Genomic DNA, 224879 nt, shown 5'->3' with positions numbered 1-224879 from the left:
TGGACCTTCTGGACGAAATCGGCGCGCTGCTCGTGGAGCTGCGCCATCGTCATCCCCGCGGCGACCGAGCGCAGCGCGTCGACGAACTTGCCCTCGACCAGTTCCTTGAGCGCATCGGGGTGCATCGTGCGCATGCCGAGCGTCTGCGCCGCGGTGGCGATCGCCTGCGCGTCCGGTTTCACCCGGACGTAGAATTCGGCCTTGACGTCGATGCGCAGCCGGTCGAGCGTGATCAGCGCGTCCGAATTCTTGCGCTCGACCGCGAGCCGCACCGTGTTCATGTTGACCGGCATCGTCTCGTGGAACACCGGCAGCACCAAAGCGCCGCCGTTGATCACCACTTTCTCCCCGCCAAAGCCGGTGCGGACGAAGCCGATCTCCTTCGAGGCACGCTTGTAGAGCCGGGCGAGGATCAGCCCGAGGATCAGCAACGCTGCGAGCGAAACGCCGGCATAGATGAAATAGGGCAGCATCGAAGTTGCTCCTTGGGGCACCAGATCGTTCATCGGTTCAGCTTTCGAGACGCGGCAGATGGAAATCGCCGCGGGAGATGGCACGGAACAGATCGCCTTCGCGGCGAACGAGCAGCACGCGCTCGCCCTCTTCGAAGACCTGTCCGCTCTGATCGGGTTCGACCATGACGTAATGCGCCTGGCCGTGATGGTCCTCGGCGCGGGCGCGGGCGGGCGAGCCCAGGGTCGCGCGGCCGGTGATCACTTGCGCGGACCTGCCGATCAGCGCTTCGAGCGGCACGGCGGTCGTATAGTCGCGCGGCAGGATCCGGGCGAGCCCACGCGCCGCGAAGCCGGTGAGCGGAAGCGCGCCGACCGTCACGGCAGGTACCGCGATCCACGCACCCAGCGGCGCGCCGGTCGAGTCGACCATCGCCTGCTGGAGGATCAGCCCGGCCGTCCCGAAGATCGCGAGGAAGACGACGATGAGCATCAGCAGCGGCAATTGGCCGACGCCGAGCCAGCTCAGCAGATTGAAATCGGCATCGGCATGCAGATCGGCATGGAGATCGCCTCCGATATGGTCACCCAGGCCGACGAGCTGCACCAGCCCGATCAGCAGCATCAGGACGATCGCCGAGACGAAGGCGACATTCTCCGATGCACCAAGAAACGAAAGCACTTCCCCACTCCCCCGAGTCGCAGGCAAGTCTAGGGCCGCGTCCGGGGACTCTCTAGCGAAATCGGCCGGGCGATGTACCCGGCTCGCCCCCGGCCCCGCGCTCAGAGGATTCCCAGCTCCTCGCGGCGGCGCACGACCGAGCGATGATAGAGCCAGCCCCAAAAGGCGATCCCCGCAACATAAAGCCAGCCCCACGCATGCGCCCAGAATGGGAAGAAGAAGCCCTGCCGCAGATCGCGGCCGACTTCCTGCATCAGCTGCTCGTTGCCCGCCTCGATCAGCGGCGTCTCGACCAATTTCCAGCGGTTGTTCGAATAGAGCACGAAACCATATTCGGAATACCAGCCGAACGGCATGCCGAGAAAGCTCCACTCGCGCACCGAATAGCCGAAACGCGGCCGCTGATACGCTGCGACCAGCTGGGCCGGCGGCGCCCGTCCGGCGAGCACCAGCACCTGATAGAGCAGCTGCGCCTTGGTCGGCGGATGCGGCACGTGAACCCCGTAAGCCCCGACGAGATATTCGAGGTTGGAGAGCACCTTGCCCGATCCTTCGGGAAGCGCCGCGACGTCGGCGACCGCGCGATGCTGATCGCTCAACACCCAGTCCCGGGGCGACATCAGCAGGATGACGACGAGCGCCGCGATCAGCGCGCCCCCAAAGACGTTTTTCAGCATTCTTCCCCCCGGATTCCCCCGCAACTTAACAAAGTGTTGCGGCAGCGCCAGCCCGAACCCGCGCCACGCTATAAGAGTCCCGAGGAGTGCCCGAATGACGCTGCAGGATCTTTACGAGGAACATCGCGAACTTTTCAGGATCGGCGCCAGGCTGATCGAAGTCGCCGCTCTGGATTCGCCGCGGATGCAGGACCTGATCGCGGTCCGCCGCGAGATGGCGCAGGCACTCGCCCGGCACCTCGGCAACGAGGCGCGGCTGGCGCTGATGCCGCTGGGCGCCAGCCCCGATCCCTATGACCGCGCGCTCGCCCGGCGCTATACCAGCGACTTGATGATGCTGCGCCAGGCAAGCAGCGCGCACATGGGCCAGTGGACGAGCGAAGCGATCCTGGACGATCCGCGCGAATACCGCCTGGCGGTGCGCGGCCTGCTGCGGATGACCGCGGCCCGCCGCGACTGGGAGGAAGCCGAATTTCTCCCCGCTGCGGAGCGGCTCGCCTCGGGCCGCCGCGAACCGCTGCGCAAGGCGGGGTAACCCCTTCCCTCTCCCGTCGGGAGAGGGTTGCACAGACTTAGTCTCTGCAAAGCAGAGGCTTAGTCGGAGCTGGGTGAGGGGATCGCCCTATCGATAGCAGGAAAACCCTCACCTAGCTCCGCTAGGCAGCAAGCTGCCAAGCTGCGCTACCTCTCCCACGGGAGAGGAAATGAGCCTATTCCACCGTCAGCACGATCTTCCCGACATGCTCGCCCGATTCCATCCGCCGATGCGCCTCGGCCGCATCGGCGAGCGGGAAGGTCGAATCGATCACTGGCTTCAAGCGCCCCTGCTCGACGAACGGCCACACCGTCCGCGTAATCTCCTCGGCGACGAGGCTCTTGAACTCGGTATCCCGGGCGCGCAGCGTCGAGCCGGTGATCACCAGCCGCTTGCGCATCACTTGCCACAGCGGGATCGTCACCTGGGCGCCGCGCTGGACCGCGATCGAGACGTGCCGCCCCTCTTCGGCCAGGCATTCGAGGTTGCGCGGCACATAGTCGCCACCGACCATGTCGAGCACGATATCGACTCCACGCCCGCCAGTGATGTCCATCACCCGCGCAACGAAATCCTCGGTCTTGTAGTTGATCGCCTCGGCGGCGCCCGCCCGGCGCGCGGCCTGGCATTTAGACTCGGAGCCGGCAGTGACCAGCACGGTCAGCCGGAACAGCCGCGCCAGCGCGATCGCCATCATGCCGATCCCGCTGGTGCCACCATGGACGAGCAGCCAGTCGCCATCGGCGGCATAGGCCCGCTCGAACACATTGGTCCACACGGTGAACAAGGTCTCCGGCATCGCCGCCGCCTCGATCATCGTCAGCGCGGGCGGGACCGGGAGACACTGGCCGAGCGGCGCGACGACATACTCGGCATAACCGCCGCCGCTGACCAATGCGCAGACCGCCTGGCCGATCATCTCGCGCGGCGCACCGGAGCCGACCGCGACGATCGTCCCCGCCGCCTCGAGCCCGAGAATCGACGGCGCACCCGGCGGCGCCGGATACAGCCCCATGCGCTGCATCACTTCGGGGCGGTTGACCCCGGCGGCCGCCACCTTGATCAGAACTTCGCCCTCGCCCGGCACCGGCACGGGGCGGGTGGCGGGGACCAGGACCTCGGGGCCGCCGGGCTGTTCGGGATCCACGGCTAGCATCGTTTCGGGGACGGTCATCGTTTGTGCTTTTCGCCCTCGGTAGAAACCCGAGGCCTTATTGACATCGCCCCGGCCAGGGTCAACGTTAACGATATGGACGCCGACGAAAATTTGCCGCGTCGCAACCACGACCTCGCGGCGCAATTGGGCAAGCAGGACCTCGATCCGTTTTCGGTCGACGAGCTGAACGAGCGCGTCGAACTGCTCGAAACCGAAATCGCGCGCTGCAAAGCCAAGATTCAATACGCCGTTAATCACCGCGCAAGCGCCGACGCTCTATTCAAGAGATGAGCGTGAAAACACCGGATGCGGCGGCAAACGCCAAGTTTCTCCGGTGCAAGGGTAGCATGCTTGATGCGGGCCTCCGCCATCCCGACATAGCGGGAAAGGGGCCGCGTATCCTTTCGGGCCCAGTGGAGTTGTATCCAAATGCCTAGTTTCGCCTCCGCCCTCGAATCGACCCTGCACAAGGCGCTCGAGGCCGCCTCGTCCCGCCGCCACGAATATGCGACGCTCGAGCATCTCCTGCTGGCGCTCGTCGACGACGAGCATGCCTCCAAGGTGATGAGCGCATGCGGTGTCGATCTCGCCGAGATCAAGAGCACCGTCGCGCATTATCTCGACACCGAGCTCGAGGCACTGAAGGTCGAGAATTCGACCGATCCGTCGCCGACCAGCGGCTTCCAGCGCGTCGTTCAGCGCGCGATTCTCCACGTCCAGTCTTCGGGCCGCGACGAAGTGACCGGCGCCAACGTGCTCGTCGCCTTGTTCAGCGAGCGCGAAAGCTATGCGGTCTATTTCCTCCAGCAGCAGGACATGAGCCGGCTCGACGCAGTCAGCTTCATCAGCCACGGTGTCGGCAAGGGCTCGACTCCGAGCGAGGCGAGCACCCCCAAGGGCGCCGACGAGGAGAAATCGCCCAAGTCCGAAGCCAAATCGGGCAAGGGCGAAAGCGCGCTCAAGCAGTTCACCGTCGACCTCAACGAGAAGGCCAAGGCCGGCAAGGTCGATCCGCTGATCGGCCGCGGCCCCGAAGTCGATCGCACGATCCAGATCCTGTGCCGCCGCAGCAAGAACAACCCGCTCTACGTGGGCGATCCGGGCGTCGGCAAGACAGCGATCGCCGAAGGTCTGGCGCGCAAGATCGTCGAGGGCCAGGTCCCCGAAGTGCTCAAGGAAGCGGTGATCTATTCGCTCGACATGGGCGCCTTGCTCGCCGGCACCCGCTATCGCGGCGATTTCGAGGAGCGGCTCAAGCAGGTCGTCAACGAGCTCGAGAAGCTGCCCCATGCAGTGCTGTTCATCGACGAGATCCACACCGTGATCGGCGCGGGCGCGACCAGCGGCGGCGCGATGGATGCGTCGAACCTGCTCAAGCCGGCGCTGTCGGGCGGCACGATCCGCTGCATTGGATCGACCACCTACAAGGAATTCCGCAATCACTTCGAGAAGGACCGGGCGTTGCTCCGGCGCTTCCAGAAGATCGACGTCAACGAGCCTACGGTCGAGGACACGATCAAGATCATCACCGGGCTGCGCAGCGCCTTCGAGGGGCACCACAACGTCAAATACACCCCCGACGCGATCAAGTCGGCAGTGGAGCTCAGCGCGCGCTACATCAACGACCGCAAGCTGCCCGACAAGGCGATCGACGTGATCGACGAAGTCGGCGCGATGCAGATGCTGGTGCCGCCGAACAAGCGCAAGAAAGTGATCACCACCAAGGAGATCGAGCAGGTCATCGCGACGATGGCGCGCATCCCGGCCAAGTCGGTCTCGTCCGACGACACCCGTGTGCTCGCCAATCTCGACCTCGACCTCAAGCGCGTCGTGTTCGGGCAGGACAAGGCGATCGAAGTGCTCAGCTCGGCGATCAAGCTGTCGCGCGCGGGTCTCCGCGATCCGGACAAGCCGATCGGCAACTACCTGTTCTCGGGGCCTACCGGCGTCGGCAAGACCGAAGTCGCGCGCCAGCTCGCCGAGATCCTCGGCATCCCGCTCCAGCGCTTCGACATGTCCGAATATATGGAGCGCCATTCGGTCAGCCGCTTGATCGGCGCGCCTCCGGGCTATGTCGGCTATGATCAGGGCGGTCTGCTCACCGACGCAGTCGACCAGCAGCCGCATTCGGTGCTTCTGCTCGACGAGATCGAGAAGGCGCATCCCGACCTGTTCAACATCCTGTTGCAGGTGATGGACAACGGCAAGCTCACCGATCACCACGGCAAGACGGTCGATTTCAGGAACACCATCCTGATCATGACCACCAATGCCGGCGCATCGGACATGGCCAAGGAGTCGATCGGCTTCGGCGAGAGCAGCCGCGAGGATATCCAGGAAGAGGCAGTGAAGAAGCTCTTCACCCCCGAATTCCGCAACCGCCTCGATGCGATCGTGCCGTTCGACTATCTGCCGACCGAAGTCGTGGCGCGAGTGGTGGACAAGTTCATCCTCCAGCTCGAGCTCCAGCTGGCGGACCGCGGCGTCCACATCCAGCTCGACGACGAATCGAAGACCTGGCTCACCTCGCGCGGCTATGACAAGCTCTATGGCGCGCGTCCGATGGGCCGCCTGATTCAGGAGAAGATCAAGCAGCCGCTGGCCGAGGAACTGCTGTTCGGCAAGCTCGTCCATGGCGGCGAAGTGTCGGTCAAGCTCAAGGACAACGCGCTGGCCTTCGAAGTCACCCCGGCCGCGCCCAAGCCCAAGAAGGGCGGCGGCAAGAAGGCCGAGAAGATCGAAGCGAAATAGGCTCGGCTTTATCACGTAACAGGACGGGCCGGAACGCGAGTTCCGGCCCGTTTTTCGTCGGGCAGCGGCCGTCACGGCTTGTCAGGGCCCGCCGGGTGTAGCATCCACGCAATACAGGTCTCATGAGGGGCAATATCTTGCGCTATCGACTTTTCGTCGCGGTTTCGGCAGCAGCTCTCGCCGCCTGCACCGGCATTTCCCCCGCGGCGGCGCAAAATGCTGCGCCAGCCGCGACTCAGCAGGCCGCGTCTGCGCTCCACGCGCTCTTCAAGGAAAGCGACGAAGACAATCTCCGCCGCAATCCGATCAACGCCCTCTTTCGCGGCGACATGCGCTATGCCGACCAGCTCGGCGACAATATCAGCGACGCCTATTTCGACGCCGAGCGCGCGGCGGGCGAGAAGGACCTCGCCGCGCTGCGCCGGATCAATCGCGCCGCGCTGTCTGAGACCGACCAGCTCGCCTACGACATCTTCCAGTGGCAGACCGGGCTTGCCCTGCGCTCCCTGAGCCCCGCCATCCTGCCGCTCAACGTTGTCCGGCCGATCGATCATTTCACCGGCCTCCAGACCTTCTATCCCGACCTCGCCTCAGGCCAGAGCGCGGCGCCGTTCAAGACGGTCAAGGATTACCAGGACAGCATCAGCCGCCATCATCGCTATGCCTGGTATATCGACCAGTCGATCGAGCGCTTCCGCCAGGGAATGAAGGCGGGAATCGTCCAGCCCAAGCTGGTCGTCCGCAACGTCATTGACCAGCTCGACCTCCAGCTCGCGCAGGGCGTCGAGGGATCGACCATGTATGCGCCGCTCAAGGCGTTCCCGGCCGAGATTCCCGCCGCCGATCAGGCGCGGCTGCGCACCGAGACCGCGGCCGCGATCCGCGACGAGATTCGCCCCGCCTATCAGCGCCTGCGCGACTTCCTCGCCAAGGAATATCTGCCGGCCGCCCGCGAAGGCGTCGGTCTCGTCCACATGAAGGGTGGCCCCGCGCTCTATTCCTTCCTGATCGAGCAGAACACGACGCTGCCGCTCTCCGCCGACGACGTCCACCAGCTCGGGCTCAGCGAAGTCGCGCGCGTCCACCGCGAGATGGAGGGGGTCAAGAACCAGACCGGCTTCAAGGGCAATCTGCAGGCCTATTTCGAATTCCTCCGTACCGACGCCAGGTTCCGCCCGGCGAGCAAGGAAGCGCTGCGCGACGAATATTACGCGATCGGCAAGCGCGTCGACGCCCGCGTCGGCGGCATCTTCTCGACCTTGCCCAAGACCAGGCTCGAAATCCGCCCCGTCCCCGAATATCGCGAGAAGACCGACGCTGCCGGCTCGTATTTCCCCGGCGCACCCGACGGATCGCGGCCGGGCGTATTCTATTACAACAGCTACGACCTGCCCTCGCGTTCGACCTGGGGGCAGGAGACGCTCTATCTGCACGAAGGCGCGCCGGGGCATCACTTCCAGATCAGCCTCGCGCAGGAGAATGAAGCGCTCCCCAATTTCATGCGCTTCGGCGGCAACACCGCTTATGTCGAAGGCTGGGCGCTCTACGCCGAAACGCTCTGGGATGAGCTCGGCATGGAGACCGACCCGTATCAGCGCTTCGGCGGGCTCAACGACGAAATGCTGCGCGCGATGCGGCTGGTGGTCGATTCGGGCATCCACGCCAAGGGCTGGACCCGCGATCAGGCGATCAAATACATGCTCGACAACAGCTCGATGGGGAAAACCGACGCGACCAGCGAAGTCGAGCGCTATATCGCGATGCCCGGGCAGGCGCTCGCCTACAAGATCGGCCAGCTCAAGATCCTCGAGCTGCGGGCCAAGGCCGAGAAGGCGCTGGGCGCAAAGTTCGACCTCAAGGAATTCCACGCCCAGGTGCTGATGACCGGCGCCCTGCCGATGAACATCCTCGAGCAGAAGCTCAACCGCTGGATCGCGTCCAAGCGGCGCTGAGGGTTCGAGCCGATCGCCAGTTTACGTCCTCCCCGCGAAGGCAGGGACCCATCTCCCGCGGTATCCGCGAACGCACGGTAGGTCTGCTGCACACTCAGGAGATCGGCCCCTGCCTTCGCGGGTGATGCCTTTAGGTCCTCAACCTCGGGTTGCGTTCGATTGATCGATTCCTGGACGCGTAGCGAACGCGGGTGGCTGCTCGCCGCCCGGCGAGTTCGGGGCCGGAACGCTTGCGCAAAACGTTGCGCTTCCGATTCAAACCAGATCATTCCCTATGGACTCGAAGTCGCGGGTGAGTAACCTTGCGCTTGTCTGATCTATATCAATAGCGAGTCGCACGGGGCAAAGTACCGTCCGAGACATTGGATGGTTCAACGTCACCGGGGGTTAGGTCAATTGCAAATCTGATGAGGCGACCGCCCCCTGGCGAGGCGCGCTGTATTCGTGATTCCTAAGCTCTTGCAGGTATTTACTGCCTGCATGCGGCAACGCGACAGAGGAGACGGACGTGCCCACCTATACCGGCAATAACGGCAACAACACTATCAACGGTTCCAATGGCAACGACACCATTTATGGTCTCGGTGGGAACGACCGGCTTTATGGCCGTGGTGGCAACGACACCATCTATGGCGGCACCGGCAACGACCATATCGAAGGCAATGACGGCAACGACACGCTCTACGGCGAGGACGGCAACGACGACATCTTCGGCGGCACCGGCAACGACACCATTGGCGGCGGCTCGGGCAGCGATACGCTCTACGGCGACGCCAATGACGACACCCTGACCGGCGGCACCGGCAATGACGAGCTCCACGGCGGCACCGGCAACGACAATTTGTCGGGCGACGCGAACGACGACACGCTCTGGGGCGAAGACGGCACCGACAACCTCAACGGCGGGGCGGGCTTCGACGCCTTGTACGGCGGCAGCGGCAACGACACGCTGGACGGCGGCGGCGATGATGACCAGCTCGCCGGCGGCACCGGCAATGACGCGCTGATCGGTGGCGACGGCAACGATACGCTCGACGGAGAGGACAACGACGACACGATTTCGGGCGGCAACGGCAATGACCAGCTCCATGGCGGCAACGGCAACGACAAGCTGACCGGCGGCGCGGGGCTCGACTATCTCGATGGCGGCGCCGGCACCGACACCGCAATCTATTCGGGCTCGCTCGCCGATTATACCATCTACCGCCTCGGGCCGATCACCGGCGTGCTCCATAACGGCGTTGGCGGTCCTGGGTCGGGCGCGGACGGCGCCGATCTTCTGGTCTCGATCGAGCGGCTGCAATTCGCCGACGTCACCATCGATCTCACCGGCAACAATGCGCCGATCGCCTCCAACGATGCAGTCGCGCTCACCGAGGATGCCGGCAGCTACAATAGCGGCACTGCGAGCGTGCTCGCCAACGATTATGATTTCGAAGGCGACACGCTCACCGCCACGCCCGGCGTGTTCAACGGCACCTATGGCACGCTGACGCTGGCCGCCAATGGCACGTATAACTATGTCCTCAAGCCGGTCGCGCAGACGCTTGCGCAGGGCCAGGTGGTGCAGGACAGTTTCACCTATACGGTGTCGGATGGCAGCGCCACGGACACCGCCGCGCTCGTCTTCACCATCACCGGCCTCAACGACGCGCCCGTCGCCAACCCCGACACCGCGACGACGAGCGAAAACGCCAGCGTGCTGATCAACGTCCGCGCCAACGATAGCGATGTCGACAATGGCGCGGTGCTCACCGTCACCGCGGCCTCTGCGCCCGCCGGTCAGGGCACCGCGACGGTGGTCTCCAACCAGGTCCAGTTCAATCCGGGCAGCGACTTCAACCATCTCGCAGTCGGCGCTACCCAGACCGTAACGCTCAACTACACGATCGCCGACCAGTTCGGCGCGACCAGCGCGTCGACCGTCGCAGTGACCGTCACCGGCACCAATGACGGCCCCGTCGCCAATCCCGACACGGCGGCGACCAGCGAGAATGCGACGATACTCGTCAATGTGCTCGCCAACGATACCGATGCCGATGACGGCGCCGTGCTCACCGTCACCACTGCCACTGCGCCGGCGGGACAAGGCACCGCGTCGGTGGTCGGCAATCAGGTCCAGTTCAATCCCGGAGCCGATTTCGATCACCTGGCGGTCGGCGCGACGCAGGTCGTCACGGTCAGCTACGCGATCCAGGATCAGTTCGGCGCGGCCAGCGCGTCGACTGTGTCGATCACCGTGACTGGCACCAATGATGGCCCCGTGGCCAATCCCGACAGTGCCGCGACCGGCGAGAATGCGACCATCCTCGTCAACGTCCTTGCCAACGACACTGACGCCGATGATGGCGCGGTGCTCACCGTCACCGCAGCCTCCGCTCCCGCAGGCCAGGGCACCGCAACGGTCGTGGCCAATCAGGTCCAGTTCGTGCCCGGCACTGATTTCGACCATCTCGCAGTCGGCGCAACGCAGGCCGTCAACGTCAGCTACAGCATCGCCGACCAATTCGGCGCGACCAGCACCTCGACCGTCGCGATCACCGTCACTGGCACAAATGACGGTCCGGTGGCCAATCCCGACAGTGCGACGACGAGCGAGAATGCCGGCGTCGTGATCAACGTTCTCGCCAACGACACGGATGCCGATGATGGCGCGGTGCTCACCGTCACCGGCGCCTCGGCACCCGCCGGTCAGGGCAGCGCCTCGGTAGTCGCCAATCAAGTGCAGTTCGTGCCCGGCACTGATTTCGACCATCTCGCAGTCGGCGAGAGCACGGTGGTGACTGTCAATTATGCGATCACCGACGATCATGGCGTCACTTCCGCCTCGACCGTAGCGATCACAGTCACTGGCACCAACGATGCCCCGACGATCGACGCCGGCGGAACCGACGCGACCGGCGCGGTCACCGAATTGCCCAACGGCGATCCCAATGAGAACGCCTTCACCCATCAGGACAGCGGCGTGATCGCGTTCGACGATCCGGATGTGAGCGACACCCACAGCGCCAGCTTCGCGCCTCAAAGCGGGGGTTATCTCGGCACCTTCAGCCTCGATCCGGTCAACCAGGCGGGCGACAATGTCGGCTGGCATTTCGCCGTCGACGACAGCACTATCGACTTTCTCGACGAAGGCGAGACGCTGACTCAGGTCTACACCGTCACCGTCGATGACGGCCATGGCGGCACGGCGACGCAGGACGTCACCGTCACGATCACCGGCGAGGCCGACAATCTGCCGCCCGACGCGGTCGATGATTCCTATACCGTCCCCGGCAACGTCACGCTCACCGTCGACGCCAATGACGGCGTGCTGGCCAACGATACCGACGACAATGGCGTTGGCACCGGCCCGGGCGAGGCATCGGTCACTGCATTCGATGCGGCTTCGGCCAATGGCGGGACGGTGACGGTCAACCCCGACGGCTCGTTCAGCTACGAGCCCCCGGTCGGGTTCAGCGGCGCCGACAGCTTCACCTACACGCTCACCGATGCCGATGGCGAGACCGACACCGCGACCGTGACGATCAACGTCGGCGCGAACACCGTGTGGTTCATCGACAATGCCGCGGTCGGCAGTGCCAATCTCGGCACCCAGGCCGATCCGTTCACGTCGCTTGCCGCGTTCAACGCGGCGCAGGGCACGCCCGATGGCCCCGCCGCGGGCGAAACCATCTATCTGCGCGAAGGCACCGGCACCTATGCCGAGGCCGACGGCATCAACCTGCTGAGCGGCCAGACATTGGTCGGCGGCGGCCAGGATCTGGTGATCGGCGGCGATACCCTCGAGCAAGGCACCGGCCGCCCGACCATCGTCACCACCGGCGGCACCAACAACGGCGTCGATCTCGCCCAGAACAACCACGTCTCGGGCCTCGACATCGGCGACACCACCGGCGCCGGGCTGGCCGACAGCGGCGGCAGCGTCGGCAGCCTGGTGATCAGCGACGTCGGCAAGTCGGGCGCCGGCCAGATCATCGACGTGGATCAGGGCGGCACGCTCGACGTTACGCTCAACAGCGCCGCATCGACTGCGTCGACGGGCGGCGCGATCGACCTCGCCGGAGTCGGCGGCAGCTTCACCGTCACCGGCGCGACGACGATCACCGGCACGCACAGCGGCGGCGGTGTCGACATCACCGGCTCGTCGCTCAGCGCGAGCTTCGCCGGCGGCGGCACCGTCGCGACGGCGAGCACGACGGCAGTCAATTTCGTCGGCAATAGCGGCGCGCTCGCGCTCGGTGGCGGCTTCGACATCGTCACCACCACCGGCGCCGGGCTCAACGCCAGCGGCGGCGGCACGGTGACCGCCACCGGCGCCGGCAACAGCGTCACGTCGGCGGGCGGCGTCGCGGTGTCGGTCGTCGGCACGGCGATCGGCGCGGCCGATCTCAGCTTCGAGAGCATCTCGGCCGATGGCGGCAGCTACGGCATCCGCCTCAACGGCACCGGCGCGGCGGGCGGGCTGCACGTCACCGGCACCGGCGCCACCGAGGGTTCGGGCGGCACGATCCAGAATATCGGCATCCGCGGCGTCGAAGCGATCAACACTGCCGAACTCGAGCTCGGCAATGTAGCGCTGACCAACGCCAACACCGTCAACGGCAGCTCGACCGACCTCGACGTGAGCGCCTCGAATGCCGCGATCTACCTTAGCGGGGTGAATGGCGTCGCGCTGACCAATGTCGACATCAACGGCGCCGCCGACACCGGCGTGGTCGGGATCAACGTCGCCGATTTCGTGATGGACGGCAGCTCGATCACCCAGGCGGGCAACGCGCCGAACGAAAGCGGCATCGAGTTCGTCAATTTGTCAGGCACGTCGTCGATCTCGAATACCGAGATTTCCTTCGCGGAGACCAACGGGCTGGACATCGTCAACACCGACGTCGACCTCGACCTGGTGCTCGACAACGTCGTCTTCCGCGACAGCCAGACGACCGGCTCGGGCGGCCCGGCCAATGGCAATGGCGATGGCGGGCTGCAATTCCGCAGCTTCAGCACCGCGGCGGGGGCACCGGTGACCCATATCGAAATTGTCGACAGCGATTTCGTCCGGCTGCGCACCCAGGCGATCCAGATCATCGGCAATGACGATAGCGTGCTGAGCGTCGACGTGGTCAACAACCAGATCGACAGCCAGGCCGATATCGGCATCGGCGTCGATCTCGCCGCCAGCGGCGCGGCGCAGTTCGCCTTCAACGTCATCGACAATGTGGTGCAGAGCCGCGGCGGCAACGCGATCAACGTCACCGGCTCCGGCGGCGCCGACCTCGAAGGCCGGATCAACGGCAACACCATCACCGCCAACGGCATCGGTGCGGGGATCCGCATCCTCCCCCAGGACACCGGCACCACGGCGATCGTCGAGGCGCGCGACAACAACATCGTGATGGGCACCGGCAACGGCAGCTCGGCGATCGACGTCCAGGCGCGCTTCGGTGACGCCCGGCTCGACCTGACGCTCGACAACAACATTCTCGATTCGAACCCGAGCGCGCTGGCCGACATCAACATCACCGCAGGCTCTTCGGCAGCGGGCGAGACCAATCAGGTCTATGTCAACATCATCAACAACGACGTCCTCGCCGGCGGGCCGACCAATCTGCTCCGCCTGCGCACTTCGGATCTCGACGGCACGAGCGATCCGCGCATCTTCCTGCAGGGCTTTGTCGAAGGCGGTCCGGGGCTCGACGACGATGCCGTCGCGACGTGGAACGCCAACGGCAACACCCCCGTCGCGACGCCCGCGAACATCAACGTCACCCAGACCGGCGGGGCGACGTCACCGAGTGCAGGCACCGCGCTGGTGCCCGACAACCCCACTCCGATGATGCTGTTCGCCGCGGCCGAATTGTCATTCCTCGCCTTCGATCAGGACGGGCCCCAGCTGGCGGCCGAAAGCTTCATCGACTATGCCGCAGCCTCTTTCGAGTGGACCGACCACGGCCATCATTCCGAGCCGCTCCATTATGCGGGACTGACGCTCTAGCCGCCGAACACCTGCTCCCGCGCGCCTTGCGAAGCGAAGCGCGCGGTCAGGTCGAAGCTCTCGCCGTCGAACACCGTACGGACATAGGTGATCGCTTCGGCCTCGCGCCACGTCCAGCGTTCGAGCACCAGGCAGGGCCGGTCCGCGCCGAGATCGAGCAGGCCCGCCGCATCCCCCGCAGCCGCGGCGGTGATGCGGTGTTCAGCCTCGGTCCACGGCACGTGCGCGAGCAGCCAGCTTCCCGGCGGCGTCGCGGCGAAGTCGGCCTCGCGCGCTTCGGGGACCGCGGCAAGGTTGATCAGCCGCGCCTCCACGGCATAGGGTCGCCGGTCGGCGAGATGGACGCAGCGCAGCGCCAGCAACTCGCGTCCCGCCGGCAGACGCAGCAGCCCCGCTTCTGCGCTATTTGCGGGATGAACGCTGCGCCCTACCAGCCGCAATCCATAGACATGCCCGCGCTTCTCGATCTCCTCGCGGATATCGGGGATCTGCAGCGCCGCCATGTGGATCCGCGGCCGCGTCACGAACGATCCGCGCCGCCGCTGCCGCGCGATCAGCCCCGCACTGGCCAGCGCCGACAGCGCCTTGTTCACCGTCATCCGCGAGCAGCCATATTCGGCCATCAGCTCGTGCTCGAACGGAATGCGGTCGCCGGGGCGCAGCGCGCCCGACATGATCCGCCCCTCGATCGCGCTGCGGATCGCCTGGTAGAGCGGGCGCTTCTGGGTCATGCGATCCCCAGCCCGGCGAGCGCGGCCGTATAGCGCCGCACCACTGCGTCGCGCGCGACATGCCGCCCGCCGCGCACCCATTGCCGGCCGCCGCGCCAAACCCCGTCGACCATCCCGCGTCCATTGGCGAACACGAACGCGTCGAGCAAGGCGTCGCCGCTGCGGCCGGCCAAAGTCGGGTGCGCGCGATCGAGCGTCACGAAATCGGCACGCGCGCCCGGCGCGATGTCGCACTCCCCTGCCGCCAGTGCCTGCGCCCCGCCCCGCCGCGCGGCATCGAACAGCGCCCGCCCGGTCGACGGGCAGGCGTCGCTCGATAGCAAATTGCGCGCCCGATGGGTCAGCCGCTGCGAATATTCGAGGCTGCGCAGCTCGTGCGCCAGATCGATCAGCACGTTCGAATCCGAGCCGACTCCGAAACGCCCGCCCGCCGCGAACAGCTCAGCGGCAGGAAATATGCCGTCGCCCAGATTGGCTTCGGTGATCGGGCACAGCCCAACCACCGCGCCGCTGCGGACAACCGCGTCCAGCTCCGCGGGCGTGACGTGCGTGGCATGCACCAGGCACCAGCGCGCGTCGACCGGCGCATTGCCGAGCAGCCATTCGACCGGCCGCAGGCCGCTATGCCGAAGACACGCCTCGACTTCGCCGATCTGCTCGGCGACATGGATATGTACGGGCCCCCCGGCGCCAACCGCCAGTGCCGCGTAGAGCCCCTCCGGCGTGACCGCGCGCAGGCTGTGCGGCGCAACACCGACCCGCGCATCGGCAAGCCCCGCCACTGCATCGCGCGACGCCGCGATCAGTCGCGCATAGCCATCCGCGTCGTGCACGAACCGCCGCTGCTCGGGCCTGGGCGCCGCTCCGCCGAAACCCGAGGCCATGTAGAGCACGGGCAGCAATGTCAGCCCGATCCCGGTCTCCGCCGCCGCTGCGGCGATCCGCGCGCCCATCTCCGCCGGGTTCGCGAACGGCGTGCCGTCGCGATCGTGATGGACATAATGAAACTCCCCCACCCGCACGAACCCCGCCTCGAGCATCTCGACAAAGGCGAGCGCGGCAATCGCCTCGAGCGCGTCGGGCCCGATCGCATTGGCGAAGCGATACATCAGGTCGCGCCACGTCCAGAAGCTGTCGGTGCCGGGCCCGCGTCGCTCGGCCATCCCCGCCATGCCGCGCTGGAAGGCATGGCTGTGCAGGTTCGCCACCCCCGGCAACCCCGCGCCGTGACGCTCGTCCCCCGCATGAGGTGCATCATCGGGCATCACCGCGACGATGCGGCCGTCCTCGGCAGTCACCCGAACGCGCTCGGCCCACCCGTCCGCCAGCAGCGCCGTCTCGAACCACCAGGATTGCATACCGCCGTCTCCCGCCGTGTTGTCGACAAATGTATAGACATTTCCAGCCGGATCCTAGAGGATCGATTCCAGTCGCTTCGAGGAGGTCAGCGTGCGCGTCGAGCAGCTGTGGAGCAACGTCAGGCTGGCCACGCTGCGCGGCGATCTGCCGGGACTCGGCGCGATCGAGGACGGATTGATCGCCGCCATCGGCGAGCGCATCGTCTATGCCGGCCCGCGCGCCGATGCTCCGCGTTTGGAAGCCGAAACCACGCACGACTGCGAAGGCCGCTGGATCACGCCGGGGCTGATCGATTGCCACACCCACCTGGTCTATGCCGGCAATCGCGCCCGCGAATTCGAGCTGCGGCTCGAAGGTGCCAGCTACGAGGCGATCGCCCGCTCCGGCGGCGGCATCGTCTCGACGATGACCGCCACCCGCGCCGCCAGCCGCGAGCAACTGGCCGCCGAGGCACTGCCCCGGCTCGACGCGATGCTCGCCGAAGGCATCACCACCGTCGAGATCAAGTCGGGCTACGGCCTGTCGCAAGCCGACGAGATCAAGATGCTCGAGGCCGCCCGCGCGCTGGGCCAGGCGCGCGCAGTAAATGTTGCTGCCACCTTCCTCGGCGCGCACGCCCTCCCGCCCGAGTTCGCCGGCAACTCAGACGGCTATGTCGATGCGGTGTGCACGCAGATGATTCCCGCGGTCGCCGACCTCGCCGATGCGGTCGACGCCTTTTGCGAAGGCATCGCCTTCAGCACGGCGCAGGTGCGCCGCGTGTTCCAGGCCGCCGCTGCGCACGGCCTGCCGGTCAAGCTCCACGCCGAACAGCTCTCCAACCTGCAAGGCGCCGCGCTCGCCGCCGAATTCGGTGCGCTCTCCGCCGATCATCTCGAGCATCTCGACGCGGCCGGCGTCGATGCGATGGCGCGCGCAGGCACGGTGGCGGTGCTGCTTCCGGGTGCCTTCTACTTCACCCGCGAGACGCGGCTTCCGCCGATCGACGCATTGCGCTGCGCAGGTGTCCCGATTGCGATAGCGACCGACTGTAACCCCGGCACCTCGCCGCTCACCTCGCCCTTGCTCGCGATGAACATGGCGGCGACCCTGTTCCGCCTCACCGTGAACGAATGCATCGCGGGCATGACTCGCGAGGCCGCCCGCGCGCTCGGCCGGCTCGACAGTGTCGGCACACTCGAGCCGGGAAAGCGCTGCGATCTGGCGATCTGGGACATCGGCGAGCCGGCCGAGCTCGTCTACCGCATGGGCTTCAATCCGCTCCACGCGCGCATCTTTGGAGGAAAGCCATGATCACGCTCGAACCCGGCGCCGTGCCGCTCGAGCAATGGCGGGCAATCTACTGCGGCGCCGACGTGCGGCTCGCCCCCGCCTGCCGCGAGGCCGTGCAGCGCGCCGCCGATACGATCGCGCGGATCGCGGCGGCGGACCATGCCGTCTACGGCGTCAACACCGGCTTCGGGCTGCTCGCCAGCATCCGCATCGCGCCCGCCGATCTCGACACGCTCCAGCGCAATCTGGTTCTCTCGCACGCCGCCGGGGTCGGCGAACCGATGCCGCGCTCGGTGCTGCGGCTGATGATGGCGCTCAAGCTGGCGAGCCTCGGCCGTGGCGCCTCGGGCGTGCGGATCGAGACGCTCGACCTGCTCGAAGCGATGGTGGCGCGCGATTTGCTGCCAGTCGTGCCGGCGCAGGGCTCGGTCGGCGCGTCGGGCGATCTGGCGCCGCTCGCGCACATGAGCGCGGCAATGATCGGCGTCGGCGAGATCGACACCCCTGCCGGGCGCTTTCCCGCCGAGTGGGCGTTGCGCGAAGCCGGCCTGATACCGCTCGCGCTTGGGCCGAAGGAGGGCCTTGCGCTGCTCAACGGCACGCAATTCTCGACCGCCTACGCGCTCGCCGGCCTGTTCGAGGCCGAGGCGCTGCACGCCGCCGCTTTGGTTGCCGGAGCGCTTTCCACCGAAGCGGCGAAGGGCTCGGACACCCCGTTCGACCCGCGCATCCACGCGCTGCGCGGCCATCGCGGCCAGATTGAGGTCGCCGCGATGCTGCGCGCGATGATGCATCATTCGCCTCTCCGGGCCTCGCACCGCGACGACGACAAGCGCGTCCAGGATCCCTATTGCCTGCGCTGCCAGCCGCAGGTGATGGGTGCGGTGCTCGACTTGCTCCGCCAGGCCGCGGCAACGCTCGGCGCCGAAGCCAACAGCGTCTCGGACAACCCTTTGGTCTTCGCCGACACCGACGAGGTCCTGTCGGGCGGCAATTTCCACGCCGAGCCCGTCGCCTTCGCCGCGGACATGATCGCGATGGCCTTGTGCGAGATCGGTTCACTGTCCGAGCGCCGGCTGGCGATGCTGGTCGATCCGGCGCTGTCGGGCCTGCCGGCCTTTCTCACTCCGCGCCCCGGGCTCAATTCGGGCTTCATGATCCCCCAGGTCACCGCCGCTGCTCTGGTCTCGGAGAACAAGCAGCGCGCTTATCCGGCAAGCGTCGATTCGATCCCGACCTCGGCCAATCAGGAAGACCATGTCTCGATGGCCGCGCATGGCGCGCGCCGATTGATGGCGATGGCCGACAATACCGGCAACGTCGTCGCGATCGAGCTGCTCGCCGCCGCCCAGGGCTATGATTTCCACGCCCCGCTTCAGAGCAGCCAGGCAGTAGAGGCGGTGCATCGCGAAGTCCGCGCCGCCGTCGCGCATCTCGACGAGGACCGCTATTTCCACCCCGATATCGCCGCCGCCGCGCAGATCGTCCGCTCGGGCAAATTGCGCGAGATCGCCGAGGCGCACGCCGTCCCCGTCCCCTCGGTAAGCCATGGCTGACGATTGGCTCCACATCCGCCGCGGAAACGCGCCGCTGGTGCTCGGCATGCCGCACACCGGCACGCAAATCCCCGACGATCTCGCCGCGCGCTACGTCTCGCCGTGGCGCGCGCGCAAGGATGCCGATTGGTGGATCGACCGGCTTTATTCGTTTGCCGAGGATCTCGACGCGACGATCGTCCGCACCACCCTCTCGCGCAGCGTCATCGACGTGAACCGCGATCCCAGTGGCGCCTCGCTCTATCCGGGCCAGACGACCACCGAACTCTGTCCCACCACCACCTTCGACGGCGAACCGCTTTATCTGCCCGGCCGGGAACCCGATCAGGCCGAAATCGCCGGGCGGCGCGACCGCTGGCTTCTCCCCTATCACGCCGCGCTGGCCGCCGAGCTGGAACGACTGTGCGACCTCCACGGCAAGGTCGTCCTCTACGACTGCCACTCGATCCGCAGCCACATGCCCCGCTTGTTCGACGGCGAACTGCCCCAGTTCAACATCGGCACCAATGGCGGCGTCACCTGCGATCCCGCGCTCGAAGCCGCGGTCGAGCGCGCCTGCGCCGCCACCGGGCTTTCGCTTGTGGTCAACGGCCGTTTTCGCGGCGGTTACACCACGCGCCACCATGGCCGCCCCGATCTGGGTTTCCACGCGATCCAGATGGAGCTCGCCTGCCGCGGTTATGTCGACGAGCCCGACACCCCCGACGAGAGCAACTGGCCGACGCCGTACGATCCCGCCCGCGCCGCACCGCTCGCAAACCATCTTCGGCACATCCTCGCTGCCTGCCTCGAATGGACCACCGCATGACCCATCGCCGCGACAACAGCCGCAATATCCGCGCCGCGCACGGCACCGAGTTGACCGCGAAGAGCTGGCTCACCGAGGCGCCGCTGCGCATGCTGATGAACAACCTCGATCCCGAGGTCGCGGAACGGCCCGAAGAACTCATCGTCTATGGCGGGATCGGCCGTGCCGCGCGCGACTGGGAAAGCTATGACGCGATCGTCGCGAGCCTGCGCCGGCTCGAGGACGACGAGACGCTGCTGATCCAGTCGGGCAAGCCCGTCGGCATCTTCCGCACCCATGCCGATGCGCCGCGGGTGCTGCTCGCCAATTCCAACCTCGTGCCGCACTGGGCGAACTGGGCCCATTTCAACGAGTTGGATCGCAAGGGCCTGATGATGTACGGCCAGATGACCGCGGGCAGCTGGATCTATATCGGCAGCCAGGGCATCGTCCAGGGCACCTACGAGACATTCGCCGAAATGGGCCGCCAGCATTTCGGCGGCAGCCTCGCCGGGCGCTGGATCCTTACAGCCGGCCTCGGCGGGATGGGCGGCGCGCAACCGCTCGCCGCGACGATGGCGGGCGCGTCGTGCATCGCAGTCGAATGCCAGCCCTCGCGGATCGAGATGCGGCTCAAGACGGGATATCTCGACCGGCAGGCCGCTACCATCGATGAGGCGCTCGCCGTCGTCGAGGAAGCGCACAAGGGCGGGAAGCCCGTTTCGGTCGGCCTGCTCGGCAACGCCGCGGAGATCTACCCCGAGATGATCCGCCGCGGCATCCGACCCGATGTGGTTACCGACCAGACCTCGGCGCACGATCCGCGCAACGGCTATCTGCCGCTCGGCTGGAGCCTCGATCAATGGGAACGCGCCCGCAGCGACGATCCGGAGGGTCTCGACCGGGCCGCGCGCGCCTCGATGGCAGGGCATGTCCGTGCGATGCTCGATTTTCACGCGCAGGGCATCCCGACCGTCGATTACGGCAACAATATCCGCCAGATGGCGTTCGAGGAAGGCGTCACCGACGCGTTCGATTTCCCCGGTTTCGTCCCCGCTTATATCCGCCCGCTCTTCTGCCGCGGTGTGGGGCCGTTCCGCTGGGTGGCGCTGTCGGGCGATCCTGAGGACATTTACCGGACCGACGCCAAGGTGAAGGAACTGCTCCCCGACAATCGACATCTCCACAACTGGCTAGACATGGCGCGCAAGCGCATCCACTTCCAGGGCCTGCCTGCGCGGATTTGCTGGGTAGGCTTGGGGGACCGCCACCGGCTCGGCCTGGCGTTCAACGAAATGGTTGCCTCGGGCGCGCTGAAAGCCCCGATCGTCATCGGCCGCGACCATCTCGATTCGGGCTCGGTCGCCTCGCCCAACCGCGAGACCGAGAAGATGCGCGACGGATCCGACGCGGTCTCCGACTGGCCCTTGCTCAATGCCCTGCTCAACACCGCCGGCGGCGCGACCTGGGTATCGCTGCATCATGGTGGCGGAGTCGGCATGGGCTTTTCGCAGCATTCGGGGATGGTCATCGTCTGCGACGGCACCGCAGACGCCGCGCGCCGGATCGAGCGGGTGCTGTGGAACGATCCCGCCACCGGCGTGATGCGCCACGCCGATGCCGGCTACGACATCGCCCTCGATTGCGCGCGGGAGCTGGGGCTGGATCTGCCGGGGATTTTGTAAACTCCCCTCCCTGAAAGAAGGAGAGTTGCTCACGGCTTCAGCGCGCACCCCGCCGGCACGCGCACCGGGCTGCACCGCGCCATCGCCTTCCCCGGCAGCGTCACCACGAACCCAGCCTGCAACGGATCGGGCGCGCCCGGGTAATAATCGGTGCTGACCGCCTGCGCCCCGCTCACAAACGCCGCCCGCGCCTTGCCGAAATCGCGGGTCCGCGCCTCGACGGTATTGGCATCGGTCCGCGTCCGCACGATCACGCCCTCCGCCACCCATTTGCGGATCTTCGCACCGTCCACCAGCGGATCCTGGACGATCTGGACCGCCGACTCGGGCTCGCCATCGGGATACCAGCCGAACATCGCCCGTCCCACGAGCGACGGGTGCCCGGTGCGATACGCGTCGGAGACCGCCGCGCGCACGTCGAGCAGCACATAGATTCTGCCCCGCGCCGCCTTCAGCGCCGGCCATCCGCGGGTTAGCACTGCCTCGCGCAAGGTCAACGCGCTCCCGCGCACGTCGTCGGGCGCGATCAGCCGCTTACCCGGCAGCACCGAACGGATCTCGCCATCGAGCGCGTCGAGCAGCCCCTTGTCGTCGAGACCCAGCGGGCCAGTGATCCCCGGCCGTCCTGAAGGCGTGTCGGCGGCGTTGATCGTGATCATGATCGGCAGATGGCTGGGATGCGCACGCGACCAGCGATCGACTTCTCGCAGGCACTTCACCAACGTCGGGCAGGTGCTCAGATAGTCCACGTCCGGAATGTGGAACACCTTGAACCCCGGCTTCAGCATCGCCGTGCGATCGAAGCCGGTACGCTCCCCCGCCGCCTTCGCCCACGCCTCGCCCTTGGGGTCGGCGTATCGCCCCCCCACGGGGTCGGCGAACACGTCGAGCTCGATCTGCCGCACGCCGGCGTCGAACTGCTTCGACAGCGGCACGTGGTAATAATCGAGCCCATCCGCCGATTTCGGCTCCATCGACCGCAGCTTGGCCATCACCGCGGCGGGAATGCGTGCCTTGAAGCTGTTGTGCGAGCCGACGACCTGGACGTCGTTCATCGCCTGCGGGGCGGCCGCCGCGCCGGCCGAAGCCAGCGCAGCGAAAGCTAGGATCGCCTTGAGCATCAGAACTCCGTCCGCACGCCGAACAGGATCGTCCGGCCCCAATAATGGATCTCGTTGTAGCGGATCGGATCGTCGCTGTAGCTATATTGCCGCGCACCGGCGAGGTTGATCCCCTCGAGGCTCACCGTGGTTTTTTCGGTCACGCGGAACGAGAGATTGCCGTCGAGCGAGCCGAACGCGTCGACAAAGCTCGGGGTGTTCGTAGTGCTGCCGGTGCCCGCCAAATACTTGTCGCGCCAGACATAGGACAGCCGCGCCGAGACCGGGCCGTAATCGTAGAAGCCGACGAGGTTGAAGCTGTTCTTCGACAGCCCGATCAATTGGTCTTTGATGGACCGCGCACCGGCGGTGTAGTCCGCCTGCACCGAGGTGTGGGTATAAGATACCTGTATACCGAGCCCGTCGAGTGGCTTCGGCAGGAAAGTGAACACCTGGTTGTACGCCGCCTCCGCGCCATACACTTTGGCACCGCCGCCATTGACCTGCGTGCTCAGCAGGATCTGGCCCCGGCCCGGGATCTCGACATAGACGTTCTGCTGCGTGATGTAGTCATCCATCGCCTTGTAAAACAACGCTCCTGTGAGCGAGCCCTTGCGGCTGAAATACCATTCCAGCGAGCCGTCGAACTGGGTGGCGACGAACGGGACCAGGTCGGGGTTGCCGCCACTGCCGGTCGCTGCGTCGGTCGAGACGCTGATCTGCGGCGAGCTTTGCGTGACGTTCGGCCGGGTCAGCACGCGGCTTGCGGCAAGGCGCGCGACGAGGGTCGGACTCAGTTCAGCCCGCAGGTTGAAGCTGGGCAGCCAGTTGTTGAAGGTCTTGGGGAAGCTTGCCGGGGTCGGCGTACTGCCAAGGATCAGCGTGCCGCTCGCCACCTGATCGGTGTGCACATAACGCACCCCGATATTGCCGGTGATGCTTGCGCCAATGGCGTAGTCGGCGCGGACATAGCCGCTCGCGGTCTTTTCTGTCACCACATAGGACGCGCGCTTGTCGCCGTTCGAAAGCGGCGCATTGGCAACCGCAGCGGTAAACAATTTGTCGTAGAAGACGCTGGTGATCGGCACGATCCAGGTCCGTGGCGCATTGCCCGAGACGTCGCTCAGGAAATCGTCATACGGGATTTGCTCATAGCCGTTCGGTGCGAAGGTAGTCAGCGGGATCTTGCCCGGATCGACGGTGAAGTCGCGCCGCGCATAATCGCGCTTGCGCCAGTGATATTCTCCCCCCGCCGCGATCTTGCTGAAGAAGCCGTCCATCGAATGGCCGACGTCGAGCCGGGCATTCCAGTCCCAGTCCTTGCTGTTCTTCGGTGCGATGTTGAACGGATAGAGGACGAAATTGGCTGGGTTGGTCGGGTCGACCGGGGTGGTGAAGGTCGGGATCACCTTATACCCGCCCGACGCGTCATAGGTGAGCGGCGCGTTGAACTGGATGCGGCTGCGCACCGTGCCCTCGGCATAGCTCGGGTGGAAGCTGTGCGCATACGACCAATTGACGTTGGCCGTGACGTCCCAGCCCTCGGGCTTCCAGCTCTGCTTCAATCCGACGCTGAGCAGGTCGTGGCGGTTGAGGCTGTATTCGCGCGTGCCCATGAAGCGCACATTGTTGATCGTCGCGGCGACCACGGTGTTCCCGTCGAGCTTGACCGATCCGGGGACGATCGAAACGCCGGGATCGTCGGGATAGATGTCGAGGCCGAACTCGTCATAGGCGACGTCGAGCCGCGTACCGAGCACGTCGAGCGTGGTCTCGAGCTCGTCCGAGGGCTTCCACTGCGCCGAAATCAGCCCCGAATAGCGCTCGCGATTCTCGGTTTCGATCGTCGGGCGCGTGCGGATCGGGGTGTACAGGCCTGCCGGGAGCCCGCCGGCGGCAGGGGCGGTGAACCGGTCGAGGATCCAGCCATTATTGTACCAGCGATCGTTGCGGACCGCCTTGGACCAATATTGCGCGCCGGCGAGCAGGCCGAAGGTGCCGTCGTCCGACTTGAAGCTGGTCAGCGCGGTGGCGTTCGGCTTCACCTTGTCGGTCATCGTCGTATAGGTGCCGCGCAGATTGAGCGTGGTCTTGGTGCCGACCTCGAGCGGGCGGAAGGTGTGCACGTCGATATTGCCGCCCAGCGCGCCCTCGGTCATGTCCGCCGTCGGCGTCTTGACCACGTCGATCTGCGAGACGAACTCGGCCGGGAGCATCTCGAAGCGGAACTGGCGGCCATTGGCGCCGCCATTCTCGATCAGGTCGTTGATCGCGACGCTGCGCCCGTTGAGCATCGTGCTCTGGAATTGCGGCCCAAGCCCACGCACGCTGACATACAGCCCCTCGCCGCGCGGCCGGGTGATCGCCACGCCGGTGACCAGCTGGAGCGCCTCGGCGACGTTCTGGGTGGGAAATTTGCCGATGTCGGTCGAATTGATCGAGTCGACGCCGTACGCGGCCTGGCGCTTGGTCTCGGTCGCCGCGGCAAGGCTGCGCGCATAGGAGCCGGTAACGACGACTTCACCGTCGTCCTCGGCCTGCGGCTCGGGAAGGGCCGTTTCGTCGGCGCCCGCGCCCACGGTCTGCGCCTGCGCGGACGGGATGACGCCCAATGCGGCGAGGGCGAACGGAAGGGTTGCCCGAAGCAGGCGCGAAGTGTGCGACATTTTGAATTTCTCCCCCCGGGTGTGATCCCCCGGCGAGGGCCGCCAATAGGTGCACGCTGTTGCGCTTTGGCGGCGGAAGCATTGCAGACACATTGCATTTGGCTGACGCTGGCGTGACGGCGCACACGATCCCCCTCTTTGCCGCGGCGGATGCTGAGTGTTAGAGGGGCCGCGTGGCCAAGACAGTGGAAACCGCACAGCGGCTGATGCCGGGTCAGGCGAGCACGCCCAGCCCCCTTTCGCGTCCCTTCTTCGAAGACAAGGGCCGCGCTTTCTGGATGCTCCAGGCAGGCGGCTGGAGCGGCTATCTGCTGCTGCGCAGCGTCGTCTCGATCTCGAACGGCTTTGCCGTCGAGCGGATCATCGCCGCGATCATCGAGGCGATCGTCGGCTATTGCCTGACCTTGCTGCTGTCGACGCTCTACGGCTTTTATCGCCGGCTGCCGCGGATCACCGGGATCCTGCTAACCCTGGCCACGCTGGCGCTGGCGACGGTGATCTACGCGGTGATCGATGCCTTCACCTTCTCGTTCATCATCCGCGAAGGCGATTCGGGGGTCACCTTCGCGCTGGTGATGGGCACGGTGTTCATCAACTTCACCGTGCTCGCCGGCTGGTCGGCGCTGTATTTCGGGATCAATTTCTATCTGATCGTCGAAGAGCAGATCGATCAGATGCAAGTGCTCGAAAATCAGGCCTCGTCGGCCCAGCTGGCGATGCTGCGCTACCAGCTCAACCCGCATTTCCTGTTCAACACGCTCAATTCGATCTCCACCCTCGTGCTGCTCAAGCAGACCGAGCGCGCCAACGTGATGCTGAGCCGCCTGTCCTCCTTCCTGCGCTACACGCTCGCCAACGAGCCGACCGCGCACGTCACGCTCGCCCAGGAAGTCGAGACGCTCAAACTCTATCTCGAGATCGAGAAGATGCGCTTCGACGAGCGCCTGCGCACCCATTTCGACATCGATCCGCGCGTGTCGAAGGCGCGGCTGCCGTCGCTGCTGCTCCAGCCCCTGGTGGAAAACGCGATCAAATATGCCGTCACCCCGCAGGAAGAGGGCGCCGACATCACCGTCACGGCTCGGCTCACCGGAGAACGAGTGCAGATCGCCGTATCCGACACCGGCCCCGGATTGATCGAAAGCAAACCGAGGCCGACCCTCTCAACCGGCGTGGGGCTCGCCAATATCAAGGAACGGCTGGCGCAGACCTTCGGGTCTGACCATCGTTTCGAAACGGCAACGAAACCCGGGGAAGGTTTCAGCGTTGAGATTGAAATACCGTTCCAGCTTGAGGAACCGAACCGAGAGGCCGCATGACCATCCGTACCATCCTCGTCGACGACGAACCCCTGGCGATCCAGGGGCTCGAGCTCCGGTTGCAGGAGCATGAGGATGTCGAAATCATCGACAAATGCTCCAACGGCCGCGAAGCGATCCGCGCGATCAAGACCCACAAACCCGATCTCGTCTTCCTTGACATCCAGATGCCCGGCTTCGACGGCTTTTCGGTCGTCCAGGGGCTGATGGAAGTCGAACCGCCGCTCTTCGTGTTCGTGACTGCCTATTCGGACCACGCCATCCGCGCCTTCGAGGCCCAGGCGATGGATTATCTGATGAAGCCGGTCGAGCCCTCGCGGCTCGCCGACACGCTCGATCGCGTCCGCCAGCGACTGGCCGAGAAGCGCGGCGTCGAGGAAGTCGATCGGCTCAAGGAAGTGCTTGCCGAAGTCGCCCCCGACGCAGTCGACGAAATGGCTGCGGCCGACACCGGCGAAATGGCCTCGAACCGCTTTGAGAAGCTCATCAACATCAAGGATCGCGGCCAGATCTTCCGCGTCGACGTCGACACGATCGAGCGGATCGACGCCGCCGGCGATTACATGTGCATCTATACCGGCGACAACACCTTGATCCTGCGCGAGACGATGAAGGACCTGGAAAAGCGCCTCGACCCGCGCCGCTTTCAGCGGGTGCACCGCTCGACGATCGTCAATCTCGACCTCGTCAAGCAGGTCAAGCCGCACACCAACGGCGAGTGCTTCCTCGTGCTCAATTCGGGTGCCTCGGTGAAGGTCAGCCGCTCGTATCGCGACGTGGTGGCGCGCTTCGTTCACTAACTCCCGTCCCCCGGCGAAAGCCGGGGCCCAGGGCCAGGCAGGTCTGCCCGAGCAGGCAACCCTGGATCCCCGCTTTCGACGGGATGGCTTGATTGCGCACCTAGGGCCCTCTAGAACATTCCGCGAACGAAACGGAGTGCTTCCCATGACCAAGTACGAAATTTTCGCGGCGCTGCACGTCCCCGGCGAGCCCCTCATCCTGTTCAACGTCTGGGACGCCGGGTCGGCCAAGGTCGCCGCGCGCGCTGGCGCAAAGGCGATCGCCACCGGCAGCGCCTCCGTCGCCGCCGCACACGGCGTCGGCGACGCCGAAGGCCTCCCGATCGACCTCGCGCTTGCCAATGCCGCGCGCATCGTCGCCGCGGTGGACCTGCCGGTGAGCATCGACTTCGAAGGCGGCTATGCCGTCGACGAGGAAGCGCTCGCCGCGAATCTGGCCGCGCTCGCGGCAACCGGCGCAATCGGCTGCAATTTCGAAGACCAGGTAGTTGGGGGCCAGGGCATGCACGCGATCGACGTGCAGGCGCGGCGAATCGCGGCGGCGCGCCGCGGCGCGGGTCCCGACTTTTTCCTCAATGCGCGTACCGACATCTTCCTCCAGGCCAAGCCCGACACCCACGACCAGGCCAAGGCCGAAGCCGCGATCGAGCGCGCGCACGCTTATGCCGGGGCCGGCGCCAGCGGGTTCTTCGTCCCCGGCCTCGCCGACCTCAAGTTGCTCGAACGCGTCTGCGCCGCCTCGCCGCTGCCCGTGAATTTCATGGCCTTCCCCGGCGCGCCCTTGGCCAAGACAGTCGCCGAGGCAGGCATCGCCCGGATCAGCCACGGCCCGTTCCCGCATTTGCTCGCGCTCAAAGCCTTCGAGGATGCCGCGCGTGAAGCCTTCGCGGACACCTAAATCCTCCCCGCTTCGCGAGGGAGGATTTCAAGCAGTGCCATGAATTACTCTCATGGCTGTGCCGAGATTTGATCCTTTGTGTCCTCCGCCTCCCCCGCCGCATCAAGCGGCAGAGGGAGAAGACACATGGACAGACGCAAATTCCTTTGGGCCAGCGGCGCAGTCGCTGCAGCCGCAACAGCCGCGGCATCCGCCGCGAGCACCGCCAGCCACTTCGGGCCCGAGTTCCGCAACGCCGTCGGCGCAGTCGAACGGGCCAGCGGCGGCCGGCTCGGGCTGTCAATACTCGACACCGCGACCGGCGACCGCTTCGGCTGGCGCGCGAGCGAGCGCTTCCCGATGTGCAGCACCTTCAAATTCGCGCTCGCCGCGGCGATACTCAAGCAAGTCGAAGCCGGGCGCGAGACGCTCGACCGGCGCATAAAGGTGGCGGCAGCCGACATCGTCAGCAACTCGCCCTTCTGCGAGAAGCGTGTCGGCGCCTCGGCCAGCGTCCGCGAACTCTGCCAAGCGACGATCACGCTCAGCGACAACAGCGCCGCGAATCTGCTGCTCCGCACGATCGGCGGACCGGACGGCTTCACCCGCAGACTGCGGGCGTTCGGCGATCCGGTGACACGGCTCGACCGGTGGGAGACCGATATGGGCGAAGCGAAGCCCGGCGATGTGCGCGACACGACCACGCCGCAGGCGATGGCCGATCTCGCCCGGCACTTGGTGCTCGGCCGAGCGCTGGCACCCACGAGCCGCGACCAGCTGACCGCATGGATGAAAGACACCCGCACCAGCCGGACCAGCCTGCGCGCCGGGCTGCCGGCGGGCTGGACCGTCGCCGACAAGACCGGCGCAGGCGGCTACGGCACCGATAATTTGCTGGGGATCGTCTGGCCGCCGCGCCGCGCACCTTTGGTCGTCGCGAGCTATATCACCGGAGGTTCGCTGCCGCTCGAGCAAAGCCGGCCGCTCCACGCGCGAGTCGGGCGGGCGATCGCAGCGGCGCTGAGGTAGACATGCATCCTGATGCGACATTGAAAAATATCGTCACCCCCGCGAAAGCGGGGGCCCATCTCCCGGATGGGCCGCGCGCATCACAGCTGCGGTAATTGCTGAGCGGACACGAGATGGCCCCCCGCTTTCGCGGGGGCGACGGACAAGGCGCCTCAGCCCTCGGCGTCTTCCGCCGCACTCTCGCCTTCGGCAGGCCGCTCGAACCACGCCTCGACTTCGCCGGTCAGCTTGATCGTCAGCGGTTGGCCCTTGCGGTCCATCTTCTTGCCCAGCGCGACGCGGATCCAGCCTTCGGAGATGCAATACTCCTCGACGTCGCGGCGCTCGACGCCTTTGAAACGGATGCCGATGCCGCGTTCCAGCAACTCGCGCTGGAAGTGGGGATTGCCCGGGTTGACCGACAAGCGGTCGGGAGGAGTATCGCTCATGGACCGGCCCTTTGCCGCTATTGCGCGACGCTTTCAAGGTAACGGTGGATCGCCGATACCACGACCGAGCCTTCGCCTACCCCCGAAGCGACCCGCTTGACCGATCCTGAGCGGACATCGCCCACTGCGAAGATCCCCGGGGTCGACGAGCAAAAGAAGGTCTCGCCCGATCCGGTGAGCACGAACCCGGCCTTGTCGAGTTCGATGCAGCCGTCGAGCCAGTCGGTGTTGGGCTGCGCGCCGATCATCACGAACAACGCCCCGACCTGGTGCCGCTCGACCGCCCCGCTCTGCCGATCGGTCCAGCTGAGCGCGCGCAGATGCTTGTCGCCTTCCAGCTCGGTCACTTCGGTGAACGGGTGGAGCGTGATCTTGTCCGACGCCTCAATCCGCTCGATCAGATAGCGCGACATCGTCGCCGCCAGCCCCGGCCCGCGCACCAGCATGTGGACATGCCCGGCGGTCCGCGCGAGATAGATCGCCGCCTGCCCGGCCGAATTTCCCCCGCCGACTACCACCGCGGTCTGCGCCGCGCACAGCCCCGCTTCCATCGCGGTCGCGGCGTAATAGATGCCGTTGCCCTCGAGCTCGGCATACAGCGGCAATTCGAGCTTGCGATAGCGCGCGCCGGTCGCGACCACCACTGTATGCGCCTTGAGCGTCGCACCGTCGTCAAGACGGATCGTGTACGGCCGATGCGCGCAGTCGATCCCCGCGGCGCTGCGCGACACCAGCAGCCGCGCCCCGAATTTCTGCGCCTGGACCTGCGCGCGCCCGGCCAGCGCCTGCCCTGAAATGCCCGTCGGGAAGCCCAGATAATTCTCGATCTTCGAGCTCGTCCCCGCCTGTCCGCCCGGCGCGACCGATTCGATCACGATCGTATCGAGCCCCTCCGACGCGCCATAGACCGCCGAGGCCAAACCCGCCGGCCCCGCGCCCACTACGGCGATGTCGTGGACATGCTCCGGATCGACCGCCGAGGCCAACCCCAGCGCATCGGCGAGCTGGGCGTTGCTCGGATTGCGCAGCGCCCGTCCGTCGGCGACCACCACCGGCAAGTCGGCATCGGTCAGCGAAAAGCATTCGAGGAACCCCGCCGCGTCGGCGTCGACTTCGGTATCGATCCGCCGGTGCGGCAAGGCGTTGCGCGACAGGAAGGTCTCGATCCGCGCGGTGTCCGAAGCATGCGCCGGCCCGACCAATGCCACCCCGGCGGTCCCGTGGAGCAGCATCCCGACCCGCCGCAGGATGAAGGCGCGCATCACGATCTCGCCGATATCGGGCTCGGCGGCCATCATCCGGCGGAACTCGGCGCGCCCGACGCGCACCACCCGCGTCTCGCCGCGCGCGCGGCCCGTCACCAGGATCGTCCGGTCGTTGAACAAGTCGAGCTCGCCGGTGAACTGGCGCGGGACATGCGTGTGGACCACGCCCTCGCGGCCCTCGACATCGGTGTCGACGATCTCGATCGTGCCGCCCAGGCACAGGAAGAAATCGACGCTGCGATCCCCGCGCCGGAACAGCAACGCGCCATCCTCCAGCACTTCTTCCGCGCCGAACGCGGCGACACGTGCCGCCATTTCCTCCGACAAGGACGGAAAAGTCTGCCCCTCGCGCAGATAGGGGTCTGAAGGATCGAGTCGTTGCGCTGGCGAATCATGTCCCATGCGCACCATTCTAGCGCCAAGACCGCACATGCGAAGAGCGGCGCGGACCGAAGCCCGCGCCGCTCGTCTCACGCGCTGCTCGGATCAGCGGCAGTAGCGCACGCGCACCGGCCGATCGAGATAGGGATCCCACACCCGCCGCGTGTGGCACCCGTCCCAGCCGCGCCGTTCGTAGTCGCGATAATAATAGCCGTTGGTCGGATAATAACCGCGCTGACGATAATAGCGCCGGTCATAGTCATAGCGCCGATCGTATCCATCATAGCGGTCGTAGCGACCGCCGCGGTCTCCGCTGGTCAGCGCCGCGCCGATCGCAAGCCCGGCGATCCCCGCGACGATCGCGGTTCCGGTATCGTCATGGTGGCGATAGCGACTGCGATAGCGCTGCGCCTCGGCAGTAGGCGCGACCGCAGTCAGCACGCTGGCGCCGAGGACGGTGCCGAGCACTGCCTTCTTGATCAAATTGGCCATGTGTTCCTCCTCTCAAACAGCGCGCCGTGGGCGGAAAACAACGCGATTCGCGGCGCTTGACCGGAGCTTTAACGCGCCACGCCTGAACGGGTTCGGAATCGGGTGTTCAGCCCGCGTTTAGCCGGTTATCCGGTGCGGCATGGCGAATTGGCTCCTCCGCTCCGAACCCGATGCCTATTCGTGGGACGATCTCGTCCGCGACGGCGCCACCGAATGGAACGGGGTGCGCAACTATACCGCGCGCAATTTCCTCAAAGAGATGCAGCCCGGCGACCGCGCCTTCTTCTACCATTCGAACACCGAAAAGGCCGTGGTCGGCGTGATGGAGATCACCCGCACCTGGCAGCCCGATGGCGACGACGGCAAATGGGCCAGCGTCGCAGTCAAGCCGATCGAGAAGCTGGCCAAGCCGGTCCCGCTTCCCGATATCAAGGCAGAGCCCCGCCTCAAGGATCTCGAGATGCTCCGCCAGTCGCGGCTCAGCGTGACTCCGGTCCGCGACCAGGAATGGGCGGTGCTGCTGGAGATGGCAGGTGATTAGGTCCTCCCAGAACGGACGGGCCTCGGCGGGAACTGCATCCCCGGTGCAAACCTTACTTCGCGTAGAGGTCACACGTCGAACGGACGGCCGCGGGAGCCGGATTGAACAACCGCGAATAATCCCGCTTGTCGCGAACGATGAACGAAGCGACGTATCGAATCCGCCTGGTCGCGAACAGGCTCTGGAAGAGCGAGCCAAACACCGGCTGATAGTCGTAGTTGACTTCGACGAACATGACGCCCGACGCTGGCGGGGCGCTGACTGCGGCGCCGCTGTCGCCCATGCCCGACGAAGCCACGCCGGCATTGCCGGACGTCGCGTCGGTCCCTGCGGTCGCGGTCGTGCGTCCATATGTCGAGTCGTACCCCGTCCCGGCCTTCAGCCCGGCGCATCGTTGCCAGTGAATGCGCTGGACTGGCGCGGTGTCGTAGCTTTGTTGAATATTTTCGAGGCTGGATAGCGTGATCCGGCCGTTCGTCGTCAGATTGATGCCACTGGACTCAAGGCGCGCCGCCTGCAGGACGTCGTTGACGTCGACTTCGCGAAGCTGCGTCTTGGCAAGCGGGCTCGCCAGGCCGACGCGAGATGCGTTGTCGGCGAGGTTCATCGCCACTTGACTGACGCGTAGATTGACCAGTGCGAGACTGGCGCCCTCCACGCCGAAGCCACCCAACGACAACAGGATCGGCAGGACGAGCGCGAATTCGAGCAGTGCCAGGCCGCTACGGTCGTTCCACAGCTCTCGCAAGGCGCGGCGGCGCACGTTGTGCCTCATGTGCATATGTTCGCGACTGCTGTCGTCGCTTGGGAGGCGTAAGGCTGGTTCTTGAGCGTGGTGGTCGCCGTCAGGGTCTGGTTGCTGCCCCATCCGAACCACCCTGCCACGGGGAACAGGCGCGGATAGGTCATGGTTACGGTATAGACAGCGACGTCGCCGGCGCCGCCCTGCCCCGACTTGCCGGGATCGGCATCCCAGATTCCGTTGCCGTTGATATCGCCGAAACACTCGCCGGCGTCCCGAATCCCGTTGGCGTTCGCATCCGTAAAGGCTTCGGGCGCAATATTCCCGAACTGCGCGTAATTCTTGCGCGTCGACGAAAATGTCGCATTCTTGGCCACGGTCCGGACCATTGCGATGACCTTCTGGTCCAGCGCATCGGTGCGGGCGCCGGCGCCCTGGATCGTCGAATCGCGGCCGGCTTTCTGCATCGCGCCGCTCAGGACGGCACGTACATATGCCTGGTAGCTCAGTTCACCGAATCCCATGATGACCGTGAGGAACACGGGCGAGATGATCGCGAACTCGATGAGCGCCGCGCCGCGACTGTCGCGGCGCAGCGATGTGAAAAGGCGGATCACTTCGAAATTCGCAGCATCGCGACCTGGTCGGCGATCGCCCGAAACGCATTGGTCAAGGCGGTGTTGTCGCTCGCATAATAAGCCTGGCCGGGGGTGGCACAGGACGTGAGCTCGGGGGTGAGCGTCTGCCCGAAGCTGATCACGAAGACCGTGATGCCGCGTGTCTTTGCTGCGCCGCATTCCGCGACGAACCGCGCATTGTGGTAGGTTTCGTCGTTCGAATAGCTGCCCCCCGTCACGCGCTTGTCGTAATATTCCAGCCCGTACATGCCGTAGATGTTCTGGTTCGGCGCCATGTCGCCGTCGGTCATGAAGACGATGTAGCGGTTCGGCGCATTGCGCCCGGGCCAGGCGCTAGTATCGGCGGCAAACAGCCCAGTCGGCGATAACAGGCGCGTGCCCCAGATCATCCCCGTATCGTGGTAGGTGCCGCCCTGCGCCTTGAAATCGACCGAGTTCAGGTACGCCGAGACATCGGCACGCGCCATCGTCGCCAGGCGCTGCGCGGGCTTTCCGCACGAGACATAGCCCAGTGCGATATTGTTGTAGAGCTGCATGCTCGTGAAAGCGGCAAGCCCCGTCGTGCTCGTCGTATCGCCATAGGGATTGGTGCTGGAGCCGCTGTCGCTGACCGGGTTCATGCTCGAGCCGCGATAATAGATGACGTCCGGCCACATCGGCCGCCATCTGGTCGCATCGGTCGTCGCCGGAAGGTCCGGATCGAGATCCGCCGGCAGACTGGCCGCGCTGAAGCTGGACGACGCAGTGGTGTCGCGTTCCTCGATGCACCCTTGCCACGTGGACGTCGCGGCGGTGATCTTGCTCGGGTCGTCCACGGCGTTGCCAGCGACATATTGGCTCACGTCGAGCGGCCATTTGCCATAGCTCCACAGCGGTTTCACCGGCTGGCTGTAAACGGTGCAGTATCCGCCGCTGCCCGTCGACCAGCTCACCGTCCTGACCGTCGCAGTGCCCGAAGTCGTGAAGGCGTTGGTCCCGCTCGGAACGCGGCCGGCATAGCCATTGCAAGTGTTTTGGCTGGTATTGCCCGAGGTGGCCGACGTCGCCGACCCGTTATTGGCGTCGCCCGCTATCTTTCGGGTCTGATAGCTCCAGGTCGTGACGAAGGATGTCGACGGAAGCAGACGCCCGACATTGGCCGTCGAGGTGTAGGGGACGAAGCCATAGCGGATGTGCGTCGCGCTATCGACGTTCGCCATCAAGGTGTCGTAGAATGTGAGCACCGCAGACCGCAGCCCGGAAAGCTTCGAGCCCGATTTTTCGGTGACATAATAGCCGGTGGTGCCGTCCGCACGCGTGTAGCTGGCGACCGCCTGGCTACACCCGGCCGTTCCATCCGAAGTCAGGCATGCCATTGACCCGGTAGTATCCAGCACGAGCATGATGTCTGCATCCGCGATGTCGTATCGCGCCTCGCAGCTGACCGATATCGTCTGCGAGGGGTTCCCGAAGATCGCCATCAGGGTGAGCGGCACGGTGGCGGCAGCCGTACCGGCGACCTGGCTGTCCGCGGTCTTGCTCGGGGCGAAGGCCACATTCGAAGTGCCGAACCAGCCGGCGCGAAAATTATTGACGAAGAAGGATTGCGCCTGCGCCGATGCAACGCTGTCCAACGGCGTCGACGGAGAGGTGTCGGTCATCGACTTGCGGCCCGCGAGCACGCCGGCATCGCAGGCCTGCTGCAGCCGGCCCTTCACCACGTAGAGGCGACCGACATCGATCGCAGAGCCCGCAAATGCCGCCAGCGGGATTATGAACGCCGCGGCCATGGCGAGGGTGCTGCCTCGCTCGTCGCGGGCCAAGCGCCCCAGAAAGGTTCTTGGTCGCACTGGTTCATTGCCCTGTCTGAAATGGTGCCCGCCCCCCAGTCTCGGGGACGATCGTCCGTGCCTTTCGGGGTGGGCGCGCGAGGTTAAGGGGTTGGTAAGATCGGCCTCAGGGCAACCCCTTGAAGCCAGGCGATTATTCGTCAGAGCCCGGGCGACGACGAGCAGCGGCGGATCAAGTCTCCGCAGTTCTTGCGCACGCGAGGGCGAGGCGGCGGGCTAAAGTCGAGCGCGAACTCCGACGAAAGGCGCCAGTGTCAGTTTCATGTAGCTGATTCTTGTTCCCGTCCAGGGTCACAAGCGGGGCGCTCCGGGCTCCTGGGCCCCTGCTTTCGCAGGGGAACTGACCTGCTTCAATTTAGGCGGGATCGACTCCAGGCCGCAATCCAATCGCCGCCAGCACAAACAAAAACGCCGGGGTCTCCCCCGGCGCTTTCATACTCTCAAAACCTCTCAGGCGGCCTGCTTCGCCCGGCTGGCGCGCTTGCGCTCATTCGGATCGAGGAAGCGCTTGCGCAACCGGATCGACTTCGGCGTAACCTCGACCATCTCGTCGTCGTCGATATAGGCGATCGCCTGCTCGAGCGTCATCTTTTTCGGCGGCGTGAGGCGGATCGCATCGTCCTTGCCGCCCGATGCGCGGAAGTTGGTGAGCTGCTTCGCCTTCATCGGATTGACTTCGAGGTCGTCCGGCTTGGCGTTCTCGCCGACTACCATGCCCTCATAGAGCGCCTCGCCGTGCCCGACGAACAGGATGCCGCGCTCCTCGAGCGGGCCGAGCGCGTAGCTGTTGGCCTCGCCCGAGCCGTTCGAGATCAGCACGCCGTTCTTGCGGCCTTCGATCTGGCCCTTGTGCGGACCATACTTCTCGAACAGCCGGTTCATGATCCCGGTGCCGCGCGTGTCCGACAGGAACTCGCCGTGATAGCCGATCATCCCACGCGAAGGCGCTGAGAAGGTGATCCGGGTCTTGCCGCCGCCCGAGGGCCGCATGTCGGTCATCTCGGCCTTGCGGATGTTCATCTTCTCGACGACCGTGCCCGAATATTCCTCGTCGACGTCGATGATCACGGTCTCGTATGGCTCGGTCTTCTTGCCGTCCTCGTCGGTGCCGAACAGCACGCGCGGACGGCTGATGCCGAGCTCGAAGCCCTCGCGGCGCATCGTCTCGATCAGCACGCCGAGCTGGAGCTCGCCGCGGCCGGCGACTTCGTACGAATCGCGATCGTCGGCTTCGGTGACCTTGATCGCGACATTGCTCTCGGCTTCGCGGAACAGGCGGTCGCGGATCATCCGGCTGGTCACCTTGGTGCCCTCGCGGCCCGCCATCGGCGAATCGTTGACCGCGAAGCGCATCGACAGCGTCGGCGGATCGATCGGCTGGGCGTGGAGCGGCTCGGAGACCGAGGGGTCGCAGATCGTGTTCGAGACCGTCGCGGTGGTCAGCCCGGCGAGGCTGATGATGTCGCCCGCCTGCGCCTCTTCGGTCGGCACGCGCTCGAGCCCGCGGAAGGTCATGATCTTGGAGGCGCGGCCGGTCTCGACGATCTTGCCGTCATTATCGAGGGCGTGGATCTGCTGGTTGGTCTTGACCGAGCCCGAGAAGACCAGGCCGGTCAGGATGCGGCCGAGGAAATTGTCGCGGTCGAGCAAGGTGACGAGGAACTTGAACGGGCCGTCGGGATCGGCGGAAGGCGCCGGGATGTGCTCGACGATCTTGTTGAACAAGGGCGCCAGCGTGCCTTCGCGCGCGTCGGGGCTGACATTGGCATAGCCGTTGCGGCCCGAGGCGTAGAGCACCGGGAAGTCGAGCTGCTCGTCGCTCGCCTCGAGGCTGACGAACAGGTCGAACACTTCGTCGAGCACTTCCTGGATGCGCTCGTCGGGACGATCGACCTTGTTGACCACCACGATCGGACGCAGCCCGAGCGCGAGCGCCTTGCCGGTGACGAACTTGGTCTGCGGCATCGCGCCTTCGGAAGAATCGACCAGCAGGATCACGCCATCGACCATCGACAGGATCCGTTCGACCTCGCCGCCGAAATCGGCGTGGCCGGGCGTGTCGACGATGTTGATCCGCGTGCCTTCCCAGTCGACGCTGGTGCACTTGGCGAGAATCGTGATGCCCCGCTCTTTTTCCAAATCATTGGAATCCATGGCTCTTTCTTCGATCCGCTGGTTGTCGCGGAACGTGCCGGACTGGCGGAAGAGCTGGTCGACGAGCGTGGTCTTGCCGTGATCGACGTGGGCGATGATCGCCACGTTGCGGAGGTTCATGCGTATATCCTGATTGCCGCAAAGGTGCGGTTTCGCGGGCGCCTTTAGCGCAATTTGTGCGTTGCGGGAAGAGCAAGCGCCGCTACGGATGAAACCATGACCGAACCCCTCAACATCCTCGTCATCCTGGGCAGCGTCCGCGAGGGGCGCATGGCCGAGCCGGTCGCCAACTGGGTAGTCGAAAAGGCTGCCGAACGCGAGGGCCTCGCCTGCGAGCTGGTTGACCTGAAAGACTGGAACCTGCCCTTTTATCCTTTCGCCAAGCCCCCGGCGGCAGGCCACTATTCCGATCCGCTGCAGATCCGCTGGGCCAAAAAGGTCGCATCGGCCGACGGCTACATCCTTATCTGCCCCGAATATAATCACGGGCCCCCGGCGGTGCTCAAGAACGCGCTCGACTTCGTCTATGCCGAGTGGAACCGCAAGCCGGTGACCTTTCTCGGTTATGGCGGCAATGGCGCCGCGCGCTCGATCGAGCAGCTGACCTGCATCGCACGCGAGCTCCAGATGGCGCCGCTCGAAGCGTCGGTCCACATCATGGGGGTGTGGGGCAAGGTGAAGGAAGGCGTATTCGCCGGCGACGACAAGGATTTGCGCTGGACCCGGCACTTGTTCGACGAGCTGGCGTGGTGGGGAAAGGCGCTGAAGGCTGCGCGCAACGCGGATTAGAGTCAGGACTCGATTAGAAGTCCCTCGGGATCAAGGCGAATGCGATCGCGCCGCGCGCACCTTGCGAACCGAAGGTCACACCAGGGTCACACTATCGCGCATGTTCCCACAACGGACGGCCCACCCCGGAATTCACACAGGTCCGGCCAATACGCGCTTGGATTCCGGTCGGCATCCATATTGTCAAAGAGCGGCCCGACGGGCGGCAGCGCATTCATTCCAGCAAACGAAATCCTACATTGCAAGGGCCGAATCGACCCCGGGATACGAGCGCCGCCAACCCCTTGATATCCGCGCGAAGCCACATGGTTGCGATCGCCCCGAAGTGTCCTATTTAACTGACACACTTGGATAGCCGTCGCGATGCCCCTATGCTGGGTCCCGATAGCTTTTGGAGAGTTTGGAATGGCGACCGAGACTGCAGTAGCCGAACAGGAGCTGGTGCTCACGCCGCCGAGTCCCGTTGCGGTGGTGGCGCCCGAAAAGGCGGCCGGGCTGGTGCCGGTGGACGACACCAAGAAGAACGAGCTCGAGAAGCGCGTCGAGGGCTTTATCGACGATCTGATCGCGCAGGACGTCAACAGCCCCGAATTCGGCAAGCGCGTCGATGCGATCGCGGCGATGGGGCAGAAGGAAATCCGTGATGCCGCGGGCCAGTCCAATCGCTTCCTCGACCGACCGGTGCGCGCGATGAGCACCGATACCGGCGTTGGCGCCGATCTGCTCCAGCTGCGCAAGACTGTCGAAGAGCTGGATCCGGGCCGCAACGGCAAATTGATCGGCGGCAATGACGGGTTCCTGTCGAAGCTGTTCGGCGGCTCGCCGCTCAAGCAATATTTCCGCAAATACCAGTCGTCGCAGAGCCACATCCAGGGCATCCTCAAGAGCCTGTCCAGCGGCAAGGACGAGCTGTTGATGGACAATGCCGCGATCGACACCGAGCGCGCCAATCTGTGGGCGGCGATGGGCCGGCTCGAGCAGATGATTTATCTGTCCAAGGCGATGGACGCCAAGCTCGAGGACAAGGCGAACGAGCTCGATCACAGCGATCCTGCCAAGGCCAAGGCGCTCCGCGAGAGCGCGCTCTTCTATGTCCGCCAGCGCACCCAGGACCTGCTCACCCAGATGGCAGTGACGGTGCAGGGCTATCTGGCGCTCGATCTGGTCAAGAAGAACAATGTCGAGCTGGTCAAGGGCGTCGACCGCGCGTCGACGACCACCGTCTCGGCGCTGCGCACCGCGGTCACCGTCGCCCAGGCGCTGACCAACCAGAAGCTGGTGCTCGACCAGATCACCGCGATCAACACCACCACCGCGGGGCTGATCGATTCGACCGGGCAATTGCTCAAGAGCAACACCGCCGCGATCCACGAGCAGGCGGCGAATTCGACGATCCCCGTCGAGACGCTCCAGCGCGCGTTCCAGAACATCTATGACACGATGGACGCGATCGACACCTTCAAGCTGAAGGCGCTCGACAGCATGAAGACGACGGTCAACACGCTGTCGAACGAAGTCGAGAAGTCGAAGGGCTATATCGCCCGCGCCGAGGGTGCCGCGCAGAACCAGGGCGGTGGATCGACCGACACGTTCAAGCTGGAGGCGATGTAAAGATGCCCACCGACGTCGATCGCCAGCTTGCCCAGGCCGATGCGCTGCTCGATCGCACGCGCGAGCGCTATGCCTCGGTCTCGAAGCGCAGCAAGCAGCGCCGCGAGGCCGAGGTGCTGCGTCGGGTCGGGCGGATCGCGGCTGCCGACGGGCTGATCCTGGTGGTCGCGATCGTGTTCGGCGTCGCCGTCGCGCCGCTTGGCATGATGGGGGCGCTGCTCGTCGCGGCTTTGCTGATCGCGGCGACTTTGTTCTTTGCGGTGCTGCCGGTCAGCGCGGCGCCGAACGTCGAGAAGCTCGCCGAGGTGCCGCTCAAGGCGCTGCCGGTCACCACCGAGCGCTGGCTCGAGACCCAGCGTCCGGCCTTGCCCTCGCCGGTGCGCGGACTGGTTGATTCGATCGGCGTGAAGCTCGAGATTCTCGGGCCCCAGCTCGCTTTGCTCGACGAGAAATCGCCCGCCGCCGGCGAAGTGCGCAAGCTCGTCGGCGAGCAGCTCCCCGAGCTGATCAAGGGCTATGCGCGCGTCCCCGAACCGCTCCGCCGCGTCGAGCGCAACGGCCTGACTCCGGACCAGCAGCTCGCCCAGGGGCTGCAGGTGATCGACGACGAGATCTCCGAGATGTCGTCGCAGCTCGCTCAGGGCGACCTCGATCTGCTCGCGACTCGCGGCCGCTATCTCCAGATCAAATATCAGGGTGACGAGGCCAGCGGCCCCGCATAGTCCGCGTCGAACCCGCGCGCGAGTTCGCCAAGGCTGACCGCCCCGAACCGCGCGATCAGCAGCGCTTCGGCTTCCCGCAGCGCATCCTCGAGAGCCTCGTTGACCAGTTTCTCGACCAGGCAGTGCGTGGGTCCCGCCTCGTTTCCGATCGCGAAAAGCTGCGGTCCGCCGACCGCGCGGTGAACGTCGAGCAGCGAGATCGCGTCGAGATCGCAGGCCAGCGCCCAGCCGCCGCCATGCCCCTTCTCCGAGCGGACATACCCCGCGTCGCGCAGCCCCGCCATCGTCCGGCGTACCACCACCGGATTGGTCCGCAGCATCGTCGCGATCGCGTCCGAGGTCATCGGTCCGTCGTGGCGCGCCATGTGGAGCAGCACGTGGAGCATTCTGGAAAGGCGGCTGTCGCGTCGCATCACACGTTCCTTGAACCCCGCACCGCATTTGGCAAGCTGCGTCATTCATGATACATCTAATGTTACATGATTCGCAGGAGTGCTGGAATGCGCCGAATGAACGATCCCGATCGCTGGAACGAAATGGCCAAACATTATGAGGAGACCGCCCACCCGTTCACTGCGCCGTTCGCCGAGGCGGCGCTCGCGCGGATCGAAGTGACTCCGCAGACCCGGCTGCTCGACGTCGCGACCGGGACCGGTGCGCTCGCGCTGGCGGCAGCCTGGGCCGGCGCGCAAGTGCTCGCGACCGATTTCTCCGCGGGAATGGTGGCGAGGGTGACGGCGCACGGCCTGCCCAATCTGGAGGGCCGGACCATGGACGGGCAGGCGCTCGACTTGCCCGACGCATCGTTCGATGCGGTGTTCTCGATATTCGGGGTGATGATGTTCCCCGATTGGCGCAAGGGACTGTCCGAGATGGCGCGCGTCACCCGGCCGGGCGGCCATGGTGTCGTCGCCACCTGGCAGAGCGAAGGCGCCGCTACGCACCTGCTGCTGTCGCAAGTCGTGCGCACATTGTTCCCGGACCGCGATTGGCGATCGGGCCTGCCCGAGGGACTGACCTATCTCGGCAACCCCGAGCGGCTCGCCGCAGAGATGGTCGCCGCCGGCTATGCCGGGCCGAACATCGAGACGATGACGCACGACTATCTGCTCCGCATGACCGATCTCGTTCCCGAAACGCAGTTCGGCTTGAGCGAGGATTGGGCCGCGCTCGGCGCCGTCGACCAGAAGGCTGTGATCGACGAAGTGTACCGGCGCGCCGGCGGCAGGGAGGTCCTGCCCGTCCCGTCGACGGCGCTCATCGCGGTCGCGACGCGGCCGTGACGCGGCTCAGCCCTTGCCGATCGCGTCCTTCGCGCGGTCGGCAAGCCGCTCGACCGCCGCGGTATGAATGCCCGGGGCGGTGGCCAGCACCCCGAACGCCTGCGCATCCGGCGTATTGAAGTCGAGCGCACGGCCGAAAGCGTCGCTCACCGCCGCCCCGGCTTCCTCGGCGATCAATACCGCCGCTGCGATGTCCCACTCATTGCCCCAGCGGATCGTCGCGAGCAGATCGGCCTCGCCCGCCGCGACCATCGCGATACGCAATGCGATCGAATTGGGCTTGGCGACCATCACCAGGTCGCGGTCGACTTTCGAGAGCTGATCCGCCGGCACCCGCGCGCCGCCGAGTTGATCGCGCGCGGCCACGCACAGCCGCTCGCCATTGCGGAACGCGCCCTTGCCGGCTTCGGCGGTCCACACCTCCTGCCGCGCCGGCGCGTCGAGCACCCCGATCACCGGCTTGCCGCGCTCGACCAATGCCACCGAAACCGCCCAGCCGGGCCGCCCACGCAGATAGTCGCGCGTGCCGTCGATCGGGTCCACCACCCAGATCCGCTCGGCATCGAGCCGCGCGGCATTGTCGATCGTCTCTTCGGACAGCCAGCCGGCATCGGGAAGCAATTCGCCGAGCCGATACCGCAGCATGCCGTCGACTTCGAGGTCGACCGCGCACACCGGATTGCCCGGCGACTTCTCCCAGCGGCGGAAATCGGTGTTCCACAGCCGAATCGCGAACCGCCCGGCATCGGCGGCGATGTGCGCGACTTCGGCGGCGAGATCGGACTCAGGCACCGGCGATCGTCATCCCGTCGATGCGCAAGGTCGGCGCGTTGATCCCGTAGCGGAATTCCAAGTCGTTGGCGGGGGTCAGCGCGAGAAACATGTCCTTGAGATTGCCTGCGATGGTGATCTCGGAAACCGCGCGGGTGATCTCGCCTTTCTCGATCAGGAACCCCGCGGCACCGCGGCTGTAATCGCCGGTGACGCCGTTGACGCCCTGCCCGATCAGCTCGGTGACGAGGACGCCGCGATCGATCTCGCCGACAAGCGTCTCCGGGGGGATGCTGCCGGGCTGCATATAGAGGTTGCTCGGCGCCACGCCCGGCGCGCCGGCGCCGCCGCGCGCGGCGTGGCCGGTGGGTTCGAGCCCCAGCTGACGTGCCGACGCACTGTCGAGCAGCCATGTCTCGAGCATGCCGGCGTCGATCAGCTTGATCGGCAGCACCGGCAGGCCCTCGCCATCGAACGGACGCGAACGCAGCCCGCGCGGGCGGTGCGGATCGTCGCAGATCGTCACGCCCTTGGCGAACACCTGCTTGCCCAGGCAATCGAGCAGGAAGCTCGTCTTCCGCGTGATCGCCGCCCCGCCGATCGCGCCGAGCAGATGCCCGACCAGTCCCGCCGAGACGCGGCGATCGAACACCACCGGCATCGCGCCGCTGGACAGCTTGGCGGGGTCGAGCCGCGCCACTGCGCGCTCGCCGGCCAGCCGCCCCACAGCCTCGGGCGCTTCGAGCATCATCGCATGGCGCGCGCTGTGATGGGCGTGATCACGCTCCATCGCCCCGTCGCCGCCGGCGAGCACGCTCGCCGAGACACCGTGGCTGGTCTGGGCGTAGGCGCCGGTGAAGCCGTGGCTGGTGGCGATCGCCATCACCGATCGGCTGGCGCCCGCGCTGCCGCCCTCGCTGTTGGTCACTCCCGGCACTGCCCGCGCCGCATCCTCGGCGGCCAATGCGCGCGCCTTGAGCGTCTGGGGATCCTCGTTGGCGCCGTCGTCGAGGTCGAGCAACGGCGGACTGCCGTGCATCAGCCGTTCCTGCGGGGCGAGCCCGGCCCATTTGTCCTCGGGCGCCTCGCGCGCCATCGCGATCGCGCGCTCGACCAGCGCATCGAGCGACTCGCTGCTCAGGTCCGAAGTCGAGACGCTCGCCGAGCGCAACCCGACGAACAGCCGCAGCCCCAGTTCCTCGCTTTCCGAGCGCTCGACATCCTCGAGAGCGCCCATCCGCACCGAAACCGAAAGCGAGCGATCGGCGGCGAACACGGCGTCGGAGGCATCGGCACCCGCCGCGCGCGCTCGATCGACAATATCGTGGACGCGCTCGCAGGCTTGGGACTCGGTCAGCATCGCAGCGACTTAGGAGCCGTGCGGGTCGGGTGCAATCCTACCGTCACCCCCGCGAAGCCGGGGGCCCATCTCCCGCCATCGCCACCCAGCCAAACGGCTGTTATTCCATCTGGCCCGTCCACGAGATGGGCCCCCGCCTTCGCGGGGGTGACGAACGTAGCTAAAGCGTCTGCCCCACCACGAAGCATGCCGCGAACATCAGCAGTCCCGCGTTCCGGTTGGAGCGGAAGCGATCGAGCGCATTGGCGCCATCTGCGGGGACCAGGGTCACCACCTGCCAGCCGAGATGCAGCGCCATCGGCAGCAACGCGAGGAGCGCGAGCGGATCGGGGCGGAGTTGCCAGACGGCCGCGCCCCACAATGCCAGTGCCACTGCATAAAAGCCTGCAACGCCGCCCCGGACGTGGGCGCCCAGCCGCCGCGCCGAGGAGCGCACCCCGACCAACGCATCATCCTCGACATCCTGCAGCGCATAGATCGTGTCGTAACCGATGACCCATGCGATGCAGCCGGCATAGAGCATCAGTCCGGGCAGCCAGTCCGATTCGGGCGCCTCGGCCCAGCCGACCAAAGCCGCCCACGAAAAGACGAGGCCGAGCCATGCCTGCGGCCACCAGGTGATCCGCTTCATGAAGGGATAGGCCGCGACCAATGCGAGGCTGCCGAGCGCAATGCCGACGGCGAGCGGGCGAAGCTGAACCAGCACCACCAACCCGATCGCGCACAATAAAAGCAGCCACGCCCACGCCGCCTTGAGCGACACCGCGCCGCTGGCGAGCGGCCGGCTGGCGGTACGCGCGACCTGCCGGTCGAGATCGCGGTCGACCACGTCGTTGTAGACGCAGCCCGCACCGCGCATCGCGACGCTGCCGAGCAGGAACCACAGGATCAGGTCCCAGCGCGCCAGTGCATTGCCCGAAAGCGCGATCGCCCAGGCGCCTGGCCAGAACAACAGCCACCAGCCGATCGGCCGGTCGAACCGCGCGAGCAGCGCAAACGGGCGAGCCCCGACAGGGAGCATCCCAACCAGCCCGCGATGCTCGGTGTCCGGAACAAATTCGGTCTGGCGCATTCCACTCCCGTTCGCGCCGAGCTTGTCGAGGCGCCGTTTCTCTTTGCCGCGGCCGAAGAAAGAAGAACAGGGCTTCGACAAGCTCCGCCCGAACGGTTTAGAGGAAGCCATGCCTGCAACCCCCGCCTGGCCGCCGCAATCCACGCCGCGCCTGTTCGTCGAAACCGAACTGGCACCCGGCCCGCTACGGATCGACGGCGCGCCCGCGCATTATCTGATCCAGGTAATGCGAACGAAGACCGGCGATCCGGTAAAGCTGTTCGACGACAGGACCGGCGAATGGCTCGGCGTCGCGCAGGCTGTGGGCAAGCGCGACCTCGTCTTCGACGTCACCGAACGGCTGCGCGAGCGCGAGCCGGTGCCCGATCTGTGGCTGTGCGCCGCACCGATCAAGAAAGCGCGGATCGACTGGGTCGCCGAAAAGGCATGCGAACTCGGCGTCGCGCGGCTCGCGCCGGTGCTCACCCGCCGCGCGGTGGTCGACAAGCTCAACCTGGATCGGCTGCGCAGCCACATGATCGAGGCGGCCGAGCAATGCGGGCGCACCGCACTGCCCGAATTGGTCGAGCCGGTGAAGCTGCCCGCGCTGCTGCGCGACTGGCCGGCCGGGCGCGCCCTGTTCTTCGCCGACGAGACCGGCGGCCTGCCGGCGCTGGAAGCGATGCGGGCGAACCCAGGTCCCGCCGCAATCCTGGTCGGCCCCGAAGGCGGCTTCGACCCCGAAGAACGCGAAGCGATCCGCGCGCATACCAGCGCAGTCGGCATCGCGCTCGGCCCCCGCATCCTGCGCGCCGAAACTGCGGCCTTGGCGGCGGTAAGTCTTTGGATGGGCGCGGTCGGGGATTGGTGACCGAACGGTATGAAAATCCCCTCTGGCGCCCCTGACCCGGCGCAGGTAAAGGCGCGCGGATGAGCACGAAGACCGTTTCGGACAACAAAGCAGCGGTCATCGAAGATCGTGCCCAGCTGGTCGAGTATTTCGCCCGCGGCGAGAAGCCAGCCGAGCGCTGGCGGATCGGCACCGAGCACGAGAAGTTCGTCTATTGGAAGACCCCGGACCACCGCGCGCCCAGCTATGAGGAGCCCGGCGGCATCCACGCGCTGCTGATCGGCCTCACCCATTATGGCTGGAAGCCGGTCTATGAAGGCGAGAACATCATCGCGCTCTCTGGCCCGGACGGCGCGATCAGCCTCGAGCCCGCCGGCCAGTTCGAGCTTTCGGGCGCGCCGCTCGAGAATCTGCACGAGACCTGCGCCGAGACCGGCCGCCATCTCGCGCAGGTCAAGGAAGTCGGCGACCGGCTCGGCATCGGGTTCCTCGGCCTCGGCATGTGGCACGACAAGACCCGCGCCGAGCTGCCGATCATGCCCAAGGGGCGGTATGAAATCATGCTGCGCCACATGCCGCGCGTCGGCAGCCTCGGGCTCGACATGATGCTGCGCACCTGCACGATCCAGGTGAACCTCGATTACGGCTCCGAAGCCGACATGGCGAAGAAGTTTCGCGTCGGCCTCGCGCTTCAGCCGCTGGCGACCGCGCTCTTCGCCAATTCGCCCTTCACCGAGGGCAAGCCCAACGGCTTCCTCAGCTTCCGCAGCCATATCTGGTCGGACACCGATCCGGCACGCACCGGCATGCTGCCCTTCGTCTTCGAAGACGGCTTCGGCTACGAGCGCTACACCGACTATGCGCTCGATGTGCCGATGTACTTCGTCTACCGCGACGGCAAATATATCGACGCCGCCGGGCAGAGCTTCCGCGATTTCCTCAAGGGCGAGCTGCCCGCATATCCCGGCCACAAGCCGACGATCGACGATTGGGCGGATCACCTCTCGACGGCTTTTCCCGAAGTGCGGATGAAGCAGTTCCTCGAGATGCGCGGCGCCGATGGCGGGCGCTGGGGCCGGATCTGCGCGCTGCCGGCCTTCTGGGTCGGCCTGCTCTACGACGACGCCGCGCTCGACGCGGCGTGGGAGCTGGTCAAGCATTGGTCGATGGACGAGCGCGAGGCGCTGCGCAGCGCAGTGCCCAGGCTCGCGCTCGACGCCCCGATCCCCGGCGGCGGCAAGCTGCGCGACATTGCCGGCGAAGTGCTCGACATCTCCGCCGCGGGGCTAAACGCCCGCGCCCGGTTCAATGCGTCGGGTGATAATGAGAGCGGCTTCCTCGATCCGCTGCGCGAGATCGTCCGCACCGGCAAGGTCCCCGCACAGGTGCTGCTCGACCGTTTCAACGGCGATTGGGCCGGGGATATCAGCCGGGTGTACGAAGAGGCGAAGTTCTGACTTTCCGTCACCCCGGCGAAGGCCGGGGCCCAGGGTCACAGGCTATGTCGTTCTTGGCTCTGGGCCCCGGCCTTCGCCGGGGTGACGCGGGAGGTTAGCCGCGCGAACAGCCGCGGCACCGGCGCGTTGCGGGCCATCCACGCCGAATATTCCTGATACGCCGGATCGGCCCCGAGATGCCGCTCCTCCGTCCTCGCGCGCCAATAATAGACCCCGCTGACGCACGCCATCACTGCGGCGTTGCGGACCGCGTCGTGCCAGCCGGTGGTGGCGAGGAACGGCATCGTCGACAGCCACCAGAACAGGTTCTTCGAGAGATAGGCCGGGTGCCGCGACCAGGCATAAGGCCCGTGAGTCAGGATCCCGCGATGCGTGAGGTTCGAGAAGCGCAGCCCGAACGCGATCGTCGCCCAGGCATAGATCGCGGTCAGCGCGACCAGCAGCGCGCCGAGCACCGGAAGCACCCAGGGATAATTGCCCAGCCAGTAGGACCAGTCGGCGCTGCCCTCGTGATAATCGAGCGGCCCGCCCTGCCCCATCAGCAGGAAGGGCGGATAGCAGATCAGTGCGGCGGTCCAGCCGGCGGCGTAGGGATTGGCGGTGCGGATGTGCGAGTCGAGCGGGCGAAAGGTCAGGATGTAGCCCGCGGTCGCGAACGCCACGTCGATCACGAACATGAAGGTGACCAGATAGGTCGCCAGCCTGACCGGGTCGCCGAGCGCCGCGCGCGGGTCGATCGACACGAATTCGGCGAAGCCGGGCGGGACGATCGCGACCATGAAGGCGAGGAAGAACGCCTTCACTGCCCAGCTGCGCAGATGGTTGAAGATCGCCTCGCGGTCCCAGCCCTCCACCCCCATCGCCCAGGCGCCGAGCGACCAGGCGCCGTCGCGTGGGTGCACCAGCTTGCGGTCGAGCCACAGCACATAGGGTATCGAAAGCAGGAACAAGGCGGGCGCCACCACGACGAAGCACGACATCGCAAAGGGGTAATTTGCGTAGCGGGTCTCGCCCCAGACGCGGCCGAGCGCGTAGATCGCGGCGATCGCCCCCCAGGTCAGCCACAGCCCGGTCAGCTTGGTCACCGAGACGTCGCGCGTCTCGCGCCACGGCCGCGTCAGGCTCCAGTCGATCCCGGTCGAGGGATTGCGGTGCACCTTGTCGACCGCAAGCGACCAGATCACCATCGGCAGCGCGCAGGCGACGACGTTGACGAGCGCCGCATAGGGCCCGTTCATGCGGAAGACGTGCGCGACGATCACCCACGCGGACATCCCCGCCAGTCCGACCAAACCGACTGCGCCGCTCACCGCCGAGCGCGGACGCGGATCGGCCTTGGCGCGCGAGGCCAGAGCGGGATCGTGATACATGGCCGAAACATCTAGCCGGCAATGGTTAGCGGGCGGTGAAGGATCGGCTGACCCTTTACCTCCCGCATTTCAACGGCCTAAGAACTGCCATCTTCTCCCCGTCAACGAGGTCGCCCCCGAATGCTTCGTGCGCTTTCCGCCGCTGCCCTGCTTCTCGCCACCACTGCTCCCGCGCTTGCCCAGAATTCGGCGCCGCAGCCGGCCGCCTTCGTCGACACGATCCCCGAAGCCCGCGACATGGCCTATCCCGGCACGATGCTGCTCGACGTGGACGCCACCGACACCCAGCGCGGCATCTTCCGAGTCAAGCAGACCATCCCCGTCACCAGGACCGGCCATATGGTGCTGCTCTATCCGAAATGGCTGCAGGGCAAGCACGGACCCCGCGGCGAGATCGAGAAGCTAACCGGCCTCCAGATCAGCGCCGCCGGCAAGCGCCTGCAATGGAAGCGCGATCCCGTAGACGTCTTCGCCTTCCATATCGACGTGCCGAGCGGCGCGAAGAAGCTCGATCTCGAGTTCCAGTTCGCCTCGGCGACCGTCTCGAACCAGGGCCGCGTCGTGATGACCCCGGCGCTGATGAGCCTCCAGTTCAATTCGATGAGTCTCTATCCCGCCGGCTATTATGTCCGCCGCATCCCGGTGCAGGCGCGGGTGAAATACCCCGAAGGCTGGTCGGCCGCGTCGGGACTGCCGGCAAAGGCAACCGGCTCGATCTACAACTACGAGAAGACCAATTACGAAGTGCTCGTTGATTCGCCGGTGCTCGCCGGCCGCTATTACCGCCCGTTCGAACTGAGCCCGCGCGTCACGCTCGACGTGTTCGCCGACAGCCCCGAGGAACTCGAAGCCAAGCCCGAGCAGATCGAGGCCCACAAGCGCCTCGTCGATCAGGCGGTCAAGACGATGGGGTCGCAGCAATACGACCATTATCATTTCCTGCTTTCGATCAGCGACGAGCTCGGCGGCATCGGGCTCGAGCATCATCGCAGCTCGGAGAACGGCGTCTCGCTGGGCTATTTCACCAAATGGGCCGACGGCGCCGGCGACCGCAACCTGCTGCCGCACGAATATACCCATAGCTGGGACGGCAAATATCGCCGCGGCGCCGATCTCTGGGCGCCCGATTATCGTACCCCGACGCGCGGCTCCCTGCTCTGGGTGTACGAAGGGCAGACGCAATTCTGGGGCTATGTCTTCCAGACGCGCTCGGGGCTGGTGAGCAAGGCCGACACGCTCGATTCCTACGCCTCGATCATGGCCAGCCTCGACAATCGCAAGGCGCGCGAATGGCGGCCGATGGGCGACACCACCAACGATCCGGTGATCTCGTCGCGCGCCCCCAAGGGCTGGGTGAGCTGGCAGCGCTCGGAGGATTATTACAACGAAGGCCTGCTGATCTGGATGGAGGTCGATTCGATCCTGCGCGAGCAATCGAAGGGCACCAAGTCGATCGACGACTTCGCCCGCGCCTTCTTCCAGGGCCGCGACGGCGATTATGGCGAAGTGACCTACACCTTCGACGATGTCGTCCGCGCGCTGAACGCCGTCCAGCCCTATGACTGGCGCACCCTGCTCGACCAGCGAGTCAACCAGGTCTCGCAGCGCGCACCGCTCGCCGGATTCGAGCGCAACGGCTACAAGCTCGTCTATACCGAGGAGCCCAACAAGGCGACCAGCAAGACCACGGTAGATCTCGCTTATTCGCTCGGGCTCACGCTCGGCGCCAAGGGCATCACCAGCGTCGCCTGGGACAGCCCGGCGTTCGAAGCAGGCGTGGACCTCGGCGACGAGATCGTCGCAGTCAACGGCCGCGGCTATACCGGCGACCGGCTCAAGGACGCAGTCAAGCAGGCCAGGGGCGGCAAGGACCCGATCAGGCTGCTGCTCAAGAATGGCGATCGTTTCCGCGATGTTGCCATCGACTATCATGGCGGGCTTCGCTATCCGCACCTCGTGAAGACAGCCACGGGAGAGGCTGGCCTAGACAAGCTGCTCCAGCCCCGCTGAGACGGGGCGGAGACGCCAACCACGTAAGGTCCGAAATGCGTATCGACTTGATTCCGGTCGGCGACGATCCGCCGCACACCCTCAACGTCATCATCGAAGTGCCGACCGGCGGCGAGCCGGTGAAATATGAGTTCGACAAGGCCAGCGGCGCACTGTTCGTCGATCGCATCCTCCACACGCCGATGCGCTATCCGGCCAATTACGGCTTCGTGCCGCACACGCTTTCGCCCGATGGCGATCCGCTCGACGCGCTGGTGATCGCCCGCTCGCCGTTCATCCCCGGCTGCGTCGTCCGTGCGCGCCCGATCGCAGTGCTCAACCTCGAGGACGAAGCCGGCGGCGACGAGAAACTGATCTGCGTCCCCGACGACAAGACCTTTCCCTATTATTCGGATATCGAGGAAAAGGACGATCTGCCCAGCATCGTGATGGAGCAGATCGAGCATTTCTTCACGCACTATAAGGACCTCGAGAAGAAGAAGTGGGTGCGGGTCGGCACCTGGGGCGGCGCCGACGACGCCCGCCGCATCACCCTCGAGGCGATCGAGCGCTACAAGCAGGACAAGGCCGCGGCCTGACCGAGACGGGAGCGGCGATGACGCAAGGACATTTCGCGCAGCGCAAGGCGATCGGCCATCTGATCGCGCCGCCGCGCTTCCTGCTGTTCATCGCCGCCACCGCCGCCGCTTCGTTCTTCGCCATCCCGGCAATGGGGCTGCGCGTCGGCACGATGGCCGGGTTCGACGTGGGTGCACTCGCCTTTCTGGTCTCCGCGGCGCCCTTGCTGCGCCATCGCAGCGACGACATGCGCCGCTCGGCAGAGCGCAACGACGCCAACCGGCTGTTGCTGCTGCTGATCACCCTCGCCGTGAGCCTGGTCGTCCTCGTCGCGGTTGCCAGCGAATTGATGCAGAGCCAGTCGCCCGACGGGAAGTCGATCGCATTGATCGTCGGTACGCTGGTTTTGTGCTGGGTGTTCAGCAACACGATCTACGCGCTGCATTACGCCCATCTCTATTACCGCGCCGACAATGGCGGCGACGCGGGCGGCCTGCAATTTCCCGAGGCCCCCGAGCCCGATTATTGGGACTTCGTCTATTTCGCCTTCTGCCTGGGCATGACCTTCCAGACCAGCGACGTCAGCGTGACCGACCGCGGCATCCGCAAGGTGGTGACGTTGCACTGCCTCGCCGCCTTCGTGTTCAACCTCGGCATCGTCGCATTCACGATCAACGTGTTGGGGGGGTAGCAAGTCGCTTTGCGGAGTCGGCTCTCGGTAGTTTGCTTACGGACAGCTTGGCTGCGCAAAGCGCGGTTGGCGCCGCTCCACATCAGACCTGCGGCAAGGCAGCTAACGGCACTCGGAACACGACTGGATCGATCAGGGCATTTGGCATGACCTGATTGAAGCTCCAGGCTTCGTCGGGCCCACTGCCATCGTCCGTGTAGTTGGAGCCTGACACTATCAATCCACGACTCAAGTCCTTCTGTATGGAGTAGCACGCGGTAGACCCAACGAAGCCGTCCCCCATATTTATGCACCGCGCCTCGACGCCCGCGACCACCTCGTTCGTGCATCGGTTGACGAACGAACGGCGGTTGCACGGCGGAGCTTTAAAGCTCCAGCCTGAGCTTTCGAGATTGTCGGCAGTGGCCTTCAGGACCTTGACCTCTCGCCGCAATGTGATGCGAGCGGTGCAGGTGGCCGCATCCGAGGTTGCTGTAGGCACCGTCCTGAACTCGGCGATGAATTTTGCGCTCCGGTAGAGCTGATAGGTTCCCGACCATCGAAGCTCGTTCCCTTCGACCACAACCTTCTTGCCGCGTGCCGAACAAGCATTCTCCAATTGTTCTAGATCATCGTTCATGGTCACGTTGCCGATGGGCATCTCTGCGTACAGGCCGCGAACTCTTGTTTCGGTCGACGGGAAGACGCCGCTCGGAAGTGGGGCTTCAAACAAGCGATCTTCAGGTGCTGCAGAAGCGAGAATCAAAGAAAGTAGCGCCGAAGCTTCGGCAACAACTAACGCGGTCATCCCTCGCGACGTCCAGGCGCAGTTCGCACTCGTCCACTGGACATCCCAACCCCCTTCTCACGCAAGCCTGGCACCATGTCGGGCAAGTCAATATCGGCGCTCTGGCCAGTGTTTACTCAGTCGGAGCGGTGCTTCTGGTCGGCTGCAATGGAGACTGCAGACTGACCGCATTTCGGCACTTCGGCTCTGATGATGCCTCATCGTTTCTTCGGCTTCTTCTTCGGCGCCCGCAGCCCCGCCGCGATCCCCAGCCCGGCCCATTCGCGCATCGCGTCGGCATCGTCGTACACGTCGCTGGGCGCGCGGCGATAGTTCATCGAGTCGCTCATGCCCGTCGAGAACGTGACGGTGAAGCGCTCGCGATACCCCGCTTCGTCCCACAGCGCATTGCTCTCCGCGTCGGCCTTGAACCACAGCTCGCCGTCATGGACGATTCCGAAGATCGTGCCATCGAGATACAGCGTCGCGCCGCCCATCATCCGGCGCATCGTCACGGTGCCGATTGGCTCCAGCGCCTCGGTGACCCATGCGACAAGGCCGATGTCGACTGCCATCACTGCGACGTCAGCTTGAGCCCGGCGATGCAGGCGACCACGCCGAGGATCAGCAGCGAGCGCAGCACGGTGAACGGCTCGCCGAACCACAGCATGCCTACGATCACCGCGCCGAGCGCGCCGATCCCGGTCCATACGGCATAAGCGGTCCCCATCGGAATGCTGCGCGCGGCCATTTCGAGCAGCACCATCGACAAGGTCGCCGAGACGAGAAAGCCGAGCGTCCACGGGATATTCCGGAAGCCGTCGGCGTAGCGAAGGCACGTCGTGAAGCCGACTTCGAAGCAGCCGCCGAGGACCAGCAGCAGCCACGCCATCAGCCGCGCCCCGCCAGCGCGACGAGCGCGTCGCCGGCAACGCGCTGCACCCGCCACTCGTCCATGCCGACCGCGCCCATCGCGCGGTAGAATTGAATCGCCGGTTCGTTCCAGTCGAGCACTGCCCATTCGAACCGCCCGCAGCCGCGATCGAGCGCGATTCCGGCGAGATGGCGCAGCAAGGCGGTCCCCACCCCCAAACCGCGCGCGGCGGGCGTGACGTAGAGGTCCTCGAGATAGATTCCCGGCCGCCCGGTCCAGGTCGAGAAATTCTGGAAGAACAAGGCAAAGCCCGCAGGCGCGCCTTCCAGCTCCGCGATCACGGCCTCGGCTGTCGGACGCTCGCCGAACAGCGCGGCCTCGAGCAGCTCCTCGGTAGCCTCGACGGCGTCGGGTTCGCGTTCGAATTCGGCGAGTTCGCGCACCAGCCGCAGAATCAACGGCACGTCGGCGGGGGTGGCGGGACGTATTCGAGTCATGTCAGCGCAGCCTCTGCTTCGGGCGCGGCACCATGGCCGCCTTTCTTGCGCGCGGCGAGCACACAGCCCGCCACGATCAGCACGGTGCCCGCGATCGTCGCGAGCGTTACTTTCTCGCCGAACATCCACCAGCCCATCAGCGAAGCCCAGATGAACGCGGTATATTCGACCGGGAGCAATATCTGCGCCTCGGCGCGGGCATAGGCCCAGGACAGCAGGAGCAGCGACGTGATCGCCAGCAGGGCGGCCGCGCCGATCCCCGGCCAGTGCTGTGCGGCAGGCACCGCCAGCCACCACGGCGCCGCCAGCGCGAGCAACCCGAGCACGAACATGTTCTGGAAGAAGGCGATCTCGAGCGGCTTGGCCAGCTGCGCCTGATGCCGCGCGACGACGAGGTTCATCGCATAGACCACCGCCGAGAACAGAACCGCCGCCATACCGAGCACGGTATCCTCGCTGTGCGTCCCGCCAATGCGGCCGGCGACGACCACCGCCACGCCGGCGAGCCCGAGCAGCGATCCCCACACCGATTGCGCGTTGATGCTTTCCTTGAGAAACAATGCGGCAAGCCCGAGCGCGATCAGCGGCGCGATGAACGACAATGCGATCGCCTCGGCGAGCGGCACGCGGACGATCCCCCAGAAGAACGCGATCGCCATCACCGCGACGAGAATGCTGCGCCCGAAATGCACCCGCATCGTGCTCCGGCTCGGCAAGGTCGGCCGGGTGCAGGCATAGACCGCGCCGGTCAGCAGCACCGCGACACCGAGCCGCCAGACCAGAGTGTTGTACGCGCCGATCTCGATCGACACCGCCTTCATCACGGCGTCCATGATCGCATAGAGCGCGATCCCGGCCGCGGCAGCAGCTAGCGCAACAGTGTGAGGACCCCGCATATTGCGCGCATAGCGGGCGCACAGGCCGGCGTCACCTAGCGGAGCCGCATCTCGTCGCCCGCCAGATGCACCGAGCGCAGCTTGCGCAGATAGGATTGGCCGAGCAGCGACACGTCGAGATCCTCGACCACGGCGGCGTGGACGTCGCGGACGCGCTTGCCGTCGAGCACGATGTCGTCGATCACCACGCGCTGCCCCATGACGTCGCCCGAAGCGCCGCGCGCGACGACCTGAAACTGGTCCTCGTCAAATTTGACCTTCGCGCGCCGCGCATCGTCGAGGGTGAGCGCGACCATGTCGGCGCCGGTATCGACCACGAACCGTATCGTCTCGCCGTCCACCTGGGCGAAGGCCAGAAAATGGCCGTTGCTGTCGGGCTTGATCACTGTCTCGACCGGAACGTCGGCGGGGGCGGCCTCGGCGATGCCGGCTACCGGCGCCGGCGCGCGCCTGACCGGTGCCATGACGCCGATGACGATGCCCACCGCTACGACCGAGAGAAATGCCCACCGCATATTGCCTGCGAGTCTAGCGCGGGACACTTACCGGCTGGCTAACGCGACATGGCTGCGCAATCACCATCACCGATTGCCGCCATTCAGTTCTCCTGCGAAAGCAGGAGCCCAAGGTATATAGCCCGCCATTATCCTGGGCTCCTGCTTTCGCAGGCGCACGAGTCGGGAAGTATTCCGCCGTCCTTGGTGATTGAGGCCTAAATCACTCCGCCGCCTGGACCACGGCGCTCTCGGCGGCTTCGATCTCCGCCGCCTTGGCTTCGACCAGCCTGACGATGTGGTTGACCATATCGGCGTCCTGGACATGGTGGTCGGTGACCCCGGACAGATAGACCATGTGCTTGCCGTTGCCACCGCCGGTGATGCCGATATCGGTCTCGCGCGCCTCGCCGGGGCCGTTGACGACGCAGCCGAGTACCGAGAGCGACATCGGCGTGCGGATATGCTGGAGCCGCTCCTCCAGCGCCTGGACGGTGCGAATCACGTCGAAGCCCTGCCGCGCACAGCTCGGGCACGAGACGACGCGCACCCCGCGATTGCGGATGCCGAGCGCCTTGAGGATCTCGAAGCCGACGCGGACTTCTTCCTCGGGCTCGGCCGAAAGACTGACGCGGATCGTGTCACCGATCCCGTACCAGAGCAGCGAGCCCATCCCGATCGCCGACTTGACCGTGCCGCCGACGAACCCGCCCGCCTCGGTGATGCCCAAATGCAGCGGGCAATCCACCTGATCGGCGAGCTGCTGGTACGCGGCGACCGCGAGGAACAGATCGGAGGCCTTCACCGCGACCTTGAATTCGTGGAAGTCGCGGTCCTGGAGCAATTTGATGTGGTCGAGCGCTGATTCGACCAGCGCCTCGGGGCACGGCTCGCCGTATTTCTCGAGCAGGTCCTTCTCCAACGACCCCGCATTGACGCCGATGCGGATCGCGCAGCCATTGGCCTTGGCGGCATTGACCACTTCGTTGACGCGTTCGGCGCTGCCGATATTGCCCGGATTGATCCGCAGGCACGCCGCGCCGGCATCGGCCGCCTCGAGCGCGCGCTTATAGTGGAAATGGATGTCGGCGACGATCGGCACGCGCGCGGCACGGACGATCTGGCCGAGCGCGGCGGTGCTCTCCACATCGGGGCACGAGACGCGGATGATGTCGACGCCGGCGTCCTCGCAGCGACGGATCTGGTCGATCGTCGCGCCGGGGTCGCTGGTTGGGGTGTTGGTCATCGTCTGCACCGTCACCGGCGCATCGCCGCCGACGGGGACGTTGCCCACCATGATCTGGCGGCTTTGCCGACGGACGATATCGCGCCACGGGCGGAGGGACATGGGATTCCTTGCTAACGCTTTGCTTACGTGACTGGGCATATAGCCCTCCCGGCCTCGCCGCGAAAGGCGCGAGTGCCAAGGGACACCGGTTTGACAGCGCCGCGCGAGACTTTCGAAACCGCGCCGAGCCAGCGCCATTATGGCATGGACTGGCTGCGCATCGCCGCATTCGCGCTGCTGATCGTCTATCACGTCGCGATGGTGTTCGCGCCCTGGGCGTGGGTTATCAAGACCAGCCACAGCTACCCAGCGCTGATCCCGCCAATGGCCTTGCTGACGCCGTGGCGGCTGCCCTTGCTCTTCGCCGTCTCGGGCTATGCCTCGCGCAAATTGTTCGACCGTGCCGGCGGCGCCTTGCCCTTCGCCGGCTCGCGTGCGGCGCGGCTGCTCGTTCCGCTCGCCTTCGGCATGGCGGCGTTCGTGCCGATCGAGATGTGGGTGCGCGTACTCGAGACGGGCTACCCGCACGGCTATCTGCATTTTTGGGCGCTGGATTATTGGCGCATCGGCACTTTCTACGGCCGCGCGTTTCCGAGCTGGGAGCATCTCTGGTTCGTCGCCTATCTCGCCACCTACAGCCTGTTGCTGGCGGCGGTGATCGGCTGGCAGGGCGCACGCGTGATCGCGCTGCTGGACCGGGCAGCAGACTGGCTCGTGCAGGGCCCGCGCCTGTTGTGGGTGCCGATCGCCGCGCTCGCGACGCTGCGGCTCGGGCTGCTGTTCCTCGTGCCCGAACGGCAAGGGCTGGTCAGCGACTGGGGTGGCCACAGCCAATATGTCCCGATCTTCCTGTTCGGCTTCACCCTCGCCGGCGCGCCGCGGCTCTGGCCGGCGATCGCGCGGGCATGGAAGTCCGCGCTGGCAGTGACGGTGGTGGCCGGGGCGTTCATCGTCGCGATCGAAGTCGCCTATCCGGGGACGGCAATCCCGCCGCACGCGCTGATGGCGCTCGATCGTGCCGCACGGGTGGCGATGGCGTGGAGCGTAATCGTCGTGCTTTTCCACCTCGCTGAGACCTGGTGGAACCGCGATCACCGCTGGCGCAAGCCGCTCGCCGAGGCGGTGTTCCCCTTCTACATCGTCCACCACCCCGCGATCGTGCTGATCGCCTGGTACACGCTGCCGCTGGAACTTGGCCCAGCTACCGAATTCGCGCTTCTCCTTGGTGGGACGCTAGCGATTTGCCTTGTGGTCTGGGCGATGGGCCGGAAGGTCGGCTGGCTGCGGCCGCTGATCGGGCTCGCCTCAAAGCGCAGCGCGATAGCGCCGGCTGCCGCGCAACACCGCACCGCTGGCGAGCGTGACGGCGAAGTCGCCGCTCTTGTCGGTCTCGACGCTGCGCACCGCGGCGCGTCGGACGAGCCGGCCGCGGTGGATACGCGCGAAGCCCGGGCCTAGCCGCTCGGCCAATGCCGCGAGCGTCGAGCGGTGCAGCAGCGTCCTGCCGTCGCCGACGATCTCGACATAGTTTCCGGCGGCCGATGCTGACTCGATCGCGGTCACGGGCACGCGGTGGGTGACGCTGCCGTCCGTCACGAGAAGCACATCGGCCTCGCCATTCACCGCCGGCATTGGCGCGGGATGCGCGAGCAGCCACTGCGCGAAGGCGAGGAACAGGGCCGCGAGCAGATAGGTCGCGACGTCCTTGCGATATTCGTAAAGCAGAGTCATCGGCCAGGATTCGAAGCCATAGCGCTCGCCCGCCACTGCATAAGCGAGCTTGCGCAGGGCGACCATCGCTACGACGTGCGCGAACGAGACCGGCACCGTGGCAAGGGCGTGGAGAAGCACCGCGACGGGCCAGCCGAAGCGTGGCGGACGCAGCCGCGCGACGAGCCAGCCGAGCACCGGCAGCAGCGCCAGCCAGACCGCCAGGCTGCTCAGCTGCCATGTCCAGACATGGGCACGGCTCTCGACCACGCCGAGATTGGCCATGTCCTCGAGCGTCGATTCGACGTTGGCGACCGACTGGACCGCAAGGAACGCGATCAGCCCGGCGGCGAGCCACAGTATCCGGCGCCGGCGCAGCGGCTCGCCGCTCGTCCCGCCTTCGCCGCCGTTGGTCCCTGCCCCGATTTCGCCCATCCCAGCCTTTCCGCCGCTTCTCCCATCTCGATACCGGCCCGCACCGCGTATCGCTAGCCGGATGCGCATTCGTGACGGGAGGCAATGCGTATGGAACGGCATTACGGGATAGACTGGCTGCGGATCGGGGCGTTCGCGCTGCTGATCCTCTATCATATCGGGATGTTTTTCGTGCCATGGGGCTGGCATGTGAAGACGGCGCAACCGCTCGACTGGGTGCAACTGCCGATGTTGGCGACCAATGCGTGGCGCCTGCCGTTGCTGTTCACCGTATCGGGCTTCGCCACTGCCGCATTGCTCGGCAAATCCACGGGGCCGGCGAGCTTCCTGCGCGACCGGACGGCGCGGCTGGTCCTCCCGACGCTGTTCGCCGCAATGCTGATCATCCCGCCCCAGCCCTGGATCGAGCTGATGACGCAACATGGCTATGCCGGCAGCTTCTGGCATTTCTGGGTTGGCGATTATTTCCGCTTCGGGACGCTCGACGGAATCGTGCTGCCGACATGGCAGCATCTCTGGTTCGTCGTATATCTCTGGGCATACACGCTCGTGCTGGTCGCGATCCTGGCGCTGACGCCGGCTGCGGCTCGGGCAAGCTTCGCGCGCTTTGCCGACGATCTGCTCGGCGGGCCGGGGCTGCTGCTGGTGCCGCTCGCCTGGCTCGCGGTGCACATGGCGATCAGCGGGCCACGCGCCGAGCCGAACCACGCCCTGATCGGCGATTGGACGGCGCATCGCATGTATTTCCCCGCTTTCGTCTTCGGTTTCTTCCTCGCCGATGCGCCGCGGACATGGGCCGCGATCCGGCGCTGGTGGCGAGTCGCGGGCGTGCTCGCGGTCCTCGGCTTTGTCGTGGTCGCGGGGATCCTCCTGCTGTGGCTGGCGGGGAGCGTCCCCGACACGCAACTTCGCCTGCCCTTCGCCGCGGGACGGCTGATCCTGGGCTGGTGCACGATCGTCGCGCTGATCGGAATCGCCGATCGCTGGTGGAACTGCGACCATCGCTGGCGGCGGACGCTCACCGAAGCGGTGTTCCCCTTCTACCTCATCCACCAGACGATCATCGTCATGCTCGGCTGGTATCTGTTGCGCTTCGCACTGCCGGCGGGAATCGAGTTCGTCGCGTTGCTGGGGGCAACGATCACCGGGTGCTGGCTGTTCTATCTCGGCGGCCGCCGGATTGGTTGGTTGCGCCCGCTGATCGGTTTGCGGCGGCTGGCGTCACGACCGCGATCTGCTACGGCAGCACCCTCGATTTCGGGAGTGCCGTGATGCGCCTCTTGCCTCTCTTGCTCGGAGTTCTTCTCATGCCGCTGGCGGCCCAGGCCCAGGACAAGCCCAAATGGACGCTCGTCATTCATGGCGGCGCCGGGATCATCGAAAAGGGCCGTGTTACTCCCGAGCAGGAGACGGGGATCGCTGCCGGGCTCAATGCCGCGCTTGATGCCGGCTCGAAGGTGTTGGCCGGCGGCGGCTCGTCGCTCGATGCCGTACAGGCCGCGGTGCAGGTGCTCGAGGACGATCCGAATTTCAATGCCGGGCGCGGCGCAGTGTTCACCTGGGACGCCAAGAACGAACTCGATGCGGCGATCATGGACGGGCGCAACCGCGCTGCCGGATCGGTCGCGGGCGTCACCACCACCCGCCACCCGGTCGCCGCCGCGCGCGCCGTGATGGAGAAGAGCCCGCACGTGATGCTGTCGGGCGCAGGCGCCGACCAGTTCGCGCGCGAGCAGGGGCTCGAGCAAGTCGACAACGAATGGTTCGCGACCCCCGAGCGCCGGAAACAGCTCGACAAGATGAAGGCCAACGACAAGCTCGGCTGGTTCGACGTGGATCTGAAATACGGCACCGTGGGCGCGGTGGCGATGGACGCTGAGGGCCATGTCGCCGCCGCGACGTCGACCGGAGGGCTGACCGGCAAGCGCTGGGGCCGGATCGGCGACGCACCGATCATCGGCGCCGGCACCTATGCCGACGATCGCGCTTGCGCGGTCTCGGCGACTGGTGCCGGCGAGTTCTTCATCCGCGTGGGTGTGGCGCACGAGATCTGTTCGGAAATGCGGCACGCGGTGCGTACGGAGCCCGACGACTGCCCTCCATATGCCGGGCCGCCTCTCCAGGATCCCGGTACATATAACCTTATTTGCGAGCGGCTGGTCGTTCCGGATCAAAGAACGGCACAGGGGATCGTTGATCGGGTGATGGGCGATGTTAAGAGCCTGGGCGGAAGCGGAGGGGTGATTTTCGTCACGCCCAGTGGGATCGGCGGGTGGACCTTCAACACTCCGGGCATGTATCGCGGCAAGGCCTCTTCCAATGGCGACCGGCTGGTCGCATTCTACGGTGACGACAAGTGAAGCGATTTCTGATCCTGCTCGCCGCGATTCTCGGTTTCGGCGCGACCATCTCGCCTGCGCAGGCTTATTGGGAATATGGCCACGAGACCGTCGCCGCGATCGCCTATCGCAACGTCACGCCGGCTGTACGCGTCGAGATCGGCAAGCTTCTCAAGCACCAGGCGCTGCTCGAAACGCCGACCTGTCCGGCACGCACGATCGAGCAGGCCAGCGTCTGGCCCGATTGCATCAAGGAACTCGGCGCGCGCTTCAGCTATGCCTATAACTGGCACTATCAGAACGTGAATATCTGCAAGGACTTCACGCTCAAGGGCAATTGCCCCGACGGCAATTGCGTCTCGGCGCAGATCGAGCGCGCCACCAAGCTGCTCAAGGATCGCAGCGTGCCGGTGCGCGAGCGGGTGATGGCGCTGGCCTTTCTCGTCCATTTCGTCGGCGACTTGCACCAGCCGCTCCATGCCGGCGACCGCGGCGATCTCGGCGGCAACCGCGCCAAATCGACCTACGGCATCTATTCGACCGAGAAGCTCAACCTTCACAGCATCTGGGACGGTCTGCTAGCCGAGCGCGCAATCTCGACTCCGCCTTCGCTGGTCCGGCTCTATTCGGCCGAGGAGCGTGCAGCCGTGAACGGCGGCAGCGTCGAGGACTGGAGCCGCGACAGCTGGCAGGTGGCCCGCGACGTTGCCTATGCCAGCGCTTATGGCGATCCGTGCGGACCGGTTCCCGAACGGGCCAGACTGGACGAGGCGACGATCGAGAAGCTTGTCAAGCCCGCGCGCCAGCAACTGGTCAAGGGCGGGCTCCGGCTGGCGCGACTGCTCGACGAGGCTTTGGGCTGAGCGTCAGTCCGGGTCAGCCGCGAGCATAGCTTTCGAGGAAGCCGCAACGTTGGCAGCGCCATGTACTGATTTCGAGCCGTTTGCCGGTCGACCGTACGCCGAACCAGGTTTTGCGCGGAACGCCTGCCAGCCAGCTGCTGACGTTTTGCACGCCGCCGCGTTCGGCGGCAACGAATCCCTCCGCCATCGCACTCTGGCATTTGGGGCAGATATTGGCGCGCATCATGGCACCGCTCTCAGCGGCCGCTTCTGGCTGGTGGGCATTCCGGTCATTTTTTCTCTCCCTCCGGTTTCGGCGGACGCCCGCGCTTGGCACGGACCGGCTCCGCCAGCTTCACCCCACGACGCCCCAGCGCCTCGCGCAGGAGGCATTCGACCTGCGCGTTGACGCTGCGCAGGTCGGCCGCCGCGCAGCGCTCGATCGCCGCATAGAGCGCGGGATCGAGACGCAATGGAAATGCCTTTTTGGGGGGTGCCGACACGCGCGCTTCCTATTGGTACAGCGAACCCGCATTGACCACGGGCTGGGTGTCGCGCTCGCCGCACAGCACCACCATCAGGTTAGAAACCATCGCGGCGCGGCGTTCGTCGTCGAGCTCGACGACATTCTTCTCCGAAAGCAGCGCCAGCGCCATCTCGACCATGCCGACCGCGCCTTCGACCAGAGTCGTGCGCGCCGCGACCACTGCCTGCGCCTGCTGGCGCCGCAGCATCGCCCCGGCGATCTCCTGCGCATAGGCCAAGTGGGTAAAGCCGCATTCGTCGACGGTGATCCCCGCCACCGTCAGCCGGGCGATCAGCTCGGTACGCAGTTCGCCGCCCACCTGATCGTGATTGCCGCGCAGGGTGATTTCCTGGTGCTCGAAATCGTCATACGGATAACGCGAGCCGATCGTGCGCACCGCAGCCTCGATCTGGACCATCACGAACGCCTTGTAATCGTCGACATCGAACAGCGCCTGGGCGGTATCGGTGACCCGCCACACCACTTGCGCCGCCATCTCGATGGGATTGCCGCGCAGATCGTTGACCTTGATCCGATCCGAGATGATGTTGTTCGAACGGACCGACACCTTCTTCTTGAGCATCCACGGCCAGGTCCAGCGCAGCCCCGAGGTACGATCGGTGCCGCGATAGTCGCCGAACAGCAGGACCACCGCCGCCTGGTTGGGCTGGAGCAGATAGAAGCCGGCGATGACGAACAGGAAAAGCGTGCACGGCAGCACCAGGGTCAACACCACCCATGCATCGGCGATGCGGTCGATCTGGCTGACTGCCCCGACCACCGCTGCGATCGGCAGCAGCAGCACGACCAGCATGCCATAGCCGCTCATGGTGTGCGCCGCGCGCTCGCTACTCTGCCGCAGCGCAGAGCTTGCGCTCCGAATGTCCGTCATCATTGCCTCCCATTATTGTGATATCACATTTATATCTAAATAGGCGACCTTGCAAGCCCAATCGGCAGACATGCGAACGCCGCCGATCCGCGAGGATCGACGGCGTCGTGGCATGCAGGGAATGTCCCACTCCGTTCGTGCCGAGCTTGTCGAAGCACCGTCCTCCCTCAAGAAGAAGAACCGCCCTTCGACGAGCTCAGTGCGAACGGAAGAGAGTGGCTCTATCTCCCCCGAACCCGCGTCAGTTGATGACGATGGTCACTGCGCGGCGGTTCTGCGCCCAGCTGCCTTCGTCCGAGCCCAACGCCAGCGGGCGCTCCTTGCCGTAGCTGATCGTCGTGATCCGCGTCGCCGAGACGCCGCGTGCCGCGAGATAATTCTTCGCGGCATTGGCGCGGCGATCGCCGAGGCCGAGATTATATTCGCGGGTGCCGCGTTCGTCGGCATGGCCCTCGAGCGTGATTCGCGTCTCGGGATGCGCGACGAGCCAGCTCGCCTGGCTGCCGAGGATCGAACGCGCTTCCGAATCGATGTCGTACTGGTCGAGCGCGAAATGCACGGTGTCGCTGGTGACCTCGCGCTTGAACTGCTCGTTCAGGCGCCCGGCGAGCGTGTCGCTGCTCTCGCCGCTGCTGCCATCGCTGGGCGGCGCTATCTCGGTCGGGGTCGGCGGCAGCTCGGGGGGGCGCTTCTTCGCGCAGCCCGCGGTGGCGACAAGCGCCAGGCCCAGGACCAGGCTGGTCGTCATCTTGGACATCATATTCCTCCTACTAGTCGTAACGAAAACGTTTCACGGGCGAATCGGTCCCCAGCTCGGATCCGAGCCGTCGAGCGGCGTCGGGATTTTCCGCGCATTGACGCCCGTCAGATCGACCGACCACAGATCGGGCCGGCCCGATCCCTGTGCGGCGCGGAAGAACATCAGCACGCGGCCATTGGGCGACCAGCTCGGCGCCTCGTCACCCCAAGCGCTGGTCAGCAATTTCTCGCCGCCGCCGCTCGAATTCATCACGCCGATGCGGAACGCGCCGCCGCCGGTGCGCGTGAACGCGATCAGATCGCCACGCGGACTCCATACCGGAGTCGCATAGCGGCCACCGCCGAAACTGATCCTTTTCTGGTTCGATCCGTCGGCATTCATCACGTAAAGCTGCTGGGTGCCGCCGCGGTCGCTCTCGAACACGATCTTCGATCCGTCGGGCGAATAGCTGCCGCCGGTGTCGATGCCGGGCACGTTGGTGAGCCGCTGCGGCTGCCCGCCGCTCGTGCCGATCCGATAGATGTCGGTATTGCCCGCCACCGACATCGAAAACAGGATCGAGCGCCCGTCGGGCGAGAAATGCGGCGCGAAATTCTGGCTGACATTGTCGACCAGCCGGCGGTTGGTCCGCGCGCTCATGTCGTAGATCCAGATCGACGGGCGCCGATTCTCGTAGCTCATATAGACGATCGCGTTCTGCTTCGGCGACATCCGGGGAGTGAGTACGATATTCTGGCCGTTGGTCAGGAAGCGATGGTTGGCGCCATCCTGGTCCATGATCGCGATCTGCTTGCGGCGCTTCCCCTTGGGACCCGTCTCGGCGACATAGACGATCTGGCTGTCGAAATAGGGGCCCTCGCCGGTGAGCCGGGCGTAGATCGAATCGGCGCATTTATGCCCGGCGCGGCGCCAATCGCCAGGGGAGACGACGAAGCCCTGGCGGACCAATTCGGTCTGCGCGGCGAGATCGTAGAGATAGCAGCCGATCGTCAGCGTGCCGTTGCCGTTGGCGCGGACATAGCCCTGGACCAAAGCCTGGCCCCCGCTCCATCCCGCATAATTGGGCTGGGCGACTTCCGAATAGGCGATGCCGCGCGTCGCGCCGGGCCCCGCGGTCTTGAACAGGCCGGTGTTGCGCAGATCGTCGTCGACGATCTGGGCGAGCTTGCGGCCGAGTTCGTCGGTCGATCCGGCCGGGGTCGAGGCCACCGCCGAAGTGGGCATCGCGGGAATGAGGATCGGCAGCGGCGCCGACATGCCGCCTTCGACATCGACGACGAGTCCGCCCGACTGGTCGTCCTGCGCCGGCGGCGTCACCTGCGCGTGCGCGACACCCACGGAGGCGGCCATCAGCCCGGCCAGCGCGATTTTGAAGCTTCGCATGATCTCGTTCCTCAACTCTTGAGTCGGTATCGAAGGGTGAAACTCTTCCAGCCATTGGGCACTTCGTACAGCTCGGCGGGGAGCCCGCGCAAAGGCGAGCAACCGGCGAAGATCGCGCGAACGGCATCGTCGACGCGCTCGACATAGCGCTTATTGGCATCGTCGACGCCAATATGATCGATGATCCGTGGCGCCCCGGCGAGCGAGCCGTCGCGGTTGATGCGCAGATTCACCACCACGCGGATCTGGTCGGCGCCCGGGCCGGGATTGACCTGCCGATCGGCACAGGGCTGCACCTGCCGCTGAATCGCCGAGCCGATATTGGCCGCAGCCTGTGTCGACATCTTCGCGGCGGGAGGCGTGGTCGCTGTGCCATCGTTACGATTGTTGGTGCGACCGAGATCCAGCCCGTCGAGATTGCCAGTCGGGCGCACCGGCCGGCGCGAATTCGACGCGGGCGCAGAAGCCGCAGGCTTGGCCGGCGCTGCGGGCTTGGCCGCCGGCTTACTGGGTGCAGGCTTGGCGGGAAGCGCGGGCTTGGGTTTTGCCGCGGGTGCCGGCGCAGGCTTGGGCGGCGCCGGCTGCGGCTTCGCCACCGGCTCGGGTTCGGGCTCGGCGACCGGCTCGGGCGGCGCGCTCTCGGGCTCGACGGGCGCCTCGACCGGCGACTTCTTCGCCGCCTCGGCTTCGCTGCTGATCACCGGGGCGGCGCTTTCCAGCGCGACATCCTCGGCGAAAGAGACCGCGATCGGCGTGCTGACCAGCATTTCCGGCTTGGGCGCCAGGCCGACCGAGAGCAGCTTGAACAACGCCACATGCAAAGCCGCCGCAACGGCGAGTCCGCCCATTTCGGAGCGAGTCAGCGCCATGACGTCACTTGCTCGTTGCGTTGGTCAGCAGCGAGACGCGATTGAGTCCCGCGCGGTTGAGCTCGCCCATCACGCGCATGACCTTGCCGTAGCCGAGCCCCTGATCGGCGCGCAGATAGATTTGCGGTGGTTTCCCGTCGCCCCCCTTCCGCGCCGCAACTTGCGCCAGCATCGCCGGCAGGCCGGCATCGTCGACCGGCTCGTCGTCGACGAAGATCTGGCCCTTGTCGTCGATCGCGAGCTGGACCGGCTTGTCTTCCTGATCGAGCGCCTTGGCGCGGCTGTCGGGCAGGTTCACCGGCACGCCGGCCGTGAGCAACGGCGCGGTGACCATGAAGATGATCAGCAGCACCAGCATCACGTCTACCAAAGGCGTGACGTTGATCTCGGCCATCGGCGCCCGGCGCCCGCGGCTCTTGCCCGAAGGGAGATGCATGGCCATGCTTTAGGCCTCCATCTCCAGGCGGCGGCTGAGCGTCGCGTGGAACCCGTCGGCGAAGCGGTTCAGCCGCTGCTCGACGCGATTAACCGAATGGCTGTAGCGATTATAGGCAATCACCGCGGGGATCGCGGCGAACAGCCCGATCGCCGTGGCGAACAGCGCCTCTGCGATGCCCGGCGCGACCACCGCCAGCGACGAATTCTGCTCGGCGGCGATACTGGTGAAGCTGCGCATGATCCCCCAGACGGTGCCGAACAGCCCGACGAACGGCGCGACCGCGCCGACCGTGGCGAGGAAGTTGAGCCGATCGGCGAGACGATCGACTTCCTGCGCGACCGTGGCGCCCATCGCCGTGGCGAGGCGCTCGCGGGTGCCTTCGCGGTCGATAGACTTGCCGGTGGTCGAGCGCCGCCATTCGGTGACGCCTGCGGAGAATATCCGCGCGATCGGCTGGTCGCGGCTGGCGGCGCGGCGGTGGAATTCGTCGATGTCGTCGGCCTCGCGATATTCGGTCTCGAAGCTGGTGATGCCCTTGTTGACGGTGCTGACGCGGAAGCCGAAGCTGAGGATGATCGCCCAGGTCCACAGGCTCGCGAGCAGCAGGCCGATCATCACGCCGCGAACCACCCAGTCCGCCTGGAGGAACAAGGCAACGGGCGACATGGTCGCGGCGGCGGTATTCAGAAACAACATATGGAGCTCAGTTTCCCTTCCATAGCAACGGCTCGAACGCCGCCACCCATTGCGCCGGCTGGCGCCGCGGCCGACCCGCCGGGGAGACGAACGCCGCCTCGACTTCACCTGTCGCCACGATTGTTTGCACCCGCATGACTCGTTGCTGAATGGTCACCGCGGCGGCGCGCATCGATACAAGCCGGCTGATCACGATCAGTTCCTCGCCGAACCGCGCCGGAGCCCGGAACTCCAGGCGCACATTGCGCAGCGCATAGGCGCCTTCGCCGCTCTCGAACGTTGCGCGCTGATCGACGCCGACGGCGAGCAGCATGTCCGAACGGGCGCGCTCGAGGTAGCGCAGGTAATTGGCGTGATAGACCACACCGGTCAGGTCGGTGTCCTCGAAATAGACGCGCAAGCCGAAATGGTGCTCGAGGCCCTCGAAGCGGCCGATGGCGGAGAGCGCGTGCATGAACGGGCCTTAACCAAGGCTCGGACTCGGGGAAACCCCTGCCCTCAGTCGAACAGCGCTTCCTGCGCGGTGGGCGGCGGATTGAGCCCGAGATGCTTCCAGCCCGCGGCGTTGAGGCAGCGCCCGCGCGCCGTCCGCGCGATCATGCCGATCTGGATGAGGTACGGCTCGATCACTTCCTCGATCGTGTCGCGCGGCTCGGAAAGCCCGGCGGCGAGCGTCTCGACGCCGACCGGGCCGCCGCGGTAGATATCGGCGATCATCATCAGATAGCGCCGATCCATATTGTCTAGCCCAAGCGCGTCGACTTCGAGCCTCGTCAACGCGGCATCGGCAACCTTGGCATGGACGGTCGCTTCGCCGGCCACCGTGGCGAAATCGCGCACCCGCCGCAGCAGCCGTCCGGCGATGCGCGGGGTGCCGCGCGCGCGCCGGGCGATCTCGTGCGCCCCGTCGGTGGCGACATGCAAATCGAGCAAGGTTGCTGCGCGAGCGACGACGCGCTCGAGTTCCTCGACGGTGTAGAATTGCAGCCGCACCGGAATCCCGAAGCGATCGCGCAATGGGGTGGTCAGCAGCCCCTGTCGGGTGGTCGCGCCGACGAGCGTGAAGCGCGGCAAGTCGATCCGTACCGAACGTGCCGACGGCCCCTCGCCGATCATCAGGTCCAGCGCGCGGTCCTCCATCGCCGGATAGAGCACTTCCTCGACGGCGGGATTGAGCCGGTGGATCTCGTCGATGAACAGCACGTCGCCGTCCTCGAGATTGGTGAGCAATGCCGCGAGATCGCCCGACTTGGCGATCACCGGGCCCGAGGTCGAGCGGAACCCCACGCCCATCTCGCGCGCGATGATCTGCGCGAGCGTGGTCTTGCCGAGCCCCGGCGGGCCGAAAAAGAGGACATGGTCCAGCGCCTCGCCGCGCTGCTTCGCCGCCTGGATGAAGATGCGCAGATTCTCGCGCGCGGCGCGCTGGCCGACGAACTCGTCGAGCGTCTTCGGGCGCAGCGCCGCGTCCACGTCCTCGGGCTTGCGCGTAGGGGCCAGGAAGCGGTCGGCGTCGGTCACTTCGCCGCCTTGCGCAGCGCCAGCCGCACCAATGCGTCGAGCGTCGCGCCCGCGCCGAGTTCGTCATTGGCGGCGCCGACCGCGTTGCTCGCCTCGGCGGGCCTGAAGCCGAGGTTGAGCAGCGCCGACACCGCATCCGACGCGGCGCTTCCCGCGGGCACCGGCGCGCCGGTGCCGCCGCCGAGCGCCATGCCGCCGGCCTTGTCCTTGAGCTCGTTGACGATGCGCTGGGCGAGCTTGGGACCTACGCCGTTCGCCCGCGCGATCATCGCCGAATCGGCGCGGGCGACGGCGGTGCGGAGTTCCTCGGGCGCGAGGATCGAGAGGATCGCCAGCGCGACCTTGGCGCCGACGCCCTGGACATGGGTGAGCAGCTTGAACCAGTCGCGTTCGTCGGCGGTGGCAAAGCCCATCAGCCGGATGAAATCCTCGGCGACGAGCATCTCGGTATGGATCGTCACCGGATCGCCGGTGATGCCGAGCTTGTCGAGCGTCTTGGCCGAGGCGCCGACCAGATAGCCGACGCCGTTCACGTCGATCACCGCACTGTCCGAACTCGTCGAGACGAGAATGCCCTTGAGATGCGCGATCATGCGTGGCGGGTCCGACATCCAACCATCTGGTTGGTTGACTCGCTTGACTCGATTCGCAGGTTTGCGGGCTTGCTTGACTCGGTCCGCTGCGTTTCGTGCGCGGCCGCGGCAGCACGGCGGAAATCCGAAAGAGTCATGTCCGGTACATAAGCAGAACGCGCACTTGTAGGAAAGCGAAATCAGGTGCGGAGGCGGCGGGCGCTCGCGATGTGATGGGCATGGCAGATCGCCACGGCGAGCGCATCGCCCGCGTCCGCGCCGTCGATCTTCACGCCGGGCAGCAGCCGCGCGACCATCGCGTGGACCTGCGCCTTTTCGGCGGCGCCGGTGCCGACCACGGCCTTCTTGACCAACCGAGCGGCATATTCGCCGACATCTAGCCCCGCGCGCGCGGCGGCGCAGATCACCACCCCGCGCGCCTGGCCGAGCTTGAGCGTCGATTGCGGATTGGAATTGACGAACACTTCCTCGACCGCAGCGGCCTGCGGCGCATGATCGACGATCAGCCCGGCGAGCATCGCGTCAAGATGCGCAAGCCGGCGGGCCAGCGGTGCCTGCGGATCGGTCTTGAACTTGCCGTTGGCGAGGTGGCTGAGCCGATTGCCCTCGGCGCGGATGATCCCCCAGCCGGTGGTGCCGAGCCCAGGATCGAGGCCGAGGATGATCAAATTCCCTCTCCCATTGGGAGAGGGAGAGAGCCGCGGAGCGGCGGAAGGGTGAGGGTCGTCGTCGAGCAATCGAGTGTTCGACCCTCACCCTTCCCACGCGCTTCGCGCGCGGGCCCCTTCCCTCTCCCGATGGGAGAGGGAGATTGGATCAACCCAATTTCTCCATCACTTCGTCGGAGACTTCGTAATTGCCCCACACCGTCTGGACGTCGTCATCGTCGTCGAGCGCGTCGATCAGCTTGAACAAGGTTCCGGCATCGCCTTCGTCGACCGCGACCATCGTCTGCGGGCGCCAGGCGAGCTTGGCGCCTTCGGCCTCGCCGAGCACCGGCTCGAGCGCCTTGGCGACTTCGTGGAGATCGCCCTGCGCGGTCCAGATCTCGTGGCCGTCCTCGCTCGACGTCACATCCTCGGCACCCGCTTCGAGCGCCGCCTCGAACACCTTGTCGGCGTCACCGGCCTTTGCCGGATAGTTGATCAGGCCCATCCGATCGAAGGCATGGCTGACCGATCCCGGCGCGCCGAGATTGCCGCCGTTCTTGCTGATCGCGGTGCGCACGTTGGTGACGGTGCGGTTGCGATTGTCGGTCAGCGTTTCGACGATCAGGCTCACCCCGCCGGGGCCGAACGCCTCGTAGCGGATTTCCTCGTAATTCTCGGCATCGCCCTTGCTCGCTTTGTCGATGGCCCGCGCGATATTGTCCTTGGGCATCGACTGCGCCTTGGCAGCGTTGACCGCCGCGCGCAGCCGCGGATTCATGTCGGGATCGGGCAAGCCCATCTTGGCCGCGACGGTGATTTCGCGGCTGAGCTTGGAGAACATGCCCGAGCGCTTCTTATCCTGCGCGCCCTTGCGGTGCATGATGTTCTTGAATTTGCTGTGACCAGCCATGGTACCATTCCCGTTCGGGCTGAGCTTGTCGAAGCCCCGTTCTTCTTCCTCCGCGATTAGAAGAAAATCCGGCCCTTCGACAAGCTCGGGGCGAACGGGGAGGTGTTTGGAGCAGCCTTAGTGCAGGCCCAGCGCCTGGCGATAGGTTTCGAGCAAGGCGTCGGCCTCGTCGCGGTGATGCTTCTCCATCTTCCGCAGGCGGACGATGTGGCGCATCGTCTTGGTGTCGAAGCCGGTCGACTTGGACTCGGCATAGACGTCCTTGATGTCGTCGGCGATGCCCTTCTTTTCTTCCTCGAGGCGCTCGATCCGCTCGATGAAGAGGCGCAATTGTTCGGCGGAAACTGAATCGGACATTGGACGCTCCTGCTGGTCTGACGCCGCGCCCGCGCAGGGCCGCAGCTGCGGCCCCGGGGATCGGCGAGGAAGATGGAACGGCGCGCTTAAAGGACACAGGCGCCGGGCTCAAGTGCTACCGGCCGGGCTCGCTCATCGACGGCGGATCGCTCGCCGGAAAGCTCTCGTCGAGCGCATCGTCCAGCAATTCCTCGCGGTGATTTTTTGCAATGCTCTCCTCCATCCGCGCGATTTGCTCGGGGCTGGCCGGCTTCTGGAACTGCCTCTTCCATTCGGCGAAGGGCATGCCGTAGACGATCTCGCGCGCCTCATCCTTCGACAGGCTGCCGTCCGCCTCCTGGATCCAGTCGCCCAGGCAATTGCGGCAGAAGCCGGCAACCCCCATCAGATCGATATTCTCGGCATCGCTGCGATGGCGCAGATGGCGAACGAGCCGGCGAAACGCCTCGGCCGCCACGGCATCGTCTATAGTCTCGAGTGTCGGCACCGTGCACCTCCGTGGTTGATCCACACGGATTAACGGTTAGAGGCAGGCGCGCACAAGGAATGACAGCGATGACAAAGGCCATAAGCCCCCGCAGCCGTAAAGTCCGTATCCTCGCGACGCTGGGCCCGGCGAGCAACACCGTCGAGATGATCGAGCGCCTGTACGAAGCGGGGGCCGATGCCTTCCGCGTCAACATGAGCCATGGCGACCAGGCATCGAAGGTGCCGGTGATCGCCGCGATCCGCAGCCTCGAGAAGAAGTTCGGACGGCCGACGACGATCCTCGCCGATCTTCAGGGACCCAAATTGCGCGTCGGCAAATTTGCCGAGGGCAAGGTGGTGCTGGAAACCGGACAGGAATTCACGCTCGATCGCGACTCGACGCCGGGCGATTCGACTCGCGTCGAGCTGCCGCACCGCGAGATCTTCGAGGCGGCGCATCCCGATGCGCGGCTGCTGCTCGACGACGGCAAGATGGTGCTGCGGGTCACCGCGGTCGAGAAGGACAAATTGATCACGCGCGTCGAAGTCGGCGGGACCTTGTCCAACTCCAAGGGGCTCAACGTTCCCGACATGGTGCTGCCGATGGCGGCGCTGACCGACAAGGACCGCAGCGACCTCGCCTTCGCGGTCGAGCAGAATGTCGACTGGATCGCATTGAGCTTCGTCCAGCGCCCCGAGGATCTGATGGAGGCGCGCCGGCTGATCGGCGGCAAGGCGGCTTTGCTCGCCAAGATCGAGAAGCCGAGCGCGATCACCCGGCTCGAGGAAATCGTCGAGCAATGCGACGGCGTGATGGTCGCGCGCGGCGACCTGGGCGTCGAATTGCCGCCGCAGAGCGTGCCGCCGCTGCAGAAGCGCATCGTCGAGACTGCGCGGCGGATGGGCCGTCCGGTGATCGTCGCCACGCAGATGCTCGAATCGATGATCGATTCGCCGTCGCCGACGCGCGCCGAAGTCTCCGACGTCGCCACCGCTGTCTATGACGGCGCCGATGCGATCATGCTCTCGGCCGAAAGCGCTGCGGGCAAATGGCCGGTCGAATCGGTGGCGATGATGAATTCGATCGCCGACGCAGTCGAGCGCGACCCCGCGCATGGCGATCGCGTCCATTTCACCATCACCCGCCCCGATCCGACCACCGCCGACGCGCTCGCCGAGGCAGCGAAGAACATCGCGCGCACCGTTTCGGCATCGGCGATCGTGTGCTTCACCAGCTCGGGCTCGACGGCGCGGCGAATCGCCCGCGAGCGGCCGACCGTGCCGATCATGGTGCTCACCCCCAAGATCGAGACTGCTCGGCGCTCGGGCCTGCTGTGGGGCAGCCACGCGGTCCACACCCGCGACGTCGAATCGTTCGAGGAGATGGTCGCCAAGGCCAAGCGCATGGCGCTGCGCCAGAAGCTGGCCGGCGCGGGCGACCGCATCGTGGTCTGCGCCGGCGTGCCGTTCGGGACTCCGGGCTCGACCAACGTGCTCCACGTGGTGACGATACTCGGCGATGAGCTCAAGAATTATCAGGGGCCCGAGGGCGGCTGAGGTCAGGCGAGGCTGTACGCCGCGGGATGGTCGCGCAGCGCGCCATCCCGGGTGAGCAGCTTGGCACCGAGTTGCTGGGCGTGGAGCAGGAGAAGCTCGTCGAACGGATCGGTGTGCGCGAGCGAAGGTTCCAGCGCGGTCGCGACATCGGCCGCGGTCAAATCCATAACCGCGAAATCATTGGCTCGGACAAGCTCCAGTGCGGTTGGTGCACTCATCCGGCCCTTCGGCTGCCCCTTGGCGTCCAGCGATCGCCATTTGAACCGGATCTCGATGATCGAGACGCTGGACACCAGAATCTCATGCCCCTCCCCGAGAAACTGAACCTCGTGGAGCTTCAGATTGGCAAAATCGATCGTCAGCCAGATCAGAAAATGCGTGTCGAGCAGGATCCTCATCGCGGCTCGAGGTCAGTGTCCTTGTCGAGACCCAATACCTTGCGGCTGAACGCCGGGTCATCGAACTCTGCAGGCCAGGGATCGAAGTCGAGCTTGTCGAGCCCCATTTCCTTGCGGACGCGCGCGGCGCGTTCGAAGTCGAAGCCCTTCTTGGGCTGCTGGGGTGGACCGAGCTCGGCGATGGCCTTGCCGTTCTTGGTGATTGTGACGCGCTCGCCCTTCTCGGCGGCTTCGAGCGCGGTTGCGAAATTGGCGCGGGCCTCGCGGACGGACATCTTCATGGCTGCCTCCGTTGTGTACGCAGTGTACACCTGCACGAAGCTTCAGGCAAGCAATCCCAGCCGCACCAGTTCGGCGCGGAAGTCCTCGGCAGATGTGAACAGCACGCCGTGGATGCCTGCAGCGTTGGCACCGTCTATATTGGCGGCGCTGTCGTCGACGAACACTGCGTCGGGCCCTTCCAGGCCAAACCGACCGAGCGCCAGCGCGTAGATCGCGGGATCCGGCTTCACCAGCTTCTCGTCGCCCGAGACCAGGATGTCGCGGAAGCGATCGAACAATTCGGCATGCAGCGGCGCCCAGGCGCGCCAGAACTCGCCCGAGAAATTGGTGATCGCGAACAAGGGCACGCCGGCGGCATCGAGCGCCCGGACGATCTCGGGCATGCCGGGTACGGGGTCCTCGAGCGTCTCGTTGAAACGCGGCCCCCAAGCCTGGATCAGCTCGGCATGCTCGGGATGTGCGGAGGCAAGCTCCGCCGAGGTCTCGGCGAAGGGACGGCCGGCGTCGTGCTGGAAATGCCAGTCCTTGGTGACGACATTCGCCAGAAACGCGTCGAGCGCCTGATCGTCCTCGATCAGACGCTCGTACAATTTCCGCGGCTGCCAGTCGAAAAGGACGTTGCCGACATCGAAGATGACGGCGGACGGCGTCCCCACGGCCGAAATCAGCCCTGGCGGGCTTTGAACCGGCGGTTGGTCTTGTTGATCACGTAGATCCGCCCGCGGCGACGAATCACGCGGTTGTCGCGGTGGCGACCCTTGAGCGACTTCAATGAATTCACGATCTTCATGACCGATTCGCTTCTCAAATATCTGATGCTGGAAAAGAGGCGCCCGCCTAATGGGGGAGCACGCCCAAGTCAAGGCGCTGGCGCCCTTGTGGAACCGACTCCCACAGGGCAGGGTTGAACTGCGGCGGGGTGTTCTCCCCGCGAGACAGGAGGCGTACCCCGTGAACAAGGTTCTCAGCATCGCAGTGGCGGGCGCCGCTTTGCTCGCGGGCGGCTGCACCACCAGCACGCGCACCGCGCCGGTGGAAGTCACGCGCTACCATCTCGGCCAGCCGCTGGAGCGCACCACCGTGGCAGTCGAGCCGATGACCGGCGCGGCGCAGATCAGCCCCGAATATCAGCTCTATGCCGACGCAGTTGCCACCGAGCTCGAGCGGCTCAGCTATGTCCGGTCGCGCAGCGACATGGCTTCAGGCTATATCGCGGCGGTGTCGTTCACGCGTGCCTCGCGCGGCAGCTATCGCGAGCAGCCGCCCGTCTCGATCGGGCTCGGCGGCGGCGGAATCAGCGGCGGGCGGCGCGGCGGCGGCGTGGGACTCGGCGGCGGACTGTCGTTCGGCATCGGCGGCAAGACCCGCGAAGTGACCGGCACCGAACTCGCGGTCCAGCTGCGCCGGCGCAGCGACAACACCACGGTATGGGAAGGCCGCGCGGTCACCGAATCGGTGAGCGGCAAGCCGGGCAGCGATCCGCGTGAGGCGGCGGCACGGCTCGCCCAGGCGTTGTTCAGGGACTTCCCAGGCGAGTCCGGGGTGACTACCACGGTCAAATGAGCATCCAGATCAACGCCGCATTCGACGCCGGCAATATTCGCGTGGTGGCAATCGACGGCGACCGAGTCGATCTCGAGATCGCCAAGGATCACTTGTCCGACTTCTACCAGTGGTTCCATTTCCGGCTGGCGGGGGCGAAGGGCCGCACGCTGACTTTCCGCATCCTCAACGCCGGCGGCTCGGCCTATCCGTTCGGCTGGCCGGGCTACCGGACGCGCTGGAGCACCGACCGCGAGAATTGGCGGACCACCGACACCGATTATGCGGGCGGCGTGCTGAGCTTCACCCGCACGATCGACACCGACCTGGTCTGGTTCGCCTATTTCGCGCCTTATTCGATGGAGCGGCATCACGATCTGGTGACGCGAATCGCCGCGCAGCCGGGCGTCAGCCATCGCGAACTCGGCCAGACCCTCGATGGGCAGCCGATCGACTATCTGAGCCTGGGCGAAGGCCCCAAGCAAGTGTGGCTCTATGCCCGCCAGCATCCCGGCGAGACGATGGCCGAATGGTGGATCGAAGGCGCGATCGAGAAACTGGTCGACCTCGACGACCGGACCGCGCACGCGCTGCGCCAGAAGGCGACCTTCCACATCGTGCCGAACATGAACCCCGACGGGTCGCGCCGCGGGCATCTTCGCACCAATGCCGCGGGGATCAACCTCAACCGCGAATGGCATTCGCCGACTCCCGAAAAGAGCCCCGAAGTCCTCGCGGTGCGCAACCGGATGGACGAGACCGGTGTCGATTTCGCGATGGACGTCCATGGCGACGAGGCGATCCCCGCCAATTTCCTCGCGGGCTTCGAAGGCATTCCGAGCTGGACCGACGAACTGGGCGAGAAATTCTACAATTTCGCGCGCCGCCTCGCCGACACCACCCCCGAATTCCAGCTCGACCTCGGCTATGACAAGGCCGCGCCGGGCAAGGCAAACCTCTCGATGTCGACCAACCAATTGGCCGAGCGCTTCGGCGCGGTCTCGATGACGCTCGAAATGCCGTTCAAGGACCATGACGCCAATGCCGACCCCGAATTTGCGTGGTCGCCGGCGCGGTGCAAGATCCTCGCGCATGCCTGCCTCGACACCCTCGCCGGCATGATCGACGAAATCTGATGGAAATCCGCGAGGGGGGACTGGACGACCCGCAGGTCGTCGCACTGCTCAACGTGCATTTTCAGGGAATGCTCGCGAACTCGCCTAAAGACAGCTGCCACTTCCTCGACCTTTCCGGGTTGCGCGCGCCGGGCGTGACCTTCTGGTCGGCATGGGACGGCGAGGATCTGCTCGGCTGCGCCGCGCTCAAGCAGCTCGATTCGCAGCATGGCGAGATCAAGTCGATGCGCACTGCGGCGGAGCATCTGCGGCGCGGCACCGGCGCCGCGTTGGTGTCGCACATCCTCGGCGTGGCGCGCGCGCGGGGTTACAAACGGCTGAGTCTCGAAACCGGATCGGGCGAGGCCTTCGACGCCGCACATGCCCTCTACCGCCAGTTCGGCTTCACCGAATGCGCGCCGTTCGCCGACTATAAGGCAGACCCGTTCAGCCGCTTCCTGTCGCGGGTGCTCTAACCCTCCTCGATCGTCCGCTGCTCGGCGGTGCCGATGGCGAGCTCGTGCCAGTCGAGCGCCTCCTGCAGCCGCTCGAATTCCTCCGCGCCGATCGCATCCTCGTCGCGCAAAGCGTGGAGCCGCGCGCGCTGCGCGGTGATCGCCTTCAGCTTGAGCCGCTGGCGCGCGAGGAAGTCGCCGCACGCCTCGCCGCCGTCGACCGCGCTGCGATCGATCTCGAACTGGCGGCGTATCTCGTCGGCGACGCGCCCCTGCGGACCGGCCACGGCTTTGAGGGCCGCGTCGGCGAGCGCGCGTTGCGCCTCCACGCGCTCCGCATGATCGTCATCCTCGTTCAGTCCGAGCAGACGGATCAGCGGCGAGAGCGTGAGGCCCTGCAATACCAAGGTGGCGAGCACCACGGCGAACGCCGAGAGGACGATGAGGTCGCGCTGCGGGAAATCTCGGGGCAGCGCGAAGGCCGTGGCGAGGGTGACCAGCCCGCGCATCCCGCACCATCCGATCACCACCGCCTGCGTGAAGCTCGCCGGGCTGGCCTCGCCGCGCAGCCACGCGAACCGCGCCGCCAGCCGGTTATAGATCAGCACCCAGACCAAGCGGGTGACGATGACGCCGGCGACGACCATCGCCGCGACTCTCGCGGCCTCGCGCAGCCGATCGGGAGTCATCGCGCCGATGATCGAATGCGCCTGCATCCCCATCATCAGGAACGCGACGACGTTGAGCACGAACACCGCGACGCCCCACACCGCGAACGACTGGACGCGATCGCGCGCATGGATCTTCATGCGCGGATCGTTGGCGATGAACATCGCCATGGTGACGACGCACAATACTGCCGACAGCCCGAGCCGCTCGGCGATCAGCCAGGCGACGAAGGTGTTGACGAATTCGAGCAGATTGCCGCCGAACGAGCCGCGCGTGTGCGGAATGATGAAGCGGAACCCCCACGCCATCGCCAGCCCGAGCGCGATCCCGCCGGGAACCGCCAGTCCCAATTGCAGCCCGACCACGCCGTCGATCGTGCCATGGCTTTGAATCGCGACGGCGGCACTGAACAGCAACAAGGACGTCGCATCGTTGAGCAGGCTCTCGCCGGTGAGCACCTGCGTCGTGCGCCGCGGGAGCGACGCCGAGCGCAGCACCGTGGTCGCGGCGGCGGCATCGGGGGGCGCGACGATCGCCCCTAGGGTGATCGCGGCAGCGAGCGGAAGCCCGGCGAATGCCCAGCCGATCCACGCCACTACGGCAGTGGTCAACAGCACAGCAACCACCGCGAGCGCGACCAGCGGGCGCCACAATTTGCGTACGGCGGCGAGCGGAAAGTCGAATGCGGCGTCGAGCAGCACCGGCGCGATGAACAGCGCCAGCATGGTATGCCCGTCGATTGCGATCTCCGGGCTTCCCGGCACCAATGCGACGATAACCCCCGCGGTGGCGAGCATCGTCGGATAGGGAATCCAGGTCCGCCGCGCGACCTGCAGCAATATGACCGCCAGGAGCAGCAGCGCGACGAGGCTTTCGAAAAAGGTCATTACGCGCGCCAACGCATCAGAAAGCGATTCAGGCGAACAGCCTCTCGAGGAAGTCGGTCATCGCGCGCCAGCTGCGACGATCGGCGCGCGGCTCGTAGGCGATATCGCCCGGCCCTGCCCTTCCGGAATCGGTGAAGGCATGGCCGGCATGGCCATACGCGTGAAGCTGCCAGTCCGCGCCGCTTTGGGTGAGTTCGTTGGCCAGCGCGACGGTCGCCTCGGGCGGCGAGATCGGGTCGTCCCAGCCATGGCAGATCAGCAGCTTCGCCGCGATCGGCACCACGCTCGGATAGCTCGGCGGGTCATAGACGCCGTGAAACGACACCCCGCCGAGGATGCCCAGCCCGGCGCGCGCCATGTCGAGCACGCACTTGCCACCGAAGCAGAAGCCGATCGCGGCCGCCTTTTCCGGATCGGCCTGCGGCAGGGCTTTCAATGCCGCCAGAGAAGCCGCGAGCCGGTCACGGAGCAGCGGGCGATCGGCGTTGAGTTCGTCCATGTAGCGGCTGCGGTCGTCGGATTGCAGCGTGGTGCGCTTGCCCTGCCCGAAGACATCGGCGACGAGCGCGACATAGCCGAGCGCGGCGAGCGCATCGGCCTTGAGATTGTCGGCTTCCTTCTGCCCGAGCACGTTCGGCAGGACGAGCACGCAGGGGCGCGTGCCCTCGACAGCGTCCTCCCAAGCCGCGACACCCTCGAACGGACCGCCCGGCCCGTCATAGAGGATCGTTTGTCTTGCGATCGCCATAACAACTCCGTTCGTGCTGAGCTTGTCGAAGCACTGTTTTTCTTTCTATCAGCGCGGTGCAAAAGAACAGGGCTTCGACAAGCTCAGCCCGAACGGGTTGAGGGTCGGCCCCCGGAACCGGAGCCCTAGATGACCAAGCTCGTCCTGATCCGCCACGGCCAGTCGGCGTGGAACCTCGAGAATCGCTTCACCGGCTGGTGGGACGTCGACCTGACCGAATTGGGCGTCCAGGAAGCCTGGGCGGCGGGCGAGCTGCTCAAGGAGAAGGGGCTCGACTTCGACCTGACCTTCACCAGCTTCCAGAGCCGCGCGATCAAGACGCTCAACCTCGCGCTCGAGGCGATGGGGCGGCTGTGGCTGCCCACCGAGAAGAGCTGGAAATTGAACGAGCGCCATTATGGCGGGCTGACGGGGCTCAACAAGGCCGAGACCGCGGCGCTGCACGGCGACGACCAGGTCAAGATCTGGCGGCGCAGCTTCGACATCCCGCCGCCGCTGCCCGAGGAAGGTTCAGCCTGGGATCTGGCGAGGGACGAACGCTACAAGGGCGTGCCGATCCCGCAGACCGAAAGCCTCAAGGACACGATCGCGCGCGTGCTGCCCTATTGGGAAGAGCGGATCGCGCCGGAGATCCGCGCGGGCAAGCGGGTGCTGGTCTCGGCGCACGGCAATTCGCTGCGGGCTTTGGTCAAGCATCTCTCGGGGATCCCCGACGAGGAGATCGTCAACCTCGAGATCCCGACCGGTCAGCCGATCGTCTACGAGCTCGACGAGGCGCTGGTGGCGACCGATCGCTATTATCTGAGCGAGCGGTGATTTTCTTAGTCCTTCCCCTTCAGGGGAGGGAGCTCAAGCATGTTGCCCTCTCCCCCCTCCCCCACTAACAACCGCGCTTCCGCAACACGGGGCAGGCATGTCGGACGCAACTAAAGTCGGCATCATCATGGGCAGCACGTCCGACTGGGAGACGATGCGCCATGCGTCGCGCGTGCTCGACGAACTCGGCGTGGCGCACGAGACCAAGGTCGTCTCGGCGCATCGCACCCCGCAGCGGCTCTACGATTATGCCCACACCGCCGCCGACCGCGGGCTCAAGGTGGTGATCGCCGGCGCAGGCGGCGCGGCGCATCTGCCCGGGATGGCGGCGTCGATGACGCATCTGCCGGTGCTCGGCGTGCCGGTCGAATCCAAGGCGTTGAAGGGCGTCGACAGCCTCTATTCGATCGTCCAGATGCCCGGCGGCGTACCCGTCGGCACGCTGGCGATCGGCAAGCCCGGCGCGATCAACGCAGGCCTGCTCGCCGCGGCGATCCTCGCGACATCGGACGACGCGCTCGCCGACCGGCTCAAGGCGTGGCGTGCGGCGCAGACCGACAGCGTGGCGACCGACCCCGAATGAGCGTATTGCCTCCCGGATCGATGATCGGAATCCTCGGCGGCGGCCAGCTCGGGCGGATGCTCGCGGTCGCCGCGGCACAGCTCGGCTATCGCACCCACGTGCTAGCGCCCGATGCCGAGAGCGTCGCCGCGCAGACCGCCTCCAGCTACACCCGCGCCGATTATCACAGCCGCATCGTTCTCGACGAAGTCGCCGACCAGACCGACGTCGTGACCTATGAGTTCGAGAATATCGCGATCGGACCGGTCGAATATCTCTCGGGCAAGGTGCCGGTGCGCCCTGGTCCGCAGAGCCTGTCGATCGCGCAGGATCGCGCGCGCGAAAAGGCGTTCGTCGGCGCGCTCGGCGGGCGCACCGCCCCATGGGCGCCGGTGTCGACGCTGGAGGAGCTCAAGGCCGCGATCGATCGGATCGGTGCCCCCGCGATCCTCAAGACGCTGCGATTGGGCTATGACGGCAAGGGCCAGGTGCGCATCCGCGAGGCCGGCGAAGTCGAGGCTGCCTGGGCCGATATCGGCGAGCGGCCGGCGATCCTCGAAGGCTTCGTGCACTTCAGCCACGAATTCTCGATCATCACCGTGCGCGGGCTCGATGGCGCGCTGACCAGCTACCCGCCGCCGTGGAACGAGCATAAGGACGGCATCCTCGCGCGCTCTACGCTCCCCGCTCCTGCCGAGATCGCGCGCCACTGGGCCGAGGCCGCGACGCTGGCCGGGCGCGTGGCCGAGGCACTCGGCCATGTCGGGGTGCTGACCCTCGAATTCTTCGCGACCGAGGACGGGCCGGTGTTCAACGAAATGGCGCCGCGGGTGCACAATTCGGGGCATTGGACGATCGAGGGCGCCGAGACGTCGCAATTCGAGAACCATATCCGCGCGATCTGCGGGCTGCCGCTGGGCAGCACTGCGCTTACCGGCAGCCATGTCGAGATGATCAATCTGATCGGCAGCGACGCCGACCAATGGCCCGAACTGCTCGCCGAGCCGGGAACGCACCTGCACCTCTACGGCAAGGGCAATGCCCGGCCGGGGCGCAAGATGGGGCATTTGACGCGGGTGAAGCGCTGACCCATCCTCCCTCGCGCAGCGGGGGAGGATTTAAGAAAAAGGCCCGCCTCCTTTCGGAAGCGAGCCCTTTCATCCACTAAAGGCGAAACCCTCAGCCGCGCGTACCGTTGATCGGGAAGCTGCCGAACGCGCCAGCGGTCACAGTGCCGTTGAGCGCATCGCCGTCGACGGTCGCCTCGACGGTGAGCGTCATCGGCATCGGCACGGTGATGTCGAGCGAGAAGTTCAGCGTGTCGCCGTCGACCTTGCCGTCCTTGATGTCGGTCGTGCCGAGCCCGCCCGAGAAATTGCCGGTGAAGCTGTCCCCCGCGCTCTGCACGGTCAGCACTGCCTGCTGGTCGCCCATCGGCGACTTGGTCACCGTGTTCCAGCTGCCATCGACATTCGCCATCTCGTCTCTCCTGGTCCGGAAATTACTTCGACGCGGCGGTCGCGGCCGAACCCGCCACCGACGCTGCGGGGACCACCTCGACAGGCAGGCCGAGGCTGTCAAGCTGCGGCTTGACCTTCGCGGCATCGCCGACGACCACCCAGACGAACTTCTTCGGGTCCAAAGCCGCGCGTGCCGCAGCGTCAAGCTGGGCGACGGTCATCGTCCGATATTTTTGCGTCACGGTGTCGTAGAAATTGTCCGGGCGGCGGCGCAGGTCGTTCTGCTGCATCGCGGTGAGCACCGAGCCCGATGTCTCGAATCGGCCGGCGAGCTCGCGGGTGGTGCCGTTGATCTCGCGAGACAATTCCGCATCGGTGACGCCCTTGGTCGACAGGAAATCGGTCACCTGCTGCTGGAGCGCCTTGATCGAGTCGCCGGTGCGATCGGCCTGGACGGGGGCGCTGATCGTGTAGGGCACTGCCTTTTCGAGCCAGTCATAGCCGCCGCGCGCGCCGTACGACCAATGCTTGTTCTCGCGCAGCTCCATGTTGATCCGCGACAGGAAGCCCGCGCCGAGCACCTGGTTGGCGGTGATCTGGGTCAGCAATTCGCTCGACGGATCGAGCTGGGTCATCTGCGCCGCAAGGATCAGCGACTGCGGCGAATCGGGGCGGTCGACGAGCAGGATCTTGGGGGCGACTTGCTTCGGCGCAACGGCGAACGGCTTGGCGCCTGCCGCGCCCTGCCCCTTCCAATTGCCGAAGCGCGCCTCGAGCGCGGCCTTGACCTCGGCAAGCGGGCGATCGCTGACAACGAAGATCTTGGCTTTGTCGGGCCTGATCCACGCGCGGTAGAAAGCGAGCAGATCGTCGCGGGTCAGCGCCTTCACCGCCACGGGGTCGCCGCCACCCGCGGCAAGCTTGGCATAGGGATTGCCAGCGCCGTAGATCAGCGGCGGCAGCGCGCGATTGGCGAGGCCCTGCGGATTGGTCAACTCGGCGGCGATGCCGGTGAGCTGAGTCGCGCGCAGCCGCTCGACTTCGTCGGGAGCGAAAGCGGGGTTGCGCACGACATCTGCGAACAAGTCGAGCGCGCCGGCGAGGTTGGGGCTCGGTGCCGCGACCGACAAATAGGTGCGGTCGGCCGAGCTGCCGGCGCCGATCGTCGCGCCCAGCCGCTCGCGCGCCTCGGCGATCGCGATCGAATCCTTGCTGGTGGTGCCCTCGTCGAGCAGCGACAATACGAGGTTCTGGGTACCGAGCTTGTTCGCCGGATCGGCAGCGACCCCCGCGTCGAAGCTGATCACCACCTGCGTCGTCGGCACCGCGGTGCGATTGGCATAGACGATCTCGACGCCGTTGGAGAGCTTGGCGCGGCTGACATCGGGGAAGTCGAGATCGCCGATCTGGGCGACGTCGGGCAGCGCGCCGCGCGTACCCTTGACTGCCTCGGCCTTGGGCGCAGCGGCGACGGGCTTGGCCGCCGGTACCGCGGCCGCCTCCTGATAGGCCTCGCGCTGGCCGGGCTCGACCATGATCGTCAGCGACGGACGCTCGAGCCACTTGCGACCCGCGGCCTGCACCTGCGCCGGGGTGACCCGCGCGGTCTGCTCGAGCTGCTTCTTGAAGAAAGCCGGGTCGTTCGAATAGAGTTCGCCCGAGGCCAGGGCGACTGCCTTGCCGCCGAACCCGCCGACCGATTCGAGCCCGAAGATACGTCCCGACACCGCCTGCGTGGCGACGCGCTGGACCTCGTCCGCGGTCGGGCCGTTTCGGATCAGGTCGGCGACGATCTCGTCGAGGCGCTTGGCGACCAGATTGGCATCGACCCCCGGCTTGACGATCGCCTGGACCTGGAAGATGCCGAGCTGCGCCATCGACTGGATGCCGGCCGAAACCTCCACCGCGAGCTTTTCCTTGCGGACCAGCGCATTGTCGAGCCGCGAGCTGGCCAGCCCGCCGAGCACGTCGCCGAACACGTCGAGCGACACCGATTCGGGATCGTTGATACCCGGCACCGCCCAGCTGCGCAGCACCATCGTCGCCGCGACGCGGTCCTTCATCACCACCGTCTTCGACTGTGGCAATGTCGGAATCTCGACCTTGGGCAGCGTGCTCTTCGGCCCGGCCGCGATCGAATCGAAATATTTCTCGACCAGCGGACGCGCTTCCTTGGCGTCGACGTCGCCCGCGATCACCAGCACCGCGTTGTTCGGGCCGTAATGCGAGCGGAACCAGCTCTTGACGTCGTCGAGGCTGGCGGCATCGAGATCGGCCATCGAGCCGATCACGTTATGGCCATAGGCGTTGCCCGCGAGCAGTTCCTCGAGCAATTTGTAATAGACCAGGCCGTAGGGCTGGTTGTCGCCCTGGCGCTTCTCGTTCTGGACGACGCCGCGCTGCTCGTCGAGCACGTCCTGGGTAATCGCGCCGAGCAGATAGCCCATCCGGTCGCTCTCGAGGAACAGCGCGCGGTCGAGCGCCGGGCGCGGCACGGTCTCGAAATAATTGGTGCGGTCGAAGCTCGTCGTCCCGTTGAAGTCGGTCGCGCCGACTTGCTTGAGCGGCTCGAAGAAATCGCCGGGCGCGTTCTCCGATCCGTTGAACATCAGATGCTCGAACAGATGCGCGAAGCCGGTCTTGCCCTGCGGCTCGTGCTTCGAGCCGACATCGTACCAGGTCGACACCGCGACGATCGGTGCCTTGCGATCGGTGTGGACGATCACCCGCAGGCCGTTCTTGAGAGTGAACTCCTCATAGGGAATGTCGACGCGCTTGACGAGTTCGGCGACCGGCACCGGCTTGGCGGTCTGCTGCGCGGCGGCCGGCGTCGAAGCGGCGGCGAGCGCGATCGTCGCCGCGCTGCAGTACATCAGAAACGATTTCATGTGGTGATCTTCCCGGGAGCATCGATGCGCCGAACATAGCGTGGACAGTATCCGCTGCAACCGAATCCGTAGACGCTTGCGGCCCATCGCTTTTCGGCTAGCCTGCGCCCGCCAACGCCTTTCGAAAGACCCCCGCAACATGCGCGTTCCGATGCTCCTCGCCGGGCTGTTGCTCGCCGCCGCGCCGCTGGCCGCGCAGTCCCGGGCCGTCGCTGACGAACCGCAGTTCAGCGCGGCGGAAATATGCAGGCACGTGACCTTCCTCGCCGACGACCGGCTCGAAGGCCGCGACGCCGGCACCCCGGGGCACGAGATCGCCGCGCACTATGTTGCCGACCAGTTCGCCGCGCTGGGGCTGAAACCCGGCGGCACCGACAAGGACTGGTTCCAGCAAGTGTCGCTCGCAGAATACGGCCTTGACGATCGCCATCCCGCCACGCTGCGGGTGGGGACGCACGCCTTCGCCAATGGCAGCGACGTCCTGATCGCGCCGTCGCCGCGCTTCGGCACCGCCACGCAGACCGTCACCGGCGATGCGGTTTTCGTTGGCTATGGGGTGGATGCACCCGAACTCGGCCATCAGGATTATGCCGGGCTCGACGTGCGGGGCAAGTTCGCGGTGATGCGGCTCGGCATGCCAACGGGGCTTCCCCAAACCACCGCGGCGCGGATCAATCGCGAGCGCGGCATGACCGCGGCAAGGCACGGCGCAATCGGCATATTGTATGTCGTCGGGCCCAACGAGCAGCGGCAATGGCGCCAGGCGTCGGACACGCTGCTCGAAGACACGACCAAATGGCTGAGCGATCAGGGCTTCCCCGACGGCCACGACCCCGGCGTACGGATCGGCGCCTATCTCAACAGTGCCGCGGCCAAGGCATTGTTCGCCGGCAGCGCGATGCGCGTCGAGCAGGTCTTCGCCGCTGCGCCCCAGCGCCGCCTCGCGGGCTTCGCGCTGAAACCGCGCGTAACGCTGGCGCGCACCAGCAAGGTGAAGGCCTATCGCAGCCCCAACGTGATCGGGGTGCTGCCCGGTTCCGACCCCGCACTGGCGGACCAATATGTCGTGCTCAGCGCGCATCTCGATCATGTCGGCCGCGACCCGCATCTGCCCGGCGACAAGATCCACAACGGCGCGATGGACAATGCCGCCGGCGTCGCGACGATGCTCGAGGCGGCACGGGCCTTCGCTACGGGCAAGGTCCGGCCGAAACGATCGATCCTGTTCGTCGCGCTCACAGCCGAAGAAGACGGGCTGCTCGGCTCGAGCTATCTCGCGCAGCATCCGGTGACCGGCGCCGGCCGCCTCGTCGCCGACGTCAATCTCGACATGCCGATCCTGCTCTACGATTTTCAGGACGTCATCGCGTTCGGCGGCGAGCATTCGACGATGGGCGAGATCGTCGCCCGCGCCGGGGCGCGGATGGGGGTTCGCGTCTCGCCCGATCCGATGCCCGAGGAGCAGTTCTTCGTCCGCTCGGACCATTTCAACTTCGTCAAGGCAGGGGTGCCTTCCATCTTCCTGATGACCGGCTTCGCCAATGGCGGCGAGAAGGCCTTCCGCGACTTCCTCGCGAACAATTATCATCAGGTGTCGGATCAGATCGACTTGCCGTTCAATTGGGAAGCCGGCGCCAAATTCGCCCGGCTCAATTACTGGATCGCGCGCGAAGTGGCCGACGCGCCGGAGGGACCGCGCTGGTATCAGGGAGACGCGTTCGGCGAGCGCTATGCGAAAGACGCTCCGAAGGCGCCGCGGCCGCCGGTGCGCTGACACCGCCAAGTCCCGCCGAAGCGGCGCGAGTTGGCCTTGCGCTTTCCCCAGCCTCGTGCAGCCTCGGCGGCGAAGAAGGAATGCGCATGGCCGACCATCGACATCGCGACTCTGCCGAGCGGCCGACTCCACGCGCACCGGCGCTGGCGATGCCCGCCTCTCCGCTTTCGGCCCAACTAAACGCCCGCCCTGCCGTGTCCGCCGTGTCGCAGATGGCGACGCGGCTGAACGCGCGGCCCGCCGAGCCCGCGAACCGCACCGGCTTGCCCGATGGCTTGAAGGCGGGGGTGGAACAGCTTTCCGGCGTGCAGCTCGACGATGTCCGGGTCCATCGCAATTCGAGCCAGCCGGCACAGATGCAGGCATCGGCCTTTGCGCAGGGAAGCGACATCCATCTCGGCCCGGGCCAGGAACATCATCTCGCGCATGAGGCCTGGCACGTCGCCCAGCAGAAGCAGGGCCGGGTTCGCCCGACGCGGCAGTTGCGCGCGGCGCTGCCGGTCAACGACGATCCCGGGCTCGAGCGCGAAGCCGATACGATGGGCGCGCGCGCCGAACGGCTGGCGCCGGACACGATCCAGGCCAAGGGGCTCGCCGACATTTTGCTCGGCCGCCCCGCCCCCGACAGGTCCACGGCGCCGGCGCAATTCGATGGCCTCTCCGCGAAACTGATCGACGAGGATGAAGTAACGATCGAAGGCGAAGGCGATTTCGTCTGGTATGTGGGCGGCGAGAATCAGAGCAAGAAGATGAGCCACATCCACTTGTACGCAGTGAGCGCGGAAAAGCTGACCGGCCAGTTGACCGTGCGCAATCGGGAGTCCGATGCGGGTGGCATCGACATCAAGTCCAAAAAACTCGCGGAAGAGGATATTCGCGCGGAGGTGATCGAGAAATTCGGCGCCGAGGAATCCGGCAAGGAAACGCGCGATGCGGTGACCAACGACCTCAAGGAGCTCGTCGACTATGTAATCAACAAATGGGAGCGCGAGATAAAGGACCAATAGCAGACAGCCCGCTGCCACGCCTGCCCTTGTGTTGCACAATGGCAACACTACATCGGCCGCGTAATCATAAGGGGCCGATATGAACCTCGAGAAATTCACTGACCGCGCCAAGGGCTTCCTCCAGTCGGCGCAGACCGTCGCGATCCGCATGAGCCACCAGCGGATCGCCCCCGAGCATCTGCTCAAGGCGCTGCTCGAAGACGAACAGGGCATGGCGAGCGGGCTGATCGCAGCTGCGGGCGGAGACGCCAGGCGTGCGCTGGCCGAGACCGACGCGGCGCTCGCCAGGATTCCCGCCGTGTCGGGCGGCGGCGCGCAACAGACGCCCGGGCTCGACAATGACGCAGTGCGCGTGCTCGATTCGGCCGAGCAGGTCGCGACCAAGGCGGGCGACAGCTTCGTCACCGTCGAGCGGCTGCTGCTCGCGCTGACGCTCGCCACCACGACGACCGCGGGCAAGGCGCTCGCCACCGCCGGCGTGAAGCCCGAAGCGCTCAACGTGGCGATCAACCATCTCCGCAAGGGCAAGGCCGCGGACACCGCCGGCGCAGAGGACCGCTACGACGCGCTCAAGAAATTCGCGCGCGACCTCACCCAGGCCGCCCGCGAGGGCAAGCTCGATCCGGTGATCGGCCGCGATGAGGAGATCCGCCGCACCATCCAGATCCTCGCGCGCCGCACCAAGAACAATCCCGTCCTGATCGGCGAGCCTGGCGTCGGCAAGACCGCGATCGCCGAAGGCCTCGCGCTGCGCATCGTCAATGGCGACGTGCCCGACGGGCTCAAGAACCGCGCCTTGATGTCGCTCGACATGGGCAGCCTGATCGCCGGCGCCAAATATCGCGGCGAGTTCGAGGAGCGGCTCAAGGGCGTGCTCGACGAAGTGAAGGCGGGCGAAGGCGACATCATCCTGTTCATCGACGAGATGCACCAGCTGATCGGCGCGGGTAAGACCGAAGGCGCGATGGACGCGGGCAATCTGCTCAAGCCCGCGCTGGCGCGCGGCGAGCTGCACTGCATCGGCGCGACCACGCTCGACGAATATCGGAAGTATGTCGAGAAGGATGCGGCGCTGCAGCGGCGCTTCCAGCCGGTGTTCGTCGGCGAGCCGACCGTCGAGGATACCATCTCGATCCTGCGCGGACTCAAGGAGAAATACGAGCTGCACCACGGCGTCCGCATCACCGACGCCGCGATCGTGGCCGCCTCGACTCTGTCGAACCGCTACATCACCGATCGTTTCCTGCCCGACAAGGCGATCGACCTGATGGACGAGGCAGCGTCGCGCATCCGCATGGAAGTCGAATCCAAGCCCGAGGAGATCGAGACTCTCGACCGGCGGATCATCCAGCTCAAGATCGAGCGCGAGGCGCTGAAGAAAGAGACCGACGCGGCGTCGAAGGACAGGCTCGCGACGCTCGAGGCCGAGCTCGCCAATCTCGAACAGCAATCGGCCGTGCTGACCACGCGCTGGCAGGCCGAGAAGGACAAGATCAACGCCGAATCCAAGCTCAAGGAACAGCTCGATGCCGCCAGGCTCGAACTCGACCAGGCGCAGCGCGCCGGCGATCTCGGCAAGATGGCCGAGCTCAATTACGGCACGATCCCGGCGCTGACCAAGCAATTGGCCGAGGCCGAGCAGCAGACCGGCAACGCCATGCTGCGCGAGGAAGTCACTGCCGACGACATCGCCGCAGTGGTGGCGCGCTGGACCGGCATCCCGATGGAACGGATGCTCGAAGGCGAGCGCGAGAAATTGCTCCACATGGAGGAAGCGCTCGGCAAGCGCGTGATCGGCCAGGCAGAGGCGGTGAAGGCGGTGGCGACCGCAGTGCGGCGGTCGCGCGCCGGGCTGCAGGATCCCAATCGCCCGCTCGGCTCGTTCCTGTTCCTCGGACCGACCGGCGTCGGCAAGACCGAGCTGACCAAGGCGCTCGCCGAATTCCTGTTCGACGACAGCAATGCGATGGTCCGCATCGACATGAGCGAGTTCATGGAGAAGCATTCGGTTTCGCGGCTGCTCGGCGCCCCTCCCGGCTATGTCGGCTATGAGGAAGGCGGCGTGCTGACCGAAGCGGTCCGCCGGCGCCCCTATCAGGTCGTATTGTTCGACGAAGTCGAGAAGGCGCATGCCGACGTGTTCAACGTCCTGCTGCAGGTGCTCGACGACGGCCGGCTCACCGATGGCCAGGGCCGCACGGTCGACTTTTCGAACACGATCGTGATCCTCACCTCGAACCTCGGTTCGCAATTCCTGACCAATCTCGCCGACGGGCAGAGGGTCGAGGATGTCGAGCCGCAGGTGATGGAGATCGTCCGCGGGCATTTCCGCCCCGAATTCCTCAACCGGCTCGACGAGATCATCCTGTTCCACCGGCTCGCGGCGGACCACATGGCGCCGATCGTCGACATCCAGGTCGGCCGGGTGAGCAAGCTGCTCGCCGACCGCAAGATCAAGCTCGACCTGAGCGACGCCGCGCGCGGCTGGCTGGGTCGGGTCGGCTATGATCCGGTCTACGGTGCACGCCCGCTCAAGCGCGCGGTGCAGCGCTATCTGCAGGATCCGCTGGCCGACCTGATCCTGCGCGGCGACGTCAAGGACGGATCGACGGTGCACATCGACGAAGGCGATGGCGCGCTGAAGCTGAGCGTGGGGTAAAGGGACTTCTTACCTCTCCCTGTGGGAGAGGTAGCAGAGCTTGGCAGCTTGCTGCCTAGCGGCGCCAGGTGAGGGTTTCCCGCTCTCGTTAGGCGATCCCCTCACCCAGCTCCGACTAAGCCTCTGCTTTGCAGAGACTAAGTCTGCGCAACCCTCTCCCGATGGGAGAGGGAAGCTTGGTCAACACCCCGCCTGACGCTGGCACGTATTGGTCTGCGAGCGCTCGACGTTCTGGCGGTCGAGCTGACGCTGCTCGGCCCATTCGGCGCGAGTCATGCAGACCTTGCGGCTCTGGAGACGGCTGCCGAGAACGTCCTCTTTCTTGCACACGACCTCATTGAGATCGCGCCCCTTGCGCTTCGATCCTTCCTGCGCGGTCGCCGAGGCGGCGACGAGCGAGAACAACGATACCGCGACAATCGCGGCTCCACCGATTCTGGTCATGGCAGTTCTTCCAAGAGCGAGGCCGCCGGACAACGGCGACATGAGGGAAGATTTTGAGCGCGAACCGCAGCGAAGTCCAGCGCTCAGAGGCTGTAGCCGAATTTGCCGACCCACGGCGCGAGCACCGGCAGCACCGGCTCCAGATGCGCGCGGTAGCGGTGCCAACGGCCGGCGGCGCGCTTGTAGATCGGCTCGGTGACCTGCGAATAGCTGGCAGTGGTGATCAGCCCGCGCGATCTGGCGGTGTGGGTGTGGTCGAGCGCCTGCGGGTGCCATTCGAGCCCGAGCCAGTCGAACAACGGCCGGACCTCGGCTTCGACATCCTCGATCAGGCGCTCGTAGACGATCGCATGCGATTGGACCGGGAACAGCGCATTCGCGCGCTCCCAATGGCGGAAGCTCAGATCATATAGTTCGGCGGCATCCTCGAGCCGCAGGAAGTTCGACATTGCGCGATTGAGCCGGAAATTGCTCATGAAGCAGCTGAGCAGCACGTCGCACGGGTGGCGGAGCGCGAGAATGAAGCGCGCCTCGGGGAACAGCCGCTTGATCAGCGGCACCTTGTGCAGAAACAGCGGCGACTTGTCGACGAGCAGCTGCCCCGGCGCCAGCGGGACGAGCTTGGCGACTTCCTCGAAATAGCGCGCGCGAGCCGCTGCGATCGATGGCGCATCCATCGTCGCGAGCTTGTCCAACCCGCCGATCGTGTCGGCGACGATGTTGAGCGGCGGCTTTTCCTCGAGCACCGCGGTATCCGGATGACCCATCAGGATAGTGTCGAGCAATGTCGTGCCCGAGCGCGGGAAGCCAACCAGGAACACCGGAGCGTGCGGCTCGGCCGGCGGTAGATCGCGCGTCCAGCCGGCGACCCATTCGGGAGACATCGAGGCGAGTTCGCCGCGCAGTTCGTCGCGTAGCTCAGCGGCGCGCTCGAGCGGCTCCGATCCGCTCGCCGCGTGCAGCCGTGCCGTCTCCTCGAACCAGTGGAATGCCTCGTCCGATCGGCCGAGCCGGTCGAGCAGGGTCGCGCGCAGATGCGCGGTGCGCTCGGGCTCGATCTCGGGTGGGACCAGCGCCAACGCGGCGAGACCTTCCTCGAAGGCCTTGGCGCGGCGAAGCTCGAACGCGCGCAGGAAGCTCAGCGTGCCGATATCGACTCCATTGCGTTCGGCGCGCGCGATGAGCGGCGCGAGCTCCTCTTCGCGATTGCCATGCTCATATTGGATCGCAAGCCCGAGATAGGCGTCGCGCTCGGTCGGCGCGATATCGAGTACGCGGAGATAGGCCGCCTCGGCCTTCGCGGTCTCCATCACCAGTCCGTATTCGATCGCGAGCTTGAGCTGGATTCCGGCATGCGCCGGATCGAGCCGCGCCGCGGACTCGATCATCGGCAACGCTTCGTCGTTCCGCCCGTCGCCCTTCAGCAGGACGTAGAGGTCGTGCCGAATGTGCGCGTCCTCGGGAAAGCGCCCGGCAGCGGCGCGCAGGACGGCCTCGGCCTCGCCGCGCCTGCCCGCCGAGCGCAGCGCGCTGGCGAGATTGACTTGGGTCGGTGCGGCGCGCGGATCGAGCGCGACGGCTTTTTCGAGCGCGGCGATGCTGCCGTCGAAATCGCCCAGCGCGACACGCGCGTTGCCGAGATTGTTCCAGCTCTCGAAATCCTGCGGTGCGCGTTCGAGGACAAATTCATAGGCCTCGGCCGCCTCGGGGAAACGGTCGAGCGCCTGGGCAAGGAACCCGCGATAGCGCGCGACACGCAACGACGGATCGGCAAAGGCCAGCTCGCGTGTCGCGACGTCGAGCGCTTGCCCTTGGTCGCCGAGATCGATCAGCACCGCGATCAGGTTGCACAGGATCGTGACGTCGCTCGGACGCGCGCGATGCGCCCGGCCGAGCTGTTCGGCCGCGCCGGCAAGATCTCCCGCGCGCGCGGCGAGCATCCCCAGAAAGGCATGCAGCGGCGCCGGGGCGGGGCTGTGCGCGACCGCGTCCTCGGCGAGCGTGCGGGCGCGCGAGATATCTCCCGCCTGGGCGGCGCGCATCGCTTCGCGAAGCGCCTCGGCGGTGGTTGCGTCGAGCTTTGGTGCTGTGGCCATGCCTAGCTATGAACCGGCCGCTACGCGCGGCGCAAGCGTAGCGCCGCGGCGACAGGCGCAAAAAGGGGCGGCCGGCACATGCCGACCGCCCCGATTCGTCGTCTTGTCGAGCCTTAGAAGCTCAAGGTCACACCTGCGAACAGGTAGCGGCCCAGCGCATCATAGGTGCCCGGATAGGTGTTGCCGTTGCAAGGACCGGTCGGGCAGAGGTTGGAACCCCCACGGTTGGCATTACCCGACGTCACCAGCGGCGGCTCGAGGTCGAACAGATTGTTGACGCCGAGACGGAAGGTGTACGAGTCGCCGATCGAGAAGCTCGACGTCAGATCGATATAGTTGAACGCCTTCAGACGGGTACCCGGATCGAAGTTGAAGTCGCCTGCCAGGCTCTCCTGATCGGTCGTCGTCTCGGCATGGACGGGGCCAAGGTGACGCCACTGGACCGACAGGCCGACGCCGCCATCCATCTGCAGCGTCGCACGCAGCTTGTGCCGCCATTCGGGAAGCGGCGAGCCCGCATCCGTCGTGCCGCCGATGCTGCAGGTCGGGCCGTAGAGCCCGGCGCAGTCATACGGCGTCGTAAGGCCGTTATTGACCTTGTAGCTGTCGAGATAGGTGCCGTTCATGTTGAGCGACAGCCGGCCCAGGCCGAAGAGCTGCATCGAATAGGATGCCCCCACTTCGATGCCCTTGGTCTGCAGCTGCCCGACATTGTTCGGCAGGTCGGTCACGTAACCACCCGGCGTGAGCCACAGCGAGCCGGCGGCGTCGCGGTGGACCAATGCGCACGATGCGGGGGTGAACGTCGCAGTCGCATTGTCGGTGCAATCCTGCAGGATCGCGTCCTGGCCATACGAGCGGATCGCCTGTTCGATCTTGATGTCGAAATAGTCGACCGTCAGCGCGAAGCGCGGGACGAAGCTGGGCTGGAAGACGACACCGAGCGTCTTGGTGGTCGCCTTTTCCGGCTGCAGGTCCTGATTGCCGCCGATCAGGCCATTATACTGGCCGGCCGGGTTTCCGGTAATCCCCTGGCCAACCGCGATGCCCTGCGCGCGGCAGCCATAGTCGGTTGCTGCGACCGGACGGGGATTGCCACTGGTATCGGTCAGGCTCGCGCACGGATCTTCCGAACCGTTAAGACCAACCGTTGCTGTCGAGAACAGCTCCTGGATGTTCGGCGCGCGCACCGCGCGGTTATAGGTGCCGCGGAAGCGGATGTCCTTGATCGGCGCGAAGTCGACACCGACCTTGTAGGTGTTGGTCTTGTAGCTGCGGTTGGCGGTCGTCTCGTAGGACGAGTGGCGATAGCCCGCATTGACGGACAGCAGGTCGATGAAGTTGTCCTGCACCAGCGGGATCTGCGTCTCGCCGAAGAACTCGAACACCCGGAAGCCGCCCTGGATCGGCAGCGTCGCGCCGCCCTGACCGGTCAAGTCGCCGGTCGAGAAGGCGTTGTCGGTCTTGAGCTCGAGCTCGGTCTTGCGCCACTCGGCACCGATGTTGATGCCGACGCCGTCGCTGGCCCAAGGTGTCTGGAGGCCATAGCCGCCCAGTTGTCCGGTGAACGAGATGTTCGCCACCTGCTCGGTGGTCTGGCCCTGCTGGAAGCCTGTGGCCGACAGATAGTTGACCGCCGCCGAGCTCACTCCGCCGGGGCCGGCGAAGATGTTGTACGGCACGCAGTTGGGATCGGTACCGTCGACCACCGAGCGGCAGACTGGGGCGCCGCCCGAACCGGCTCGAGGGTCAGAGACGACATCGAGCGCACGCGTCAGACGCGCGACCGAGAACTCGTTCGAATAGACCTGCGAATATTTGACGCGGCCGAACTGGTAATAAGCGTCGTACGACCATTGCTCGCCGAGATCGCCCTTCGTACCGATCACACCGCGATAGTTGGTGTGCTGGAGGTCCGACTGGCGCGGACCGCCTTCGGTGTTACGCCGCAAAACCTGCAAGAATGCGCGGTTGTACGCCGTAGGCAAGCCGGTGATCGGATCCGGGAATGCGTTGAAGAACTGGAGCGGCGCATTACCCGGATTGGGGTTGTAAGGCGCGGCGGTTGCCAGAGGGAAGTTGCCGAGGAAGCCGTTGATCAAATTATCTGGTGCGCAGATCACGTCAAACTGAGCGCCCGAGATCAGGGGATTGTTGCAATTCACGGTCAGCGTGTTGCCGAAGTCGCCCGACGGAGCGATCTGGGCGACCGTGCGGTCGTCCATGAACATGAACTCCATGTAGGGTTTGAACGCTTCATCGACGTCGTAGTTGATGAACGCGCCGGCGGTGTAGCGCTCGTCAGGGCGCTGGAAATAGTTGGTGGGCGCAAAGTTGAAGCGCGTCGTGGTGTTCTCGAACCCGCCGCCCGGCATGAAGGTGTAGACGGTCGACGAGGCGGTGTTGAGCGTCGGGTCGAACAGAATCGCCGTGCCGTTGCCCGAAGTCAGCGAGCCGCCGCAATTGGGAGCGCCGCCACCAGTGTTCTGGATGGTGCACGCGCTGTAATCGCGACGCGACTGGGTGACTGCGTTGACCTTGCGATAGCCGAAATAGGCAGTCGCATGGCCGCGATCTTCGCCGCCGAAGCTGGTGCCGAACGAGACCGTGGTGTCGATGGTGCCGCCATCGACGACGTTGCTCGTCGGATATTCGAAGCCGGTCCGGCCCTCCGCCTGGCGTGCGTCGAGGATGCCCGGGGTGAGCTTGTTGCGGTTGTTGTGCTGATAGACGCTGTACTGGCCGTCGATCTTGAAGCCTTCGAAATCGGTGTCGATGATGAAGTTGACGACGCCCGCGACGGCATCGGCACCATAGGTCGACGATGCGCCGCCGGTCAGCACTTCGACGCGCTTGAGCATCGAGGCGGGGATGATGTTGATGTCGGCAGCCGAGCCGCTGGTCGGGCTCGGATCGCCCGGCAGGAGGCGGCGGCCGTTGATCAGGGTCAGCGTACGGCTGGTGCCGAGACCGCGAAGATCGACCGATGCAGTACCGTCAGCGCCGTTCGACAGCGCGGACGACTGGCTGGCGAAAACCGCCGGCAGCGAGTTGAGCAGGTCCTCGACGCGAGTCGTGCCCTGAAGCTTGATGTCCTCGGCACCGACCACGGTGACGGGCGCGGTCGACGTGATGTTGGCCTGCGGAATGCGGGAGCCGGTGACGACGATGTCGCCCTGCGTGTCCGCCGCGTCGTCCGTCGCCTGGCCCTCGACGGGGCCGGAAACCGGAACTTCGGTCTGCGCGAAAGCCGGCGCGGCAAACAATGCCCCTGCCAGCACGAGTGCCGACAGCGCAGTGCCGCCGCGCAATCCGCGTGCGATATTGGTTTTCTTCATGCTGATCCCTCGCTTACTTCGACCGGGTCTCTGGACCGGCGGCCGGCGTGTCTCCCCGCTCCGCAATGCCGCGCTGTGCACGTGCAATATTCGGAGCTTGGAAGGTGGGATGAAGCGGCGCTTTGCCCGTGTAAAGCAGCCATTGGCATCGGCTCACCGCGTTCCCACCGCGTGTAACCTAAAAGACACAGAATGGGTTCGAATGTTGCGTGGCAGCATCTTGCCGTGCACAAAAATTATGTTGCAGTGCGATCGGCAGTGCGGATCAGTCTGCGGCAGGCATCGGGCCGGTGATCAGCAGCGGGTCGATCCGCGCGTCGTGCCACTTGAGGCTCCAGTGCAGATGCGGGCCGGTCGCCCGTCCGGTGCGTCCCACCGCGCCGAGCGGCTGGCCGCGCCGGACCTGCTGGCCAAGCCTCACGTCGATCCGCGAGAGATGCATGAAGGCGCTGTTGAGACCCATGCCATGGTCGATCATCAGCAGATTGCCCTCGAGGGTGAACGGCGTCGCCGCCGCCAGCACCACTATTCCGTCGGCCGGCGCGAGCACGACGGTGCCGGTGGGGCGCGCGATGTCGATCCCCGAATGATAGGCGCCGGGCTCGCCGCGATAGACGCGCTGCGACCCGAACAGGGTCGAGATGCGGCCAACCGCCGGCCACAGGAACGTCTGGCGCCAGCCCTGCGAGTCGGTGCGCAGCGCGCGCGCCGCGTTGATCTGCGCCAGTTCGGCGGGACGCGCACGTTCGAACTCGGGACGCGGCACGGGATATTTGGGCAATGTGTCGAGCCGCGAGATGTCCCAGGCGCGCGGCGCGATCGCCAGCGTCTGGCGGACTTCGCTGCCGTTGCCGAGCCGCGCCGCGAGCATCGCGGTCGGCGGCGCATCGCGATCGAAGGCGATCAGGAAGCGGCGATCCGCGGCGATTTCGACCGGCGCGCCGTTCAGGCTGAGCAGGGTCGTTCCGCGCGGCGCGACGCCGGTCGCGGCGCCGCCTTGCACCATCTGCCCGACAAGACCGAAGCGATCCGCCTGCGATGCCGCGGCCGACGATCCGCTCTGGCAGCCATTCGCCGCGCCGCCGACCAGGCCGACCGCCAAAAGCGCCGCCGCGAACCGCGCCGGCGTCATTTGCCGTGCAGGGCGGTCGCCGCGTGTTCGGCAGCGGCATAGGGCTCCTGCCGCTCGACGCTCCAATAGCGCAGAATCTCGAGCGCGATGCGCTCGCCGCTGACTGCGCAGACAACATGGTCGCCGGGCGCGAGCACGCGGAAGCCGTTCGGCATATAATGCAGCTTCGCGGCGCGGGCGGTGTTGGACATCAGCATGGCGGCGCCTTTCGATCGTTTCGATTAGAGCAGACTGGGCTGCTCGGGTTTGGCGGCAGTGTAGGATTTCCCGGCGGCACGCTCAACCCGGGCGTCTACCGGCCCGTCCCTGAACTGGAGCGTAATCGCTCCCGCCGCCTGCGCCTCGGCAACCGTAGTGACGACCTTGCCCGTTGCCTTGGCGCCAACGCGGACATAGCCGCGCTCGAGCAGATTGTCCGGATTGACGCTGTCGAGCAGGCGCGAGGCGCCTTCGAAGCGATGCCTGGCAGTGACGACGAGTTGGTCGAGCACCGCGGGGCGCAGCGCCCCGGCATCGCGATCGAGCCGGGCACGCGCGAGCGTCACGCGGCGCTCGAGCGCACGGTCGAGACGCCCGGCGAGATCGTCCATCTTCTGCCGCTGGGGCCCGAGCAGGGCATCGCGCCGTGGCAGCACGCGGACCAGGGCGGCCAGCCGCTCGCCGGCACGCTCGTGATAGCGGCGAACGCAGCGTTCGGTGCGGTGGGCAAGCGTGGCGACGGTGTGGCGCACATCGGCGAGCACCGGCACGGCGATCTCGGCCGCGGCGGTCGGCGTCGGCGCGCGCAGGTCGGCGGCGAAGTCGCATAGGCTGGTGTCGGTCTCGTGCCCCACCGCGGAAATCACCGGGATGCCGCAATCGGTCACTGCGCGGACGACGACTTCCTCGTTGAACGCCCAGAGATCCTCGATCGAGCCGCCGCCGCGCGCGACGATCAACAGGTCGGGTCGGCGGACCGGACCGTCCAAGGGCAACGCATCGAACCCGCGGATCGCCGCGGCGACTTCGGCGGCTGCGCCCTCTCCCTGTACCTTGACCGGCCACACCAGGACGTGGCTGGGGAAGCGATCGCCGAGCCGGTGGAGGATGTCGCGGATCACTGCCCCGGTGGGCGAAGTCACCACGCCGATCGTCTGCGGCATATGCGGAAGCGGCTGCTTGCGCGCGGCATCGAACAGCCCCTCGCCGGCCAGCTTCGCCTTGAGTTTCTCGAACAGCGCCATCAGCGCGCCCTCGCCGGCGAGCTCCATCCGCTCGATGACGATCTGGTATTTGGAGCGGCCCGGATACGTCGTGAGCTTGCCGGTGGCGATCACTTCGATGCCGTCCTGCGCCGCGAACGGCAAGGCCGCCGCCGCGCCGCGCCAGATCACGCCGTCGATCACGGCATCGGCATCCTTGAGGCACAGATAGGCATGCCCCGAGGCGGCGCGCTTCCACCCCGAAATCTCGCCGCGCAGCCGGACATGGCCGAACTCGCCCTCGACCATCCGCTTGAGCGCCGACGACAGCTCGCTGACGCTCATGGCGAGCGCGTTGTCCCCCGGCACTTGCTCGGCTACCAGCCGGCCGGATGACGTATCGAAAAAGGGGTCGGGCATGAACGTCCTGTTACTGGGCTCGGGAGGTCGCGAGCATGCGCTTGCGTGGAAACTGGCGCAATCGCCGCTCCTGGCGAAGCTCTACGCCGCGCCGGGCAATCCGGGAATAGCCGAGCATGCTGAACTGGCAGATATCGCGCTTTCGGATCACCGTGCGGTGATCGATTTCTGCCGGCGCCACTCGATCGGCTTCGTCGTGGTCGGGCCCGAGGCACCGCTGGTCGAGGGACTCGGCGACAATCTCCGGACGATGGGCATCGCCGTGTTCGGCCCCAACAAGGCCGCGGCGCAGCTCGAGGGATCGAAGGGTTTCACCAAGGATCTGTGCACGCGCGAGAAAATCCCGACCGCAGGCTATGTCCACGTCCGCAGCCGCGACGGCGGGCTCGCCGCGCTCGGCGATTTCACGCTCCCGGTGGTGGTCAAGGCCGACGGTCTCGCCGCGGGTAAGGGGGTCACCGTGGCGACGACGCGCGAAGAAGCCGAGGAGGCGATCCGCGGCATCTTCGCCGTGCCCGGCGGCAGCGCAGTGATCGAGGAATTCCTGGAAGGCGAAGAAGCCAGCCTGTTCGTGCTGACCGACGGCACCAATCTGCTCCCGTTCGGATCAGCGCAGGACCATAAGCGCGTCGGTGACGGCGACACCGGTCCCAACACCGGCGGCATGGGCGCCTACAGCCCCGCCCGGGTGCTTACCCCCGAACTCGAGCGGCAGGCGGTCGAGACGATCGTCCGCCCGACCGTCGAGGCGCTGGCACGGATGGGAACACCTTATTCGGGAGTGCTCTATGCCGGGCTGATGCTGACGGCGCAGGGGCCCAAGCTGATCGAATACAACGCCCGCTTCGGCGATCCAGAATGCCAGGTGCTGATGCTGCGCTTCGAAGGCGATCTGCTCGAACTGATGCTAGCCACCGCAAAGGATGAGCTCGCGGGGCGCGCTAATCCCGCTTTCTCGGCGGAGACCGCGCTGACCGTGGTGATGGCGGCGAACGGATATCCGGGCACTCCCGAGACCGGCGGCGCGATCACCGGGATCGATGCAGCGGAGGCGACCGGCGCCAAGGTATTCCATGCCGGCACCCGGCTGGACCGCGGGACGCTGGTGGCGAGCGGCGGCCGCGTGCTCGGTGTCACTGCACGTGGGCCCAGTGTCGGCGCGGCGCAGGCCGCCGCCTATCGCGCGGTGGACGCGATCGATTTCCCGACGGGCTTTTGCCGCCGCGACATCGGCTGGCGCGAAGTGGCGCGCGAGGCTTGATCGCGCGCCACCCGCAAACGGCTCAGAACCGGTAGTTGGCGCTCACCGTGAAGTTGCGCGGCGTGCCGTAGCGATATTGGCTGAAGAAGCCGACCTGGCTGTAATAGGTCTTGTCGAGCGCGTTCTCGAGATTGGCCTGGAGCTGGAACGCCTCGGTCACTGCGAAGCGCGCCATCAGATTGACCAGTGCGTAGCCGTCCTGCTGGAAGACATAGGGTACCGGATTGGCCGGCGTGGACAGGACCGGGTTGGTGCCCAGCGTGTACGCCTTGCTGCGATAATTGACGCCCCCGCCGATCGTGAAGCGGTCGACATTATAGGTGGTGAACAGCTTGATCAGCCGGCGCGGCTGATCAGTATTGGCAGGGATGTCGTCGCGGTCCTCGGCCTTGAACTGGCTATAGCCGAAATTGATGTTCCAGCCCGGCAGCGGCTGGCCGGTGATCTCGACTTCGAAGCCCTGGCTGGTGACGCCCTGCGCCGCGACGTAGGTCTGCTGCGGGATGCCGCCCGCCGGCGGGGTGACGATGATGTCGGCCTGGGCGACATTGTCCTGCTCGATGCGGAACAGCGCTACCGAAGTCTGCAGCGCTTCGTTGAAGAACGCGCTTTTGAGGCCGATTTCATACGCCTTTCCGTCGAGCGGATCGAGCAGGTTCAAATTCCGGTCGCGGCTGTTCTGCGGCTGGAAGATCTTGGTGTAGCTCGCATAGAGCCGGTGGTTCGGCGTGATGTCGTACAGCGCGCCGACATAGGGGATGAACACGTCGCTATCCCCATAATCGCTCGGCCCGCTCCAAGCGAAGCCCTTCTGCTTCCAGCTGGCCAGGCGGCCGCCGGCGATGATCTTGAGCGGATCGGCGAGGTTGAGGCGAACCGCACCATAATAGCCGGTCTGCTCGATCCGCTCTTCCTCGTTGCGCACCGGCGTGGTGCCCCAGACCGGCTCCGGGAAGGTCGCGCCGGGAAGCCCGACGAGCGGCACGTCGCTCGCCCAGGGAAGCGGAGCGACATAATTGTCGGTCGAGCGGTTGAGCACGCTACGCAGCGCGCCGACCACCACTTCGTGCTTGCGGCCGAACAGGCTCACTTCGCCCTTGATCTGCCCGTCGAAGCTGGTCTGCAGGCTCTCGCCATCGGCCTTGTACGGATTGCTGAACGCGATCGTTCCCGTCGCCTTGTTCACTTCGCCGTAGAGATAGAGCAATTCGCTCTGCTGCGCGTTCTTCAGGCTGTTGAAGTTGAGCGTGACGCTCCAGTCGGGGCCGAGCGCTTGCCGGACGGTCGCGAAGATGTTGCGGTTGCTCGTGTTCCAATGCGTCCACGGCGCGGCGGTGCTCTGCGAGCGCTCGAGGTTGGTGGTGGTGCCGTCCGAATAGAAGGTCGGCAAAGCGCCCCACAGCGCACCATCGGGCCGGCCCTGCTGATAGCTGATGCCGCCGCGGACAAGCGTGGTGTCGGTCACATCGGCGTCGACCACGCCGTACAGCACGAACTTCTTGTTGTCGTACAGGTCGATATAGCTCTCGCCCTGCTCGTAGCGCGCGACGCCGCGGACGCGGATGCGCCCATCCGAAGTGAGCGCGCCGCCGATATCGGCCGAGGCGCGCATCGTGTCCCAGCTGCCATAGGAGCCGCTGACATAGCCGCCCCATTCGGTGGCGTCGGCATGTTTGCGGACGAGGTTGACCGATGCCGACGGATCGCCGGCGCCCGAGAGCAGCCCGGTTGCGCCGCGCACGATTTCGACGCGCTCGTAGATCGAGACGTCCATATTGGTCTCACCGTTCGCGCCGGCCAGCGTCCAGGCTGCCGGCACGCCGTCGATCTGGGTGTTTCGGATCTCGAAACCGCGCGCATAAAAGGAATTACGCACGTCATCGACTTCGTTGACCGTCACGCCCACGCCGTTCTCGATCACGTCGGCGACGCTGATCAGATTCTGGTCGAGGATGCGCTGCGCGGTGACGATGCTCACCGATTGCGGCGTCTCGCGCACGGTGAGGCCAAGCCCCGTCGCGGTGTCGATCTTGTCCGGGATCGTATAGCGGCCGCTGACGACGATCTCATCACTCGATTCCGCTTCGTCAGCCGTCTGCGCGAATGCGGGCGATGCCAGCGCGGCGAGTGCCACGCCCAGGCAGAGAGTGCGCTTCGTCAACTTGATCCCCCATTGGTTACTCGCCGCATCCGGCGACACGCGGGCCACTAATGCTAATAAGAACCGTTTGCAACTGAGAAGGTGATCGGCCGGCCCATCATCGCCACTTGACATAGTTAGACGATTAGCTAATCATCATATCATGAGCCAGGTGTTCAAAGCCCTTTCCGATCCCACCCGCCGCCGGGTGCTGCAACTCCTGCGCAAGGGGCCGATGAGCGCGGGGGAGCTCAGCAACCAGTTCGACGTCTCCAAGCCGACCATGTCGGCGCACTTCGCCGTGCTGAAGGAAGCCGATCTGGTCCATGCCGAGAAGGCCGGCAAATCCGTCCTCTATCATTTGAGGCTCTCGGTGCTCGAAGAGGCGCTGCTCGGCTTCGTCGATTCATTCGGCCTCGGCGCGGAGGCGCCGGAGCCCAAGCGGGAGACTGCACGATGAACAAGGAATTGATCCGGAGCCTCGCCTGGGCGGGCGGCATCATCGCGCTGGCGCTCGGTGCGAGCTTCGCGCGCCGACTGGGCTATATCGACCAGGAGATGGTCATCAGGCTGGTCATCGGCATCAACGGAATCTGGATCGCCTGGTACGGCAATCGAATGCCGAAGACCTTCCTCCCGAACGCCGGGGCGCGTCGGGCACGGCGGGTTGCGAGCTGGGCGATGGTGTTGAGCGGACTCGTCTATGTCGGGTTATTCGCGTTCGCACCGATCCAAGTGGCGATCATCGGCGGGTGCGGCGCGGTGGCGGCAGGAATGTTGGTAACGCTCGGTTACTGCCTGGCGCCGCGAAGCAACGCAGAGGCCGCCTAAGGGCGTGCGGCGCCGCCCGCGGCCAGCTTTTCCGAAAGCGCTTGCCAGTTGGCAAAGCCCCAGCGCACCGGGTCCTCCTCACCGACGATATGGTCGCTGCCGCCCGAGCCGAACAGGAACACGTCCTCCAGCGTGAGCGGCGTGCGTTCGAGCGCGCAATGGAAGATGCGGACCTTGCTGCGGGTTTCCTTGTTGCCATCCGGCAACACGATGCCGAGCCGGTTCGACCGCATCCGCACCAGCAGGCCAGTGGGCACCACGCCGATGCTGCGGAAGAATTTGAACAATAGTTCGCGATCGAAATGCCCTTCCCAGCCATGCATCTCGGTCGCCGCGCGGAGCGGCGTCCAGCCCTGTTTGTAGGCGCGGTCCGAAGTGAGTGCGTCGTAGACGTCGCAGATCGCTCCCATCCGCGCGGCGAGGCTGATCGCGTCGCCCGTCAGGCCGAAGGGATAGCCCGATCCGTCGATCTTCTCGTGATGGAGCAGGCTGACGTCGAGCACTTCCTGCGTCACGCCCTCTCCGTTCTCTAGCATGGCGTGCCCGTGTTGGGGGTGCATGCGCATCAGCGCGAACTCGGCATCGTCGAGCGGGCCGGGTTTGTTGAGGATCGCGTCGGGAACGGTCATCTTGCCGACGTCGTGGAGCAGGCCCGCGAGCCCCATCGAGCGAATGGTCGGTTCGTCCAGCCCGAGCTGACGGGCAAGATTGACCATCAGCGCGCAGACCGAAACCGAGTGGAGATAGGTATATTCGTCCTTCGACTTGAGGCGAGTCATGTCGATGAACATCGCCGGGTTGCGATCGACTGCCTCGGAAATGTCCTCGACCAGCGACGTCACCGCGGCGGTACTTACCGGCTGGCCCAGCCGCGCGCCGTCGAACACGCCTTTCATGGCGCGCTTGGCGCGGCCGATCGTCTTCTTGGCGCGCTCGCGATCGGTCTTCATCGTGTCGCGGGGCGCGACCGGCACGGCGGCGGCGGGTGCCGGACGGGGCGATGCCCGAGGAACGGCGCCCGGCGCGGAGGTCGACGGCGGCAGACCGCGCTCGACATCGATCACCACCGCCTGGACTTCGCTGGCGAGCACCGCGGCGAGATCTTCGGGACGTTCGAGCAGGAAACGCGTGCGCCAGAAGGGATGGCTGAACCACGAGCCTTCGAACCCGTGGATGTACATCCCCATCTTCACCTGGCTGGGCGGTATCCGTCGCAGCAAATCGGGCCTCGGCAAAATCTTCCCCGGGGCCGGACTAACATAAGCTATGTTACGCAGAACTTAAGGCGCGCGTTTGTCCGAGATTGTGCTGCAACCATCAGAGCTGCCTCTTGGACCTGCAAACCTAGCCGAAGCGACCCCCTCCCGCTTGCGGGAGGGGTGCGCGGTCAGCCGGCGGCGCGATCCGCCGATTCGCGTGCCAGCTTCGCGAGATCCGCTTCGGCGCGCGCACCATAATGCTGGATGATCTCCGCCGCGCAGATCGCGCCGAGCCGCAGCGACTCCTCGAGCCCGCGGCCCTGCGCCTGGCCGAACAGGAAACCGGCGGCGAACATGTCGCCCGCGCCGGTGGTGTCGACCAGCCTGGCGATCGGCTCGGCGGGAACCTCGACTCGCTCCGAGCCCTGCAGCGCCATCGCACCCTGCTCGCTGCGCGTGACGACGAGCAAGGGCACCTTGCCGTGGATGTGCTGAACCGCCGATTCGAAATCCTCATGCTCGCACAAAGCGAGCAGCTCGCTCTCATTGGCGAACAGGATGTCGATCAGCCCGTCCTCGATCAGCTTGCGGAAGTCGCCGCCGTGGCGCGAGATGCAGAACACGTCGGAAAGCGTGAAGGCGACCTTGCGGCCGTTCGCGCGGGCGATGTCGATCGCCTTGCGCATCGCAGCGCGCGGCTCTTCCGGATCCCACAGATAGCCTTCGAGATAAAGGATCGCGCCGCCGGCGATCAGGTCTTCGTCCAGCGCAGTGGCGGGGAGGAATTGCGAGGCGCCGAGGAAGGTGTTCATGGTGCGCTGGCCATCGGGCGTGACGAAGATCAGGCAGCGCGCGGTGGTCGGCTGGCCGGAGCGCACCGGCGTGTCGAAATCGACTCCCGCCGCCCGGATGTCATGCGCGAAGACAGTGCCGAGCTGATCGTCGGCGACCTGGCCGATGAACGCGCATTTGCCGCCGAGCGCGGCGATCCCCGCCACGGTGTTCGCCGCCGAACCGCCCGAAACTTCGCGGCCCGGGCCCATCTTGGCGTAGAGCGTGTCGGCCTCTTCGGGCGAGAACATCAACTGCATCGAGCCCTTGGCGACGCCGATCTCCTCGATGAAGCTGTCCTCGGCCTGGGCGAGGATATCGACAATTGCGTTGCCGATCGCGACGACGTCATGGGTGATGGTCAAGGTTGAAAGCTCCGACAGGGTTGCGCCGACGCCCTAGTGGGGGGCAAAGCATAGCGCAATGATCCAGGGTCTTCTCCTCGCGCTCGGGCAATTGTTCGACCGGCCGATCTTGCTGGTCCTCGTCAAGTCGCTGGCGCTGACTTTGTTGCTCTTCCTTGGGTTCGGCTTCGGCCTCTGGGTCGCGATGGACCGGCTGGCGGGCTTCGCCAACGAATGGATGGGGCTCGGCAGTAAAGCAGGCATGCTCGCCGACGCCGCGGCGTTGTTGCTGCTCGCGCTCGGCTGGTGGCTGCTGTTCCGCGCGGTCGCAGTGGCGGTGGTCGGGATCTTCGCCGACGAAGTCGTCGCCGCGGTCGAGGCGAAGCATTACCCGCAAGCCCATGCCGCGGCGCGCGACGTGCCGCTCGGGCGGTCGATCACGATGGGCGTGGGCTCGGCGGCGCGGACGATCGGATTCAACCTGCTGCTCTCGCCGCTCTATCTGATGCTGCTGGTAACCGGGGTGGGCACCGCATTCGCTTTCTTCGCAGTCAATGCCTGGCTGCTCGGGCGCGATCTCGGTGACATGGTCGCGGCGCGACACATGCCCTATGCGCAGCTCGCCGACTGGCGGCGCGGCACCCGGCTTCGCCGCTTCGGGCTGGGCGCGATCGGAACGGGACTGTTCTTGGTGCCTTTGGTCAACCTGGTGGCGCCGGTGCTCGGCGCGGCGCTGGCGACGCATGCATTCCACCGCGGGAGACGCACATGAGGTTCTGGGTTTTGGCGTGCGCAGTGGCGCTGGGCGGATGCGGCGGCGAGATGATTCCCGAAGCGCGCCCCGCGGCCTATGTTCCGGTGCCCTCGGCCGCACCCGCGAGCGTGCTCGCGGTCAAGGGCCAGACCGCGCCGCGGCTGATCGCGCAATTCGGCCAGCCCGCGCTCGACGCGACCGAAGGACCGGCGCGCAAGCTCCAGTTCGCCGGGCCGATCTGCGTGCTCGACGCCTATCTCTATCCGCCGGCCAAGGGCCGCGGCGAACCCGTGGTGACCTATCTCGACACCCGCCAGCGCGACGGCAGCCCGATAGACCAGGCGAGCTGCCTTGCGGCATTGGCGGCGCGGCGGGCGGAGCGGTGATGCGGGTGTGAAATTTCAATTCCGTTCGTGCTGAGCTTGTCGAAGCACCGTTCTTCTGCGGGCCGAAGAAAGAAGAGCGGCCCTTCGACAGGCTCAGGGCGAACGGAGTTGTGGAAACGCTTGCCCCTCAAGCCGTCCCAGCGCCCACTCCGCCGCCTCGCGGATCACTTCGTCGGGATCGCCGAGCAGCGCGCGCACCGGCGCCACCAGCGCCGCGCTGCCGCTATTCCCCGCCGCGATCAGGCAATTGCGCACCATTCGGTCCCGCCCGATGCGCTTGATCGGCGAACCGGCGAAAACCTCGCGAAACCCCGCATCGTCGAGCGCCAGCAGGTCGGCCAGCGCCGGCGCGGTGAGCTCGGCGCGCGGGGCGAAGGCCAGGTTCGCCTGTGCCGCCGCGGCGAACTTGTTCCACGGGCACACCGCAAGGCAATCGTCGCAGCCATAGATGCGGTTGCCCATGCTCGCGCGGAATTCGAGCGGGATCGGGCCTTTGTGCTCGATCGTCAGATACGAGATGCAGCGCCGCGCATCGAGCCGGTACGGCGCCGGAAAGGCGTCGGTCGGGCATGCCGTTTGGCACGCGTTGCAGCTGCCGCAAGTACTCTGTTGGGCAAGGTCGGGCGCCAGATCGAGCGTGGTGTAGATTGCGCCGAGGAACAGCCAGCTGCCATGGCTGCGGCTGACCAGATTGGTGTGCTTGCCCTGCCAGCCGAGCCCGGCCGCTTCGGACAGCGGCTTCTCCATCACCGGCGCGGTATCGACGAACACCTTGACGTCGGCCCCCGGCGCCACCCCGACCAGCCAGCGCGCCAGCTCCTTGAGCCTCCGCTTGATCAGATCGTGATAATCGCCGCCTTGCGCATAGACCGAGATCCGTCCGGTCTCGCCTTCCCCCGCCAGCGCCAGCGGATCGACCGCGGGCGCATAGCTCATCCCGAGCGCGATCACGCTGCGCACTTCGGGCCAGAGCGCGGCGGGGCTCGCGCGGTGATGCGCCCGCTCCTCCATCCAGATCATCGAGCCGTGCGCGCCTTCGGCCAGCCACTGGCGCAGCCGCACGCCCGCCGCCGGCGCGGCATCCGCGCGCGCGATCCCGCAGTCGGCAAAGCCGATTTCGGCCGCCTTCTCCTTGATCCTTTGTTCGAGTGGCTTGTCTTGGCGCACGCGGACCCGCTACCACGAAGCGCAACGGAGGACATTAGTTTGAGCAGCGATCTGGCCGTGAGCGCCACCGGCCTCGTCAAGCGCTTCGGCGATCGGCGGGCCGTCGACGGAGTCAGCATCGCCGTGCCCAAGGGGCTGATCTACGGCGTGCTCGGCCCCAACGGCGCGGGCAAGACCACGACGCTCCGCATGCTGCTCGGCATCATCGAGCCCGACGAAGGCGCGCGGATGCTGCTCGGGCAAAGCGCGCCGCGCGACGCCAGTGACCGGGTCGGCTATCTCCCCGAGGAGCGCGGGCTCTATCCCAACATGAAGTGCCGCGAGGCGATCGCCTTCATGGGCGCACTGCGCGGGCTGCCCTGGAGCATCGGCCGCAAGCGCGCCGGCGAATTGCTCGAGGCGGCAGGTCTCGGCCACGCCGCCGACGACAAGATTCGCAAGCTCTCCAAGGGCATGGCGCAGCTCGTCCAGTTGCTCGGCTCGGTGGTCCACGAGCCCGAATTGCTGGTGCTCGACGAGCCGTTCTCCGGGCTCGACCCGGTCAATCAGGAGCGGCTCGAAAAGCTGATCCGCGCCCAGCGCGACCGCGGCGCGACGATCCTGTTCTCGACCCACGTCATGGCGCATGCCGAGCGGCTGTGCGACTATCTGTCGATTATCGCCGGCGGCGTGGTGAAGTTCGCAGGCACCGTCGACGAAGCCCGCGCGCTGCTGCCGCTCAAGGCGCATTATACCCCGCACCACCATGCCGACACCGCCGGCGCGCTGCTGCCCGCCGATGCCGAGCGCGAGAATGGCAGCTGGCGCTTCACGGTGCCTCCCGAGGGGATCGAGGCATTGCTCGTCCGGCTGATCGACGCCGGCTATGGCATTTCGGGGCTGTCGATCGAGCGGCCGGGATTGCACGACGCGTTCGTCAAGATCGTCGGCGCCGAAGCGCTGGAGCAGGCGGCATGAGCTTCGGACGCATGCTCCGCCAGACGCTCACCGTCGCGCGCCGCGACTTCACCGCCACGGTGATGACGCCGACCTTCCTGCTCTTCCTGCTGAGCCCCTTGCTGATGATCGGCTTCGGCGTGGTCGGCAGCATGAGCGCGACCAGCGCGGCAGGCAGCGGCGAGGCGCGCCAGCGCATCGTGGTGATCGCATCGGCCGACAAGGCGAAGGAGATCGCCGAAGTCGACAAGCAGTTACGCGAAGCGTTCGGCCGGCCGACGCGCTGGCCGGCGCTCCAGATCGAAGGCGCCGGCGACGACGTCGCCGCGCAGGCCCGCGCATTGATCGACAGCAGCCAGTTCGAAGCAACCGCGGTGCTCTACGGACCGCTGGACAAGCCGCGAATCCTGCGTCGCCCCTCGGGCTGGTCCGATGCCAATTATCTCGCGCAGCTTGCCGAGCAGGCGCTGCGTGCGGAGCGGCTCGGCGGTGCCCGGGCGCTCAGCACCCCCGAGATCACCGTCATCGGTCACGGTCAGGCAACGACCAGCGGGCGCGGGCAGAGCGCCTATTTCGCCGCGTTGGGCATCTTCTTCCTGACGCTGATGCTCTCCGGCCAGGCCGTCGGCGCAATGGCCGAGGAGCGATCGAACAAAGTGATCGAAGTGCTGGCCGCGGCGATCCCCTTGGAAAGCGTCTTCTTCGGCAAATTGCTCGGCGCATTCGGATCGGCGCTTCTGTTCGTCTGCTTCTGGGGGACGCTGCTGGCGCAGCTGCCGCGGTTCGTGCCCGCCGGCGTCGCCGATGGACTCGGCAATCTGAGCGTCGCCGTCGGCCCGATCTTCCCTTTGCTGTTCGTCGTCTATTTCACCATGGCGTACATGCTGCAGAGCGCGGTGTTCCTCGGCGTTGGCGCGCTCGCCTCGACCCAACGCGAGATCCAGATGCTGTCGCTGCCGATCACGATCTTCCAGTTCGCGATGCTCGGCTTCGCGTCTTATGCCGGCGGCCACCCCGACACGTGGCTGGCGCGCGCGGCGGAGATCTTCCCGTTCAGCTCGCCGCTGGCGATGGCGGCGCACGCAGCCAACTCGCCAGCTTTGTGGCCGCATGCTCTGGCGCTGGCCTGGCAGATTCTGTGGGTGGCGATCACCGTCACCGTAGCGGCCCGGCTGTTCCGCCGCGGCGTGCTCAAATCGGGCAGCCCGAAACGAAGCAAGCGCGGCGACCGTCGCACTATTGACACAGCTGTCAGTTAAGCTTCTCCTCGCCAAAAGGCAGGAGAGGCATAATGGCGACGCTGGCGACCGAGTCGCGTTCGGGGAATGCAGTCGATCCGCTCGATATGAGCCGGCCCGAATTGTACCGCGACGATGTCTGGCAGGCGCCGTTCCGCCAACTGCGCGAAAAGGCGCCGGTATATTATACCGAGCACAGCGCCTTCGGCCCATTCTGGTCGGTCTCGTCGTACAAGCCGATCGTCCAGGTCGAATCGCTGCCCGATCTCTATTCGTCCGAAGCAGGCGGCATCACCGTCGCCGACGTGAAGGAGGGCGACATCAAGATGCCGATGTTCATCGCGATGGACCGGCCCAGGCACACCGGCCAGCGACGCACCGTCGCGCCGGCGTTCACGCCTTCGGAAATGGCGCGGATGAATGCGAATATCCGCGCGCGCAGCGCCGAGATCCTCGATTCGCTTCCGGTGGGCAAGGCATTCGACTGGGTCGACAGCGTATCGATCGAGCTGACCACCCAGATGCTCGCGATCCTGTTCGATTTCCCGTGGGAAGAGCGGCGGCTGCTGACGCATTGGTCCGATTGGGCGGGCGACATCGAAATCGCCAACGATCCGGCGCGCAAGGAAGAACGGCGGACGATCCTGTTCGAATGCGCCGCCTATTTCGGCAATCTGTGGCAAAGCAAGGTCGGCAAGGCGCCGACGCCCGATCTGATCTCGATGATGATCCATTCGGATGCGATGGCGCACATGGATCAGATGGAATTCCTCGGCAACCTCATCCTGCTGATCGTCGGCGGCAACGACACGACGCGAAACTCGATGAGCGCCTATGCCTGGGGGCTCGAGCAATTCCCCGGCGAGCGCGCAAAGCTCGAAGCTGATCCGGGGCTGATCCCAAATGCCGTGCAGGAGATCATCCGCTGGCAGACCCCGCTCGCCCATATGCGGCGCACCGCGACGCAGGACGCCGAGCTCGAAGGTCAGCAGATCCGCGCGGGCGACAAACTCGCGCTCTGGTACGTCTCGGCCAATCGCGACGAGAGCGTGTTTCCCAACGCCGACAGGATCATCGTCGACCGCGACAATGCCCGGCGGCATCTGGCATTCGGCCACGGCATCCATCGCTGCGTCGGCGCGCGGCTTGCCGAGCTGCAGATCGGAATCTTGCTCGAGGAGATGGCGAAGCGCCGGCTGCGGGTGAACGCGCTGCGCGAGCCCGAACGCGTCGCGGCGTGCTTCGTCCACGGGTATAGGAAGATGCCGGTGGAACTGAGCCGCTATTGAACCGAGGATTCGCCTCCCTACAAGGGAGGGGTCAGTGGGTTGAGAACAGGCGGGGCTCGATGCCCGCCTGTTCTCCCTGACCAGCCGGTCGATGGGCTCCCCCGGCTTTCGCCGGGGTCGCACCCACCCCCAACCCCTCCCTTGCAGGGAGGGGAGTCGAATACCCACATCCCGTTCATGCAAACCGATCGCCGCACTCTCCTCGCCGTCGCCGGGCTCGGCGCCATCACTGCCGCTTGCGGTGGCGCGCCTGCCGAGGCCGCGCAGCATTTTCCGTTCACGCTCACCGATGCCGAGTGGAAGAAGCGGCTGAGCCCCGCGGCGTATCGCACGCTGCGCCAGGGCGCGACCGAGTTTCCGGGAACCAGCTCGCTCAACAAGGAGCATCGCGCCGGTGTGTTCGCCTGTGCCGGGTGCAGCCTGCCGTTATTCGCGTCGTCGACCAAGTTCGAGAGCGGAACGGGATGGCCGAGCTTCTATGCGGCTCTGCCCAATGCGGTGGTCACAAAAACCGATCGCTCGCTGGGAATGGCGCGCACCGAGGTCCTGTGTCGCCGCTGCGGCGGGCATCTCGGGCACCTTTTCGATGATGGCCCGCGGCCGACCGGCAAGCGCTATTGCATGAACGGCGTGGCGCTGGCGTTCACCCCAAAGGCTTAGAGCCTTATAATGCTCAGTTGACCCCAGTCTCGAGCTTGAGGTCGCTGAGATCGAGGGTGAGCGAGGCGACCAGCACCTTGTCGGTGGTCTTCGCGATCGTCACCGGCGCGTCGAACGTATCCTCGTCCGCGCCGTCCGAATAGATGAAGCCGTTGACCGGATAGCTCGACGTGCCGAGCCCGCCGAGCGGGGCGAACCACACGCGCACTTCGCTCCAGTCGCCCGCCGTCGATACGTCGACGGCGCGAACGCCGCGCTCGATCCCGCCGCGGCGCGACCAATTGGCATGGGTGAGCAGCACTTCGCGGTCGCTGACGACCTGCGAAACCATCGCCACATGGCCGAACGGGTTCTTCGAGGTCTTCTTGAACGACATCACCGCGCCGACCTTGGGGGCATTGCCGCGGGCGTAGTGGCCGGCCGCCTGGCTCCACCAGGTCCAGGCGTTGCCGTGGATCTTCACGCCCGAGACCTCACGCGCATACGGCGCGCACTGGAGATAGGCGCTTTTCGCCTGGGCGGGGACGGCAGTCATCAGGGCGCACGACACCACCAGCGCAAAGCGCGCTGCGAAAACTCGGAAATTCATGGGACCCCCCGGGTCAGGAAAGCGATTGAGTGTTGCTAGCCTGATCATAGGACGGCGGTAACCCCTGCGGATCGCCGATCCGACGAACCGTTGCGGCGAACCGATAGGCCGAGGGAACCGCCTGAAAATGGCGGAAAACGAAGGCTTTCGCGTCGCCGGAAGGTTTAGGATTTGTTAATTTTGCAGGCCTCGCTTGCGTCAGGCGCGTCTGGCCATGGCCGGAAGAGGCGTTCCGGCCCGAGCCGCAGAGCACGCAGCTTTGTTGCGTACGGGCATCAGCTTAAGGGTTTTCCACGATGCCGAACCTCGATTCATCGCAACCGATGTTGCGCTGCACCACCTTTTAGATTCCTATAATGAACGGGAGCCAACGGTCGATTAAGCGACGCGTTAACCAATTTGTCGCATGATCGCCGGTGGAATTGAGTGGGGTGGGAGTTAAGGTAATGGCATCGAGAATGAAGCCGGCCGAAGGCGCCATGACGCTGGCCGAAATGAAGGAATTTGCGGGGTTCTCCGCATCGACGCAGCGCTATGTGCGCCGTGCGCTCGACATCGGCCTCGAGCGCGAGGATGCGATGGAGCGCTGGTCGCGCGACGTGGTCGAAGCCGCCAGCATCCGCGCCCAGGCGCGCATGTACGAGCGCATCCCCGAGCTGCGCGCATTGATGCCCGACGATAACGACCTCGGCGCGATGGAGCCGTTCCTGGCGCCGCTCGTCACCGTCTCGGCGTTCGATCTCGGCCAGGGCCGGCTGACCAGCTTCTCGGCCTATCGCTTCCTTTACGAGCGGCTGATCGGCGCCGAAGTGCGGCCATGGCTGCCCTCGGCATTCTGCTCGGCGGCGGCGCTGCCGCATTTGCACCCCGATCTGCGGCGCAAGCTGCTCCAGTCGATCAGCGAAGCCGCGGCGACTGCCTCGGGCTGGTCGAACCGCCAGCCGGCTTTCTTCCCGCAATGGGTGGAAAAGGTCGACACCGCCGCGCTGAACTGAACTTCTCGGGCCTGTCTACCGGCAGGCCCGCCACCCCATCTCGCCGCGCTCGGCCTGGTCGAGGTGCAGATGATCGCGGTGCGCCGCATTGTAATCCGGCGACAAAACCGTCGAGAACAAGCTGCACCCCCCGGTGCGCACGTCGCGCAGGAACGCGGCCTTCTCTCCCCCACCCTGCCAGTCGCCCAGCACGCTGACATGCGTTCCGTCGGAGAGCCGGAACCCGGCGACGTCGATCGCATCGGCGGTCGCGTGCTCGCTCCAGTCGCCCGCGCTGCGGCCATAGAGGCGGCGGCACGAATAGCTGCCGAGATGCTCGACCCGCTCGACCCGCGCGCCGAAATGTTTCTGCGCGGCGGGCTGGAGGACGTTCCATTCCCACATCGACAGCGCAGCAGCGACCGGGCATGACACGCCGAGCCGCGCCGGCGTGAACTCGACTCGCTGCGCTCCGCCGGGCACGAAGCGCAGGCCATCGGCATAGCCGCATTTTCCCGCCGATTTGACGGTCGGCAGGATCGTGTAGCGCACCCCGGCCGCCTGAAGCAAAGCGCGGCATTCGGCGAAATTGTCGGTCAGCCCGGCAAGCTTGCGGCCGGTGAACGCGCCGATCGGCTGGCCGAGATCGAGCCGGGTCCAGGGCAGGTCCTGCGGGCGATTGCGGACCATTGCGTAGATCGCAAAGAAGACGAGCAGCAACATCGCGAAGAGCAGGACGGCCAGGATCGCCCGGCGAATCGTCCTCACGCCCGGACCGCCCTCGCCAGCAACTCCGAAGTCACCGGATAACCGAGATCGTCCGGAATGCACAGATGGTCGCCATCGTCGCGCGCCTCGATCCACGGCGTAACGACACGGACCGGACGTGCCCGCGCATCGGCGGCGGCATCGGCGAAACTCGCAAACAATGCCAGCCGTTCGAGGTTGCGCCGGGTGGGAAAGATGATCGTCGCCTCGCCGCGATCGGCGGCGTCGAGCACTGCCCGCGCCGTCGCCCAGAACAGGCGAACATTCTCGTTGCCGTCGACGACCGGCTCGGCACCCTCAGGCGCGCGAGCGAGATAGAATCGCGTGTCGAACACCTTGTGATGGACGCCCGCGGGCAGCCAGCGCGCGAAGAAGTGCAGCGCGTCGAGATCGAGCGTGCCATGGAATTCGTCGAGCAACGCCGCCATGGCCTCGCCGGCATAGAGCCGGCGCTGGAGATCGGGAATGGCGTCGGCGGGCACGCGCACGCCCACTGCCACTCCGGCTTCCTCGATCGTCTCGCGCACCGCCGCGATCCGCGCCGCGAGATCGTCGCGATCGCCTTCCAGCGTTGCAGCCAGCGCGTCGTCCGCCGGGTCCACGCGCCCGCCCGGAAACACCAGCGCGCCGCCGGCAAACGACATCGCCCGCGCCCGCTCGACGATCAGCAATTCGGGCGGCCCCCCGGCGGTCTCACGCATCACGATCACGGTAGCGGCGGGAATCGCCTCGGGTTCGGCCATGCCTGTGATCTAGGGGCGCATCGACACCATTGAAAGCTCCTCCCCCGCGCAAGCGGGGGAGGTGGCATGCGCAGCATGACGGAGGGGGCCTCTCCACAAGCGATACGCGCGCGGCCACGCCCCCTCCGTCGCCTTCGGCGCCACCTCCCCCGCTGCGCGAGGGAGGATTTTCCTTTATTACCAGCCCGGTGTCTTCAGCCGGACGCGCGCCAGCATGTCGCTCGAAGTGACGAACAGCGTCCGGCCATCCTCGCCGAACGCGCAATTGGCGGCCGCCTTGCCCGTCGCGATCAGGCCGAGCGCCTTGCCTTCGGGCGAGAGGACGTAGATCCCGCCGGGCCCGCTGGCGAACAGCCGGCCGGCCTTGTCGACCTTGAGCCCATCGGGAAGCCCGGGCAGCTTGCGGGCGAGCGGCTCGCTGAAATCGTGGAAGACGGCCGCGGCGGCGCGCGGCATGCCGTCGGCACCGAGCGGATATGCGAGAATATGCGGCCGCGCCTCGTCCGACATCGCGACGTAGAGCGTCGTCTTCTTCGGGCAGAGGCCGATCCCGTTGGGGCGCTTGAGCGTATCGTCGATCACACGGACCTTGCCGTCGGCGGTACGCAGGAACACGCCGTTGAAGCCGAGTTCCTTGAGCGGCGAAGTGTCGCCCTCGGCCAGTCCATAAGGCGGATCGGTGAAATAGATCGCGCCGTTCCTGCCGATCGCGACGTCGTTGCAGCTGTTGAAGCGCTTGCCCTGGTAGCGGTCGGCGAGGATCGTGCGGCGCTTGGTGGCGAGGTCGACCGCGGCGATCGCCCGCGTTCCCGAATCGGCCAGGATCAGCCGCCCCCGCGCATCCACCGCTAGCCCGTTGGCCCCGGCCTCGCGGATGCCCGCCGGGATCGGTCCGGCGAGGCCCGAGGGATCGAGGAACCGAGTGACGCCCTCTCCCTGCTTCCAGCGGTGCACCACGTTCGCGGGAACGTCGGAAAACAGCAGATAGCCGCCGCTTTTCACCCAGACCGGTCCCTCCGCCCATCTATAGCCGCTGGAAAGCACTTCGATCGGGGTGTTCACGTCGACCACGGCGTCGAGTGCGGGATCGAAGCGGGTGATACCGCCAACGGTCGCGGCGCGCGCAAGCGCGGGAACGAAGGGAAGCGCCGCCATGCCGGCGAGCGCGGCGCGGCGCGTGATCGAGTGAGTCATGGGTCTCTCTATACGAACGGCCAGATCAACAAGGCTATGCCGAAACTCGTCAGGCCGGCGATCGTGGCGCCGATCGTCCAGCTGCGGAAGGTCTGCGCCTCGGTCAGCCCGAGATATTGCTTCACCAGCCAGAAGCCGGTGTCGTTGACATGGCTGGCGATCGTCGCCCCGCCGCCGATCGCGATCGTCACCAAGGCGATCCGGCTCGGGCTGAGCGCCGCCGCGGTGATCAAAGGTCCGGCGAGCCCCGCGGCCGTCACCATCGCGACCGTGGCGGAACCCTGCGCGATGCGGACGAAAGCCGACAGCAGGAACGCGAACACCGGCACCGAGACCTGCGCGGCGGTGACCAGCGCCGTGATCTGCTGCCCCGCCCCCGATTCGATCAGCACTTCCTTATAGGCCGCGCCCGCGCCGATGATCAGCACCATCAGCCCGGCCGGCTCAAGCGCGCGCGTCATGATGCGCGACAGCGTCGCCCAGGGCGCGCCCTCGCGCACCCGCAGCCAGCCGGTTACCGACAGCGCGGCGAGCATCAGCGCGGTGAACGGGTGACCGAGGAACAGCAGGAAGGTCTTGGCCGGGCCCGGTGCCATCGCCTGCCCCGCCACCGCCGCGATCAGGATCAGGCCGAGCGGAAACAGCATCGCGAGCAGCGCCGGCCCGAAGCCGATCGGGTTGGTCTGCGGCGCGCCTTCGTCGAGCATCGGCGGCGGCGCCTGGTCGCCGAAGCCGGGCGCGCCGTGGAACATCTTGGCGAAGACCGGCCCCGCGAGCAGCGCCGACGGAATCCCGCAGATCAATCCGTAGAAAGCAAGCAGCCCGTAATCGGTGTGGATCAGCTCTGCGACCGCGACCGGGCCCGGATGCGGTGGCAGCAAGGCGTGCATCGTCATCAGCCCGGCGAGCAGCGGCAGCGCGAAATAAGTCACCCGGCGCTCGGCGCGGATCGCCAGGGTGGCGAGCAACGGCGCGAGGATGATGAACGCCACGTCGAAGAACAACGGCACGCCGACCACGATGCCCACCGCGGTGAGCGCCCAGGGCACGCGTTTCTCGCCGAACAGGTCGAGCAGGCGATGCGCGATCGCGTTGACGCCGCCGCTCGCCTCGAGCAGCCCGCCGAGTATCGCGCCGAGACCGATCACCACCGCGACGAAGCCCAGCGCCTCGCCAGTGCCCTTGCGGATCGCCGCGATCACCGTCTGGGGCTCGCCGCCGAATGCGAGCCCGGTGACCAGGGCCACGAGCAGCAGCACGAGGAACGGCTGCAGCTTGAAGCGCAACACCAGGAAGATCACTGCGGCGATGCTCGCGGCGACGATCGCCAGCGTGTAATAAGATTCGGGCATCAGGCGATCTCCACGCGGACTTCGATGGCGTCCTTCATGCTTTGGCCACGCGGATCGCCTTGCCTTCGCGCGCCGAGCGATAGATCGCCTCGATCAGCCGCAGGTCGCGCAGGCCCTCTTCGCCGGCGACGAGCGGCTCGCGGCCGGTCCGCGCGCATTCGGCGAAGTGATCGAGTTGCGCCACGAACTGGTTCTTGGCGGCCGCCGGAAGCGTCCGCTGCTCGGCCTTGCCGCCCTTGCGCACCCACATCTGATGCCCTTCGTAGGAAGTCGCCGGCTCCATCCCCACCCAGCCCTCGGTGCTCGTGACGCGCCAGGCATTGTGGTTGGAGGTGTAGCTCGACGCACAATTGGCCAGCGCGCCCGAAGGGAAGCGCATCTGCCAGTCGATCCGGTCCTCGACGTTGCGGAAGCGCGGATCGCTGCGGTCGGTCGATTCCATCGCGCTGACTTCGATCGGCTCCTCGCCCGCGAGATAGCGCGCGGCATTGAGGCTGTAGATGCCGATGTCCATCATCGATCCGCCCCCCGACAGCGGCCGATCGAGCCGCCACTGGCCCGGCTGGGCATTGAAGCCATGCTCGGAGGTGATCAGCCGCGGGCGGCCGATAAAGCCGCTCTGCACCAGCTCGATGCCGTGGCGGTTATACTGCTCGAAATGGCAACGATAGCCGATCATCAGTTTCTTGCCGGCCTTCTTGGCGGCGGCGATCATCGCCTCGCATTCGGCCGAGGAGACCGCCATCGGCTTCTCGCACAGCACATGCTTGCCCGCCTGGCTGGCGCGGATCGAATATTCGGCATGCAAGGAATTGGGCAGCACGACATAGACCAGGTCGATGTCGGGATTGTCGCGGATGCTGTCGAAATTGGCGTAGCTGTAGCGATGCGTCTTCGGGATGCCGTATTCGCTGCCGAAGCGCTCGAGCTTCTCGGGCGTCCCGCTGACCAGAGCGGTGAGCTTGGCGAATTCGCAATCCTGCAGCCGCGGCATGATCTGGCGGGTGGCGTAACTGCCGAGCCCGACGATCGCATAGCCGAGCTTGCGCTTCGGGGCTTCCTGCGCGCGGCCGCACGCCGGCAGCGCCGCCGCCAGCAGCGCGGCGCCCGAACCCGTCAGGATCTCGCGACGGCTTTGCCCGTTCCCCATCATCCTCTCCTCGCTGCAGCGAGCGCTAACATGATGGCAGAGGGCCACGAAAGGCCTTAATAGTCGTATGCCGGCCGGCTCAGACCGGCAGGTGGACGGTGGCGATCAGCCCGCCATCGGCGCGGTTGGCAAGCTCGACATCGCCGCCATGCGCGCGTGCCACCGCGCGGGCGCTGGGCAGGCCGAGGCCGACGCCGCCGGTGTCGCGATTGCGCGAGCGTTCGCCGCGGAAAAAGGGCTCGAAGACATGGTCGAGATCTTCCGCCGGTATCCCGGGGCCGGAATCGCGCACGTCGAGCACGGCATGGCCGTCGACGCGCCCGAGCGACACCTCCGCCCCGCCGGCATATTTGACGGCGTTGATCACGAGGTTGCTCACCATCGCCTTGATCGCCGCCGGGTTGGCATTGAGGACGATCGGTTCGCCGGGCGCGAACGTCACCGCCTCGCCGCGATCGGCGAGATCGTCGACCACCGTCTCGGTCAGCGAGCGCAGATCGAGCGGGCGCCGCACCGGCGACTCGCTGGTCTCGCGGACATAAGCGAGCGCGGTCGACACCAGCCCCTGCATGTCGCGAATATCGCCCTCGCAGGCCCGACGCAGCGCGTCGGGCGCGGCTTCCAGCCGCAAGCCGAGCCGCATCAGCGGGGTGCGCAGATCGTGCGCCACCGCGCTCATCACCGTGGTGCGATCGTCGACATAGCGATTGAGCCGCGCCTGCATCGTGTTGAACGCCGCGGCCGCTTCGGCAATCTCGGCCGGCCCCGCGAATTCGAGCGGCGGCGCGCGCGGATCGCGTCCCAGCCGCTCGGCGGCGGCGGCGAAGGCGCGGATCGGCTTGGCGAAGCGATGCGCGAGCGCCCATGCGAACGGCGCCACTGCGATCGCCGAAACGACCAGCCAGGCCAGCACGAACCAGCGCCACGCCTCGAATTCCTCCGCCGGCTCGACTCGGATCCACTGTCCGTCGGGCTGGCGCCATGCCGCCGTGAACCCGCCGATCACGATGACGTCGCGTGCAACTGCCGGGCTGATCGGCGCCGGCCGCGGCATCGCAGTACGCTGGAAAACGCGCTCGCGTTGCAGAAACGGTGTCGGAAAACTGATGTGTACCGATGCCGGGGGAACCCCCAGCGCCGAGGCAAGCGCCGCCTCGATCCGTTCGCCGCGCGGATTCCACGGCGCGGGCGCCACGGAGGCGACTCGCTCGACGTGCAGTTCGTCGCCCGGGTCGCTCCCGCGCATCGCATGGACGACCTGTCCGACGGTGTAGAGCTTGGCGGACGGCGTCTGCACGGCGATCAGCAGCGTCAGGTTCATCAACTGGACCACCGCGACGCAGACCAGCATCAGCAGGAAGATGCGCAGGAACAGCGGCGAACGCGCCGCGCTCCCGGCTGAAATCATGCGCGCGCCACGCGCGGGACGAACAGATAGCCTTCGTTGCGCACGGTGCGGATGATCTCGTCGCCGCCGGCGCGCAGTTTGCGCCGGAGCCGGCTGACCTGCACGTCGATCGCGCGATCATAGGCATCCGAATCGGGTCCGCGCGCCGCCTGGAGCAACGCCTCGCGCGACAGCACGCGGCGCGGCCGTTCGATGAACACGCGGAGCACGGCGAACTCGCCGTCGGTAAGCCCCACCAGCACGCCGGCGGGATCGAACAGTTCGTGGCTGCCGAGATCGATCCGCCACCCGTCGAAACCATGGACTTCGCTCGCGGGCGCGGCGCCGACACCCCGCTTGCGCAGCGCCGCGCGGACCGTGGCGAGGATCTCGCGCGGGCTGCACGGCTTGGGCAGATAATGGCCCGCGCCGACTTCGAGCCCGAGGATGCGGTCCTGCTCCTCGCCGAGCGCACTCAGCAGGATCACTTCGGGCCCGTCGCGGCGCGCGATCCGGCGGCAGGCGGCGATCCCGTCCTCGCCGGGCATCATCACGTCGAGAATGACGCAATCGACATGGGTCTGCGCGAGGACTTCGTCCATACCGCGCGTGTCGGCGGCAGTCTCGACCTGGAAACCATGGGCACCGAGGCTGTTGGCGAGAAGATGGCGAATGTCGCGATCATCGTCGACGACGAGCAACGTCGCCGAATCGGCGTGGTTTTGGGCTAGGCTGGCCATGTCGCATATTAGAGGCGATGCGTCTGAATTGCTGCCCTATTTTTTCTATTGCGCACAAAGGCTTGCGGACACCGGGCCGATACGGGAACGGGCCCCGCCGTCGCTGGCGGAGCCCGTCCTGATCGGCCGATGACCGGCTTAGCGGCCGCGGCGTCCGTTACGGTCGTGTTTCTCGACCCGGATCCGCGCCGAGAGCGCGTCGAAGCGGCGGTCGAGATCACGGCGTTCGGCGAGGGTCAGGCCGGGGCGGCTGGCGCGATAGCGTGCCTCGAGGCGGCTGAGCTCGCGGAACTGCAGCTTGAGGCGCGCTGCCTCGGCGCGGCTGAGCGCACCCGAGCGGATGCCCTGGTTGATCCGGGTATCGAGCCGGTTCTGGCGCGCATTGATGTTCTGCCAGCCGGCCTGATAGCTGGCGGCGTGCGGCGCGGGCGCAGCGATGGCAGCGGCAGGAACAGCCGCGGCGGCGATGCCGAGGCCGGCGAGCATGAGCGAGAATTTCTTCATATTACTCTCCTTTTGAAACGGGACCGCGGCTGCGGTCGAAGGGTGTTATCGAACGCGCGCGTCGCTGAAGTGTCCCATCGCTGGTGCATTTGTGTCGCGAATTGTCGCAGAAGCGGGACGGGGCTGAACGGGGGTTCAGATTTTCGCGTCCCTCCCTGCTTGCAGGGCGGGGTTGGGGGTGGGTGTGCGCCTGCGCGCTTAGAAAGACTCATTTACCAGCTCGACAAAGGCGACGACCGAGGCATCGAGCCTCGCTTGTCGCAGACCCACCCCTGACCCCTCCCTTTCAGGGAGGGGAATATGGTCAAGCCGCCAGCAACCGCTCGGCCTGGGCCCGCGCCTCGGGCGTAATCTCCGCCCCTGAGAGCATGCGCGCGATTTCCTCGCGACGCTGGCCGGCGTCGAGCGGCGTGACCCCGGTGCGCGTGACCAGCCCGTCATGGCTTTTGGCGATGAGCAGATGCTGCGCGCCCCGCGCGGCAACCTGCGGACTGTGCGTCACCACCAGCACCTGCGCGGTCGAGGCGAGCCGGGCCAGACGATCGCCGATCGCGCTCGCCACCGCGCCGCCGACCCCGCGATCGATCTCGTCGAAGATCAAGGTAGCCGCGCCACCTTTCTCCGCGAGCGCGACCTTGAGCGCCAGGATGAAGCGCGACAATTCGCCGCCGCTGGCGATCTTGATCAGCGGCGCGAAGGGCGCGCCCGGATTGGTCGACACCGCGAACTCGACTCGATCCATCCCCGCCGGCGACCATGCGCTTTCGTCGAGCGGCTCGACGACGGTGCGGAAGCGCGCCGCGTCGAGCTTGAGCGGCTTGAGCTCGGCCTCGACCGAGGCGTCGAGGCGCGTCGCCGCCAAGCTCCGTGCTTCCGACAAGGCCCGCGCCGTCTCGCGATAGACGCGATGCGCCTCCTCCATGGCGAGTTCGAGCCGCGCGATCCCGGCGCCACCGCTCTCGACGCGATCGAGCCGCGCCGCCAATTCTTCGAGCAGCGCCGGCAATTCGTCGGGCTGCACACGGTGCTTGCGGGCGAGCGCGCGCAGCTCGAACAGCCGGGTCTCGTCGGCCTCCAGCGACGCCGGATCGAACGCCATCGCGTCCGCCGCCCTATCGATCCGTTCCTGCGCCTCGGCGCCTTCGGTGATCGCCCGGTCGATCGCCGCCAGCGCCTCGCCCAGCGCATCATGGCTGTCGGCGATCCGTTCGAGAATCCGCGCCGCCTGGCGGAACTGGCTGAGCCCGCCTTCCGAGCCTTCGAGCAATTCGGCTACCGACTGAAGCTCGCCGGCGACCTTCTCGCCGCGCTGCATCGTCGCGCGGCGGGAGGCGAGAAGCTCCTCCTCTCCCGCCTCGGGTGCGAGCGCGCGCAACTCGGTCACGGCATGGGTGAGCCATTCGTGATCGCGCTCGGCGCTATCCTGCTCGGCACGCGCCACGGCGAGCGCGCCCTCGGCCTCGCGCCACACCCGGTGCGCCACCGCAACGGGCCCGGCATCGAGCCGGCCGAACGTGTCGAGCAGATTGCGATGCCCGCGCGAATTGAGCAGCCCGCGATCGTCATGCTGGCCATGGATCTCGACGAGATGCGGCGCAAGTTCGCGCAGCAGCCCTGCCGATGCCGGCTGGTCGTTGACGAACGCGCGGCTGCCCCCGTCCGACTTGACGATACGGCGGACGAGCAGAGGCTCGCCGGGTTCGAGATCGAGCCCGTTCTGCGCCATCAGACTGGCGATCGCGCCATCCTGCGCCGGCGTCTCGAAGCTCGCGGTGACCACGGCCTGCGCGGCGCCCTGGCGCACCAGCCCGCTCTCGCCGCGCGCGCCGAGCGCGAGGCCGAGTGCGTCGAGCAGGATCGACTTGCCCGCGCCGGTCTCGCCGGTCAGCACGCCCAGCCCTTCGCCGAATTCGAGGTCGAGTGCCTCGATCAGCACTACGTCGCGGATGGAAAGCGCCGTCAGCATGCGGGCCGGCTTATTGCAGGAACGGAGGAGGAACGGAAGCCATGGCCTTCACCCCCCTCGTCGTCCCGGCGAAGGCCGGGATCCAGAGCCGCAAACGACTCGGCAGAGAAACTCTGGGCCCCGGCCTTCGCCGGGGTGACGGCCATTTTGTGGCGCCGCAACGGTTCTCAGCTCGCGGCGGGCGCCTGCGCCTTGGCCAATTTGTCCTGATTGTCCTGCATCAGGTCATACGCGCGCTTGTACCAGTCGGTGCCAGGATAATTGGCGCCGAGCACCGCCGCCGCCTTCTGCGCTTCGGTCGGCATGCCGAGCGACAAATAGCTCTCGGTCAGCCGCAGCAGCGCCTCGGGCACGTGCGTGGTCATCTGGTAATTGTCGACGACGTTGCGGAAGCGCATCGTCGCGGCGAGCCACTGGCCGCGGCCTTCGTAGAAGCGGCCGATCTCCATTTCCTTGCCGGCGAGGTGATCGCGGACCAGATCGATCTTGAGCCGGGCATCGGCGGCGTAGCGCGTGTTGGGATAGCGACGCGTCAGCTCGCCGAGCGCGTCGAGCGCCTGCTGGCTGATCTTCTGGTCGCGGGTGACGTCGGCGACCTGCTCGTAATAGCTGAGCGCGATCAGATAATAGGCATAAGGCGCGTCGCGATTGCCGGGGTGGACCGCGAGGAAGCGCTGCGCCGAGGCGATCGCCTGCGAATAATCCTGGTTCAGATAATAGCTGAACGCCCCCATCAGCTGCGCGCGGCGCGCCCATACCGAATAGGGATGCTGGCGCTCGACTTCGTCGAACAAAGCCGCGGCGAGCTTGTACTGGCGCTGGTCCAGCCGCGTCTTGCCGGCGCTGTACAGCGTGCCCACGTCGCGCGCGACATAAGGAAGGTCGGAGCGGGCGCCCTGCTTGGCGCAACCTGCGACCGAAAAGGCAAGCACCGGAACGAGGGCGAGCGCGAAGGCGCGGGCAAGGGGTGTACGCATATGAGGGGCGTCTTAGCCCAGCGGGGTGGCGTCAAACAATCCTTTTCGCGGCGGCTTTGTGGCGGAGGTCCCGCCGATGGCGATTGCGCTGGCGCAGAGGATCGCTTGACGGCATTGGTGCGTTGCACAATTCATTGCGCATCCGAACCGGAGAGACCTGAGTGACTGCGACGCTTCTCGCCACCCACCGCGTTGAAAAGCCCTGGGGCCGGCACACTTTGTGGCCCGGCTTCGCGAACCCCGCGCCCGACCAGGAGCCGATCGGCGAAGTCTGGTTCAAGACCCCGGGCAATTCCACCCCCGACCTGCTGATCAAATATCTGTTCACCAGCGAGAAATTGTCGGTGCAGGTCCACCCCAATGACGAGCAGGCGCAGGCCAAGGGGCTGCCGCGCGGCAAGGACGAATGCTGGGTGATCCTCGGCGCCGAGCCCGATTCGACGATCGCGCTGGGGACGAAGGAGCCGGTCGACCGCGAGACGCTGCGGGCCGCCGCGCTCGACGGCTCGATCGAGGATCTGCTCGACTGGAAGCCGGTCAAGGCGGGCGACTTCTTCTATTCGGCTTCGGGGACGGTCCATGCGATCGGCGCGGGGATCACCTTGGTCGAAGTCCAGCAGAACAGCGAAACGACCTATAGGCTGTACGATTATGGCCGGCCGCGCGAACTGCATCTCGACGACGGCGTCGCCGTGTCGGACCCCACACCGTACGTCCCGCATCCGATGCCGGGCAAGGTTGCCGACGACCGCGCGATCCTGGTCGAAGGGCCCAAATTCGTGCTCGAGCGACTGGAAGGCGGCCGCCGCACGCTGAGGCTCCCCGCCGGCGTGACCGGCTGGCTGGTGCCCCTGGCGGGCGAAGGCGTGGTCGACGGAATCGCCTTCCATGCTGGCGAGTGCGTCACGCTGGAGGGCGAATGCGAGCTCCATGCCGAGGCGGGCAGCGACCTGCTCTTCGCCTATCCGGGCACGGCGCGGATCTGACCTGTCGGTTGCGTGAACGGAACGTAGTTTGCCATTCACGCAACCTGCCGCGCACGCGGCACGTTGGGCTTGCATCTGAACGAACAGGAGCAATTCCATGCGTATTCTTTTGGCCGCGGCGATCACCGCGATGGCCCTTCCCGCCATCCCTGCCGCCACTGCGGCGAGCGCCTCTGCGGTGCACGTGTCGGCGACAGCCGCCACCGCTGCCGGCCAGGACTGGCGCGACCGCGACCGCGACCGCAACGACCGTGGTGCACGCAACCATCGCGACCGTCAGGACGGCCGCAACCGCGATTGGCGCCAGTATCGCAACTATGACCATAACCGCCTGCCCCGCGGCCAGAACGCGTATTATGCCGACCAATATTATCGCGACGGCCGCTATTATCAGGAGCGCCGCCTGAGCCGGAACGACCGGGTCTATCGCGGCAATGACGGCCGTTATTATTGCCGCCGCTCGGACGGCACGACCGGCCTGATCATCGGCGGCGTCGCGGGTGGCTTCCTCGGCAACTCGCTGTCGAACGGCCGCAATGCGACGCTCGGCACGCTGCTCGGCGCAGCCGCAGGCGCGGCGCTGGGTTCGTCGGTCGACCGCAACTCGAGCCGCAACGTGCGCTGCCGCTAAAAGACTTCGCCACGCAGGCGAGAGAGGCCCGGTGTTTCGACACCGGGCCTTTTCTTTGCGACCGGCGTGGCGGACGGGTATCGGCACCCCAGGTTCACCCCGGAGCGCCCATTCCCGTCAGCGTATTCCTCGCCATCATGATGCTTCGGCACGATATGCGTGCCGCTCCCGATCGGCTGGTGCCCCTCGCCGCCATCAACGGGCAATATTGCAGCGCGGACCGACGCTGGTGCGTCGACCTCTCCGCGCCGCAGGACCAGGACGCACAGGCCCTTCCGATCGTCCGCGCCGGCGACGCCGCGCCGCCGATGCCGCCGCCTTCGGAAACCTTCGCGGACGAAACCTATGCGGTCTGGCCTCGCCTGATCCTGCTCGAGGACGGCAGCTTCCTGGCCGGCGTCGAGGCGCGGACCAGCACGGCCTATTCGGGCGGCGGTGGCAGCGCCACCGAATTGCGGCTGTTCCGCGTCACTCCCGACGGGCAGGCCGTCGCGACGCCCGTGCTGCGCGTGCCCGTCGCCGCGTCGCTGATGATCCGCGCCTGTTTCGGCGAGCGCGACATGCGGAACCGCCGGGGCGCGTGCCACGACGAATATGGTTTCTCGGGCAACATCGAACTGGCCGGGGACGCGACAAACGGCCTGCCGGCGCTTGCTTATGTCAGCGAAGCATACGCTTTCCCGCGCGGCGTTTCGCGCATGGCCGATTCCTCCGCCAACCCACGGCTGAAGAAATCCGACCTGGTGCGCGAGCGCGATCCTGAATGCAGCTTCACGCGGCGGTTCCGCTTCGATGCCGCTACGGGCAGCTATCAGCCGGACGCGCCGCTTCCGGAGTGTTCGGAATATACCGTGCCCTAGATCAGCCCGCCAGTCAGAAACAGCCGCAGCCCGCTGATCACCAGCACCAGCAGGTTGAGGTTGCGCCCGCTGTTGCTGCTCGACAGCATGCCGATCACCGCGCCGACTAATGCGATCGGAAACGCGATCCAGTTGAGCAGCGGCACCAGCGGGAACGGGATCACTCCGACCAGCGCGAACAGCCCGGCGAACAGGCCGATCAGGATTGAGACGAGATTGAGCATGCCGCCAACATGGCGACCCGCAGGTGTGTTGGCAAGCTAAAGCGCAATCCCGGTTCCAAACGCTTCCTTAACCCTGATACGGCAAGACGACATGCCCCAAGGAGCGTCTTGCGCATGGTCCGCACCATCGGTTTCATCCTGTTCGTGTTCTTGCCGCTGGCGCTCGCCGGTTGCGGCGGGCCGGGCAATGCCAACAACATGCTGAGCGACGCCGAGCTCGGCAACGCCGCCGATCCGGCGGTGACCAGCGCGCTGCAGGACCCGATCATGGTCGATCCGCAGCTCGGCCGCCAGGCCAATGGCGACGCGATCCGCCCGCCGAGCCAGCCATATTCGGGCGGGGTTCCCGACGACGCCGTCGCCACCAACGGCGCCAAGGTCGACACCGCGGGACTGCTCAAGGCCCCCGCCCCGACGACCGGCAAGGACTGCCCGCAATGCAGGACGGCGCGCGACGCAGTCACCCTCGGCGGCATCGCCGCGCGCCAGTCCAATCCCCGGATCAAGGGCTGCGCCGGCGCGCTCCAATATTCGGCAAGCTGGGCGCAGCGGCTTCCCGCCGATCTGCCGCTCTATCCGCAGGCGCGCGTCACCGAGGCCGCCGGCGCACAGGGCGGCAAGTGCGCGCTGCGCGTCGTCAGCTTCTCCGCCGCGCAGCCGATCGACGCGCTGCTCGATTATTATTACACCAAGGCAACGCGCGCCGGATACAGCTCGGAGCATCAGGTCGACGGCGCGCAGCACATCCTCGGCGGCACCCGCAGCCGCGACGACGGCGCCTATGTGCTGTTCCTCACCCCCCGCAAGAACGGCGGCACCGACGTGGATCTGGTCGCCAATAACGGCAGCTGAGAGGGAGCCCGCGAACAGCGCGGTTCCCCTGAAGGCCAAACCGCGCTACCGGCGCGCTATGCCTTCACTTCTTCTCGTCATGCTCGGCGGCGCGTTCGGCGCCGGCGCCCGACATCTCGTTGGGCGGGCGACGCTCGGCCTGCTCGGCCCGGGCCTTCCCTGGGGCACGCTCGCCGTCAACCTGATCGGCGGGCTCTTTATGGGCCTGCTCGCCGGCGGTCTCGTCCGCTTCGGCGAGGCCGGCGAGCAATGGCGATTGCTGCTCGGCGTCGGCGTGCTCGGCGGCTTCACCACGTTCTCGGCCTTCTCGCTCGACGTGATGGTGATGCTCGAGCGTGGCGACTGGGGCGTGGCTTTGGGCTATATTCTCGCCTCGGTCGTCGGGGCCGTCGCCGCGGTCGCGCTCGGCCTCGGCATTTCCAGGGCAGTGGCATGAGTATTGACGTTCGCCAGTTCATCGTCGCCGCGGATGACGACGGCATCCGCCTCGATCGCTGGTTCAAGCGGCATCTGCCCGACGAATCGAGCTTCAACCTCGTTTCGCGCTGGGCGCGCACCGGCCAATTGCGCGTCGACGGCGCGCGCGCCGATCCGGGCGACCGCCTCGCCACCGGCCAGACGATCCGCGTGCCCCCGGCCGAGCCGCCCAAGCCCGGCGCCGTCAAGCCCAAGTCCGATCGCCCCCCGCTCAGCGACGAGCAGACTGCCTTCGCGCGCGAAATGGTGATCCACCAGGACGCCCAGGCGATCGTGATCAACAAGCCGCCGGGCCTCGCCACCCAGGGCGGCACCGGCACCTTCGAGCATGTCGACGGGCTGCTCGACGCGCTCCAGTTCGACGCCGAGAACCGCCCCAAATTGGTCCACCGGCTCGACAAGGACACCAGCGGCGCCTTGCTGCTCGCCCGCTCCGCCCGCGCCGCGGCGTTCTTCTCGAAGAACTTCTCCGGGCGCACCGCCAAGAAGCTCTATTGGGCGCTCGTCATGGGCGTGCCCGAAGTCGAGGACGGCCTGATCGAGCTGCCGATCGGCAAGCAGCCGGGCACCGGCGGCGAGAAGATGCAGGTCGACATGAAGGAAGGCTCGCCCAGCCGCACGCGCTATCGCGTGCTCGAGGAAGCCGGCAACCGCACCGCCTGGGTCGAGCTCCAGCCGCTCACCGGGCGCACCCACCAGCTCCGCGTCCACATGGCGGCGATCGGCCACCCGATCGTCGGCGACGGCAAATACGGCTTGCAGGAAGCCTTCCTGACCGGCGGCATCTCCCGGAAAATGCACCTGCACGCGCGGCGCATCCGCATCGATCATCCCGATGGCGGCAAGATCGACGTCACCGCCGAATTGCCCAAGCATTTCGCCGAATCGATGCACACGCTCGGCTTCGACATGGCGCTGGGCAATACCGACGCGCTCGACGATCGCCCGCCGATGAGCCGCGAGCAGAAAAAGGCGCAGGGCCGCGCGCATGCCAAATCGGTGCGCAAGGAACGCCGCGGCGAGCGGCGCGGCCGCCGCGAGACGGAGCCAGCAAGGCCAGCGAAGCCGGCGAAACCGAAAAAATGATGCCGCCGATCAATCCCTCCCCCTCCGGGAGCGGATCGCCGTCATGAATCGCCTCGCGCTCTTCGATTGCGACGGCACCCTCGTCGACAGCCAGGCCAATATCTGCCGCGCGATGGAGCAATGCTTCGCCACCTCCCGCCTCGATCCGCCGCCGCGCGACGCGATTCGGCGGATCGTCGGGCTCAGCCTCGTCCCCGCCCTCGCGCAATTGCTGCCCGAAGCCGAGCCACACCAGCACGCGGCGATGGCCGAGGACTATAAGCGCGCCTTCTTCGCGATGCGCGCCAGCGGGTCGCTCGATCCCGAACCCCTGTTCGACGGGATCGCCGAGGCGATCGAGACGCTCCACGCGGGCGGCTGGCTGCTCGGTGTCGCCACCGGCAAGTCCGATCGCGGGCTCGCGCACATCCTCGCGCATCACGGCCTCGCCGAGCGCTTCGTCACCCTGCAGACCGCCGACCGCCACCCGTCCAAGCCGCACCCGTCGATGATCGAAACCGCGATGGCCGAAGCCGGCGCTTCACCGGACACCACCGCGATGATCGGCGACACCAGCTTCGACACGGCAATGGCCCGCGCCGCCGGCGCGCATGCAGTAGGTGTTGCATGGGGCTACCACAGTCGGCATGAACTGCTGGAGTCGGGCGCGCATCATGTCGTCGAGCATGCGGCGGCGCTGCCCGCGCAGCTGGAGGCCCTATGACCGACGCCGATCGCCTTGCGCGCAATCGCTATTACAGGATCGCCGGAGTCAATCTACTCGCCACCGCCGGCGCGGTGTTCGGGCTGGTCGTCGCCGGCCGCGCGCAGGGCTGGGAATTGCGCGTGCTCGGCGGCGCGATCCTGCTCTCGGCTTTGTATTTCATGGCGGTGGTGCCGCGCTACATGGCGCGGCGCTGGCGGACGCCAGAGCAGCCGTGAGGCGATTCTGGAAGCACGTCACCGTCGAGCCGGGCAATGGCCTCGCGCTCGACGGACGCCCCGTCCGCACCCCCGGCCGCACTCCGCTGGCGGCGCCGACCCGCGCGCTCATCGAAGCGATCGCCGAGGAATGGCGCGGCGTGGGCGACACGCTCGATCCGCGCGCGATGCCGCTCACAGGGCTCGCCAACGCCGCGATCGACCGGGTGGCGCCCGACCCCGCCGCCTTCGCCGCCGGGCTGGCGGCCTATGGCGAGAGCGACCTGCTCTATTACCGCGCCGAGGAACCCGCCGCTTTGGTCGACCGCCAGGCCGCCGCCTGGGACCCTTTGCTCGACTGGGCCCGCCGGCGCTACGACGTGCATTTCGAGCCGGTGGCCGGCGTGATGCACCATGCCCAGCCCGAGGCGACCGTGACCCGGCTAAGCGAGGCAGTCGCCGCGCTCGACGCGTTCCGGCTGGCGGCATTGTCGCCGGTGGTGACGATCAGCGGCTCGCTGGTCGCCGCGCTGGCTTTGGCCGAGGACGCGGCGACGGCGGAGGCGGTGTGGCAGGCCGCGCATGTCGACGAGGACTGGCAGGCCGAGCGCTGGGGCGAGGATGTGCTTGCGGTGCAGGCGCGGGAGGCGCGGCGGGTGGATTTCGACGCGGGGGTGAGGTTTCTGGGGTTGGTTTAGGAAAGGGCGGACTGCTAGTGCGCGGGTGTCACGATATGCTTTTAGAATCTTCGTAGCATGCTCCCGTAGATTTCAGACGATGATGGTGAAGTCTGCTCTGCGCCTGAATTTGGCGACCCGGGAAAGACTGATATCCCTTCCACAAACGGCCATTCCGCCCTGCGTTTAGTTCGAACTCGGACCGACTTGCACTGGACCGCTCAGAACTAGCTGTACGCCGCCTCTCCAGCCGCGTCAGATATTCTCTCTCCAAGCTCTTCAAGGTCCCGAATCTTGGGGTTTTGAGATAGGCAATCGCAACATGAGACCAGAAGCCATCTGCCGACTGCCTCTGCACTTTGGCGCACCGGCGCCCAATCATGAGCGTAATCGGCGCTAGAACCGTGGATGAACCTGCTTCGACCTGCGTCGTAGATTTGGGCAATCACCGCCTTCGTCGTGCGACCGTCCTTCATGAGCGCATCATGGGGCATGGCGCCAAGCCGCGCGCCGATCAGTTTGACGATTCCGCTCGCCTTCTTGTCGGCGGCCAAGGCATCCATGCTAGCGGCGAATTTAGTGGTAGCAATTTGATCCAACGGTTCACGGCAGGCCTCGTGAAACCACCACAGGCTTAGAAAAAGGGCGCTCATCACCTTCGGGCGTGCTACCGGTTGGCTGGGCTGAACATAGCCATCTAGCGCTTCTCCGATCTGATCAAATAACCATCGGTAGGAAGACAGACTTTCTTCAAGCTCAGGTTCCGAGTATCTTCCTGTAGGGAAATCTGCGCGCTCAGAACTTGAACCGACCTTTGCGTTGCTTCCAAAGAGGACGGTGTGGCGATGCGATCGGCGCCGATCGTAAAGCAGCCTCATCCATCGTAAACCATCCGAAGGTCGATCCCACATAAGTGAGATAGCTGCCATCGCGAGGCGAGCGGTGAGCAGGCCTTTTTCTTGAAGATATTTTCCCGAAAGACCGTCAGTAGCGACGGAGCACACCACGGGGCACTCACCGATCGCATCTAGGATGGCGTCTTCAGCTGAAGAATCGAAGGAGGGTACACGTTTCCTAAGCGGTTTTCCGTTCCATCGCATGAGAAGCCGGCGCGCCGTGATCGGCGACAATTTACCCGCTGCGAGCATGCGTTGCCGCCATAATTCTCGCGCCTCGAAACGGACCGGCCCGACCTCAAGTGGGTAAGGTCCGTTACCTTCTATAAGGTGGCAACCTAACGTCAGGTCGATAGGCCTATTATATTGGCCGATCTGCTCCGCGAGCAAATCCGTGACCCTTGCACTTACAATTAGCTGCAGTTGGTCATCATCAAGATCAAGGTCTATTTCAGACAGAGCCACGGCAAAGGATCGCCCTGCCACTTGGCACAACTCATCAATCTTAAATCTAGGCTTGAGTTTTTGATCATTTTCCCATAATATAAGCGCATAATCTGATACAGCTTTTAGCATAGCCTCAGTTGCAAGGAGGGAACGCCCATCTCCCAACCAGAGTCTCTCCGGAAAAACTATTCTTCTTACCCGGCCAGCAGTCGGCGGCTTCCATTTTTGGTTTTGCGCTACTCGCAGCTCACGCAATATTTCCATAATTAATTCGGATTTGGTCACCGCGAGCCTAACCCCGTAAACAATTAGATCATTCAACTCCTTGTCCTACGCTACGCATAACAAATCAAGAACGAACCTTGAACATTAATGACAAACGAAGTCGCCGACGACGAGCTGGAACAGTTGCTGAACGTCCTGCCCGTGGTGACCGCTTCCCTTTGTTCGCACGGTTTGCAACGAGGTCTGGCTACCCCTTGCAATGTAGGATTTCGTTTGCTGGGATCGAGGCGCTGCCGCCCGGCGGCCGCTCTTTGACAATGTCGGTCCGACCGAACGCAAGGCGCGTCCGGGCCAGACCTTCATAAATTCCCGCATGGCTCATTCACCGCTGAAACATGCGCGATAGTGTGACCCTAGTGTGACCTTTGCGCCGCGAGGCTTTACGCAGAGTCAACCGCTTCAAAACATGAATCTTTGGAAATCAGTGCGTTAGCGAGTCAAGCAATGCTCGAAAAAACCGCCAGCGAGTCAACCGGAGTCAACCAACCCGCTTGACCACCCGAAGCCGCAACGACGCCGCCCTACTTCATCAACCCCCGGATGAACCCGATCAGCCCGGTCTGCCGCGAGCGGCGCAGCCGCTCGGCCTGCAGGATCGTGTGCACCGATTCGAAGCATTCCTCGACTTCGTCGTTGACCAGCACATAGTCATAGCCGTCCCAGTGGCTGACTTCGTTGGTCGCCCGCGCCATCCGCGCGTCGATCACCTCGACCGGGTCGGTCGCACGGCGGATCAGCCGCTCGTGGAGTTCCTTGAGCGATGGCGGCAGGATGAACACCCGGACGACGTCGCCGCCGGCGAGCTGGAACAGCTGCTGCGCGCCCTGCCAGTCGATGTCGAACAGCACGTCGCGGCCCGAGGCGAGGATCTTGTTCACCCCCTCGCGCGGAGTGCCGTAGCGATGGTCGAACACGTGCGCCCATTCGAGGAACTCGTTGTTCGACACCATCTCGCGGAATTTCTCGAGGTCGATGAAATGATAGTCGACTCCGTCCACTTCGCCCGGGCGGATCGGCCGGGTGGTATAGGACACCGACATTTCGAGGAACGGATCCGCCTTGAGCAGTTTCCGCGCGATCGTCGACTTGCCCGCGCCCGAAGGCGAGGACAGCACGAACAGGACCCCGCGGCGGCGGAATTTGTGCGGATCGTTCTCGGTGCGGTGGGGCATGGGCGCTAGTGGCGTGCGGACTCGCCCCGCGTCAAGTCAGACGCGCTCGTCGCGCGTCCGGCGGCGGTCCTTGGCGAAGCGATACAGGCCGTAGCCGCCGGCGAGCAGCAGCCCGGGCGTGCCCATGCGGGTGATGACGCGCTGGGCGACATAGTCGATCGCCGCGCCCTTGACGCCGCCGCGGCCGTCGCGCCGGTCGATCCGGTTGCCGATGAACGCGCCGATCAGGTTGCGGATCATATCGCCGTCTCGGAATTGGCGAAGCGGTGGATGCCATACGCGATCGCGCCGAACACCAGCAACGCCGGCACGACGGTCTTGGCGACCTTCCAAGCCGCGACGCCCGCAACCGCGCCGAGCGTCCCGCCCTCGCCGTCGCTGGCGTCGATCTTGTGGCCGATAAAGGCGGCGATTGCGTTGCCGATCATGTGCTTCTCCTTTGGTGGGGAAGCGCAGGAGATGCAGGAGAGTTCCGCCGCAAATTTACCGCCCGATCATCGTCTCCGGCCGCACATATTGGTCGAACGTCGCTTCGTCGACCAGCCCGAGCGCCAGCCCGCTCTCCTTGAGCGTGAGCCCCTTCTCATGGGCGTTCTTGGCGATCTTGGCGGCATTGTCATAGCCGATCGCCGGCGCCAGCGCGGTGACCAGCATCAGCGAGCGGCCGACCAGATCGGCGATCTGCTTCTCGTTCGCCTCGATCCCGTCGACGCAGCGCTCGGCGAAGCTGGTCATGCCGACCGACAGCAGATGGATCGAGCGCAGCACGTTGGCGCCGATCAGCGGCATGAACACATTGAGCTCGAAATGCCCCTGCATGCCGCCGACGGTGACGGCCTGGTTGTTGCCGATCACCTGCGCCGCGACCATCGTCAGCGACTCGCACTGGGTGGGGTTGACCTTGCCCGGCATGATCGAGCTGCCCGGCTCGTTGGCGGGCAGCGACAATTCGCCGAGCCCCGAGCGCGGACCCGAGCCGAGCAAGCGGATGTCGTTGGCGATCTTGTTGAGCGCGACGGCGAGCGTGTTGAGCGCGCCCGAGAAGAACACCAGCCCGTCCTTGGCGGCCAGCTGCTCGAACTTGTTCGGCGCGGGCTCGAAATGGGTGCCGGCGATATCCGAGATCGCCGCCGACATGTCCTCGGCCCAGCCCTCGGGCGCATTGAGCCCGGTGCCGACGGCAGTGCCGCCGATCGCCAGCTTGCGCAGGTTTCCGTTGAGCGCTCCCTCGATCCGCGCCTTGCAGCTCACCAGCTGCGCGGCATAGCCCGAGAATTCCTGGCCGAGCGTCAGCGGCGTCGCGTCCTGGGTATGGGTGCGGCCGATCTTGATGATGTGATCCCAGCCCTCGGCCTTGGTGACGAGCGAAGCGGTCAGCCGGTCGAGCGCCGGGACCAGCGCGTCCCGAGTCGCGCGGACCGCGGCGACGTGGAGCGCAGTCGGGAAGCTGTCGTTCGACGACTGGCTCATATTGACGTGATCGTTGGGGTGCACCGGCGACTTGCCGCCGCGCGTTCCCGCCAGCACGTCATTGGCGCGGCCGGCGATGACTTCGTTGACGTTCATGTTGGTCTGGGTGCCGCTGCCGGTCTGCCAGATCACCAGCGGGAACTGGTCGTCGAGCTTGCCGTCGACGATTTCCTGCGCGGCCGCCTCGATCGCATCGGCGATTTTGCCGTCCATGCCATGCTTGCGGTTCACCCGCGCCGCGGCCTGCTTCACGATCGCCTGGGCATGGACGATGCCGATCGGCATCCGCTCCGTGCTCCCGAACGGGAAATTCTCGATCGAACGCTGGGTCTGCGCGCCCCAATAGGCCTGGGCGGGGACTTCGATGGCGCCGATCGAATCGGTTTCGGTGCGGGTATTGGTCACGACATCCTCCGGGAGCGATTTGCGAGCGCTCTAAAGGGAAGGTCGGCGCTTACACAACCCCGTCACCCCGGCGAAAGCCGGGGTCCAGGGTCAAGGGCGATGCGGTGCTTGGCACTGGATCCCGGCTTTCACCGGGATGACGAAGACGCGACGGATTACTTCTTCCGCTTGAAGTCCACCGAGACGACGTTCGAGCCGTCGTCCGCCGGAGTCACCGTCGGGCCGTCATTCTCGGCCTCTTCGTGCGGCTCGGGGCCTTCGGGCACATCCTGCGCCTGGAAGCGCAGCTCGAAATTGACCGCCGGATCGTGGAAGCCGGTGATCGCCGAGAACGGGATGTTGAGCATCGCCGGCACCTGGTTGAAGCTCAGCCCGACCGAGAATTTCTCGTCGTCGACCCTCAGGTCCCAGAAGCGGTGCTGGAGGACGATCGTCATCTCGTCGGGGAAACGCTCGATCAGCCGCTGCGGGATGTCGACCCCGGGGGCGTGCGTCTTGAAGGTGATGTAGAAATGATGCGCGCCCGGCAGCGCCTGAGTCGCGGCCACCGTCCCGAGCACGCGCCCGACCACGGCACGAAGCGCCTCCTGGACGATCTCGTCATAGGGAATCAGGCTGTCAGGCACGGTAACGGTCATGCCTCTTGGGTAGCGCCTCGTGCCGACGGGTCAAGCGTATGCTGCTTGCCGACAAGCAAGCCTATTTTGCTTGGGGACGCACCGGCGCTATGGGGGCGCCATGCGAACCGCCACGATCAGCCGCAAGACCAGCGAGACCTCGGTCGACGTCACTATCAACCTCGACGGCACCGGCGCCTTTGCGGTGTCGACCGGCATCGGCTTCTTCGATCACATGCTCGAGCAGCTCAGCCGCCACTCGCTGATCGACCTGGACGTGAAGACCGTCGGCGACCTGCATATCGACCAGCACCACACCGTCGAGGATACCGGGCTAGCGATCGGCGAGGCGGTGGCCAAGGCGCTCGGCGACAAGAAGGGCATCCGCCGCTACGCCGATGCGCTGTCGCCGATGGACGAGACGCTGGCGCGCGTCGCGATCGACATTTCGGGCCGCCCGTTCCTCGTCTGGAAGACCGAATTCAGCCAGAAGCGCCTCGGCGAGATGGACACCGAGATGTTCGAACACTGGTTCCACAGCTTCGCGCAGACCGCGGGGGTGACGCTCCACGTCGAGACGCTCTACGGCAGCAACAACCACCATATCGCCGAAGCGGCGTTCAAGGGGCTCGCCCGGGCGCTGCGCGAGGCAGTCGAGATCGATGCGCGCAAGGCGGGCGTCATCCCCAGCACCAAGGGCATCCTCTGATGATCGTCGCGATCCTGACCTACAAGACGCCGCTCGAGACGGTCGACCTCCACCGCGCCGCGCATATCGACTGGCTGCGCAACCGCTATGCCGACGGTTCGATGCTCGCCTCGGGCCGCCAGACCCCGCCGACCGGCGGGGTGCTGCTGCTGCGCGGCACCCGCGCGGCGGCCGAGGCTTTGCTCGCGGAGGATCCGTTCGCGGTCCACGACGTCGCCGATTATGCGCTCCACGAATTCACCCCGACGATGACTGCGCCGGGGCTGGAGGCGCTCGCCGAATGAGCGTTGCGCTGATCGATTACGGCGCGGGCAATCTCCACTCGGTTCACAATGCGCTGAAGGCCGCCGGCGCCGAAGGCCTGGTGATCACCGCCGATCCGGACGTGGTGGCTAAAGCCGATCGCATCGTGCTGCCCGGCGTCGGCGCGTTCGGCGCCTGCGCGCGCGGTCTGCGCGACGTCGATGGGATGGTCGCCGCGATCGAGCAGCGCGTGCTGAGCGAAGCCGCGCCGTTCCTCGGCGTGTGCGTCGGCATGCAGCTGATGGCGCGCCGCGGCGAGGAGCTCGGCACGCATGACGGCCTCGGCTGGATCCCCGGCGTGGTGCGGCATTTGCCGCCCTCGCCCGGCGTTCGCGTGCCGCATATGGGCTGGAACGATGTCGTGCCCGTCGGCGCGCACCCGCTGATCGAGCCCGGCGAAGCCTATTTCCTCCACAGCTTCGCATTTGAAGGCGAGGATGTCCTCGCCACCACCGAGCATGGCGGCAAGGTCACCGCGGCGATCGGCCGCGACAATCTCGCCGGCGTCCAGTTTCACCCCGAAAAGAGCCAGCGCTACGGCATCGCGCTGCTGGAGAGGTTCCTGAAATGGCGGCCCTGATCGTCTTCCCCGCCATCGACCTCAAGGCCGGCCAGGTCGTCCGCCTCGCCGAGGGCGATATGGACCGCGCCACCATTTATGGCGACGATCCCGCCGCGCAGGCCGAAATCTTCGCGCAGGCCGGGGCGGAGTGGCTCCATGTCGTCGATCTCGACGGCGCCTTCGCCGGCGAATCGGTCAACGGCGCCGCAGTCGCTTCGATCGTCGGACGCTTCGGCGGCAAGGTCCAGCTCGGCGGCGGCATCCGCAATCGCGAATCGATCGATCGCTGGCTCGATCTCGGTGTCGCGCGCGTCGTGATCGGCACCGCCGCGCTGGAGAATCCCGAGCTGGTGCGCGAAGCGGCACGCGACAATCCGGGCCGGATCGTCGTCGCGGTCGACGCCCGCGACGGGCTGGTCGCGACGCGCGGCTGGGCGGATGTTTCCGACGTGGCGGTGGTCGATCTCGCCCGCCGCTTCGAGGATGCCGGCGTGGCGGCCTTGCTGTTCACCGATGTCGGCCGCGACGGGCTGCTCAAGGGGTGCAATGTCGAGGCGACGGTAGCGCTGGCGCGGGCAGTGTCGATCCCGGTGATCGCCAGCGGCGGAGTGACCGATATCGGCGACATCCATGCGCTGCGGGGGCATGTCGACGATGGCGTCGAGGGCGTGATCACCGGGCGGGCGCTGTATGACGGGCGGCTGGCCCTCGGCGAGGCGATCGCGGTGGCGAAGTCTCCCTCTCCCCGCTTGCGGGGAGAGGGGCCTATCGATAGTGCATCCCACTTGCCCCTCTCCCCTAAAGAGGAGAGGGAGAAGTGACCGTCCGCGCGCGCGTCATCCCCTGCCTCGACGTGGCCAACGGCCGCGTCGTCAAGGGCGTCAACTTCGTCGACCTGATCGACGCCGGCGACCCGGTCGAGCAGGCGCGCGCCTACGACGCCGCGGGCGCCGACGAGCTCTGCTTCCTCGACATCACCGCCAGCCACGAAGCGCGCGGCACGATCCTCGACGTCGTCCGCCGCACCGCCGAAGTGTGCTTCATGCCGCTCACCGTCGGCGGCGGGGTGCGCAGCGTCGAGGACGCCCGCGCGCTTCTGCTCGCCGGCGCTGACAAGGTCGCAGTCAATTCGGCCGCGGTGGCGCGTCCCGAAGTCGTCGCCGAGATCGCCGAGCGGATGGGCAGCCAGTGCGTCGTCGCTTCGGTCGATGCGCGGCGCATCGGTGAGCGCTGGGAAGTGTTCACCCATGGCGGCCGCCGCCCGACCGGAATAGACGCGGTCGAACACGCGCTGCACCTTGCCAAGCTGGGGGCGGGCGAACTGCTCGTCACGTCAATGGACCGCGACGGCACCCGCGACGGCTACGACCTCGACCTGATCCGCATCATCGCCGATCAGGTGACCGTGCCGGTGGTGGCGTCGGGCGGCGTCGGCAATCTCCGGCATCTCGTCGAGGGGATCCGCTACGGGCATGCGAGCGCGGTGCTGGCCGCGTCGATCTTCCATTTCGGCGAGGCGAGCATCGCCGACGCGCACGCCGCACTGGCCGCGGCGGGGATCCCGGTGCGGGCCTGAAACCCAAACCGTCACCCCGGCATTGTGCCGGGGTCCACCATGCGGCGCGGCGAGAACCTCGAACCTCCTGTCTTTCCGTTGCTGCGCAGTGGACCCCGGCACAAGGCCGGGGTGACAGGTGGTGTTTTGGGGACGGTTTAACCCTTCCCCAACTCCCCTGCCCTACACCCCCCGCATGCTCCGCATCGCGCTCGCCCTGCTGATCGCCACCCCCGCGCTGGCAGCCACCCCGCATAGCGGCATCGCCGGCACGCGCTCGATGCCCGAGCTGTCCGACCTCGCCTTGTTCGCCTGCGCCGCTTTCGGCGTGTGGTTCGTGCGCAGCCGGCTGCGCGCCCGCTTTCGCCGCGACACGCCCAAGGATTGACAGCCGCGCCCCGCTCCCGCAGCCGGAGCGGCATGGCAGATACTCTCGACGCGCTCGAAGCCGTGATCCGCGAACGCCGCGGCGGCGATCCGGCCAGCTCCTACGTCGCCCGGCTGACCGCAAAGGGCCGCGCCAAGATCGCGCAGAAGCTCGGGGAGGAAGCCGTCGAGACGGTGATCGCCGCGGTTCAGGACGACAAGGCGGCGCTGACCAGCGAAGCCGCGGACCTGATCTTCCATCTCGCGATCCTCCTCGCCGATGCGGGACTCGGCCTCGACGATGTTCGCAACGAGCTCGCCCGCCGCGAAGGCGTGTCCGGGATCGACGAAAAGGCGTCGCGTCCTACCAACTGATCGTCACGGCGAAGGCCGGGGCCCAGAGTTTCTCTGCTGCTCTGCCCGCGGCTATGGATCCGGCTTTCGCCGGGATGACGGTTTGCTATTGGAATAGTCGAGGGAGACACCCAATGCCCATCGACGCCACCCAACCCTATGACGACCAGAACATCTTCGCGAAGATCCTGCGCGGCGAGATTCCGGCCAAAACAATGTATGAGGACGCGCACGCCCTCGCCTTTCACGACATCAATCCGCAGGCGCCGCAGCACATCCTGGTGATCCCCAAGGGCGCCTATGTCAGCTGGGACGATTTCGCCGCCAAGGCGTCGGATGCCGAGATCGCCGGGTTCGTCCGCGCGGTGGGCGAGGTCGCGCGCGCGGCGGGGCTGGTCGCCCCCGGCTATCGCCTGCTCGCCAACACCGGGATGGACGCGCACCAGGAGGTGCCGCACCTCCACGTCCATATCTTCGCCGGCCGGCCGCTGGGCCCGATGCTGGCACGCTGAACCGCTGCACTAAGGGATTGCACCACTCGGTTTTGCGACTAGGCTCGCGCCTTTCAAATTCGGGCGGCGCGAACCGGCACCGCTAAGGGGACCCATCCATGATATTCGGGCGCGTAAAATCACTCGACGCCATCCTGGCGACGGCGGAAAAAAAATCGCTCCATCGATCGCTCGGCGCCTTCCAGCTGACGATGCTGGGCATCGGCGCAGTGATCGGCACCGGCATCTTCGTGCTGACCGCCGAAGCCGCGCAAAAGGCCGGGCCGGGGATGATGCTGTCGTTCGTGATCGCGGGCTTCGTCTGCGCCGTCGCCGCGCTCTGCTACGCCGAAATGGCGGCGATGGTCCCGGTCTCGGGCTCGGCCTACACCTATAGCTACGCCGTGATGGGCGAGCTGGTCGCGTGGATGGTCGGCTGGGCGCTGATCCTCGAATATGCCGTCGCCGCGGGCGCGGTGTCGGTGGGCTGGTCCGGCTATGTCGTCGGGCTGCTCGAAAACGCCTTCTCGATCGACATACCCGACATGCTGGTACGCGGCCCCTATGACGGCGGCCTGGTCAATCTGCCGGCAATGGCGATTGCCGGGCTCGTCACCTGGCTGCTGGTGATCGGCACCAAGGAAAGCGCGTTTGTCAATTCGATCCTCGTGCTGATAAAGGTCGCCGCGCTGACGCTCTTCATCATCCTCGCCGTGCCGGTGATGAACATGCAGAATTTCGAGCCCTTCTCGCCGCTCGGCTTCGCCGGCGTGTCGGCGGCGGCAGCGTCGATCTTCTTCGCTTATGTCGGCTTCGACGCAGTCTCGACCGCGGCCGAGGAAACCAAGAACCCGCAGCGCAACATGCCGATCGGCCTGATCGGCAGCCTCGCCATCTGCACGATCTTCTACCTGCTCGTCGCCGCCGGCGTCATCGGCAGCGTCGGCGCGCAACCGATGCTGGGCCCCGACGGCGCGGCACTGCCCCCGGGCAGCGTCGAGCTGACCAAGGCTTGCGCCGACCATGTCGCCGCCACCGGTCGCGACGCGGTGGTCTGCTCGAAGGAAGCGCTGGCGTGGACGCTGCGCGAAATCGGCTGGCCGCAGGTCGGCAATCTGATCGGCCTCGCCGCCGGTCTGGCGCTGCCTTCGGTCATCCTGATGATGATGTTCGGTCAGACCCGCATTTTCTTCGTGATGAGCCGCGACGGCCTGCTTCCGGCCGTCTTCTCCAAAGTCCACCCGAAGTTCCACACGCCGCACGTCATCACCATCCTGACCGGCGTCTTCGTGGCGCTGTTTGCGGCGTTCTTCCCGGTCGGCAAGCTGGCCGACATCTCGAACTCGGGCACGCTGTTCGCCTTTGCCGCAGTGTCGATCGCGGTGCTGGTGCTGCGCCGCACCGATGCTACGCGGCATCGCCCGTTCCGCACGCCGCTGATCGTCGTCACTGCGCCGATCGCGGTGCTGGGCTGCGTCTATCTGTTCTACAGCCTCGGCCACGACACCAAGATGATGTTCCTGGTCTGGGCGGCCATCGGGCTGGTGGTGTATTTCGCCTACAGCCGCGGCAAGAGTCATGTCGGCCGCGGGCTCACCGAAGTGCACGAGCCCGAGGCATATGACGATCTGGATCCGCCGGTGCCCGGCACGCGCTGAGGCAGGCAGTTACGCGAAGGGCCGGGGGCGCGAGCCTCCGGCCCTTTTCCTTGCGCGATCGCCTGGGCGGCGTCACGCGGCTGGACGCTGCGGAATCCGGCGCTATGCAGTTGAGAATGCAGGTGACTGCATGGCGTCAGGAGCGAATTGAATGAACGATACGGCGTGGCAGACAGGCGGCACCTTGTACGACGGGGCGCCGGTATGGCTTACTTTGTCGTTCGTGCTGATCGGCCTCGGCATTCTCTCGGCGCTGTTCGTCCTCGCCTGGGGCACGCGGCTGTCGAAGCGGCGGCATCATGCACGCCGAGAGCTCGAAGCGCGCGGCGCAGTCAGCCAGCCGGATGCGCCAACGCCCGTACTGCCCGTCACGGCGCCCCCGGTGAGCCCTTCCCCGCCGCCGATCGCCGATGCGCCCGCCCCGGCGACTGCGCCCGAGCCCAAACCCCTCGCCGACGAGCCGATCGCCGCGGCGGCGCCGCTCGACGCTTCACCGGCGACGCTGGCCGCGTCCGATCCAGCGCCTGCCCTGTCCGGTGCCGACGATCTCACGCGGATGAAGGGCGTCGGTCCCAAGCTCGCCGACCGGCTGAACGCGCTCGGCGTGACCCGCTTCGCCCAGCTCGCCGCGCTCACTCCCGCCGAGGCCGATGCGCTCGACGCGCAGCTCGGCACCTTCCAGGGCCGCATCCATCGCGATCGCTGGATCGAGCAGGCCGGCTTCCTCGCCCGCGGCGACCAGGCCGGTTACGAGGCCGTATTCGGGAAGCTGTGATTCTTGCGAAGCGGGGAGATCAGCCCGCTTGGCGCACCAGCAATTTGTCGATCTTGCGCCCGTCCATGTCGACGATCTCGAAGCGCCAGCCCTGCTCGGCGAACACCTCGCCCTCCACGGGCAGATGCTTGAGCACCGCGAGCGCTAGCCCGGCGACGGTGGCATAATCGCGGTCCTCGGGAAGATCGATGCCGAGCCGCTCGGCCAGCGCATCGGCGGGCATCTGGCCCGAGACCAATAACGATCCGTCCTCGCGCACCACCAGGCTGGGCGTGTCGCCCGGCTCAGCGTCGGACGCGAAATCGCCGGCGATCGCGGCGAGCAGATTGGCCGGAGTCACGATCCCTTCGAAATGGCCATATTCGTCATGGACCAGCCCCATCGGCACCTCGGCGCGGCGCAGCGCGCCGAGCGCGTCCATCGCGTCGACCTGGTCGGGCAGCACCGGCGCTGCTCGCATTAGCCGCCGCAAATCGAGCGTCTCGCCGCGGAACAGGGCCGCGACGATATCGCGCGCCTGAACCACGCCGATCACCGAATCGACCGAACCTTCCGCCACCGGCAGCCGAGTATGCGGAGTCGCCAGCAAGGCATCGCGGATTCCGGCCGGGTCGAGATCGACGTCGAGCCAGTCGACGTCGGTGCGCGGCGTCATCACTTCGCGCACCGGCCGGTCGGCGAGGCGGACGACGCCCGAAATGATCGAGCGTTCATGTTCCTCGATCACCCCCGAGCGCGACGCTTCGGCGACGATCAGATGGAGTTCCTCAACCGTGACTCGGTTCTCCGATTCGCGCTTCAGGCCGATGACGCGGAAGATCAGCGCGCTCGATTTGTCGAGCAGCCACACGATCGGCGCCGTGATCCGGCTGAGCCACAGCATCGGGATCGCCATGATCGCGGCAATCGGTTCGGGCGAGCGCAGCGCGAATTGCTTGGGCACCAGTTCGCCGACCACCAGCGAGGCATAAGTGGTGACGGCGATCACCAACGTGATTCCCACCGTGCGCGCGGTTTCGGGATCGAGCCCCAGCCCCTCGATGCGCTGCGCCACCGGTGTGCCGAGGCTGGTGCCCGAATAGGCGCCGGCGATGATACCGATCAGCGTAATGCCGATCTGCACCGTCGAGAGGAACTTGCCGGGATCCGCGGCGAGCAGAATCGCAGTCGCGGCGCCGCGATTGGTGCGCGCCAGTGCCTCGAGCCGGGCCGGGCGCGCGGAGACGATCGCCAGCTCGGACATCGAGAAGACACCGTTGATGGCGATCAGCACGAGGATGATCGCGACGTCGATCCAGGGAAAGGGAGCAGGCATGATGTGCGCCCTCCATATCCGCACTGGGCAGCGCTTCACAACCGCCTCTTCGCCAAGCTTCGATGCGCAGGCGGAACAATGCCGGCTTCCGGCGGGTTTTCCGGTCAAGAATTGCAAGAGGAGCCACCATGTCCATCACTCGCAAGGCGCTGATCGCCGCCGCGCTTGCCGCCTCCACGCTCACCACGGCCTGCGTCACCGATCCGGTCACCGGCGAACGCCGCGTCTCGCGGGCCGCGATCGGTGCGGGCGCAGGCGTGGTCGGCGGCTATCTGCTCGGCGATCTCGTCGGCGGCCGCAACGACCGTACCGAGAAGATCATCGGCGCCGGGATCGGCGGTCTCGCCGGCGCGGGCATCGGCGCCTATATGGACCGGCAGGAGCAGGAACTGCGCCGCCGCACCGCAGGCACCGACATCCGCGTCATCCGCCAAGGCGACGATCTGGTGCTCAACATGCCGTCGAACGTCACTTTCGCGACCAACGAATCGAGCATCCAGCCGCAGTTCCGCGCCACGCTCGATCAGGTCGCCGACGTGCTCCGGCAGTATAACCAGACCTATATCGACGTGTACGGCCACACCGATTCGACCGGCAGCGACAGCTATAATCTGGCGCTGTCCGAGCGCCGCGCGACTTCGGTCGCCGATTATCTGTCGGGCCGCGGGGTGCAGAGCGCTCGGCTCGGCACGCGCGGCTTCGGCGAAACCCAGCCGGTCGCCAGCAACGCCAGCGAGGAAGGCAAGGCGGCCAATCGCCGCGTAGAGATCAAGCTGGTCCCGATCACCCAGCAGGATTTGGGATAACCGCCCGTTCGCCCTGAGCCTGTCGAAGGGCGCTGCGCCACAAGCGGGGTCGCTGGTGGAAAGCCGTGCTTCGACAAGCTCAGCACGAACGTAGGCTGCTACGTCCGTCGTTCTCTGAAAAAATCCCTGAGCAACGCGCCGGATTCTCCCTCGCCGATTCCCGAATAAACCTCGGGGCGGTGATGGCAGGTCGGCTGCGCGAAGAAGCGTGGGCCATGCTCGACCGCGCCGCCCTTGGGATCGCTCGCGCCGTAATAGAGCCGGGCGATGCGGGCATGCGCGATCGCTCCCGCGCACATCGCGCATGGCTCCAGCGTCACCCACAGATCGCAATCCTCGAGCCTGTCGCGGCCGAGGATGCGCGCCGCCTCGCGAATCGCCAGCATCTCGGCATGCGCGGTGGGGTCGTGGAGCGTGCGCGGGGCATTGGCGGCGGTGGCGACGACCTTGCCGCCAAGCGTCACCACGGCGCCCACCGGCACTTCCCCTGCCTGCGCGGCGCAGTACGCGGCATCCAGCGCGGCGCGCATCGGATCGGGGAGCGGGAACATGGAAGCTGCCTAGCGAACCGATCCCGCTACGTCATCCCGGCGAAGGCCGGGATCTCAGGCGAAGGCGCAATGCGGCACGAGATCCCTGCTTTCGCCGGGATGACGGTAACTACGCGACCGCAGGCGCAGGCGTGCGCGCGTCGCGCACCACCGTCCACAACGCGAAGACGACCCCCGGCAGAAATCCCAGCACCGTCAGCCCGCACGCGATCCCGAAATCCCTCCCCGGCCCCCGTGCGAGATACACGCCCAGCGGCGGCAGCAGCACCGCCGCCACGATTCGCCCGGCATGCATTATTTCGCGGCCGGCGTCGGCGAAGCGGCCGGCGCCTGCTTCAGGTCGATCGTCGGCAGCACCACGGTCGCCTTCTTCATCTCGACGGTGGGCACCTCGACGGTCCGCGCGGTATTTCCGATCCCGACGCTGCCCGTCTCTGCGCTGTATTTGGGCACCTGGCCGCCTTCGGCCTGGACGCTCACGGTCGGCAGGCTGGCGCCCTGCTGCTGGTTGAACCGCAGCATGCCCGTCGCCATCGCCGCCACCACGCCCAGGGCGATCAGCCCGATCAGCACGAGGATTGCACGCATTGTCTTTATCTCCCGGATCGAATCGTTTGCGTAATAACGCCGTAAGCGCCATCTGGGTTGCGTCGGCTGGCGCTTTGATCGGCGAATCGGTTGACGCACTCGGCCATTCCCGCTATCGGCGCGGCCTTTCCGGCTTATGCCAAGAACCAGGATTTAAAGCGATGTCGCGCATTTGCGAGCTGACCGGCAAGGGCCGGCAGGTGGGACACAACGTCTCCCACGCCAACAACAAGACCAAGCGGACCTTTCTGCCCAATCTGCAGAACGTCACGCTGATCTCGGACACGCTGGGCCGCAGCATCCGCCTGCGCGTCTCGACGCACGGGCTGCGCTCGGTCGAGCATGTCGGCGGTCTCGACAATTGGCTGCTCAAGACCAGCGAAGACGATCTGTCGCTCCGCGTGCGCCGCCTCAAGCGCGAGCTGCGCAAGGCGTCGACTGCCGAGAAGACCGCGGCCTAACCAGCTTTTTGCGGATTGGCGTCAGCCCGTTCCCCTGCCGGGGCGCGGGCTTTTCGCTTGTCCCGAGTTCGCTAGTTCCAGCCGGAACTTGAGCAGCAGCGACTGCTCCCAGATCTCGCCATTGTCGTCCGACGCGATCCACACGATCGTGTCCGCGCCTTCGCGCGTGACCGCCAGCGCCTCGAAATTGTCGTGCTGCAGCGGGCGCTCGAACGTCGCCAGTTCGATGCCGCGGACCGGCTTTCCCGTGTGCACGCCGCGCAGATCGAGCAGCACCAGTTTGGCAGTGAACAGGCCGGACAGCGAAAGCCGGCGGTTGAGCACCAGCAATCGCCCGTCGGGAAGCTCGGCCATGTCGGTCGGGTCGTAATCCGCCGGCGGCACGTAAGCCAGCCGCTCGGGTGGCAGCGACGATTCGGTCGGGTCGCCCGCGAAGCGCAACACGATCCGCGCATCGGGCCTGCGCGGCGGCCGCGCAGTCTCGCTGATCACGATGAATTGCCCGCTGCGCAGCCGCGCCATCGCCTCGGGCCCGCCGGCGACCGACCAGTCGGCCATCGCCGCCGGCCGCACGCTGCGCTCGGCGCGAGTCAGGCTCGCATCGTAGCGCCAGATCGCATTGCGGTTCTCGAACCCGATCCAGGCGCATCCTGTCACCGGGTCCCAGGTCAGCGATTCGGAATCGCGGTGGCGCTTGATCGCGCCGGTCCCCGGTCCGGGCAGGTCGGCGAAGCGCAGGTCCCGCGGGCGCAGGTCGGCCCCCATCATGAATGCGACGAGGTTTCCGCCGTCGCTGAGCAAGGTGAAGCGATCGCCGTCGATGCGCATCGACGAAAAGCCGCCGAATGCGGGATCACTGCTCTTGAGGGCAAGCCCGCCGAGATAGGTAAGCGGTCCCAGCTTCGCCCGCGCCGGATCGGAAGGATCGAGCGGCACCGGCGTCGCGACCATCTCCGGCCGGTCCCCGAGAACCTGGCGCGGCTCGACTCCCGACGCAGTGACCGACAGCAGCAGGAGCGACGAAAGCGGAACCGCGAAACGCATCGCTCCGCCATAGCCGTTCGGGTCGGGCGAGCCAGCCCCGGCGCGACATGAACCTCAGATAACAACTGCGTTCAGCCAGCGCCAAGGCCGGGCGCCTATAGGGCGAAGGACAGTTTGCGTATCGAGGCCCCCGCGTTGCGTATCGGGGACCGACGGGCCGGCTCCTTGCGGGGAGCCGGCCTTTTTCGTTTTGGGCAGCGCTCGGTCGGCGAACGAACCCTACCGTTCGGCCTGAGCCTGTCGAAGGCCGGCTCTCCGCCAGCGATCCGGCTGCCGCGTCAGCCCTTCGACAAGCTCAGGGCGAACGGGCTCTAAAAGCGGATTGCACTTCATTGAAGGGTATCTGTTCCCCTGCGAAAGCAGGGGCCCAGAGCCCGAAGCGCACCGCTGGTAACCTGGACCCCTGCTTTCGCAGGGGAACAGATCCACCAAAATTAAACCGAGCCTTAGTCGCGGGTCATACGCCAACGCCCGTCAGTACATGTGCTGCCCGCCGTTGATCGACAAAGTCGACCCGGTGACGAACCCCGCTTCCTCCGAGCACAGGAACGTCACGCCGCGCGCGATCTCGCTCGCCTGGCCGAGCCGCCCGACGGGAATCTTGGCGACGATCTTCTCGAGCACGTCCGCGGGCACCGCGGCGACCATGTCGGTATCGATATAGCCCGGCGCGATCGCATTGACCGTCACTCCGGCGCGCGCACCTTCCTGCGCCAGCGCCTTGGTGAAGCCGTGGATGCCCGATTTGGCGGCGGCGTAATTGACCTGGCCATATTGGCCCGACTGCCCGTTGATCGAGCCGATATTGACGATCCGTCCCCATTTGCGGCTGCGCATCCCCGGGAAAGTGGCGTGCGCCATGTTGAAGCAGCCGCCCAGATTGATCCGGATCACGTCTTCCCACATGTCGCGGCTCATCTTGAGGATGGTGCCGTCGCGCGTGACGCCGGCATTATTGACCACCACATCGACCGGGCCGAGATCGGCCTCGACCTGCGCGACCCCCGCGGCGCAGGCCTCGAAATCGCCGACGTCCCATTTATATGCCTTGATGCCCGTCCGCTCGGTAAAGGCCCGGGCCTTCTCGTCATTGCCGGCATAATTGGCGGCGACCGTCATGCCGGCATCCTTGAGTGCCAGGCTGATCGCCTCGCCGATGCCGCGCGTCCCCCCCGTCACGATCGCTACGCGTGCCATTTCTCGCATCCTCTCTTGGTTTTCGTTACTTCAGGCTAGGCAGCGTCTGCCCAGCCCGCAAGTTCCCGCGCCAATATCTTCTTGAGCATCGCGACACCGACCTCGCTCGCATTGAGGCAAGGCAAGGCCGCGAAGTGGGTACCCCCGGCCTCGACGAAGGTATCGCGCCCGCGGATCGACAGCTCCTCGAGCGTCTCGACGCAATCGGCGGAGAAGCCTGGCGCGACGAGAGCGATCCGCGTGATCCCCTTGCCCGGCAGCCCCGCGAGCACCGTGTCGGTCGCCGGCTCAAGCCATTTGGCGCGGCCGAAGCGCGACTGGAATGTGATCGTCAGCTCGCGCCCCAGCGCCTCGCTGAGCAGGCGGGCGGTCTTCTGGCAATGGCAGTGATAGGGATCGCCCAGTTCGAGCGTCCGCTGCGGCATGCCGTGAAAGCTGGCGAGGATCGCCTGCGGCTCGAAATCGAGCGCGGCCAGCGACGCTTCGACCGAGGTCTTCAGCGCGTGGATATAGGCCGGGTCGTCATGATACGGCGGCAGCGTGCGCAGCGCCGGCTGCCAGCGCATCTGTGCCAGTGCGGCGAATGCCGCATCGTTGGCGGTCGCCGTCGTCGCCGCGCAATATTGCGGATAGAGCGGCGCGATCAGGATGCGCTCGCACCCCGCTTGCTTGAGCGCGCGCAGCCGGTCGCCGAGCGCCGGCCGGCCATAGCGCATCGCATAGTCCACGATCACGTCGGGCCCGAACGCCCCTTGCAGCGCCGCCGCCTGCTCGCGGGTGATCGCGGCGAGCGGCGACCCGTCCTCGCGCCAGACCTGCTTATAGGCATGCGCGGACTTTTTTGGCCGCGTGCGCAGGATGATCCCGTGGAGGATCGGCTTCCACACGAAACGCGGAATCTCGATCACCCGCGGATCGGACAGGAATTCGGCGAGATAGCGCCGCACCGCGCCGGCGTCGGCGGCGTCGGGCGTCCCGAGATTGGTCAGGAGCAGCCCGATTTTGCGGGCCGGGATCTTCGGATGGTCGGCGGGGGGGATCATTCCAAGTCCGATAACAGAGGCAGGCGGCGGAAGCGCACGCCTGTAGCAGCCTGCAACGCATTGGCGATCGCCGGCGCGACCGGCGGCACCGCGAGCTCGCTCGCCCCGCCCGGCTCGGCGGTGCTGCGGATCAGCTCCACCGTGATGTCGGGGCAATCGGCGAGCGTCGGCAGGCGCAGCTCCGAAATCTCGCGCACATCGGCGACATTTTCGGTGAAGCCGGTCGCGCAGCCGACCGCGCCGGCGAGCCCGAACAGCAATCCCCCCTCGATCTGCTGCATCACCAGATCGGGGTTCACCACGCGCCCGCAATCGACCGCCGCTACCAGTCGCTCGACCTTGACTCGGCGATCGCTGGTCAACTGCGCCTCGGCGAGCACCGCGATGTGCGAGCCGCGGAAGCTGTGACAGGCGATTCCCTGCCCGCTCCCCGGCTGGCCGCCCTGCCAGCCGCCCAGTTGCGCCGCGATCTGCAGGCAGCGCGCGAGCCGCGGCTGTCCGCCGAGCATCGCCATGCGGAACGACAGCGCGTCCTGCCCGGCGACATGCGCGAGTTCATCGAGAAAGCTCTCGGTGAAGAAGCAGGTGTAGCTATGCGCGCCCGAGCGCCAATAGCCGGTCGGCACCCCGATCGCGGCGGGATGGTGGTCGACCGCGAAGTTGGGAATCGCATAAGGCGGCACCGCGCCCGCCACTGCGCTCGCATCCCCCCCGCCCAGCGCCAGCCCCGAAGCGGGCAGCGCATCGCCGTGGAGCAGGCGTTCGGCAAGTTCGCGCCCGCTCGCCGGCGCGGCGATCTTGGCGAGCCAGCCGGTCAGCCGGCGCTGCGGATCGATCCGCGCGCTCATCCGCCCTGCCGCTGCGGGACGAAAGCGGTCGCGCCGGAAATCCTCGCCGCGCGGCCAGGTGAGCTGGACCGGGCGGCCGATCTTGACGGCGAGCAACGCCGCCTGCGCCGCGACATCGGTTTCGAGCTTAGCGCCGAACGAGCCCCCCGCCATCGTCGGGTGGAGGATCACGTCGTTCTCGGCGACACCCGCCGCGCGCGCAGCCGCGGCGCGGGCGAGCCCCGGCGCCTGCGTCGGCAGCCACAAGGTCACCCGGCCATCGCGATACACCGCGGTGGCAGTCATCGGTTCGAGCGGCGCGTGGAGCGCCAGCCCGACGCGATACTCCGCCGCGACCAATTGCGCACCGCGGAACTGCGCCGCGAGATCGCCCGTCTCGGCGATGCGCGACCCGGCGCCCTCGAACGCACTGCTCAGCGCCGCCTCGATCGTATCGCTGTTGATCACCGGGTCGGGCGTGCGGAAGCGCGGCCGCATCGCATCGAGCGCGCGATCCGCAGCCCACCAATTGTTGGCCACCGTCGCGACCCAATCGTCGGTGGTGACCACCGCGAGCATGCCGGGAACCTTGTCGGCGGCGGCGCGCTCGATCCGCGCCAGCCCGGTCTCGCCCACCGGCCCCTGGCGGATCGAGGCATAGACCATGTCGGCCAGCCGGATGTCGCCGGCGAACAGCGCGCTGCCGTCGACCTTGGGCGGCGCATCGAGCCGCAGCAGCGGCTGGCCATAGAGCCGCGCTTCGTCGCCGACACGCGGCGGCACCTTGGCAGGCAGGCGCTGCTCCGCAGCCTCGGCCGCGAGCGCGCCGAAGCCGAGCTTGTGATTGCCTTGGAAGACGAGATGGTTGAACGTCCCGCATGCCTGCCAGTCGACTCCCCAGCGCGCCGCCGCGGCCTTGCACAGCAATGCGCGTGCCGCCGCGCCCGCGCGGCGCAGCTCGCCCTCGAAATTGCGCACCGAAGTCGATCCGCCGGTCAGCATCAGCCCGCTGCGCCGGACATAGCTCGCGCGCAGCGTGTCGGGGAGGTTGCCCAAAGCCGCCTCGAACAATTCCTCCGCGCCGAGCTGGTTGGCGTAAAGCGGATTGAGCGGCGCCGGCTCGACTCCGACCATCTTCCAGTCCGCCCCGAGCTCGTCGGCGATGATCTGCGGGAAGGCGGTATAGACTCCCTGCCCCTCCTCGCATTGCGGCACCGCGACCGAGACATGCCCGTCGCTGCCGATCTTGAGCCACGCGCCGAACAGGCTCTCGCCGGGTGCTGCGGTCAGATTGGGAAGCCAGGTGCGCGGCCATGCCGCCCAGGCGACGACCAGCCCGATGCCGGCACCGCCGCCGATCAGCAATGTCCGCCGATCGAGCTTGATGCGCGCGCTGGTGTCCCGGGCCATCGTGCCGCTCTATCGCGCGGCTTCTCCCTGCGCCAGCCATTGCGGTCTTGGGTTTGCCGCGCGGCTGCTCTATCGCGGGGCCATCGATCGATTGCCGGGGAACGACAAGACCGTGCTGCTTCACCTCCTCGCCGCCGCCGGCGATCACATCCAGTTCAAGGATCTCGGGCTCAGCCCGGTCGCGGTCAATCTCGGCTTCTTCCAGATCAAATGGTATTCGCTGGCCTATATCGCCGGCATCCTGCTCGGCTGGTGGTATCTGCTCAAGCTGCTCGCCCAGCCCGGCGCCCCGATGGCGCGGCGCCACGCCGACGATCTGGTGTTCTACGCCACGCTCGGCATCATCCTCGGCGGCCGGCTCGGCTATGTATTGTTCTACGCGCCCAACATGATCGTCGAAACGCCGCTCCAGGTCATCCGCTTGTGGGACGGCGGCATGTCGTTCCACGGCGGCGTGATCGGCACCACGGTGGCAATCATCCTGCTCGCCCGCCGCCACGGGCTCAACTGGCTGCGCATCCACGATTATGTCGCCTGCGTCGCGCCCGGCGGGCTGTTCTTCGGCCGCCTCGCCAATTTCGTGAACGGCGAACTCTGGGGCAAGCCCGCCGACCTGCCCTGGGCGGTCGTGTTCCGCAACACCGTCCAGACCGGCCTGCCCGAACCCGCCCGCCATCCGAGCCAGCTCTACGAAGCCGGGCTCGAGGGGATCCTGCTCTTCGTCGTTCTCTGGTTCTTCTTCTGGCGCACCGATTCGCGCTATCAGCCCGGCAAGCTCGTCGGCATCTTCGTGCTCGGCTACGGCCTGTGCCGCTTCTTCGTCGAGTTCTTCCGCGAGCCCGATGCCCAGCTCGTCTGGCTGGTCGACGCGACCGGGCTGCACATGGGCCAGTGGCTGTGCATTCCGATGATCGCCGGCGGCATCTATCTTATCGCCACCGCCAAGGGCCGCCGCCAGCGCGTCGAGTCGATCGCCGGGAGTGAGAGCGTCGCCTGAAGCCCATTGTCCGTTCGCCCTGAGCCTGTCGAAGGGCAGCTGGCCGCACGTAGTCCGCTCGGGGAGAGCCGGCCTTCGACAGGCTCAGGCCGAACGGGGGCGGTAGCGGTGCCTCAGCGCACCAGGCTGCCCAGCTCTGCCGAGCTGATCCCGTAAAAGTCGCAGATATGGTCGCGCAGCCGCTGCTTCGCAGCCTCCATCTCGGCATAGGCCGCGTCCTCCGCCGCCTCGGCATCGCGATTGACTGCGTGCGGCGTCGGAACCAGTTCGCCCCACGCGATGTGGTGCCGCGCCGCGGCCTCGCGCACGCCTGCCACCAATTGCCTACCTTGCGTCATCGGTCCTCCGACGACGCACAACGTGCCAGCGCGCATCTCGCTCCCGGGATGACGCGGCAGGCGCGAGCGGTTAGGGACGGCGGGTGACCGATTCCGATCATCCCCTCGCCGCATCGTCCGCCGATCGCACCGACAACGCCGCAGCGCCTCTGCTGGCCGAGCGCCTCTCGCGCGCGATCACCCTCGCCGGGCCGATCCCGCTGTCGCAATATATGGGCGCCGCGAACACGCATTATTATGCGACTCGCGATCCGCTCGGCAGCCGCGGCGACTTCACCACCGCGCCCGAGATCAGCCAGATGTTCGGCGAGCTGATCGGGCTGTGGCTCGCCGATCTGTGGGACCGCGCCGGGCGCCCGCCCGCACGTTATGTCGAGCTCGGGCCGGGCCGCGGCACGCTGGCCGCCGATGCGCTGCGCGCGATGGCCAGAGCCGGGTTCGCGCCGCCGGTCGATCTGGTCGAGAACAGCCCGACCTTGCGCGCCGCCCAGGCCGAGCACGTGCCACATGCCGAATGGCATCTCGACCTGGTCGGCCTCCCCGAGGAGTCGCCGCTCCTCGTCGTCGCCAACGAATTCTTCGACGCGCTGCCGATCCGCCAATTGGTCGCGACCGGCGAGGGCTGGCGCGAGCGGCTTGTCGCCTGCCAGGACACCTTGTTCCTGCCGATCGTCGGCGACCGCAGCTTCGACATGATCATCCCGCGCCACCTGCTCCACGCCCCGCCGGGATCGATCCTCGAGACCTCGCCCGCCGGCGTCGCCATCCTGCGCAACCTTGCCGCACGGCTGCTGACGCAGGGTGGCGCCGCGCTGATCCTGGACTATGGCTATCAAGGACCGGCGGTCGGCGACACGCTTCAGGCGGTTCGCGGCCACGCTTATGCCAATCCGTTCGAGGATCCCGGCGAGGCCGATCTCACCGCGCATGTCGATTTCGCCACGCTCAAGGAAGCTGCCGAAGTCGAAGGGCTTGTCGTCCACGGCCCGGTGACGCAGGGGGCGTTCCTGAAGGCCCTGGGGATCGAAGCGCGCACCGAGGCGCTCGCCAAGGCTGCGCCCGATCGTGCTGAAGCGCTCGCGGCGGACCGCGACCGGCTGGTCGATCCAGAGCAGATGGGCGAATTGTTCAAGGTCATCGCACTGACGCCGCCAGGCTGGCCGGTGCCGGCGGGGTTCGCATGAGCTCGGATCGCGCTCACCCTTCCGCGGCTTCGCCGCTCCCTCTCTCTCCCGACGGGAGAGGGAAGGGGCCCCCTGCCGAAGGCAGTGGGAAGGGTGAGGGTGATGCAATCCACTACCGCGACACCACCCCTGCCGATCTCCCCGCGATCGACGCGCTGTTCCGCGACAGCTTCGTCGCGACCTTCGGCCATCTTTACCGCCCGGCCGATCTCGCCGCGTTCCTCGGCAAGTTCACGCCCGAAGCATGGGCCGAGGAGTTCGCCACGCCCGGCGTCGCGATCCGCATCGCCGAGGATGCCGAAGGCCTGCTCGGCTATTGCAAGATCGGCCCGGTCACCCTGCCGGTCGAACCCGGCCCGCCGGCGATCGAACTCCGCCAGCTCTACCTCGACGCGCGCGGCAAGGGCAGCGGCGCCGCGCAGGCGCTGATCGACTGGGCGGTGGAAACGGCGCGCGCGCAAGCGGCCGAGCGCATCGTGCTCAGCGTCTATGTCGACAATCACCGCGCCAAGCGCTTCTACGCGCGCTTGGGCTTCCGCGAGATCGGCATCTATCATTTCCGCGTCGGCGACCATCTCGACGAAGACCGTCTGATGAGCCTCGACCTGTGAGCCAGGTCGAAGTCACCCGCGCCCGCGCGCTGGGTCACGTCGCGCACGGCTTTCTCGGCCGGCGCGGCGGGGTGTCGACCGGGATGCTCGCCGGTCTCAATGTCGGCTCCGGCTCGGCCGACGACCCCGCGCTGATCGCCGAGAATCGCCGCCGTGCGCGCGAGGCGGTGCTCCCCGGCGCCCGGCTCGTCACACTGTTTCAAATCCATTCGGCCGACGCCGTCGCGGTGATCGAGCCCTTTGAGGAGCGCCTGCGCCCGCGCGCCGACGCATTGGCCACCGATCGGCCCGGGCTCGCGCTCGGCATCCTCACTGCCGATTGCGCCCCCGTGCTGCTCGCCGACGCTGAAGCGGGCGTGGTCGGCGCGGCACACGCCGGATGGAAAGGCGCGCTCGGCGGCGTCACCGATTCGACGATAGCGCTGATGGAAACCCTTGGCGCCAAACGCGAGCGCATCGCCGCAGCAATCGGCCCGTGCATCGCCCGCGCCAGCTACGAAGTCGACGACGCCTTCTTCCGCCGCTTCGCCGAAGTCGATCCCGCCAACGAACGTTTCTTCGCCGACGGCAAAACGGACCATTACCAGTTCGACCTCGAAGCCTATGTCGCGCATCGCCTCGCCGCCGCGGGAATCCGCACCGTCGAAACGCTGGGCCTCGACACTTATTCCGACGAGAGCCGTTTCTACAGCTTCCGCCGCGCGACGCATCGCGGCGAGCCCGATTACGGCCGCCAGATCGCGATAATTGGTATCAGTTGATACGTCTCTTCGGCTAGGGAGCGGTCAACGAGAGAATTGGAGAGCCCGATGACCGACGAAACCGAAGCCGAGCTGACCGGCGCGACCGCGCGTCGCCGTCCCAAGGCGAGCATCGACACGATCGGCGGGCGCAAGCTCAAGCCCTCGACGATGATGATGGGGCATGGCTATGATCCGGTGCTGTCCGAAGGCTCGCTCAAGCCGCCGATCTTCCTGACCTCGACCTTCGTCTTCCCCAATGCCGCAGCGGGCAAGCGCCATTTCGAAGGCGTCACCGGCAAGCGCCCGGGCGGCGCGGAAGGGCTGGTCTATTCGCGCTTCAACGGCCCCAATCAGGAGATTCTCGAGGATCGCCTCGCGGTGTGGGAAGAGGCCGAGGACGCGCTTGCTTTCTCCTCGGGCATGTCGGCGATCGCCACGCTGTTTCTGTCGATGGTCAAGCCCGGCGACACGATCGTCCATTCGGGCCCGCTCTATGCCGCGACCGAGACGCTGATCGCGCGGATCCTCGGCCGCTTCGGGGTCCATTGGCTCGACTTTCCTGCCGGCGCGACGCGCGCGGAAATCGACGCGGTGCTGTCGCGCGCTGCCAGTGGCAACGTCGCCTTGATCTATCTCGAATCGCCCGCCAACCCGACCAACGCACTGGTCGATGTCGAGGCCGTCGCCGCCAGCCGCGACGCGATCTTCAAGGGTACCAAGCCCCCGATCGCGATCGACAACACCTTTCTCGGCCCGCTCTGGGCGCAACCGCTCAAGCAGGGCGCCGACATCGTCGTCTACAGCCTGACCAAATATGCCGGCGGCCATTCGGATCTCGTCGCGGGCGGCGTGCTCGGCTCGAAGGAGCACATCAACGCGATCCGGCTGATGCGCAACACCATCGGCACGATCTGCGACCCGCACACTGCATGGATGCTGCTGCGGTCGCTCGAAACGCTCGAGCTGCGGATGAGCCGCGCCGGCGAGAACGCGGTCAAGGTCTGCGAATATCTGCGCACGCATCCCAAGGTCGAGCATGTCGGGTATCTCGGCTTCCTTGAGGAAGGCAGCCGCCAGGCCGACATCTACAACCGCCACTGCACCGGCGCGGGATCCACTTTCTCGCTCTATCTCAAGGGCGGCGAGACCGAGGCGTTCGCGTTCCTCGACGCGCTCAAGATCGCCAAGCTCGCGGTCAGCCTGGGCGGCACCGAGACGCTCGCCAGCCACCCCGCCGGGATGACGCATCTGTCGGTCCCCGAAGCGCGCAAACAAGCGCTGGGCATTACCGACAATCTCGTCCGCATCTCGATCGGAGTCGAGGATGCCGACGATCTGATCGCCGACTTCGAAGAGGCACTGCAGGCGGTTTAACGTGCCCCGTGCTCCTGCGAAAGCAGGAGCCCAGGGTTACCGAAGGCATCGCTCGCGACTCCTGGCTCCTGCCTTCGCGGGAGCACGAAAGGCTAGTTGCGCAGCGTCAAATCCTTGGTCCGATCGGTGGCCGGCGGCGTCACCGGCCCGCGCGCGAAATACGCTTCGAGCGCGTCGAGATCGGCAATCCCGGTCAGCACTTCGTCGCCGCCGACCAGCGTCGTGAATCCGTCGCCGCCATTGCCCAGGAAGTTGCTCACCACCACGCGATAGATGCGATCGTCGGCGATCGGCGCGCCGTTGAGCCGCGGATCGACCAGCCGCTGCCCCACCGGCTTGCCGAGATCATAGCCGAAACCGAAGCCGCGCGAGACCAGCAGCAGATTGCGCCCGCCCGCCTTGTTCTCGTCGAACTGCTGCTCGAGCACCGCGCGCAATTGCCTGCCGGTCAGGCGCTTGATCACCAAGGTGTTACCGAACGGCTGCGCGGCATAGATGTCGCCGAACGTGATCGTCCCGTCCGCCCGCGGCGTGAGCGACACGCGCGCACTGCCGGCGTTCATCAGCGCGATCTCGGCGCCGCCATTCGCGGGCGCCGCCGTCGCGGCGAGCTGCGCATCGGCGATCATGTTGCCGAGCACTTGTTCGCGCATGTCGTCGTCGGTGCGCGGCGCCGGCGCGGTCAATTTACCGATCGGCCGCTCGGCATAGCTTTTCGCCGCCGCCGCATAGCGCGCGACCAAAGCCGCCACGCGCGGCTCGGGGGCGAAGCGGGGATAATGATCGCTGATCGGCACCGGCCCCTTGGCACTGGTGAAGGCCTCGCTCTGGATCAGGACATTGTTGGCGCGCTTGGCGACCACGCGGCCCGCGACGGGATCGATATCGAGGCTGATGTCGGTCAGCAGCGTGCCGCCATAGCCGGCGCTGGTCAGCAGCAGCGGCCGCGTCTTGTCGACGCTGGCATAGTCGCAGACATAAGCGTTGTGCGTGTGCCCCGACACGACCAGATCGACGCGCGGATCGAGGCGCTCGAGGATCGGGAAGATCTCGCCGGTCATCCCCTCGCAGCTGTTCGCGTCGAACGCGCGCTTGGAATAGCCGCCCTGGTGGATCAGCACGACGATCGCGTCGGCCCCCTCCGCCTTGAGCTTGGGCACCAGTGCGTTGACCGTGTCCGCCTCGTCCTCGAAGCGCAGCCCCTCATTGCCCGTCGCCATCACCAGCGTGCCGGTGCCCTTGAGCGTCATGCCAATGAACGCGACCTTCACCTGGCGCGCGCCCTTGCCGAAGCTGCGGATGCCGGTGCCCGGGAACAAGGTGCCCCCCGCATCCTTCGCGACATTGGCGGCGAGATAGCCGAAGCGCGCGCCGCCGAACGGCTCGATCGCGCAGGGCGTGCGCTTGGTGTTCTTCTCGCACCCGCCATTCTGCATGCGGAGCAGTTCCTTCTGCCCGCGATCGAATTCGTGGTTGCCGACTGCGTTGAAGTCGACTCCGATCAGGTTCATCGCATGGATCGTCGGCTCGTCGAGGAACATCGACGAGACCAAAGGACTGGCGCTGATCATGTCCCCCGCCGAAACGGTGACGCTGTTCGGATGCCCCGCGCGCAGCTTGGCCACTGCCGAGGCGAAATAAGCGGCGCCGCCCGCGGGCACGCGGGTAACGCCGCTCTCGCTTGGTATGTCGACCGCGAGCTTGCCGGCTTCGAGATTGCCGTGGAAATCGTTGAACGCGATGATCTGGACCGACACGGGTGCTACCGCGGGCCCGCCGCCCGGCTCGACGACGCGCCCTGCGCACCCCGCGAGCAACGTCCCTGCCAGCAACCCGATCAGTATACGCATCAACCACCTCCGTCCGCCACGCCGTGGCGCGGAGATGTTACCGCGTGATTTCGCTGCGCGTCAGCCCCACAGCCGCGCGCGATACGCCTCGAAACAGCGCGCGCCGCAGCGCAGCCGGATCAGGGCGCCCTCGGCCATCGCCGTCGCGCGGCGCGGATCCTCCTCGACCGCGGGCCGGATCGCTTCGCGGTTCCAGTCGATGCTGTGCTTGATGTCGAGCACGGCGTGGACCGAGAAATAGCGCCGCTCCTTGCCCGAAAAGCCGAGCCGCTTGAGCCCGTCGGCAGTCGCCTGCGAACGGCCCGGCGCAGTCAGTTCGATCGCGCCGAGCGCACCCACCGAATGCCAGGCATAGCGGCGATTGGCGGCCATCGCGGTCATCGCGTTGGCGAGCGCGAGGCTCTCCCACACCGTATTCTCGATCACCGGGTCGACCTGCAGCGTCTCCACCAGCGCGTCGAGCATCGGGCCGTGCATGCCCTTGAAGGTGCCATGGCCCATCTCGTCCCAGTAATTGCGGGCGAGCTCGAGCTTGGGGCGGACGGGCAGCTTGACCTGCGTCATCGCGACGAGATCGTCGAAACCCGCCTCGCCGGCGGCCTCCTGCTCGAAGAACCAGCGGAACTCGTCGATGTTCGCCTGCTCGGCAAGCCACGGGAACAGCGAATCGTTCTGGCCCGGGCCGGAATTCTTGAGCTCCTCGAACCATTCGATGAAGCCCTCGACATCGGTCGGCGCCTGCGCCGCCTCGTCGACGATGTCGGCGCGCAGCTCCTCGATGAAGCCGCCCTCGAGCCGCTGCATCTTGATGTCGCGCTCGAACACCCGGCTCCAGTCCCGGCTGGGGAAACCGGGTTCGAGCCGCTCGCGATTCCAGTGGGCGAGGCCACGCTGGAAGCTGTCGGTTAGGAATTGCGAACCCGCATCATTTGCGAAGTCGCTCGGACGTGTAGCCATGTTGCTGTGATCTCCTGCCGGCAAGTAACCGGCAGAATGGCCCGATGGTTCCCGCAATCGACCTGCAATAGCCGCCAACCGACTGCAAATTAACCCAAATCAATCGTCCCCGTCGAGCCGCCGCAGATCGGCGCCGCGCGTCTCGCGCCCGAACCACGCCACGAACCCCAGCGCGGCCAGGGTCGGCACCATGATCGCCGCCGCGGCCCAGCCCATCGCCGGCACCAGCGCCGTGATCGACAGCAATTGCGCGAGCACGCCGCCGGCCTTGGTGCACGCCGCCACCCAGCCGGTCGCCCGTCCGCGCACCCGCATCGGGAAGCTCTCCGCGGTGTAGGGCAGCACGATCGCGATGATCCCGTTCGAGCCGACGATCAGCAACGCCACCGGCAATACCGGGCTCATGCCCCCGACCAGCTCGAGCCACATCACCCCGATCAGCCCGAGAAAGGTGATGCCGATGACGGTGACGAGCGACCATTTGGTGCTCCACCGGCTGTAGATGAACGCACACAGGAACACCGTCGGGAAGGCGATCAGCGCCGAGGCGGCAAGCAGCTTGCTCGACACCGCGACCGAATAGCCCTTGCTCACCAGATCGGCGGGCAGCCACAGCAACAGCCCGAAATTGATCAGCCCCCAGGCGATCGCCGCCGTCGACAGCGCGACCAGCTTGCCGATCAACTTTGCCCCGGTGAGCGGGACATGCGCCGCCGCGGCGCGCATTTCCGGCCTTGGCGCCGCAACCTTGCGCACCGTCGCCCCGAACCGCGCCATCACTGCCGCCGCTTCGGCACGCCGCCCGCGCGCGAGCAGGAACTTGGCCGATTCGGGGATGAACACCCCCAGCACCACCAGCAACAGCCCGGTCGGCAAGTTGAGCAGCCACAGGATCCGCCACCCGAAGATCGGCTGGAGCAGAGCGGAGGCGCCGCTCGCCGCGAAATAGCCGCCGACCGCGCCGAGCCCGCCGACCAGCACGAGGCTCCAGCCGCGATGCCGGCTCGGCATCATCTCGGCGAGCAGGGCGTAGGTCACCGGCAGCATGCCCCCCGCCGCCGCGCCCATCATGAAGCACATCCCGATATTCCAGGCGAGGCTGGGCATCGCGCCGCAGATCGACGTCCCGACGAACATCACTGCCGAGAGCAGGATCGTCGCCTTGCGGCCATAGATGTCGGCGAGCACGCCCCACAGCACCGATCCGGTCACCGTCCCGCACAAGGCAAAGAACGGGACCAGCGACACCGTCGCCTTGGGCACATGATATTCCATGATCATCCCGGGGACGGTGAAACCCAGCGCGGCGGGCTTCATGATGTCGATGATCAGGGCGACCACCAGCACCGCCATCAGCCCCCAATGCGCTGGTCCCAGATGCGCGTCCTCGGGCGCGGCGATCTCGAAATCGTCACGCGCCGCAAGCTGCGCCGATACGTCGCGCGGCAGCAGCCCCCAGGCGGCGATCAGGCAGCCGAGGATGATCATCGCCATCCCGCCGACCATGTCCCAGCCCATCGGCATGCCGGCGAGCATGTAATGCATGTCCTTGCCCATCAGGAACATCGGCACGTGCATCAGCACGCCGGCGGTCACCGCGGTGCAGCCGAGCACGAACAGCCACACCCCGCGCCGGTCGATAAAGGTACTGCCCGCCTGCATCTACGTTGCCCCTTCCCCCGCCCCTTTCGCTTGTGTTAGCGCTAACTTCAGCAAGCGCCGGGGCCAACCCGGGCATAGAGGAGAGCGATGTGAAGAGCAAAATCGGGCGACGGCTGTTGGGCACGGGCCTGCTGGCGAGTGCCGCGGCGCTCGCCCTTCCCGCTGCCGCGCAGAGTGATTTGCGGCTCAACGATGCCGGCTATTTCGAGGCGCGCGGAGTCAACGTCCTCGTCTTTTCGAACTGGTATGACGGGCTGTTCGCCGATTCGAAGATCAGCGGAGTCGAGATCGTCCAGCAAGGCGAGCGCACCGCCACCAACGGCGATGTCCGCCTTTCCGCCACCCCCGGCCAATGGGACCCGATCGGCCGACTGGTGAAGCGCGACATCGATCAAAAGACCGGCGCGATCGAGGCGCTGCTCGAATATCCCGAATACAAGTTCCAGTATCGCATCCGCGCCGAACGCCGCGCCGACGGCGTGCATATCGCCGTGATCCTCGATTCGCCGCTGCCCGCCGCGCTCGCCGGCAAAGCCGGGTTCAACCTGGAATTTCTGCCCTCGGCCTATTTCCACAAGAGCTTCCTCGCCGACGGCAAGCCCGGCGCCTTCCCGCTCTATCCCGCCGGTGACATGATCGCGGGCGGCGAACGCAACGCCGCGAGCGGGCGCGACATCGGCCCAGGCGCCGAGCCGCTGCCGATGGCCGCGGGCAAGACCCTGGTCCTCGCACCCGAAGACCCCGCGCGCCGCGTAACCGTCCGCGCCACCCGCGGCGATCTCCAATTATTCGACGGCCGCAACCAGGCGCAGAATGGCTGGTTCGTGCTGCGCAGCCTGCTCCCCGCCGGGCAGACCGGCCGCGTCGTCGAATGGACGCTCAGCCCCAACAGCGTCCCCGGCTGGCTGCGCGAACCGGTAATCGGCCATTCGCAGCTCGGCTATACGCCGGCGCAGGCCAAGACCGCAGTGATCGAGCTCGACGCCAACGCCAAACCCGCTGGCCCCGCGCGACTGCTGCGCATCGACGAGACCGGCAAGGCGGCGGTGGCGCTGTCCGGCACGCCCAAAAGCTGGGGCAAATATCTCCGCTACAATTATCTCAGCTTCGACTTCAGCAGCATCCGCCAGCCCGGCCTCTATCAGCTCGAATATGGCGGCAAGCAGACCCACAGCTTCCGCATCGACCCTGAAATCTACGCCGACGCCTGGCACCCCAGCCTCGACGTCTATCTGCCCGTGCAGATGGACCACATGCTGGTCAACGAGGCCTATCGCGTCTGGCACGGCGACAGCCACCGCGACGATGCGCGCCAGGCCGCGGTCAGCCATGAGCATGTCGATCTCTACCGCCAGGGCCCCACCACCGACACCAGGTTCAAACCGGGCGAACATATCCCCGGCCTCAATGTCGGCGGCTGGCTCGACGCAGGCGATTTCGACATCCGCACCCAGACCCAATATGCCGTGATCCGATCGCTGGTCGGCATCTGGGAGGACTATAAACCGACCCGCGACCAGACCCTGGTCGATCAGGATCTCCGCCGCGTCGAGATGCACGTCCCCGACGGCAAGCCCGACCTCCTCCAGCAGATCGAGCACGGCGTTCTCTATCTCGCCTCGATGTACGATGCGGTCGGCTATGCGGTGCACGGCGTCGTCGAGCCCGATGTCGCCCAATATACCCATCTCGGCGACGCCGCGTCGAAGACCGACGGACTGGCCTACGACTCCGATCTCAAGTTCGGCGAGCGCAAAGGCAATCGCAGCGGCACCCCCGACGATCGCTGGGTGTTCACCAGCAAGTCGAGCGCGCTCAATTACGGCTCGGCAGCGGCGCTGGCGGCATCGAGCCGGGCATTGCGCGGCTATGACGACGCGCTGGCGGACAAGGCGCTCAAGCTCGCGCGCGCCGTCTGGGCCGACGAGCACAGCCACGCACCCAACAGTTTCAGCCACGGCAACACCACCGGCGGCTGGCTACCGGGCGAGGAGTTCGCCGCCGCGGTCGAATTGCTGGCGACGACGAAGGACCCGCAATATGCCGCGCGGGTCACGAGCCTGTGGCCGGAAATCGCCCCGCGCTTCGGCCAATATGCCGAGACCGCGCTGCAGGCATTGCCCTTCATGGACGCCGGGTATCGCAGCAAGGTCGAAGCCGAGATACGCAAGCTCAAGGCCAATGCCACGCCGTTCACTGGCGCCAATCCCTATGGCGTCCCGATCACCACCGGCGGCTGGGCGGGCAACGGCGCCGTGATCCAGACCGGCCTCACCGACTACGCCATCCACAAGGCGTTCCCCGCGCTCAGCGACGGCAGCCTCGTGTTCCGCGCGCTCGATTATCTTCATGGCACCCATCCGGGCTCGGACATCTCGTTCGTCTCGGGGGTCGGCACCCGCTCGAAGGAAGTCGCCTATGGCAACAACCGCGCCGACTTCTCGTTCATCGCCGGCGGCGTCGTCCCCGGCGTGCTGATCCTCAAGCCCGATCTGCCCGAGAATAGCGAGAATTGGCCGTTCTTCTGGGGCGAGAACGAATATGTCGTGAACATGAGCCCCAGCTATATCGCGCTGGTCCAGGCCGCGATCGAATTGGGGAGAAAATAGCCGTCATCCCGGCGAAAGCCGGGATCCAGAGTCCCGAGCAATACCCTTTATGGCACTGGATCCCGGCTTTCGCCGGGATGACGGTGGAAAGAGAAGCCCGACCATGCTTTAACCCGCCGCCATGCCCAGTAGCTTCCGCCGCGCCCTGCCTGCGCTCGCCGCCCTTTCCCTCACCACTGCGCCGCTCGCCGCGCAAACCACCTATGAAAGCGTCGACCCGCTCATCGGCACCGGCGGCGAGGGCCATACCTTCCCCGGCGCCGTCGCGCCGTTCGGCATGGTCCAGCTCAGCCCCGACACCGACACCGGCTGCGTCATCCGCGAATGCTATGGCCACGCCGCCGGCTATCGCTACGACGATCCGACGATCCAGGGCTTTTCGCATACCCATTTCTCGGGCGCGGGCCATTCGGATCTCGGCGACTTTCTGGTCATGCCCGTAGCGGGCGGAACCGTGCTGCTCGAGCCCGGCGACGCCGCCAAGCCCGGCTCGGGCTATCGCTCGCGCTTCGATCATTCCACCGAGACCGCGCACCCCGGTTATTATGCCGTCACGCTCGCCGATGCGAAGATCCGCGCCGAGCTGACCGCCGGCACTCGCATCGGCGTCCACCGCTATGCCTTCCCCGCCGGCACCCCCGCGCATGTCATCCTCGATCTGCGCAGCGTGCTCTACAATTATCCGGGCAAGACGCTGTGGTCGTCGATCCGCATCCGCCCCGACGGGACGATCACCGGATCGCGCGAGACCCGCGGCTGGGCCCCGGCGCGCAAATTGTTCTTCGCGATCCGCCCCTCCGCCCAGCTGACCGGCCACGCCTTCCTCAACCGCGAAGGCAAGATCGAATATAACGGCTTCCAGGGCCCCGGCCGCGGCCGCGACGATCTCGACCAGCTCGCCGGCCGCGCACTCGTCGCCCGGCTCGATTTCGGCACGCTCGACAAGCCACTCGAACTCAAGGTCGCACTGTCGAGCGTCGACGAGGACGGCGCGATCGCCAATCTCGACAGCGAGCCCGGCGGCTTCGACGCGGTCCGCGCGAGTACCCGCACTGCCTGGGAGCAGGCGCTCGGCGCGATCCAGATCAAAGCGCCCGCGCCGACCAAGACCATGGTCTCGACCGCGCTCTACCACGCGCTGATGGCTCCGAGCGTCTTCTCCGACGCCGACGGGCGCTATCGCGGCCCCGACGATCAGGTCCACAAGGCCGAGGGCTTCACCTTCCACTCGACCTTCTCGCTATGGGATACCTTCCGCGCCGAGCATCCGCTGCTGCTGCTCGTCCAGCCCGAGCGCCGCAACGCCGACTTCATCCAGTCGCTGCTCGCCAGCCAGAAGGAAAGCCCGTTCGGCATCCTGCCGGTCTGGCAGTTCCACGGCCGCGAGACCTGGACGATGATCGGCTATCACGCCGTTCCCGTCATCGCCGACGCCTATCTGAAGGGCGTTCGCGGCTTCGACGCGGAAGCCGCGCTCGACGCGATGGTCAAGAGCGCCAGCTACGGCCCCTATGGCGGGCTCGATCACTATATGAAGCTCGGTTACGCCCCGATCGACAAGGAACCCGAGGCCGCCTCGAAGACCGTCGAATATGCCTATGACGACTGGACCATCGCCCGCATGGCCCGCGCATTGGGCAAGACCGATGTCGCCGCCACCTTCGAGAAGCGCGCCGGAAACTGGCGCAACAGCTTCGACGCCAAGACCGGCTTCCTGCGCGCGCGCAAGACCGACGGCAGCTTCCGCACTCCGTTCGATCCGACTGCGATCAACTATGGCTCGGACTATACCGAGGGCAATGCCTGGCAATATTCGTGGTTCGTGCCGCAGGACCAGGCGGCGATGTTCGCCTTGCTCGGCGGCGACAAGGCCGCGGTGAAGAAGCTCGACGCGATGTTCGACTTCGACAATTCGAAGCTCGACTACAGCCATGCCGAGGATATCGCCGGGCTGATCGGCCAATATATCCACGGCAACGAGCCGAGCCACCACGTCGCCTATCTCTACGATTTCGCCGGGCAGCCGTGGCGCACGCAGGAGCGTCTCAAGCAGATCGTCGAGAGCCAGTACAAGACCGGTCCTGCCGGCCTCTCGGGCAATGACGATCTCGGCCAGATGTCGTCCTGGCTCGTCTTCACCGCGCTCGGTTTCTATCCCGTCGCGCCGGGCTCGAACCAATATGTGATCGGCCGCCCCTTCGTCGACCGCGCCACGCTCAGCCTGCCCAACGGCAAGCGCTTCACGGTCGTCGCGGAGGGCCTGTCGGCGGCGAACCCCTATGTCGGCAAGGTCACGCTCGACGGCAAGCCGCTGGTGCGCAGCTATCTCACCCATGACGAATTGTCGGCCGGTGGCGAGCTGCGCTTCACGATGCAGGCCAAACCGAACAGGCGCTGGGCGACGTCGCGCGCGGCCCGCCCCTTCTCGACAAGCACGGCGCGCTAGGGGGCCGCGCGCGCGTCGCACTCGAAATCCGCTATTTCGTAAACACGGTATGCTCTGCTAGCCTCGCCGTAACGACATAAACGGGAGAGAGTGGATGGCGAGTTCGAGCGCGCCCGCGGCCGATACCAAGGCCGGGCCCTATGCCTGGTACGTCCTGATCGTCCTGTTCCTCGTCTACGCGCTCAACTTCATCGACCGTCAGATACTGACGATCCTCGCCCCGCACATCCGCCGCGACCTCGGGCTCAGCCACGCCGATATCGGCTTCCTCTACGGCACGGCGTTCGGGGTGTTCTATGCCCTGTTCGGCATCCCGCTCGGCCGGCTCGCCGACAGCTGGCACCGCGTCCGGCTGATGAGCATCGGCCTCGCACTCTGGTCGACGATGACTGCGATCTCGGGCCTGTCGCGCAACGGCCTCCAGCTAGCCGCGGCGCGGATCGGCGTCGGGGTCGGCGAGGCCACCGCCAGCCCCTCGGCTTACTCGCTGATCTCGGACTGGTTCCCCAAGCGCCAGCGCGCCACCGCGCTCGCCATCTATTCGGCGGGCATCTATTTCGGCGGGGGTTTCTCGCTGTTCCTCGGCGGCGCGATCGTCGATTGGTGGAACGCTGCCTATCCCGTCGACCCGCCGTTCGGGCTGGTCGGCTGGCAGGCCGCATTCATGGCGGTCGGCCTGCCCGGCCTCGTCCTCGCACTCTGGGTGGTCACCCTGCGCGAGCCGATGCGCGGGCTGTCCGAGGGCCTCGTCGCGCCGCGCCACCCGGCGCCGTTCAAGAGCTTCCTCGAGGACCTGCTGACGATCATCCCGCCGCTCACGCTGATCGGCGCCGCGCGCAACGGCGCCAACGCTTTGCTCCGCAATCTTATCGTGCTCGCGCTCGTCGCTGCCGCGATCTACGCGCTCGTCCGGCTCGGCGAGCCGCTGCCGCAATGGCTCGCCGTCGGCACGGGAGTCTACGCCGTCTACAGCTGGTCGGCGGCGCTGCGTCACCGCGACGCGCCCACCTTCAAGCTGATCCTCGGCACGCCCGCCTTCCTCGCGGTGGTGCTCGCCTATGGCCTCAACGCCTTCCTCGCTTACGCCGTCGCGGGGCTCGCCCCCAGCTACGCCATGCAGGTCTTCGGCATCGCCAGCCGCGAAGCCGGCCTGTGGATCGGCGGCCCGGCGATCCTCGGCGGTTTCCTCGGCGTGACTCTCGGCGGGATCGCCGCCGACCGCCTGCGCCGGCGCTGGCCGTCGGGCCGGATCATGGTGGTGCTGTTCGGCAGCCTCGCCCCCATCCCCTCCCTGATCATCGCCTTCACCACCGCCGACAAGGCATTGTTCTACGCGATGCTCCCGCTCACCCAGATCTTCGCCAGCTGCGCGCTCGGCGCCGCCGCCGCCGCGACGCAGGACCTCGTATTGCCCCGCATGCGCGGCACCGCCACCGCCGCTTTCTTCATCGGCACGACGTTGATCGGGCTCGCCATGGGCCCCTATCTCGCCGGCCGCGTCGCCGATCTCACCGGCAGCCTGTCGACCGGCATCCTCTCGCTGCTCGTGACATTGCCGCTCGCGCTAGGTGCCGCGATCGTCGCCTTCCGCCTCGTCCCCGCCGCCGAAGCCAGCCGCCAGGCACGCGCGCAGGCGGCGGGCGAGCCCCTGTAGGAGTCCCGCCGGTCGCCGCCGTTCAGTGCTCCTGCGAAAGCAGGAGCACGAACTGGTGAGCTTCACCCGGTGAGCGACGGGGCCCGGCGATTGCGGCAGGGTCGTTGCAGCCGCCTAACGACCCGCGATCGTCACCCCGAACCGCGCAAAATCCGTCCGGTCGGGCCGCGCGCCGGGGCTGGTCGCCGAGACCTGCCCGCTCGCCGGGTCCACCGTCAGATAGCGGTTGGTGACCAGCGACATCAGCATCGTCTCGCCATAGACCGTCTCCATCCACTGGAAGGTCTCGCCCAACCCCGCCGGCCCCGGCTTGAGCCACGCGTCGCCGGTCGCGTTGATCGAGACGTGGCCGCTGCCCACCGCCAACGCCACCCGCCCCTGCCCGCGATCGACCACCCGGAAGCGCGCCTCGCCTTCGTCCTGCGCGACGATCGCGCCCTCATGCTCGGCCAGCGCCATGATCCGGCCGAGCACCGCCAGCGTCACCGTCTTGCCCAGCGGGATCGGGTGCATCAGCCCCTTGGGGTTCGGCTCGCCTACCGCGAAGCTGTCGAAATCGGCATAGCCCCCGGCCTGCCCCTGCGCGTTGAAGGCGAACAAGGCATAGCGGATGCCCTGGAAGGTCTTGAGCTGGAACGCCATGACGAACGGATCGCCGATCGGCGTGAATGCCTTGCCGTCGAGGCTGTAGCCGAACCGCGCCTGCTCGGTCAGATAGTCGCACTCGGCGCGCAGCCAGATACGCTTGCCGGCGAACGGCACCCGCACGCGACTGTCGCCCTGCTGATCGTGGAACTCGATCGCCAGCCGCCCGCCCTCGCGCTTCACCCCCAGGGTCCGATACGGCAACCCCAACAGCGCCAGCCCCGCCACATCGCCATCGCGCAGCCCGCCCGTCTCCAGCAAAGCCGTCGAAATCGAACGTGGCCCGATCGCGCGCTGAGTCAGCGAATTGCGCGCCGCCATCAGATCGCTCGCCGGCAAAATGTGCAGCCGCAGGAACCCGCGCCGCTCCTTCAGCGACCAGCGACCATCGTCGGGCACATGGTTCCACTGCCACACCCGCCCCAGCGCCGGCCCGCCAAAGCCGTCGTCGCGGACATAAGGCGCGAACGGCTTCTGCATCACGCCCGTATCGGGCTTGAGCCAGGTCCGCGGCGTCCGCCCCAGATTGCCCGGCAGGCCGAAATAGGGCCAGCCATCCTGCCACGTCACCGGAGACAGCCCGGTCAGCCGACCGAGCGAATTGAAGTCGGTCATCGAGAAGCCCCACCACGCGCCTTTGGGCGTCTGGATCAGCCCGCCCTGGTGGAGCACGTTGCGGCCGGGCAAAATGGTCGGCGGCGCGATGTCGAACGGCGGCTTGGGCTCGCCGCGATGCCGATAGCCTTGCGCGCTGCCCCAGCCCTCGTCGAGGCTGATCGCGTGGTTCACTTCATACGGCCCATAGGGCTTGTCGGCGCGCGCCACCGGCATCCGCATCCGCCCCGAATACCAGGCGCTGGTGATGAAATAGCGCCCCTGGATCTTGTAGAGGTGCGCGCCTTCGCCCATCCCCTGATCGGCGGAGATGATCACGCGTTCGCTGCCCGGCACCACATCGTCGAGCGCCGCATTGAGCTGCGCCATCCGCACCTCGCGATAGCCCCACACCACATAGACCTTGCCGTCATCGTCGAACAACACCCCGAGATCGTGGAGCGAGCGCTTCATCGGCGTCCGCGTCCACGGCCCCGCCGGGTTGGTCGCGCGGAAGACCTGGGTGGTGTGGCCGTTGACGTTGGAGAAGATGTAGAAAGTGCCGTCGTGATAGCGGAAGCTCGGCGCCCAGATGCCCTGCCCGTACATGCTCTTGCCGCCCTCGAGCCGCATCTCGGGCCCCAGATCGAGCCGGTCGAACGCGTAACCGAGCAGTTCCCAGTTGACCAGGTCACGCGAGTGCAGGATCGGCAGTCCCGGCATCGTGTGCATCGTCGTGCCGGTGAGATAATAATCCTCGCCGACCCGGATCAGATCGGGATCGGAGAATTCGTCGTAGAATAATGGATTGGTGAAGGTCCCGTCGCCATTGTCGGCGGTCCAGGTCTTTGGAGCCGTCTGCGCAGCGGCAGGTAGCCCGGCAAGGCACAGCCAGAGCGCGATCCACAGCCGACCCATGACACTCTCCCCCTTCGATACCGTTGTCGCAGCGCTATTGGCGCGGACGGGAAGCTGTCAAATCAATTGCCGGGCCCACACCTGCTACCGTCTCTACCGCACGCATCCCGCCACCAGCGCCTCGGCACGTGCGGCATCGAGCCCGAGCCGGGCGCTGCCGCATTCGCGCCCATCGCCGTCGACTGCCATGCTGAACGGAAGCCCGCTGGTCTCGGCACGCAACGCCCGCGCCAATTGCCGCTGCATCTCGCGCTCGGGCCGCCAGCGCTGCGCCTCGGGCACTGCGTCGAGCATCGATCGCGTCGCCGGGCTGTCGTCGAACGGCACCACCAGCACGCGGAACGGCCGGGCGCCGCGCGCGATCGCGGGCAGCCGCGCCAGTTCGGCATGGCACGGCGCGCACCACGAAGCGACGAACAGCAAGACGCTGCCAGGCGGATAGCGGCCGGTCTCCGCACCCGCGGGCAAGCCGAGCAGCAACAGCGCGATACCCAGCCATTTGATCGGTCCGATTATTACCGCCGCACTCCGCCTCGACATTGTCACGAGCCCGTGATTTGGTGCTGTAAACAGGGGGGTACCATAATGGCAGCGGTCATTCTCGCGCTTTTACTTGCCGGCCAGGCTGCGCAGCAGACGCCGCCCGCCAAGCCGACAATCCAGCAATCCTTCGACGAGGCGACCAAGGCCGCGGTCGAGGGGCGCTGCGAGGAGGCGATCCGCATCTTCGAAAGTATCGAAACCGCGCCGAAGATCGCGCGCAACGCGATGGTGCGCGCCGCGATCGACGTGCGCAAGGGCGGCTGCCTGATCGAGCTCGGGCGCCTGGACGAAGGCGAGGCCGCGGTCCGCCGCGGCCTTCCCGCGTTGGCCGGCAAGGGAGAGGATTTCGCCGAGGAAGTGCGCCAGTCGCATCTCGCGCTCGGCCGGCTGGGCGCGCAGCGTTTCGATTACGTCACTGCGGTCGCCGAGTATAAGCAGGCGCTCGACGGCGCCACCGGCAAGGGGCGGCTGCGGCCGCTGCTCGCGCTGTCGCAAGTCCTTGCCTTCGATCAGGACGGCCAGGCGTTGCGCTACGCCACCGAGGCGCGCACCCTCGCGCTTGCCGATGCGACGGTGAACAAGCGCGAACTCGCCACCGTGCAGACCCAATATGCCCGCGTGTTGCTCAACCAGGGCCGCCAGAAAGAGGCCTATGCCGAATTGAAGGACAGCCTGCGCAAGCAAGGCGGGCTCGATTTCCGAGTCAATCTCGACGATATCACCACGCGGTCCGATCTCGCCATCGCCGCCTCGCTCAACAAGGACCACGACGCGGCGCGCAAATATCTCGCTTATACCGGTGCCGGCCGCTTCAAGGACACGCCGTTCGATCGGGCGACGTCGATGGAGCCGCCACTATGCGGCAGCGCCACCGGGCTGAAACCCGAGGATTTCGCCATCGTCGAATTCTCGCTCGCCGAGGACGGCCATGTCCGCGGCGCAATGCCGATCTACGTCACCGGCGGACGCGACGCCGCGCTCGCCTTTGCCCGCGCGGTGGCGGGCTGGTCGTGGCAGCCCGAGGCCGTCAAGGCGGTCCCGCCTTTGTTCCGCTACGCCACTCGCGTCGAGATCCGCTGCACCGTGGCGGGCGAGCGGCCGCCGCTGACCGCGCCGCTGGCCGAAGCCTATGCCGAGTGGATGGAAAGCCTCGGCAAGCCCGAGCCCGGCTGGACCGACCAGCCCGCGGCCAAGGCCGCACCGCTCCAGCGCGCGGCGCTGGCGCAGGCCCGCGCCGCCGGGGATCGCCCCGGCGAGCTCGCCGCCTTGTTCGCGCTGGGTAACAATTCCGTGATCGGCGAACCCGAGCGCCGGGGCTTGCTCGGCGAAGGCGTGGCCCTGGCCGACGCGCTCAAGGCGCCTCCACCCGCGCGCATCTATGTCGCGATCCCACAGGTGTGGGCCAAGAGCGACGACGGTCGCGAAGCGCGCGAAATGCTCCGCGCGCTGCTGGCGCGGCCCGAAGTCGCCGGGGATCCGCTTGCCGCGGCGACGCTGCGGCTGCTGATAGCGGCGCCCAGCTTCCGAACGCCTGCGCCGAGCGATTCGGAGACGTTGCTGGCCGCGGTGATCGCGGAACCGGAATTGCCCGCCCAGCATCCGCTCAAGGTCGCCGCCTTGCTCCAGCAGGCAAATCGGTTCGCGTCCAAGGGCGATGTCGAGGGCGCCCAGCGGCTGTTCGAGCAGACCGGACTCACCACCGAGCAATGCGCGTTCCTCGGCCTCCAGCCGGCGATGCGCCGGCCGGGCACGTCGTCGGAGGATTATCCGACCGACGCGTACCAGATGGGGTTCGAAGGCTGGGTCCGCACCGAATTCGACGTCGCCACCGACGGCAGCACGATCCGCCCGCGCGTGCTCACTGCCTATCCCCCGTTCGTATTCGACGAAGCCGGCGCCAAGATCAGCAAGGGCTTCCGCTACACCGCAAGCTACCGTCCCAAGGGCAGCGTCGCCTGCACCGGACGCCAGGAAGCGATAAAGTTCCTGCTGCCCTGAGTGGGCATCCGAAACCCCTTCCTAAAAGGGAGGGACCAAGAGGCGCCGACGCCCCCTCACATCGCCTGGAATACCCCGCACGCGATCCGCCCGCCCGAATTGCCCGAAGGGTCGGTCTTATAATCGTCGGCATTCGCGTGGATCACGATCGCCGCGCCGTCTTCGTCGAGCAACTGCTGATAGGTGCCGCCCGGCAAGGTGAAGATCGTCCGGTCGCGGCCACCCGCGGCGACCTCGAGATTGGGCATGTCGCCGGCATGCGGACCCGCGGGATTCTCCTTGCCGTGCTGGTGCGCGGTCGGGTTCCAGTGCGGCCCGGCGCTGGCGAAATCGGGACCGACGCATTTGCCGATTGCGTGGACATGCGTCCCGTGCGGCCCCTCGGGCAGATTGCCGGCCTCGACGATCACTCGGATCGCGCCGTCGACTTCCTCTGCCACCGCGGTGCCGATCTTCTCGCCGCCCGCGTTGAGGATATCGGCCTGGGCGCGGTAATGCCCCGCCATGTAGCGCGCATTCTGCTCGGGGGTCGCGCACCCGCCGAGGATCGTCGCGGCCGCCACCATCGTAATCGCCACCCGCTTCATGCCGTCCACTCCCTGACTCGCTTGGTATCGTACTAATGGACCGCCGCCGCGCACGTTCCAAGACCCTAGCGCGCGCCGATACAATCCCCGTCGCGCTTCCCGCTCACGCTGCCGACGCCGAGCGCGATCTTGGCGCGCCGCGAGAAGGTCAGCGCCTGCCAGCGCCCGCTATTGCCGATTGCGGTCCGGCTCCGCAGAAAGGTCAGATGGAGCAGTTCATATTGCTCGGCGTCGATCGCGCCCGTGTCGATCATGCAGCGCCACTGCGCGACGTTCCACGCATAGTCGCGCGCGACGCCGTCCTGGTCGATGCTCCGCGACAGCGCCTCGTACCAGGCCAGGATCGCGCGCAGCCGCTCCCAGCGCTCGGCCTCGGGCATCGCCGCCAATTTGCCGCGCAGCCGCGCCAGGTCCGCGTCGGGCGGGAAGAAACCCTGCTGCACCTTGGTGTCGATCGCCCAGCGCACCTTGCGCATCGTGATCGGCTGGCCGGCGAACACCCGCAGCAAGTCGCGCCGCACGTCGAGCAGCAATGCGACATAAGCGTCGGTCTGCACCTGGAGCATCGCGTCGCTCTCGAACAGCGCGGTCAGCTCGCGCAGCAGCACCGCGTTCAGCCTGCCATCGGCATCATGCGCCGCGAGGATCCGCGTCCGGCACTTGTCCCGGACCGGCACTTTCAGGCAATCGCGCGAGAACAGCAGCTTCCCATAGACCGGCGCCAGCGCCTTGCGCGTCCGCCCGAACCGGCCGCGCAGCCGCTGCTTCCACGCCGCGAGCACCGGCTGCAGGCTGCCGGTGCCGTAATTCCACTGGCTCATCCCGACCGAGACGAGCTGCCCGTCGAAATTGCCCACCGGCATCGCCCAGCAGCCCATCGTCTCGGGGATCGAGGTCTCGGCCATCCGCGCGAACACCGCCGCGCGGTCGAGCCCGATTCCGCCGAGCAACACCGCCGCTTCGGAGTCGATCTGCAGAAACGGTGCGTCGCCGACGCGCCGGCATTCGGGCAAGGGCGTCGGCGCCGCGGGCGGCAGATCCTGCGCGCACGCCCCCGCGCTCCACAGCAATGCCCCCGCCAGCGCTAACGGCCTCAGCATGCCGCCGGAACCCGCCCGGCGCTTAGCGCAGCGGCACTGCCGCGGGGCTGTCGGTCACCATCAAGTTCATGATGAACAGGATCAGCCCGCTCTCGTCGGTGACGTCGACACGCCAATCCTTGTCCTCCCAGATCTTATCGGCATGATCGCGCAGCAGCTCGCCGACGAAGCGTGCCACTTCGATGCGCAATGCCTTCTGATCGTCGCGCTCGACCTGGAGAGTCTCCCAGACGCGATTTTGGGTACGAAGCTCGATATTATAGTGCGGCATATAGGGCCGGCCTCCGCACGGCGGAGGCGCACGTGCTGCTACGGCGAGTCTCGCCTGATGCGACTTATCGACAGCACGTCTATGTTTCGCAACCCTTTTGCGGCCACGGCCCTGGAGCTGGGTGAGGGAATCACCCCATCGATAGCGGGAAACCCTCACCCAGCGCCGCTAGGCGGCAAGCCGCCAAGCTTCGCCTTTCTCCCGCAGGGAGAGGAAAGCGGGCACGGGCGTCGCCGCCCGGCCCCCGCCCTCAGAACCCGTACGAGAGCCGCAGATAGCCGAACTGCCCGGGAATGTCGTACGTCGTCGGATCGTAGTTCGCGCTGTCGCAGGTGAAGCATTGCGGCGGATCGCGATCGAAGAGGTTGTTCACCCCCGCGGTGAGCCGCAGCCGGTGATCCATCCAGCCCGGCGAGAGATAGAGCTGCATGTCGCCATAGAACACGCTCCCCATCCGGTGCTCCCCGTCGCGCTCGTCCACGCCGTTGATGTAGCGTCCGGTGAACGAGATCCCGTATGCCGGAGTCGACCAGTCGAGCGTCCCGTTGAGCTTGAACTTGGGATAGGCCTGGTCGGGGCTGCCGCGCTCGGTGCCGGCATATTCCTGGGTCGGCGCGTTGAGGTCCGATGGCGGCACGATGTTGTACTTGATCAGATGCGCCGCGTTGACCGCGAGCCCCACCGTGCCCCCGGCGAATTCGGTCGAACGGAAATTGACCGTCCAGTCGATCCCCGAGGTCTCGATCGCATTGAGGTTGAGCAGCCGCGCATTGATCGAGGCGACCTGCCCGCTGGCGGTGCGGCGGATCGCCGCGCAGCTCACCGGATCGGCACTGAACGCGCAGCGCGACAGAGACAGCGTCGCGGGCACCGAGTCGATCGCGTTGGTCAGCTTGATGCTGTACCAATTGACTTCGAGGCTCAGCGCGCTGGCAAAGCCGCCCGTCGCCCAGCTCGGGCTGTAGACGCCGCCCGCGGTCCAGGTCTCCGCAGTCTCGGGCTTGAGCGCGGTATTCCCCTGCGAGAACACGCCGAGCTGACCACCGGTCGGTTCGTTGTAGCTTCCATTTGCGGGGACGCCGTTGGCGATGCAATTGGCGCGCACCGTCGGGTTGGTCAGGAACGATCCGCCGGTCGCGCTGGTGCACGGATCGTCGATCGTCGCGTCGAAGCGCGAAGGGCCGGCATAGAGCTCGCCGATGCTCGGCGCGCGCAGGCTCTCGGCATAGCCGCCGCGGAACAGCAGGTCGCGCACCGGCTTCCACAGCCCCGATGCCGTGAACGTGGTGTTGCTGCCGAACGACGAATAGTTCGAATGCCGCGCCGCGCCGTCGAGCTCGAGCAAGTGGAAGAAGCCGACATTGGCAAGGATCGGGATGCGGACCTCGCCATACCATTCGTCGACGTTGAACCCGCCGCGCGCCGGGCTGGTCGGCACGTCGGCGCCGAGCCCGGCGACGATCAGCGGATCGGGATCGTAGCTGGCATGCTGGTCGCGATGCTCATAGCCCACCGCGACACCCACCGGGCCGCCCGGCAGGTCGAACAATTCGCCCGAGAGGTTGGCAGTGAAGTCCCACAGCCGCTGGCTGCTCTTGTCCCTCTCGTCGAACGTCACATAATCGAGCATCGGCTGGGTGATCGAACCGAGCCCGCCGAAGATGTTGAACGGCACGCACGCTCCGGTGCAGTCCGCCACCGGCCCGAGCGCGCGGGCGAGGTTCGCGGCGTTGACGTTGCCGGTGAACAATTGGTGCGCATCGTTGATGCCGTAGACGCCGTTGACGTCCCAATACCAGTTTCGGCTACCCACTTCGAACGAGCCGTCGAGCGTCACCGTCGCGGAGAGCGTGTCGACATCCTGGGTGAACACGCGCTGGCCGCCCTCGACGAAGCGTCGGCGGATCATCGAGTAATTGGCCGGCGTGCCGTCCGCGCCCGACGAGAGCGTGCCGAACGGGTTGTACGGGTTGGTGGCGTCGATCGAGATCGTGTCGAGCAGATTGCCGTTGCCGGCATCGGGCCCGATCGACAGCGGCAGGAACGCCGCCTGGGTGGTCGAATGGCGATGGTTGGCGACCAGCTTGGTCCGCAGGTTCACATTGTCGCTCAATTCCTGCTTGAAGTTGACGAACGCGCCGAAGCGCTCCGACGGAGTCAGCAGATAATTATACGGCCCGAAATTGAATGAGTCGGTGTCTGAGGAATAGGGACGGTAATCGGCGAGCGTCGGCCGGCGCCCGATCACCGGGGCGATGAGCGTCTGGTTGGGAAGCCCCAGGACGCCGAATCGCCCGTTTGGCGTCGCGCTCGAGCAGCCCGGCGCCGCGCAGCTCGTCGCGCCCGGCGTCGGGAACAAGGAGATCGATCGGTCGGCGGTGCTCACCCCTTCCTGCTTGGTGTAATAGCCGCCGAACACCAGCGAAGTGCCCGTATCGGGCGACTGGATGCCGTAGCTGGCTTCGTAATTCTGGGTATGCCCGTCGCCTTCGCGAAACGTGCCGAACTGCGCCGAGGCGCGCAGCCCGACCTGCTTCTGCTTGGTGATGATGTTGACCACGCCGGCGACGGCGTCGGTGCCGTAGAGCGGCGACGCGCCCGACTGGAGCACTTCGACGCGCTCGATCATGCTCGTCGGCAATGCGTTGAGGTCGACCGAGGCGGGAATGCCGCCCGCCGCCGAGCCGTTGACGTAGCGCAGGCCGTCGACCAGCACGAGCGTGCGCTTGGCGGCGAGGTAGCGCAGGTCGATCTCGGCCGATCCCGAGCTCACGCCGGTGCCGTCGGGCGGTCCGCCGATATTGCCGGCATTGTTGACCTTGGTGTTGAGCCCGCCGCCCGCGCTGGGCAGGCGCTGGAGGACATCGGCGATCGAGCTCAGCCCGGTCCGCGCGATCGACGCTTCGTCGACGGTGACGACGGGCTTGTCCTGATCTAGCGGATTGCGCCGGATGCGCGATCCGGTGACGACGATTTCCTCGCCCGCACCTTGCGCCGCGCTCTGTTCGTCATCGCCGGGACTGGTCTGTGCCTGTGCCGGCATCGCCGCCAGCGCTGCGGCAAGCGCCGCGATTGCAACACCCGAAATAGTCGACATGGTTTTCCTGCGCATCAATTGGTCCTCCAAGTACGCCACCCGAGACATCCTCTTTCGATTATTGCCGCATATGAGAAACAATCGCGGCCGTTCCGCAATGGATACGATCGTGGCGCGCGCACGATATCGCCGGCCATGTGGCTTTGGAGTCACAGCGGTGGGAGGGGAGTAAGCCAAGCCCTTCCCTCGCCCCCTGCAAGGGGGAGAGGGTTGCGCAGACTTGGCAGCTTGCGGCCTAGTCGGAGCTGGGTGAGGGGGTGCGGCCGCAAAGCGGCCGCGCGGAGCAAAGCTCCGCCTCCGCCCCGCCCTCTTAGCCGTCACCCCCGAAAACGGGGCCATTTGCGGCATAGGCGGCGATCCCGACAGCTGTCACATGCCGAGCGAGCCCAGGAGATGGATCCCCGCTTTCGCGGGGATGACGAAGAGAATAATCCCCGCTACGCTCCCGGCTCCGCCGCCGCAGCCTCGACCACCGCCGCCGTCCTAGCCGCCGCGACCACCGCCCCCACGCCGCGCACCCCGCGCACCAGCGGCAGCAACGGCGGCTGGATCCACGCCTGCACTTGCGCGTCGTCGAACAACGCAGTCACGCCGAACTCCTGATTGTACGCCGTCGTGTGCTGGAACAGGATTTCCTTCTCCAGCGTCGCGCTGTCCTCGATCTCGCCATATTGACGCGCGCCGGTGAACAGCGGGTTGGGGTTGGCGGCGACATAGGGATTGGCCGATCCGCCTGCGAACACCTCGGCGATGTTGCGCAGCGCCGCGATCTCCGCCGCCATTTCGACGCTCGAATAATACATCACGGTGGTCCACGGCCAGGCGCTGCCGCTGATCTGCGCCAGCCCCGGCCCGGTGCTCGCCCCCGCCCAGGCATTGGGCACCAGGTCGTGGACATTATACTGGTTGGCGTTCCACATCTGATAGCCGCTCCCCGAAACCACTGGATACGCCGCGGCGAACGCGCTCGCGAAACTCCCGTCCGCGGTCGTCGGCCCCGCAGTCGGGAAGGTATAGACGTTCGCCCATCCGCTCCCCGCGCTGCCCTTCGGATAGAGCGTGTAGGCCAGCAACGGCGTCAGCCCGCCGCCCAGGCTGTGCCCGCAAAACACCAGCGTGTCGGACGCGCTCGCCGTCGTGCTCAGGAAGTCCTGCAGCCCGGTCCCGCTCACCTGCAGGCTCAACAGCGCCTGCAGGCCGGCAAAATTGCCGACGCTGACATTGCCGGCATTCCCGCCCGGCACCGGCACCATGTAGTGCGGCACCGCGCCGAGGTCCTCGAAGAACACATTGTACGGCGCATTGGGGTTGGTCGCCGAAACCGGCACGACATAATAGTTCTGGCTGCTATTGTAGCACACTGCCGCCGCCTGATCGGAGAAAGTGCTGAACGGCGCCTGCCATACCGCCGGCCCCCACGCGATCTGCCAGTCGTCGCCATTGTTGAAATCGGGATCGCTCAGCAGCGCCTGCAGCTCGGTCTGCAGATAGGCCGCGAGCGTCGCCGAATCGCCCGTCTGCGTCGATGCCGCGCAGATTTTGATCGCCAGGCAATATACTTGCTGCTGGATGCTCGTACAAACAGACATTGCCGCACTCCTTTCGCCAAACGCAAGAATATGAGCGAAGATTCTATTGGTCGATTGTGGAGAGTCCAGACGAGATCTTGGCTAACCGAAATATTACCGGATTTACGCCCCCCGGCATCATGCCGCTTACATTAAACCGCCATGCGATTGACAATCGCGGCATAATCGGACGAACTACCCGGCATGGGGATTGCGATCTCCCCACGAGGCGACAGCCGAAGAATCGCGTCCTGAACTTCGCCAAAGGACGCCGCATGCCTGCGCTGAACGCTATCGCCGCGGAGAAACTCGCCCGCCTGATCGGAGTCCCCGATTCGCCCTTCGTCATCGACTTGCGTACCGGCGAGCCTACCAAGCTGATCCCCGCTTCGCTGCGGCTTTCCGCCGACACCGTCGAGGAGTGGGCCACGCGTTTCGCCGGCCGCACCGCAGTGATCGTCGACGAGGACGGCACCTCGGCGCACGGCATCGCCGCCTGGCTGCGCACCGAAGGCGTCGAGGCTGAAGCATTGGAGGGCGGCTTCGCGGCATGGCGCGCCGCCGGGCTTCCGCTCCTCGCCACCGCGCGGCTCCCGCGCCGCGATGCCCGTGGCCGCACGCTGTGGGTCACCCGCGCCCGCCCCAAGGTCGATCGCATCGCCTGTCCCTGGCTGATCCGCCGCTTCGTCGATCCGCAGGCGCGCTTCCTGTTCGTCCCCGCCGGCGAGGTCCTGGCGGTCGCGAGGGAGCGCGGCGCCGCGCCGTTCGACGTCGCGCACGAGGACGTGTTCTGGAGCCACCGCGGCGATCGCTGCACCTTCGACGTGATGGTCGACGAATTCGGCCTCAGCGCCTTTCCCGCGCTCGACCACCTCGCCACGATCGTCCGCGGCGCCGACACCGCCCGGCCTGATCTCGTCCCCGAAGCCGCTGGCCTGCTCGCGATCTCGCTCGGCCTGTCGCGCCTCCATGCCGACGATCTCGCCCAGCTCGACGCCGGCATGCTGGTCTATGACGCGCTCTACCGCTGGTGCCGCGACGCACGCGGCGAAACGCATGACTGGAGCGCGCACCAGCCCCGCGCGCCGCGCGCATGACCGGTCTCGCGCCGGACAGGCCCCAACCCGTCACCCTCGCCGAGGCCTCCCGGGTCTGGCTGCGCATCGCCTTGCTGTCGTTCGGCGGGCCCGCGGGGCAGATCGCGGTGATGCACCGCATCCTCGTCGACGAGAAGCGCTGGATCGGCGAACGGCGCTTTCTCCACGCGCTCAATTATTGCATGCTCCTCCCCGGCCCCGAGGCGCAGCAGCTCGCCACTTATATCGGCTGGCTGATGCACCGCACCGCCGGCGGGATCGTCGCGGGCGTGCTGTTCGTCCTCCCCGGCGCGATTTCGATCATGGCGCTGAGCTGGGTCTATGTCCTCTACGGCCGCGTCGGGATCGTCTCGGCTTTGTTCTTCGGATTGAAGGCGGCAGTGCTCGCGATAGTACTCCAGGCAGTGGTCCGCATCGGCAGCCGCGCGCTGCGGACAGGCGCCGCCCGCCTGCTCGCCGCCACTGCCTTCGCCGCGATCTTCTTCCTCGGCGTGCCTTTCCCGCTGATCGTGCTCGCCGCCGGGCTGATCGGTTGGGCGACGAGCCGCGCCGGCCACCCCGCCTTCGCCCCCGGCGGCGGCCATGCCAGCGGCAAGGGCCCGATCGTCGTCGATGCCGACACCCTGCTCGGCGAGGAACTCCCCGCCCACGCCCGCCCGAGCTGGCGTGAAACCGCCCGCACCGCGCTCGTCTGGCTGGCGCTATGGCTGCTCCCGGTGCTCGTCCTGGTCCTCACCCTCGGCCCCGGCAACGTCTTCAGCCGCATCGCCACTTTCTTCTCGACGATGGCGGCGGTGACCTTCGGCGGCGCCTATGCGGTGCTCGCTTATGTCGCGCAGCAGGCCGTCGAGGGCCATGGCTGGCTGGCCCCGACCGAGATGCTCGACGGACTCGGCATGGCCGAGACCACCCCCGGCCCGCTGATCATGGTGCTCCAGTTCGTCGGCTTCCTCGCCGCGTATCGCGACACCGGCGGGCTCGACCCGCTCCTCGCCGCCACGCTCGGCGGCCTGCTCGCCACCTGGGTGACCTTCACGCCTTGCTTCCTGTGGATCTTCCTCGGCGCGCCGTTCATCGAGCGGCTGCGCGGCAATGCCGCGGTCTCGGGCGCGCTCTCGGCGATCACCGCGGCGGTGGTCGGCGTCGTGCTCAACCTCGCACTCTGGTTCGCGCTCCATTCGCTGTTCCGCGCCACCCTCCCCATCGCCGCCGGCCCGGTCCGCTTCGACGCGCCGGTGCTCGCCAGCCTCGACCCCTTCGCCTTCGTCCTCGCACTCGCCGCGGCAGTCGCGATCTTCGTCCTGCGCGCCGGCGTGATCCCCACGCTGCTCGCCACCGCCGCCGCCGGCATCGCGCTCCACTTGCTCGGCTGGATCGGCTGATGCGCGCCTTGTGCCTCGCGCTCGTGGCAAGCGCCACTCCCGCCGCCGCGCAGGAGCTCTCGCTGTCGGGCACCGCGCGCCTGCGCTACGAGGCGATCGAGGGCCAGCCGCGCGCCGGGTCCAACGCCAGCGACGACCTCGTCAACCTGCGCACCACGCTCCTCGCCGAATATAAGGACGGCCCCGTCCGCCTCGTCGCCGAACTGTGGGACAGCCGCGTCTATGGCGGCGACCGCGGCACCCCGATCACCACCGGCGAAGTCAATCCGGTCGAGCTCGTCCAGGCCTATGCCGAGTTCCGCGCCCAGGGCCTGCTCGGTGCCGGCAGCACCGCCACGCTCCAGGCCGGCCGCTTCACGCTCAATCTCGGTTCGCGCCGCCTCGTCGCCGCCGACGATTACCGCAACACCACCAATGGCTATACCGGCCTGCGCGCCGATCTGGCCTGGCGCACCGGCTGGAAGGCGGCCTTGGTCTACACCCTCCCCCAGCAGCGCCGCCCCGATACCCTCGAAGACCTGCGCGACAACAAGGTAGCCCTGGACCGCGAAGGCTTCGACCTGGTCCTGTGGGGTGGCCTGGTCAGCCGCACCCGCGCGCTCGGCCCGGCCACGCTCGAAGCGTCGTTCTTCCATCTCGGCGAGCGCGACCGCCCCGGCCGCCCCACCCGCGACCGCTCGCTCGACACTGCCTCGCTCCGCCTGCTCCGCGACCCCGCCCCCGGCCACGCCGACTACGAAGCCGAAGCCATCGTCCAGCGCGGCCGCATCTCCGCCAGCACCGCCGCAACCGCGCCGCGCCAGCAAGTCGCCGCCTGGTTCGTCCACGCCGAGGCCGGCTATACCTCCGCCACCGGCTGGAAGCCGCGGCTCTCGCTCGAATATGACCATGCCAGCGGCGATCGCCCCGGCGGGCGCAACACCCGCTTCGATACCTTGTTCGGCATGCGCCGCGCCGATCTCGGCCCTTCGGGCCTCTACAACGCCTTCGGCCGCGCCAATTTCCTCAGCCCCGCCTTGCGCATCGAGGCCATTCCCGGCCCGCGCACCGACGCGATGGCCAGCCTCCGCCCGATCTGGCTGGCCGCGGCGCAGGACAGCTTCTCGACCACCGGCGTGCGCGACCCCACCGGCCGCGCCGGCGATTTCGCCGGCACCCAATTCGACGCCCGCCTCCGCCACCAATTGACCAGGGCGCTCAAGCTCGAGCTCGACGCCGTCCTCCTCGCCAAGGGCCGCTTCCTGCGCGAGGCACCCAACGCCCCGCCAGGACGGTGGACCCGATACGGCTCGGTCAACCTGACCGCGGCGTTCTGAGCCGGACCAATCGTCATCCGCGCGAAAGCGGGGATCCATCTCCCGCACTATCCACGAACCCACCGGCGCATTTTGCCGCTCGGTCAGGAGATGGGTCCCCGCTTTCGCGCGGATGACGACAAAAGGGCGAATGCCCTACCCAGACCCCTCCCCTCGCGGCGACGTCCCCCAGCAGGCCCGCCAGCGCGCCCATTCCGCCTCTTGCGCCAGCGCCATCCGCCGCTGCGCCCCGGCGAGCGCCTTGGCGAGCGCGGCGTTGGTCTCCTCGCGCGTCGCCAGCGGCTTCTGGTACTGCGCCCCGTGACCGCGCCCGCCCCGCCGCCCCGCCGCGCCCGCCATCGCCGGCCCCGCTGCGCGCTGCTCGTGCAGCACCAGCGCCCGCAGCAGCGATTCCGAATAGCGCCAGCGCTGCCCGACAATCTGCCCGCCCTGGACGATCGGCTCCTCCCAGCCGATCACCGCCCGCTCATAGGCGACTTGCTCGATCGTCACTGCCTGCGTCGCCAGCGCCTTTTCCCAATCGCCGGCGAAGCGCGCGCACTGGTCGCGCAGCCGATAGGCCGAAGTCGACGAGATCCGCGCCCGCGCACAGGCGTCGCGCACCGATCCGGTCTCGGAGAGCGCGCGCAGGAACAATTTGCGCCGCGCCTCGCTCCACCCGTCGCGCCGCAGCCGCAGGTCGCCCAAAGGCTCGTCGGCCAGCGCGCGCACCGCCTTGCCCTGCTCGGCGATCCACCCCGTCTGCTGCTCTTCGACCACGGCGTCCCAGCGCGCCGCAAACCCGGCATCGCGCCGCCGCCGCACATAAGCCGTCGCGGTCGACCGGCCGATCGCCGCCGCCGCATCGCGCACCCGACCGGTGAGCCGCAGCGCGAACAGGAAAGCCTGCTCGGTATCGGCACTCCACCGCGCGAACGGCTTCGCGGCGGGCTGGCGGGTCCAACCCGGCGGCGTGGACATCTGTGCGACTCCCCTAATGCGAGTCGAACCAATTATGCCATAATTTCCTACATTGAAAGAACCAAATAGGAACAAGCAAATCCTCCCCGAGAAGCGGGGGAGGTGGGACGCGCGGCGTGACCTGGGGGGCCTCGCCGCAAGCGAGACGGAGGCGGTCATAGCGCAACAAACAGAAAGGGGCGCCCGCGATGCGAGCGCCCCTCCAGTCCGGACCGCCTGCGTGGGAGCAGCCCGGTCTGTCTAAGCGTCGAATTACATGCCGTTGGACAGGTTGGTATCCGGGTCGTTGGTCCGCATGTCCTCGGCCTTCTGGTCGCCGGTCTCACGGATCGCGGCGGCGGTGTTGTCGAGCGCCTGCTCGGCCGCGGGCGTCGTAGCGTTATCCGCTGCGGCGTCGAAATTGTCCGCGACTGCCTCTGCATTGGCCTCGATATTGTCCGCGGCCTGCTCGCGCGGCGAGCTGTTGCATGCCGAAAGGGCGACGAGCCCGGCCACGGCGCTCAAAGCGAAAATCTTCTTCATGATGGGACTCCCCTGTCTTCGTTGCCCGCAACACGCGCGCAATCGGTTCGGGGCAAAAATAAACGGAGCGGCGTTTTGTTCCGGGGATGCAACATCGCGAGGTGGCGAAGGGGTCGCAAGGCGTGCGAACATACGCAAAAGCGACCTCATCGCTGACCGACGGCTGAGCGCCCCACCTCATGCCGTTCAACGCAATGTCGCGGATGGCTGAAACCTGTCGTTTATCGCTGGTAAATGAGGCTGGCTGAAGTTTCGGATCGACAAACGGCCGTCGCGCTTTAAGTCTCGTGCCCGCGGTGTTTTCCCGTGGGGACGGGCGCGAGGACATGCCACAAGTTGAACCTGAGATATTGCGCTGGGCGCGCGAAACTGCGGGCTACGATCTCGTTGAAGCCGCGCGTCGGATACAGCTGAACGCAACCAAGGCGAGTAGTGGTGCGGATCGCCTAGCCGCCCTAGAAGCTGGGGAGGGCGAGCCTAGCACTACGCTGCTGAATCGCATGGCTAAGCAATACCGCCGCCCGCTGCTGACATTCTATCTGCCGCAGGTACCCCGGAAAGCCGAAGTTGGACAAGATTTCCGAACGCTTCCCGAGCAAGGCGATCCGGCAAACTCGCTTCTGGACGCGCTGCTTCGCGACATCAAGGCACGTCAGGCGCTGGTTCGTGAGTTGCTTGAAGACGATGACGAAACCGACGAAGTTGGCTTCGTCGCATCGCAGCAGGCGGGCGACAGCGTTACTGCCATAGCGGACACCATCGTCGAAGGTATCGCGTTCGATCGCGCGCTCTATCGCGCCGCGCAAACTAGGGACGCTGCTTTCGCTTACCTGCGGGCGTGTGCCGAGCGAGCCGGTGTTTACGTGTTGTTGGCCGGGAGCCTCGGAAGTTGGCAGACGGCCATTGAGGTGAGCGTCTTTCGAGGCTTTGCGATCGCTGACCGGGTCGCACCTTTCGTCGTCGTCAACGACCAGGACGCAAAGTCCGCTTGGTCCTTCACGCTACTTCATGAATTGGCCCACCTGTGTATCGGGGCGACCGGCGTGAGCGGGGGGACGATGGCGGCAGCAGGCATCGAGCGGCTGTGCAATGAAGTCGCAGCCGCGATACTTGTCGATGACGCCGAAATCGCTGGTCTACCTATTGCCAATATCAGGCCTGCCATCAACGCCGCCGCTAACCAGTGGCGGGTGAGCCGATCGATGGTGGCCTATCGACTTCGGCTTGCGGGCCGAATTACCGAGGCTCGGTGGCGCGAATTGACGGATAGCTTCCGACATGAATGGCTTGCTCTGCGAGCGAACGAGCGCGCCGCCAATCGCGAGCGTGAAGGCGGGCCAAGTTACTATACAATCCGCCGTCATCGCGTTGGTGCCGCTTTGCTCAGCTTGGTGAAAAGGGGCATCCGCGAGGGGTCAGTGACTCCAGTTCGTGCGGCGAAGATGCTCGGGGTGAAGCCAATGGCGGTCTACTCGCTCATCGGTGACGCTGCACATCCGGTTCGGGCAGCCTGATCGTGCTCTACTTGATCGACGCCAGCACGTTGATCACGGCTCACAACACCTATTACGCGCTCCATCGCGTGCCTGAGTTCTGGGAATGGCTACGGCATTATGGCGCGCTTGGCACGATCAAGATGCCAGCTGCTATCTATGCGGAGGTCGAGGACGGAAACGATGCGCTCGCCGAATGGATGGCGAAAGCGGCGTCGAAAGACGCGTTGCTGTTCGGTGAGGCGCCGGTGCCTGCTCTCGTCCAGGCGGTCTCGGCGCTTTACGGCGATGACCCGTCCGAAGAAGATATTGAGACGATCGGCAAGGACCCATTCCTAATCGCCGCGGCACTTGTCGATCCCAATGATCGGCTCGTTGTGACAGCCGAGATCTCTAAGCCGGGGAGGCAAGGGGCGAACCGCCATATCCCAAATATTTGCGGTGACATCGGGGTCCAATGGCGAAGCCCGGTGGAGTTTCTGAACGTATTGAATTTCTCAACCGGATGGGCCGATTGAGAGTACGCATCGAGCGGCGACAGCTACGCTGGTGTCGCCACAACTGAGGACATTGCTGCGCGATAGCGAAGCCGCAGGCACGGCACCCGTTACGCACGCGAAGATGCATGCGCCTGGCGAAATCCGAGGGCGGCACGCGACAGTCGATGGAAGCTCGTTTTGCGCGTGCCTAGTAGCCTGAACGGATGGCGGTTTTCTGCGCTCCGTCACCCAAAAGCGGACTTGCGGCTAGCCGCCAAATCCCGCTCGCCCGTCTAAGGCCGTTGGTAAGACCCGTCACCTTCCACCCCCCTCCCCTTCCCCTCCCCTCCCCCCCTTGCTAAGGCCGCCACGAATCTCGCATTCGCAGCACCCTACCGGCGCGCCCGCGCGGTCCTATAAGGACTAGCGTCCCCCGAGCGCCCGGGCCGGACAGAAGAAAAGGACCCCGCGCCCCATGACCGCCATCGGCAACGATACGCTCGGCACTCGCGACACGCTCACCGTCGGCAGCCAGACCTACAATTATTATTCGCTCCCCAAGGCGGCGAAGAAGCTCGGCGACATCAGCCGCCTGCCGTTCAGCATGAAGGTGCTGCTCGAGAACATGCTGCGCTTCGAGGACGGCAAGACCGTGACGAAGGACGATGCCCAGGCGATCGTCGACTGGCAGAAGGACGCGCGCTCGAACCGCGAGATCCAGTATCGCCCCGCCCGCGTGCTGATGCAGGATTTCACCGGCGTGCCCTGCGTCGTCGATCTCGCCGCGATGCGCGACGCGATCACCAAGCTCGGCGGCAATCCGGCCAAGATCAATCCGCAGGTCCCCGTCCATCTCGTCATCGATCACTCGGTGATGGTCGACGAGTTCGGCACGCCGCAGGCGTTCGGCCAGAATGTCGAGCTCGAATATGAGCGCAACAACGAGCGCTACGAGTTCCTCAAATGGGGCTCGAAGGCGCTCGACAATTTCAAGGTCGTCCCCCCCGGCACCGGCATCTGCCACCAGGTCAATCTCGAATATATCGCGCAGTCGGTCTGGTCGTCGCAGGCGCCCGACGGCAGCACGATCGCCTATCCCGACACGCTCGTCGGCACCGACAGCCACACCACGATGGTCAACGGCCTCGGCGTGCTCGGCTGGGGCGTCGGCGGGATCGAGGCCGAGGCCGCGATGCTCGGCCAGCCGGTGTCGATGCTGATCCCCGAAGTCGTCGGCTTCAAGCTGACCGGCGCGCTCGCCGAGGGCATCACCGCCACCGATCTGGTGCTCACCGTCACCCAAATGCTGCGCGCCAAGGGCGTGGTCGGCCGCTTCGTCGAATTCTACGGCCCCGGGCTGCATTCGATGACGCTCGCCGATCGTGCGACGATCGCCAACATGGCGCCCGAATATGGCGCGACCTGCGGCTTCTTCCCGATCGACGAGAAGACGATGGATTATATGCGGCTCACCGGCCGCCCGGACGAGACGATCGCCCTGGTCGAGGCCTATGCCAAGGCGCAGGGCATGTGGCATCTGGTCGACGGCCCCGAGCCGATCTTCACCGACACGCTCGAGCTCGACATGAGCTGCGTGCGCCCGTCGCTCGCCGGCCCCAAGCGCCCGCAGGACCGGGTGAGCCTCGACGTGGTCGACGAAGTGTTCAACGCCGATCTGCAGAAGATCTACCACAAGGACCGTGCCGAGCGCGTCGCGGTCGAGGGCGCCGAGCATGACATCGGCGACGGTGACGTGGTGATCGCCGCGATCACCAGCTGCACCAACACCTCGAACCCCTCGGTGCTGATCGCCGCGGGCCTCGTCGCGCGCAAGGCACGCGCGCTCGGGCTGACCCGCAAGCCGTGGGTCAAGACCAGCCTCGCCCCCGGATCGCAGGTCGTCACCGACTATCTCAACAAGGCCGGGCTGAGCGAGGATCTCGACGCGATCGGGTTCAACCTCGTCGGCTATGGCTGCACCACCTGCATCGGCAATTCGGGCCCGCTCGCCGAGCCGATCTCGGCGGCGATCAACGGCAACGACATCGTCGCGGCGTCAGTGCTGTCGGGCAATCGCAATTTCGAGGGCCGCGTCTCGCCCGACGTGCGCGCCAATTTCCTCGCCTCGCCGCCTTTGGTCGTCGCCTATGCGCTCAAGGGCACGGTCACCGAGGACATGTACGAGACGCCGATCGGCGAGGGCACCAACGGCCCGGTCTTCCTCAAGGACATCTGGCCCTCGAACGCGGAAATCGCGGGGCTCATGGCTGCCAACATCGACGACGAGATGTTCCGTACCCGATATTCGAACGTGTACCTCGGCGACAAGCATTGGCAGGGCATCACCATCGAGGGTTCGGACACCTATCGCTGGCCCACCGCGAGCACCTACATCCACAACCCGCCTTACTTCGAAGGCATGACGATGACCCCCGCCCCGGTGCAGGACATCATTGACGCCAAGCCGTTGGCGATCCTCGGCGATTCGATCACCACCGATCATATTTCGCCCGCCGGTTCGATCAAGGCGGACAGCCCCGCGGGCAAGTTCCTCCAGGATCATCAGGTCTCGCGCAAGGACTTCAACAGCTATGGCGCGCGCCGCGGCAACGACGAGATCATGGTCCGCGGCACCTTCGCCAACATCCGCATCAAGAACGAGATGGTCGCCGGCGTGGAAGGCGGCATGACCAAGTATCACGATCAGGTCATGCCGATCTATGACGCCGCGATGCGCCACAAAGCAGACGGCACGCCGCTAGTCGTAGTCGCCGGCAAGGAATACGGCACCGGATCTTCGCGTGACTGGGCGGCGAAGGGAACTAATCTTCTCGGTGTCCGCGCGGTTATTACCGAGAGCTTCGAGCGTATTCACCGCTCGAACCTCGTCGGCATGGGCGTGCTACCGCTCCAGTTCGCCGAGGGCGTGACGCGCCAGACGCTGCGGCTCGACGGCTCGGAGACCTTCACCATCACCGGCGTCGCCGCGATCCGCCCGCGCCAGGACGTCCAGGTCACCCTCACCCGCGCCGACGGCAAGACAGAGACCTTCCAGACCCGCTGCCGCATCGATACGGTCAACGAGCTGGAATATTTCCTCCACGGCGGCATCCTGCAATACGTCCTGCGCAACCTCGCCGCGTAAGGGCGACGCAAACAAAAGGCCGCGGTGGGGCATCCCACCGCGACCTTTTTGCTGTTCGGATCAGCGCCTCGAATTCCAGTGCTCCTGCGAAAGCAGGAGCCCAGAGTCACAAGCGACGGTCCCTTGCCGCCCTGGGCTCCTGCTTTCGCAGGAGCACGGAAGGGCTTATTCCTCCCCGATCCCCAGCAATTCGATCTTGAACAGCAGGGTCGCGCCGCCCGGGATCGGACCCTTGGTCTCCGGACCGTAAGCCAAATCCGAAGGCGTCGCGATTTCGATCGTGTCGCCCACCCCCATCATCGGCACCGCCATCTGCCATGCCGGGATCAGCGCGCCGAGCGGGAAACTCGCCGGCTCGCCGCGCGAATAGGAGCTGTCGAACTCGGTCCCGTCGACCAAAGTGCCGGCATAGTGGATCTTGACCACGTCCTGCACGGTCGGATGCTTGCCCGAGCCGTCGCCCTTGATCCGCCGCCAGCGCAAATTGCCGGGAAGCGACTGCCACCCGTCGCTCGCCTTGAGTTGCGCCAGCGCTAGCATCTGCCGGTTGTGCCACGCCGCGTCCTGCGAATGGTCCGCCGTGCCGCCGCGCTGCAGCGCCACCGCCGCAGTGCCCGCCAGCAAGACCGCCGCGCCCACGCCGATCAAAACCATCTTCTTCAAAGCGTCACTCCCCATCAGGCTATTCCGCCGCCCTTAGCGCGCGCCCCGCCACGGCGTCGAGCCTCGCGAGTATTTCCGGATCGCGCGCCGCCGGCGCAGTGATCAGCGCCGCATCCAGACAGGTGTTGATCGGCGAAGCCGGCCGCTCCTCGGGCAGGCTGTGCAGCAGGTGCATCACCATCGCCCGCGCCTTGACCGCATTGGCCGAGAGCTGCGCGATCACCTGCGCGACGTCGACTGCTTCCTCGCCCTCGCGCCAGCAATCATAATCGGTGACCATGCCGACCAGCGCGTAGGGAAGCTCGGCCTCGCGCGCCAGCTTGGCCTCGGGCATGCCCGTCATCCCGATGATCTGGCAGCCCCAATTGCGGTAGAGATGGCTCTCCGCCCGCGTCGAGAATTGCGGCCCTTCCATCGCCAGATAGGTCCCGCCGACATGCGTTTCGGCACCCGCCGCCCGCGCGGCATCCACCGCCAGCGCGGACAACCGCGGGCACACCGGATCGGCCATCGAGACATGCGCGACCATCCCGGTGCCGAAGAAGCTCGACGGGCGCCCCTTGGTCCGGTCGATGAACTGGTCTGCGATGGTGAAGCTTCCCGGCGGACGGTCCTCGACCAGGCTGCCCACCGACGACACCGCCAGCACATCGGTCACCCCGAGCCGCTTGAGCACGTCCACGTTCGCGCGCGCATTGAGTTCGGACGGGCTGATGCGATGCCCCCGCCCGTGCCGCGGCAGAAACACCACGCGGACATGCCCGACCTGCCCGACGAAGCAGGCGTCGGAAGGCGCGCCCCAGGGGCTCGCCACGTCAACCCATTCGCCGCCCTCGATCCCCTCGACATCGTACAGCCCCGAGCCGCCGATGATCCCGATCGTCCAACCGCTCATGCCGACCCCTTGTCCACGTTGCGCCGCGCCCAGGCGAAATACAGCGCCAAGCCGATCAGATTCCACGCTCCGAACAGCAATTGCGTCTGATGCGGCAGGCTTGTGAAAAGATAGAGACAGCCGAATGCCGCGCCCAGCCCGACCAGCCATGCCGCCGGCGCACGGAACGGCCGCACCGCTTCGGGCGCACGCCGGCGCATCACCAGCATGCAGATCCCGACCGCCGCGAACGCCGTCAGCGTGCCGGCATTGGCGAGCGCCGCGATCTGGTCGATCGGGAAGAACGCGGCGAAGAAGGTCACCACCCCCGCGGTGAAGATCGTGATCCGCACCGGCGTCCCCCGACGCGAAACCGTGGCAAGGCCCTGAGGCAGCATGCGGTCGCGCGCCATCACGAAGAAGATCCGGCTCTGCCCGTACAGGAAAGCGAGGATCACCGTCGGCAGCGCAATCACTGCCGATGCGGCGAGGAAGGCGGCGGTGCGCGGCTGGCCGATCTCGCGCAGGATCAACGCGAGCGGCTCGGGGCTGTCGGCGAAGCGCGTATAGCTCAGCGCCCCCACCGCCGCCAACGCGACCAGCATGTAGATCGCGACGCAGGCGATCATCGAACCGACGATGCCGATGGCGAGATCGCGGCTCGGATTCTTCGCTTCCTCCGCCGCGGTCGAGATCGCATCGAAGCCATAGAAAGCGAAGAAGATGATCGCCGCCGCCGCCATCACGCCGCGCTCGACTCCGTCCGCGCCCATCGCCTTGGTGAAGCCGAACGGTGCGAACGGCTCGAAATTGGCGGCGTCGAAATGCGGGAAGGCCACTGCGACGAACACCGCGAGCGCGATCAGCTTGACCACCACGAGCACGGCGTTGAGCGTCGCGCTTTCGCGCGTGCCGACGATCAGCAGCCCCGCGACCACCGCGACGATGAACAAGGCCGGCAAATTGACGCCCCATTCGACGACCTGCCAGCCCGCCATCACCGGCCCATGGGTGAGCGCCGCGGGGAGATGCACGCCAAGGCTTTCGAGAAACCCGACCGAATAGCCCGACCAGCCGACCGCGACCGTCGCTACCACCAAGGTATATTCGGCGAGCAGGCTCCACCCGACCACCCAGGCGATGATCTCGCCGAGCACGACATAGCTATAGGTATAGGCGCTGCCCGAAGCCGGGATCATCGTCGCCATCTCGGCATAAGCCAGCGCCGCGCACGCGCAGATTGCCCCGGCGACGACGAACGACAGGATCACCGCCGGCCCCGCCCGATCGGCACCCACGCCGATCAGCGTCAGGATCCCGGTCCCGACGATCGCGCCGACCCCGAGCGCAACGAGATGCGGCCACGACAAGGTGCGCTGAAGACGATGCGCGTGCGGCCGATCGGCCTCCGCGACGATCTGCTTCAGGCGAAACAGGCTGGCCATGTGCGCATCCCCCATCTTGTTGGATGCGGTGATAACGGCTTGGCCGCGCCAGGCAACCGCCCGTCACCCCGGCTTCACGAAGCGGTGAGGGGATTCCGGCCCAGATGGCGCGAACCCCCTCCCCGAGCGCCCTCAGAAGCGCACGCGCCCGCCGAGCGAGAACACCAATGCGCGCGCGTCGGTGAGCGTCCCCGAAGTCAGGATCGGAGTCTGCGCCGCGGTCCCCGGATAGGCCGCGGTGACCCGATCGATCGAGCTATCCTCGAAGTCGACATAATTGGCGCCGGCATCGAGCGTGAAGGCCGGCGTCAAATTGTAAGAAGCGCCGACGCCATAGTTCCAGCGATCCGAATCGGGCACGCGCGCATCGCGCTCGCCGTCGCGGGTCGGGGTCTGGGTACGCTGGACGCCGGCCCGCACGGTTAGCTTGTCCGACGCGGCATAGTCGAAGCCGGTGGCGAGGCTCCAGGTGTCGCGATAATTCTCGGGAATCGCCTGGCTGACCGGCGCGCCGAGCCGGATCGCATCGAACTGGCTCCACTGATAATGCACCGCCTGGCCGTTGAGCGTGAATTTGTCGCTCAGCCGCCAGCGTCCGCCGACGATCACTTGCGCCGGGGTGTAGAAATTGGCGGTGATGTCAGACACCGACCGGTTCGAGCCGGCGAGCGGCCCGACCAGCCCGCTGACCTCGAGGTCGCCCTTGAGGTTGTGCTTGATCGCCGATTTATAGCTCATGCCGATCGTCACGGCGTCGTTGTGCATCTGGAAGCCCGCGCTCCAGCCGAAATCCCAGCCATCGCCCTTCAGCTCCTGCCGCCCGTCGGGCAAGGCCGCCGAGACGTTGGGCAGCGCATTGGCAAGCGTCGCGTCGGTATATTCGACATTGACGCCCGCGCCGACGCGCAGCCAGTCGGTCACTGCAACCGCGAGCGATGGCTGGATGTCAATCGTGCGCAGTTCGGTCTTGAGCGCGCTGTAGCGGGCCCAGCTGGTCTCGGGATAATCGGTGGTGAAACTGTACGGGGACGTCACCGCAAGGCCGAAGGCGACGCGGTCGCCGAACGGGATCGCGATCGCGCCCGAAGGCAGCACGCCGTTGTTGATCGGATTGCGCGTCGTGGCATCGCCGCCGACCGGCGCGAAGGTCCCGCCGGGGCGGCGGATCAGCGTGCCGGTGTCGGTCACTTCGCCGCGCGGCAGGATCAGCGAGGCACTGATCGTCGCTTCGCCGTCGGTCATGCCGGCGATCGACGCGGGGTTCCACCACAGCGATGCGGCACCGGTATCGGCGACTTCGCCGGAAAAGGCGCGTCCTGCCGCGCGCGCGGACTGTTCCTGGAGGTAAAACGCCTGCGCATTGGCAGAGGCGGCGAAACCGACCGAGCCCGCCAGCGCGGTTGCGGCGGCGAGCGAAAGCTTGAGATACGACATTCTGGGGTCCTTATACGCGATACTGAAAAGCAAACGGGCGGCGCGGTCAGCGCACGCGAGTCCAGGTCTGGGTCTTGCAGAACGGCTTGAACACGCAGCCGCGCACCTTGAGCTGGTCGGGGCCCACGGGGGTCACGTCCGAGCCATAGGTCTTGCCGTCCTCGGCATTGTAGATCTTGCCGCCGGCCCAGTAATTGCCGCTCTGGCTGAACCCGCTGAGGATCTGCATTCCGCGCAGCGGTCGATTGCGCAGCGCTGCGTTCGAATTCTTGGTATCCTTGAGGTTCGGATTGGTCCGCAGCGCGTCGGACGTCAGGATCCGCCCGCAGATCGACGCGCCGCAGCGCTGGATCTCGACCACCGCGTTGCGCGTTTCGGTGCGCCAGCGGCCGACCGCCGCGTCCGCCGACTGCGGGGTGGCCGCGGCAATGGTCAATCCAATCAGGGTAAGCAACATAGACATCCTCTCGACACGCCTCGCCGTGTGACCGGCAATGGCTCTGGCAGCGACCCGGCGATGCACGTGAGGCGCAACCGCGAGGAAGCGCGCTGGTTCCAAATCAAATCGACCGAAATATGTCGGTTTGCGTCCGCGGTATGTCAGTCCGGCGAGAAGCCGAACGGCGTCACCCCGCTCTCGCCGTCGTTCGGCGGCAGCATCCCCCGTCCCGCCGGGGGTGCCGAACGCTGCGGGCAATCGGGGCGGGTGCATGCCCGGCAGCTGAGCCCGATCGGCATCGCATGCCCGGCGAGATCGCGCCCCGCCGCTACGGCAAGCGTCCGCGCCTCGTTTGCCGCCAGCCCGACACTCACGGCGAAACGGGCGGGAACACTCGTCATCCGGGCGCCTTGCGGCTGGACCGCGCGTGCCAAAGTGAACCAGCGACTGCCGTCCTCGAGCTCGACCAAATGGCTGACCGTCTCATCGCGGGCGAACGCGTCAAAAATATTCCACAGGGGGCAGATCCCCGGCCCGTCGACCAGCGGCGAACCGCTCGCGCCGGCGTAACGCTTCGATATCTGCCCGGCACGATCGACTCGCAGCAGAAAGAACGGCAGCCCGCGCGCGCCGACGCGCTGGAGCGTGGTCAGCCGGTGCGCGACTTGGCTGAAGCTCGCCCCGAACCGCCGCTGGAGCAGTTCCATATCATAGCCGCTCGCCTCGCAGGCGCGCAGAAACCGCGCATAAGGCATCATCACCGCCGCAGCGAAATAGCCGGTGAGGTGGCGCCGGTAGAGCCGCTCGGCGCCGCGATCGAGCGCGGCCCCCTTGACCAGTGCGTCGATTTCCCCGCGCGCTTCTTCCGCCAGCCGCTCGCCGAGCGCGAAGCTGCGCGCCGAGGCGCCGAGCATTTCGGAAAGCTGGACTTGCCGCGCATGCAGATCGAGCCGCTTCATCCGGTCGGGCATCACATCGGCGGGGAGGATCCGCACGGCGAGCTGGTGCTTGACGCGCAGCCGCTCGGCCATTGCGCCGTACAGATCCCCGGCGGCGATGCGCAGTTCGTCGGCCAGCGTTTCGGCCACGGCATCGAGATCGGCGAAATGGTTGCGCCAGCGCTCGATCTCGCGGCGTACCGCGCGCGCCGGGTCGGCGGCATCGCCTTCGCCGCCCGGCGCCCCGCCGATCCGGTCATAGGCACGAGCGAAAGCCTCGGCGCTCCCCGGCGCGCCCGCCAGCCATTCCTCCATCTGGTGCCGATCGATCTCGAGATCGGCGAACAGCGGGTCGGAGAGCCGCCGCCGCAGCGCCTCGGCGCCCCCGCCCGGCTCGCTCGCCGCCAGCCTGCGCGGATCGAAGTCATAGGTCTGGGCGAGCCGCAGCATCACCGTGGCGGAGATCGGCCGCTGGTTGCGCTCGACCAGGTTGAGATAGCTCGCGCTCACCCCCAGCCCCTCGGCCATCGCCACTTGGCTCAACCCGAGCTGACGCCGCAGCCGGCGGATCGCATGTCCGGCAAACAGCTTCTGCTCGGCCATTTTCCTACAGCTCCCGTTTTGGTTATGTTCCACCCGCCGGTCGATAGGAGTCTGTCAATTTCTTTACACGATTACAACCCACCGGTTGACTTTGCACGACCGATAGACGCCGGAAACGCCAAATAAAGCTGTTATCGAGTCAAGCGAGTCAAGCATATCGTCGTCGCACACCAGTTTCTGTTAAGGAAGTGACACAGATGACGTTCGAAGACCTCGTCCCCGCCGCCAGCGGTCGCTTCGCCGGCATCGTCCGCCCTTACACCCCCGACGACGTGGCTCGGCTGCGCGGCTCCTTACCGATCGAGCACACCATCGCCCGCCGCGGCGCGCTCAAGCTGTGGGAGCTGCTGAAGTCGGAGGAGTACATCCACGCGCTCGGTGCGCTCTCGGGCAACCAGGCGATGCAGATGGTCCGCGCCGGCTTGAAGGCGATCTATCTTTCCGGCTGGCAGGTTGCGGCGGACGCCAACACCGCCGGGCAGATGTATCCCGATCAGTCGCTCTACCCGGCCAATGCCGGTCCCGAGCTGGCGCGCAAGATCAACGCCACCCTCCAGCGCGCCGACCAGATCGAGCATATGGAAGGCGGCGCGACGCGCGACTGGCTCGCGCCGATCATCGCAGATGCCGAGGCCGGCTTCGGCGGCCCGCTCAACTGCTTCGAGATCATGAAGGCCTATATCGCCGCAGGCGCCGCCGGGGTGCATTATGAAGACCAACTCGCATCCGAAAAGAAATGCGGTCACCTCGGCGGCAAGGTGCTGATCCCCACCCAGGCGCATATCCGCAATCTCGACAGTGCCCGGCTCGCCGCCGATGTCAGCGGGGTCCCCACCGTGATCTGCGCCCGCACCGATGCCGAGAGCGCGCGGCTGATCACCAGCGACGTCGACGAACGCGACCATGAGTTCCTCACCGGCGAGCGCACTGCCGAGGGCTTCTTCCGCCTGAAAGAAGGAACCGGCGTCGATCACTGCATCAAGCGCGGGCTCGCCTTCGCGTCGCATGCCGATCTGCTCTGGTGGGAAACCTCGAAGCCCAATCTCGACGACGCCCGCCGCTTCGCCGAGGCGATCAGGCGCGAGCATCCCGACAAGATGCTGGCGTACAATTGCTCGCCGAGCTTCAACTGGGAGAAGAATCTCGACAAACAGGACATCGCCCGCTTCCAGCGCGAGATCGGCGCGATGGGCTACAAGTTCCAGTTCGTCACCCTCGCGGGCTTCCACCAGCTCAATTACGGCATGTTCGAGCTGGCGCGCGGCTATCGCGACCGCGGCATGGCGGCCTATTCCGAGCTCCAGCAGGCCGAATTCGCCGCCGAGGCCAATGGCTACACCGCGACCCGCCACCAGCGCGAAGTCGGCACCGGCTATTTCGACGCAGTCGCCCAGGCAGTCGCCGGCGGCGAGAGCTCGACCACCGCACTCGCCGAAAGCACCGAAGCCGCCCAGTTCAACCAGCAAGCTGCCTGAAGGAGCAACGACCATGACCGAACCCCAGCGCAGCCGCGCCGTCTTCTCGACCGAGGATTTCCGCCTGCTCCGCGAAGCCGTCGGCACGCATCTGAACAAGGTCAAGGACCAGCCTGAATCGACCAAATACGCCAATCTCTATCACCGCCTCGGCCGACTCGACTGAGGCAAGACTTTCCTGGGGAGGAAAGGATGTCCGCCGGGGCTCAGGTTCCGGCGGGCATTTCCCGCGTCACATCGGCTGGATGTGTGCGCGAAACCAATCGGCCAGTGCTTCGGGCGTGAACTCCCCAGCGGCGAGGGCCAGGAACGCGACTACCAACTCGACGTCGCTGCACGTCAGACCGTAGCCGTTCAGCACGAGGAAGGTTTCGCTGACGACGACCGCTGTACGTTTGTTGCCGTCCACGAACGGATGGTTCCGCGCAATCCCGAAGGCGTAGCTCGCTGCCAATTCAGCGATGCCGGGGTCGCCATAGGCAATCAGGTTCAAAGGCCGCGCCATCGCGCTCTCGAGCATGTTCATGTCGCGCACGCCCTGCGCACCGCCATGCTCAGCAAGCTGCTCCGCGTGCGCGGCAAGCGCCACCGCGATATCGACCCAGACCCAGGCCGGATCCGCCATTATTTGGCGAGTTCGCGCAAGGCGTTGCGGCGCCGGGTCATGACTTCGCGGGCGGTCTTCATCTGCTCTTCGAAGCCTTGGTCATGGCGACGAATCTCGATCCCATGTGGCGCTTCATTGACGCTGAGTTCATCGCCCAACTCGACGCGCAGGCGGGCAAGCACTTCCTTGGGGAGGATGACACCCGCGGAGTTGCCGATCTTGATGATCTTGAGGGGCTTGGTCATACATGTGTTATAACAGACTTCATCAGGCGCTGCCAGCCAGCTGCTCCACTCGCGCGAGATGCTCGGCCTTGCCGAACGGAAAGCGCCGATAGAAAAACGCCGCCGCGAAGCCGAGCGAGAGATAGAGCGTGGCGAACAGGATCGTCAGCCGGTCGATCGTCTCCCCCGGCACGCTCCCCGGCTTGGCCGCCTCCGGAAACCCGGCAATAGCGAGGATCGAACCCGCGACGAAGATGCCGAGCCCGCTGGTGCACTTCTGGACAAAAAACGCGCCGGCGAAGAACACGCCTTCGGAGCGGCGCCCCGTCTCGACTTCCGAATGCTCGACGACATCGGCCATCATCGACGCGCCCAGGATCGTCGACGAGACCGAGCAAGTCGCATTGACCGTGAAGATCGACAGCAAAAGCGGCACCAGCAAAAGGTTGCCGGGCGCCGGAAACAGTCCCGCCAGCCGCAGCCAATAAGGCAGGGTCAGCAGAATCGCGGCCGCGATCATGAACGCCATCCCGGCCGCCGGCTTGCCGGTACGCTTGGCAATGCGCGGCGCGATCAGGAACGCTCCGACGACTCCGATCAGCAGGATCAGCCCAAGCCACTGAAAGTCGGCGCCGTGAAATCCCCAGACATGTGCATACAGATAATTGGACAGCGCGAAATTGATCCCCTGCGCCGAATAATAGCAGATCCCCGCCGCCATCAGGATCAGGAAGGCGCGGTTGCGAACGCTCTCGCGCAGCTCGCGGAAATTGGCGGCGAGCGACTGGCGCTCGATCTCCGGCCGCGGCAACCGGCTGATCTCGCGGTGGGTGCCCAGCGCCGAAACGAGGATCGCAACGAACATCGCCGCCGCGCCCGCAAAGGCGAAGCCGACATAGCCGCGCCGCTCGAGCAGCCCGTCGGCGAGGAAATAGCCATAGGAGGCCATCAGCATCGCCATCCCGCCCGCCCAGCCGAACAGATAGCGATACGCCATGATCCGGGTCCGCTCGTCATAATCGGCGGAAAGCTCGGGGCTCAGCGCCTGCGACGGCACTTCATAGGCCGAGACCGCGGTGCGAACGAGCACGGCAGTCGCGAACACCCAGACCAGCATCGCCCCGTGCGACCAGGCCGGCGGGTTCCACAGCAACAGCCAGCCAAGCGCGATCGGCGCCGCCGACGCATACATCCACGGATGCCGCCGCCCCCAGCGACCGCGCGTCCGATCGGACAGGAAGCCGACCGCGGGATCGATGAACGCGTCGAGCAGCAACGCGCACATGATCGCGAAGCCGACCTGCGCAGAGGGCAGCCCGAGGACCTGATTGTAGAAGAGCAACAGGAAGGTCGAGAAGCATAGGTCCTTCACGCCGTACGCGACCGCGCCGAAGCCGTAAGCGAGCATCGTCGACTGACGTACCCGACGGATCGGCGGCACCGCCGGCGCAGCGTTCGCTTCGTTCGCAGCCATCGCCCGATCCTCTCACGCGAACTGTTCCACCACATAAGAGGCGCGATATCCGCGTCAATCGCGTGAATTGGAAGATTGGGTATGGCTTGCCCGAGACACTGACGTAGGTATAGCATTCAGCTTCGAACAAGAGGAACGGTCCACCCGATGGCGCTCGACCCGGAGATCTTCGATACGCTGATCGATACGATCCGTCGTTTCGTCAGCGACAGGCTGCGTCCGCTCGAAGGCGTCGTCGAAGCGGCGGACGCGATTCCGGACGGAGTGATCGAGGAGATGAAGGCCCTCGGCCTGTTCGGGCTTTCGATCGCCGAGCAATATGGCGGACTCGGCCTGACGATGATCGAGGAATGCAAGGTCGCCATCGAGTTCGGCCGCACCACCCCCGCTTTCCGCTCGGCGTTCGGCACCAATGTCGGGATCGGCAGCCAGGGGCTGGTGATGGCCGGCACCCCCGAGCAGAAGGCCGAATGGCTGCCGCGGATCGCCCGCGGCGATATCGTCACCAGCTTCGCGCTCACCGAACCCGATGTCGGCTCGGACAGCGGCGCAGTGAAGACCCGCGCGGTGCGCGACGGCCAGGTCTACCGGCTGAGCGGCACCAAGCGCTACATCACCAACGCCGACAAGGCCCAGCTCTTCACCGTGATGGCGCGCACCGGCGACGAACCCGGCGGCCGCGGCGTCTCGGCGTTCCTCGTGCCGCGCGACTTGCCCGGCGTGTCGATCGGCGAGCCCGAGAAGAAGATGGGCCAGAAAGGCGCGCGCGTCGCCGATGTCGTGTTCGACGACACGCCGGTGCCGGTGGCCAACCGGCTCGGCGCCGAAGGCGAGGGCTTCAAGATCGCGATGCAGGTGCTCGATCGCGGGCGCCTCCACATCTCGGCGGTATGTGTCGGAATCGCCGAGCGGCTGATCGCCGATTGTGTCGCTTATGCGCTCGACCGGAAGCAATTCGGCAAACCCATTGCCGAGCACCAGTTGATCCAGGCGATGCTCGCCGATTCGAAGACCGAAGCCATGGCCGCGCGCGCGCTGATGCTCGAGACCGCGGCGAAGAAAGACGCAGGCGAGAACACCACGATGGAAGCCGCCGCGACGAAGTACTTCGCCTCCGAGATGGTCGGCCGCGTCGCCGACCGTGCAGTGCAGATCTTCGGCGGCGCAGGCTATATCGCCGATTACGGGATCGAGCGGCTCTACCGCGACGTCCGGCTGTTCAGGATCTACGAAGGCACCAGCCAGATCCAGCAATTGATCATCGCGCGCGAGACGCTCAAGCGCGGCGGGTAAATTCTCCCTCTCCCCGCTTGCGGGAGAGGGTCGGGGAGAGGGAAAAGAAGATGGACACCAATGCACTGTTCCGCCTCGACGGCCGCATCGCGCTGATAACCGGCGGGTCGCGCGGCATCGGCCGGATGATCGCCGAGGGCTTCGTCGCGCAAGGCGCCAAGGTCTATGTCTCGTCGCGCAAGGCCGAGGCCTGCGAGGAGACCGCGGCGGCACTCGGCGAAAACTGCATCGCGCTTCCGCACGACATCTCGACCGTCGCGGGTTGCCGCGCGCTCGCCGACGATCTCGCCGCCCGCGAGTCGGGGCTCGACATACTCGTCAACAATGCCGGCGCGGCCTGGGGCGAGCCGTTCGAGACCTTCCCCGAAAAGGGCTGGGACAAGGTCATGGACCTCAACGTCAAGTCGCCCTTCTTCCTCACCCAGGCACTGCACGGGCTGCTCAAGGCCGGCGGCTCGGCCGATCGCCCGGCCAAGGTGATCAACATCACTTCGATCGACGGCCAGCGGCTCAATCCGTGGGAGACCTACAGCTACCACGCCTCCAAATCGGCGCTGATCTATTTGACCAAGCGCATGGCGGCGCGGCTGGTCCGCGATCACATCAACGTCACGTCGATCGCCCCCGGCGCCTTCGCCAGCGACATGAACAAGGCCGCGCGCGATCATGGCGACGCGGTGTCCAAGGCGATCCCCGCCAGGCGAATCGGCACCGACGAGGACATGGCCGGCACCGCGATCTACCTCGCCAGCCGCGCCGGCGACTATGTGATCGGCGACACGATCACCGTCGATGGCGGGCTGGTCAATGCGAGCCTGGGCGGGAGTATCGACGGCTGAACCCCTCTCCCATCGGCAGAGGGATCGAGCTGCGCAGCAGCGAGGGGGTGAGGGCGAGGACGATCGCCCTCACCCTTCCCGCTCCCGAGGGAGCGGGAGCTTTACCTAGCGATACCCCCCGCCGCCAACACCGCGAGCGTCACCAGCTCGCTGGCAGTCGCGGTCATCGGTGCGATCTGGACCGGCTTCTCCATGCCGATCAGCATCGGCCCGATCATCGAATCACCGCCAAGCTCGCGGAGCAATTTGGCCGAGATGTTGGCCGATTGCAGCCCCGGCATGATCAGCACGTTCGCCGGGCCCGAGAGCCGCGCGAACGGGTATTTCGCCATCTGTCGCGGATTGAGCGCGACATCGGGCGACATCTCGCCTTCATATTCGAACTCGACCGAGCGCTCGTCGAGCAATTTGATCGCGCCGCGGACATTGTCGAGCCACCGCCCTTCGGGATTGCCGAAGTTCGAATAGCTGAGGAACGCGACGCGCGGTTCATGCCCCATGCGGCGTGCGACTTGCGCGGTGCCTTCGGCGATCGCGGCGAGTTCCTCGGTGTTCGGGCGCTCGTTGACCGTGGTGTCGGCGATGAACACCGTGTGCGACTGGCCGACCAGGACATGGATGCCGAACGCAGTGCGGCCTTCCGCATAATCGATCACGCGCTTTATCTGCCGCATCGTCTCGGCATAGGTGCGGGTGACGCCGGTGATCATCGCATCGGCCTCGCCCAATTGGAGCAGCAGCGCGCCGAAGATGTTGCGGTCGCGATTGACCATCCGCTCGATGTCGCGCCGCAGATAGCCGCGGCGCTGGAGCCGCTCGTAGAGAAACTCGACCATCCGCGGCACCAGCGGCGAATTGACGCTGTTGTGGAGCTCGAAATCCTCGGGGTTGGCGCCGAGCTTCTGCAGCCGCTCGTGCACCGATTCGCGCCCGACCAGCACCGGAATGCCGTAGCCGCCTTCCTTGAAGGCGATCGCCGCGCGCAGCACGACTTCCTCCTCGCCCTCGGCGAAGATCACCCGCTTGGGATTGGCGCGCGCGCCCTCGTAAGCGAGGCTGAGCACCGACGTGGTCGGGTTGAGCCGCGCACGGAGCGACTGGCGATAGGCCGCCATGTCGATGATCGGCTTGGTCGCCACCCCCGAATCCATCGCCGCCTGCGCCACCGCGGCGGGGATGAGCTCCATCAGTCGCGGATCGAACGGCGCGGGGATGATGTATTCGGGACCGAAGCTGTGCTGGGTGCCGTATGCGGCGGCGACTTCCTCGGGCACCTGCTGGCGTGCCAGCTCGGCGAGCGCGCGCGCCGCGGCGATCTTCATCGCGTCGTTGATCGTCGTCGCGCGCACGTCGAGCGCGCCGCGGAAGATGAACGGGAAGCCGAGCACGTTGTTGACCTGGTTCGGATAGTCCGAGCGGCCGGTGGCGATGATCGCATCGGGGCGCGCCGCCTTGGCGAGCGGGGGGCTGATCTCGGGATCGGGATTGGCCATCGCGAAGATGATCGGATTGGGCGCCATCGTCTTGAGCAATTCGGGCGACAGCGAGTTCGCCGAGGCGAGCCCGATGAACACGTCGGCACCGCCCAGCGCATCGGCGAGCGTGCGCTTGTCGGTATCGACCGCGTGCGCCGACTTCCACTGGTTCATGCTCTCCTGGCGGCCCTGATAGATCACCCCGGTCAAATCGAGCATCAGCAGATTGTCGTGCGGCAGCCCCATCGCCTTGATCAGCTCGGCACAGGCGATCGCCGCGGCGCCGGCGCCCAGCATCACGATCCTGGTATCCTTGAAGCTGCGGCCGGTCAGGTGGAGCGCGTTGATCAGCCCGGCGGCGGCGATGATCGCGGTGCCGTGCTGATCGTCGTGGAACACCGGGATGTTCATCCGTTCGCGCAGCGTCTGCTCGATGATGAAACATTCGGGGGACTTGATGTCCTCCAGATTGATCCCGCCGAAGCTCGGCTCCATCAATTCGATCGCGTCGATCAGCCGGTCGACATCCTCGGTGTTGAGCTCGAGATCGATCGCGTCGACATCGGCGAAGCGCTTGAACAGCACGGCCTTGCCTTCCATCACCGGCTTGGAGGCGAGCGCGCCGAGATTGCCGAGCCCGAGAATCGCCGTGCCGTTGGAGATCACCGCGACCAGATTGCCCTTGGCGGTATAGTCGTAGGCGAGCGACGGATCCTCGGCGATCGCGCGGACCGGCACCGCGACGCCGGGCGAATAAGCGAGCGCGAGGTCGCGCTGGGTCGCCATCGGCTTGGAAGCGATGATCTCGATCTTACCCGGCCGTCCCTCGGAATGGTAGAGCAGCGCCTCGCGCTCCGAAAACTGGACGTTCGATTCCTCAGACATGCAACTCTCCCTGACACCGTCCTTTAGGAGCGGCATGGCAGGGCCGCAACACGCGCGGACATTCGGTCCGAGGAAAATGATAGCGCTATCACGCCAGCTCCCGTCCGTGCTGAGCCTTGTCGAAGCACGGCCGCGAGCGAGACGCTGCTGGATGGCGCCCTTCGACAGGCTCAGGACGAACGACGGGCCGCATCACTTGTCCCCAGGATTCCGGCGCCCAGGGTGTTGATCGCGTGCGCGCTTCGGCTACCCACTCGCTTTATGTCCTCCGCAGCCCCCACTCCGATGATGGCGCAGTATCTCGCGCTGAAGGCCGAGGCCGAGGATTGCCTGCTATTCTATCGGATGGGCGACTTTTTCGAATTGTTCTTCGACGACGCCAAGATCGCCAGCGGCGTGCTCGACATCGCGCTGACTGCGCGCGGCGAGCATGACGGCGAGCGTATCCCGATGTGCGGCGTGCCGGTGCACGCGATGGACGGCTATCTCGCGCGGCTGATCAAGGCCGGGCACCGCGTCGCCGTCGCCGAGCAGACCGAATCGCCGGAGGCGGCGCGCAAGCGGATGGGCTCCAAGGCTTTGGTCAATCGCGCGATCGTCCGCGTGGTGACCGCGGGAACGCTGACCGAAGAGGCTCTGCTCGACAGCCGGTCGGCCAATTGGTGCGTCGCGATCGGCGAGGCGGCGGCGGGGGTGGCGATCGCCTGCGCCGACATCTCGACGGGTCGGTTCGAAGTGATCGAAAGCGATTACGAGCGCGTCGGCGCGGAGATCGCCCGATTGAAACCCGCCGAAACGATCGTCTGCGACGGAACCGCGTTCCCCGACCTGGGGACCGCAACCCGCCCCAAGGCCGATTTCGAAAGCAGCGGCGGCGAAGCGCGGCTCAAGCGGCTGTTCGGCGTGGCCACCCTCGACGGCTTCGGCAGCTTCTCGCGCGGCGGGCTCGCCGCGGCGGGGGGGCTGGTCGCGTATCTGGAGCACACCGCCAAGGGATCGCTCCCCTTCCTGCGCCCGCCGCGCGTAAGCCGCACCGATGCCGCGATGGCGATCGACGCCGCCACCCGCGAGAGTCTCGAATTGTGCGTCAGCCAGTCGGGCGCCCGCAAAGGCAGCCTGCTCGATTCGGTCGACCGCACCGTCACCGGCGCAGGCGCGCGCCTGCTGGGGCAGGACATCGCCGCACCCTTGATGGACCGCGGCGCAGTCGAGGCGCGGCTCGACCTGGTGCAGCGCTTCCACGACGATCCCGGGCTGCGCGACATGGTCCGCGGCAGCCTGCGCGCGCTCCCCGATATCGGCCGTGCGCTCGGCCGGCTGGCGGCGGGGCGCGGCTCCCCGCGCGACCTCGGCCAGCTCCGCGACGGGCTCGACGGCGCATGGCGGCTGGGCGAGCGGCTCGACGCAATCGGCACCCCGCCACCCCTGCTCGCCGAGCTCGCGCCGCAGCTGCGCGGCCACGGCGCGCTGATCGACCTGCTCGCCCGCGCGCTGGTCCCCGAGCCGCCGATCGACGCCTCGAACGGCGGCTATGTCGCCGAAGGCTATGACGCCGCGCTCGACCACCTTCGCGACACCGGCGCCGGTGGCCGCCGGGCGATCGCCGCGCTCGAGGCCGAATATCGCACGCGCACCGGGATCACCGCGCTCAAGGTCCGCCACAACGGTGTGCTCGGCTATCATATCGAAGTCCCCGCGCGCGTCGCGGACTCGCTGATGAAGCCCGACAGCGGCTTCACGCATCGCCAGACGCTTGCCGGCGTGGTGCGCTTCAACGCCCCCGATCTGCACGATGTCGCGATCAAGGTGACCCAGGCGGGCGCGCACGCGCTCACCGCCGAAGCGGCGCATCTCGAGGATCTCACCGCCCGCGGGCTCGAACGCCGCGAGGCAGTCGCCGCCACTGCCGACGCGCTCGCCCGGATCGACGTCGCCACGGCGCTTGCCGAACGCGCGGCGGAAGGCGGCTGGGCGCGGCCCGCGCTCGTCGACCATGCTTGTTTCGACATCGCCGGCGGGCGGCATCCGGTGGTCGAGGACGCGATCGCGCGCTCGGGCGGGCGCTTCGTCGCCAATGACTGCAAGCTTTCCGAGGATTCGCGGCTGTGGCTGGTCACCGGCCCCAACATGGGCGGCAAATCGACCTTCCTGCGCCAGAACGCCCTGATCGCGGTGCTCGCCCAGGCCGGCAGCTACGTTCCCGCCACCGCGGCGACGCTCGGGCTGGTCGACCGGCTGTTCAGCCGTGTCGGCGCATCGGACAATCTCGCCCGCGGCCGATCGACCTTCATGGTCGAGATGGTCGAGACCGCCGCGATCCTCGCCCAGGCGACGCCGCGCAGCTTCGTCATCCTCGACGAAGTCGGGCGCGGCACGTCGACCTATGACGGGCTGGCGATCGCCTGGGCGGTGGTCGAGGCGATCCACGAGGACAATCGCTGCCGCTGCCTGTTCGCGACGCATTATCACGAACTGACTAGGCTGGCCGAGCGCTGCGACGCGCTGACCCTCCACAATGTCCGCGCACGCGAATATAAGGGCGAACTCGTCCTGCTCCACGAAGTCGCCGACGGCCCGGCCGACCGCAGCTACGGTCTCGCGGTCGCGCGGCTGGCGGGACTGCCGCCGGCGACGATCAAGCGCGCCAAGTCCGTGCTCGACAAGCTCGAGGCCGGCCGCGCCAGGACCGGTGGGATCGCCGCGGGACTCGACGATCTGCCGCTGTTCGCCTCCATCGCTCAGGCCGAGGTCGAGAAGGTCGATACGCTCCGCGCCGAGCTGGAAACGCTCGACGTCGACGCACTCAGCCCGCGCGAGGCGCTCGACGCGCTGTACCGGCTGAAGGGGCTGGCCGCCGACGGCGGCTGAAGCTCATTCGTGATGGTGTACCGCGCTCTCCCCGTTCGTGCTGAGCTTGTCGAAGCACCGTTCTTCCGAACCGACTGCAGAAGAAGGGCAGCCCTTCGACAAGCTCAGGGCGAACGGGAAGGTTGATGAAGCGGCCCGGTTTTGCCCTATAACCCCCGACGATGACCGACCCGATCACTCGTATCGCCGAAGCACTCGAACGCCTGGCGCCACCGCCGGCACCACCCGCCGACCCGCTCGCGCATCCTGCCTATGTCTGGCGCGGACATAGTCTTGCCGCCGCACGCGCCTTCGCCCCGCTTCCGCTCGAACTGCTCCAGGGAATGGAGCCCCAGCGCGACGCCTTGCTCGCCAATCTCGATCGGCTCGCGCACGGCAGCGCCGCGCAGGACGTATTGCTCTGGGGCGCCCGCGGCACCGGCAAGTCTGCGCTCGTGAAGAGCGCGGTCGCTTCGGTGCAGGCGAAGGGCGGCAACCTCGCATTGGTCGAGGCCGTCACTCAGCATCTCGATGCGCTGCCCGAATTGTTCGCCCTCCTCGCCGCGTCCGCCCGCCCCTTCGTCATCTTCCTCGACGATCTCGGCTTCGACGCCGCCGGGGACGCGCGCGCGTTGCGCTCGCTGCTCGAAGGCGGCGCCGAGGCGCGCCCCGCGAACACCCGGCTGATCGTCACTTCCAACCGCCGCCACCTGATCCCGCGCGACATTGCCGAGCAGGCCAGCGCAATCAACCCGCGCGATTCGGTCGACGACAGCCTCGCGCTCGCCGACCGCTTCGGCCTGAGCCTCGGCTTCCACGCGATCGACCAGGACACCTATGTCCATATCGTCCGCGGCTATGCCGACGCGCACGGCCTGACCTTCGATCCGGCGGAAGCGATCAACTGGGCGACGCGGCGCGGCAGCCGCTCCGGCCGGGTCGCCTGGCAATATGTCGTCGACCTCGCCGGCCGATCCGGCAAGTCTCTGTAAAATAAAATTGATCCACATCAACTATAGCCAAGACCTTACTTGACAGTATCGGGGCGATAACGCCTGTTCCACCTCCGGCATGGGGCGAATAGGCGAACTCGATCTTCCCGAAAGACTGGCGCCCTTCGCGCCGGCCTGGGTGACGCAGCTGCTGTTTGCGCTCGTCTGCGCCGCAGCTGCAGTAGTCGCGCGCGTCTTCGTCGACATATTCGCGCCTGGCGCGGGGCCTTTCGCGCTCGGTTACCCCGCAGTGCTGGTCGCGGCGCTGTTCGGGCGTTGGCAGGCGGGTGCGCTGGCTGCAGTGCTCGTGCTGGCCCATACTTGGTACTTCCTGCTGCCGCCGCTGAACTCGTTTTACCCGAAGAGCCCCAGCGACGGTCCGCGGCTGCTGGTCATCGTCATCGCCTATGTGATCATGATCGCAGTCGCCGAGACCTTCCGCCGCGCGGTCCGCCGCGCTGCCGCCGAGCGCGACCGCCAGATCGCCGAGCGCGACTTGTTCCTCGAGGAATTCGATCACCGGGTGAAGAACAACTTCACGCTCGTCGCCGCCTTGCTCGACATGCAGCGCCGCCGCGCCGGCGACGGCGAGACTGCCGGGGCACTGGCGAGCGCGCTTGCCCGCGTGGAGAGCATCGCCCGCGCGCATCGCCATCTGTATCGCGGCACCGCGGCACCGGGAGAGGTCGACATGGCGACCTATATCCGCGAGCTGTGCAGCGCGCTCGAAGACGCGCTGTTCCTCCGCGGCGCGATCGCGCTGGCCTGCACCGCCGATCATGCCGACCTGCCGCGCGATCGGGCGGTATCGATCGGCCTCATCGTCAACGAGCTCGTTACCAACGCGGCCAAGCACGCCTTTGGCGACCGCGTCGATGGCTCGATCAAGGTGGCCTTCGAAGCGCGCCAAGCGGGCTGGCGGCTGATCGTCGCCGATAATGGCCAGGGAATCTCCCCGGTCGCCATCGCCGAACGCCGCGGCACCGGGCTGGGTCAGCGCCTGATCGAAGGCTTTGTCCGCCAGGCCCGCGGCACGATCCGGACCGAAAGCGGCGCGGAGGGCACCACCGTTACCGTGGATCTGGAGGCTTGAAGTTAGTGCAAGCGATCCGTGCTCCTGCGAAAGCAGGAGCCCAGGGCGGCAAGCGACGCCTTCGTGACTCTGGCTCCTGCTTCCGCAGGAGCACGGCGTCACTAAACGCCGCGCTGTCGTCTACCCCAGCGCCTCGACCTGCTCGGCAAGCTCGAGCCAGCGCATCTCCGCTGCGTCCTTCTCGTCGCGCAATTTGCCGATGCCGTCGCTCAGACTGGCGAACTTGCCCGGGTCGCGCACATAAAGTGTAGGATCGGCCATCGCCGCCTCGTCTTTGGCGATCTGCGCCTCGATCTCCTCGATGCGCTTGGGCAGCAGTTCGTAGTCGCGCTGGTCCTTGTAGCTGAGCTTGACCCCCTTGGCCTTGGGCGCCGCCGCAACCGGGATCGCCGGCTTGGCGACCTTGCGGCCCACCGTGCGCTGAGTTCGCTGCGCGACCCAATCGGCATAGCCGCCCACCACGACATCGACCGCTCCCGATCCGTCGAGCCCCAGCGTCACCGTTACCGTGCGATCGAGGAAGTCGCGGTCATGGCTGACGATCAATACCGTGCCGGCATAATCCGAGATCACTTCCTGGAGCAGATCCAGCGTCTCGAGATCGAGATCGTTGGTCGGTTCGTCGAGCACCAGCAAATTGGAGGGCCGGGCGAATTCGCGCGCCAGCAGCAAGCGCGAGCGCTCGCCGCCCGACAGCGTCCCGATCTTGGCGTCGGCGAGCCCCGGCTCGAACAGGAACTCCTTGAGATAGCCGTGGATGTGCTTGCGCACCCCGAGCACGTCGATCCACTCACCGCCCTGGGTGAGCACGTCGCGCACCGTCTTGAGCGGATCCATCAGGCTGCGCTGCTGGTCGATGAACACCATCTCGAGCGTCTTGGCCAGGCGGATGCTGCCCTCGTCGGGCTCCAACTCGCCGGTCAGCAGCTTGAGCAAGGTGGTCTTGCCCGCTCCGTTCGCGCCGACGATGCCGATCCGGTCGCCGCGCGTCACTCGCAGCGTCAGATCGTCGATGATCGTCCGCTCGCCGAAGCGCTTGGTGACGCCCTTGACGTCGATCACCACCTTGGTCTGCGCGCCGTCGCTGCCGATCGCCAATTTGGCCGAGCCTTGCGGGCCGGTCATCGCTGCCCGGTCGGCGCGCATCTCCTTGAGCTTGGTCAGCCGGCCCTGGTTGCGCCGCCGCCGCCCGGTGACGCCGCGCAGCAGCCAATGCTCCTCGATCTTGAGCTTGGCGTCGAGCTTCTGGGCGTTGCGCTCCTCATCGGCATACACCGTCTCGGTCCACGCCTCGAACCCGCCAAAGCCGATCTCCGCCCGCCGAATGGCACCACGGTCCAGCCACAAAGTCTGCCGGGTCAGTTTGGTCAGGAAGGTGCGGTCATGGCTGATCGCGATGAACGCGCCCTTGTACCGGCTCAGCCAGGATTCGAGCCAGTCGATCGCGGCGATATCGAGATGGTTGGTCGGCTCGTCCATCAGCAACACGTCGGGATTCATCGCCAGCGCCCGCGCGATCGCCGCGCGCCGCCGCTCGCCGCCCGATGCGGTCGCGGCTTCGCGGCTCAGATCGACGCCCAATTGGTCGGCGATCGCCTCGACTTCGTACAGCTCCGGCGCATCGTCGCCCTTGAGGCAGAAATCGAGCAAAGTCGCGAACCCCTCGACGCGGGGGTCCTGCTCCAGGATCACGACATGCGTGCCGGGGACGATCGTTCGGCGGCCCTCGTCCGAATCGATCTGCCCGGCGATCAGGCGGAGCAGAGTCGATTTGCCCGCGCCGTTGCGGCCGATCAGCGCCAGCCGGTCGCGCTCGCCGATATAGAGATCGAGTCCGCGGAACAGCCAGCCCGAGCCCTGGATCAGCCCGAGGCCCTCATATGCAAGTACAGGTGCAGCCATGGCCGGGCACCTAGGGGCCCCGGCCGCCCGCCGCAAGTTGCTCGCTGCTGACACGCGTGTTCAGGGGCTATTCAATGGCCGGACCCTATGCCATTCCGATGAAGATGCTGGTTAAGCCTGTTTTCTGCGCGTGTCTGGCTGCCCTCTCGCTGGTCGGCAGCGGCGTGTCGTGTGCGCAGGACAGCAACCAGGAGGCAGCCAGCCAGCGCCGGCTCAAGGGGCAGAATCTCCCGGTGCGCGAAATCGAGCGCCGCGTCGTCCCTCGCGTCCCCGGAGCCCAATATCTCGGATTCGATTACGATTCGGCAACGGACATTTACACGCTCAAATTCCTGCGCAATGGATCGGTGATCTGGGTGGATGCGGACGGGCGCACGGGCAACATCGTCCGGCGCACGGGCGATTGAACGCCGGCACAGCAAGGGCACAGGGACCAACGCATGCGACTATTGATCGTCGAGGACGAACCCAATCTCGGACAGCAGCTCCGCAACGCGCTCGAAGGCGCGGGCTATGCGGTCGATCTCGCCACTGACGGCGAAGAGGGGCATTTCCTCGGCTCTACCGAGCAATATGACGCCGTGATCCTCGATCTCGGCCTTCCCGAGATCGACGGGCTGACCGTGCTCGATCGCTGGCGCAAGGAAGGCAAGACCACCCCGGTGCTGGTGCTCACCGCGCGCGACAGCTGGTCGGACAAGGTCGCCGGGCTCGACGCCGGCGCCGACGATTATGTCGCCAAGCCGTTCCAGACCGAGGAACTGATCGCCCGACTGCGCGCATTGATCCGCCGCGCCTCGGGCAATGCCTCGGCCGAGCTGATCGCGGGCGACATCCGCCTCGACACCCGCAGCGGCAAGGTCACCAAGGCCGGCGAGCCGGTCAAGCTCACTGCGCAGGAGTATAAGCTCCTCTCCTATCTGCTTCACCACAAGGGCAAGGTGGTCAGCCGCACCGAGCTGATCGAGCATATCTACGATCAGGATTTCGATCGCGATTCGAACACCATCGAAGTCTTCGTCACGCGGATCCGCAAGAAATTGGGTGCCGACGTGATCACCACCATCCGCGGGCTGGGCTACAGCCTCGAGGAACCCGCGGACGCCTGACATGCATGACACCGGGGACAGCGTCCCGTCCCCCGTGATCGACGAGGCGGTCCCCGAGCCGCAGCCGCGGCGCTACGCCCAGGCCACCGGATCGGTGAGCCGGCGGATGATCCTGATCGCCAGCGCCTGGATCTTCGTGCTGCTGGTCGGCGGCGGCGTCGCGCTCGATCGGGTGTTGACCACGGCGATCACGCGCAATTTCGACGAGCAGCTCGATTATCTGCTGACCTCGATGATCGTCTCGGCCGAGCTCGGCCCGAACGGCGAAGTCGTGCTCAACCGCGAACTCGCCGACCAGCGCTTCCTCGAGCCGGGCTCTGGCGCCTATTGGCAGATCAGCGGCAACGGCTTCGAGCCGTTCCCGTCGCGTTCGCTGTGGGACCGCAAGCTACGCGTAAACCAGCGCCACGACGACCGCGAACTCCACATCTACGACAGCGACGAATTCCTGGACAAAACCCCGCGCCAGGATCGCGACCCCAACGATCCGAGCAATCAGATGCTGCGGATCGCCGAGCGCGATCTCAAGCTTCCGGGCTCGCCGGTGCGCTGGAGATTTCAGGTCGCGCAGAGCCGCGACGGACTCAACGCGCAGATTGCCACGTTGCGCCGGACCCTGGTGCGCAGCTTCGTGCTGCTCGGGCTTGGGCTGATCGTGATGGTCGGGCTGCAGACCTGGTATGGGCTCCTCCCGCTGCGCAAGGTGCGGTCGGAGATCGCGCGGCTACGCGCCGGCAAGGCCAAGCGGATCGAGGACCGCATGCCCGCCGAGATCGCGCCGATGGTCGAGGAACTGAACGCACTCGTCGAACACAATGACCGCCAGGCCGAGGAAGCGCGGCGCCACGCCGGCAACCTCGCGCATGCGCTCAAGACTCCGCTCAGCGTGATCATCAATGCCGCCGCCGCGGGGCAGGACGACCTCGCCCCCACGGTGATCCGCGAGGCGCGGACGATGCGCCGCCAGATCGACCACCACCTCGCCCGCGCCCGCGCCGTCGGCCGCCGCGGCAGCGCGCACAGCCGCGCCGCGGTGTGGCCCTCGGTCGAAGCCGTCGAGCGCGCGGTGGCGCGGCTCTACCCCAATGTCCGCCTCGACCTCGACGGCCAGAAAGACCTGATCGCGCATATCGAGCGCCAGGATCTCGACGATCTGCTCGGCAATCTCGTCGAGAACGCCGCCAAATATGGCGGCGGCAGCGTCTTCGTCACGGTGCGGGTCGAAGCCGGCTTCGTCGAGATCCTCGTCGAGGACGATGGCAACGGCATCCCCGAAGCCGACCGCCTGCGCATCTTCGATCGCGGCGTCCGGCTCGACAGCGGCAAGCCCGGCACCGGCCTCGGCCTCGCGATCGTCCGCGACGTCGCCGAGATCTACGACGGCACCGTCAGTCTCGAAGAGAGCGAGGATCTCGGAGGGCTGCTCGTCCGGCTAAGGCTGCCGGCCGCTTCTTGAGCAATACAGAGTGTATAGATATCAATGTCTTGCGCCTAGGCGAAGCGCTTCCTTTGGCCCGCCCGGTTGGTAATCCCGGTCTGAATTACCGCTTGAAATGTAGGATTTCACTTGCTCAGATCGATACGCCGCCGCCCTGCGGCCGCTCTTTGATAATTTGGATTCCAACGGCCACATTGAGGCGCGTCTGGGGCAGACCTTTGTGATTTTCGGGACAGCCCATTAGCCGCCGGGACATGCGCGATAGTGTGACCCTGGTGTGACTTTAGCTTCGCAAGATGTGCGCGCGGCGGTGCGATCGCCCTTACGTTGATCGCTGTCTCAAGAGACTGGCTTTGATTTCATATTGGCGAAATCGCTCCGTTTTCCGTTCGCCCTGAGCCTGTCGAAGGGCGGCTATCCACGCACGAACCGCTGGCGGCGTCGCCCTTCGACAAGCTCAGGGCGAACGGACAGGGTGGGTCGATCTAACTGAGATCGTCTCTAGATCGCCCGCATCGCCTCCGCAGCGATCGTCAGGCTTCGCTTGCGCGCATCATGGTCGAACATCGCGCTGGTCAGGATGAGTTCGTCCGCCCCGGTCCGCGCCACGAACGCCGCAAGCTGCGCGCGCACCTTCTCCGGACCGCCGATCGCACTGGCCGAGAGCACTTGCTCGAGCATCGCATTGCCCTGCGCGCCGAGGCTGTCGCGATAGCCACGCACCGGCGGCGGCAACTGGATCCCCCGCCCCGTGCGGATCGCGACGAAGGCCTGTTGCTGCGACGTCGCCAGATATTCGGCCTCGTCGTCGCTGTCCGCACCAAAGACGTTGAAGCCCAGCGCCAGATGCGGCTTGTCGAGCGCCGCCGAGGGGCGGAAGTTGCGGCGATAGACGTCGCCCGCTTCATCGATCAGCCCCGGCGCGAAATGCGAGGCGAAGGCATAAGGCAGCCCCAAGGCCGCCGCCAGCTGCGCGCCGAACAGGCTCGAGCCGAGAATCCATAGCTTGACGTCTGCGCCCGCACCCGGAGTGGCGCGAATGCCGGTCCGGCCGTCATCGGCGAAATAACTCTGCAGTTCGACCACGTCCTGGGGGAACTCGTTGCCGTCGCCGCCCATCCCGCGCCGGATCGCCGCCGACACGCGCTGATCGGATCCCGGCGCTCTGCCGAGGCCGAGATCGACTCGCCCCGGGAACAGCGCGTCGAGCGTGCCGAACTGCTCGGCGACCTGGAGCGGCGAATGGTTGGGCAGCATGATGCCCCCTGCGCCGACTCGGATCGTCGAAGTCGCGGCGCCGACATGCGCGATCACCACCGCGGTTGCGGCGCTGGCGATGCCTTCCATGCCGTGATGCTCGGCGACCCAGTAGCGCGTATAGTCGAGCCCCTCGGCATGGCGCGCAAGGTCGGCGGCATTGGCGAGCGCCTGGCCGGCGGTGCCGCCCTGGATGATGGGAACGAGGTCGAGCAGGGAATAGGCTGTCATCGCCCGGAGATGGGTGGTGCCCCGCCCGCGCGCCAGCCGAAGCTTTGCTTTCAAGCGACGAAGGAGTTCCCCTCTCCCGTCGGGAGAGGGTTGCGCAGACTCGGGTCCGCTTCTTCAGCGGACCTTAGTCGGAGCTGGGTGAGGGGACCACGCTATCGAGAATGGAGACCCTCACCAAACAGCATTCAGAACCCCAAAGTCAGCCGCACCGCGCCACCCTTGTCGCTCGGGAAAGACGCATAATTCCCCGGATTGCGCCGCAGGAACAGGTTGCTGCTCACATCCCCGCCGAGCAATGGCCAGCTGTAGCGCAGCTCATAATCCACCTCGCGGCCCACCGGCGCCAGATTGATGAATCCCTTGTCCCACGCGCTGACCGCCATCGTCGCATAATCCCAGTCGGCAGGCAGCGCGATCCCGATCCCGCCGCTTGCGACACGCAGCGGCTGGGCGATGCGGAACCCGAAACTGTCGCCCGCCGCGAACATCGCGTCCTTGCCGATATCGGCCGCAAAGGCGTTGGTGCGAATGACACCACCCCCCTGAACTCCGCTGCGCAGCTTGGCGCTGGTCCAGCCCTGCCGCATCGAGCCGCCGAGCGACCAGCCATCGCTTATGGCGTAGCGCAGGCCGAGATCGACGAAATTGCTATCGGCCCGCGCCGCGCCGAGCCCGCCGCTGAAGCGCGCGCCGAGCAACGTGTCGCGCTCGCTGAGCCGCGTCAGCGAAAGCCCCGCGCGCAGATCGCCGAAGCGGCGATCGAGCCCCAGCGTGGTCCGCCAATAGCCCGAATGCTGCGCGTCCCAGCGCAGCGCGGCGAATTGCGTGTCGCGCCGGCTGAGCACCTGGCCCTGTTCCTGCGCGAGACTGACGCCCCAGCGCCCGAGCGACTGGCGCACTGCGACCGAGCCGGTGACGTCGACATCGAAGCCCGCGCTGTGCAGCGGATCGCGTGCGACCAGGAAAGCGGGCTCGTCCCGCCCCGCGAGCCGCGCGGTCAGCGTGTTGCCGGTCTCCGATGCGCCGATCGCGAACTGCGCCTTGCTGCCGAGCCTGCCGCTCACCGTCGCGGCGAGCATCCGCGCGACGCCGGCGTCGCTGCCGCCGATGCCGAGCCGCTCGATGCGGATAGAATCGCGGCTCGGCACGAGCGACACCGCGACGCGGAGATCCCGCACGCCGGTCGAAAAGCTGCGCTGGCGCGTCGCCATCAGCGCCGGCAGCCGGCGCGCCGGGCCCTGGCGGACGATCGAGCGTGCCAGTTCGGTCGCAAAGGCGCGATCGAACGAGTCGAGTACCACGGCCCCCAGCGGGCCTTGGCGCGCGTCCCCCATCGGACCCGAAAGCGCGGCGTTGATGCCGGTGGAAACCACCCCGGTCGATCCGGCGAGCGACGTCGTGCCGACCGGCTGGAACGCGCGGGTCAGATCGAGCGCGCCGCGGCCATAGATCGAGTCGACTCCCTCCGCGCCGAGATCGCGCGCCGTCGCATAGAGCAACTGGACGATCTGCGCGCCGCTGAGGTTGGGGAAAGCCTGGGCGAGCAGCGCCACCGCCCCGGCGATCTGCGGCGCGGAGAAGGACGTGCCCGACCAGAGCATCGCGGAATTGTCCTGATCCGGCGCGCGAACGCGCTCGCCGACCGCCATGAGATAGGTGCTGGCGCCGGTCCCGGCGCGATTGCTGAAGCTCGAAATCTGGTCGGACGTGCCGACCGAGCCGGCGATGATCACCAGCCCGCGCGCGCCGGCGCTCGCCGCGGCGCCGCCGGCAAAGGGATCGGGATTGAAGCCCTCGGGCTTGTCGCCGTCATTGCCGGCCGAAATCACGATGACGATCCCGGCGGCGGTGGCGTTGCTGATCGCCTGAAGCAGCCTGGTATTGGGCGGGTCGCCGCCGAGCGAGATGTTGACCACGCGCGCACCGCCGGTGCGCGCGGCGTCGAGGCCCGCGGCGATGGCATTGTCGCCGAAGCTGCAGCCGCCATCCGCGCTGGTATCGGCGCAACTGCCGGGCGTATCGGCGCGCGCGACGATCAGCTGGGCATCGAAGGCTACGCCATGCGTACCGGCATCGTTGCGACGCCCGGCGATGGTGAAGGCGACGGCGGTGCCGTGGCCGCCTTCGTCATCGATGGTACCGTTTCCGCCCGCCGCGATCGAGGCGCTGCTGATCCGGCAGCTGCCGGTGCCGACTCCGCCCGAACAATCGCCGAACTCGGCGCTCTGCAAGTCGATCCCGCTGTCGATCACCCCGACGCGGATCGCCGCGCCGGTGCCGCCATGCTGATAGGCAGTGAGCGCGTTCATCGAAACGGCGCCGGCAGTCGCGCGATATTCGGCGGTGTCGTAGCTCATCGTCGCCACCGGCGTCGGTGTCGGTGTCGGGGCAGGCACCGGCGTGGGCGTCGGCGTCGGGGCCGGAGCCACCACAGGGGGCGCCGGAACCGGGTTCACCCCGCCGCCGCCGCCCCCGCCCCCGCACGCCGCAAGCGCACACAGGCTGCCAAGCGCGGCAGTTTGCGTCAGTCGCGCGCGAAAACCCGTCGGCATCATAGTCGTCCCTGAAGAGGGTGCACGGCAGCGCAGATAGGTTCCGCAGAGTTTACCGAGACTTAACGCCACGCTTCCCTGCCGCCTTGCAGCCCGGGCGTCCACTCCGTAGAGCCCCGATCCGATGCTTCCCGCGCTAGGCCATATCCGCAACTGGATCTTCGATCTGGACAATACGCTCTACCCCGTGCGTGCGAACCTCTTCGCCATGATAGACGCGCGGATCGGCGAATATGTGCGGACGCTGCTGAATTGCGACCCGGCCGAGGCGCACCGGATCCAGAAAGGCTATTTCCACGCGCACGGCACCACGCTGTCGGGGCTGATCGCGGAGCACGGAGTCGACCCGCATCATTATCTGGCGGACGTCCATGACGTCGACATGAGCGTGCTGGAGCGCGACGAGGCATTGATCGCGGCGCTGGCGCGGCTGCCGGGGCGCAAGCTGGTCTTCACCAACGGCGATGCGCCGTATGCCGGCAGGGTGCTCGACCGGCTCGGGCTGAGCGAGAGCTTCGAAGCGATCCACGACATCCACGCCACCGAATATCGCCCCAAGCCTGATCCCTCGGCCTATCGCGGACTGTGCGAGGCCTATGACCTCAACCCGGCCGAAAGCCTGTTCGTCGAGGACATGGCGCGCAATCTCAAGCCCGCCAAGGCGATCGGCATGACTACGGTGTGGATCGACAACGGCTCCGAACAGACGGCAGACGAAGACCGCAGCTTCATCGACTATACCGTGACCGACCTCGGCCACTGGCTGCATCAAATTCTGGAGGATTGAAGTGACCGACCTCGCCGCAACCATAGACGCCGCCTGGGAGGACCGAGCCAATCTCGGTCTCACGACTCGAGGCGCGGTGCGCGAGGCAGTCGCCGAGGCGCTCGACCTGCTCGACAGCGGCGAGGCGCGCGTAGCCGAGCCGGCCGGCAATGGCTGGCAGGTCAACCAGTGGCTCAAAAAGGCGGTTCTGCTTAGCTTCCGGCTCAACGACAATGTCGTGGTCGAAGGCCCCGGCGGCGCCAATTGGTTCGACAAGGTGCCGAGCAAGTTCGCCGGCTGGGGCGAGCCCGCCTTCCGCGACGCCGGCTTCCGCGCGGTGCCGGGCAGCATTGTGCGCCACGGCGCGCACGTCGCGAAGGGCGCAGTGCTGATGCCGAGCTTCGTCAATATCGGCGCTTTTGTCGGCGAAGGCACGATGGTCGACACTTGGTCGACGGTGGGCAGCTGCGCGCAGATCGGCAGGAACGTCCATCTCTCGGGCGGGGTCGGTATCGGCGGCGTGCTCGAGCCGCTCCAGGCCGATCCGGTGATCATCGGTGACGGCGCGTTCATCGGCGCGCGTGCCGAAGTCGCCGAGGGCGTCCGCGTCGGCGAAGGCGCGGTGCTGTCGATGGGAGTCTATCTCGGCGCCTCGACCAAGATCATCGATCGCGCCACCGGCGAAGTGCATCGCGGCGTGGTCCCGCCTTATTCGGTAGTCGTGCCCGGCAGCATCGGCGGCAGCGACGGCAAGCCGGCGCTATACTGTGCGGTGATCGTCAAGACGGTCGACGCGCAGACTCGGAGCAAGACCGGGATTAACGAGCTGTTGCGGGAATAAGGCCATTACCGTCACCCCGGCGAAAGCCGGGGCCCAGAGCCACAAGCGCGTCGCACGCGACTCTGGATCCCGGCTTTCGCCGGGATGACGGAATGGCGTAGAGAAGCTACCATGACCGAACCCATGACCTATGGGCGCTATCTCGCCCTCGATACCTTGCTCGCGTCGCAGCATCCTTTGTCCGATCGCGACGACGAATTGCTGTTCATCATCATCCACCAGACCAAGGAGCTGTGGCTCAAGCAGATCCTCGCCGAGCTGTTGCCCGCCAAGGCGCTGGTCCGCGAAGGCCGGCTGATCGAGGCGTACAAGAACCTCGCCCGCATCAGCCGCATTCAGGCAGTGATGACATTGAGCTGGGACGTGCTCGCGACGATGACGCCGAGCGACTATACCCGCTTCCGCGAGGTGCTCGGCCCGAGCTCGGGCTTCCAGTCCGATCAGTTCCGCGCGGTCGAGACATTGCTCGGGGTGCGCGGCGGCGGCGTGCCGGGACCACTCACCCAACAATATGCAAACGAACCAAGCCTGTGGGACGACGCCAATGCCGCGCTCGCCGCCGCAGGCTTCGCGGTGCCACCCGAGGCGCTGGCGCGTGAGTGGCCGCAGCCCTACGCGCCGAGCCAGGGAGTCGAGGATGCCTGGATCCAGGTGTATCGTGATCCGACGCGCTGGTGGGACCTGTATCAGCTCGCCGAGAAACTGGTCGATGTCGACGATTCGATGGCGACCTGGCGGCACAAGCACGTGCTCACCGTCAGCCGGGTGATCGGGATGAAGCACGGCACCGGCGGCACCCCCGGCGTCCCCTATCTCGAATCGACGCTCAAGAAGCGCGCCTTCCCCGAACTCTGGTCGCTGCGGACCCAATTGTGACCGCGAGCTACAAGCACCTCTTCCAGCGCGCGATCGCCGCGGCGCCCGAGCGGCTCCACTTCGCCGCGCACTCGCACCATCTCTGGCCCGACGCCTCCTATCTCGGCCAGCTTGCCGCCTGGGAGGATGGGGTGCGCCTCGCCGACCGCAAATGGGAGCGCGTGATGGGCGCGATCTGGCCCGCCGCGCAGGCGCATGTCGCAGCAGAGCTGGGGCTGCCCGATCCGGCGACGATCGTCTTCGCGCCGAACACCCACGAATTGCTGCTGCGCATCGCCTCGGCACTGCCGCAGCGGCCGCTGCGCATTTTGGCGAGCGACGGCGAGTTCCACAGCTTCCGCCGCCAGAGCGTCCGCTGGGAGGAAGCGGGCAGCGCGACCGTCGAGCGGGTGCCGCTCGATCGGATCGTCACGGCGGCGCGTGCGGGCGCGCACGATCTGATCTTCGTCAGCCAGGTCCAGTTCGGCACCGGCCAAGTGTTCGAGGGGGTCGCCGAGCTCGCCGAGCTGGCGCGCCCTGAAGGACCCTGGGTGGTAATCGACGGCTATCACGGCTTCATGGCGCTGCCGACCGACCTTTCGGCAGTGGCGGACCGGGTGTTCTATCTCGCCGGCGGCTACAAATATGCGATGGCGGGCGAAGGCTGCGCCTTCCTCCACGCCCCGCCGGGCTTCGGCCCGCGACCCCAGATCACCGGTTGGTATGCCGAGTTCGACGATCTTTCGCTGCCGCCCGGCAGCGTGGGTTACGCCCCCGACGCACGGCGCTTCCTCGGCGCGACGTTCGACCCTTCGGGGATCTACCGCTTCGTCGCAGTGCGCGACATGCTCCGGCAGGAAGGGCTGAGCACCGCCGACATCGCCGCGCATGCAGCGGCGTTGCGCGACGGCTTGTTGGCGGCACTGCCGATCGAGGCCGATTTGCTCAATCCGGGATCGCCGGCACGCTTCGTGGCATTGCGTTCGCCGCACGCGGCACGCTGGAAGGCGGCGCTGGAGGCCGAGGATGTGATCGTCGACGTCCGCGGTGACGTGCTGCGGATCGGGTTCGGGCTGTACCAGGACATGCGCGATCTAAACCGGCTGATCGGGGCGTTGCGAGGGCTGTAACTCCTCCCTCGCGCAGCGGGGGAGGTGGCAGGCGCAGCCTGACGGAGGGGGCGCCTCCGCGGGCGGTGCTTGTGGAGAGGCCTCCTCCGTCACCTTCGGCGCCACCTCCCCCGCTTCGCGAGGGAGGATTTTGAGTCAGTCCCCGACCTTCGCCACGCCCAGCCGCGGAATATCGATCTTCGGGCAGCGGTCCATCACCACCTTGAGCCCGGCCGCCTCGGCGCGCGCGGCGGCCTCTTCGTTGATCACCCCGATCTGCAGCCACACCGACTTCGCCCCAGCCGCGATCGCCTCGTCGACCGCCTCGCCCGCCGCCATCGGCCGCCGGAAGATGTCGACCATGTCGATCGGTTCGCCGATCTGGCTCAGCTCGCGAAAGACGAACTCGCCATGGACGTGCTCGCCGGTGATCTGCGGATTGACCGGGATCACGCGGTAGCCGCGGCTCTGGAGATACGCCATCACGCCATAGCTCGGTCGATCGGGCCGGTCCGACGCGCCGATCATCGCGATCGTCCGCGTTTCCTCGAGCAATTGGCGAATGTCTTCGTCGCGGGTCAGCGGCATCGGTTCAGCCTCCTTCTGCGACGAGCCAATCATCCAGCCGCGCCGCCAATGCGGCGAACGTCTCCGCCTGCGGGCCGTTCCCCGCGGCGGGCGGATCGCCGGCATCCGAGGCAGTGCGAATCGCCATCTCCAGCGGCACCCGGCCAAGAAACGGCAGCCCCATCCGCTGCGCCGCCGCCTCCGCGCCGCCGCTGCCGAACGGGTCGGAGACCTCGCCGCAATGCGGGCAGGCATAGCCCGCCATATTCTCGATCACGCCGACGATCGGCACATTGACCTTGTTGAACAAGTCGATCGCCCGCGCCGCGTCGATCAGCGCGAGGTCCTGCGGCGTCGACACGATGATCGCGCCCGCGGGCTTGTGCTTCTGCACCATGGTCAGCTGGAGATCGCCGGTGCCGGGGGGCAGATCGAGGATCAGTATCTCGGCATCGCCCCAATCGGCATCGACCATCTGGCCGAGCGCGCCGCCCGCCATCGATCCGCGCCACGCGATCGCCTGCCCCTCGGGCACCAGCCCGCCCATCGACAGCAGAGGCACGCCGAACTTGGTCTGGACCGGGATCAGCACCTTCCCGCGCGCTTCGGGCCGAATCCCGTCGACGGCGAGCAGCCGAGTCTGCGAGGGGCCGTAGATATCGGCATCGACCAGCCCCACGCGCCGCCCGCGCCGCGCCAGCGCAATGGCGAGATTGGCGGCGATGGTCGACTTGCCAACCCCGCCCTTGCCGCTGCCGACGGCGATCAGCCGCCGCGTCCGCCGCTCGCTGGTGAGCAGCACGCGCACTTCGCTCACCCCCGGCGCCGCCTCCGCAGCACGCCGAACGTCCGCCTCCAGCTCCTTCCGCACCGCCTCTTCAAGGCCAGTGACGTCGAGCACGATGCTCGCCTTGCCGCCCTCGACTCGCGCTGTCGCGCGCCCTGCTGCGATGGGCGCGAGCGCCGCTTTCAAGCTCTCTATGTCGGTCATTAAGCGCCAGATAGGCGCACAATCGGTTGCTGCCACTGTAAATCCGCGCGTGCGACCTTATAAAGACAAGCATGGTGAACCTATCGGGCTGGCGCGGACTGGCCGGCATCTTCAAGAACGAAGCTCCCAAGAGTC

The 224879-nt window shown here is 66.6% G+C and carries 211 protein-coding genes and 2 pseudogenes (2 of these 213 cut by a window edge); 98 read left to right on the top strand and 115 right to left on the bottom strand.

What is annotated here, in order from left to right; translation table 11 throughout:
• The 3 genes from E5A73_RS14360 to E5A73_RS14350 all read right to left on the bottom strand — a co-directional run.
• Positions 1–473, bottom strand: partial view of a flotillin family protein gene (locus tag E5A73_RS14360; RefSeq protein ID WP_240700191.1) — the 5' portion only. 1183 nt of this gene lie to the left of the window's left edge; only the first 473 of its 1656 coding nucleotides appear in the window; its start codon is at positions 471–473; its stop codon lies beyond the left edge, outside the window.
• A gap of 37 nt (positions 474–510) precedes the next feature.
• Positions 511–1134 (bottom strand): YqiJ family protein, encoded by a 624-nt coding sequence (locus E5A73_RS14355; RefSeq protein WP_135964522.1) that lies wholly within the window; start codon positions 1132–1134, stop codon positions 511–513.
• A 101-nt stretch (positions 1135–1235) separates the two neighbouring features.
• On the bottom strand, positions 1236–1811 hold the full coding sequence (locus tag E5A73_RS14350) for a hypothetical protein (RefSeq protein ID WP_135964521.1): 576 nt from the start codon (positions 1809–1811) through the stop codon (positions 1236–1238).
• Between the two features lie 94 nt (positions 1812–1905).
• Here E5A73_RS14350 and E5A73_RS14345 point away from each other — a divergent pair, with 94 nt between their 5' ends.
• Complete coding sequence (locus E5A73_RS14345) at positions 1906–2346, top strand: hypothetical protein (protein ID WP_135964520.1); 441 nt, start codon at positions 1906–1908, stop codon at positions 2344–2346.
• Between the two features lie 175 nt (positions 2347–2521).
• Here the strand turns inward: E5A73_RS14345 and E5A73_RS14340 are convergent, their stop codons facing one another.
• A complete protein-coding gene (locus E5A73_RS14340; protein ID WP_240700190.1) occupies positions 2522–3520 on the bottom strand; it encodes an NAD(P)H-quinone oxidoreductase in 999 nt (332 codons plus the stop codon).
• 75 nt (positions 3521–3595) lie between these two features.
• Between E5A73_RS14340 and E5A73_RS14335 the strand changes: the two genes are divergently transcribed.
• The 4 genes from E5A73_RS14335 to E5A73_RS14320 all read left to right on the top strand — a co-directional run bounded on the left by E5A73_RS14335 (position 3596) and on the right by E5A73_RS14320 (position 14197).
• On the top strand, positions 3596–3793 hold the full coding sequence (locus E5A73_RS14335; protein WP_135964519.1) for a DUF1192 domain-containing protein: 198 nt from the start codon (positions 3596–3598) through the stop codon (positions 3791–3793).
• A gap of 138 nt (positions 3794–3931) precedes the next feature.
• Positions 3932–6253 (top strand): ATP-dependent Clp protease ATP-binding subunit ClpA, encoded by a 2322-nt coding sequence (gene clpA / locus E5A73_RS14330; RefSeq protein ID WP_135964518.1) that lies wholly within the window; start codon positions 3932–3934, stop codon positions 6251–6253.
• 137 nt (positions 6254–6390) lie between these two features.
• Positions 6391–8205 (top strand): DUF885 domain-containing protein, encoded by a 1815-nt coding sequence (locus E5A73_RS14325; RefSeq protein WP_240700189.1) that lies wholly within the window; start codon positions 6391–6393, stop codon positions 8203–8205.
• A 508-nt stretch (positions 8206–8713) separates the two neighbouring features.
• The gene (locus E5A73_RS14320) at positions 8714–14197 is read left to right on the top strand and encodes a beta strand repeat-containing protein (RefSeq protein ID WP_135964516.1); all 5484 of its coding nucleotides are present in this window, start codon (positions 8714–8716) and stop codon (positions 14195–14197) included.
• On the opposite strand, the gene hutC is transcribed toward E5A73_RS14320, so the two are convergent.
• Complete coding sequence (hutC, locus tag E5A73_RS14315; protein ID WP_135964515.1) at positions 14194–14928, bottom strand: histidine utilization repressor; 735 nt, start codon at positions 14926–14928, stop codon at positions 14194–14196. The two genes, E5A73_RS14320 and hutC, sit on opposite strands and share 4 nt — an antisense overlap.
• Positions 14925–16286, bottom strand: a complete 1362-nt coding sequence (locus E5A73_RS14310; protein ID WP_135964514.1) for a formimidoylglutamate deiminase — start codon at positions 16284–16286, stop codon at positions 14925–14927. The genes hutC and E5A73_RS14310 overlap by 4 nt, the downstream gene beginning before the upstream one ends.
• A 91-nt stretch (positions 16287–16377) precedes the next feature.
• Here E5A73_RS14310 and hutI point away from each other — a divergent pair, with 91 nt between their 5' ends.
• The 4 genes from hutI to hutU are packed head-to-tail and all read left to right on the top strand — an operon-like array spanning position 16378 to position 21587.
• Complete coding sequence (hutI, locus tag E5A73_RS14305) at positions 16378–17580, top strand: imidazolonepropionase (protein ID WP_135964513.1); 1203 nt, start codon at positions 16378–16380, stop codon at positions 17578–17580.
• A complete protein-coding gene (hutH, locus tag E5A73_RS14300) occupies positions 17577–19115 on the top strand; it encodes a histidine ammonia-lyase (protein WP_135964512.1) in 1539 nt (512 codons plus the stop codon). The genes hutI and hutH overlap by 4 nt, the downstream gene beginning before the upstream one ends.
• Positions 19108–19923, top strand: a complete 816-nt coding sequence (gene hutG, locus E5A73_RS14295; RefSeq protein ID WP_135964511.1) for an N-formylglutamate deformylase — start codon at positions 19108–19110, stop codon at positions 19921–19923. Before hutH ends, hutG begins: the two co-directional genes overlap by 8 nt.
• Positions 19920–21587 (top strand): urocanate hydratase, encoded by a 1668-nt coding sequence (gene hutU, locus E5A73_RS14290; RefSeq protein ID WP_135964510.1) that lies wholly within the window; start codon positions 19920–19922, stop codon positions 21585–21587. The genes hutG and hutU overlap by 4 nt, the downstream gene beginning before the upstream one ends.
• Positions 21588–21616: 29 nt before the next feature.
• Here hutU and E5A73_RS14285 read toward each other — a convergent pair whose 3' ends face one another.
• On the bottom strand, positions 21617–22708 hold the full coding sequence (locus E5A73_RS14285) for a Ca2+-dependent phosphoinositide-specific phospholipase C (protein WP_135964509.1): 1092 nt from the start codon (positions 22706–22708) through the stop codon (positions 21617–21619).
• Positions 22708–25353 (bottom strand): TonB-dependent receptor, encoded by a 2646-nt coding sequence (locus E5A73_RS14280; RefSeq protein ID WP_135964508.1) that lies wholly within the window; start codon positions 25351–25353, stop codon positions 22708–22710. The genes E5A73_RS14285 and E5A73_RS14280 overlap by 1 nt, the downstream gene beginning before the upstream one ends.
• Before the next feature lie 206 nt (positions 25354–25559).
• On the opposite strand from E5A73_RS14280, the gene E5A73_RS14275 reads away from it, so the two are divergent.
• The 4 genes from E5A73_RS14275 (at position 25560) to bla (ending at position 29378) form a co-directional block, all read left to right on the top strand.
• Entirely contained in the window at positions 25560–26672 is a 1113-nt protein-coding gene (locus tag E5A73_RS14275) for a sensor histidine kinase (RefSeq protein ID WP_135964630.1), read from the top strand.
• Entirely contained in the window at positions 26669–27472 is an 804-nt protein-coding gene (locus E5A73_RS14270; RefSeq protein ID WP_135964507.1) for a LytR/AlgR family response regulator transcription factor, read from the top strand. The genes E5A73_RS14275 and E5A73_RS14270 overlap by 4 nt, the downstream gene beginning before the upstream one ends.
• Positions 27473–27617: 145 nt before the next feature.
• Positions 27618–28370, top strand: coding sequence for an isocitrate lyase/PEP mutase family protein (locus tag E5A73_RS14265; RefSeq protein ID WP_135964506.1), 753 nt, complete (start codon positions 27618–27620; stop codon positions 28368–28370).
• Between the two features lie 126 nt (positions 28371–28496).
• Entirely contained in the window at positions 28497–29378 is an 882-nt protein-coding gene (bla, locus tag E5A73_RS14260) for a class A beta-lactamase (protein ID WP_135964505.1), read from the top strand.
• Between the two features lie 152 nt (positions 29379–29530).
• Here bla and E5A73_RS14255 read toward each other — a convergent pair whose 3' ends face one another.
• The 3 genes from E5A73_RS14255 to E5A73_RS14245 form a co-directional block, all read right to left on the bottom strand.
• A complete protein-coding gene (locus E5A73_RS14255) occupies positions 29531–29806 on the bottom strand; it encodes a DUF3297 family protein (RefSeq protein WP_135964504.1) in 276 nt (91 codons plus the stop codon).
• Positions 29807–29823: 17 nt separating this feature from the next.
• The gene (locus E5A73_RS14250) at positions 29824–31386 is read right to left on the bottom strand and encodes an FAD-dependent oxidoreductase (protein ID WP_240700188.1); all 1563 of its coding nucleotides are present in this window, start codon (positions 31384–31386) and stop codon (positions 29824–29826) included.
• A 171-nt stretch (positions 31387–31557) separates the two neighbouring features.
• A complete protein-coding gene (locus E5A73_RS14245) occupies positions 31558–31944 on the bottom strand; it encodes a hypothetical protein (protein ID WP_135964503.1) in 387 nt (128 codons plus the stop codon).
• A 139-nt stretch (positions 31945–32083) separates the two neighbouring features.
• Here E5A73_RS14245 and E5A73_RS14240 point away from each other — a divergent pair, with 139 nt between their 5' ends.
• Positions 32084–32485, top strand: a complete 402-nt coding sequence (locus E5A73_RS14240; RefSeq protein WP_135964502.1) for an EVE domain-containing protein — start codon at positions 32084–32086, stop codon at positions 32483–32485.
• A 52-nt stretch (positions 32486–32537) separates the two neighbouring features.
• On the opposite strand, the gene E5A73_RS14235 is transcribed toward E5A73_RS14240, so the two are convergent.
• The 4 genes from E5A73_RS14235 to typA all read right to left on the bottom strand — a co-directional run bounded on the left by E5A73_RS14235 (position 32538) and on the right by typA (position 37968).
• A complete protein-coding gene (locus tag E5A73_RS14235) occupies positions 32538–33260 on the bottom strand; it encodes a TadE/TadG family type IV pilus assembly protein (protein WP_135964501.1) in 723 nt (240 codons plus the stop codon).
• Entirely contained in the window at positions 33257–33844 is a 588-nt protein-coding gene (locus tag E5A73_RS14230; RefSeq protein ID WP_135964500.1) for a TadE/TadG family type IV pilus assembly protein, read from the bottom strand. Before E5A73_RS14230 ends, E5A73_RS14235 begins: the two co-directional genes overlap by 4 nt.
• Positions 33841–35694: a TadE/TadG family type IV pilus assembly protein gene (locus E5A73_RS14225; protein WP_276605811.1), complete on the bottom strand. Its 1854-nt coding sequence runs from the start codon at positions 35692–35694 to the stop codon at positions 33841–33843. The genes E5A73_RS14230 and E5A73_RS14225 overlap by 4 nt, the downstream gene beginning before the upstream one ends.
• A 450-nt stretch (positions 35695–36144) precedes the next feature.
• Positions 36145–37968 (bottom strand): translational GTPase TypA, encoded by a 1824-nt coding sequence (gene typA / locus E5A73_RS14220; RefSeq protein ID WP_135964498.1) that lies wholly within the window; start codon positions 37966–37968, stop codon positions 36145–36147.
• 96 nt (positions 37969–38064) lie between these two features.
• Here typA and E5A73_RS14215 point away from each other — a divergent pair, with 96 nt between their 5' ends.
• From E5A73_RS14215 to E5A73_RS14205, 3 genes are all read left to right on the top strand, one after another.
• The gene (locus tag E5A73_RS14215; RefSeq protein WP_135964497.1) at positions 38065–38637 is read left to right on the top strand and encodes an NADPH-dependent FMN reductase; all 573 of its coding nucleotides are present in this window, start codon (positions 38065–38067) and stop codon (positions 38635–38637) included.
• 405 nt (positions 38638–39042) lie between these two features.
• Positions 39043–40248: a toxic anion resistance protein gene (locus E5A73_RS14210; RefSeq protein ID WP_135964496.1), complete on the top strand. Its 1206-nt coding sequence runs from the start codon at positions 39043–39045 to the stop codon at positions 40246–40248.
• Between the two features lie 2 nt (positions 40249–40250).
• Positions 40251–40970, top strand: a complete 720-nt coding sequence (locus tag E5A73_RS14205; protein WP_135964495.1) for a hypothetical protein — start codon at positions 40251–40253, stop codon at positions 40968–40970.
• On the opposite strand, the gene E5A73_RS14200 is transcribed toward E5A73_RS14205, so the two are convergent.
• Positions 40940–41383: an Rrf2 family transcriptional regulator gene (locus E5A73_RS14200; protein WP_135964494.1), complete on the bottom strand. Its 444-nt coding sequence runs from the start codon at positions 41381–41383 to the stop codon at positions 40940–40942. The two genes, E5A73_RS14205 and E5A73_RS14200, sit on opposite strands and share 31 nt — an antisense overlap.
• Positions 41384–41479: 96 nt before the next feature.
• Here E5A73_RS14200 and E5A73_RS14195 point away from each other — a divergent pair, with 96 nt between their 5' ends.
• Entirely contained in the window at positions 41480–42253 is a 774-nt protein-coding gene (locus E5A73_RS14195; protein WP_240700187.1) for a class I SAM-dependent methyltransferase, read from the top strand.
• A 6-nt stretch (positions 42254–42259) separates the two neighbouring features.
• Here the strand turns inward: E5A73_RS14195 and E5A73_RS14190 are convergent, their stop codons facing one another.
• From E5A73_RS14190 to ubiA, 3 genes are all read right to left on the bottom strand, one after another.
• Positions 42260–43045, bottom strand: a complete 786-nt coding sequence (locus E5A73_RS14190) for a 3'(2'),5'-bisphosphate nucleotidase CysQ (RefSeq protein ID WP_135964492.1) — start codon at positions 43043–43045, stop codon at positions 42260–42262.
• Positions 43038–44384 carry a TldD/PmbA family protein gene (locus E5A73_RS14185; protein WP_135964491.1) on the bottom strand — a complete coding sequence of 449 codons (1347 nt, stop codon included), beginning with the start codon at positions 44382–44384 and terminating at the stop codon, positions 43038–43040. Before E5A73_RS14185 ends, E5A73_RS14190 begins: the two co-directional genes overlap by 8 nt.
• Positions 44385–44544: 160 nt before the next feature.
• On the bottom strand, positions 44545–45456 hold the full coding sequence (gene ubiA / locus E5A73_RS14180; protein WP_135964490.1) for a 4-hydroxybenzoate octaprenyltransferase: 912 nt from the start codon (positions 45454–45456) through the stop codon (positions 44545–44547).
• A gap of 109 nt (positions 45457–45565) precedes the next feature.
• Here ubiA and E5A73_RS14175 point away from each other — a divergent pair, with 109 nt between their 5' ends.
• Together E5A73_RS14175 and E5A73_RS14170 are read left to right on the top strand one after the other, a co-directional pair.
• Complete coding sequence (locus E5A73_RS14175) at positions 45566–46306, top strand: 16S rRNA (uracil(1498)-N(3))-methyltransferase (RefSeq protein WP_135964489.1); 741 nt, start codon at positions 45566–45568, stop codon at positions 46304–46306.
• 59 nt (positions 46307–46365) lie between these two features.
• Complete coding sequence (locus tag E5A73_RS14170) at positions 46366–47742, top strand: glutamate--cysteine ligase (protein ID WP_135964488.1); 1377 nt, start codon at positions 46366–46368, stop codon at positions 47740–47742.
• Between the two features lie 35 nt (positions 47743–47777).
• On the opposite strand, the gene E5A73_RS14165 is transcribed toward E5A73_RS14170, so the two are convergent.
• Positions 47778–49112: a methyltransferase family protein gene (locus tag E5A73_RS14165; protein WP_206366498.1), complete on the bottom strand. Its 1335-nt coding sequence runs from the start codon at positions 49110–49112 to the stop codon at positions 47778–47780.
• Positions 49113–49232: 120 nt separating this feature from the next.
• Here E5A73_RS14165 and E5A73_RS14160 point away from each other — a divergent pair, with 120 nt between their 5' ends.
• From E5A73_RS14160 to E5A73_RS14150, 3 genes are read left to right on the top strand one after another with little or no spacing between them, the layout of a single operon-like run.
• Positions 49233–51122: a M61 family metallopeptidase gene (locus E5A73_RS14160; RefSeq protein ID WP_135964487.1), complete on the top strand. Its 1890-nt coding sequence runs from the start codon at positions 49233–49235 to the stop codon at positions 51120–51122.
• A 35-nt stretch (positions 51123–51157) separates the two neighbouring features.
• Positions 51158–51700 (top strand): inorganic diphosphatase, encoded by a 543-nt coding sequence (ppa, locus tag E5A73_RS14155; RefSeq protein WP_135964486.1) that lies wholly within the window; start codon positions 51158–51160, stop codon positions 51698–51700.
• Positions 51701–51717: 17 nt separating this feature from the next.
• On the top strand, positions 51718–52371 hold the full coding sequence (locus tag E5A73_RS14150; RefSeq protein WP_206366497.1) for a DUF1345 domain-containing protein: 654 nt from the start codon (positions 51718–51720) through the stop codon (positions 52369–52371).
• Positions 52372–52453: 82 nt separating this feature from the next.
• Here E5A73_RS14150 and E5A73_RS14145 read toward each other — a convergent pair whose 3' ends face one another.
• The 7 genes from E5A73_RS14145 to ispG form a co-directional block, all read right to left on the bottom strand.
• Positions 52454–53158 carry a hypothetical protein gene (locus tag E5A73_RS14145; RefSeq protein WP_135964485.1) on the bottom strand — a complete coding sequence of 235 codons (705 nt, stop codon included), beginning with the start codon at positions 53156–53158 and terminating at the stop codon, positions 52454–52456.
• Between the two features lie 197 nt (positions 53159–53355).
• The gene (locus E5A73_RS14140; RefSeq protein WP_135964484.1) at positions 53356–53712 is read right to left on the bottom strand and encodes a TfoX/Sxy family protein; all 357 of its coding nucleotides are present in this window, start codon (positions 53710–53712) and stop codon (positions 53356–53358) included.
• The gene (locus E5A73_RS14135) at positions 53712–54029 is read right to left on the bottom strand and encodes a DMT family transporter (RefSeq protein ID WP_135964483.1); all 318 of its coding nucleotides are present in this window, start codon (positions 54027–54029) and stop codon (positions 53712–53714) included. The genes E5A73_RS14140 and E5A73_RS14135 overlap by 1 nt, the downstream gene beginning before the upstream one ends.
• Positions 54029–54508 carry a GNAT family N-acetyltransferase gene (locus E5A73_RS14130; RefSeq protein ID WP_135964482.1) on the bottom strand — a complete coding sequence of 160 codons (480 nt, stop codon included), beginning with the start codon at positions 54506–54508 and terminating at the stop codon, positions 54029–54031. Before E5A73_RS14130 ends, E5A73_RS14135 begins: the two co-directional genes overlap by 1 nt.
• Complete coding sequence (locus E5A73_RS14125) at positions 54505–55404, bottom strand: DMT family transporter (RefSeq protein WP_135964481.1); 900 nt, start codon at positions 55402–55404, stop codon at positions 54505–54507. The genes E5A73_RS14130 and E5A73_RS14125 overlap by 4 nt, the downstream gene beginning before the upstream one ends.
• A gap of 35 nt (positions 55405–55439) precedes the next feature.
• A complete protein-coding gene (locus E5A73_RS14120) occupies positions 55440–55919 on the bottom strand; it encodes a retropepsin-like aspartic protease family protein (protein WP_135964480.1) in 480 nt (159 codons plus the stop codon).
• 202 nt (positions 55920–56121) lie between these two features.
• Positions 56122–57246 carry a flavodoxin-dependent (E)-4-hydroxy-3-methylbut-2-enyl-diphosphate synthase gene (gene ispG, locus E5A73_RS14115; protein WP_135964479.1) on the bottom strand — a complete coding sequence of 375 codons (1125 nt, stop codon included), beginning with the start codon at positions 57244–57246 and terminating at the stop codon, positions 56122–56124.
• Between the two features lie 144 nt (positions 57247–57390).
• On the opposite strand from ispG, the pseudogene E5A73_RS14110 reads away from it, so the two are divergent.
• Positions 57391–58431, top strand: a pseudogene (locus tag E5A73_RS14110) (acyltransferase family protein); the annotation flags it as partial.
• A 60-nt stretch (positions 58432–58491) separates the two neighbouring features.
• Here the strand turns inward: E5A73_RS14110 and E5A73_RS21770 are convergent.
• On the bottom strand, positions 58492–59331 hold the full coding sequence (locus E5A73_RS21770; protein ID WP_240700186.1) for a LytTR family DNA-binding domain-containing protein: 840 nt from the start codon (positions 59329–59331) through the stop codon (positions 58492–58494).
• 90 nt (positions 59332–59421) lie between these two features.
• Here E5A73_RS21770 and E5A73_RS14100 point away from each other — a divergent pair, with 90 nt between their 5' ends.
• Genes E5A73_RS14100 through E5A73_RS14090 form a run of 3 tightly spaced genes read left to right on the top strand, consistent with a single transcriptional unit; the run spans position 59422 to position 62533 of the window.
• Positions 59422–60603, top strand: a complete 1182-nt coding sequence (locus E5A73_RS14100) for an acyltransferase family protein (protein WP_135964476.1) — start codon at positions 59422–59424, stop codon at positions 60601–60603.
• A 35-nt stretch (positions 60604–60638) separates the two neighbouring features.
• Positions 60639–61691, top strand: a complete 1053-nt coding sequence (locus E5A73_RS14095; RefSeq protein WP_240700185.1) for an isoaspartyl peptidase/L-asparaginase family protein — start codon at positions 60639–60641, stop codon at positions 61689–61691.
• A complete protein-coding gene (locus E5A73_RS14090; RefSeq protein WP_135964474.1) occupies positions 61688–62533 on the top strand; it encodes a S1/P1 nuclease in 846 nt (281 codons plus the stop codon). Before E5A73_RS14095 ends, E5A73_RS14090 begins: the two co-directional genes overlap by 4 nt.
• A gap of 13 nt (positions 62534–62546) precedes the next feature.
• On the opposite strand, the gene E5A73_RS14085 is transcribed toward E5A73_RS14090, so the two are convergent.
• The 15 genes from E5A73_RS14085 to E5A73_RS14015 all read right to left on the bottom strand — a co-directional run bounded on the left by E5A73_RS14085 (position 62547) and on the right by E5A73_RS14015 (position 72595).
• On the bottom strand, positions 62547–62759 hold the full coding sequence (locus E5A73_RS14085; RefSeq protein ID WP_135964473.1) for a PF20097 family protein: 213 nt from the start codon (positions 62757–62759) through the stop codon (positions 62547–62549).
• 43 nt (positions 62760–62802) lie between these two features.
• Entirely contained in the window at positions 62803–63015 is a 213-nt protein-coding gene (locus E5A73_RS14080) for a type II toxin-antitoxin system antitoxin (RefSeq protein ID WP_135964472.1), read from the bottom strand.
• A gap of 9 nt (positions 63016–63024) precedes the next feature.
• Positions 63025–63930 carry an SPFH domain-containing protein gene (locus E5A73_RS14075; RefSeq protein WP_135964471.1) on the bottom strand — a complete coding sequence of 302 codons (906 nt, stop codon included), beginning with the start codon at positions 63928–63930 and terminating at the stop codon, positions 63025–63027.
• Positions 63931–64171: 241 nt separating this feature from the next.
• Positions 64172–64687, bottom strand: coding sequence for a peptidoglycan-associated lipoprotein Pal (gene pal / locus E5A73_RS14070; RefSeq protein ID WP_135964470.1), 516 nt, complete (start codon positions 64685–64687; stop codon positions 64172–64174).
• Between the two features lie 33 nt (positions 64688–64720).
• A complete protein-coding gene (gene tolB / locus E5A73_RS14065) occupies positions 64721–66073 on the bottom strand; it encodes a Tol-Pal system beta propeller repeat protein TolB (RefSeq protein ID WP_135964469.1) in 1353 nt (450 codons plus the stop codon).
• 11 nt (positions 66074–66084) lie between these two features.
• Positions 66085–66942 carry a cell envelope biogenesis protein TolA gene (locus E5A73_RS14060; RefSeq protein ID WP_135964468.1) on the bottom strand — a complete coding sequence of 286 codons (858 nt, stop codon included), beginning with the start codon at positions 66940–66942 and terminating at the stop codon, positions 66085–66087.
• Positions 66943–66946: 4 nt separating this feature from the next.
• Positions 66947–67384: a protein TolR gene (tolR, locus tag E5A73_RS14055; RefSeq protein ID WP_135964467.1), complete on the bottom strand. Its 438-nt coding sequence runs from the start codon at positions 67382–67384 to the stop codon at positions 66947–66949.
• Positions 67385–67387: 3 nt separating this feature from the next.
• Positions 67388–68077 (bottom strand): protein TolQ, encoded by a 690-nt coding sequence (gene tolQ / locus E5A73_RS14050; RefSeq protein WP_135964466.1) that lies wholly within the window; start codon positions 68075–68077, stop codon positions 67388–67390.
• A 7-nt stretch (positions 68078–68084) separates the two neighbouring features.
• A complete protein-coding gene (locus E5A73_RS14045) occupies positions 68085–68531 on the bottom strand; it encodes a YbgC/FadM family acyl-CoA thioesterase (protein ID WP_135964465.1) in 447 nt (148 codons plus the stop codon).
• A 44-nt stretch (positions 68532–68575) separates the two neighbouring features.
• On the bottom strand, positions 68576–69598 hold the full coding sequence (gene ruvB / locus E5A73_RS14040) for a Holliday junction branch migration DNA helicase RuvB (RefSeq protein WP_135964464.1): 1023 nt from the start codon (positions 69596–69598) through the stop codon (positions 68576–68578).
• Positions 69595–70191, bottom strand: coding sequence for a Holliday junction branch migration protein RuvA (gene ruvA / locus E5A73_RS14035; RefSeq protein WP_135964626.1), 597 nt, complete (start codon positions 70189–70191; stop codon positions 69595–69597). The genes ruvB and ruvA overlap by 4 nt, the downstream gene beginning before the upstream one ends.
• Before the next feature lie 179 nt (positions 70192–70370).
• Positions 70371–70859, bottom strand: a complete 489-nt coding sequence (ruvC, locus tag E5A73_RS14030; RefSeq protein WP_135964463.1) for a crossover junction endodeoxyribonuclease RuvC — start codon at positions 70857–70859, stop codon at positions 70371–70373.
• A 148-nt stretch (positions 70860–71007) separates the two neighbouring features.
• A complete protein-coding gene (locus E5A73_RS14025; RefSeq protein ID WP_135964462.1) occupies positions 71008–71751 on the bottom strand; it encodes a YebC/PmpR family DNA-binding transcriptional regulator in 744 nt (247 codons plus the stop codon).
• 117 nt (positions 71752–71868) lie between these two features.
• Entirely contained in the window at positions 71869–72108 is a 240-nt protein-coding gene (locus E5A73_RS14020; RefSeq protein ID WP_077510005.1) for a DUF2312 domain-containing protein, read from the bottom strand.
• A gap of 115 nt (positions 72109–72223) precedes the next feature.
• Positions 72224–72595, bottom strand: a complete 372-nt coding sequence (locus E5A73_RS14015; RefSeq protein ID WP_135964461.1) for a DUF1244 domain-containing protein — start codon at positions 72593–72595, stop codon at positions 72224–72226.
• Between the two features lie 68 nt (positions 72596–72663).
• Between E5A73_RS14015 and pyk the strand changes: the two genes are divergently transcribed.
• Positions 72664–74133, top strand: a complete 1470-nt coding sequence (gene pyk / locus E5A73_RS14010) for a pyruvate kinase (RefSeq protein ID WP_135964460.1) — start codon at positions 72664–72666, stop codon at positions 74131–74133.
• Positions 74134–74135: 2 nt separating this feature from the next.
• On the opposite strand, the gene E5A73_RS14005 is transcribed toward pyk, so the two are convergent.
• The 4 genes from E5A73_RS14005 to ykgO are packed head-to-tail and all read right to left on the bottom strand — an operon-like array spanning position 74136 to position 75603.
• A complete protein-coding gene (locus E5A73_RS14005; protein WP_135964459.1) occupies positions 74136–74531 on the bottom strand; it encodes a type II toxin-antitoxin system VapC family toxin in 396 nt (131 codons plus the stop codon).
• Entirely contained in the window at positions 74528–74812 is a 285-nt protein-coding gene (locus E5A73_RS14000) for a type II toxin-antitoxin system Phd/YefM family antitoxin (protein WP_135964458.1), read from the bottom strand. Before E5A73_RS14000 ends, E5A73_RS14005 begins: the two co-directional genes overlap by 4 nt.
• Before the next feature lie 42 nt (positions 74813–74854).
• Positions 74855–75469, bottom strand: a complete 615-nt coding sequence (locus tag E5A73_RS13995) for an HAD family hydrolase (RefSeq protein ID WP_135964457.1) — start codon at positions 75467–75469, stop codon at positions 74855–74857.
• An 8-nt stretch (positions 75470–75477) separates the two neighbouring features.
• Positions 75478–75603, bottom strand: a complete 126-nt coding sequence (gene ykgO, locus E5A73_RS13990; RefSeq protein ID WP_066482602.1) for a type B 50S ribosomal protein L36 — start codon at positions 75601–75603, stop codon at positions 75478–75480.
• 161 nt (positions 75604–75764) lie between these two features.
• Between ykgO and E5A73_RS13985 the strand changes: the two genes are divergently transcribed.
• The 3 genes from E5A73_RS13985 to E5A73_RS13975 are packed head-to-tail and all read left to right on the top strand — an operon-like array spanning position 75765 to position 77946.
• Positions 75765–76376 (top strand): DUF4136 domain-containing protein, encoded by a 612-nt coding sequence (locus E5A73_RS13985; protein ID WP_240700184.1) that lies wholly within the window; start codon positions 75765–75767, stop codon positions 76374–76376.
• Positions 76373–77491, top strand: a complete 1119-nt coding sequence (locus E5A73_RS13980; protein WP_135964455.1) for a M14 family metallopeptidase — start codon at positions 76373–76375, stop codon at positions 77489–77491. Before E5A73_RS13985 ends, E5A73_RS13980 begins: the two co-directional genes overlap by 4 nt.
• The gene (locus E5A73_RS13975) at positions 77491–77946 is read left to right on the top strand and encodes a GNAT family N-acetyltransferase (RefSeq protein ID WP_135964454.1); all 456 of its coding nucleotides are present in this window, start codon (positions 77491–77493) and stop codon (positions 77944–77946) included. The genes E5A73_RS13980 and E5A73_RS13975 overlap by 1 nt, the downstream gene beginning before the upstream one ends.
• On the opposite strand, the gene E5A73_RS13970 is transcribed toward E5A73_RS13975, so the two are convergent.
• On the bottom strand, positions 77943–79481 hold the full coding sequence (locus tag E5A73_RS13970) for a cation:proton antiporter (protein WP_135964453.1): 1539 nt from the start codon (positions 79479–79481) through the stop codon (positions 77943–77945). The genes E5A73_RS13975 and E5A73_RS13970 overlap by 4 nt on opposite strands.
• A 28-nt stretch (positions 79482–79509) precedes the next feature.
• Entirely contained in the window at positions 79510–80229 is a 720-nt protein-coding gene (locus E5A73_RS13965) for a dienelactone hydrolase family protein (RefSeq protein WP_135964452.1), read from the bottom strand.
• A gap of 129 nt (positions 80230–80358) precedes the next feature.
• Here E5A73_RS13965 and gpmA point away from each other — a divergent pair, with 129 nt between their 5' ends.
• The 3 genes from gpmA (at position 80359) to E5A73_RS13950 (ending at position 82695) form a co-directional block, all read left to right on the top strand.
• Positions 80359–81045: a 2,3-diphosphoglycerate-dependent phosphoglycerate mutase gene (gene gpmA / locus E5A73_RS13960; RefSeq protein ID WP_135964451.1), complete on the top strand. Its 687-nt coding sequence runs from the start codon at positions 80359–80361 to the stop codon at positions 81043–81045.
• A gap of 97 nt (positions 81046–81142) precedes the next feature.
• A complete protein-coding gene (purE, locus tag E5A73_RS13955) occupies positions 81143–81628 on the top strand; it encodes a 5-(carboxyamino)imidazole ribonucleotide mutase (protein ID WP_135964450.1) in 486 nt (161 codons plus the stop codon).
• The gene (locus E5A73_RS13950; RefSeq protein ID WP_135964449.1) at positions 81625–82695 is read left to right on the top strand and encodes a 5-(carboxyamino)imidazole ribonucleotide synthase; all 1071 of its coding nucleotides are present in this window, start codon (positions 81625–81627) and stop codon (positions 82693–82695) included. Before purE ends, E5A73_RS13950 begins: the two co-directional genes overlap by 4 nt.
• Before the next feature lie 91 nt (positions 82696–82786).
• Here the strand turns inward: E5A73_RS13950 and E5A73_RS13945 are convergent, their stop codons facing one another.
• Both E5A73_RS13945 and E5A73_RS13940 read right to left on the bottom strand, forming a co-directional pair.
• On the bottom strand, positions 82787–83086 hold the full coding sequence (locus E5A73_RS13945) for a hypothetical protein (protein WP_135964448.1): 300 nt from the start codon (positions 83084–83086) through the stop codon (positions 82787–82789).
• Between the two features lie 22 nt (positions 83087–83108).
• Entirely contained in the window at positions 83109–85955 is a 2847-nt protein-coding gene (locus E5A73_RS13940) for a M16 family metallopeptidase (RefSeq protein ID WP_135964447.1), read from the bottom strand.
• Between the two features lie 139 nt (positions 85956–86094).
• Here E5A73_RS13940 and E5A73_RS13935 point away from each other — a divergent pair, with 139 nt between their 5' ends.
• The 3 genes from E5A73_RS13935 (at position 86095) to clpB (ending at position 91395) form a co-directional block, all read left to right on the top strand.
• Positions 86095–87729 (top strand): M20/M25/M40 family metallo-hydrolase, encoded by a 1635-nt coding sequence (locus E5A73_RS13935; protein ID WP_240700183.1) that lies wholly within the window; start codon positions 86095–86097, stop codon positions 87727–87729.
• A gap of 86 nt (positions 87730–87815) precedes the next feature.
• Positions 87816–88736: an eCIS core domain-containing protein gene (locus E5A73_RS13930; RefSeq protein WP_206366496.1), complete on the top strand. Its 921-nt coding sequence runs from the start codon at positions 87816–87818 to the stop codon at positions 88734–88736.
• A 79-nt stretch (positions 88737–88815) separates the two neighbouring features.
• Positions 88816–91395, top strand: a complete 2580-nt coding sequence (gene clpB / locus E5A73_RS13925) for an ATP-dependent chaperone ClpB (RefSeq protein ID WP_135964445.1) — start codon at positions 88816–88818, stop codon at positions 91393–91395.
• Between the two features lie 180 nt (positions 91396–91575).
• On the opposite strand, the gene E5A73_RS13920 is transcribed toward clpB, so the two are convergent.
• The 6 genes from E5A73_RS13920 to xseA all read right to left on the bottom strand — a co-directional run bounded on the left by E5A73_RS13920 (position 91576) and on the right by xseA (position 100006).
• Positions 91576–91839: a hypothetical protein gene (locus E5A73_RS13920; RefSeq protein WP_135964444.1), complete on the bottom strand. Its 264-nt coding sequence runs from the start codon at positions 91837–91839 to the stop codon at positions 91576–91578.
• 83 nt (positions 91840–91922) lie between these two features.
• A complete protein-coding gene (locus tag E5A73_RS13915) occupies positions 91923–93935 on the bottom strand; it encodes a tetratricopeptide repeat-containing sulfotransferase family protein (protein WP_135964443.1) in 2013 nt (670 codons plus the stop codon).
• A 113-nt stretch (positions 93936–94048) separates the two neighbouring features.
• The gene (locus tag E5A73_RS13910) at positions 94049–97273 is read right to left on the bottom strand and encodes a TonB-dependent receptor domain-containing protein (protein WP_135964442.1); all 3225 of its coding nucleotides are present in this window, start codon (positions 97271–97273) and stop codon (positions 94049–94051) included.
• Between the two features lie 265 nt (positions 97274–97538).
• Entirely contained in the window at positions 97539–98405 is an 867-nt protein-coding gene (locus tag E5A73_RS13905) for a M23 family metallopeptidase (protein ID WP_240700182.1), read from the bottom strand.
• Positions 98402–98602: a DUF2093 domain-containing protein gene (locus tag E5A73_RS13900; protein WP_135964441.1), complete on the bottom strand. Its 201-nt coding sequence runs from the start codon at positions 98600–98602 to the stop codon at positions 98402–98404. Before E5A73_RS13900 ends, E5A73_RS13905 begins: the two co-directional genes overlap by 4 nt.
• 24 nt (positions 98603–98626) lie before the next feature.
• The gene (gene xseA / locus E5A73_RS13895) at positions 98627–100006 is read right to left on the bottom strand and encodes an exodeoxyribonuclease VII large subunit (protein WP_135964440.1); all 1380 of its coding nucleotides are present in this window, start codon (positions 100004–100006) and stop codon (positions 98627–98629) included.
• Here xseA and purD point away from each other — a divergent pair.
• Positions 100005–101267, top strand: a complete 1263-nt coding sequence (purD, locus tag E5A73_RS13890) for a phosphoribosylamine--glycine ligase (RefSeq protein WP_135964439.1) — start codon at positions 100005–100007, stop codon at positions 101265–101267. The two genes, xseA and purD, sit on opposite strands and share 2 nt — an antisense overlap.
• A gap of 22 nt (positions 101268–101289) precedes the next feature.
• On the opposite strand, the gene E5A73_RS13885 is transcribed toward purD, so the two are convergent.
• Entirely contained in the window at positions 101290–103386 is a 2097-nt protein-coding gene (locus E5A73_RS13885; protein WP_240700209.1) for a TonB-dependent siderophore receptor, read from the bottom strand.
• A 184-nt stretch (positions 103387–103570) separates the two neighbouring features.
• Between E5A73_RS13885 and E5A73_RS13880 the strand changes: the two genes are divergently transcribed.
• Positions 103571–103867, top strand: coding sequence for an autorepressor SdpR family transcription factor (locus E5A73_RS13880; RefSeq protein ID WP_135964437.1), 297 nt, complete (start codon positions 103571–103573; stop codon positions 103865–103867).
• Entirely contained in the window at positions 103864–104238 is a 375-nt protein-coding gene (locus E5A73_RS13875) for an ammonium transporter (protein ID WP_206366495.1), read from the top strand. The genes E5A73_RS13880 and E5A73_RS13875 overlap by 4 nt, the downstream gene beginning before the upstream one ends.
• On the opposite strand, the gene E5A73_RS13870 is transcribed toward E5A73_RS13875, so the two are convergent.
• Positions 104235–105458, bottom strand: a complete 1224-nt coding sequence (locus E5A73_RS13870; protein WP_135964622.1) for an HD-GYP domain-containing protein — start codon at positions 105456–105458, stop codon at positions 104235–104237. The two genes, E5A73_RS13875 and E5A73_RS13870, sit on opposite strands and share 4 nt — an antisense overlap.
• Positions 105459–105625: 167 nt before the next feature.
• Positions 105626–106633, bottom strand: a complete 1008-nt coding sequence (locus E5A73_RS13865; protein ID WP_135964436.1) for an adenosine kinase — start codon at positions 106631–106633, stop codon at positions 105626–105628.
• A 58-nt stretch (positions 106634–106691) separates the two neighbouring features.
• Between E5A73_RS13865 and E5A73_RS13860 the strand changes: the two genes are divergently transcribed.
• Positions 106692–107384 carry an EI24 domain-containing protein gene (locus tag E5A73_RS13860; RefSeq protein WP_135964435.1) on the top strand — a complete coding sequence of 231 codons (693 nt, stop codon included), beginning with the start codon at positions 106692–106694 and terminating at the stop codon, positions 107382–107384.
• A complete protein-coding gene (locus E5A73_RS13855) occupies positions 107381–107752 on the top strand; it encodes a hypothetical protein (RefSeq protein WP_135964434.1) in 372 nt (123 codons plus the stop codon). The genes E5A73_RS13860 and E5A73_RS13855 overlap by 4 nt, the downstream gene beginning before the upstream one ends.
• A 93-nt stretch (positions 107753–107845) precedes the next feature.
• Here E5A73_RS13855 and queG read toward each other — a convergent pair whose 3' ends face one another.
• Positions 107846–108919, bottom strand: coding sequence for a tRNA epoxyqueuosine(34) reductase QueG (queG, locus tag E5A73_RS13850; RefSeq protein WP_135964433.1), 1074 nt, complete (start codon positions 108917–108919; stop codon positions 107846–107848).
• A gap of 39 nt (positions 108920–108958) precedes the next feature.
• Between queG and E5A73_RS13845 the strand changes: the two genes are divergently transcribed.
• The 4 genes from E5A73_RS13845 (at position 108959) to msrB (ending at position 113042) form a co-directional block, all read left to right on the top strand.
• Positions 108959–109876 (top strand): ABC transporter ATP-binding protein, encoded by a 918-nt coding sequence (locus E5A73_RS13845; protein WP_420822579.1) that lies wholly within the window; start codon positions 108959–108961, stop codon positions 109874–109876.
• Positions 109873–111114: an ABC transporter permease gene (locus tag E5A73_RS13840; protein WP_135964432.1), complete on the top strand. Its 1242-nt coding sequence runs from the start codon at positions 109873–109875 to the stop codon at positions 111112–111114. The genes E5A73_RS13845 and E5A73_RS13840 overlap by 4 nt, the downstream gene beginning before the upstream one ends.
• A gap of 32 nt (positions 111115–111146) precedes the next feature.
• Entirely contained in the window at positions 111147–112382 is a 1236-nt protein-coding gene (locus E5A73_RS13835; protein WP_135964431.1) for a cytochrome P450, read from the top strand.
• Between the two features lie 177 nt (positions 112383–112559).
• Positions 112560–113042 (top strand): peptide-methionine (R)-S-oxide reductase MsrB, encoded by a 483-nt coding sequence (msrB, locus tag E5A73_RS13830; RefSeq protein WP_135964430.1) that lies wholly within the window; start codon positions 112560–112562, stop codon positions 113040–113042.
• 13 nt (positions 113043–113055) lie between these two features.
• On the opposite strand, the gene E5A73_RS13825 is transcribed toward msrB, so the two are convergent.
• A complete protein-coding gene (locus E5A73_RS13825; RefSeq protein WP_135964429.1) occupies positions 113056–113631 on the bottom strand; it encodes a CHAP domain-containing protein in 576 nt (191 codons plus the stop codon).
• A 446-nt stretch (positions 113632–114077) separates the two neighbouring features.
• On the opposite strand from E5A73_RS13825, the gene E5A73_RS13820 reads away from it, so the two are divergent.
• Entirely contained in the window at positions 114078–114626 is a 549-nt protein-coding gene (locus E5A73_RS13820) for a hypothetical protein (RefSeq protein WP_135964428.1), read from the top strand.
• Between the two features lie 15 nt (positions 114627–114641).
• Here E5A73_RS13820 and E5A73_RS13815 read toward each other — a convergent pair whose 3' ends face one another.
• The 10 genes from E5A73_RS13815 to E5A73_RS13770 form a co-directional block, all read right to left on the bottom strand.
• Complete coding sequence (locus E5A73_RS13815; RefSeq protein ID WP_420822578.1) at positions 114642–115373, bottom strand: extensin-like domain-containing protein; 732 nt, start codon at positions 115371–115373, stop codon at positions 114642–114644.
• On the bottom strand, positions 115370–116116 hold the full coding sequence (locus E5A73_RS13810) for an NUDIX hydrolase (RefSeq protein WP_135964427.1): 747 nt from the start codon (positions 116114–116116) through the stop codon (positions 115370–115372). Before E5A73_RS13810 ends, E5A73_RS13815 begins: the two co-directional genes overlap by 4 nt.
• Before the next feature lie 177 nt (positions 116117–116293).
• Positions 116294–117310 (bottom strand): SMP-30/gluconolactonase/LRE family protein, encoded by a 1017-nt coding sequence (locus E5A73_RS13805; protein ID WP_135964426.1) that lies wholly within the window; start codon positions 117308–117310, stop codon positions 116294–116296.
• 8 nt (positions 117311–117318) lie between these two features.
• Entirely contained in the window at positions 117319–118662 is a 1344-nt protein-coding gene (locus E5A73_RS13800; RefSeq protein ID WP_135964425.1) for a GntT/GntP/DsdX family permease, read from the bottom strand.
• A gap of 34 nt (positions 118663–118696) precedes the next feature.
• The gene (locus tag E5A73_RS13795) at positions 118697–119812 is read right to left on the bottom strand and encodes a Gfo/Idh/MocA family protein (RefSeq protein ID WP_135964424.1); all 1116 of its coding nucleotides are present in this window, start codon (positions 119810–119812) and stop codon (positions 118697–118699) included.
• Between the two features lie 79 nt (positions 119813–119891).
• Positions 119892–121220, bottom strand: a complete 1329-nt coding sequence (locus E5A73_RS13790; RefSeq protein WP_135964423.1) for an ATP-binding protein — start codon at positions 121218–121220, stop codon at positions 119892–119894.
• Positions 121217–121939 (bottom strand): response regulator, encoded by a 723-nt coding sequence (locus E5A73_RS13785; protein ID WP_135964422.1) that lies wholly within the window; start codon positions 121937–121939, stop codon positions 121217–121219. Before E5A73_RS13785 ends, E5A73_RS13790 begins: the two co-directional genes overlap by 4 nt.
• A 138-nt stretch (positions 121940–122077) precedes the next feature.
• A complete protein-coding gene (locus E5A73_RS13780) occupies positions 122078–122443 on the bottom strand; it encodes a hypothetical protein (RefSeq protein WP_135964421.1) in 366 nt (121 codons plus the stop codon).
• Between the two features lie 304 nt (positions 122444–122747).
• Positions 122748–124409, bottom strand: a complete 1662-nt coding sequence (gene recN, locus E5A73_RS13775; protein WP_135964420.1) for a DNA repair protein RecN — start codon at positions 124407–124409, stop codon at positions 122748–122750.
• 167 nt (positions 124410–124576) lie between these two features.
• Positions 124577–125386, bottom strand: coding sequence for an outer membrane protein assembly factor BamD (locus E5A73_RS13770; protein WP_135964419.1), 810 nt, complete (start codon positions 125384–125386; stop codon positions 124577–124579).
• Positions 125387–125547: 161 nt separating this feature from the next.
• Between E5A73_RS13770 and E5A73_RS13765 the strand changes: the two genes are divergently transcribed.
• The 3 genes from E5A73_RS13765 (at position 125548) to E5A73_RS13755 (ending at position 127863) form a co-directional block, all read left to right on the top strand.
• On the top strand, positions 125548–126372 hold the full coding sequence (locus E5A73_RS13765; protein ID WP_135964418.1) for a class I mannose-6-phosphate isomerase: 825 nt from the start codon (positions 125548–125550) through the stop codon (positions 126370–126372).
• A gap of 97 nt (positions 126373–126469) precedes the next feature.
• Entirely contained in the window at positions 126470–127003 is a 534-nt protein-coding gene (locus E5A73_RS13760; protein WP_135964417.1) for a glycine zipper 2TM domain-containing protein, read from the top strand.
• Positions 127004–127143: 140 nt separating this feature from the next.
• Positions 127144–127863, top strand: a complete 720-nt coding sequence (locus tag E5A73_RS13755) for a hypothetical protein (protein WP_168355934.1) — start codon at positions 127144–127146, stop codon at positions 127861–127863.
• On the opposite strand, the gene E5A73_RS13750 is transcribed toward E5A73_RS13755, so the two are convergent.
• Positions 127860–128087 carry a hypothetical protein gene (locus E5A73_RS13750; RefSeq protein ID WP_135964415.1) on the bottom strand — a complete coding sequence of 76 codons (228 nt, stop codon included), beginning with the start codon at positions 128085–128087 and terminating at the stop codon, positions 127860–127862. The two genes, E5A73_RS13755 and E5A73_RS13750, sit on opposite strands and share 4 nt — an antisense overlap.
• A 114-nt stretch (positions 128088–128201) precedes the next feature.
• Here E5A73_RS13750 and E5A73_RS13745 point away from each other — a divergent pair, with 114 nt between their 5' ends.
• The 6 genes from E5A73_RS13745 to E5A73_RS13720 are packed head-to-tail and all read left to right on the top strand — an operon-like array spanning position 128202 to position 132100.
• The gene (locus tag E5A73_RS13745; RefSeq protein ID WP_135964414.1) at positions 128202–128939 is read left to right on the top strand and encodes a hypothetical protein; all 738 of its coding nucleotides are present in this window, start codon (positions 128202–128204) and stop codon (positions 128937–128939) included.
• Between the two features lie 58 nt (positions 128940–128997).
• Positions 128998–129375, top strand: a complete 378-nt coding sequence (gene crcB, locus E5A73_RS13740) for a fluoride efflux transporter CrcB (RefSeq protein WP_135964413.1) — start codon at positions 128998–129000, stop codon at positions 129373–129375.
• Positions 129372–130502 (top strand): RluA family pseudouridine synthase, encoded by a 1131-nt coding sequence (locus E5A73_RS13735; protein ID WP_135964412.1) that lies wholly within the window; start codon positions 129372–129374, stop codon positions 130500–130502. Before crcB ends, E5A73_RS13735 begins: the two co-directional genes overlap by 4 nt.
• A 43-nt stretch (positions 130503–130545) precedes the next feature.
• Positions 130546–131205 (top strand): HAD-IA family hydrolase, encoded by a 660-nt coding sequence (locus E5A73_RS13730; protein ID WP_135964411.1) that lies wholly within the window; start codon positions 130546–130548, stop codon positions 131203–131205.
• A complete protein-coding gene (locus E5A73_RS13725; RefSeq protein ID WP_135964410.1) occupies positions 131202–131423 on the top strand; it encodes a hypothetical protein in 222 nt (73 codons plus the stop codon). Before E5A73_RS13730 ends, E5A73_RS13725 begins: the two co-directional genes overlap by 4 nt.
• Complete coding sequence (locus E5A73_RS13720; RefSeq protein WP_135964409.1) at positions 131420–132100, top strand: ATP12 family chaperone protein; 681 nt, start codon at positions 131420–131422, stop codon at positions 132098–132100. The genes E5A73_RS13725 and E5A73_RS13720 overlap by 4 nt, the downstream gene beginning before the upstream one ends.
• Positions 132101–132306: 206 nt before the next feature.
• On the opposite strand, the gene E5A73_RS13715 is transcribed toward E5A73_RS13720, so the two are convergent.
• The 6 genes from E5A73_RS13715 to E5A73_RS13690 all read right to left on the bottom strand — a co-directional run bounded on the left by E5A73_RS13715 (position 132307) and on the right by E5A73_RS13690 (position 137392).
• Positions 132307–133707, bottom strand: a complete 1401-nt coding sequence (locus E5A73_RS13715; protein ID WP_135964408.1) for a hypothetical protein — start codon at positions 133705–133707, stop codon at positions 132307–132309.
• A gap of 521 nt (positions 133708–134228) precedes the next feature.
• Complete coding sequence (gene gmk / locus E5A73_RS13710) at positions 134229–134879, bottom strand: guanylate kinase (RefSeq protein ID WP_135964407.1); 651 nt, start codon at positions 134877–134879, stop codon at positions 134229–134231.
• A gap of 36 nt (positions 134880–134915) precedes the next feature.
• Positions 134916–135119 (bottom strand): hypothetical protein, encoded by a 204-nt coding sequence (locus E5A73_RS13705; protein ID WP_135964406.1) that lies wholly within the window; start codon positions 135117–135119, stop codon positions 134916–134918.
• Positions 135116–135307, bottom strand: a complete 192-nt coding sequence (locus tag E5A73_RS13700) for a hypothetical protein (RefSeq protein WP_135964405.1) — start codon at positions 135305–135307, stop codon at positions 135116–135118. The genes E5A73_RS13705 and E5A73_RS13700 overlap by 4 nt, the downstream gene beginning before the upstream one ends.
• A gap of 55 nt (positions 135308–135362) precedes the next feature.
• Positions 135363–136754 (bottom strand): class II fumarate hydratase, encoded by a 1392-nt coding sequence (fumC, locus tag E5A73_RS13695; protein WP_135964404.1) that lies wholly within the window; start codon positions 136752–136754, stop codon positions 135363–135365.
• Positions 136755–136909: 155 nt separating this feature from the next.
• On the bottom strand, positions 136910–137392 hold the full coding sequence (locus E5A73_RS13690; RefSeq protein ID WP_135964403.1) for an SspB family protein: 483 nt from the start codon (positions 137390–137392) through the stop codon (positions 136910–136912).
• Between the two features lie 100 nt (positions 137393–137492).
• Here E5A73_RS13690 and hisB point away from each other — a divergent pair, with 100 nt between their 5' ends.
• The 10 genes and pseudogenes from hisB to E5A73_RS13640 all read left to right on the top strand — a co-directional run bounded on the left by hisB (position 137493) and on the right by E5A73_RS13640 (position 144144).
• The gene (hisB, locus tag E5A73_RS13685) at positions 137493–138080 is read left to right on the top strand and encodes an imidazoleglycerol-phosphate dehydratase HisB (protein ID WP_135964402.1); all 588 of its coding nucleotides are present in this window, start codon (positions 137493–137495) and stop codon (positions 138078–138080) included.
• Entirely contained in the window at positions 138080–138364 is a 285-nt protein-coding gene (locus E5A73_RS13680; RefSeq protein ID WP_135964401.1) for a YciI family protein, read from the top strand. Before hisB ends, E5A73_RS13680 begins: the two co-directional genes overlap by 1 nt.
• Positions 138361–138963: an imidazole glycerol phosphate synthase subunit HisH gene (hisH, locus tag E5A73_RS13675; protein WP_135964400.1), complete on the top strand. Its 603-nt coding sequence runs from the start codon at positions 138361–138363 to the stop codon at positions 138961–138963. The genes E5A73_RS13680 and hisH overlap by 4 nt, the downstream gene beginning before the upstream one ends.
• A pseudogene (gene hisA, locus E5A73_RS13670) lies at positions 138951–139679 on the top strand (1-(5-phosphoribosyl)-5-[(5-phosphoribosylamino)methylideneamino]imidazole-4-carboxamide isomerase); the annotation flags it as partial. The gene hisH and the pseudogene hisA, both read left to right, overlap by 13 nt.
• A gap of 83 nt (positions 139680–139762) precedes the next feature.
• The gene (gene hisF, locus E5A73_RS13665; RefSeq protein ID WP_135964398.1) at positions 139763–140521 is read left to right on the top strand and encodes an imidazole glycerol phosphate synthase subunit HisF; all 759 of its coding nucleotides are present in this window, start codon (positions 139763–139765) and stop codon (positions 140519–140521) included.
• A gap of 175 nt (positions 140522–140696) precedes the next feature.
• On the top strand, positions 140697–140888 hold the full coding sequence (locus E5A73_RS13660) for a hypothetical protein (RefSeq protein WP_135964397.1): 192 nt from the start codon (positions 140697–140699) through the stop codon (positions 140886–140888).
• Positions 140889–140920: 32 nt separating this feature from the next.
• Entirely contained in the window at positions 140921–141241 is a 321-nt protein-coding gene (locus tag E5A73_RS13655; protein WP_135964396.1) for a phosphoribosyl-ATP diphosphatase, read from the top strand.
• Between the two features lie 113 nt (positions 141242–141354).
• Positions 141355–141732 (top strand): histidine triad nucleotide-binding protein, encoded by a 378-nt coding sequence (locus tag E5A73_RS13650; RefSeq protein ID WP_135964395.1) that lies wholly within the window; start codon positions 141355–141357, stop codon positions 141730–141732.
• A gap of 98 nt (positions 141733–141830) precedes the next feature.
• Positions 141831–143369 carry an amino acid permease gene (locus tag E5A73_RS13645; RefSeq protein WP_135964394.1) on the top strand — a complete coding sequence of 513 codons (1539 nt, stop codon included), beginning with the start codon at positions 141831–141833 and terminating at the stop codon, positions 143367–143369.
• Positions 143370–143520: 151 nt separating this feature from the next.
• Positions 143521–144144 (top strand): hypothetical protein, encoded by a 624-nt coding sequence (locus tag E5A73_RS13640; RefSeq protein WP_135964393.1) that lies wholly within the window; start codon positions 143521–143523, stop codon positions 144142–144144.
• Positions 144145–144163: 19 nt separating this feature from the next.
• Here E5A73_RS13640 and E5A73_RS13635 read toward each other — a convergent pair whose 3' ends face one another.
• Positions 144164–145459, bottom strand: a complete 1296-nt coding sequence (locus E5A73_RS13635; RefSeq protein ID WP_135964392.1) for a hemolysin family protein — start codon at positions 145457–145459, stop codon at positions 144164–144166.
• A gap of 128 nt (positions 145460–145587) precedes the next feature.
• Between E5A73_RS13635 and E5A73_RS13630 the strand changes: the two genes are divergently transcribed.
• Positions 145588–146265: a YiaD family glycine zipper/OmpA-like lipoprotein gene (locus E5A73_RS13630; RefSeq protein WP_135964391.1), complete on the top strand. Its 678-nt coding sequence runs from the start codon at positions 145588–145590 to the stop codon at positions 146263–146265.
• A 98-nt stretch (positions 146266–146363) separates the two neighbouring features.
• On the opposite strand, the gene E5A73_RS13625 is transcribed toward E5A73_RS13630, so the two are convergent.
• The 3 genes from E5A73_RS13625 to E5A73_RS13615 all read right to left on the bottom strand — a co-directional run bounded on the left by E5A73_RS13625 (position 146364) and on the right by E5A73_RS13615 (position 147404).
• On the bottom strand, positions 146364–146795 hold the full coding sequence (locus E5A73_RS13625; protein ID WP_135964619.1) for a nucleoside deaminase: 432 nt from the start codon (positions 146793–146795) through the stop codon (positions 146364–146366).
• A gap of 130 nt (positions 146796–146925) precedes the next feature.
• Positions 146926–147111 (bottom strand): YqaE/Pmp3 family membrane protein, encoded by a 186-nt coding sequence (locus tag E5A73_RS13620; protein WP_135964390.1) that lies wholly within the window; start codon positions 147109–147111, stop codon positions 146926–146928.
• Entirely contained in the window at positions 147111–147404 is a 294-nt protein-coding gene (locus tag E5A73_RS13615; RefSeq protein ID WP_135964389.1) for a hypothetical protein, read from the bottom strand. The genes E5A73_RS13620 and E5A73_RS13615 overlap by 1 nt, the downstream gene beginning before the upstream one ends.
• 161 nt (positions 147405–147565) lie before the next feature.
• Between E5A73_RS13615 and rpmB the strand changes: the two genes are divergently transcribed.
• A complete protein-coding gene (rpmB, locus tag E5A73_RS13610; protein ID WP_135964388.1) occupies positions 147566–147865 on the top strand; it encodes a 50S ribosomal protein L28 in 300 nt (99 codons plus the stop codon).
• Between the two features lie 21 nt (positions 147866–147886).
• Here the strand turns inward: rpmB and E5A73_RS13605 are convergent, their stop codons facing one another.
• The 4 genes from E5A73_RS13605 to E5A73_RS13590 form a co-directional block, all read right to left on the bottom strand.
• Positions 147887–148909, bottom strand: coding sequence for an esterase-like activity of phytase family protein (locus E5A73_RS13605; RefSeq protein ID WP_135964387.1), 1023 nt, complete (start codon positions 148907–148909; stop codon positions 147887–147889).
• Between the two features lie 474 nt (positions 148910–149383).
• Positions 149384–150106, bottom strand: coding sequence for an acetoacetyl-CoA reductase (gene phbB / locus E5A73_RS13600; protein ID WP_135964386.1), 723 nt, complete (start codon positions 150104–150106; stop codon positions 149384–149386).
• Positions 150107–150141: 35 nt separating this feature from the next.
• On the bottom strand, positions 150142–151149 hold the full coding sequence (gene hemH, locus E5A73_RS13595; RefSeq protein WP_135964385.1) for a ferrochelatase: 1008 nt from the start codon (positions 151147–151149) through the stop codon (positions 150142–150144).
• Positions 151146–153386 (bottom strand): xanthine dehydrogenase family protein molybdopterin-binding subunit, encoded by a 2241-nt coding sequence (locus tag E5A73_RS13590; RefSeq protein WP_135964384.1) that lies wholly within the window; start codon positions 153384–153386, stop codon positions 151146–151148. The genes hemH and E5A73_RS13590 overlap by 4 nt, the downstream gene beginning before the upstream one ends.
• Positions 153387–153498: 112 nt before the next feature.
• Between E5A73_RS13590 and lgt the strand changes: the two genes are divergently transcribed.
• Positions 153499–154383 carry a prolipoprotein diacylglyceryl transferase gene (gene lgt, locus E5A73_RS13585; protein WP_240700207.1) on the top strand — a complete coding sequence of 295 codons (885 nt, stop codon included), beginning with the start codon at positions 153499–153501 and terminating at the stop codon, positions 154381–154383.
• Positions 154384–154496: 113 nt separating this feature from the next.
• Here the strand turns inward: lgt and E5A73_RS13580 are convergent, their stop codons facing one another.
• A complete protein-coding gene (locus E5A73_RS13580; RefSeq protein ID WP_135964383.1) occupies positions 154497–154721 on the bottom strand; it encodes a hypothetical protein in 225 nt (74 codons plus the stop codon).
• A gap of 83 nt (positions 154722–154804) precedes the next feature.
• Between E5A73_RS13580 and E5A73_RS13575 the strand changes: the two genes are divergently transcribed.
• From E5A73_RS13575 to E5A73_RS13560, 4 genes are read left to right on the top strand one after another with little or no spacing between them, the layout of a single operon-like run.
• Positions 154805–155905 (top strand): class I SAM-dependent methyltransferase, encoded by a 1101-nt coding sequence (locus E5A73_RS13575; RefSeq protein WP_420822577.1) that lies wholly within the window; start codon positions 154805–154807, stop codon positions 155903–155905.
• The gene (locus E5A73_RS13570) at positions 155902–156516 is read left to right on the top strand and encodes a GNAT family N-acetyltransferase (RefSeq protein WP_135964382.1); all 615 of its coding nucleotides are present in this window, start codon (positions 155902–155904) and stop codon (positions 156514–156516) included. The genes E5A73_RS13575 and E5A73_RS13570 overlap by 4 nt, the downstream gene beginning before the upstream one ends.
• A complete protein-coding gene (gene pgeF / locus E5A73_RS13565) occupies positions 156513–157277 on the top strand; it encodes a peptidoglycan editing factor PgeF (RefSeq protein WP_135964381.1) in 765 nt (254 codons plus the stop codon). The genes E5A73_RS13570 and pgeF overlap by 4 nt, the downstream gene beginning before the upstream one ends.
• Before the next feature lie 48 nt (positions 157278–157325).
• Positions 157326–158633 carry a cystathionine gamma-synthase family protein gene (locus E5A73_RS13560; RefSeq protein WP_135964380.1) on the top strand — a complete coding sequence of 436 codons (1308 nt, stop codon included), beginning with the start codon at positions 157326–157328 and terminating at the stop codon, positions 158631–158633.
• A gap of 92 nt (positions 158634–158725) precedes the next feature.
• Here the strand turns inward: E5A73_RS13560 and E5A73_RS13555 are convergent, their stop codons facing one another.
• The 3 genes from E5A73_RS13555 to E5A73_RS13545 form a co-directional block, all read right to left on the bottom strand.
• Complete coding sequence (locus E5A73_RS13555) at positions 158726–160483, bottom strand: bifunctional metallophosphatase/5'-nucleotidase (RefSeq protein WP_135964379.1); 1758 nt, start codon at positions 160481–160483, stop codon at positions 158726–158728.
• A gap of 60 nt (positions 160484–160543) precedes the next feature.
• The gene (locus E5A73_RS13550; RefSeq protein ID WP_135964378.1) at positions 160544–161440 is read right to left on the bottom strand and encodes an iron-containing redox enzyme family protein; all 897 of its coding nucleotides are present in this window, start codon (positions 161438–161440) and stop codon (positions 160544–160546) included.
• A 99-nt stretch (positions 161441–161539) separates the two neighbouring features.
• Positions 161540–163102 carry an MFS transporter gene (locus E5A73_RS13545; protein ID WP_135964377.1) on the bottom strand — a complete coding sequence of 521 codons (1563 nt, stop codon included), beginning with the start codon at positions 163100–163102 and terminating at the stop codon, positions 161540–161542.
• Positions 163103–163191: 89 nt separating this feature from the next.
• Between E5A73_RS13545 and E5A73_RS13540 the strand changes: the two genes are divergently transcribed.
• From E5A73_RS13540 to E5A73_RS13530, 3 genes are all read left to right on the top strand, one after another.
• A complete protein-coding gene (locus E5A73_RS13540) occupies positions 163192–165711 on the top strand; it encodes a glycoside hydrolase family 9 protein (protein WP_240700179.1) in 2520 nt (839 codons plus the stop codon).
• A 121-nt stretch (positions 165712–165832) separates the two neighbouring features.
• Positions 165833–168157: a GH92 family glycosyl hydrolase gene (locus tag E5A73_RS13535; protein ID WP_135964376.1), complete on the top strand. Its 2325-nt coding sequence runs from the start codon at positions 165833–165835 to the stop codon at positions 168155–168157.
• A 94-nt stretch (positions 168158–168251) separates the two neighbouring features.
• Positions 168252–169811, top strand: coding sequence for a spinster family MFS transporter (locus E5A73_RS13530; protein WP_135964375.1), 1560 nt, complete (start codon positions 168252–168254; stop codon positions 169809–169811).
• A 114-nt stretch (positions 169812–169925) separates the two neighbouring features.
• Here E5A73_RS13530 and E5A73_RS13525 read toward each other — a convergent pair whose 3' ends face one another.
• Together E5A73_RS13525 and E5A73_RS13520 are read right to left on the bottom strand one after the other, a co-directional pair.
• Positions 169926–171968 carry a glycoside hydrolase family 43 protein gene (locus tag E5A73_RS13525; RefSeq protein ID WP_135964374.1) on the bottom strand — a complete coding sequence of 681 codons (2043 nt, stop codon included), beginning with the start codon at positions 171966–171968 and terminating at the stop codon, positions 169926–169928.
• Between the two features lie 93 nt (positions 171969–172061).
• Positions 172062–172508, bottom strand: coding sequence for a TlpA family protein disulfide reductase (locus E5A73_RS13520; RefSeq protein WP_135964373.1), 447 nt, complete (start codon positions 172506–172508; stop codon positions 172062–172064).
• A 45-nt stretch (positions 172509–172553) separates the two neighbouring features.
• Here E5A73_RS13520 and E5A73_RS13515 point away from each other — a divergent pair, with 45 nt between their 5' ends.
• The gene (locus tag E5A73_RS13515) at positions 172554–174509 is read left to right on the top strand and encodes an energy transducer TonB (RefSeq protein WP_135964372.1); all 1956 of its coding nucleotides are present in this window, start codon (positions 172554–172556) and stop codon (positions 174507–174509) included.
• A 56-nt stretch (positions 174510–174565) separates the two neighbouring features.
• Here E5A73_RS13515 and E5A73_RS13510 read toward each other — a convergent pair whose 3' ends face one another.
• The 5 genes from E5A73_RS13510 to E5A73_RS13490 form a co-directional block, all read right to left on the bottom strand.
• Positions 174566–175096, bottom strand: a complete 531-nt coding sequence (locus E5A73_RS13510; RefSeq protein WP_135964371.1) for a superoxide dismutase family protein — start codon at positions 175094–175096, stop codon at positions 174566–174568.
• Positions 175097–175161: 65 nt separating this feature from the next.
• The gene (locus tag E5A73_RS13505; protein WP_135964370.1) at positions 175162–176196 is read right to left on the bottom strand and encodes a hypothetical protein; all 1035 of its coding nucleotides are present in this window, start codon (positions 176194–176196) and stop codon (positions 175162–175164) included.
• A 22-nt stretch (positions 176197–176218) separates the two neighbouring features.
• Entirely contained in the window at positions 176219–176467 is a 249-nt protein-coding gene (locus tag E5A73_RS13500) for a DUF6894 family protein (protein ID WP_135964369.1), read from the bottom strand.
• Positions 176468–176717: 250 nt separating this feature from the next.
• Positions 176718–179579, bottom strand: a complete 2862-nt coding sequence (locus E5A73_RS13495; protein ID WP_135964368.1) for a TonB-dependent receptor domain-containing protein — start codon at positions 179577–179579, stop codon at positions 176718–176720.
• A gap of 422 nt (positions 179580–180001) precedes the next feature.
• Positions 180002–181153 (bottom strand): lipase family protein, encoded by a 1152-nt coding sequence (locus E5A73_RS13490; protein WP_135964367.1) that lies wholly within the window; start codon positions 181151–181153, stop codon positions 180002–180004.
• 254 nt (positions 181154–181407) lie between these two features.
• On the opposite strand from E5A73_RS13490, the gene E5A73_RS13485 reads away from it, so the two are divergent.
• Genes E5A73_RS13485 through E5A73_RS13475 form a run of 3 tightly spaced genes read left to right on the top strand, consistent with a single transcriptional unit; the run spans position 181408 to position 184927 of the window.
• Entirely contained in the window at positions 181408–182229 is an 822-nt protein-coding gene (locus E5A73_RS13485) for a chromate resistance protein ChrB domain-containing protein (RefSeq protein WP_135964366.1), read from the top strand.
• Positions 182226–183611, top strand: a complete 1386-nt coding sequence (gene chrA, locus E5A73_RS13480; RefSeq protein WP_135964365.1) for a chromate efflux transporter — start codon at positions 182226–182228, stop codon at positions 183609–183611. Before E5A73_RS13485 ends, chrA begins: the two co-directional genes overlap by 4 nt.
• Positions 183611–184927 carry an alginate export family protein gene (locus tag E5A73_RS13475; protein WP_135964364.1) on the top strand — a complete coding sequence of 439 codons (1317 nt, stop codon included), beginning with the start codon at positions 183611–183613 and terminating at the stop codon, positions 184925–184927. The genes chrA and E5A73_RS13475 overlap by 1 nt, the downstream gene beginning before the upstream one ends.
• 135 nt (positions 184928–185062) lie before the next feature.
• Here the strand turns inward: E5A73_RS13475 and E5A73_RS13470 are convergent, their stop codons facing one another.
• Positions 185063–185887, bottom strand: a complete 825-nt coding sequence (locus E5A73_RS13470) for a hypothetical protein (RefSeq protein WP_135964363.1) — start codon at positions 185885–185887, stop codon at positions 185063–185065.
• Between the two features lie 252 nt (positions 185888–186139).
• On the bottom strand, positions 186140–186409 hold the full coding sequence (locus tag E5A73_RS13465) for a hypothetical protein (RefSeq protein ID WP_135964362.1): 270 nt from the start codon (positions 186407–186409) through the stop codon (positions 186140–186142).
• A gap of 326 nt (positions 186410–186735) precedes the next feature.
• Here E5A73_RS13465 and E5A73_RS13460 point away from each other — a divergent pair, with 326 nt between their 5' ends.
• The 3 genes from E5A73_RS13460 (at position 186736) to acnA (ending at position 191526) form a co-directional block, all read left to right on the top strand.
• The gene (locus E5A73_RS13460) at positions 186736–187923 is read left to right on the top strand and encodes an ImmA/IrrE family metallo-endopeptidase (protein ID WP_135964361.1); all 1188 of its coding nucleotides are present in this window, start codon (positions 186736–186738) and stop codon (positions 187921–187923) included.
• Between the two features lie 11 nt (positions 187924–187934).
• Positions 187935–188420: a DUF4411 family protein gene (locus tag E5A73_RS13455; RefSeq protein ID WP_168355933.1), complete on the top strand. Its 486-nt coding sequence runs from the start codon at positions 187935–187937 to the stop codon at positions 188418–188420.
• Positions 188421–188856: 436 nt separating this feature from the next.
• Entirely contained in the window at positions 188857–191526 is a 2670-nt protein-coding gene (acnA, locus tag E5A73_RS13450; protein WP_135964359.1) for an aconitate hydratase AcnA, read from the top strand.
• 165 nt (positions 191527–191691) lie between these two features.
• Here acnA and E5A73_RS13445 read toward each other — a convergent pair whose 3' ends face one another.
• The 6 genes from E5A73_RS13445 to E5A73_RS13420 form a co-directional block, all read right to left on the bottom strand.
• A complete protein-coding gene (locus E5A73_RS13445) occupies positions 191692–192180 on the bottom strand; it encodes an FKBP-type peptidyl-prolyl cis-trans isomerase (RefSeq protein WP_135964615.1) in 489 nt (162 codons plus the stop codon).
• A gap of 28 nt (positions 192181–192208) precedes the next feature.
• Entirely contained in the window at positions 192209–193084 is an 876-nt protein-coding gene (gene mtnP / locus E5A73_RS13440; RefSeq protein WP_135964358.1) for an S-methyl-5'-thioadenosine phosphorylase, read from the bottom strand.
• Positions 193081–194508 carry an amino acid permease gene (locus tag E5A73_RS13435; RefSeq protein ID WP_135964357.1) on the bottom strand — a complete coding sequence of 476 codons (1428 nt, stop codon included), beginning with the start codon at positions 194506–194508 and terminating at the stop codon, positions 193081–193083. The genes mtnP and E5A73_RS13435 overlap by 4 nt, the downstream gene beginning before the upstream one ends.
• A gap of 132 nt (positions 194509–194640) precedes the next feature.
• Positions 194641–195942, bottom strand: coding sequence for an OmpP1/FadL family transporter (locus E5A73_RS13430; protein WP_135964356.1), 1302 nt, complete (start codon positions 195940–195942; stop codon positions 194641–194643).
• Positions 195943–195988: 46 nt separating this feature from the next.
• Positions 195989–196399: a DUF2147 domain-containing protein gene (locus E5A73_RS13425; protein ID WP_135964355.1), complete on the bottom strand. Its 411-nt coding sequence runs from the start codon at positions 196397–196399 to the stop codon at positions 195989–195991.
• 143 nt (positions 196400–196542) lie between these two features.
• On the bottom strand, positions 196543–197922 hold the full coding sequence (locus tag E5A73_RS13420; protein WP_135964354.1) for a helix-turn-helix domain-containing protein: 1380 nt from the start codon (positions 197920–197922) through the stop codon (positions 196543–196545).
• A gap of 197 nt (positions 197923–198119) precedes the next feature.
• Here E5A73_RS13420 and aceA point away from each other — a divergent pair, with 197 nt between their 5' ends.
• Both aceA and E5A73_RS21415 read left to right on the top strand, forming a co-directional pair.
• Positions 198120–199397: an isocitrate lyase gene (gene aceA / locus E5A73_RS13415; protein ID WP_135964353.1), complete on the top strand. Its 1278-nt coding sequence runs from the start codon at positions 198120–198122 to the stop codon at positions 199395–199397.
• Between the two features lie 13 nt (positions 199398–199410).
• Complete coding sequence (locus E5A73_RS21415; protein ID WP_168355932.1) at positions 199411–199563, top strand: hypothetical protein; 153 nt, start codon at positions 199411–199413, stop codon at positions 199561–199563.
• 66 nt (positions 199564–199629) lie between these two features.
• Here the strand turns inward: E5A73_RS21415 and E5A73_RS13410 are convergent, their stop codons facing one another.
• Genes E5A73_RS13410 through E5A73_RS13400 form a run of 3 tightly spaced genes read right to left on the bottom strand, consistent with a single transcriptional unit; the run spans position 199630 to position 201702 of the window.
• A complete protein-coding gene (locus E5A73_RS13410; protein ID WP_135964352.1) occupies positions 199630–200022 on the bottom strand; it encodes a type II toxin-antitoxin system death-on-curing family toxin in 393 nt (130 codons plus the stop codon).
• Positions 200022–200249, bottom strand: coding sequence for an AbrB/MazE/SpoVT family DNA-binding domain-containing protein (locus E5A73_RS13405; protein WP_135964351.1), 228 nt, complete (start codon positions 200247–200249; stop codon positions 200022–200024). Before E5A73_RS13405 ends, E5A73_RS13410 begins: the two co-directional genes overlap by 1 nt.
• Before the next feature lie 22 nt (positions 200250–200271).
• Entirely contained in the window at positions 200272–201702 is a 1431-nt protein-coding gene (locus tag E5A73_RS13400) for an MFS transporter (protein ID WP_240700177.1), read from the bottom strand.
• A 147-nt stretch (positions 201703–201849) separates the two neighbouring features.
• Here E5A73_RS13400 and E5A73_RS13395 point away from each other — a divergent pair, with 147 nt between their 5' ends.
• Positions 201850–202995 (top strand): acyl-CoA dehydrogenase family protein, encoded by a 1146-nt coding sequence (locus E5A73_RS13395; RefSeq protein ID WP_135964350.1) that lies wholly within the window; start codon positions 201850–201852, stop codon positions 202993–202995.
• Positions 202996–203045: 50 nt separating this feature from the next.
• Positions 203046–203834 carry an SDR family oxidoreductase gene (locus tag E5A73_RS13390; protein WP_135964349.1) on the top strand — a complete coding sequence of 263 codons (789 nt, stop codon included), beginning with the start codon at positions 203046–203048 and terminating at the stop codon, positions 203832–203834.
• 101 nt (positions 203835–203935) lie between these two features.
• Here E5A73_RS13390 and E5A73_RS13385 read toward each other — a convergent pair whose 3' ends face one another.
• A complete protein-coding gene (locus tag E5A73_RS13385; RefSeq protein WP_135964348.1) occupies positions 203936–206194 on the bottom strand; it encodes an NADP-dependent malic enzyme in 2259 nt (752 codons plus the stop codon).
• A gap of 285 nt (positions 206195–206479) precedes the next feature.
• Here E5A73_RS13385 and mutS point away from each other — a divergent pair, with 285 nt between their 5' ends.
• The 3 genes from mutS to E5A73_RS13370 all read left to right on the top strand — a co-directional run bounded on the left by mutS (position 206480) and on the right by E5A73_RS13370 (position 211126).
• Positions 206480–209062 carry a DNA mismatch repair protein MutS gene (gene mutS, locus E5A73_RS13380; RefSeq protein ID WP_135964613.1) on the top strand — a complete coding sequence of 861 codons (2583 nt, stop codon included), beginning with the start codon at positions 206480–206482 and terminating at the stop codon, positions 209060–209062.
• Between the two features lie 161 nt (positions 209063–209223).
• Positions 209224–210033, top strand: coding sequence for an ATP-binding protein (locus tag E5A73_RS13375; protein WP_135964347.1), 810 nt, complete (start codon positions 209224–209226; stop codon positions 210031–210033).
• 79 nt (positions 210034–210112) lie between these two features.
• On the top strand, positions 210113–211126 hold the full coding sequence (locus E5A73_RS13370; RefSeq protein ID WP_135964346.1) for a sensor histidine kinase: 1014 nt from the start codon (positions 210113–210115) through the stop codon (positions 211124–211126).
• A gap of 120 nt (positions 211127–211246) precedes the next feature.
• Here E5A73_RS13370 and E5A73_RS13365 read toward each other — a convergent pair whose 3' ends face one another.
• Positions 211247–213028: an ABC-F family ATP-binding cassette domain-containing protein gene (locus E5A73_RS13365; RefSeq protein WP_135964345.1), complete on the bottom strand. Its 1782-nt coding sequence runs from the start codon at positions 213026–213028 to the stop codon at positions 211247–211249.
• A gap of 98 nt (positions 213029–213126) precedes the next feature.
• On the opposite strand from E5A73_RS13365, the gene E5A73_RS13360 reads away from it, so the two are divergent.
• The 3 genes from E5A73_RS13360 to E5A73_RS13350 all read left to right on the top strand — a co-directional run bounded on the left by E5A73_RS13360 (position 213127) and on the right by E5A73_RS13350 (position 215593).
• A complete protein-coding gene (locus E5A73_RS13360) occupies positions 213127–213435 on the top strand; it encodes a hypothetical protein (RefSeq protein ID WP_240700176.1) in 309 nt (102 codons plus the stop codon).
• A gap of 33 nt (positions 213436–213468) precedes the next feature.
• The gene (locus E5A73_RS13355) at positions 213469–214137 is read left to right on the top strand and encodes a response regulator transcription factor (RefSeq protein WP_029937243.1); all 669 of its coding nucleotides are present in this window, start codon (positions 213469–213471) and stop codon (positions 214135–214137) included.
• Positions 214138–214243: 106 nt separating this feature from the next.
• Positions 214244–215593, top strand: coding sequence for a sensor histidine kinase (locus E5A73_RS13350; protein WP_135964612.1), 1350 nt, complete (start codon positions 214244–214246; stop codon positions 215591–215593).
• A gap of 483 nt (positions 215594–216076) precedes the next feature.
• Here E5A73_RS13350 and E5A73_RS13345 read toward each other — a convergent pair whose 3' ends face one another.
• Both E5A73_RS13345 and E5A73_RS13340 read right to left on the bottom strand, forming a co-directional pair.
• Entirely contained in the window at positions 216077–217063 is a 987-nt protein-coding gene (locus tag E5A73_RS13345; protein ID WP_135964611.1) for an LLM class flavin-dependent oxidoreductase, read from the bottom strand.
• Positions 217064–217248: 185 nt separating this feature from the next.
• Complete coding sequence (locus E5A73_RS13340) at positions 217249–219519, bottom strand: S8 family peptidase (protein ID WP_240700175.1); 2271 nt, start codon at positions 219517–219519, stop codon at positions 217249–217251.
• 220 nt (positions 219520–219739) lie between these two features.
• Between E5A73_RS13340 and E5A73_RS13335 the strand changes: the two genes are divergently transcribed.
• From E5A73_RS13335 to E5A73_RS13320, 4 genes are all read left to right on the top strand, one after another.
• Positions 219740–220402 carry a pyrimidine 5'-nucleotidase gene (locus E5A73_RS13335; RefSeq protein ID WP_135964343.1) on the top strand — a complete coding sequence of 221 codons (663 nt, stop codon included), beginning with the start codon at positions 219740–219742 and terminating at the stop codon, positions 220400–220402.
• Position 220403: 1 nt separating this feature from the next.
• Positions 220404–221222, top strand: a complete 819-nt coding sequence (gene dapD / locus E5A73_RS13330) for a 2,3,4,5-tetrahydropyridine-2,6-dicarboxylate N-succinyltransferase (RefSeq protein WP_135964342.1) — start codon at positions 220404–220406, stop codon at positions 221220–221222.
• 111 nt (positions 221223–221333) lie between these two features.
• Positions 221334–222098 carry a tryptophan 2,3-dioxygenase gene (locus tag E5A73_RS13325; protein WP_135964341.1) on the top strand — a complete coding sequence of 255 codons (765 nt, stop codon included), beginning with the start codon at positions 221334–221336 and terminating at the stop codon, positions 222096–222098.
• The gene (locus E5A73_RS13320) at positions 222095–223207 is read left to right on the top strand and encodes an aminotransferase class V-fold PLP-dependent enzyme (RefSeq protein ID WP_206366493.1); all 1113 of its coding nucleotides are present in this window, start codon (positions 222095–222097) and stop codon (positions 223205–223207) included. Before E5A73_RS13325 ends, E5A73_RS13320 begins: the two co-directional genes overlap by 4 nt.
• Positions 223208–223342: 135 nt before the next feature.
• Here the strand turns inward: E5A73_RS13320 and E5A73_RS13315 are convergent, their stop codons facing one another.
• The gene (locus E5A73_RS13315; RefSeq protein ID WP_135964340.1) at positions 223343–223774 is read right to left on the bottom strand and encodes a CoA-binding protein; all 432 of its coding nucleotides are present in this window, start codon (positions 223772–223774) and stop codon (positions 223343–223345) included.
• Between the two features lie 4 nt (positions 223775–223778).
• Positions 223779–224744: an Mrp/NBP35 family ATP-binding protein gene (locus E5A73_RS13310; RefSeq protein WP_135964339.1), complete on the bottom strand. Its 966-nt coding sequence runs from the start codon at positions 224742–224744 to the stop codon at positions 223779–223781.
• Between the two features lie 71 nt (positions 224745–224815).
• Between E5A73_RS13310 and hflK the strand changes: the two genes are divergently transcribed.
• On the top strand, positions 224816–224879 hold the 5' portion of the coding sequence (gene hflK, locus E5A73_RS13305) for a protease modulator HflK (protein ID WP_135964338.1). Its footprint extends 1061 nt past the window's final position; the window shows 64 of its 1125 coding nt (coding positions 1–64); its start codon is at positions 224816–224818; its stop codon lies off the right edge, out of view.

The organism is Sphingomonas gei (assembly GCF_004792685.1).
In the GTDB taxonomy this organism is placed as follows: domain Bacteria; phylum Pseudomonadota; class Alphaproteobacteria; order Sphingomonadales; family Sphingomonadaceae; genus Sphingomonas; species Sphingomonas gei.
This window is presented reverse-complemented; position numbering and strand designations above follow the sequence as displayed.

What these genes read in the sequence shown, in the direction of transcription:
- E5A73_RS14350 (WP_135964521.1), bottom strand. Translation starts at nt 1,811, where the DNA reads ATGCTGAAAAACGTCTTTGGGGGCGCGCTGATCGCGGCGCTCGTCGTC.
- E5A73_RS14345 (WP_135964520.1), top strand. Translation starts at nt 1,906, where the DNA reads ATGACGCTGCAGGATCTTTACGAGGAACATCGCGAACTTTTCAGGATC.
- E5A73_RS14340 (WP_240700190.1), bottom strand. Translation starts at nt 3,520, where the DNA reads ATGACCGTCCCCGAAACGATGCTAGCCGTGGATCCCGAACAGCCCGGC.
- E5A73_RS14335 (WP_135964519.1), top strand. Translation starts at nt 3,596, where the DNA reads ATGGACGCCGACGAAAATTTGCCGCGTCGCAACCACGACCTCGCGGCG.
- clpA (WP_135964518.1), top strand. Translation starts at nt 3,932, where the DNA reads ATGCCTAGTTTCGCCTCCGCCCTCGAATCGACCCTGCACAAGGCGCTC.
- hutC (WP_135964515.1), bottom strand. Translation starts at nt 14,928, where the DNA reads ATGACCCAGAAGCGCCCGCTCTACCAGGCGATCCGCAGCGCGATCGAG.
- E5A73_RS14310 (WP_135964514.1), bottom strand. Translation starts at nt 16,286, where the DNA reads ATGCAATCCTGGTGGTTCGAGACGGCGCTGCTGGCGGACGGGTGGGCC.
- hutH (WP_135964512.1), top strand. Translation starts at nt 17,577, where the DNA reads ATGATCACGCTCGAACCCGGCGCCGTGCCGCTCGAGCAATGGCGGGCA.
- hutG (WP_135964511.1), top strand. Translation starts at nt 19,108, where the DNA reads ATGGCTGACGATTGGCTCCACATCCGCCGCGGAAACGCGCCGCTGGTG.
- hutU (WP_135964510.1), top strand. Translation starts at nt 19,920, where the DNA reads ATGACCCATCGCCGCGACAACAGCCGCAATATCCGCGCCGCGCACGGC.
- E5A73_RS14285 (WP_135964509.1), bottom strand. Translation starts at nt 22,708, where the DNA reads ATGCTCAAGGCGATCCTAGCTTTCGCTGCGCTGGCTTCGGCCGGCGCG.
- E5A73_RS14280 (WP_135964508.1), bottom strand. Translation starts at nt 25,353, where the DNA reads ATGTCGCACACTTCGCGCCTGCTTCGGGCAACCCTTCCGTTCGCCCTC.
- E5A73_RS14275 (WP_135964630.1), top strand. Translation starts at nt 25,560, where the DNA reads ATGCCGGGTCAGGCGAGCACGCCCAGCCCCCTTTCGCGTCCCTTCTTC.
- E5A73_RS14270 (WP_135964507.1), top strand. Translation starts at nt 26,669, where the DNA reads ATGACCATCCGTACCATCCTCGTCGACGACGAACCCCTGGCGATCCAG.
- E5A73_RS14265 (WP_135964506.1), top strand. Translation starts at nt 27,618, where the DNA reads ATGACCAAGTACGAAATTTTCGCGGCGCTGCACGTCCCCGGCGAGCCC.
- bla (WP_135964505.1), top strand. Translation starts at nt 28,497, where the DNA reads ATGGACAGACGCAAATTCCTTTGGGCCAGCGGCGCAGTCGCTGCAGCC.
- E5A73_RS14255 (WP_135964504.1), bottom strand. Translation starts at nt 29,806, where the DNA reads ATGAGCGATACTCCTCCCGACCGCTTGTCGGTCAACCCGGGCAATCCC.
- E5A73_RS14250 (WP_240700188.1), bottom strand. Translation starts at nt 31,386, where the DNA reads ATGGCGGCACGTGTCGCCGCGTTCGGCGCGGAAGAAGTGCTGGAGGAT.
- E5A73_RS14245 (WP_135964503.1), bottom strand. Translation starts at nt 31,944, where the DNA reads ATGGCCAATTTGATCAAGAAGGCAGTGCTCGGCACCGTCCTCGGCGCC.
- E5A73_RS14240 (WP_135964502.1), top strand. Translation starts at nt 32,084, where the DNA reads ATGGCGAATTGGCTCCTCCGCTCCGAACCCGATGCCTATTCGTGGGAC.
- E5A73_RS14235 (WP_135964501.1), bottom strand. Translation starts at nt 33,260, where the DNA reads ATGAGGCACAACGTGCGCCGCCGCGCCTTGCGAGAGCTGTGGAACGAC.
- typA (WP_135964498.1), bottom strand. Translation starts at nt 37,968, where the DNA reads ATGAACCTCCGCAACGTGGCGATCATCGCCCACGTCGATCACGGCAAG.
- E5A73_RS14215 (WP_135964497.1), top strand. Translation starts at nt 38,065, where the DNA reads ATGACCGAACCCCTCAACATCCTCGTCATCCTGGGCAGCGTCCGCGAG.
- E5A73_RS14210 (WP_135964496.1), top strand. Translation starts at nt 39,043, where the DNA reads ATGGCGACCGAGACTGCAGTAGCCGAACAGGAGCTGGTGCTCACGCCG.
- E5A73_RS14205 (WP_135964495.1), top strand. Translation starts at nt 40,251, where the DNA reads ATGCCCACCGACGTCGATCGCCAGCTTGCCCAGGCCGATGCGCTGCTC.
- E5A73_RS14200 (WP_135964494.1), bottom strand. Translation starts at nt 41,383, where the DNA reads ATGCGACGCGACAGCCGCCTTTCCAGAATGCTCCACGTGCTGCTCCAC.
- E5A73_RS14195 (WP_240700187.1), top strand. Translation starts at nt 41,480, where the DNA reads ATGAACGATCCCGATCGCTGGAACGAAATGGCCAAACATTATGAGGAG.
- E5A73_RS14185 (WP_135964491.1), bottom strand. Translation starts at nt 44,384, where the DNA reads ATGCTGACCGAGTCCCAAGCCTGCGAGCGCGTCCACGATATTGTCGAT.
- ubiA (WP_135964490.1), bottom strand. Translation starts at nt 45,456, where the DNA reads ATGCGCCAGACCGAATTTGTTCCGGACACCGAGCATCGCGGGCTGGTT.
- E5A73_RS14175 (WP_135964489.1), top strand. Translation starts at nt 45,566, where the DNA reads ATGCCTGCAACCCCCGCCTGGCCGCCGCAATCCACGCCGCGCCTGTTC.
- E5A73_RS14170 (WP_135964488.1), top strand. Translation starts at nt 46,366, where the DNA reads ATGAGCACGAAGACCGTTTCGGACAACAAAGCAGCGGTCATCGAAGAT.
- E5A73_RS14165 (WP_206366498.1), bottom strand. Translation starts at nt 49,112, where the DNA reads ATGTATCACGATCCCGCTCTGGCCTCGCGCGCCAAGGCCGATCCGCGT.
- E5A73_RS14160 (WP_135964487.1), top strand. Translation starts at nt 49,233, where the DNA reads ATGCTTCGTGCGCTTTCCGCCGCTGCCCTGCTTCTCGCCACCACTGCT.
- ppa (WP_135964486.1), top strand. Translation starts at nt 51,158, where the DNA reads ATGCGTATCGACTTGATTCCGGTCGGCGACGATCCGCCGCACACCCTC.
- E5A73_RS14150 (WP_206366497.1), top strand. Translation starts at nt 51,718, where the DNA reads ATGACGCAAGGACATTTCGCGCAGCGCAAGGCGATCGGCCATCTGATC.
- E5A73_RS14145 (WP_135964485.1), bottom strand. Translation starts at nt 53,158, where the DNA reads ATGACCGCGTTAGTTGTTGCCGAAGCTTCGGCGCTACTTTCTTTGATT.
- E5A73_RS14140 (WP_135964484.1), bottom strand. Translation starts at nt 53,712, where the DNA reads ATGGCAGTCGACATCGGCCTTGTCGCATGGGTCACCGAGGCGCTGGAG.
- E5A73_RS14135 (WP_135964483.1), bottom strand. Translation starts at nt 54,029, where the DNA reads ATGGCGTGGCTGCTGCTGGTCCTCGGCGGCTGCTTCGAAGTCGGCTTC.
- E5A73_RS14130 (WP_135964482.1), bottom strand. Translation starts at nt 54,508, where the DNA reads ATGACTCGAATACGTCCCGCCACCCCCGCCGACGTGCCGTTGATTCTG.
- E5A73_RS14125 (WP_135964481.1), bottom strand. Translation starts at nt 55,404, where the DNA reads ATGCGGGGTCCTCACACTGTTGCGCTAGCTGCTGCCGCGGCCGGGATC.
- E5A73_RS14120 (WP_135964480.1), bottom strand. Translation starts at nt 55,919, where the DNA reads ATGCGGTGGGCATTTCTCTCGGTCGTAGCGGTGGGCATCGTCATCGGC.
- ispG (WP_135964479.1), bottom strand. Translation starts at nt 57,246, where the DNA reads ATGTCCCTCCGCCCGTGGCGCGATATCGTCCGTCGGCAAAGCCGCCAG.
- E5A73_RS21770 (WP_240700186.1), bottom strand. Translation starts at nt 59,331, where the DNA reads ATGGGCGAAATCGGGGCAGGGACCAACGGCGGCGAAGGCGGGACGAGC.
- E5A73_RS14100 (WP_135964476.1), top strand. Translation starts at nt 59,422, where the DNA reads ATGGAACGGCATTACGGGATAGACTGGCTGCGGATCGGGGCGTTCGCG.
- E5A73_RS14095 (WP_240700185.1), top strand. Translation starts at nt 60,639, where the DNA reads ATGCCGCTGGCGGCCCAGGCCCAGGACAAGCCCAAATGGACGCTCGTC.
- E5A73_RS14085 (WP_135964473.1), bottom strand. Translation starts at nt 62,759, where the DNA reads ATGATGCGCGCCAATATCTGCCCCAAATGCCAGAGTGCGATGGCGGAG.
- E5A73_RS14075 (WP_135964471.1), bottom strand. Translation starts at nt 63,930, where the DNA reads ATGACGGACATTCGGAGCGCAAGCTCTGCGCTGCGGCAGAGTAGCGAG.
- pal (WP_135964470.1), bottom strand. Translation starts at nt 64,687, where the DNA reads ATGTCCAAGATGACGACCAGCCTGGTCCTGGGCCTGGCGCTTGTCGCC.
- tolB (WP_135964469.1), bottom strand. Translation starts at nt 66,073, where the DNA reads ATGCGAAGCTTCAAAATCGCGCTGGCCGGGCTGATGGCCGCCTCCGTG.
- E5A73_RS14060 (WP_135964468.1), bottom strand. Translation starts at nt 66,942, where the DNA reads ATGGCGCTGACTCGCTCCGAAATGGGCGGACTCGCCGTTGCGGCGGCT.
- tolR (WP_135964467.1), bottom strand. Translation starts at nt 67,384, where the DNA reads ATGGCCATGCATCTCCCTTCGGGCAAGAGCCGCGGGCGCCGGGCGCCG.
- tolQ (WP_135964466.1), bottom strand. Translation starts at nt 68,077, where the DNA reads ATGTTGTTTCTGAATACCGCCGCCGCGACCATGTCGCCCGTTGCCTTG.
- E5A73_RS14045 (WP_135964465.1), bottom strand. Translation starts at nt 68,531, where the DNA reads ATGCACGCGCTCTCCGCCATCGGCCGCTTCGAGGGCCTCGAGCACCAT.
- ruvA (WP_135964626.1), bottom strand. Translation starts at nt 70,191, where the DNA reads ATGATCGCGCATCTCAAGGGCATTCTCGTCTCGACGAGTTCGGACAGT.
- E5A73_RS14025 (WP_135964462.1), bottom strand. Translation starts at nt 71,751, where the DNA reads ATGGCTGGTCACAGCAAATTCAAGAACATCATGCACCGCAAGGGCGCG.
- E5A73_RS14020 (WP_077510005.1), bottom strand. Translation starts at nt 72,108, where the DNA reads ATGTCCGATTCAGTTTCCGCCGAACAATTGCGCCTCTTCATCGAGCGG.
- pyk (WP_135964460.1), top strand. Translation starts at nt 72,664, where the DNA reads ATGACAAAGGCCATAAGCCCCCGCAGCCGTAAAGTCCGTATCCTCGCG.
- E5A73_RS14005 (WP_135964459.1), bottom strand. Translation starts at nt 74,531, where the DNA reads ATGAGGATCCTGCTCGACACGCATTTTCTGATCTGGCTGACGATCGAT.
- E5A73_RS14000 (WP_135964458.1), bottom strand. Translation starts at nt 74,812, where the DNA reads ATGAAGATGTCCGTCCGCGAGGCCCGCGCCAATTTCGCAACCGCGCTC.
- ykgO (WP_066482602.1), bottom strand. Translation starts at nt 75,603, where the DNA reads ATGAAGATCGTGAATTCATTGAAGTCGCTCAAGGGTCGCCACCGCGAC.
- E5A73_RS13980 (WP_135964455.1), top strand. Translation starts at nt 76,373, where the DNA reads ATGAGCATCCAGATCAACGCCGCATTCGACGCCGGCAATATTCGCGTG.
- E5A73_RS13975 (WP_135964454.1), top strand. Translation starts at nt 77,491, where the DNA reads ATGGAAATCCGCGAGGGGGGACTGGACGACCCGCAGGTCGTCGCACTG.
- E5A73_RS13970 (WP_135964453.1), bottom strand. Translation starts at nt 79,481, where the DNA reads ATGACCTTTTTCGAAAGCCTCGTCGCGCTGCTGCTCCTGGCGGTCATA.
- E5A73_RS13965 (WP_135964452.1), bottom strand. Translation starts at nt 80,229, where the DNA reads ATGGCGATCGCAAGACAAACGATCCTCTATGACGGGCCGGGCGGTCCG.
- gpmA (WP_135964451.1), top strand. Translation starts at nt 80,359, where the DNA reads ATGACCAAGCTCGTCCTGATCCGCCACGGCCAGTCGGCGTGGAACCTC.
- purE (WP_135964450.1), top strand. Translation starts at nt 81,143, where the DNA reads ATGTCGGACGCAACTAAAGTCGGCATCATCATGGGCAGCACGTCCGAC.
- E5A73_RS13950 (WP_135964449.1), top strand. Translation starts at nt 81,625, where the DNA reads ATGAGCGTATTGCCTCCCGGATCGATGATCGGAATCCTCGGCGGCGGC.
- E5A73_RS13945 (WP_135964448.1), bottom strand. Translation starts at nt 83,086, where the DNA reads ATGGCGAATGTCGATGGCAGCTGGAACACGGTGACCAAGTCGCCGATG.
- E5A73_RS13940 (WP_135964447.1), bottom strand. Translation starts at nt 85,955, where the DNA reads ATGAAATCGTTTCTGATGTACTGCAGCGCGGCGACGATCGCGCTCGCC.
- E5A73_RS13935 (WP_240700183.1), top strand. Translation starts at nt 86,095, where the DNA reads ATGCGCGTTCCGATGCTCCTCGCCGGGCTGTTGCTCGCCGCCGCGCCG.
- E5A73_RS13930 (WP_206366496.1), top strand. Translation starts at nt 87,816, where the DNA reads ATGGCCGACCATCGACATCGCGACTCTGCCGAGCGGCCGACTCCACGC.
- clpB (WP_135964445.1), top strand. Translation starts at nt 88,816, where the DNA reads ATGAACCTCGAGAAATTCACTGACCGCGCCAAGGGCTTCCTCCAGTCG.
- E5A73_RS13920 (WP_135964444.1), bottom strand. Translation starts at nt 91,839, where the DNA reads ATGACCAGAATCGGTGGAGCCGCGATTGTCGCGGTATCGTTGTTCTCG.
- E5A73_RS13915 (WP_135964443.1), bottom strand. Translation starts at nt 93,935, where the DNA reads ATGGCCACAGCACCAAAGCTCGACGCAACCACCGCCGAGGCGCTTCGC.
- E5A73_RS13910 (WP_135964442.1), bottom strand. Translation starts at nt 97,273, where the DNA reads ATGAAGAAAACCAATATCGCACGCGGATTGCGCGGCGGCACTGCGCTG.
- E5A73_RS13905 (WP_240700182.1), bottom strand. Translation starts at nt 98,405, where the DNA reads ATGACGCCGGCGCGGTTCGCGGCGGCGCTTTTGGCGGTCGGCCTGGTC.
- E5A73_RS13900 (WP_135964441.1), bottom strand. Translation starts at nt 98,602, where the DNA reads ATGCTGATGTCCAACACCGCCCGCGCCGCGAAGCTGCATTATATGCCG.
- purD (WP_135964439.1), top strand. Translation starts at nt 100,005, where the DNA reads ATGAACGTCCTGTTACTGGGCTCGGGAGGTCGCGAGCATGCGCTTGCG.
- xseA (WP_135964440.1), bottom strand. Translation starts at nt 100,006, where the DNA reads ATGCCCGACCCCTTTTTCGATACGTCATCCGGCCGGCTGGTAGCCGAG.
- E5A73_RS13880 (WP_135964437.1), top strand. Translation starts at nt 103,571, where the DNA reads ATGAGCCAGGTGTTCAAAGCCCTTTCCGATCCCACCCGCCGCCGGGTG.
- E5A73_RS13875 (WP_206366495.1), top strand. Translation starts at nt 103,864, where the DNA reads ATGAACAAGGAATTGATCCGGAGCCTCGCCTGGGCGGGCGGCATCATC.
- E5A73_RS13860 (WP_135964435.1), top strand. Translation starts at nt 106,692, where the DNA reads ATGATCCAGGGTCTTCTCCTCGCGCTCGGGCAATTGTTCGACCGGCCG.
- E5A73_RS13855 (WP_135964434.1), top strand. Translation starts at nt 107,381, where the DNA reads ATGAGGTTCTGGGTTTTGGCGTGCGCAGTGGCGCTGGGCGGATGCGGC.
- E5A73_RS13840 (WP_135964432.1), top strand. Translation starts at nt 109,873, where the DNA reads ATGAGCTTCGGACGCATGCTCCGCCAGACGCTCACCGTCGCGCGCCGC.
- E5A73_RS13835 (WP_135964431.1), top strand. Translation starts at nt 111,147, where the DNA reads ATGGCGACGCTGGCGACCGAGTCGCGTTCGGGGAATGCAGTCGATCCG.
- msrB (WP_135964430.1), top strand. Translation starts at nt 112,560, where the DNA reads ATGCAAACCGATCGCCGCACTCTCCTCGCCGTCGCCGGGCTCGGCGCC.
- E5A73_RS13825 (WP_135964429.1), bottom strand. Translation starts at nt 113,631, where the DNA reads ATGAATTTCCGAGTTTTCGCAGCGCGCTTTGCGCTGGTGGTGTCGTGC.
- E5A73_RS13820 (WP_135964428.1), top strand. Translation starts at nt 114,078, where the DNA reads ATGGCATCGAGAATGAAGCCGGCCGAAGGCGCCATGACGCTGGCCGAA.
- E5A73_RS13810 (WP_135964427.1), bottom strand. Translation starts at nt 116,116, where the DNA reads ATGGCCGAACCCGAGGCGATTCCCGCCGCTACCGTGATCGTGATGCGT.
- E5A73_RS13805 (WP_135964426.1), bottom strand. Translation starts at nt 117,310, where the DNA reads ATGACTCACTCGATCACGCGCCGCGCCGCGCTCGCCGGCATGGCGGCG.
- E5A73_RS13800 (WP_135964425.1), bottom strand. Translation starts at nt 118,662, where the DNA reads ATGCCCGAATCTTATTACACGCTGGCGATCGTCGCCGCGAGCATCGCC.
- E5A73_RS13795 (WP_135964424.1), bottom strand. Translation starts at nt 119,812, where the DNA reads ATGGGGAACGGGCAAAGCCGTCGCGAGATCCTGACGGGTTCGGGCGCC.
- E5A73_RS13790 (WP_135964423.1), bottom strand. Translation starts at nt 121,220, where the DNA reads ATGATTTCAGCCGGGAGCGCGGCGCGTTCGCCGCTGTTCCTGCGCATC.
- E5A73_RS13785 (WP_135964422.1), bottom strand. Translation starts at nt 121,939, where the DNA reads ATGGCCAGCCTAGCCCAAAACCACGCCGATTCGGCGACGTTGCTCGTC.
- E5A73_RS13780 (WP_135964421.1), bottom strand. Translation starts at nt 122,443, where the DNA reads ATGAAGAAATTCTCGCTCATGCTCGCCGGCCTCGGCATCGCCGCCGCG.
- recN (WP_135964420.1), bottom strand. Translation starts at nt 124,409, where the DNA reads ATGCTGACGGCGCTTTCCATCCGCGACGTAGTGCTGATCGAGGCACTC.
- E5A73_RS13770 (WP_135964419.1), bottom strand. Translation starts at nt 125,386, where the DNA reads ATGCGTACACCCCTTGCCCGCGCCTTCGCGCTCGCCCTCGTTCCGGTG.
- E5A73_RS13760 (WP_135964417.1), top strand. Translation starts at nt 126,470, where the DNA reads ATGCGTATTCTTTTGGCCGCGGCGATCACCGCGATGGCCCTTCCCGCC.
- E5A73_RS13755 (WP_168355934.1), top strand. Translation starts at nt 127,144, where the DNA reads ATGCTTCGGCACGATATGCGTGCCGCTCCCGATCGGCTGGTGCCCCTC.
- E5A73_RS13750 (WP_135964415.1), bottom strand. Translation starts at nt 128,087, where the DNA reads ATGCTCAATCTCGTCTCAATCCTGATCGGCCTGTTCGCCGGGCTGTTC.
- E5A73_RS13745 (WP_135964414.1), top strand. Translation starts at nt 128,202, where the DNA reads ATGGTCCGCACCATCGGTTTCATCCTGTTCGTGTTCTTGCCGCTGGCG.
- crcB (WP_135964413.1), top strand. Translation starts at nt 128,998, where the DNA reads ATGCCTTCACTTCTTCTCGTCATGCTCGGCGGCGCGTTCGGCGCCGGC.
- E5A73_RS13735 (WP_135964412.1), top strand. Translation starts at nt 129,372, where the DNA reads ATGAGTATTGACGTTCGCCAGTTCATCGTCGCCGCGGATGACGACGGC.
- E5A73_RS13730 (WP_135964411.1), top strand. Translation starts at nt 130,546, where the DNA reads ATGAATCGCCTCGCGCTCTTCGATTGCGACGGCACCCTCGTCGACAGC.
- E5A73_RS13725 (WP_135964410.1), top strand. Translation starts at nt 131,202, where the DNA reads ATGACCGACGCCGATCGCCTTGCGCGCAATCGCTATTACAGGATCGCC.
- gmk (WP_135964407.1), bottom strand. Translation starts at nt 134,879, where the DNA reads ATGCCCCACCGCACCGAGAACGATCCGCACAAATTCCGCCGCCGCGGG.
- E5A73_RS13705 (WP_135964406.1), bottom strand. Translation starts at nt 135,119, where the DNA reads ATGATCCGCAACCTGATCGGCGCGTTCATCGGCAACCGGATCGACCGG.
- E5A73_RS13700 (WP_135964405.1), bottom strand. Translation starts at nt 135,307, where the DNA reads ATGATCGGCAACGCAATCGCCGCCTTTATCGGCCACAAGATCGACGCC.
- E5A73_RS13690 (WP_135964403.1), bottom strand. Translation starts at nt 137,392, where the DNA reads ATGACCGTTACCGTGCCTGACAGCCTGATTCCCTATGACGAGATCGTC.
- hisB (WP_135964402.1), top strand. Translation starts at nt 137,493, where the DNA reads ATGCGAACCGCCACGATCAGCCGCAAGACCAGCGAGACCTCGGTCGAC.
- E5A73_RS13680 (WP_135964401.1), top strand. Translation starts at nt 138,080, where the DNA reads ATGATCGTCGCGATCCTGACCTACAAGACGCCGCTCGAGACGGTCGAC.
- hisH (WP_135964400.1), top strand. Translation starts at nt 138,361, where the DNA reads ATGAGCGTTGCGCTGATCGATTACGGCGCGGGCAATCTCCACTCGGTT.
- E5A73_RS13660 (WP_135964397.1), top strand. Translation starts at nt 140,697, where the DNA reads ATGCTCCGCATCGCGCTCGCCCTGCTGATCGCCACCCCCGCGCTGGCA.
- E5A73_RS13655 (WP_135964396.1), top strand. Translation starts at nt 140,921, where the DNA reads ATGGCAGATACTCTCGACGCGCTCGAAGCCGTGATCCGCGAACGCCGC.
- E5A73_RS13650 (WP_135964395.1), top strand. Translation starts at nt 141,355, where the DNA reads ATGCCCATCGACGCCACCCAACCCTATGACGACCAGAACATCTTCGCG.
- E5A73_RS13645 (WP_135964394.1), top strand. Translation starts at nt 141,831, where the DNA reads ATGATATTCGGGCGCGTAAAATCACTCGACGCCATCCTGGCGACGGCG.
- E5A73_RS13640 (WP_135964393.1), top strand. Translation starts at nt 143,521, where the DNA reads ATGAACGATACGGCGTGGCAGACAGGCGGCACCTTGTACGACGGGGCG.
- E5A73_RS13635 (WP_135964392.1), bottom strand. Translation starts at nt 145,459, where the DNA reads ATGCCTGCTCCCTTTCCCTGGATCGACGTCGCGATCATCCTCGTGCTG.
- E5A73_RS13630 (WP_135964391.1), top strand. Translation starts at nt 145,588, where the DNA reads ATGTCCATCACTCGCAAGGCGCTGATCGCCGCCGCGCTTGCCGCCTCC.
- E5A73_RS13625 (WP_135964619.1), bottom strand. Translation starts at nt 146,795, where the DNA reads ATGCGCGCCGCGCTGGATGCCGCGTACTGCGCCGCGCAGGCAGGGGAA.
- E5A73_RS13620 (WP_135964390.1), bottom strand. Translation starts at nt 147,111, where the DNA reads ATGCATGCCGGGCGAATCGTGGCGGCGGTGCTGCTGCCGCCGCTGGGC.
- E5A73_RS13615 (WP_135964389.1), bottom strand. Translation starts at nt 147,404, where the DNA reads ATGCGTGCAATCCTCGTGCTGATCGGGCTGATCGCCCTGGGCGTGGTG.
- rpmB (WP_135964388.1), top strand. Translation starts at nt 147,566, where the DNA reads ATGTCGCGCATTTGCGAGCTGACCGGCAAGGGCCGGCAGGTGGGACAC.
- E5A73_RS13605 (WP_135964387.1), bottom strand. Translation starts at nt 148,909, where the DNA reads ATGCGTTTCGCGGTTCCGCTTTCGTCGCTCCTGCTGCTGTCGGTCACT.
- phbB (WP_135964386.1), bottom strand. Translation starts at nt 150,106, where the DNA reads ATGGCACGCGTAGCGATCGTGACGGGGGGGACGCGCGGCATCGGCGAG.
- hemH (WP_135964385.1), bottom strand. Translation starts at nt 151,149, where the DNA reads ATGATCCCCCCCGCCGACCATCCGAAGATCCCGGCCCGCAAAATCGGG.
- E5A73_RS13590 (WP_135964384.1), bottom strand. Translation starts at nt 153,386, where the DNA reads ATGGCCCGGGACACCAGCGCGCGCATCAAGCTCGATCGGCGGACATTG.
- E5A73_RS13580 (WP_135964383.1), bottom strand. Translation starts at nt 154,721, where the DNA reads ATGACGCAAGGTAGGCAATTGGTGGCAGGCGTGCGCGAGGCCGCGGCG.
- E5A73_RS13570 (WP_135964382.1), top strand. Translation starts at nt 155,902, where the DNA reads ATGAGCTCGGATCGCGCTCACCCTTCCGCGGCTTCGCCGCTCCCTCTC.
- E5A73_RS13560 (WP_135964380.1), top strand. Translation starts at nt 157,326, where the DNA reads ATGACCGACGAAACCGAAGCCGAGCTGACCGGCGCGACCGCGCGTCGC.
- E5A73_RS13555 (WP_135964379.1), bottom strand. Translation starts at nt 160,483, where the DNA reads ATGCGTATACTGATCGGGTTGCTGGCAGGGACGTTGCTCGCGGGGTGC.
- E5A73_RS13550 (WP_135964378.1), bottom strand. Translation starts at nt 161,440, where the DNA reads ATGGCTACACGTCCGAGCGACTTCGCAAATGATGCGGGTTCGCAATTC.
- E5A73_RS13545 (WP_135964377.1), bottom strand. Translation starts at nt 163,102, where the DNA reads ATGCAGGCGGGCAGTACCTTTATCGACCGGCGCGGGGTGTGGCTGTTC.
- E5A73_RS13535 (WP_135964376.1), top strand. Translation starts at nt 165,833, where the DNA reads ATGCCCAGTAGCTTCCGCCGCGCCCTGCCTGCGCTCGCCGCCCTTTCC.
- E5A73_RS13530 (WP_135964375.1), top strand. Translation starts at nt 168,252, where the DNA reads ATGGCGAGTTCGAGCGCGCCCGCGGCCGATACCAAGGCCGGGCCCTAT.
- E5A73_RS13525 (WP_135964374.1), bottom strand. Translation starts at nt 171,968, where the DNA reads ATGGGTCGGCTGTGGATCGCGCTCTGGCTGTGCCTTGCCGGGCTACCT.
- E5A73_RS13520 (WP_135964373.1), bottom strand. Translation starts at nt 172,508, where the DNA reads ATGTCGAGGCGGAGTGCGGCGGTAATAATCGGACCGATCAAATGGCTG.
- E5A73_RS13515 (WP_135964372.1), top strand. Translation starts at nt 172,554, where the DNA reads ATGGCAGCGGTCATTCTCGCGCTTTTACTTGCCGGCCAGGCTGCGCAG.
- E5A73_RS13510 (WP_135964371.1), bottom strand. Translation starts at nt 175,096, where the DNA reads ATGAAGCGGGTGGCGATTACGATGGTGGCGGCCGCGACGATCCTCGGC.
- E5A73_RS13505 (WP_135964370.1), bottom strand. Translation starts at nt 176,196, where the DNA reads ATGCTGAGGCCGTTAGCGCTGGCGGGGGCATTGCTGTGGAGCGCGGGG.
- E5A73_RS13500 (WP_135964369.1), bottom strand. Translation starts at nt 176,467, where the DNA reads ATGCCGCACTATAATATCGAGCTTCGTACCCAAAATCGCGTCTGGGAG.
- E5A73_RS13495 (WP_135964368.1), bottom strand. Translation starts at nt 179,579, where the DNA reads ATGCGCAGGAAAACCATGTCGACTATTTCGGGTGTTGCAATCGCGGCG.
- E5A73_RS13490 (WP_135964367.1), bottom strand. Translation starts at nt 181,153, where the DNA reads ATGTCTGTTTGTACGAGCATCCAGCAGCAAGTATATTGCCTGGCGATC.
- E5A73_RS13485 (WP_135964366.1), top strand. Translation starts at nt 181,408, where the DNA reads ATGCCTGCGCTGAACGCTATCGCCGCGGAGAAACTCGCCCGCCTGATC.
- chrA (WP_135964365.1), top strand. Translation starts at nt 182,226, where the DNA reads ATGACCGGTCTCGCGCCGGACAGGCCCCAACCCGTCACCCTCGCCGAG.
- E5A73_RS13475 (WP_135964364.1), top strand. Translation starts at nt 183,611, where the DNA reads ATGCGCGCCTTGTGCCTCGCGCTCGTGGCAAGCGCCACTCCCGCCGCC.
- E5A73_RS13470 (WP_135964363.1), bottom strand. Translation starts at nt 185,887, where the DNA reads ATGTCCACGCCGCCGGGTTGGACCCGCCAGCCCGCCGCGAAGCCGTTC.
- E5A73_RS13465 (WP_135964362.1), bottom strand. Translation starts at nt 186,409, where the DNA reads ATGAAGAAGATTTTCGCTTTGAGCGCCGTGGCCGGGCTCGTCGCCCTT.
- E5A73_RS13460 (WP_135964361.1), top strand. Translation starts at nt 186,736, where the DNA reads ATGCCACAAGTTGAACCTGAGATATTGCGCTGGGCGCGCGAAACTGCG.
- acnA (WP_135964359.1), top strand. Translation starts at nt 188,857, where the DNA reads ATGACCGCCATCGGCAACGATACGCTCGGCACTCGCGACACGCTCACC.
- E5A73_RS13445 (WP_135964615.1), bottom strand. Translation starts at nt 192,180, where the DNA reads ATGGTTTTGATCGGCGTGGGCGCGGCGGTCTTGCTGGCGGGCACTGCG.
- mtnP (WP_135964358.1), bottom strand. Translation starts at nt 193,084, where the DNA reads ATGAGCGGTTGGACGATCGGGATCATCGGCGGCTCGGGGCTGTACGAT.
- E5A73_RS13435 (WP_135964357.1), bottom strand. Translation starts at nt 194,508, where the DNA reads ATGGCCAGCCTGTTTCGCCTGAAGCAGATCGTCGCGGAGGCCGATCGG.
- E5A73_RS13430 (WP_135964356.1), bottom strand. Translation starts at nt 195,942, where the DNA reads ATGTCGTATCTCAAGCTTTCGCTCGCCGCCGCAACCGCGCTGGCGGGC.
- E5A73_RS13425 (WP_135964355.1), bottom strand. Translation starts at nt 196,399, where the DNA reads ATGTTGCTTACCCTGATTGGATTGACCATTGCCGCGGCCACCCCGCAG.
- E5A73_RS13420 (WP_135964354.1), bottom strand. Translation starts at nt 197,922, where the DNA reads ATGGCCGAGCAGAAGCTGTTTGCCGGACATGCGATCCGCCGGCTGCGG.
- aceA (WP_135964353.1), top strand. Translation starts at nt 198,120, where the DNA reads ATGACGTTCGAAGACCTCGTCCCCGCCGCCAGCGGTCGCTTCGCCGGC.
- E5A73_RS21415 (WP_168355932.1), top strand. Translation starts at nt 199,411, where the DNA reads ATGACCGAACCCCAGCGCAGCCGCGCCGTCTTCTCGACCGAGGATTTC.
- E5A73_RS13410 (WP_135964352.1), bottom strand. Translation starts at nt 200,022, where the DNA reads ATGGCGGATCCGGCCTGGGTCTGGGTCGATATCGCGGTGGCGCTTGCC.
- E5A73_RS13405 (WP_135964351.1), bottom strand. Translation starts at nt 200,249, where the DNA reads ATGACCAAGCCCCTCAAGATCATCAAGATCGGCAACTCCGCGGGTGTC.
- E5A73_RS13400 (WP_240700177.1), bottom strand. Translation starts at nt 201,702, where the DNA reads ATGGCTGCGAACGAAGCGAACGCTGCGCCGGCGGTGCCGCCGATCCGT.
- E5A73_RS13395 (WP_135964350.1), top strand. Translation starts at nt 201,850, where the DNA reads ATGGCGCTCGACCCGGAGATCTTCGATACGCTGATCGATACGATCCGT.
- E5A73_RS13390 (WP_135964349.1), top strand. Translation starts at nt 203,046, where the DNA reads ATGGACACCAATGCACTGTTCCGCCTCGACGGCCGCATCGCGCTGATA.
- E5A73_RS13385 (WP_135964348.1), bottom strand. Translation starts at nt 206,194, where the DNA reads ATGTCTGAGGAATCGAACGTCCAGTTTTCGGAGCGCGAGGCGCTGCTC.
- mutS (WP_135964613.1), top strand. Translation starts at nt 206,480, where the DNA reads ATGATGGCGCAGTATCTCGCGCTGAAGGCCGAGGCCGAGGATTGCCTG.
- E5A73_RS13375 (WP_135964347.1), top strand. Translation starts at nt 209,224, where the DNA reads ATGACCGACCCGATCACTCGTATCGCCGAAGCACTCGAACGCCTGGCG.
- E5A73_RS13370 (WP_135964346.1), top strand. Translation starts at nt 210,113, where the DNA reads ATGGGGCGAATAGGCGAACTCGATCTTCCCGAAAGACTGGCGCCCTTC.
- E5A73_RS13365 (WP_135964345.1), bottom strand. Translation starts at nt 213,028, where the DNA reads ATGGCTGCACCTGTACTTGCATATGAGGGCCTCGGGCTGATCCAGGGC.
- E5A73_RS13360 (WP_240700176.1), top strand. Translation starts at nt 213,127, where the DNA reads ATGAAGATGCTGGTTAAGCCTGTTTTCTGCGCGTGTCTGGCTGCCCTC.
- E5A73_RS13355 (WP_029937243.1), top strand. Translation starts at nt 213,469, where the DNA reads ATGCGACTATTGATCGTCGAGGACGAACCCAATCTCGGACAGCAGCTC.
- E5A73_RS13350 (WP_135964612.1), top strand. Translation starts at nt 214,244, where the DNA reads ATGATCCTGATCGCCAGCGCCTGGATCTTCGTGCTGCTGGTCGGCGGC.
- E5A73_RS13345 (WP_135964611.1), bottom strand. Translation starts at nt 217,063, where the DNA reads ATGACAGCCTATTCCCTGCTCGACCTCGTTCCCATCATCCAGGGCGGC.
- E5A73_RS13335 (WP_135964343.1), top strand. Translation starts at nt 219,740, where the DNA reads ATGCTTCCCGCGCTAGGCCATATCCGCAACTGGATCTTCGATCTGGAC.
- E5A73_RS13325 (WP_135964341.1), top strand. Translation starts at nt 221,334, where the DNA reads ATGACCGAACCCATGACCTATGGGCGCTATCTCGCCCTCGATACCTTG.
- E5A73_RS13315 (WP_135964340.1), bottom strand. Translation starts at nt 223,774, where the DNA reads ATGCCGCTGACCCGCGACGAAGACATTCGCCAATTGCTCGAGGAAACG.
- E5A73_RS13310 (WP_135964339.1), bottom strand. Translation starts at nt 224,744, where the DNA reads ATGACCGACATAGAGAGCTTGAAAGCGGCGCTCGCGCCCATCGCAGCA.